The organism is Amycolatopsis antarctica (assembly GCF_002262875.1).
Classification (GTDB): Bacteria; Actinomycetota; Actinomycetes; order Mycobacteriales; family Pseudonocardiaceae; genus Amycolatopsis; species Amycolatopsis antarctica.
In genome coordinates this window covers 56,247-286,932 of the sequence record NZ_NKYE01000005.1, presented here as the reverse complement: position 1 = coordinate 286,932, position 230,686 = coordinate 56,247, and the positions used below count along the sequence as shown (strand labels likewise).

Here is a 230,686-nt window from a genome sequence, read left to right as displayed (position 1 = left end):
TGCGCCCGCAGGTACGGCAGACGAGGTGATGGTGGTTGTCCCCGGTTCGCGTCTCGAACCGTGCCGGGTGACCGGCCGGTTCGATCCGCCGCACCAGGTTGGCCCTCGTGCAGGCTCCGAGCACGTCGTAGACGGCCTGGGTGGACACCGAGCCGAGGCGCTGCCGGATTCCGGCGGCGACCTGGTCGGCCGTGGCGTGGGGGTTGCCCGCGAGCCACTCCAGCACCGCCGTCCTCGGCGCGGTCACTCGAAGACCGGCCGATCGAAGCTGCTCCCGCGCGGGGCTTTCCTGGTGCGACATGACTCCTCCAGCGTGGACCCTTTTCTGGAATGAGTCAAGAAAGGGTGCCTGATCGGGTGGGCGGCAGGGTGTGACCAGGTCCTCGGACAAAAGAGTTGCACGGACGTACCAGGACACGGTCTCATCGCTGACGTGCCGCTGCAGCCTTACCGTCGTGTCCTCAACGTGCCCGGTGTCCCCTCCTCCATGCTGCTGATGCTGCTCGCCCGGCTGCCGATGACGGCCATGGGGATCACGCTGACGCTGCACGTGGTCAGCGACATGGGCCGTGGCTACGGCGCGGCCGGGCTGGTGGGCACCGCGACGACCGCCGGAAGCGCGCTCGGCGCACCGCTGATCGGCAGGCTGATCGACCGCTATGGGCTACGGCCGGTGGTCACCGTGTGCGGCACCGCGTCCAGCGCCTACTGGCTGAGCACCCCGCACCTGCCGTATTTCGCGCTGCTGCTGGTGGCACTGCCAGCCGGGATCCTGACCATCCCCGCCGGTTCGATCGCCCGGCAGGTGCTCGCGGCGCTGGTGCCCGCCGACCAGCGTCGCGCGGCGTACTCGATGGACACCATCTCCGTCGAGACGACGTTCATGATCGGCCCGGCGGCGGGCATCTTCGTCACCACGCAGTTCTCCTCCGCTGCCGCGCTGACCGGTGTCGGGATCGCGTTCGCGCTGGTGACCGTGGCCCTGCTGCTGACCAACCCGCCGGTGCGCAGCGCCGAGGAGTCGCGGGAACCGGCCGGTGCCCGTCCGGCGATCCGCAGCTGGCTCGGCGGACGGCTGCTGGCGGCGCTGCTGATCGCGATGGGGGCGCTGTTCGTGCTGGTGGGCACCGAACTCGCCGCCCTGGCCGCCCTGCGCGAATCCGGTCAGATCGAGTGGACCGGGCTGGTCATCGTCGTCATGTGCGTGGCCTCGCTGATCGGCGGCCTGGTGCACGGCGCCGTGCATCGTTCGCTGTCCCAGTTGACGCTCAGCGTGCTGCTGGCCGTGCTGGTGATCCCGGTCGGCCTGTTCGGTGACCCGTGGTGGCTGCTGGCGATCGCGCTGATCCCGACGAACCTGGTGTGCGCGCCGACTCTCGCCTCGACCACCGAGACGGTCAGTGCCGCCGCGCCGGCCCGGGTGCGCGGCGAGGCGATGGGCCTGCAGGACTCGGCAACGCGCCTCGGACTGGCGATCGGCAGCCCGGTGGTCGGTGTGGTGATCGACCACTCCTCGGCGGCGTGGGGCTTCGCCGCGGCGGGGGTGGGCGGACTGGCGTTCGCCATCGCCGGGGTGCTCCTGCAGCGCCGCACGACGGCCCGCGCGCTCGTCCCGGCGTGACCCGCGACCGTGGCGAACAGGACGGTCAGAGGCAGACCTGGCGCAGGCGATCGAGGTTGCCCGCGTTGCGCTGCACCCACTCGTTGATCGTGCCGATGCCCTTGGCCTGCCGCTGCTCGAGTTCCACGTAGCCGTCGGCGATACCGAACAACGTCTGCTGCAGGTCCTGCTCGGCGACCCTGCCGCCGAGCTGACGGGCCTGCTCCGCCTTCTCGCCCGCCTTGGCGGCGAGCTGTTCCGGGTCGAGCGAGGTCGGATCGAAGCTGGTCAGCCCGAGCGCCTCGGCGCAGGCCCCGGCCTTGTCCTTGACGTTCCCCGCACTGTCGACGGCCTCGTTGATCGCGTCGGTGCAGCCTGCCGCCGAGAACCCGATCAGGCAGGCGGCGGCGATGATCCCCAGCGGGCGCTTCGTCATGTGATCAACCTACCGGGCCCGCTCTTACGGCTACCCTCCGCTGGAGGAACACAGGGTGTCCAGGAGTTCGACGGTCTCCTCGTTGCGGTCGATCCACGCCTGGACGTCGGTGCTGTCCTCGTCCCAGGACTCGTAGCTCTCGGCGATCTCGGTGAGGACTCCGCGAAGCTCGGCATCGTCGACGTCCTCGCCGAGTTCCCTGGCGTCCTTCGCCTTCCGCGCGGCTTCCTCGCCGAGACCGTCCGCGTCGGCGGACCCGGGGTCGAGCGAGACGAGCGAGCCCATCGCGCGGACGCAGACCGACATCGTGCCGGTGACGTCGCCGGCCTCGGAGAGGACCTTGTCGAGTTCCTCCTTCTCCTCGCACGCGGTGAGCGACAGGACGAGCATGGCGGCGCCGAGGAGGAACGCTCTCGCACGTATGGTCATGCTCCGACGTTAACGAGCTGGAACGTGTACCTGGCAAGGAAAATGCGGAAGTCTGCAACGGGCTGCCGGGTCACGGTGCAGACGACTGCACCGTGACCGGTGGCGCTGCCTGCACCCCGCCGCCGAAAGCGGCCTATCGGGGCGGGACGCGGTTACCGGAACGACTCTGCGCAGGGCCTCCAGGACTGCTCCAAACGGGTGGCTGACGGGTGCTTCGCGAGTCCGTACCTCCGCCAAGCGCGCGAGGGGAACATGAAAAACAATCCACAACCAAGCCTGTGGACAACTCGGAATCGTGTGGACAACCGTTTTCGCAATCCCCCGGATGCCGGGAATCCACGCCGGCGATTCCGCTGGACACCGCCCGATCAGCCCTTGACGCAGACCACCTTCTTGAGCAGCGCCACCACCTCGACGAGGTCACTCTGCGCAGCGATCACCGAGTCGATGTCCTTGTACGCAGCCGGAATCTCGTCCACCACGCCCGCGTCCTTACGACATTCCACGCCGTCGGTCTGCGCCACGAGATCGGCCGCGGTGAACATTTTGCGCGCCTTGTTGCGCGACATCCGCCGCCCCGCGCCGTGCGAGGCGGAGCAGAAGGAGTCGGCGTTACCCAGCCCGCGGACGATGTACGAACCGGTGCCCATGCTGCCCGGAATGATTCCGAGATCGCCCGAACCCGCCCGGATGGCGCCCTTGCGCGTCACCAGCAGTTCGACGCCGTCGAAGGTCTCCTCGCTGACGTAGTTGTGGTGGCACGAGATCGGCTCGTCGAACCGCACTCCCGGGACCGTGTCCCGCACTGCCTGCTTCACCAGTTCCACCATCGTCGCCCGGTTGCGGGCCGCGTAGTCCTGCGCCCAGAACAGATCGCGGCGGTACGCCCGCATCTCCGGGGTATCGGCGACGAAGACGGCAAGGTCCGGGTCCGGCAGGTCCGCGTTGTGCGGCAGCGTCCGTGCGACGCTCATGTGCCGCTCCGCCAGTTCCTTGCCGATGTTGCGCGAACCGGAGTGCAGCATCAGCCAGACCCGTCCCTCATCGGCACCACCGGCTTCGAGGCAGACCTCGATGAAGTGGTTGCCACCGCCCAGGCTGCCGATCTGCGACCGAGCCCGGTCGCCCAGCCGCCGCACGCCCTCGTGCAGTTCCCCGAACGCCGACCAGAACGCGTCCCACCCGCCGACTCCGGGCACCCGGGCCGGGTCCACCGGCGTCCTGTGCATGTTGAAGCCGACCGGCACCCGGGACTCGATCCGGCCGCGCAGTGCGCCGAGATCATCCGGCAGGTCTGCCGCCGTGAGCGAGGTTCGCACCGCACTCATTCCGCAGCCGATGTCCACGCCCACGGCCGCGGGCGATACGGCGTCGCGCATCGCGATCACGCTGCCGACGGTGGCGCCCTTGCCGTAGTGCACGTCCGGCATCACGGCGAGTCCGTGCACCCAGCTCAGGTTCGCGACGTTGTGCAGTTGCCGCAGCGCCTGCTCCTCGACCGTGGCCGGATCGGCCCACATACGGATCGGTACTCGCGCGCCGGTGACTGGCGTGAACATGACTCCCCTCCCGGAACCTTCCCACGAGAGCAGTCCCGCAGGCTTGCCCACGGTCGTCGCGATGGTCCGGAAACTCAACCCAATTCCGCGACCGTGCCAGCCGAACGGTTCCGCCGCACAGGGGAAACCGGTGGGTCATCTCGGTGCGCTGAGCGCCGCGAGTCCGGGCCGCCGCTGCACCGCGACCGTGCCGCGCACGATGCTTTCCTTGTACAGCGCGGCGATCCGCCCCGTCAGTACCGCCTCCACCGGACTGTCGTCGGCGCGGACGAACTGCACCAGCCCGTCCCGCCTGCCGAGGCTGATGCACTGGTTGAGGTAGCGGAAGCGCAGCGGACCCGCGGGGCGTCCGGCGAGATGGTCGGCGACGGACCTGGCGACGTGCGCGGCGGAGGGCAGGCCGGTCGCACAGGCCATCCGCAGTTCCTGCCCCGAGCGCATACGCGCGGCCGTGCCGTCGCCGACGCCGTAGACCTCCGGGTGCGAGACCGAGCGCAGCGTCTCGTCCACGATCAGCCTTCCGTGCGTGTCGACGGCCAGCCCCGCCTCGCCCGCCAGCGGCGGCACGGTGAAGCCCGTCGTCCAGACGACGGTGTCGGCGGGGAGGTGCTCACCGCCCGGCAGCAGCACGCCGTCCGGGCGGACCTCGCCCACCGGGGCGTTCTCCCGGACCGTGATGCCGAGCCGGCGGAAGACGCGCTGGAGGTGTCGCCGCGCGCGCACGGACAGGGCTTCGCCGAGCAGGCCACCGGTCACCAGCGTCACGGCCAGCCCGGGACGCGACTCGGCGAGTTCGGTCGCGGCCTCGATGCCGGTGAGGCCGCCGCCGACCACCGCGACGCTGCGTGCCAGCGGCAGACGGTCGCGCAGCCGCGCGGCCTGCGCGGCGTCGGCCACCGGGTAGGCGTGCTCGGCGACCCCCGGAACCGAGTGGACGTCGGCACCGCTGCCGAGCGCGTGGATCAGCACGTCGTACCCGAGCGGAGCGGAGGTACCCGCCAGCCGCACCGTCCGGGCCGCCGGGTCGATCCCGATGACCGTGTCGACGACGAACTCGATTCCGGTGCCGTCCAGCAGCCCGGTCAGCGGCAGGTCGCGCAGCCGCTGCCCGGACGCGAGCTGGTGCATCCGTACCCGTTCGACGAACCGGTCGCCGGCGTTCACCAGCGTCACCCTCGCCCCTGTCCGGCGCGCCACCAGCTTGGCCGCCACCAGGCCCGAGTACCCGGCGCCGAGAACCACGATGTGAGCTGTCATGTCCGTACTCCCTTTCCGCCTCATCCGCTGTCGCCACGTAGACCGATCGGCGGGCGGAAACGTGACAGTGCGGCGGGATGAGCCGGGTCACACGAGCTGACGGGCGGCGAACCGCAGCTTCTCCGGATCGCTCACCGTGCGCACGGCGACCAGGCCTCGGCGGGCGAACTCGGGTACCAGCACCGCCGTCAGCTCACCGCCCTGGTGCACGACGACGGCGGCCTGTCCGTTCACCGGGGAGACGGCGACCTGCGAGTGGGCCGCCCTCGGGTGCCTGCCGAGCCCGGCCAGCATCCGCGCGACCTCGGCCCTGCCCCGGACCGGGTGCCGCACGGTGGACGCCCGGCCACCATCGTCGGACCAGGCCACCGCCTCGGCGGCGAGCAGTGCCTCCAGTCCGGCCACGTCACCGGTGACGGTGGCGGCGAGGAAGCGTTCGACGAGCTGCCGGGCCTCCTCCGGCGGCACCGCGGAGCGGGTCCGGGATTCGCCGACGTGGGCCAGGGCGCGGCGGTGGAGCTGCCGGGAGTCGTCCTCGCCGACGTTCAGGATCCCGGCGATCTCGCGGTGGCTGTGGCCGAAGGCCTCGCGCAGCACGAACGCCGCCCGTTCGGCCGGTGCACAACGTTCCAGCAGAACGAGCAGCCCGAACGAGACGGAATGACGCCGCTCGGCGGTTTCCAGCGGGCCGAGCGCGTCGTCCGCGGTGAACACCGGCTCCGGCAGCCATGGACCCGGGTACCGCTCCCGCCCGTCCCGCGCTGAGGTCAGCCGGTCAAGGCAGAGGCTGGTGACGAGGGTGGTCGGCCCCACCTCCGGCTCGGCGGCGTCCGCGCGGCCCGTCCAGCGCGGGTACGCGTCCCGCAGTACCTCCTCGGCCTCCGCCGCCCTGCCCAGCAGGCGGTAGGCCAGGCCGAACAGGCGTCGCCCGTCTGCCTCGAAGCGATCCACGTCCCTGGCGGTCACGAGGTCCAGCCTGCCATGCCGGGACGCGAAAACGGCCCCGTCACCGCCGGATGGGCGGGAACGGGGCCGTCGAGGAGAGTGCTCGCGGGGTCAGCCCGCGGCGATCAGTTCCGCGATCTGCACGGCGTTGAGGGCCGCGCCCTTGCGCAGGTTGTCGCCGGAAAGGAAGAGGGCGAGTCCCCGGCCGTCGGCCACGCCGGGGTCGGCCCGGATCCGGCCGACGTAACTGGGGTCCTGGCCCGCGGCCTGCAGCGGTGTCGGGATGTCGGCCAGCCGCACCCCCGGCGCCGAGGACAGCAGCTCGGCCGCCCGCTCCGGGGAGAGCGCGCGGGAGAACTCGGCGTTGACCGACAGCGCGTGCCCGGAGAACACCGGCACCCGCACGCAGGTACCCGACACCAGCAGTTCCGGGATGCCGAGGATCTTGCGGCTCTCGTTGCGCAGCTTCTGCTCCTCGTCCGTCTCCTGCGAACCGTCGTCCACAATGGACCCGGCCATGGGCAGGACGTTGAACGCGATCGGCCGCGCGTACTTCACCGGTTCGCCGAGGTCCAGAACGCTGCCGTCATGGGTCAGTTCGGCGGCGCGGTCCCCCGCCGCCGCGACCTGCCCGGCGAGTTCCTCCACGCCGGCCAGCCCGCTGCCGGAGACGGCCTGGTAAGTGCTCGCGATCAGCCGAACCAGTCCCGCCTCGTCGTGCAGCGGCTTGAGCACCGGCATCGCGGCCATGGTGGTGCAGTTGGGGTTGGCGATGATGCCCTTGTTGGCGTTCTTGATCTCGCCCGGGTTGACCTCGCTGACGACCAGCGGGACGTCCGGGTCGAGCCGCCAGGCCGAGGAGTTGTCGATCACCGTGACGCCTGCCTCGGCGAACCGGGGGGCCTGCGCCTTCGAGGTGGATCCGCCCGCCGAGAACAACGCGATGTCCAGCCCGGACGGGTCGGCCGTCGCCGTGTCCTCGACCTCGATCTCGGTGTCCCGCCAGGCGAGCGTGCTGCCCGCCGACCTCGCCGAGGCGAAGTAGCGGAGTTCGGCGATCGGGAAGTCGCGCTCGGCCAGCAGCCGCCGCATCACCGCACCGACCTGACCGGTGGCGCCGACCAGGCCGACGCGCAGTCCGTTGGAACCCATCTCTACCGTCCGCTCCCCGCGTAGACGACGGCTTCTTCGTCGCCGCCGAGTTCGAATGCGTCGTGGATCGCCCGCACCGCGTCGTCCAGATGCGCCTCGCGGATCAGCACCGAGATCCGGATCTCCGAGGTGTTGATGATCTCGATGTTCACGCCCGCCTTGGCCAGTGCCTCGCAGAAGCCTGCCGTGACGCCCGGGTGCGAGCGCATCCCGGCGCCGACGAGCGAGACCTTGCCGACGTGGTCGTCGTAGAGCACCGAGGTCAGCCCGAGCTCGTCCTTGAGCTTCTCCAGCTCCTGCACGGCCTTCGGGCCGTTCGCCTTGGACAGGGTGAAGGTGATGTCGGTCCGGCCGGACGAGGTGCTGGAGATGTTCTGCAGCACCATGTCGATGTCGATCTCGGCATCGGCGACGGTGCGGAAGATCTTGGCGGCCGCGCCGGCGTGGTCGGGCACGCCGATGACCGTGATCTTGGCTTCGGACCGGTCGTGGGCCACGCCGGTGATCAACGCCTGTTCCACGGGGATCTCCTCAATAGAGCCGGTGACGGTGGTGCCCGGCTTGTCGCTGTACGAAGAACGGACACGGATCGGCACTCCGTAGCGGCGCGCGTACTCGACGCAGCGCAGCATCAGCACCTTCGCCCCGCTGGCCGCGAGTTCGAGCATCTCCTCGTACGGCACGGTGTCCAGCTTGCGGGCGTCGGGCACGATCCGTGGGTCGGCGGTGTACACACCGTCCACATCGGAGTAGATCTCGCAGACGTCGGCGCCGAGCGCCGCAGCCAGCGCGACGGCCGTCGCGTCGGAGCCACCGCGGCCGAGGGTGGTGATGTCCTTGGTGTCCTGGGAAACGCCCTGGAATCCGGCGACCAGCGCCACGTAGCCCTGTTCCAGGGCCTCGCTGACCCGGCTGGGCGTGACGTCGATGATGCGCGCGTTGCCGTGCACGGACGTCGTCACCACCCCGGCCTGCGAACCGGTGAACGACCACGCTTCCGCGCCCTGTGCCGAGATGGCCATCGCCACCAGCGCGTTGGAGATGCGTTCCCCCGCCGTCAGCAGCATGTCCATCTCGCGCTCCGGCGGGACGGGGTTCACCTGCTCGGCGAGATCGAGCAACTCGTCGGTGGTGTCGCCCATCGCGGAGCAGACCACCACCACGTCGTTGCCGGCCTTCTTGGTGGCCACGATGCGCTCGGCCACCCGCTTGATCCGGTCAGCGCTCTCCAGCGACGAACCGCCGTACTTCTGGACTACGAGCGCCACGCCCGAAACCTCCTCCTGGGGACGTCGCGACCTCGCCGCTTCGCCAGGGCGGGCGTCCCACTGTTTCGGCTGAGCCTACCGGGGCGGGGCCACCGGACCACTGGCTTGTGTGGCCCCGACCACTCCCGCGACGAAGTCGACCTTCACCCATTCGGGTAACCTTGGCCACCTTTCTTCGGAGCCAGGGCGTGTCGAGCGGACGCAAAGGAGTACCCACCGGTGCCGTCCACGCAGACGTCCACCCGGACGACGAACCGAGCAGCGACGAACCGAGCAACGACGGGCCGGGCAACGGCGTGGGCACCGGAGCCCGCGCCCACCAGGGGAACGCTCCCGGATCGCGGACGATCCCGGCCCGGTGCCCGGGTGGCGGCGGCGCTCGCACCGGCGCTGATCTACCTCGCCATCCGCGAGTTCGGCGTCCTGATGCTGTGGATCGCCGGGCGGATCGGCGAGTTCGACCTGGTCACCGCGCTGACGGTATGGGACGGCCAGTGGTACCTCGGGATCGCCGCCGGCGGCTACGCCGACACCCCGGACACGCTCGCCGACGCCTACGGCACGCAGAGCGCCGAGACGCCGCTCGCCTTCTTCCCCGGTTACCCGACGATCGTGCGCTGGGCGGAGCACCTGCCCGGGCTCACCCTCGCCGGGGCGGCGCTGCTCGTGAGCACCGCATCCGGGGTGCTGGCCGCGTACGCGCTGGCCCGGCTCGGCCGGATCGTCCGGGGCGGTTCCCCGGTCGCCGGGTACGTGCTCGTCGCACTGTTCGCGGCCGCCCCGATGGGCGTGGTGCTGTCCATGGCGTACTCCGAGGCGATGTTCTGCGCGCTCGCCGCGTGGGCGCTCGTCTTCGTGCTGGAACGCCGCTGGCTGTGGGCGGGCGGCTGCTGCGCACTGGCCGGGCTGGTCCGGCCGACCGTCGTCGCGCTGGTACTGGCCGTCGCGCTCGCCGCGCTGCTGCACGCGCTGCGTTCGCGCCATCTGCCGTCCCGGGTGGGTGCCGTGCTCGGCGCGGCGATCGCACCCGCCGGGCTGCTCGGCTACCTGTCCTGGGCCGGCGACTGGATCCGGCCGCAGGCGGACTGGCTGGACCGGATGGGCTCGTGGACGGAACTGCAGGAGAACGGCTGGGGGTCGCACTTCGACGGTGGGCTGGCCACCACGCGGTTCGCCGGCACGGCGATCACCCGCCTCGACGTCTGGCAGGACGTCGCCGCGGTGCTGGTGGCCGCCGGATTCGTGGCGCTGCTGGTGTTCGCGTACCGGCGGCGGCTGGAATGGCCGTTGCTCGTCTACGGGGCGGGGGTGCTGGTGATGACGCTGGGCTCCGCGGGACTGATGACCTCGAAGGCACGGCTGCTGCTGCCCGCGTTCACGCTGCTGGTGCCGGTGGCCGTCGCGCTGGCCCGGCGGCGGACGGCGACGAGGGCGCTCGTACTCGGTGGCGCCGCCGTGGCGAGTTCCTGGTTCGGTTACTGCGCGCTCATCATCTGGGAGAACGCGATCTGAGCCAGGGGGAGCCGATTATCGTGGCGGCATGGAGAAACCCGCCGACACGAGCGCACCCGTGCACGACCTGATCGCCCGCCGCTGGAGCCCGCGCGCCTTCGACGTGGACACCAAGCTCGACCAGGGCACCGTCCGGTCACTGCTCGAAGCTGCCCGCTGGGCTCCGTCCTACGGCAACACCCAGCCCGCCCGCTTCCTGTTCGGCATCCGCCCCGATGCGGCGTTCGACCGGATTCTCGGCACGCTCACCGAGAGCAACCAGGGCTGGGCGCGGCGGTCGAGTGCGCTGTTCGTCGGCCTTGCCGCCGCGCGCAACGACAAAGGCGAGGTTCCCTACGCGGAGTTCGGTGTCGGGCTGGCGAGCGCGAACCTCGTGCTGCAGGCCGTCGCCGAGGGGCTGGTGGCGCACCAGATGGCCGGATTCGACGCGGAGGCCGTGCGGCGGGAGTTCGGGCTGCCGGACGACGTCCGCCCGGTGATCGCGATCGCCGTGGGTGGCGCGGCCGAGCCGGAGGTGCTGGGCGAGGAGCGCCGCGTGGAACGCGAGCGGGCGCCCCGCGACCGGATCGCGCTGTCGGAGTTCGCCCACGAGGGCGACTGGGGAAATCCGGCGTTCTGACCCGGTCCGCCGCCGGTTCCGTCCGAAGTGGAACGACGGAACGGCGACGACTTCCCTTGTACCGCAAGCGAAAACATTCGTCGCACGCTGACCGGAGCGGCTGCTCCCCTGGTCCGTTGCGGTCCGGACGCGCCCGGGGTCAGCCCGCTCCGCCGACGCGGCGGATGATCTTGGCGACGATGGACGAGACGACCAGCCAGAACAGCGCGGCGATGCCGTAGTTGACCAGGACGCTGAGCTTCGGATCGGCCGGGGCGAACAGGTCCTTGAAGCCGACCGACAGGGTCTCGGACCAGTCACGGGCGAAGGTCACGATGCCGTTTTCCGGGTTGGCGTCGCCGACCACGAAGATGACGTGCATGACCAGGATCAGCGCGAAGATGAGCCCGATCCACCGCGCGATACCGGCGATCAGGCCGACGACCTTGTCCTTCGCGGCCCGCCAGTCGACCTTCGAGCCGGACTTCTTGCCCTCGTCCTCGTCCGGCACGGAGTAGGCGGGCGTGGGCGGGATCGCCTGCGTCGGCGCCTCGGCTGCCCCCGCGTCCGCACGGTGCTGCGGCTCGGACCCCTCGGGTCCGGCGCTCACCTGCTCCTTGCCGGTCTTCTCGGCATGCTCGGCCATGCACGGCAGTCTGACACGGCGGCCGGTCGGACGCTACGGGTGAGTAACATTCTCGGTACCCGGGAAGTTAACGGTTTGGCGTCACACCGGGTTTCCTTCTCGCCATGCGGGCGGTTAGTCTCGGTTCGTGGCACGCGCACTCCTGCTTCGCTGCCGCGACGGGGCCTGACCAGACCGGCTCCTCGTCGCGGGGCTTTGTGTTGCCGCCGGTCGGTCCGTTGTCGACGAACCCGTACCGACTCACCGCAGGAGCTGTCTCACCCTCATGACCACGCCCGGCAATTCCCCCAGCAGCATCCGCAAGCCCGCCCGCCCCGCCCCCTCGGGCCAGCCGGCCTGGAACCCGCAGCGCGGCACCTCGATGCCCGTGCACCGCTACCGCCCGTGGCACGAACTCGTCGAGGACATCGACCTGCCGGACCGCACCTGGCCCGCAGCGCGGATCGAGCGCGCGCCGCTGTGGTGCGCGGTCGACCTGCGTGACGGCAACCAGGCACTGATCGACCCGATGTCGCCCGCGCGCAAGCGGAAGTTCTTCGATCTGCTGGTCCGTATGGGATACAAGGAGATCGAGGTCGGTTTCCCCGCGGCCAGCCAGACCGACTTCGACTTCGTCAGGGAGATCATCGAGGAGGGCGCGATCCCCTCCGACGTCCGGATCCAGGTGCTGACGCAGTGCCGCCCCGAGCTGATCGAACGCACCTTCGCCTCGCTCGCCGGCGCGCAGCAGGCGATCGTGCACATCTACAACTCGACCTCGATCCTGCAGCGCCGCGTGGTCTTCCGCGAGGAGCGCGAGGGGATCAAGAAGATCGCGTTGCAGGGCGCGGAGATGGCGCTGGAGTACGCGGCGAAGCAGCCCGACACGGACTTCCGCTTCCAGTACTCCCCCGAGTCCTACACCGGCACCGAACTGTCCTATGCCGTCGAGGTCTGCAACGCCGTCACCGAGGTGTGGCAGCCGACGACCGAGCGCCCGGTGATCCTGAACCTGCCCGCGACCGTGGAAATGGCCACGCCGAACGTTTACGCCGACTCGATCGAGTGGATGCACCGCAACCTGGAACGTCGCGAGGGCGTCATCCTGTCGCTGCACCCGCACAACGACCGGGGAACCGGCATCGCCGCCGCCGAGCTGGGCTACCAGGCCGGGGCGGACCGGATCGAGGGCTGCCTGTTCGGCAACGGCGAGCGCACCGGCAACGTCGACCTGGTGGCGCTGGGGATGAACCTCTACAGCCAGGGCATCGACCCGCAGATCGACTTCTCCGACATCGACCAGATCAAGCGCACGGTCGAGTACTGCAACCAGCTCCCGGTCCCGGAGCGCAGCCCGTGGGGCGGCGACCTGGTGTTCACCGCCTTCTCCGGCAGCCACCAGGACGCCATCAACAAGGGCCTCGCCGCGCTGGACAAGGCCGCCGAGCGGGAGGGCGTGCCGGTCGGCGAGTACCCGTGGGAGGTGCCGTACCTGCCGATCGACCCGAAGGACGTCGGACGGGCCTACGAGGCGGTGATCCGGGTGAACTCGCAGTCCGGCAAGGGTGGCGTCGCGTACGTGATGAAGAGCGAGCACCAGCTCGACCTGCCGCGCCGGCTGCAGATCGAGTTCTCCCAGATCGTGCAGCGGCACACCGACTCCGAGGGCGGCGAGGTCGACCCGTCGACGATGTGGAACGCCTTCTCCGCCGAGTACCTGGAGCCGCGCGTCCCGCTGGAGCTGGTGCGCCAGCACGTCACCGACACCGGCGGCGGGGAGTACGAGATCGAGGCGACGGTGAAGGTGGACGGCGACGTCCACGACATCTCCGGCAGCGGGAACGGGCCCATCGCCTCGTTCTTCGACGCTCTCGCCGGCGTCGGTTTCGACCTGCGGCTGCTGGACTACAGCGAGCACACCATGTCGCCCGGTGACGACGCCCGCGCCGCCGCCTACATCGAGTGCGCCATCGACGACCGGGTCTACTGGGGCGTCGGCGTCGACCCGTCGATCGTGACCGCCTCGCTGCGTGCCGCGGTATCGGCGGTCAACCGGGCGAACCGGTAGGCGCAGGACCGGGAATTCCGGCCCTGGCAACGGGAGCGCCGCCCGGGTGAAATCCCGTCCGAAGGGGTTTGCCCGGGCGGCGTTCGTCGCCGCGGTGCGCGACTGATCGCTGGTCACTACCGTCGGGGGGCATGGGGCGAGTACGGATCGCGGTGCTGCTGGCGCTGGTGACGGTGCTCGCCGCCTGCACGAACAGCCCGGCACCCGGCGACGTCGAACGTCGTGGCCCGGCCGGATCCGTACCGCCGGGACTGGAACGGTTCTACGGCCAGACGCTGGACTGGCGGTCCTGCGCGGAGTTCGGCTCGCCGGACGCTCCGGAGGGTAGCGACTGCGCCTGGCTGGAAACGCCGCTGGACTACGCGAACCCGGCGGGAAGGACCGTGCGCACGGGAGTGACCCGGCACCGCGCCACCGACCCGGACCGCCGTATCGGCGTGCTCACCACCGACACCGGCGGCGGGGTCCGGTTCCGGATGAGCGCCGCCGCCACCTTCGGCAACGACGAACTGCGGGAACGCTTCGACGTGGTCGCCATCGACCGTCGCGGCAGCGGGACCAGCGACCTGCGGGCCCGGTGCTACGACAATGCGGACTGGGAACGCGACCGCGCAACCGACGCCCCCGGTGAGGCGAAGGACCGCGCCTACCTGGACGCCTGCCTGCGCAACAGCGGGGCCGAGGTGCTGACCGGACTCGGCACCCGCGAGGTCGCCCGCGACATGGACGTGCTGCGCTCCGCGCTCGGTGAACGGCAACTCTCCCTGTACGGCGCGTCCTCCGGAACCCTCGCGGCGATCGAGTACGCCGAGCGGTTCACCGGCTCGGTGCGGGCCTTGGTGCTCGACGGTCCGGCTCCGACGCGGCCACCGGACGTCGTGGCGGACGCCGCCGTCGGGGGCCGTGCCGTGCAGCGCGCGTTCGACGAGTTCGCGGCGCACTGTGCGTCCACACCGGACTGTCCGCTCGGGACGGACCCGGCCACGGCGGCCGGACGGCTGCACGCGCTGCTGCTGCCCCTGCTGGACCGTCCCGCCCCGGCCGGGGAGGGGCGCTCGCTGACGTTCAGCGACGCCGAGCTGGGCGTGACATCCGCCATCACCGCGGGCGCCGGTGACCGGGCGCGCACCGCCCTGACCGCGCTGAACAGCGAAAACGGCAGCGAACTGCTCGCGCTCGCCGACGAGTTCTATTACCGGCGCGACGCGAACGGCGACTACGATCGGAACGTGGCAAACGAGACCGCGGTCCGGTGCATCGACGAGGCGCGTCCGGACGCCGCGACCGCCCGTGCCGCCACCGAGGCCTACCGGGTGGCAGCACCGTTCCGGGAGACCGTCGGCCTGCGTTCCCCCTCGGGTACACCCGCTCCCGGCCTCGGCTCCGTGCTCAGCGCGTGCACCGCGTGGCCGGTCCCGCCGACCTGGGTGCCGCACCCACCGGACGCTCCGGGCCTGCCGACCCCGGTGCTGATCGCGGCGACCGGTGACCAGGCCACCCCGTACCGCGACGGCGTCGACCAGGCGCGCGCCCTACGCGGACGCCTGCTCACGCTGGAGGCCGGCACCCACGTGAACTACCTGCGCGGCAACGAGTGCGTGGACGAACCCGTCACCCGCGCACTGGTCGACGGGGTGCCGCCGGAAGCGGACCGCACATGCCGCTGAGGACGCTCTCAGGTGCGACTGGTCCGCCGGAATCTTGTTCCCGCCCCGGACGTTGGTGAGCATTGTGGACGCTTCCACAGCCGCGCTGCTGGTGCTCTTCGTGATCGCCCTGGTGCCCCTCGTCCCGACCGAGGTGGCACTGCTGGGCATGGGCGTGGCGGCGGCGCAGGGGCAGGCGGAGCTGCTGCCGGCGATCGTGGTGGCCGCCGTCGGCTGCCTGCTCTCCGACCAGGTGCTCTACCAGCTCGCCCGGCATCGCGGTGTGACCGTGCTCGACCGCCTGCGCAGGCGCCGCAACGTCGACAACGGGCTGCGCTGGATCGACCGGCACGCCGAGGACCACCTGCACGCGATCCTGGTGATCGCCCGCTGGCTGCCCTCCGGCGGCACGGTCGGCTCACTGCTCGCCGGGGCGATGCGCTGGCCGCGGATGCAGTTCCTCACCGCGTCCGCCATCGGTGTGACGCTGTGGTCCGGCTACGTCGCGCTGCTCGGTTACCTTGGCGGACAGTTCGTCCAGGAGCCCGGCGTCAGCCTGCTGATCTCGCTGGCCATCGCCGCCGCGCTGGGGGCCTGCCTCAGCGCCGTCGTCCGCAGGCGGGTGGAGAACACCTGACGCTCACGCTCAACTCGGCGTGAACCCGCGGCCGGACGCCCGGCGGTCACCCCATCGAGGCGAGCGCGGCGCCGACCGGGACGTCGCCGGTCAGCACGTCGAAGGCCTGGTTCTCGGTGCGCGGTTCGGACAGCGCCCCGACAAGTACCGAGGCCACGTCGGCGCGGGCGACCGTGCCGGGCTCCAGGTGACCGGCGACCTTGACCCTGCCGGTGCCCTGATCGTCGGTCAGGTTGCCGGGGCGCACGATGGTCCAGATCAGGCTGGAACGCCGCAGCTTGCTGTCCGACACCTGCTTGGCCAGCAGGATCGAACGGACCAGCCGGTCGCCCTGGTCCGGCGAGTCGGCGAACTGCGCGGAGAGCTGGACGTACCGCTGGACACCGGCCTGCTCGGCGGCGTGGATCGCGGCGATCGCCCCGTCCCGGTCGACCAGGTTGACGGCGGACGGGTCGGGATCCGCGGCCCCGGCCGTGTTGATCACGGCCTGGGAACCGGTGAACGCCTCCACCAGCGAGGCCGGATCGGACGCGAGATCGGCGGGTACCGGCCGGGCGCCGAGCCCGGCGACGGCCTCGCCGTGGCGTGTGCTGCGCAGCCCGGCGTACACCGTGTGCCCGTGCCTGCGGAGCAGGCGTACGACGTGGATTCCGGTGCGTCCGCTCGATCCGAGCACGGTGACCTGCATGGGCGGTGATTCTGCCCGTTCGGGTGCGGCCTGCGCACGAAGTTCGGTGAAGTAGCCCGGCGAAGCGGGTGGTCCCGGGCGGACGGTCGCCCGCCCGGGACCGGCCGGTCACTGTGCGTGCTGTGCTGCGACCTCTTCGCGCAGGCGTTCCTCGGTGGCCCTCGCTTCCGGGGTGAAGGCGTCGCCGAAGTCCTCCGCCTCGAAGATCTGGCGCAGCTCCAGCTCGTCACCCTCGGCGCCCGGCCAGCGGCGCAGCCAGTCGTACGCCTCCTCGCGGGAGTCCACCTTGATGATCGAGAAGCCGCCGATCAGCTCCTTGGCCTCACTGAACGGTCCGTCGGTGATGCTGACCTTCCCGGCCGGGAAGGTGACCCGCGCACCCTTGGAACTCGGGTGCAGGCCCTCACCGGCCACCATCACCCCGGCCTTGACCATCTCCTCGTTGTACTTGCCCATCGCGTTGAGCTGCTCCTCGGTCGGCATGGCGCCGCCCTCGTAGTCCTCGTTGCCCTTCACGATGATCATGAATCGCATGGTCTTCCCCTTTTGCCGCTGTGCCGTGGTCTCTTCCACCTACGCGTCGAACGGCCCGGGCCGGAATCGACACCGGGCGACGTTCTCTTTGAAGGAATCTCTCCGGCCCCCGATTTCGTAACACCCCTCCGGCGACACGGCGGCGAAGGGGTGGAAACGCCGGACGCCCCTGGCCGTGCTGGCCAGGGGCGTCCGGCGTACGAGCGGCGGGACTCAGCCGCCGAGCACCTCAGTCACCGAACCCGCGTGCGGGACGTCGACGCCGGAATCCCCCGTGGTCGGATCGACCACGGTCGCCTCCACGGCGTGCGGCGTGATCCGCCCGGCGTGGATGTCCTCCGCGAAGTGGCAGGCGACGCGGTGCCCGCCACCGGCGACTTCCCGCAGCGCCGGACGCTCCGTGTCGCACTTGGTCTCCTGCCGCCACGGGCACCGGGTGTGGAACCGGCAGCCACTCGGCGGGTTGGCGGGCGAGGGCAGGTCGCCGGCGAGCAGGATCTGCTCACGGGTGTCCTCCACCGTCGGGTCCGGCACCGGGATCGCCGACAGCAGCGCCTTCGTGTATGGGTGCATCGGCTCGGCGTACAGGGTGTCCGCGTCCGTCTCCTCGACCAGTGAGCCGAGGTACATCACGCCGATCCGGTCGGAGATGTGCCGGACGACGGCGAGATCGTGCGCGATCACCAGGTAGGTCAGGCCGAACTCCTGCTGCAGATCCTCCAGGAGGTTGATCACCTGCGCCTGCACCGAGACGTCCAGTGCGGACACCGGCTCGTCGGCGACGATCAGGTCCGGCTCCACCGCCAGCGCCCGCGCGATACCGATGCGCTGGCGCTGTCCGCCGGAGAACTCGTGCGGGTACTTGTACAGCGAGTTGGCGGGCAGGCCGACCGCGTCGAGCAGTTCGAGCAACCGGTTACGGGTGCTCTCCTTGCCCTTGTCCAGTCCGTGCGCACGCATCCCCTCGACGAGGATCGACTCGACGGACTGCCGGGGATCCAGGCTGGACAACGGATCCTGGAACACCATCTGCATCCGGCGGCGCATCTTGCGCAGGTCCTCGCCCTTGAGCGTGGACACGTCGATGCCGTCGAAGGTCACCTTGCCACCGGTGGGCTCGACCAGCTTCAGCAGCCCGCGGCCCAGCGTCGTCTTGCCGCAGCCGGACTCGCCGACGAGACCGTAGGTCTCACCGCGACGCACTTCCAGGTCCACCCCGTCCACGGCGTAGACGTACCCGATCGTCTTGTCGAACACGATGCCGCGCTTGATCGGGAAGTGCACCTTGATGTCCTCGATGGACACCAGCACCTCGCCCTGACCGTCCGATGCGGACGGTGTGGATGATCCGGTTCCCGTGGCCTCCGCCGTCATGAGCGCACCTCCGCCGCGGCCACCGGCACGACCGGGTTGTGACACCGCAACATGCCGCCGCCGTCCGTTTCCAGCACCGGCGACTGCTCACGGCAGACGTCCAGCGCGTTGGGGCAGCGCGGCGCGAACGCGCACGCACTGTCCCAGGGGATGTTGTCGACCACCGAACCCTTGATGGGCACCAGCTTCTCGCCGCGCGGCGCGTTCAGCCGGGGAATCGACTGGAGCAGTCCGTGCGTGTACGGGTGGCGCGGGTGGGCGAACAGCTCGTGCCGCTCGGCCCGCTCCACGATCCGGCCGCCGTACATGACGTTGACCTCGTCGCACAGCCCGGCGACGACGCCGAGGTCGTGTGTGATCATGATCAACGCCGTGTCCGTACCGGACACCAGGCTGGAGAGCAGGTTCAGGATCTGCGCCTGGATGGTCACGTCGAGCGCGGTGGTCGGCTCGTCCGCGATCAGCAGCCGCGGCCTGCACGCCAGCGCGATCGCGATCAGCGCGCGCTGCCGCATACCGCCGGAGAGCTGGTGCGGGTATTCGGTGATCCGCCGCGCCGGGTCCGGGATGCCGACCTTGTCCAGCAGTTCCACGGCCTCGGTACGCGCCTGCTTGCGGGGCGTGCCACGGTGCCGCTCGATGACCTCGGTGATCTGCAGCCCGATCGGGATGACCGGGTTCAGCGAGGACAGCGGATCCTGGAACACCATGCCGAGGTCGCGGCCCCGGCGTTCGCGCAGTTCCTTGTCGGAAAGGCCGAGCAGTTCGGTGCCCTCGAAGGTCGCCGAGCCGGAGACCTTCGAGCCACGCTTGGCCAGCAGTCCCATGATCGCCAGCGACGTCACCGACTTGCCACTGCCGGACTCACCGACGATGCCGATGGTCTGGCCGGGGTCGACGGAGAAGCTCACCCCGTCGACCGCGGTGAACGGTCGCTGCCCCTTGCGCTGGAACACGACCGAGAGGTCGTTCACCTCAAGCAGAGCCATACCGGTTCACCTCCTGTTTTTCGGGTCGAGGGATTCGCGCAGCGACTCGCCGAGCAGCGTGAACCCCAGCGCGATGATGATGATCGCGATGGCGGGATAGAACGCGAGTTCCGGCTTGACGTCGAGGTAGCGCTGCGCGTTGGCGAGCATCAGGCCCCACTCGGCACGCGAGGGGTCCGGGTCGCCGAGACCGAGGAACGACAGCGCCGCCGCGTCCAGGATCGTCGTCGCCAGCGTCAGCGTCGCCTGGACGATGACCGGGCCCACCGAGTTCGGCAGAATATGCCGGAACACGATCGTCGACTTCTTCACGCCCAGCGCCGTCGCGGCGAGCACGTGGTCGCTGGATCGCTGCGCGAGCATCGCCCCGCGCAGCAGCCGGGCGAAGATCGGCACGGTCACCGTGGCGACGGCGAAGATCAGCGTCGTCTGGTTGCCCTGGAGGAACAGCGCGGCGATGGAGATGGCCAGCAGCAGCGACGGGATCGACAGCATGATGTCGGTCATCCGCATCAGCAGGGTGTCCACCCAGCCGCCCAGCGCACCGGCCAGCCCGCCGATGAGCATCCCGACGACGAGACCGATCAGCGTCGCGAACACACCGACGATCAGCGTCTGCTGTGAGCCCACCAGCAACCGGGAGAAGAAGTCGTAGCCGTTCTGGTCACTGCCGAGCAGGAAGCCGGGCATCGATCCGGGGATCGAGTCCGGCCGCAGGCCCTCCTGCAGTTCTCCGTAACGAAGGAACGGGTCCTTCGGCGCGAGGACCGGGGAGAGCGCGGCCAGCAGGATGAACAGGACGACGATCACGGCACCGGTGATGGCCACCGGGCTCTGCGACATCCGCTTGAAGGCGTCCTTGGCAAGGCTGGTCCCGCCGCCGGACTCGGCCAGCGAATCGATGCGGTCCTTCTTGCGCTGCAACAGCTTCGATCCGGTCATCGCACACGCACCCTCGGGTCGATGATGGCGTAGGAGACGTCGACGATGAGGTTCACCAGCACGTAGACGAGCGCGGCCAGCAGCAGCAGGGCCTGCAGCCGTGGATAGTCACGTAGATTGATCGCCTCCTCCAGCAAGGAGCCCACACCGCCCCAGTTGAACACCTTCTCGGTCAGCACCGCACCCGCCAGCAACAGGCCGGTCTGCAGGCCGATCGTGGTGGACACCGGCAGCAATCCGTTGCGCAGCACGTGCCTGCGCCGGATCACCGAGGTGGTCAGGCCCTTCGACTCGGCCGTGCGGACGAAGTCCTCGTCGAGCACGTCGAGCACGGAAGCCCTGGTGATCCGGACGATCACCGCGAACGGGATCGTGGCCAGCGTGACCGCGGGCAGGATCAGGTGCAGGAAACCGTCCCAGCTCGCGTCGTACTCGCCGGTCAGCAGACCGTCCAGGAGCACGAAGCCGGTGACGTTGGTGGCGTCGATCGTGACGTCCTGTCTGCCCGAGGGGGGCAGGATCGCCAGGTTGCTGGCGAAGACGAACTTGAGCAGGAAGCCAAGGAAGAACACCGGCACCGCGACCCCGACCAGCGTGGTCATCACGGTGGCGTTGTCCAGGAACCGGCCCCGGAACCGGGCCGCGACGTACCCGAGCGGGATACCGAAGACGACCGCGAGGAACAACGCGGCGACCGAGAGTTCGACCGTCGCCGGGAAGGTGCGGCCGATCTCCTCCAGCACCGGCTGGGCGGACACCAGCGAGGAACCGAAGTCACCGGTGAGGACCCGGCCGAGGAACTTGAAGTACTGCACGAAAATCGGCTGGTCGAGCCCCAGGATCGCATTGAGCTGCGCGATCTTCTCGGGGGTCGCCTTGTCGCCGAGCAGCGCGCTCGCGGGGCCGCCGGGCAGAGCCCGCAGCCAGGCGAAGACCAGGATGGACAGGACCAGGAGGGTCGGAATTGCCTGTAGCAACCGACGGACGATGAATCTCAGCATGGATTACCCCGTTCACGCCGCCAGGGGTGGCGACCTGTTGGTCACCACCCCTGGGGCGTGAGACGTCTACTCCTTAGTGACGGTGGCGAAGCGCTCGTCGGTCAGCGGGCTGGGCACGATGCCCTGGATGTTGCCGCCGACGACGATGGCCGGGGGCGAGGAGCTGACCGGCACGGCCGGCACGTACTTGGAGATCAGCACGCTGGCCTCCTCGTAACCGGCCTTCTTCGCCGCCGGGTCGACCTGCGAGTCGGCCTTCGACAGGGCGTCGAAGATCGCCGGGTCGCTGAAGCCGAACTCGGCCTTCTCCCGGCCGAAGAACGTGCCGATGAAGTTGCCGGCGTCGCCGTAGTCACCGGTCCAGCCGAGCAGGTGGATGTCGTGCTTTCCGGCCTTCTGCACGTCGTCCTTGAAGCCACCGTTCCACGGCCGCGGGACGGCGTTGACGGTGATGCCGACCGCCTTCAGGTCCTCGGTGATGGCGCCGGCGAGTTCCTGCGGGTTCGGCATGTACGGGCGGCTGACCTCGGTCGGGATGTAGAAGTTCAGCGTGAGCCCCTCGGCTCCCGCCTCCTTCAGCAGTGCCTTGGCCTTCTCCGGGTCGTAGGCGTGCTTCTCGACGTTCGGGGTGTTGCCCGGCGTCTCGGCGGGCACGAACTGGTCGCGGCCCTGGCCGCCCTCGGGCAGCTTGTTCTGCGCGAGCTGGTCCTTGTTGACCGCGTAGTCGAGCGCCTGGCGGACACGGACGTCCTTCAGGGCCGGGTTGTTCGTCTGGTTGATGCCCAGATACATGATGTTGTTGACCGGGCGGACCATGACGTTCGCGCCGGCTTCCTTGAGCGCGTTGTAGTCGGCCGGGTTCGGCAGGTCGTACCCGTCGATCGCGCCGGACCGCAGCTCTTCCTTGCGCGCAGCCTCGTCCGGGATGATCTTGAAGATCACCTTGTCCAACTTGGCCTTCTCGCCCCAGTACTCCTCGTTGCGCACCAGGGTGATGGTGCCCTGGGCGCGGTCGAAACCCTCGAACTTGAACGGTCCGGTACCGGTGGGGTGATCGGTGGCGTACTCGGGATAGGTGAACGATTCGCCGCTCTGGGTGACCTCGTCGGCGTTGTACTTCTTCAGCGCCTCGGGGCTGGAGATCGACAGCGAGGTGAGACCGAAGGCGTCCGGGAACGCGCCGCGCGCCTTGTTCAGGTTCAGCACGGCCGTGGAGTCGTCCTTGGCCTCGCAGTTCTTGTACAGCGGGTCGCCGGTGGCGTCACCCTCGTTCTGCGCGAACCCGCCGAAGATGTCGCCGTAGTAGATCATCTGGCTCTGTGCGGCCGCGCCCTTGATGTTGAACCAGCGATCGAAGTTCGCGCACACGGCGGCGGCGTTGAACGGGGTGCCGTCGTGGAACTTGACGTTCTTCCGCAGGCTGAACGTCCAGCTCGTGCCGTCGGGGCTCGGCTCCCACTTCTCCGCGAGACCGGGCTCGACCTCGGCCGTACCCGGCTTGTACTGCACGAGGGTCTCGTACATCTGCCGGATCGGACGGAAGCTCTCGCCGTCGTCGTTGAAGATCGGGTCGAAGTTCTTGGGCGCTCCCGCGGCGCCGAAAACCAGCGTTCCGCCGGCCTGACCTCCGCCACCCTGTTCACCATCGCGCTCGGACTGCGCGCAGGCGGTCGCTGACAGCGCGAGCGCGCCCGCAAGCCCGATCAGGGCAATACGACGCGTTCGGGCAACCCGCTTGTGGAGCATTTGGCACCCCTTGACACATGTTCGGGACTCGGACCGTCGGCACGGCAAAGTACGCCGACGGCACTTCGGTGTGGTCGCAGACATTAGTCGCTCGTCGGCCCGCACTTAAGCACGTGAGGTTACGATCGCGCTACACGGAGGGTGAATGACCGGCACAGCGTCCGCACACTGTCACCGACCGTGCAACTTCGGGGGTGGATCGTCACGAATCACCCAACTGGCCTGCGCCGAACGAGGTATCGGCACGCAGGTGGGGTTGGTCGATGGCGAACCAGCCGCGCTCGAACGCCTGCCACCGCGTCAGCGGCGCCCGCGATGGCTCTCCGTCACGGGCAACCGCCCGTTCCAGCCGGGTCGCCGCGTCCGGTCCGGGCAGCCAGCTCAGGTGCGCCAGTGAGGGCCGCACCGACGCCCGCCCCGCCGACACGCCCTCCAGCACCAGCACGTCCGGCACCTCGACGTCCACGTACTCCCCCGGCACCGGACGGCCATCGGGCCACTCGACGCGGCGGTAACGGCCGGGGCGGCCCTCGGCGTACGGCGCCAGCACCCCGTCACGCAGCCTCGGCCACCAGGCCACCGGATCGTCCCAGGTGGCGAAGTCGTCGGTACGAAGGAGAACGGTGCGCGCGGCCCGGGCTCGCAACGCCTCGACGACCCGGTCGGCGAAGGTCGACTTGCCCGCCCCGGACGGGCCGTCGACGGCCAGCAGCCGGACCCCGCCGAGCCGGGCGGGCGCGGCCAGTGCCGCGGCGGCGACCACCGCGGCCGCTGCCGCGGGCGTCCCGGCGGCCGTCACGCCGGGCTACAGCGCGCGGCGGCCGGACAGCGCGCGGCCGAGCGTCAGCTCGTCGGCGAACTCGAGGTCGCCGCCCATCGGCAGCCCGTGAGCGAGCCTGGTCACCGTGAGACCGGGGAAGTCGCGCAACATCCGCACCAGGTAGGTGGCGGTCGCCTCGCCCTCGGTGTTCGGGTCGGTCGCGATGATCACCTCGGTGACCTCGTCGGAGCCGATCCGCGACAGCAGCTCGCGCATCCGGAGTTGCTCCGGTCCGATGCCGGACAACGGGTCCAGCGCGCCGCCCAGCACGTGGTAACGGCCACGGAACTCCCGCGTCCGCTCCACCGCGAGCACGTCCTTCGGTTCCTCGACCACGCAGATGACGCTGGCGTCGCGGCGGGTGTCCCGGCAGATCCGGCACTGCGGCTGCTCCGAGACGTTGCCGCAGACCTCGCAGAACTGCACGCCCTCGGCCACCTTGCCGAGCACTTCGCGGAGCCGCCCGATGTCGGCGGGATCCGCGGCGAGCAGGTGGAAGGCGATTCGCTGCGCGCTCTTCGGACCGACGCCGGGCAGCCGCCCGAGCTCGTCGATCAGGTCCTGGACTACGCCCTCGTACACAGCAGCTCACTCTCGACGGCCGGAGCGCGGCGTGCGGCGGACGGACCGTCCGCCGCCGGCGCGAGGGCGCCGGTGACGGAGGCCGTCAGATCCGGATGCTCAGGCACCCGGCAGGCCGAGGCCACCCAGGTCGGGCATGCCGCCGTCGAGCCCGCCGGCGAGCGGGCCCATCTTCTCCTCGGTGAGCTTCTGCGCGTTGGCCGTGGCGTCGCGCACGGCGGCCACCACGAGGTCGGAGAGGGTCTCGACGTCGTCCGGGTCCACGACCTTCGGGTCGATCGTCAGGTTCTTCAGCTCCATGCCCCCGCTGACGGTCGCGGTCACCAGACCACCACCGGCGGAGCCCGTCACCTCGGCCTCCGCGAGTTCCTGCTGCGCAGAGAGGAGCTGCTCCTGCATCTTCTGCGCCTGCTGCAGGATCTGCTGCATGTCGGGCATTCCACCGCCGGGCTGCGCCATGATTTCCGCACCTGATCCTTAGCTCGCTTGCACGTGTCTGCCAGCCTAGCCGCAGTCCGTGTGGCACCTTTGCCACCATGCGACGTTTCGCCCCGGTCGTGCTGCTCGGCCTGCTCGCGGCCGTCCCGGCCTGCGCACCGGACACGCCCGAGCGGCCCGCCGCGCCCCCGCTGCCGCCGGTGCCCCAGCTGCCCTCCCCACCCCCGGCGCCGGTGCCGGCGGCTCCGTCCCCGCCACCGGTGCCCGCCCAGCCCGCCGCTCCCGCTCCGGTGGTGGTGCTCGATCCCGGGCACAACGGGGGCAACGCGGACGACCCGGCGGCGATCAACCGCCCGGTCCCGGCCGGACGTGGTGAGACGAAACCCTGCAACACCACCGGAACCTCCACCGACGACGGCTTCGCCGAGCACGTCTTCACCTTCGACGTGACGCAGCGGGTGGCCGAGGAACTGCGGCAACGCGGCATCCGGGTCACGCTCACCCGGCAGGACGACGAGGGCGTCGGCCCCTGCGTGGACGAACGCGCCGCGATCGGCAACGAGGCCGGGGCGGACGCCGTCGTCTCGATTCACGCCGACGGCTCGAACTCGGCCGGAGCCAACGGTTTCCACATCGCCCACTCCGACCCGCCGCTGAACGGGGCGCAGGGCGACCCCTCGGTACGGCTGGCGAAATCCCTGCGCGAGGGCATGACCGGCGGCGGGTTCGAGCGGGCGACCTACATCGGCGAGGACGGACTCGACGGCCGGGACGACCTCGCCGGACTGAATCTCTCCGAGCGTCCGGCTGCGCTGGTGGAGTGCGGCAACATGCGCGACCCCGCCGAGGCGGAACGGATGCGCACGCCGGAGGGCCGGGAGCGCTACGCCGCCGCGATCGCCGCCGGGATCACCGCCTACCTGGGCCGCTGACCACCGGATACGTCCGGCCTGTCGGGACCGGCTGCCGATTCGCAGCACGGTCGCCAGGCGTTGACATGTTCCCGACTGGCCGCGGTGTTCGCGCCAACACGATCGCCGAGGGCGCGTGGAGACAGGTCCTAGTCGAGCGGGCGCGCTCCGAGGTGGTCGGAGAGCAGCTTGTGCGCGGCCGCCTCGGCGTCGAGCGGGGAATCCGACCGGGGCGCTGGGCTGCCCGGCGCGGGCGGTCCGGTGTCCTCCGCGGTATGCGGTGGCGGTTCCTCGTCCTCCGGTTCCGGGGGAAGCGGGATGTCCGGTTCGCTGGTCACGGGGGCCGGCCTCCGGGGCGCCTGCTGCCGCGGCTGCTCGGCAGCCTCCTGCCCCTCGGACGGCCTGCGGTACGAGCGGGACGCCCCCTCGGCGGGCCGCTGCCGTTCCTGCCGGTCGGACCGGTCCGGCCGCTGCTGCGCCGGTGCCTGCGGGGCAGGGCGGGCAGCCGGAGCGGCGGCGGCACCGGGCGCGCCGTGCACGCAGCGGACCTGCCACTGCCCGCCGAGCACCTCGTGCAGCGCGGCGGCGATCTTCTCCGCGTTGTGCGTCTCGGAAAGCCTGCGCGCCAAGGGTTCCGCGCTGTGCGTGAGGGTGACCTGCGAGCCGTCGACGCTGTGCACCCCGGCCTGGGTCAGCATCGCCTCGGTGCTGCGCTGCCCGGGAACCTTGCGGATGGCGGCCAGCAGTTGCGGCCAGACGCGGCGGATCGCCACCGCGTCCAAACCACCGGCGGGCTGCTCCCCCGGAGCCGCCGGTTCCCCGGTCGGCGTGGCCGAGGGCGCCGGCTCGGGAACGGCCGGTTCCGCCTGCGCCACAACGGGTTCCACCGGACGCGCGGGCGTTTCCGGTACGGGTTCCGGACGCGCGGGTTCCGGCCGGACCGCTTCTTGGCGGGCCGGTTCCGGCCGGGCCTGTGGCGCGTCCTGCGGGGCACGCTGCGAGGGCCGCTGGTACGTCGCGGTGTCAGCGGCGGGCGCGGTGTCGCCCACGGGGGCGGATCCGCCGACGGTGACGCGGCGTTCGAGCCGTTCCAGGCGTTGCAGCAGCGCCGCCTCGCCCTCGGTCGGCGAGGGCAGCAGCATGCGGGCGCAGAGCAGTTCCAGCAGCAGCCGGGGCGCGGTGGCGCCGCGCATCTCCAGCAGGCCGGTGTTGATGATCTCGGCGTAGCGCGTCAGCGTGCCGGCGCCGAGGCGCTCGGCCTGCGCGACCATCCGGTTCAGCTCCTCCTCGGGCGCGGCGACCAGGCCGCGGGCCCCGGCGTCGGGCACCGAGCGCAGCAGGACGAGGTCGCGCAACCGGTCCAGGAGGTCGGTGGCGAAACGGCGCGGATCGTGCCCGGCCTCGGCGAGACGTTCGACGGTGCCGAACACGGCGGAGGCGTCGTCCTCGGCCAGCCCGTCGACCATGTCGTCGATCAGTGCCACATCGGTGACGCCCAGCAGCGACACGGCGCGGTCGTACGCGACGCCATCGGGCCCGGCACCGGCCAGGAGCTGGTCCAGTACGGACTGTGTGTCCCGCGCCGAACCGCCACCGGCGCGGATCACCAGCGGGAACACGGCCGGTTCCACGGCCACGCCCTCGGCCTCGACGTTGCGTTCCAGCAGCTCACGCATCGCGCTCGGTGGAATCAGCCGGAACGGGTAGTGATGGGTCCGCGAGCGGATGGTGGGCAGCACCTTGTCCGGCTCGGTGGTGGCGAAGATGAAGATGAGGTGCTCTGGCGGTTCCTCGACGATCTTCAGCAGGGCGTTGAAACCCTGCGTGGTGACCATGTGCGCCTCATCGATGATGAACACCCGGTAGCGGGCTTCCGCGGGGGCGTAGAAGGCACGGTCGCGCAGTTCCCTGGCGTCGTCGACACCTCCGTGGCTGGCGGCGTCCAGCTCGGTGACGTCGACGCTGCCGGACCCCTCCGGGGCGAGCGCACGGCAGGAGTCGCACTTGCCGCACGGATCCGGCGTCGGCCCCTCGACGCAGTTGAGGGAGCGCGCCATGATGCGTGCGCTCGACGTCTTGCCGCAGCCGCGCGGGCCGGAGAACAGGTACGCATGGTTGATGCGCCCGGCGGCGAGGGCGGTACGCAGGGGCTCGGTGACGTGCTCCTGGCCCACGACCTCGGCAAAGGCGGCCGGACGGTACTTGCGGTAGAGCGCTAGTGCCACGCGGCGAGACTACCGGCCGCCGCGGACACCCCGGAGGGCACGGGCGGCTCGCCGGCGGGTCCGCGTCCGCCGAGGACGACCCAGGGCATGAAGGGGACCCCGCGCACCCGTCAGAGCCTGCTTATCCTTGCTGCCTTCCGGCCCTGGGGAGGTTCACAGGGTGGACGCCGCGCGGGGTCCGTAATCAGTGTAGCGACTCCGCCCGGCGGCTATCGTCCGCCCGTGACGAACGCACCGATCGAACTTCCTTCCCCGGCCGATGTGCGGGCGGCCGCCGAGGCCGTGCGGCCGTACGTGCGGCGGACCCCGCTGCTGCGTACCGAGGTCGACGGCAGGCCGTTGCTGCTGAAGCTGGAACACCTGCAGCGGAGCGGATCGTTCAAGCTGCGCGGTGCGACGAACGCCCTGCTGGCCGGGGATCGGCCGTCCACCGTGGTGACCGCCTCGGGCGGGAACCACGGGCTCGGCGTGGCCACCGCCGCGGTGGCGCTCGGCGTTCCGGCGACGGTGTTCGTGCCCACCTCGGCACCGGCCGGGAAGGTGCGGCGGATCGAGGCGCTCGGGGCCACGCTGGTGCGGCACGGCGAGACGTACGCCGAGGCGGCCGCGGCGGCGCTGGAGGCAGCGTCCGGCCCCGGCGTGCGCCACCTGCACGCCTACGACGCGCCCGCCGTGGTCGCCGGGCAGGGCACGGTGGCCGTCGAGGTGCTGGCGGAGGCGCCGGAGGTGGACGCGATCGTCGTGGCGGCCGGTGGCGGCGGTCTGGCGGCGGGGACGTCGCTGGCCTCGGACGGTCGGACGACGGTGACCGTGGAGCCGGAGCGTTGCCGGGCGGTGCACGACGCGCTCGCGGCAGGCGAGCCGGTGGACGTCGCGATCGACTCGGTGGCGGCCTCGGCGCTGGGGGCGACGCGGATCGGCCGGGTGCCGTTCGGCGTGCTCAGCACCGGCCGGCTCGCCCCCGTCGCCCCGGTGCTGGTCGGTGACGCGGAGATCCTGGCGGCCCGGGACCGGCTGTGGGAGGACTTCCGGCTGGCCGTCGAACCGGCCGCGGCGGCGGGTTTCGCGGCCTGGCTGGCCGGGCTGGTGCCGGGACGGCTGCCCTGTCTGGTGCTGTGCGGTGCCAACACGGACTGGGCCCCGCAGCCGTAACCGGCTCCATCGCCCGACACGGCGTGCCAGAACGCGCGACACGGCATGTGTGTCCGACCGGACGGCAACAGTGACGAGCATCACGGACGGAAACGCTCCGCGACCGGGCGGCGGGGCCGGGCAGGCCGCGCGGGGACGGACCGACCCCCGGATGACGACGGGCGCCACCCGGGCACGACGGCGATTGAACGGGTCCTGCGAACGGGTGACGCGGGCTCAGGCCGGAAGGTCGAACTGACCCGCCTTGACCGCCGCCAGGAAGGCCGACCACTCGCTCGCGTCGAAGACGAACACCGGGCTGTCCTCCAGCTTGGTGTCCCGGACCCCCACCCGGTCCGAGCCCAGATTGACCTCCACGCAGCTTCCACCGTTGGGCTCGCTGGCGAACGACTTCTGCCAGGCCGCGGCGTCGAACAGGGCCACCGCCGTGTCCGGGTCGTAATCTTTCGACGCGGGATAATCCGCCACTTCGCTACCCCCTCACCAGGTCCCGGGCACGGCAGCGGCTTGCACGAATGCAGGAACTACCTACGCCCAGTAGTCAACTTTATCGCCTCAGGCAGCCGAAAGTATGGTGTTCCGCCCGGTGCCTCGACGGCGAGATTATTCGAGGGTTAGGATTATTCCAAGCGGTACGAGACCCAGTTCGCAACCCTGGGGCAAGGGGAAGCACGGGTCAAGGTGTATCGCGCGAATGACCGCCGACCTCTCCCGAGGAGGAAATGAGCAGTGGGGATGCACGTCGTGACGGGCGCTACCGGGCATGCACACAGCCGGCGGCACTCACTACGACAGGCCGAGACGGTGGAACGGGACCGGGATCTCCTGGCTCCGCACACCGGTTCGGGACACATCAGGACATCGACCCGGCTGGGGGGCTGACGACACGATGGCTGTACGACTTCTGCGAATCGACGCACCGAACGAGGCGGAGACCGGTTCCGACCAGCCCGCCGCACCGACCGGACGGGAGCGGATCGGCCGCAAACTGCGGCGCCGCCTCGGGTTCTCCCTACTGGAGTCCCCGTTCCGGCAACCGGGCCACACCTGGCTCGACGACATCGAGGTGACCGAGAAGCTGCGCGAGCTCGCCGCCCGCCCGCCCGCGGGCAGGCGGGGGCGTTCACTGGTGCTGCTCGAGGCCGATCTGTAACACGACGTCCACGACGAAGCCCGCCACGCATCGCGCGGCGGGCTTCGTTCGCTTGTGGACAGTCCAGTGTGGACCAGCGGCGCTGCTAACCGCGCATGGCCTCGCGATAGTGCTCCGCGAGTTCCTTGAGGAACTGTCGTGACTCGTGCTGCTCCAGCGCCGCGCCACGCAGCCGGTCCCAGGCGTCGACGAAGAGCTGGAAGTCCTTCACGTCGTCCAGGTACAGACCGCCCGCGGAATGCTCGATGTAGACGAAATCCCTTGTACGGTCCGGGAAACGCATGATGGTGAAGTCGTTCGGCACGGAGGCGAGGCGCGCCTCGAAGGGCAGCACGTGCACGTAGATGCGTTCCCGGGCGGCGAGCGTCATCAGGTGCTCCACCTGGTCCAGCATCACCGCCGGGGCCCGTCCGCCCGGCGCCCTGCGCAGAGCCGACTCACTGACGATGAACCGGTAGTACGGCGGCTGCTGCTGGTCGAACACGGCCTTGCGGTCGAGCCGGTTGCGCACCAACGCCGTCACGTCCGTGACGCCGGCCTCGCTGAACTGCTTGAGCATGTAGTGCTCGGACTGCAACGGCCCCGGGATCCGCTCGCCGTGCCAGGTCATGATCTCGGCCGCCGCGGGCTCGAGGTCGGTGAAGGTGCGGAACCAGTGCGGGACGACGGCGCGGTAACCGGACCAGTTCCCCCGCTGACCCGCCGCCGCGCGAGCGAGGTCGAGCAGCGTCTCCGCCTCGTCACCGCCGATGCCGAAGGTGTCGAGCATGGTCCGCACGTCGCCGAGCTTCACCCCGACCGCGCCGGACTCGATCTTGTTGATCTTTCCCTGGGTGCAGCCGAGCACCGCGGCGACCTGCTGCTGCGTCAGCTTGACGGCGGTGCGCGCGTGCCGGAGTTCGTTGCCGAGCTGCTTACGGCGTGAGGTGACGGTGCTGGCCATCAGCCTTGTCCTGCACCTTTCACCGGAGACCTTTCACTGCGGGACGCTCCACGCTCGGAGCCGCGACACCGGACGCTGCCGCGAGCGCCCGCCCAGTACGTGTACGACGGTACGACTTTACCGTTTCCGGGGCGGGAATTCGACCACCACGCCCGGTTCGATCACACCCGCCCCGCGTCGTCCGGCGGATCACCGGGCGGGGACTACTGTCGGACATCGATCGCGGTACGCAGGAGGAAGGTCGAAACTGATGGCGGACAAGGCGAGCATCGGAGTCACCGGGCTGGCGGTGATGGGCCGCAACCTGGCGCGGAACCTGGCCAGGCACGGGCACACCGTCGCATTGCACAACCGGACGGACAAGCGCACCAGGGAACTGGTGGACCAGTTCGGCTCCGAGGGCGAGTTCATTCCGGCGTACAGCGCCAGGGAGTTCGTGGACGCGCTGGAGCGTCCCCGGCAGATCGTGATCATGGTGAAGGCGGGCGAGCCGACCGACGCCGTGATCGAGGAGTTCGCTCCGCTGCTGGAATCCGGCGACGTGATCGTCGACGCGGGCAACGCCCACTTCGCCGACACCCGGCGCCGGGAGGCACAGCTCCGGGAGCGCGGGCTGCACTTCGTCGGCACCGGCGTCTCCGGCGGAGAAGAGGGTGCGCTGCACGGTCCGAGCATCATGCCCGGCGGCTCCAAGGCGTCCTACGAATCGCTCGGCCCGCTGCTGGAGGACATCTCCGCGAAGGTCGACGGCGATCCGTGCTGCACCCACATCGGCGCGGACGGCGCGGGCCACTTCGTGAAGATGGTGCACAACGGCATCGAGTACGCCGACATGCAGCTCATCGCCGAGTCCTTCGACCTGCTGCGCGGGGCACTCGGCCACGAACCCGCGCAGATCGCCGAGGTGTTCCGCACCTGGAACACCGGCCGTCTCGACTCGTACCTCATCGAGATCACCGCGCAGGTACTCGCGCACACCGACGCGGGTACCGGCAAACCGTTCGTCGACGTGGTCGCCGACCAGGCCGAGCAGAAGGGCACCGGCCGTTGGACCGTGCAGATCGGCCTCGACCTCGGCGTACCGATCAGCGGCATCGCCGAGGCGGTCTTCGCGCGTTCCCTGTCCGGGCACGCCGACCTGCGCATCGGCAGCCGGGAACTGCCCGGACCCTCGCGGTCGAAGCTGAAGGGCGCCGAGGCCGAGGGCTTCGCCGACGACGTCGAGCGCGCGCTGTACGCCTCGAAGATCGTCGCCTACGCGCAGGGGTTCAACCAGATCCAAGCCGGTGGCAGCGAGTACGGCTGGGACATCGATCTCGGCGCGGTGGCGTCGATCTGGCGCGGCGGCTGCATCATCAGGGCGAAGTTCCTGGACGACATCCGCGGCGCGTACGAGGCCGAACCCGGCCTGCCGACGCTGCTGACCTCGGGCGGGTTCAACGCTGCCGTCGCCGACGCACAGGACTCCTGGCGCAGGGTGGTCGCCACCGCCGCCCAGCTCGGCATCCCGACGCCCGGCTTCTCCACGGCACTGGCGTACTACGACGGGTTGCGCGCGCCGCGCCTGCCCGCCGCGCTCATCCAGGGACAGCGGGACTTCTTCGGGGCGCACACCTACCGCCGGACCGACCGTGACGGCGCGTTCCACACCGCGTGGGCGACCGACGATCGCGCGGAATCCGAGGCATAGCAACGAATCGGTGCTATACAACGGGATACGGAAACGACGGAAGGGCGCTCCCCCGCGTCGGGAGCGCCCTTCCGTTCGTACTGGCGGGGTGAAGATCAGCCGCCGGTGTTCTCGGTGATCCAGTCGGCGTAGGCCGGGGCCGAGGTGTAGATCGACGGGCCGGTGGCGCAGGTCGAGTCACCGTTGCCGGTACGGCTGGTGACACCGATCAGCTTGCCGTCGGCGATCTGCGGGCCACCGGAGTCGCCGTAGCAGGCACCGGAGTCGCCACCGGGGTTCTCGGTGCACAGTTCCTTGGTGCCGTCGATGCCGGTGCACTCACCCGCGTCGACCACCGAGGTGTCGAGCTGCTGCAGCGCGGTGGGTGCGCTGCCGCCGGGCTCCGGGTCGGTCTGGCCCCAGCCGAGGAGACGGGACTTGGTGCCGACGTCGGCGGAACCGGCGACCGAGATCGGGGCGGACGTCGCCGGCGCGGAAAGCTTGACCAGGGCGATGTCGCCCGCGGTCTCCTGGCCGTACGACGGGTGGATGATCGTCTCGGCGGCCTGCGCCTCCTCGCCACCCGAGGTGTTGTCGTTGCTGCCGATGCGGGCGCTGATGGCCGAGGCGTCCGTGCCCTCGACACAGTGAGCGGCCGTCAGGACCCACTCGGGGCTGATCAGCGAGCCACCACAGAAGTGCGAACCGCTCTGCTGAAGCGAAACCATGTACGAGTATTCCTGGTCAGCGTCCACGCCACCGACGATGAGGGGGTTGACATCCGCGCTCGCGGAGGTAACGCCAGCGATGCTTGCGACCGCGCAGGCTGCGCCTGCGACCAGGCCTGCGGCCATGGTACGTGCCTTCATGTCTGTGTCTCCTCTCAAGCCCCCCTTGCCCTGTAGGGGGATCGAGTCAAAGAGTAAGTAGCGCTGGTGAATGCCTAACACCTTCGAAAGTTCCAACTAACGAGTCCCGGTATCTGGCAACAACAACCACTCAGGGTTACCGCAGGCCGCACTCTTGTGTCGCTTCGTTCCGAGCCCGCCCGCAGGTCGACATCGATGATGGTTTCCCTGGTGAAAAGCCAGAAACTTGTCCTCCACTGTGGACGTTCATGCTCGTGGTTCGCGGTTCGTCCACAGAGGACGCGGCAAGCGCACGCGCCGCGGGCACCACGAATCAGCTACCCCGCGTACTCACCCGCCGTACACGAGTACCGGGCCCGGGCACAAGGGCCGGGCCGTCATTTCCCGGACCGATCGGCCGACCCCCACCATGCCGTGTCGGGCGCTGCGGCACCCCGTGTCGGGCGCTGCGGCACGCCGTGTCACGCGCTGCGACATGCCGTGTCGGGCGCTGCGGTATTCGGTTTCGCCGGGATGGCAGCCCTCGTAAGGTGCGCAAGGCCGAGCTGCCGCGAAGGAAACGTGCGGACCATCGGTGCGCATCCTGTTCACCTTCACCGGAGGCAGCGGGCACGTCGAACCGATGCTGCCGATCGCGACGGCGGCAAGGGACGCCGGCCACGAGATCGCTTTCACCGGACGCGCCACATCCCTGGTTCCGCTCACTCGGGCCGGTTTCACCACGTTCGAATCCGGTCCGACGTGGAAGGACCCGGCCACACGGATGGAGCTGCAGGAGGTGGACGTCGAGCGGGAACTGCGCGATGTCCGCGATGGCTTCGCCGACCGGATCGCCCGTGCCCGTGCGGCCGACGTCGTCGAACTCTGCGAGCGATGGCGCCCCGATCTTCTGGTGTGCGAGGAGGTCGACTTCGGCGGTGTGATCGCGGCGGAACGGATGGGACTTCCGTACGCAGGCGTTCTCGTCATCGCTTCCGGCTCGCTGATCCGCCCGGACATGCTTGCCGAACCCCTGAACGCGATCCGCGCCGAGCACGGTCTGCCTGCCGATCCCGACCTGGAGATGTTGCGGAAACACCTGGTGTTGTCGCCGTTTCCGCCCAGCCACCGGGATCCGGACTTCCCGCTGCCCCCGACGGCGCATCCGTTCCGGCCTCCGATGGACCTCGCCGCCCAGACGCCGAAATGGCTCGACGAGTCCACCGGGACGCCACTCGTGTACGTCACCCTCGGCACGGTTTTAAATATGGAATCGGGCGATCTGTTTTCCCGGATACTCGACGGCCTGGCCGAACTACCGGTGAATCTGGTGGCGACGGTCGGGCGGCAGATCAACCCGGCGGAGCTCGGGCCGCAGCCGCCGAACGTCCGCGTGGAACAGTTCGTACCGCAGCACGCCCTGCTCCCGCACTGCGCCGCGGTTCTCACTCACGGCGGATCCGGCAGCACTGTCGGGGCGCTCACGCACGGCGTTCCGATGGTCATGGTGCCGATGGGTGCCGACCAGCCGATGAACGCCGACCTGTGCGTGCGACTCGGTACCGGCCGGGTTCTCGACCCGATCGCCTTGACGCCGGTGTCCGTCCGCGAGGCGATGGCGGACGTCCTGGCGAACCCCGGTTACCGGGCGGCCGCCGGCCGCCTGCGAACCGAGATCGCCGGTTTGCCCCCTGCCTCGCACACCGTCGAGCTGCTCGAACGCCTGGTCGCGCAGTGGCGTCCGGTCCGCGCGACCTGACCGAACGCCCGACACGGCATGCCAGAACGCGCGACACGGGGGGTCGGAGCGCGCGACACGGCATGCCGGAACGCGCGACACGGAAACGAAGGAAGGGCCCCGCCGGCGAACCGGCGAGGCCCTTTCCTTCTTCACGCTCTGGCGGAAATCACCTGCAATGAGCCGCCTGAGCGGGTAACCGTGGTGCTATCAGATGCCCGAAGTGTCCTTGATCCAGTCGCGGTAGGAGGCGACGTGGGTGTAGGCGGTCGTGGACGAGCGGTCACTGGTGGACGCGACGCCGACCTGGGTGTCACCGGAGAACATCGGGCCACCGGAGTCTCCACCGGCGGTGATGCCGTCGCCACGGCTGGCGCAGACGGCGTCGCCACCGCGGTAGTCGGTGCACGGCGCGTTGACGCCGGTCACGTCGACGTTGGCGACCTTGAGCAGCTGGGCCTGGCACTCGATCTCGGGCTTGTCGGTGCAGGTCGCGCCCCAGCCGAAGACCTGGACCTGGTCGCCGTTGTTGACGATCTGCGAGTCGGCCAGCTTGGCGTACGTGGCGTCCACCTCGCGGTCCAGCTCGACCAGCGCGAGGTCGACCGACGGGTGCTCGGTCACGTTGACGGCGCTGGCCTTCTCGCCCTTGCTCTGGTCGAGGTCACCGATGTTGAAGGTCAGGTCCCCGCCCTCGACGCAGTGCTGCGCCGTGAGGATCCACTTGGGACCGATGATGGTCGCGGAGCAGGCTTCCTGGCCGCCGGAGAACAGGCGGGCCGCCCACGGGCCGCTTTCGGCGTTGCCACCATCGATGATGGCGGGTGCGACGTCGGCCGGGGCCGAGGTGGTGTCGGCCGAGGCAACCGTCGAGCCGAGGGCCGTAACGGCGAGAACTGCACCGGCAACGGCCGGCAGCACGCGAGAGAGCTTCACGAGATCCTCGTTTCTAGTGTGGAGCGAGACTCACGGGTCACGGGGGGTGATCGCTGAGACAAGAGTTACCACCCGACTAGGTGTCACGAAAGCGTGAACAGTTGCCAGTTGACTCCGCCTCGTTGAGCTGCCGAGACGCGGAGAAGATCAGGCACACCTGTCACCGCGGGGTCTCGCAAACGCCGTCGACCTGCGGAAACCTCACGCAAGGCGAGCGGAGCGGCCCCGGCTTCGCTCGGGACGGGACGACACGAAGGTGAGGTTGCAACCGGCGGTGAATAACCGACTATCGTCGGGTTCCCGGCATCCGAAGGTAGGGGCGTCCGGACGCTCGTCCGCCGGCGTGGGAAACCCGCCCGCCGAACCGGCTCGTTCTGCCATAGTTTCCGACGCCCGCAGAACCGTTGAAGCTGGAGGCCGAGACCGTGGCAGCCGACGCCGATCCCAGAACGCGAGTACGCGAACTGGGTCTCGACGACCCCGCCCGTTACACCGGCACCCTCGACGCCGAGTCGCTGCGCTGGACACCCGCCGAAGCGGAGAACCGGGCGCATTCCGATCACGTCCGCTACACCGAGTACGCCGGGCGATCCTGCGATCTGACCATGCGCGGGGGCACGACCAGTGGCGTGATCTACCCGCTGGCCGTGTGCTCGCTCGCGGAGCACTACGTGTTCCGCTCCATCGGCGGCGCCTCCGCCGGAGCCATCGCGGCCGCCGCCACCGCCGCCGCCGAGTACGGCAGGCTCGCCGAAACCCCCGGGCGGACCGAACCGGGCACCGAGGCACCCGGGCAGACCGAACAGCCGCCCGAGCCCGCGGCGCCGCGGCGATCCGGCGAAGCGGACGACTCGGTCCGGCCGGGATTCGCCGGACTGGCCCAGCTCGTCGACTGGCTCGTGTCCGGAACCGGGGACGGACGCTGGCGGCTCGCCCAGCTCTTCCAGCCCAGCGAGAACCTGCACCGGGTCTACCGGCTGGCGACGGCGTTGATGCAGAAGCCGGCTACTACCGGCCGCAACACCTACCTCGCCGTGCTCGCCGCGCTGCTGATGGCGGTGACCGCACCGGCGAGGGCGGCACTGGTCGTCCTGTTCGCCGTCTGGTTCGCCGGACCGCTCGGGGTGCACCTGGCGCTGCCGCCACAGCGGTGGAACGAGGTGCCCTGGCCGATCGCGGTGATCCTCGCGGCGCTCGCGCTGACGGCGGCCGGGTGGGTGACGCGGCTCGCGGTGTCCAGGCTGCGCCGGGCCGGCCTCGCACCCGCGTTGCCGCTGCTGCCCTGGCTGGCCGGGCTGCTGATCTGGGCGGGTTCGGCCGCGACGGCCGGAACCGTTCCCGCGTGGCTCGTCGCGGTGTCGGCGGGTCTGTTCTCCTGGCTGCTGCTGACCTTCGCCGCACTGGCCGCCTACGCGGCGATCTACGGGAAGGCGTGCTGGCCGGTGCTCGCCGACGCGGAACGGTTCGGTTTCGGCCTGGTGCCGGGGGCGGCGCCGTACGTGCCGAGCCGGGTCGACCGGCTCGCCGGGATGCCCGCGTCCACCGGTGTTCCGCCACTGGCCGTCTGGCTGGCCGACCGGATCGACGATCTCGCCGGGACCGCGCCGGGTCCGGATCGGCGGGCGCTCACCTTCGGCGATCTGTGGCTCGGCCCCGATGTCGCGCGCGACGGGGAGAACGCGGGCGAACGCCTGCGCCGGGCGGCCGCCGACAGCGCGGAGCGGGTGATCAACCTCGCGCTGATGACGACGGACCTCAGTGGCGGAAGGCCGTACCGGCTGCCGTTCGAGGGCACCGAGGAAGACGACTCACGTTGGCAGTTCTGCCACCGCTGCCTCGACGGGGTGCTGCCTGCTCGGGTGGTGACGCAGCTCTGCGAGGCCGGCACGGCCGCGACGCCGTGTCCCCGGCACCCGGACACCACGCTGCACTGGATGCCCGGCCCCTGGGACGTCCCGGTGATCCTCGGCGCAAGGATGAGCCTGTCGCTACCCGGTCTGATTCAGGCGGTTCCCTTGTGCCGCAAGGGAAAACTGCACTGGTTCTCGGACGGCGGCATCACCAGCAACTTCCCCATCCACTTCTTCGACACGCTGCTCCCCCGCTGGCCCACGTTCGGCCTGAACCTCGACCGGCTGGACAGTGACGTCCCGCCGGAGCAGGAGGTGCACATCGCGCCACAGGACTCGACGGTGGTGGCGGAGCCGTGGTCGCCGACCGGGGCCGGCATCGCGGCGTTCGGCAGCCGGATCATCGGCACCTTCCTCGGCTGGCGGGACACCATGCAGTCGGCGCTGCCCGGTTTCCGCGGCAGGATCGCGAGCGTGCGGCAGGGGCTCGGTGAGGGCGGCACGAATCTGTTCATGACCCCGGAGTCGATCGCCCGGCTGGCGCTGCGCGGGCACAAGGCGGGCGAGACCCTGAAGCAGCGTTTCAGTGTCGCGGGCACGGGCGGGGAAAGCCCCGGGCTCACCCAGACCGACCGCTACCGGTGGATCCGGATGCGCATCGCCATCAGGGAGTTCCGCGAGCTGGCCAGGCAGGCGCAGTTCCGCTCACCGCTGTACCAGGATCGCACCAGCACGTACCTGATCCCGCGCGAGCTGTCGGGCTGGTTCGCCGAGGACGACGGCGTGTGGCCGAAGCGCGAACCGTACGAGGAGCAGATCAACGAGGCGTTCACCGGGCTCGGCGATCTGGCCAACGTTCAGCTCGCGCAACCCTTCGACGGCACGTCCCCGGTGAATCCGGTCTTCCGCCTCACCCCGCCCGAGTAGGCGTTGCCTCCGCCTGTCCGGCCGGCGCGCGCCGGCCGGGCAGGAAGGCGCCACGGCGAATCCGAGCAGGCCGGGAAGCGCGAGCCCGATGCCGACGATCCGCCGGGGCGTCTCGATCTCCGAGCAGGCCTCGGCCTCACCGCTCGGAGCCGGGTCCTCCAGCCACCCCGAACAGACCGCCACCGCCTCGGCGTATCGACCGGCGCGCCGACGGCCGGAACCGGAGGCCTGCCCAGCTCGGACCCGGCAACCGCTGGTCGAGAGCGCATCCTGTAGTCTTCCGCGCGGAGGATTGGCCGAGCGGCCTAAGGCGCACGATTGGAAATCGTGTTGGGTGTAAAAGCCCTCACGGGTTCGAATCCCGTATCCTCCGCCAGCCACCAGGCGAAACGCCGGGCACGCACCCCCAGGGAGCGGCCCGGCGTTCGTCGTTCCGGTTGTGGTTGCCCTAGCCGAGGCCGCAGGTGGGGGCCGACCAGAGCCGGCTCGGGCTGGCGGCCACGTGGGTGTGGTCGTCGTGGCCGGGGTAGCCCGGGCCGAGGATCTGGGAGAAACCGTGGTCGCGGGCCTGCAGGGCGAGAGTGCAGAACGAGGGCGCGCCGATCAGGTCCACGCCGTCGCCGTAGAGGTGCCTGCTGTCGGCGGCCCCACCGACGGCGTCGTTGCAGGAGTAGCTGCGGAAGCCACTGCTGACGCTGAGTGCCACGTCACCGAGCGCGTGCCGCATCGCCTGCAGCTTCCACATCGACACGAGGGCGTTCGCCTTGGCATCGGCTGCGCTCAGCGGGCCGCCGGACCAGTCGCTGTTGCACCCGTTGAGTTCCGCGTAGTCGAAGTTTGCCGGGGTGCAGTCGTCGTCCTGCAGTTCGTAGATCTTCGCGAACGTCGCGTCACCCGCGACGCCGTCCGCCGAAATCCCGTACGCCTGCTGGAAACGGGTCACGGCCGCCTTGGTGGCCGGACCGTAGGTGCCGTCGAGGCCGAGCACCTCACCGCTTCCCGGGTACCCGGACACCCGGATCTGCAACTGGCGCACGGGATCGCCGGTCGCGCCCTCGGACAGCGGGCCCGCCCACGTGTAGCAGCCGTCCGCGGCCTGGACGGGCGCCTGCGCGGGCGCCGCCGATGCCGAACCGGTGACCGCGAACGCCGAAAGCGCTATGCACAGCGCCACGAACACCTTCACGAATTTCTTGACCACGTCATCCTCCGGGGATTCACCTCTTGTAAGTGGGGATGACATTCGGACACAGAAGACATCCGGTCAAGAAATCTCTGTCACTTTACGAAGAACGTTACCCATTTCCCGCATTCTCGCGTCCATCCGGACGCACGGTCGCGCCCGGATGGCCGCAGTGGGGCCAAGTTCAGCCAAGCGGCCTGCCGAGGATCCGCTCCAGCCAGTCGAGCAGATCGTTGATCACGTCCAATGCCGCGTTTCCGCTACCGGGGCGGAAACGCACGACCTGCGGGTCATGGTCGCTGGCCTGCTCGGCGAACTCCGCGTTCAGGTGCACCACGTCGTAGTCGACGCCCCGGGGCGCCTTCGACGCGAGGATGTGGTCCAGCACCTGGGAATTGCCCTCGAACACGTAGCTGTAGCGCTCGTTCTCCGGGAGGGTGTCGATCAGCGCGGTGAGCGCGCCACCCTCGGTCAGTTTCCGCACCGAGGAGGAGAACGGGTAGTCGTTCAGGTCTCCCGCCAGGATCAGGTTCGCCTTCGGGTCCGCGGCCAGCACCGCGTCGGCGAAACCACGCAGCGACTCGGCCTGCGCCAGGCGCTGCTCCTCCGAACTCCTGACCGGCGGCTGGAACCGGCCGTGCGTCGGCTGGTCGCCGCCCTTCGAGGCGAAGTGGTTGGCGACGACGAACACCGTGCGGCCCTTGAAGACGAACTCGCCCGCGAGCGGCTTGCGACTGTCCTCCCAAGCCGGATTCGCCGGATCGACACGCCCCGGCGACACGGTCAGCGCGGCCTTTCCCTTGTCCGCACGCACATCCACCGGCGTGGTGGCGTCACCGCCCGGACGATCCACAAAGGACACACGCTCCGGGTTGAACAGGAAGCCGACGCGGATGTTGCCGCCCGGCTCGCCACCGTCGGCGAGGTCCTGTGGATCGATCTGCCGGAACTCGTAACGCGGTCCGCCCGCGGCGACGATCGCGTCGACGAAGCGCCGCAGGGTCTCGTCGGCGGCGACCAGGCCGTCACCGTTTCCGTCCGCGCCGTTGTTGTCCTGGATCTCCTCCAGCGTCACGACGTCCGGCGACGCCAGGTGCCCGGCGACACCGCGGGCGAGATCGTCGAACTTGGCCTGCTCGTCGGTGGCGGAGAGGTTCTCCACGTTGTAGGTCGCCACCGCGAGTTCGCCGCTGCGCTGCGGCCGGGTGACCTCGCGGGTGAGGCCGTTTTCCCGGACCTGGCCGAGTTCGGTCGCGAAGACGGTGTGGCCGCCGAAACTGTCGTACTCCACCGGCCCCGAGGTCGTGCCGGTGAGCGTGTCGCCGGTGTTGGCCACCGGGAACGGACGTTCGCCGAACGGGATCAGCGATTCGACCTTCAGCACGCCGGTGTTCGGCTGCTCGTAGCCGAGATATCCGGTGCCACCCCGGGAGGTCGGCCGCTGCCGCGGTTTCGTCGTCACGTACAGCTCGTCGTACTGCGTGCTCGGGCCGACGATGGGCACGTCGCGCACCCCGGCGAGTTCGCTCTCGTGTGCCTCCCAGAAGTCCAGCGAGTAGACGTCCGGTTCCAGTCGCAGCCCTTCGATGTTCCCGCCGACCTGGGCGGCGAGCTTCTCCGGAAGGCTGCCCTCGTCGATGATCTTCGTTTCGGGAAGCGGATTCCCCGAGGACTTCACCGTCCACTGTGCACCGGTCAGTTCGGTCAGGGACTGGAAGTTGGAGGTGCTCGGCGAATCGGGGTAGAACTCCTTCACCGTGCCGGACGCCGTCACCGCGTCGCCGACCGCGACGCCGGGCGTGGTGGAACCGGTGAACACGAACAACGCCTCGCTGGTCCGTGGATCCTGGTCGGTTTCCGGGTCCTGCAACCAGAATCCGCGCGCACTGCCGAATCCCCGGATCGCGGTGACGATGCCCGTCACGTCGCCGACGGCCTGCCCGTCGAACGGCGAGAGCCGGGTCGTGCCCTGGATGTCGTGGATCTTCACCGGCGCCGGTACGGCACCGGGCACGGTCTCCGTGCTCGGCACGGCGCTCGCCACCGGGGTGAGCAGGACGGTTGTGGCCATCGTGGTCACGGCGGTCATCGCGACCACGGTGCGTCGACGCGTTCTCGGGCTCACCCGGCGTCCTCTCGTCTGGGGGTCAACGGAGGCATCTTCGCTCAAACGGGTGAACGAAGGAAGACATACGTACAACGGAAAGCGATCGGCTCACATTTCCCGCCGAACGCGATACGGTGGACGGTCCGAATCGACGACAGAGGGGGAATTCTGATGCCGATCTGGGCCATTCTGCTGGTGGTACTGCTCGCTGCGGTGGCGATCGCCGCCGCATCCGACCTGCGGGACCGCAAGAAGGGGCAACGTACCCGGCTGCGGATGCCACGCGGGCAGATCAGGCGGCGGGAGGCGAGGGCAATGCGCAACGGGCTGGCCACCAGCTACGAGCGTGATGGCCTGCGCGAGGAGCCACCCCGGAGCTGACCAGCGGATTCATCGTCTGCTCACCGTCATGGCGCTTCCGCGAGGGTAGACTGGTGGCACGACCGAACCAGACTGAAGGGGAGATCATGTCGATCTGGATGATTCTGGGACTTCTGCTCGTACTGGGCCTCGCCGTCGCGGCGATCGTGGATCTGCGCGATCACAAGCGGGGTGGACACAAGGTGCCGCTGCCGAGCCGCGCCGATCTGCACGCCGACGCGTTGTTGACGCACAACCAGCCGACCACGGTCGCGCAGGCATTCTCGTTCACCCCCTGACCGTTCGCCCTCGGCGTCCCCTCACTCCTTCCGGGCAACCAGTCACGTGTTCACCGCGTCTGGTGAACGTGTTCGACAACTGGGAGGTAATCCGTTGAAACGGATCGGATTGGCCGCGGGCATCACCGCGGTACTCATCGCGGCGACGGCAGGACAGGCAGCCGCACAGGAAAGCTGGACGGACGAACCCATTCCCGGCAGGGACGCGTTCTCCCTGCTCGACTCGGTCAGCTCCGCCGACGGGGTGACCTGGGCGTTCGGTGGCTGGTACCAAGGGCTGCCCGCGTTCCACAGCCAGGCGTACCTGCGCGGTGCCGAGGACTGGGCCGAGGTACCGGTCCCGGACATCGGCAGGCTCACCGGTGGCACCACGGTCTCCGCCGACGACGCATGGGCGATCGGCCAGGACGCGAAGTCGGGCGGCGCGCAGACCGTGCACTGGGACGGCACCGCGTGGACCGTCGTGCCGTTCGCGCCGCCGCCCGCCTCGAACCGGCTGTTCGCCTTCGACACCGTGGCTTTCGCCGCCGACGACGTCTGGGCGGTGGGCAGGGCGTCCTCCGACGACCCCGCGGTGGAGAGCCGGGGAATGGCGCAGCACTGGGACGGCACGGCCTGGTCCGACGTGCCCGTTCCGGACGTCGCCGGGCACTGGGCGCTGGCGGAGGTCGCCGGCACCGGACCGGACGATGTGTGGGCGATCGGCCAGCGTGACGGCGAGCCGGGCCAGGGCGTCGCCCTGCACTGGGACGGCACCGCGTGGAGCGAGGTGCCGGTACCCGAGTTCCCCGGCACCGTCAGCCAGGACGTACAGCTTCACGGCATCGCGGCGCTGGCAGCCGACGATGTGTGGGCTACCGGAACGGTGTTCTCCTACGACGACGCGACCCCGTCGCTGCCCGTTCTGCTGCACTGGGACGGCACCGCGTGGACCAAGCAGGAGGCCCCTGTCGCAGGGGGGAAGCTGGGTGAACTCGTCCGCGTCGGCGACCAGCTCTGGTCCCTCGGCGACACGCTGCTGCGCTACGACGGCACCACCTGGGCCCCGGTGGAGGGCCCCCCGGCGGGCGACCCGGTGGCCGGGACCGCGCTCGACGACGGTCGCCTGCTGGCCGTCGGCTCGGCGGGTCCGGGCAACAAGCAGCAGCCGTTCGCCACGGTGCACGGCGGCTGATTCGCGGCCCTGACAGCACGAAGGGCGGGCACCGGGATCCGGTGCCCGCCCTTCGGTTTCGCTGGCGGTAGCGGTGGGATTTGAACCCACGGACGGGGGTTACCCGTCACTCGCTTTCGAGGCGAGCTCCTTCGGCCGCTCGGACACGCTACCGCCGACCAGGGTACTGCACACCGTTTCCGGCTCCGGAAGACGGGTCGGCGGCGTCTGACGCGCTCGTCGCCCGCCCCGTACGACGAAAGGCCCGCCCCCGAGCGGGACGGGCCTCTGCGTCAGCGAAGCACGGGATCAGCGGTTGCCGAACTTGTCCTTCGCGTCCTGCACCGCGCCCTGCGCCTTGTCCCTGGCGTCGTGCGCGGCCTCCTTGGCCTCGCCCTTCGTCTGGTCGGCCTTGCCGGAAGCCTCGAGGTCCTCGTTGTTCGTGGCCTTGCCGGTCTTCTCCTTGGCGGTGCCCATGGCCTGCTGGGCCTTGTCCTTCGCCTTGTCGAACAGGCTCATCGAGATCCTCCTTCATTGTGGCGCGGCTCATCACGAGCCGTACTACGACTCGGATACCCAGAGACCCCGGAACGTCACGGCACAGTGCCGCACATCACTCCATTGGGTGAGTGCGTTCCGTGGCGAAGAAGGCCTCCAGCAACGCCGCGCACTCGCGTTCCAGCACGCCCCCGCGCACCTCGGGACGGTGGTTCAACCGCCGATCGCGCACCACGTCCCACAACGACCCGACCGCGCCGGTGCGCGGCTCCCACGCACCGAAGACGACCCGCGACACCCGGGCCAGCACCAGCGCACCGGCGCACATCGTGCAGGGCTCCACGGTCACCGCGAGCGTGCAGCCGGACAACCGCCAGCCGTCGCCGTGCGCCCGGGCCGCGGCGCGCAGGGCGAGCAGTTCGGCATGTGCGGTCGGGTCACCCAGCTCCTCGCGGGCGTTGCGGGCGGCAGCGAGCACGCGCCCGTCCGGACCGAGCACGACCGCACCGATCGGCACGTCGCGCCCGGCGGCCGCCGCCGCAGCCAGCGCCGCCCGTACCGCGTCCTCGTCCCCGGTCACGAGGTCCCCGACGGCGGGCACGGGCTCTAGAGTTCGTCGAGCAGTGCGGCGAACTCGCCGTCGAAACCGCACCGCTGCGCGATCATCTGCAACTGCTCGTCCGGGTAGAGGTCCACATCGCCGACCACCACCTCGAGTTCGTCCCCGGGCATGCCGAGGTCGGCGAGCACGTCGAGGTCGCCCTCCGGCCAGATCGACTCGTCCTCGGGATCGGGCGGATCGGCACGCAGCAGGTCCAGCACGTCCGCCGCGATGTCGTAGTCGAGCCCGGCCGCCGCGTCGGAGAGCAGCAACGAGGGGCCCCGCGGTCCCGGCCGCACGATGACGAAGAACTCGTCGTCCACGGCGAGCAGCGCGAAGACCGCGCCGGTGGACCGCAGCTTCCGCAGTTCGGTGATCGTCGCGTCCAGTTCGCCGAGAGCGGCGGCGTCGAGCGCGCTGCACCGCCAGCGGCCGTCCTCGCGGACCACGGCCACCGCGAATCCCGTGATCGGTTCCTGCACCGCCATCGCCACACCGTATACCGGTCCTGGCGTGCGCGATCGCCCGCCGATCACTTCGCCCCTGGTGCGTCGGAGCCCCTTCGACTGCCAATATCGACACCATGGAACCGACCGAGCTCCCCTCGCTCCCCGACGCGCGCTTCGCGGGCCTGCTGGCCGAGGCCGAGGCGCTGCAGTCCGACACGGTCAGCCTGCGCCGGGAGATCCACCGGCAGCCCGAGCAGGGCCTGCGGCTTCCCGTCACCCAGGCCGCGATCCTGCGCGCGCTCGAAGGGCTGCCGCTGGAGATCTCGCTCGGCAAGTCGACCACGTCGATCACCGCGATCCTGCGCGGCGCGAAGCCCGGGCCCGCCGTGCTGCTGCGCGCCGACATGGACGCGCTGCCACTGACCGAGGAGTCCGGCGAGGAGTTCGCGTCCGAAGTGGACGGGACGATGCATGCCTGCGGGCACGACCTGCACGTGGCGATGCTGGTGTCCGCCGCCCGGCTACTGTGCGAGCACGCGAGCGAACTCGCGGGCTCGGTGGTGTTCATGTTCCAGCCCGGCGAGGAGGGCTACCACGGGGCGCGGCACATGATCCACGAAGGCGTGCTGGACGCGGCGGGCGAGCGCGTCGAACGGGCGCTGGCCCTGCACGTCCACGCGAACATGGCCGCCGGGCACGTCTTCGCCCGCCCCGGGCCGATCCTCGCCTCCGCCGACCAGTTCTTCGTGACGGTCACCGGGAAGGGCGGGCACGCTTCGGCCCCGCACGCCGCGATCGACCCCATCCCCGCCGCGGCCGCGATGGTCGGGGCGCTGCAGACGATGATCACCCGGCGGGTCAGCGTCTTCGAACCCGCCGTGCTCACCGTCGCCAGGATCGCCGCCGGGACGACGACGAACATCATCCCGGAGGTCGCCGAGCTGGAGGGCACGATCCGGACGGTCTCCGAGCGCACCCGCGCGCTGGTGCGCGCCGAGCTGCCGAAGGTGTGCGAGGCGATCGGGACCGCACACGGCTGCAAGGTCGCCGCGGACATCGAGCCCGGCTACCCGGTGACCGTCAACGACGACGAGCGCGCGCCCGCGTTCACCGAACTGGGCGGCGAGGTCCTCGGGGCCGACCGTTCCGAGGTGATGCCCGACCCGATCATGGGTGCTGAGGACTTCTCCTATGTGCTGCAGCGGATTCCCGGGACGTTCGCGTTCGTCGGCGCGTGCCCGCCCGGCACCGATCCCGCCGAGGCGGCGCCGAACCACTCCAACCGGGTCCGCTACCACGAGCAGGCGATGGCCGCCGGCGTGGCGATGTACGCCGCGTTCGCGCTCGACGCCCTTCGTTAGAGAGGATGGCGCGGTGCGAGACATCTGTGTGATCGGCCTCGGCCTGCTCGGCGGCTCCGTGCTGCGTTCCGCCGTCGCGGCTGGCCGGACGGCGTGGGGCGCGACCGAGTCCGGATCGGATGCCGAAGCGGCCACTGTGGACGGTTACGACGCGGGTACCGACGTCGACGCGGCGCTGCGGCGGGCGGCCGAGCGGGACGCCGTCGTCGTGTCGGCGGTACCGCTGCCCGCGGTCGACGAGGTGCTTCGCCGTGTCGCGGCGCACGCCCCGGCATGCGTGCTCACCGACGTCACCAGTGTGAAGGGCCCGGTGCTCGGGTCGGTGCGCAGGCTGGTGCCGCAGGCGCGCTACGCGGGCGGACATCCGATGACGGGCACGGCGGAGTCGGGCTGGGCGGCGGGGAACGTGGCGCTGTTCGACGGCGCCGCCTGGGTGGTGTGCGTCGAGGACGACACGGACCTCGCGGTGTGGAGCGAGGTCGCGGCGCTGGCGCTGGACGCGGGTGCCAGGGTCGTACCGCTGTCGGCGTCCGCGCACGACGAGGCCGTCGCCCGCGTTTCCCACCTGCCGCATCTGCTGGCCGCGGTGCTCGCCACGGTCGGCGGTCACGGTGGCCCGCTCGCCGCCTCGCTGTCCGCCGGGTCGTTCGGCGACGGCACCCGCGTCGCGGGGAGCAGGCCGGAACTGGTGCGCGCGATGACGGAGGGCAACCGCGAGGCACTGCTCCCGGTACTGGACGAGGCGCTGGGGATGCTCGGCGCCACCCGCGGGTCGCTGGCGTCCACCGGCGGACTGGCCTCGACGATCAACGCCGGTTACCAGGGCATGCGGACACTGGCCGAACACCGGGACGCGGCCCGCACGGAGGTCCTGGTGCGGCTGGACGCCCCGGACGCCCGCGACGGCCTCCGTGCCCTCGGCGAACGCGGCGGCCACATCACCGCCGTGGCGGACGGTTCGGTCACCGGCCAGGTCGCCTGATCCTCCGTGGCGGGCACCGGCTGAGGGGAACCCGCCGACCGGGCCCGGCGGACGGGGAGAATTCCTCGCCCGGATTCACTCGGACGGGATCACCCGAGCGCGGGACCGGACGGGCGGCGGAGACGATCCGAACGCCGACGGGAACGACCGGGGCTGGGCGTCGGGGCAGGAAGAAGCCCCCTCCACGGCGAGCGTGAAAGGGGCCTCGATCCTCGGCGCCCGAACGGATCGGACGCCGGAAAGCCGCACCGTCAGGCGGGCGGCTGCGGGGTGGGGCCACCCTGCGGCGGCTGAGCGTCGCCGCCCTGGCCCTGCTGGTCCTTGTTCAGGTAGTCCTTGGCCTTGCCGGTGGCGTTGTCGATCTTGTCGGCGTGGTCGCCGAACTTGGACTTGGCGAACTCACCGGCCTTGTCGACGCCCTGGCCGGCCTTGTCGCCGTGCTTGCCGAGGGCTTCCTGCGCCTTGTTCTTGATGTCATCGAAATTGATGCCCATGGTTCAGACTCCTTCGCACTCCGGGGTCGCGACACAGACCATCAAACCCGAGTCGCGCGATCTCGCAAGCCGGTGTCACCGGTCCGAACGGAACCGCCGCAGCACCCGCGAGGGCGTCCGCGCGGACAGATCCGGCCCGCGAACCGCGTCGAACGCCGACCGGAGCTGATCGACGACGCCGCTGAGCTGATCGTGCTCCGGCAGCGCGCCGTCCCGTGGGTGACGCTGCTGGCGTACCGACGCCGCCAGCTCACCGAGCGCCGCCGAGAGCAGCTCGACGTCACCGGCCGCGGGCGCAGGGGCCCCGTGCTCGACGGTCACCACCACCTCCGTCACGGCATCGGTGACCTGTTCGAGCGCGACGATGACCGGCCACCACGCGGCCGCCTGCCGCCCCGCGGCGGACGGTTCGACGACGACCTGCTGGAACGCCGTGCGCAGGTCGGCGAGACCGCGGTAGGCCAGCCGCCTGCACCGGGACCGCTCCGCGCGTTCGTCCGCGGTGCCGGCGGGCAGCAGCCCCCGTTCGACGTACGCGCCGACGGCGTCGACCACGTCCGCGAGCAGGCCACCGACCCGGGGCCGCCTGCTGCCCGGCCACAGCAGGTAACCGAACACCAGGACGATCGCGCAGCCCAGCACGGTGTCCACCAGCCGGGCCAGGACGACCGGCCAGTCCCCCTGGTTGGTCAGGTCCATCTGCAGGATGATCAGCGGCGTCACGAAGGCGCTGAGAATGCCGTAGTTGCGTACCTTTCCGATGGCGGCGCCCGCCGCGAACACACCCGCCAGCAGAACCAGCGCCCAGCCGGGGGCACCGATGCCGAGCGCCGCCGCACCGAGCCCGACGCCGGCGACGGTGCCGATACCGCGCAGCACGGCGCGGCCGAACACCGAGCCGAAGTCCGGTTTGAGCACGATGCCGACGGTGAGCGTGATCCAGTACGACCGTTCGAACGGCACCAGCAGGCCAGCCGCCTCGGCGATGGCGACGCACAGCGTCAGCCTGGCGGCGGCGATCCAGGTCAGCGGGCCCGCGATCAGCGAGGTCGCCCAGTCCCGCACCTTCTCCCGCAACGGCGCCGGATCGCGGCGCCCACGCTGTTCCCCCTTGGCGATGCGTTCCAGTCCGGCGTAGAGGGCGAGTTGCGCGGGCGAGGCGTCCGCGGCCGGTTCGGGCGGTTCGTCCACCGGTACGGCCGCCAGGATCGAGGTGGCCACCGACGCCAGGTACGTGACGACTTCCCGCGGGGCGCGCTGTCCGGCGTTGACGATGGCGACGGACGCCTCGACGGCCGGGGTGCCCGCGGCGAGGCGGTTGAGCAGCGCCCGGTAGGTGGCGTCCCGTCCGGACAGCCAGGACCGGGCGGTGAGCAGCCGGTCGTAGGCGGTGTTCATGGCGGTGGTGAGCTGGTGCCGGGCTGCGCGGGAGGTGTGCTCGTCCTCGGCCGAGAGCATCGCCGCGAGCTCGATGTAGACCTGTGCGACGGCGCTGCGTTCGGGTGTCGTGGCGCGCACGGTCCAGGCGGCGAGCGCGACGGTCAGCCCCCACGCCGCGCCGGCCAGGAAGCACAGCAAGGAGACGCCGAGTCCGATGCCCATCGCGTGCTGCCCGGTGCCCAGGACCCCGAAGACGAAGAACTGCAGCCCGGCGTTGGAGGCGTTGTTGCCCGCGGCGCTGACCAGTGCGGAGACGGCGGCGATGCCGATGACGGCGGGCACCGAGGTCCACGGGCTCGCCCCGGCGAACAGGCCGATCGCGTAGCCGACGGCCGCGGCGGCGGTCGCCCCGCCGATCCGGCGAGCCCGGTAGCGGTAAGGGCCCGCCGCCTCGGACAGCACGGTGGGCAGCGCACCGGTGGAGACCAGCGCGCCGAGGCCGATGTCGCCCAGCGCAAGGCCGACAGCCAGCGGGACCGCCAGCGCCAGCGCCGCACGCACCGCCCGGCTCCACGGCATCGGCGCCGGGGTGCTGCGCAGCAACTGGGCCAGCCAGTGCGGGGCGGCGAAGTCGGTCACGTGTCCATCTTCACCCAGAACGGCCCGTAGTCGCCCGGCGTCTCGGTCGTTGACATCACGGCGGGCGTCCGCGAGCGGCGTGGACGGATTCTCCGGGCGAGAGGCGGGCAGATGGGCAGGCAGCGGGCGAGGACGTTCTCCTTCGAGGTCAACCGGGTCAGTACGGCGTCCCCGGAGCGGCTGTTCGCGATGGAGACCGACGCCCCGGGCTGGACGGACTGGGCCCGGCCGCTGGTGCTGATCTCACGCTGGGAGCGCACCGGCGAGCCGGAGACGGCCGGGCTGGGCGCGGTTCGGGTGGTCGGGGCGTGGCCGGTGCTGCTGCGGGAGCGGACCGTGGCCTACGAGCAGGACCGGCTGCACGCGTACTCCTTCGCCGCCGACCGGCCGTTGAAGGAGTACCACGCCGAGGTTCGCTTCACGCCGAACGCCGCCGGCGGTACGGATCTGCGCTGGACGGCTTCGTTCCGGGAGACGGTGCCCGGCACCGGCCCGGGAATCCGGCTGGTGATGCGGACGGTGATCAGTGTGGTCTCGGCCCGGATGGTGCGCGCCGCCGAACGCGGCTGACCTACCCGGGAGCTACCTCGGCGAGCTGCCGTCCCCACGCCAGATACGCCTCGGGGCCGGGATGGAAACCGTCGTCGGCGAACCACTCGGGGCGCAGGATGTCCGCCGGTACCGGTACGTAGCTGACGCCGGGGAGCGCGTCCAGCGTCGTGGCGGCGGAACCGAGGGCGCGGGAGCGGGCGCCGAGCACGGCGCGCAGCGGCCACGGCAGGTTCGGGAAACGATCCAGCGGCGGTACCCCGGCGAACAGCACGGGCACCGGTCCGAGTCCGCGCCGCAGGTCCAGCAGCAGCCGCAGCAGGTCGCGGCGGTACCGGGCGGCGGAGTGCAGCTCGATGACGTCGTTCACGCCGAGCGCGATCACCACCAGGTCGGCGGGCAGCGCGCAGGCGTCGCGGAGCAGCCGCCGCCGCACCGTGCGCGCGTTCGCCCCGGACAGGCCGAGGGCCCGCCAGCGCACACCCCGGCCGAGCCGGGTGGCCAGCGACTGCGCGATCCGTCCGGTGAGCGCCTCGTCGTGCGTCCGCGCACCCACGCCGTCCACTGTGGACTCGCCGATCACCAGTAGCCGGAGCGGAGCGCCGGTACCGCGGACTTCGCCGTCGACGGGCCCCTGTGCCCCGGGCAGTTTCGGCGTGGCACGACGGACCCGGACGGCCTGCGCGAGCAGCAGCGGCGAGCCGGCGAGCGTGGCCAGCGTCCAGGCTGTCCTGCGGATCATGATCCTCCTCGCGGCGCGGCACGGTCGGCCGCGACGCCTATCCTGCCACCGAGACGGCCTGCCGGTGGAGTTCTTCCGCGCCGAGGGCGTCGAGCAGGTACCGGGCGAGGTCGGCCCTGGCGATGGTGGAGCCGCCGCGGACGTTGCCGTCCAGCCTGCTGCGCACGGTGCCGGTCTCCGGCCGGTCCAGCAGACGTGGTGGCCGCACGACGGTCCAGTCCAGCGCGCTCGCCATCACCTCGGCCTCCATCGCCCGCATGTCGGCGAAGGCATGCCGGAGTACGCGGCCTAGCAAGGGTTTCACCACCAGCCGGACGAACGGCGGGTCGCCATCGGTGTGCGCCCCGCTGGCACTGAGCACGACCAGCCGGGACACTCCGGTCTCGGCCAGCGCGGCGACGGCGGCGCGGGCGAAGTCCGCGCACACCGTCGAGGGGCCGCTCGCGGCCGGGCCGAGTGCGGAGAGCACGGCGTCCCGGCCGTCGACGGCGGGGGCGATCGCGGCGGCGTCCCGGATGTCGGCGAGGACGACCTCGACCCGGTCCCGTACTCCCGGGTCGAGTCGCGACGGGTCGCGCACCACGGCGGTGACCTCGTGTCCGTCGGACAAAGCCTTTTCCAGTAACGGTTTCCCGGTTCTTCCGGTGCCTCCGAACACGGTCAGCCGCATGTCGCCTCCTTGGTGAGTGTTCACTTATCAACATGGTGAGTGAACACTCACCACCCGGTCAAGTGCATACTGTGCCGACGGCCGGAAGGGATGCGCGGTGGACACACGGGAGAAGATCCTCGTCGCGGCGGCGACGATCATGCGCGGCCAGGGCTACGCCAGGGCCACCACGAAGGAGATCGCCCGCGCGGCCGGATACTCGGAAGCCACGTTGTACAAGCATTTTCCGGACAAGACCGAGATATTCCTCGCGGTACTGTCCGAACAGCTCCCCGGCCTCAGCACGCTGCTCGACGAACTGGAGGCCGGACGGCGCACGGTCCGGCGGAATCTGACCGTCCTCGCCCGCACCGCCCTCGACTTCTACCTGCACAGCTTCCCGATAGCGAGCTCGGTCTTCTCCGCACGCGAGTTGCTGGAGACGCACAGCGAGCGGGTCCGCGAACGGGGTGCCGGACCGCGCAAGCCGTTGTCGGCACTGGCTGGCTACCTGCGCGAGGAGCAGCAACTGGGCCGGGTCCGGCGCGGAGCGGACCCCGAGGCCGCGGCGGCACTGCTGCTGGGCGCCTGCATGCAACAGGCGATGCTGCTGTTGTTCGAGGGCGAGCCCGTCGAGACGGAGAAGCTGGACGCGCTCGCGGCGTCGTTGGCCGGGACCCTGCTCGGCACGCTGCGCCCGGCCAACCGGTGACCGGTCAGCCCGCGGCCCGCTCCTCACGCCAGCGTTCGATCAGCGCGGGCAGTTCCTTGGCGAGATAGAGGAAGAAGTCCCGGGTCTCGGTGAGCCGCTCGCCCGCGGGACTGTCCTGGCCCACCGCCTCGACGCCCTCGTCCAGGATGTCGCCGAGCCGCTGGTAGATGGTGTCCCTGCGGCCGACGGCCTCGTACCAGACGTCGTTGCCGATGTAGTAGTGGTCACGACGCTCGCCGGGTGCGCGCCCGCGCCGGACGAGGCCGACCTGAGTCAGGTACCGGACGGCACCGGAGACCGCGGCCGGACTGATTCGCAGGTTCTCCGCGATCTCGCTCGCGGTCAGACTTCCCTGCTGGTCCGCGAGCAACGCGGTGAGCACCCTGGCCGGCATTCGCTGCATTCCGGCCGTGGTGAGCACGAGCGCGAAGTCCTCCACGAACCTGGCTACGGCGCCGGAGTCCCTTCCATCCGGTTCCCGCTGCGGTGTCGGCGACATGGCGTACATCCTCTCCGACGGTGCGCGAGCGACCTACGCCGTCCATATGTTTTCTTAACTTCACAACTTTGTGAATCGAGCGTAGCTTCGCCGCATGGACAGCGCCATCTCCGTCTCGGGACTCACCAAGTCCTTCGGACGGTCGCGCGCCCTCGACGGGCTCGATCTCACCGTCGCCACCGGCGAGGTGCACGGCTTCCTCGGCCCGAACGGCGCGGGCAAATCGACCACGGTGCGGGTACTGCTGGGTCTGCTGCGCGCCGACTCCGGCGACGTCCGGCTGCTCGGCGGCGACCCCTGGGCCGACGCGACCACCCTGCACCGGCGGCTCGCCTACGTCCCAGGCGACGTCAACCTCTGGCCGAACCTGTCCGGCGGCGAGGTGATCGACCTGCTCGGACGCCTGCGCGGCGGCCTCGACCCCGACCGCCGCCGGAACCTGATCGAACGCTTCGACCTCGACCCCACCAAGAAGGGGCGCACCTACTCCAAGGGCAACCGGCAGAAGGTCGCCATCGTCGCCGCGCTGGCGTCGAACGTCGACCTGCTGATCCTCGACGAGCCCACCTCCGGCCTCGACCCGCTGATGGAGGCCACGTTCCAGCAGGCCATCGGCGAGGAACGCGCGCAGGGCCGGACCGTACTGCTGTCCAGTCACGTGCTCGCCGAGGTCGAGGCGCTCTGCGATCGGGTGAGCATCATCCGCGGCGGGCGCACCGTCGAGACCGGGACCCTGGCCGAACTGCGGCACCTCACCCGGACGTCCATCACCGCGGAACTCGCCGGGCCACCGGACGCGCTCGCCGCCATGTCCGAGGTGCACGACCTGCACGTCGACGGCGACACCGTGCGCTTCGACGTCGAGCCCGCCGCGCTCGACACGGTGCTGCACGCGCTGGGCACCATCGGCGTCCGAGGACTGACCAGCAGGCCGCCCACACTGGAGGAACTGTTCCTGCGGCACTACGAGGCGTCCGGGCCGGAGGCCACCACTGTGGAACGGCACGGAGCCCTGCGATGAGCCGGAACCTGATCGGCACCGGCGCGCTGATCCGGCTGGCGCTGCGCCGCGACCGGCTCGTCCTGCCGTTGTGGGTGCTGGTGCTCGGCGTCATCCCGGCCGCCACCGCGGGCGCGTACGAGACTCTCTACCCGACGGCTGCCGAGCGGCAGTCGCTCGGTGCGGGCATGGGCGCCAACCCGTCGACCAGCCTGCTCTACGGCGCCGCGTTCGACCTTTCCACCGCGGGCGGCTTCACGGCCTGGCGCTACGGCGCCTTCCTGGCACTGTTCGCCGGGCTCGCCGCGGTCTTCACCGTCACCCGGCACACCCGCGCCGAGGAGGACACCGGGCGGCTCGAACTGCTCGCCTCCGCGGTCGTCGGCAGGTTCGCCGCGTTGACGGCGGCCGTCACGGTCGCCGCCGGGGGCAGCCTCGGTGTCGGCGTGGTGGCGACGCTCGGCCTGGCCGGAGCGGGGCTGCCGATCGCCGGATCGATCGCGTTCGGACTCGGCACCGCGCTGGCCGGATGGGCGTTCACCGGCGTCGCGGCGATCGCCGCGCAACTCGCCGAGTACTCGCGCACCGCCAACGGTATGGGGGCGGGAACGCTCGGCGCACTGTTCCTGCTGCGCGGCGTCGGTGACGCCTCGACGGATCTCGGCTGGCTGTCCTGGGCGTCACCGCTCGGCTGGGCAACCCAGGTGCGGGCGTTCGCCGGGGAACGCTGGTGGGTACTCGCGCTGCCCGTGGCGGCCGCGGTCGTGCTGACGGCGATCGGGTACGCGCTGCTGGCCCGCCGCGACCTCGGGATGGGCCTCGTTCCGGCACGCCCCGGCCCGGCAACGGCGGCCCCCGGTCTGCGCTCGCCGCTGGCGCTGGCCTGGCGGCTGCACCGCGGCCCGCTGCTCGGCTGGACCGCGGGTTTCGCCGTGATGGGCGCCCTGTTCGGCACGCTGGCCTCCGGTATCGGCGGCCTGGTCGGCGACAGCGAGCGGACGATCTTCGAGCGGATGGGCGGGGCGCAGTCGCTGGTCGAGGCGTTCATCTCGGCGACCGCCGGCATCCTCGCGATGATCGCCTCGCTCTACGGCGTGCAGGCGACCCTGCGGATGCGTTCCGAGGAGACCGCGTTCCGCGCGGAGCCGCTGCTGGCCACTCCGGTCAGCAGGCTGCGCTGGGCGGCGAGCCATCTGACGTTCTCCCTGCTCGGTACCGGGCTGATGGTGACGGTCGCTGGACCCGGCACCGGGCTGGCCCACGGTTCGCGGGTCGGCGACGTCGGCGGGCAGCTCCCCGGCATCCTCGCCGCCTGGCTGGCGCAACTGCCGGCCGTCTGGGTGGTCGTCGGCGTGACGGTGGCGATCCTCGGCTCGGTACCCCGGCTGGCCACGGCTGCCTGGGTGGTGGCGGCGGCGTTCCTGCTGATCAGTTTGTTCGGCCCGGTCGCGCAGGTGTCCCAGGCGGTGCTGGACGTCTCGCCGTTCACGCACGTGCCGAAGCTACCGGTGGCCGAGTTCAGCGCGACGCCGTTGCTGGTCCTCGCCGGGGTGGCCGCGGCGGCGCTGCTCGCCGGGCTGGCCGGGCTCCGCCGCCGCGACATCGGCTGAGGGGCGGGCCGATGTCGAACGTCGCCGCCTGCGTTCGACGCACGGGTATCCGGTGGCGGGCAGCGGCCTGCCGCACGACCGCGAGGAGACCCGATGCGTTTCATGATGATCGTCAAGGCCGACGCCGAAAGCGAGGCGGGCGCGCCTCCCGCACCGGACGCGCTCGCCGACATGGCCGCCTACAACGAGGACCTCGTCCGGGCGGGTGTCCTGCTCGCCGCGGACGGCTTGCGGCCGAGTCGCCGCGGGGCGCGCGTGTCCACCCGGGACGGCAGGCGGACCGTCACCGAGGGCCCGTTCCCCGAGCCGGAGACGCTGGTCGCCGGTTACTGGGTCATCCAGGCGGCGGCGAAGGACGAGGCGGTCGCCTGGGCGTTGCGCTGCCCGGCGCCGGAGGTCGAGATCCGGCAGGTGTTCGAGGCGGCGGAGCTCCACGCCACGAGCTGAGTACGTCCGGGAAGAGAAGTCGCCGGGCCCGGACCCCCCGATCGGCCCGGGCCCGGCGACTGCTCGACCCGTGGACGACTCCCCGAGAATCGGCCACGAGTCAGCCCTGCGAAGTGGCCTGGCGGCTCTCCGCGAGCGTTCCGCCATCGCCACCGGTGAGCGTGAAGGCGGCGCTCACCGGCAGCGCCGGCAGATCCGACGGGCCGGCCGTGCCGTACCCGCAGGCCGGTCTCGTGTACTGGGGCAGAGCACACGTCACCGGTCGGTTCCCCGCGCACCCCCGGGTGCGCTTGCCCATCAAGACGGAACGGGTACGCGATCCGTTGCACGGCCGTCGCGGAAATTTCTCAACAGGATCCGGCCGGCCCCGGAAGGGGTGCGCGGGTGAGCACGACGGCGGCCGACGGTGGTGGGCACGGCGTCGCGGACTCGGCGGGCAGCCTGGTCTCGGTGGCGGTCCGCGTGCGCGTCTCGGTCTCCACCACGGTCACCACGATCGCGGGCGCGGGGACGAGTTCGGTGACCGTCGAAGGCCGGGCAGGGGACTCGGTGGCCGAAGGGGCTCTCGAGGGCGCGGCCGATTCGGCGACGCTGACCGTGGCCGGTACGGCGGAACCGCCCGACGCGGGAACCAGGACCTGATCGGTACGGGTGGCGGCCAGGGTCCCGGCGAGGATGAGCCCCGCGCCGAAACCGGCAAGAACACCGACAGCGATCGGCCCCGATCCGGACCTCCAAGTCGCCATGACCGCACCTCTCCCGGCGTCGAATCGCGAATTCCTTACCGGACAAGGCAAAGACAGGATCCGCCGAACCTCGCTTCCTATCCTGCTACTCGTCCGGGACGGCCGGACCGTTACCCACGGTCAGCCGATCGTGGGTAACTCCCGGCGCTCGCGGGGGTGGTGCGGTGGTGCCTGCCCCACCACCGGCCGGTGGCCGGCCGGATCGCGCGGGCCCCTGGCCGTTCCTAGGCTCGATCGCGGGCCCGGATCCCCGGACCGCCGGAACCACGGACACCGCCGGGAGGCGCCATGGGTACCCGAATTCGTTCGCACCGCCCGGTCCTGCCGTGCCTGGCGTTGCTCACGGTGGCCGTCGCCTCGGTGATCGGCAACGTGCTGCTGTCCATCCAGGGGGCCGGCGAGCTGTTCGGCGTCGCGCTCGGCATTCTCGGCATTCTCTCCGTCCTCGGGCTGGCCCTCTTCGCCGGGCGCAACCAGGCGCACCGCGGCCCCTCCGGGGACGGCACCCGGTTCCGCGTCCGGGAGGCGATCCAGCGGGCCGCCGCCAAGTAGCCGCCGGGCCGGTTACGGGCCGGCGGGGGCCGCCGGTTTCCGGATCAGCAGCTCGACGCCGTCGAGGATGCGGACCAGGCCGAACTCGAAGGTGTGCTCGGGCGAGTGCGCAGCCTGGTAGACCTCCCCCGCGGCCTGGCCAACGCGGGAGGCGATCGGGTACCGGTCGCCGTCGGAGACCTTCGCGAGCAGCGGGCCGAACTCCTCCCACCACTCCAGGTCGGTCTTGCCGGTGCTCTGCTCGGCCTGCGCGGCGTCGACAGCGAACTGCGCGGCCCCCCGCACAAAACTCTCGACCAGCGTGAAGACGGCGTCCATCTGCAGGTCCGTGAGACCGATGCCCTCGATGGTGCGGAGCCCGCGGTCGTATTTGCGGGTCAGGTTCGGTCCCAGCACCGGACGGCTGGTGGCTACCTGGAGCAGCCACGGGTGCCCGCGGTGCAGGTGCCAGTCCCGGCGCGCGAACCCGGTCAGCCGGGAGCGCCAGTCGCCGGTCGCCTCCTCCGGCTCGACGGCCTCGACCTGGACGGCGTCGACCATCAGGTCCAGCAGCTCCGCCTTGCCGGGAACATAGGTGTAGAGCGACATCGCGCTGGCGCCCAGCTTCTCGGCGACCTTGCGCATGGACAGCGCGGCGAGTCCGTTCGCGTCCGCGAGTTCGATCGCCGCCCGGACGATCGCGGCGACGTTCAGCCTGCCCTTCGGCCCGCGGCTGGGCGGCTCGCCGACGCCCCACAACAGTTCGAGGGTGCGCTTCGGGTCGCCTCTGCCCGCGTATTCGCTCATCGGTTCGCCATTCTGCCGTAACGAACTCCGTACGTTGTACGATGTTCGTGCTACAGTACTTCGTACAGCGTACACAGTTAAGGGGTGCAGTTGACTGGGACAGGACACGGCGAGGCCGGGTACGCGCTGATGGCGGACGGTCTGCGCAAGCGATACGGCGATCGGGTGGCGCTCGCGGGCGTGGACCTGACGGTGCCCCCGGGCACGGTGCACGGCCTGCTCGGGCCCAACGGGGCGGGCAAGACGACGGCGGTCCGAATCCTCACCACCCTGCTCCGGCCGGACGCCGGGCGAGCCGAGGTGGCCGGGCACGACGTCGTCCACGACGCCACCCGGGTCCGCCGCAGCATCGGCCTCGTCGGGCAGTACGCCGCCGTGGACGAGGTGCTCAGCGGCAGGCAGAACCTCGAGATGTTCGGCAGGCTGCACCACCTCGGCACCCGCGCCGCCCGAATGCGCGCGGGCGAGCTGCTGGAACGGTTCGGGCTCGACGACGCCGCGACGCTCGCCGTCGGCAGGTACTCCGGCGGCATGCGCAGGCGACTGGACCTGGCGGCGAGCCTGATTCTCGCGCCGAGGGTGCTGTTCCTCGACGAGCCGACCACCGGCCTCGACCCGCGCAGCCGCGGCGAGGTGTGGGCGGCGGTCCGCGCGCTCGTCGCCGACGGCACGACCGTGCTGCTGACGACGCAGTACCTGGAGGAGGCCGACCAGCTCGCCGACCGGATCTCGGTGATCGACCACGGGCGCGTGATCGCCGACGGCACCCCGGACGTGCTGAAGTCCCGCCTCGGCGGTGACCGCATCGACGTCGTGCTGCACGGATCGGCCGAACTTCCGGAGACGGCCGCGCTACTGGCCGGGGTGACCGGCACTGAGGTGGACACCGACGGCGAGGCGCTGCGCATCAGCGCACCGGTGGCGGACCGGGTGCGGGCACTGACGGAGGTGACGGTGGCGCTGCGCGATTCCGGCATCGCGGCCGCCGACGTCACGGTACGCAGGCCGACCCTCGACGAGGTGTTCCTGCGGCTCACCGAGCGGACCGGATCGGAGGCGGCGTGACGACGGCGGCACTTCCCGGCGGACGCCTGCGCTGGGCGTTCGCGGACGGCTGGACGGTGACCCGGCGGTTTCTGATTCACCTGGTCAGGCAGCCCGCGCAGGTGGCGGTGCTGGTGGCGTTCCCGATCCTGATGGTGCTGATGTTCGGCTACCTGGTCGGGGGCGCGATCGGGGTCCCGGGCGGTGGGGACTACATCGAGTTCCTGATGCCCGGCATGTTCACCATGACGATGTTGTTCGGCGTCTCGTCGACGATGCTGGCCGTGCGCACCGACGCGGCGAACGGTGTGACGGACCGTTTCCGCTCCATGCCGATGTCGCCCTCGGCGGTACTGGTCGGCCGGTGCGCGGCGGACATGTTCGGCTCGACGCTGGCGCTGGCGTCGATCACCGTCTGCGGCCTGATCGCCGGCTGGCAGTCACGGGCGGGCATCGGGGCGACGCTGCTGGCGTTCGCGTTGCTGCTGCTGTTGCGCTTCGCCCTGCTGTGGATCGGCATCCACCTCGGCCTGATGCTGCGGAGCAACGGCGCGATCAGCGCGGTGCAGACACTGGAGTTCCCGATCGGGTTCCTCTCGGCGATCTTCGTCGCGCCCAGCACGATGCCGGGCTGGCTCGGGGTGGCCGCCGAGTGGAACCCGCTGTCCGCCACGGCCACGGCCGCCCGCGAGCTCTTCGGCAACGCGGGCTGGGGATCGGATTCGTGGATCGCGTCGAACTCGGTGCTGATGGCGATCGTCTGGCCGTTGCTGATCGTCGCGGTGTTCTTTCCCCTGGCCGTGCGCCGTTACCGCGGCCTCGGCCGCTGACCGGATCGTGAGGAGACACATGGAAACCGAACCGACGCCGCCGCGCTGGCTCAAGCCGTTGAACAAGGTCATGGTGGCCGGGCAACGGGCCGGGCTGGGTATGGGCGGGCTGGACGTACTGACGCTGCCGGGCAGGCGCAGCGGAAAACCGCGCCGGACGCCGTTGTCGGTGATGACGCACGAGGGCGAGCGGTACGTGCTCGGCGGCTTCCCGAACGCCGACTGGGTACGCAACGCCCGCGCGGCCGACGGGCTCGGGACCCTGTCCCGCGGCCGGAAGCACGAGCGGGTACGGCTGATGGAGCTCTCCGCCGAGCAGGCGCGGCCATTCCTGCGGCTGTTCCCGATCGAGGTGCCCACCGGGGTCCCGATCATGAAGGACGCGGGACTGGTGGCCGAGGGCACGCCGGACGAGTACGAGGCGCTCGCCGGACGTTGCGCCGTCTTCCGCATCGACCCGGCCTGACCGCGTCACCACCGCCCGGGACCAGCGACGAGAGGAGAATGCGCAGGTGCTCGACGATCGTGCGGTGACGTTCCGCCCGGCCGATCCGCCCCGGGCGGGCGCGGTGCTGGTCTTGCACACCGGGGACGGTGAGCCGCTGGAAGTCGCCGTGCCGCAACGGCGAACGGTGACCGCCACCCACCTGACGGTCGCCGACGCGATCGGGCCGCTCGCCGCGACCGGACGCGACGCGCACCCGGCCGCGGCGTTCTGGGGCGCGGCGACCCGCTTCGCCCTGCGCTTCCTCGCTCGCGGCCTGCTGGTTCCCGGCCTGACCCCCGGTGGCGTCGACGTGTGGCGGCCGGGGCCCTTCGACGCGGACGACGCCGAAGCGATCCGCGCGCTCGCCGCTGCCATGCCGCCGGAGGCACGCGCCGTGCCGTTGCCCGGCGACGGCCCGCCGCGGTTGCACGACGCCCACACACTGCTGCGGGCCTACCTCGACGCCGTGACGGACGCGTTCCCGCGCAGCCCGGCCGCCGCCCTCGCGACCGGACAGAAACCTTACGCCGCAACGGAATCACAGCGCGTACCGGAGCTGCGCGACTGGGCGGCCGAGGTCGGTGGCGGACTCGACGCGGGCGTCGGTGTCTCGCTTCGGATGGAGATCTCCCCGGCGGGCACCGAGCACCGTGCCGTGGTGCAGGTACACAGCCTCGCCGATCCGACGCTGGTGCTCGACGCCCGCGATCTGTGGGCGGACGCGGGGCCGGGCTTCGGCCCCGCCGAACGGATCGAGTCGATGCTGGCCCTGCGGCGGGCGGCGCGCTCGTGGCCACCGCTGGAACGGTTGCTGCACAACGCCGTTCCCGATGTGCTGGAGGTGGACGACGCCGACCTGGCCGACCTGCTCGGCGGCGGTGCCGTGCGCCTGGCCACCGCGGGCGTGCGGGTGCACTGGCCGAAGGAGATGCTGCGCGAGCTCACCGCGAAAGCCGTGCTGCGTGCGGGTGACGCGGCCCGGTCCGACATTCCCGGCCTGCTCGGCACCGACGGCCTGCTGGAGTTCGACTGGCAGCTCGCGCTCGCCGGGGATCCGCTGACGGCCGAGGAGATGGACCGGCTCGCCGAGGCGCACCGGCCCGTGGTGCGGCTGCGCGATCGCTGGGTGCTCGTCGAGCCGGAACTGGCGGCACGGGCACGGGAACGTTCGCTCGAACCACTCTCCCCGGCCGACGCGCTCGGGGCGGCGCTGACCGGTTCGGCCGAGATCGGCGGGAAACGGGTCGAGGTGGCGGCGAGTGGCTGGCTGGACGATCTGCGCGCCCGTATCACCGATCCGGAGTCCGGCCACGAGGACATTCCCGCCCCGGCCGGTCTGGATGCCACGCTGCGCGATTACCAGTTGCGCGGATTCCGCTGGCTGGCGGGCATGACGTCACTCGGGCTGGGCGCCTGCCTTGCCGACGACATGGGGCTGGGCAAGACCGTCACGTTGATCGCGCTGCACCTCCAACGGGGTGGTGGGCCGACGCTGGTCGTCTGCCCGGCGTCGCTGCTGGGCAACTGGGAACGCGAGATCCGCCGATTCGCCCCGGGCACAGCCGTGCGCCGTTTCCACGGCACGGCAAGAAATCTGGACGATGTGACGGACGGTTTCGTGCTCACCACGTACGGCACTATGCGACTGGATGCCGCCCGGCTCGACGGCGTCACCTGGAACCTGCTGGTGGCCGACGAGGCGCAGCACGTGAAGAATCCGGGGTCCGGTACGGCGAAAGCGTTGCGTGCCATCGGTTCCGGTGCCCGTGTCGCACTGACGGGGACGCCGGTGGAGAACAACCTCTCCGAGCTGTGGGCGATTCTGGACTGGACGACGCCCGGTCTGCTCGGCAAGCTGTCGCGGTTCCGGACGCGGTGGGCGACGCCGATCGAGACCGGTGACCGGGACAGCGCCGATCGACTGGCCCGGCTCGTGCGGCCTTTCCTGTTGCGGCGTAAGAAATCCGACCCCGGTATCGCCCCGGAGCTGCCACCGAAGACGGAGACCGACCGGCCGGTGGGCCTGACCGGTGAGCAGGCCGGACTGTACGAGGCGGTGGTGCGCGAGGCGATGGCGGAGATCCGGTCCCGCGAGGGCATGGCGCGGATGGGTTCCGTCGTCAAGCTGCTGACCTCGCTCAAGCAGATCTGCAACCATCCCGCGCAGTACCTGAAGGAAACCGGAGATCCGCGCCTGCCGGGACGTTCCGGCAAGCTGGAACTGCTCGACGAACTACTCGACACGATCCTCACCGAGGACGGTTCGGTGCTGGTGTTCACCCAGTACGTCGCGATGGCGCGGCTACTGGAACGCCACCTCGCCGGCCGCGGCGTTCCGGCGCTGTTCCTGCACGGCGGCACCCCCGTGCCGAAGCGGGAGGAACTGGTGCGCCGCTTCCAGAACGGCGAGGTTCCGGTGTTCCTGTTGTCACTCAAGGCCGCCGGGACGGGCCTGAACCTGACCCGCGCCGACCACGTCGTCCACTTCGACCGCTGGTGGAACCCGGCCGTCGAGGAACAGGCCACCGACCGTGCCTATCGGATCGGCCAGAACAGGCCGGTCCAAGTGCACCGGCTGATCGCCGAGGGCACCATCGAGGACCGGATCGCGGCGATGCTACGCACCAAACGCGATCTCGCCGAGGCGGTGCTGGGCTCCGGTGAGACGGCGCTGACCGAACTGTCCGATGCGGAACTGGCCGAGCTGGTGGAACTGAGAGGGAACCGATGAGCGACACGGCCCGCGGCTTCCCCGCGTTCGGCCCGGTCAAGCGCGGTCGCGGCCGCTTCGCCCGGAGCTGGTGGGGCGAGGAGTGGATCTCCGCGATGGAGGACGTCGCGTTGCATCCCACCTCGCTGGCGAAGGGCCGCCGCTACGCCCGCAACGCCCACGTCGGCTCCATCACCGTCAGTCCCGGCCTGCTGTCGGCGACGGTGTTCGACGACGCCGGCGGGCAGCACCACACCCGGGTGCACGTCGAGCGGCTCGGCGAGACGCAGTGGGAACGCTTCCTCGACCAGGTCGCCGCCACCGCGGGGCACATCGCCGCGCTGCTGGACCGCGACATGCCGCACGACCTGGTGACCGCCGCCGACGACGCCGGGGTGCCGCTGCTGCCCGGTTTCGGTGACCTGGAACAGGAATGCTCGTGCGGCGACTGGGGCCAGCCGTGCAGGCACGCGGCCGCGCTGAGCTACCAGGCCGCGTGGTTGCTCGACGCCGATCCGTTCCTGCTGCTGCTCCTGCGCGGACGCGGGGAACGCGAACTGACCGGTGAACTCCAGCGGCGTAACGCCGTGCTTCCCGAAGTGCCGCAGGGGATCGACGCGGCGGAGGCGTTCGCGGCGGAGGTGGCGCCGCTGCCCGCGGAACCGGATACGGTGGGTGAACCCGCGTTGCCACCGCGTTTCCCGGCCGCCCCGGGGATCGATCCGGCGATGCTCGCGCTGCTGGTCACCGACACGGCCGCGCGCGCCCGTACGCTCCCGCGGGTTCCGGTGCCCGCACTCGACGTCCGGCTCGACGCCGTCCGGCTGGCGGCGGCGTATCCGGAGCTGGAAGCGAACCTGTTGCACGGCAGCGTTTCCCCACGCGCGGTGCGGGCGTGGCGATACGGTGGCGCGGCGTTCGTCGAGGTGCTCGACGAGCCGTGGAGCCCGCCCGCGCACGTGTTCGCGCGCGCCCGGGCCGGGCTGGCCGAGACCTGGGACGCGGCGGAACCGCCGGCCTTCGAGGTCTGGCGCAATCGTTGGACCAGTGAGGACATCGGCATGCAGTTGCGCTACGGGCGGGACGGACGCTGGTATCCGCTGTGCCGCTGCGAGGGCGATTGGTGGCCCGCGGGTGCGCCGGCCCGCGAGCCCGTCGACGCGCTCAGCGGGGCGAGCGGGACCGCCGGGCGATCCTGACCAGGACGACCGCGAGCGCGAGCAGGACCAGCACCAGGGCGACCGCCGCGTCCGGTATCCCGGCGACCGCGTCCCGCACCGCCGACTGCGCCGCGAACTGACCGTCCACACCGGACAGTCCGCCCAGCGCCGCCGTACCGTCCGTGGTCAGGAACAGCACGCCGATACCTACGAACAGCAGGCCGGACACCAGGTTCGTGGTGTGCACGCGCAGACGACCCGCGCTGAGTTCCCTTCCGCGCAACCAGGAGCGCTCGCCGAGTGCGTACCGGTCCCAGAGCAGGGCGAGCACGAACAACGGCAGCGCCATGCCGAGCGCGTACGCCACCATCAGCGCGCCGCCGTAGACGGGGCTGCCGCCCGCGGCCGACGCCGTCAGCACGCTGCCCAGCAGCGGACCGGCGCAGAAGCCGGCCAGACCGTAGACCGCGCCGAGGGCGAACACGGAGGCCTGCCGGACCCGGGTGCTCAGCCCGCCGTCCAGCCGGAAACCCTTGCCGAACAGGGAGAACACGCCGAACCCGAGCAGCAGCAGCCCGGCGCCGAGCGTGACGGCGTCGCGGTGCACGGTGAGCAGGCCGCCCAGCGCCCCCGCACCGGCTCCGATCGGCACCAGCACCGCCGCCAGCCCGGCGAGGAAGAGCGCGGTCCGCGCCGCGAGGGTGGTGACCGAGGTGAAGGCGTAGGCGAAGAACGAGGGCAGCAACAGGGCCGAACACGGGCTCAGCAGGGAGAGCAGCCCACCGAGGAACGCACCGAGCAGGCCCGCCTCGATCATCGCGGGCCGCCGGCCGCCTTGTCGATCATCGCGGTGAACGCCTCCAGCGGTTGCGCGCCGACCATGGCGTGACCGTTGATGACGAAGGCGGGCGTGCTCGGCACGCCGTACTTGACGCCCTCGTTCAGGTCCTCCTGGATGGCGAGGTCGTGTGTGGTCCCGTCGAGTTCGGCCTGGAACCGCCGCATGTCCGGCACCGCCGCCTGCTCGGCGAACGCGACCAGTCGATCGCGGGCCAGTTCCGGATGCCCGCGGTCGGGCGAGGCGGCGTAGACGGCGCGGCTGAACTCCCAGAAGCGCCCCTGCGCGGCCGCGGCGCGACCGGCCCTGGCCGCCGCCGTCGACTCGTCGCCGAACATCGGATAGTCGCGCCACTCCATCCGGAGCACGCCGGTGTCGACATAGCGCTTCACGAGTTCGGGCTCGGTCTCCCGGCTGAACTTCGCGCAGAACACGCAGCCGAAGTCGGCGTACATCACCAGGGTGACCGGGGCGCGCGTCGGGCCGACGGCGTAGGGGTCGCCGGGAATCCGGCGGGCCGGGGCCTGCTGCGCGTTGGCCTCGTCGGTCCCGGCCAGCGGGGCCGCGGAGCCGGAGGTGCGCCCGCCGAACGGCCCCGCGACAAGCAGGGAGACCAGGCCGGTGGCGGCGAGGACGAGCACGGCGATCAGCGCGATCTCGCGCCTGCCTGCGCCGGTGTGACGTGCGATCTTCACGGTGCTCCTCCGTTCGGGCGGAGCCATATTAGAAGACCGGACCGACACCGAGCCGAACACAGTGGGCAGTCCCACCTTCCCCCGAACAGGTTCCACTACTCGCCCATACGGCGGAACGGCAAACGATAACCGCTGGTAGATGCCGACCCCGCAAAGACGGAGAGCAGCGCCCACTCTGGCCATACCCCCCGTATGGGTGGTATGTAACACACTATCGCCCAATCCGGGCGTTGACCTCGACCAATCTCGAGCTTGCAGGATGGCCAGATGAGCGTGCATGTCGGAGCCCTGTTGCCCATCAACGCCGCGCGGGGTGGTGGGCGCATCGCGGACGTCCGGCAGGCCGCCCGGCACGGTGAGGCGGTCGGGCTGGACGGCGTCTGGTGCGGGGACCACCTGACCTCGCCCTCGCCGATCATGGACAGCACCGTCGCACTGGCCGCGGCCGCGGCGGTCACCGAGCGGATCGCGATCGGCTACTCGGTGCTGTTGCTCGCCCTGCGCCAGCAGGCCTGGGCGGCCAAGCAGCTCGCCTCCCTGCAGTACCTTTCCGGCGGACGGCTGCGGCTCGGCGTCGGGATCGGCGGTGTCGGCACGCCGAACGAGTGGGAGGCCGCCGGGATTCCGAGCGGCACGAGGGCGGCCCGAACCGACGCGATGCTGGCCGCGCTGCCGGACCTGTTCACCGGCGAACCCGCCCCGCTCACCGCCGAGGACGGCCGGCCGACCGTGACGATCGGACCGGCCGCGGAGATGCCGGAGGTGTGGATCGGCGGAACCTCGGAGGCGGCACTGCGGCGCACCGTGGCGTACGGCCAGGGCTGGCTCGCCGCGCTGCGCACTCCGGATCAGCTCGCGGAGGGGGCGGCGAAGCTGGCGGCGATCGCCGGGGAGAAGGGCTCGGCCGTGCCGAAGATCGGGACGATGGTGTTCGCGTCCGTCACCGACTCGCCGTCGCCCGACTCGGCCGTGATGCGCGCACTGACCGGTGGTTACGGGCTGCCCGAGGAACTCGCCGCGCAGGTGGCCGTGAACGGCTCCGCCGAACAGCTCGCCGAACGTTTCGCCGAGTACGTGGACGCGGGCGCGAGCACCCTGTTGGTGGTGCCCTTCGGCGAGGACACCCTCGTCCAGTACGACCACATCGCGCATGCCAGGGAGTTGCTGCACGGCTGAGCCGGCATCCGGTGGCGGCTCTCAGGAGGCCGTCCTGGACGACGGCGGCACGAACAGGTGTTCGGCGGTGACGACCAGGAACTCCCACACGCCCGGCATCAACAGGACGGCCAGCACGACGAAGAACGGGAACACCACGAGGTTCTCCACCTTCTTGCCGGTCCGGAAGCGCAGGAACGACGGCGGCCGGATCTCGTACCAGGTCTCCCCGGCGATCGGCAGGGGAAACAGGAACGGGCATCCGGATTCGGTCAGCGCGTCACCGAGACAGTGGGTGAAACACCCGACGGCGACCGCGATGCCGAGGTGGCCGGACACCGCGGCCAGTTCGGCCAGGGGGTCGGGTCCGGCCTCGTACACCCACCACACGACCGCGCCACCCCCGACGGGCAGCACCCAGTCGCCGAGTGCGTCCTCGGCCAGCAGCAGCCCGAACAGCACCACGCCCGCGACCGCCCACGGGCCGCCCTTCGCCGTACCCAGTGCCGTCAGCCCGCCGAGCGCCAGCGCGAACAGGATCGTGTGCGACAGGTGTCGGTGGGTGCCCTTGCCGCGCTCGTCCCTCGGGCCCTTGGTGAGCTGGTAGAAGGAGCCGGAAGCCTTGCGCAGCAACCAGGACAGCCCACCGGTGACCGGGCCGAGCAGCTTCGAGGCGCGCGCCCCCGGATGGTCGAGGTCGGGCAGCAGGGCGAACCCGGCGGTGGTCGCGGCGAACACCAGCGACTGCTCGACCGATCCGGTGCCGATCACGGTGGCCACGCCGAGTCCCGCGCACCAGCCCGTCAGCGCGTGCGAGCGACCCATCATCGGCAGTACCTCCCCCACGTCGGCGTTCGCGGGAGTCGATCTTGCCGGGTGGTACCGACAGTCCAGTCCCGTACGCCGTGCGAGCGTGTGGGAGAGCGGTGCTATACGTGTGACGTTCCGTTGCCGCGTAAGGGTTTCCGGTCGCGGCGGGTCAGCTCCGGTGTAGCCCGCGCAAGGTCGCGGCGAGGGCGGACGGAGTGGCGGGCGCGATGTTCAGCCGCGCCCCGGCACCGGTGCCTGAGGTGTGGTTCAGGTACCGGCCCCAGTCGGTGTCGACGTAGTGGAGCGGATCGACCGTCTGGCTGCGCCGGCCCACTTCGTCACGGGTGGCGGCGTAGAGCTCGCCGCTGCCGTGGACGGGGCGCTGCACGACCTTGACGACCTCGGCCAGATGCCGCGACAGCCTGCGATCGACAGCACGCCGGCCGTCGCCCGCGTCCCGCAGTTCCTCGAGCGAAACGGACCACGGGGTGCCACCGCCGGGAACGACCTCCGGCAGCTCCGCGACGAGTGCCTCGGCCAGCAGGTCGCGGTTGACCGCCGTGAGGCGCACCCGGTCGCCGGAACGGATCGCGAGCACACCTTCGAGACCACGGGCCGCAGCCAGGGCACCCCGGGTCTCACCGTCGACGGTGTACCAGCCGTAGCACTCGGCGTTCGGCATGGTCAGCACCGGCAGCCAGTCGAGGAAGTCGACGTCGAGGCGGCCACGTCCGTCGAGCAGTCCGGCCGCGACCAGCGCCTCCTGGGCGGTTCGGGCGGCCGCCTCCCGGTCGTTGTCGCTGAGCCACATCGCTTCGGGCCGGAGCACCATGTGCAGTTCACCGGCGCCCTCCCGCTCGGCGATCGTGGCCAGGGCGGCGAGCGGGAGGTCGATCGGCTCGTTCACGCCGGCGGCTGGTTCTCGCCGATCACCGGGGCGGTCGCACGCTCGTCGCTGCCGAAGATCGCGTCCGGGTCGGCTTCGATGAGGAAGTCGGGACGCCGGTGCTCCTCGTCCTCCTCGCCACCCCTGCCGCGACCGCCCGCGCCCATCGGACCCATGCCCGCACCGGCACCTCGGGCACCCGCCGCGCCGGCACCGCCACGGGCGGCAGCCGCTTCGGCGGCCGAGCCTCCCGCGCCGGGCATGCCGACGCCGCTGCCCTTGCCCGCGCCGAGTGCTCCGCCACCACGTCCGGCTTCGGCCGCGGTGCCGCCACCCTTGCCGAGGGCTCCTTCGCCGCCGCCGACCCGTCCGGCGGAACCAGCCCTGCCGCTGTTGCCGCTGTTGCCGTCGAGCCCGCGGATGCGGTCACCCGCACGACCCGCGCCGGGTCGGCCGTCCGCGCCGCGTGCCGGGTTCGCGTTGCCGGGGCGGGCCGGACGGTTCGACTCGGAACCGGGACGGCCGATGGGCGCGCCGCCGACGAGGCCACCGGGCGCCGCGCCGGACCCGCCGCCGGCGTTGCCGCCACCACCTCGGCCGGGCGCCACGGGAGCGGGTCCACCGCCGGGTGCCAGATGCCCGGCACCGGAGACCGTGCCGGGGGCGGGCGTACCGCCGGAGGAGCCGGACGGGCCGTTGAGCGTCGGCGCACCGGAGACGGCGGAGGGGCCGACACCGCTCGCGGACGTCCGGTCGTTCACCGCGCCCGGGCCGTTGACCTCGGGCGTGCCGGACACGCCGATACCGGTACCCACCGTCCCGGAGGGCGTGGTGAGAGTTACGGCGCTGCCGTCGGATTCCATCAGGCCGTACGAGGTCGGCACGTTGCCGTTGGCGCTGCTGGCGGAGGAGTAGCCGTTCATGACGTCGACGTTGCGCTGGGCGGCGGCGTTGTGCGCGGCCACGCCCTCCTGGTACGAGCGCACGTCGTCGGTCGCCATGAAGGGGCCCGCGATGGGAATGAGGGCCTTCGCGCCGGTCGCCCACGGGTTGGGTGCGTCCGGCGCGGCCGGGACCTCGACGACCTCGGTGTTCGCCCGGTGGAAGGCACCGGACTGCTCGGCGTTGGACTCCGCCGTCTGGTCGAGCATGATCGCGGACTCTTCGAGGGCGGGCATCAGCGGACCGGCCCCCGTCGCCGCCGCCGAACCGGCGTCGCCCGTCCATGCCCCCTGCATGCTCTCCTGCAACCCCGCGATGGAGGCCGCCCGCTGCCCGTACTGCGAGGAAAGTCGCGCCACCTGCATGGCAACGTCCTCGATGCTCGCGGCGTCGCCTTCCCTGAAGTTGTGGAAGATCTGCTCGCCGTTCATCGATCCCGCCATCTCAGGATCCCCCCTTCAACGTACGGACCGCGGCAGCGGCGATCGACGCAGCTCCGTCTTCGGCTTGTTTCTGTTTTCCCCGGCCAAACGGGCCGATGCTCACCGAAATGGTCAAGTCATCGGCTACGCCGATGTACAAAGTTGTCTTTCCGCGCTCTCTCATGTCAAGACCGTCAGCGAACGCGGCTGGATACCCTTCAACATCTGTTGGATCCAGATAAACATACTGACCGGTGACGAAATGAGATTGATAGACACCCGCCAGCCCGCCGGTTCCTCGTTTCACGTTCTCGGTCTGGATATTGACACTCAAGGTGCCGGCGTTGTCCGACTCCATCCATCCGCACCCCGGCCCCGCCAGTCGCGCCACCTCATCGTCTTCCGGCAGCCGGGGCTCCGGTCGACTGAAACCAAGTTTCCCTGGCTCTCCTCCGGGCACAAGCAGGCATGGGTCCTCCAGGTAGGACGACACGTCCAGCGGGGTGGACACATCTGGAACAGCATAGTTCTGCGGACCCGTAGGTGCCGGAAGAGCCGTGCCACTCTCGGTGTCAGCACATGATGAGACCGCCGCTACGCAAGCTACCGCGACAGCCAATCCTGCGGCTCGACTGAAACTCACGCTTCGAACGCTTTCATAAAGCTTCCTGCCGATTCCGCGTTCGATGCGTCAGCATTTTCCGTCGCACCTTTGGCGTCTTTCAGCTTCGCGATGTAATCGTTCACATAGTCGAGCATCGACATGTTCGAGTCATACAGTGAACTGAGTCCATCGCTCACCGAACGAGTGAAACCGGTGCTCGCCTGGTCCTCGGCTGGAGGCTGCATCACGCCCAACATGGCGTCAATCGCCTGCTGGTCAGCCAGGAACTCATCGCGGAGGGACTCCCACCGGGCGATGACGCCGTCGATCTCCTCCGGCTTGAACTCGTAGCCCCCACCCCCACCGGCAGCGGCGGCGACACCGGCACCGAGAGCGGTACCGCCGTAGACCTGCCGCACCTTGTCAGCAGTACCGAGCCATGCGTCCTGACTTCCCACCTGCCCGTTCCCCTCACATCCGCGTAACCGGTCGCAAGCCCGAGGGTAACCGATCACCACAGGTCGAGTGGACGCTTCGAGCAAACCCGCGCACGCTTCGCGGCCGGACGGGCCGGTCAGGTGACCGTGACGACGAGCTTGCCGCGCAGGTGGCCCTCTTCGCTGGCACGCTGGGCGTCGGCGACGCGCTCCAGCGGGAAGGTGCGGTCGATCGGCAGGCGCAGCTCGCCCCGTTCCATCCGGGGCAGCACCTCGCCGAAGACCGTGCTCAGCGCCTCGACCTCGCCCCAGGACGAGAAGTGCACCCCGTGCGCCGCGGCGTCGCCGTCGGCGATGGTGATGACCTTCTCCGGGCTGCCGGTCAGCGCAACCGACAGGCCCAGCACACCCCGGCCGGAACCGTCGAGCACCGCGTCGACGCCGTCGGGAGCGACGGCGCGGACTCGTGCCTCGATACCGGGCTCGTAGGTCACCGGGACGACGCCGAGTTCCCGGAGGAAGTCGTGGTGCCCCTCGCCCGCGGTCCCGACCACGTTCGCACCCCAGGCCCTCGCGAGCTGGGCGGCGATCAGGCCGACACCACCGGCCACGGCGTGGATCAGCAGTGTCTGACCGGCGCGGACGCCGAGAAGCCGCAAGGTGCGGTACGCGGTCTCGGCCGCCATCGGCAGCGCGGCGGCGTCGATGAACGACAGCCAATCGGGCTTGGCCACGAGATCGGCGGAACCGGCCAGCACATGGGTGGCCGCCGAGCCCGGTGCCAGGCCGAAGACTGCCTGACCGACGGCCCAGTCCCCGGCGTCCGGGCCGACGGCGTCGACGACGCCCGCGAATTCGCTACCGGTCCCGGCAGGCTCCGCCAGTGCCTCCTCCGCCAGTGCCTCCTCCGCGAACGCGCCGCTGCGGATCTTCCAGTCGATCGCGTTGACGCCGCTGGCGTGCACCGCGACCCGGACCTGACCGTTCCCGGGTTCCGGCGTGCGAACCTCGACGAGTTCCAGCACCTCGGGCCCTCCGTGACGGGCATAGCGGACGGCCTTGGTCATGCAGCTCTTCCTTTCGGTTCGCCCGGCCGGCCCGGGGACCGGGGACTGCGTCATCCGACCGTATCGCGCGATTGGATCGCGGCACGGCCGTCTGCAGGCACATTCGACCACGCCGGAGGTCAGCCAAGGCGCCGCCCGCGTCACCGGCGGTGAGCGTCATCGGCGGACCGGCGAGAACACGCCCCTCGCACCCGGCGAAGAACCGATACGTCCACAGTGGACGCACAGTCCGCGCGAGGGAGCAATCGCCCGATCCGGTCCTCGACAGACCGCCCTCGGCGACGTATGGCGCCCACCCGTGATCGGACGCGGAAACCATTGCCCGACAGGGGAGTCTTACGCACAGCGCTCGGCCCGTTCACTCGATGTCGCGGGATGTCGCTCGGGCGGACGTTGCCCCGCCACTGCGGCGAATGCGACTGTCGATGACCAGGAGACCACGCCCCGTCACCAGTCGGTTCAAGGGAGTAGCGCGCACATGCAGGCCTTCACACTGCCCGACTTCTACATGCCGTATCCGGCCAGGATCAATTTGAATCTGGAGCGCACCCGCGAGCACAGCGCCGCCTGGGCCCGGGAGATGGGCATGCTGGACGCCGCAAAGCCCGGGGGCGGTGTCGTCTGGGACGAGGCGGCGCTCGCGAAAATGGACTACCCGCTGATGTGCGCCTACACCCACCCGGATGGCGATGGCACGACACTGGATCTGATCACCGACTGGTACGTCTGGGTGTTCTTCTTCGACGACCACTTCCTGGAGCAGTTCAAGTACTCGCGTGATCTCACCGGCGCGAAGACCTACCTCGACCGGTTGGAACGGTTCATGACCGCGACCGGCGAAACACCCCCGACGCCGGAGAACCCGGCCGAGGCCGGGTTGAAGGATCTGTGGGAACGCACCGTTCCGGCGATGTCGGAGGGATGGCGGCGACGATTCGTGACCAGCACCCACAACCTGATGGTGGAATCCATGTGGGAACTGGACAACATCGACCGGGGACGGATCTCCAATCCGATCGAGTACATCCAGATGCGCAGGCGGGTTGGTGGGGCCCCGTGGTCGGCGAACCTCGTCGAGTACGCGGTCGGCGCAGAGATCCCGGACCGGTTCGCCGCGACCCGCGCGATGCGCGTCCTCTCCGACACCTTCTCCGACGCCGTGCACCTGCGCAACGACCTGTTCTCGTACCAGCGCGAGGTCGAGGAGGAAGGGGAGAACTCGAATGCGGTATTGGTGTTCGAACGTTTCCTGGACTGCTCGACGCAGGAATCGGCCGAACTGGTCAACGCACTGCTGACCTCCAGGCTGCACCAGTTCGAGAACACCGCGCTGGTCGAGGTACCCGCGCTGCTGGCCGACAACGCGGCGCCCCCGCAGGAACTCGGGGCGATCGCCGCATACGTGAAGGGCCTGCAGGACTGGCAGACCGGCGGGCACGAATGGCATGCCCGGTCCAGTCGCTACATGAACGAGGGCGCTGCGAAGGACGAACGCAGGGCGCTGGGCGGTCCGACCGGTCTCGGCACGGCGGGCACCCGGATCGCACCGGACCCCTTCGCGTTGCGGCAACGAGCCGCGCGGCATTCCCACCGGCCGTTCCACGCGGTCGGGCACCTGCCGTTGCCGGAGCTGTACATGCCGTTCGCGATCCGGACGAGCCCGCACCTCGACGCGGCACGGGAGTACGCCGTCGGCTGGGCCCGTCGGATGGGCATGTTCGACTCTGTTCCCGGCGTCGAGGCGGGTGGCATCTGGGACGAGCGCCGGTTCATCGGCTTCGACTTCGCCCACTGCGCCGCCATGATCCACGCGGATGCCGCCCAGGAGCAGCTCAACCTGTCCTCGGACTGGCTGGCCTGGGGCACTTACGGCGACGACTACTTCCCGCTCGCGTTCGGCGCCGCCCGCAATCTTCCCGCGGCGAAAGCCTGCAACGAAAGGCTTTCGACGTTCATGCCGCTCGACGCCGGAATCACCCCGGAGCCGATGAACCCGATCGAACGCGGGCTCGCGGACCTCTGGCGGCGCACCGCGGGCCCGATGACCGACTCCGCGCGCAGGCAGTTCCGCAAGGCCGTCGAGGACATGACCTCGAGCTGGGTGTGGGAACTGGAGAACCAGGCGCAGCACCGAATTCCCGATCCGGTCGACTACGTCGAGATGCGCCGCAGGACGTTCGGTTCGGACATGACGATGAGCCTGGCACGGCTGGCACATTCCGAGATCGTCGACGCCGACCTGTACCAGCACCGCGTGCTGCACGAACTGGACACCGCGGCGCAGGACTACGCCTGTTTCACCAACGACCTCTACTCGTACCAGAAGGAGATCGAGTTCGAGGGCGAGGTACACAACATCGTGCTCGTCGTGGAGAACTTCCTCGACGTCGACCGGTTGACCGCACGCGACATCGTCGCCCGGCTGATGCGGGCACGGATGGAGGAGTTCGAGCACATCGTGGCGCACGACCTGCCCGCGATGTTCGAGGAACTCGGGTTGGAGGACTCCGTCCGGCAGGTGCTGACCCGGCACGCCGAGGACCTCAAGGAGTGGATGTCCGGAATCCTGGAATGGCACCGCAAATGCGTGCGATACACCGATGCCGAGCTGCGGCGCGGCCGGACGGTCGAGGTGCCGCGCGAACTGTCGTTCCTGCCGACCGGTCTCGGCACGTCCGCGGCACGCCTCGGCGCCCGCTGACACCCTCCCGCGTGGGGGGCACGTCCTGACCGGCGTGCCCCCCACGCAGTCTCGTACCCCGCTAAGCAAAAGAATGCGGATCCCTCCCCTGTCGCCACTCACGTAGCCGCGACGTCGAGGAGAGGGATCTCCCATACGGGATCTCACCAGTTGGTTGCCGGTGGAAGTCAGCAGGATTGTAGTCATCGTGGCCGGTGCGACCGGCGCGCGTGGTGGCTCATCGGCGATCGGTCGTCCCAGGGGCCGACCGGTACCACCCGGGACACAGCCTGGAGCCGTCTGTCGTCTCGGCTGTCGTGGAGCGGATCGCGGGCATCGTCTCCTGTGGCCGCGCGGCGCGGGTTCGACGGGGCCTGGAACGGCCCGCTGATCAGGGTGATCCTCAGCGTGCTCCTGCTCGGGGCGATCGGCCGGGCGCTGACCGCGAGCGGCATCGGTGCGTCGTTCGGCCCGGCCATCGCGTACTCGCTAGTCAGCCTGCTGCTGATTCTCCTGACGGCGGCGACCACTGTCTACGCGAATGGCGGCTGCGCCCCTCACGTGTCTGAACCCGATGCAACCATTCTAATGCCCGGATCATCTTGATGATTGAACGCCGCACGACCGCGACTGGGTGGCTGTGCGGAAACCGACCCGCGAGCAGAGTTGGCCGGAGTCGCCGAAGTGCGACCAGTCAGCCGCTGCCGCCAAACCCTGCATTGGAATGGAATTCGCGCAGCACCCACGTCGGTACATACGTCGCCAAAGCGCGACCGTCCAGCCTTAGGTTTCAGTAACGAGGGTGTGATCCCGTGCGTCACATCCAAAGCATGCCGTGAAGGACACCGGCCTACCCCACCACCACTTGTAACCGCTGCCTCGGGAGCCCGCCTCATGGCGCGGACACCGTCACCAACACCGAACCAGCGGCTGATTGTCAAGCAAGAGCTTGTTCAAGATCACTCCACAGGTCTTCGACGTGCTCCAGCCCGACCGCGATCCGCAGCGTGCCAGGCTTGATTCCGGCCGCGTCAAGAGCATTCTCATCCATCCCGCTGTGCGAAATGCTGGCAGGATGCAGCACCGTGGTACTCACGCCCCCGAGTGACGGCGCCAACGCTGCCACTCGAATCCGCTTGGTGAAATCGTGGCTAGCCTGCATTCCGCCGCGCAGGTCGAATGCGAAGACACCGCCGAAATCAGACAACAACTCAGTTGCAATCTCGTGACTGCGATGGTCCGGCAGACCCGGCCAATGCACCTCGCACACCTTCGGATGTACGGCAAGGCGCTCAGCGATCGTTCTGGCGTTCTCACAGTGCACTCGCATTCGTACTGGCAAGGTCTGTAGGCCGCGAATACTCAGCCAGGCCGCAAACGGATCTGCTGAAGCACCCAACTCGGCTCCAAAAGACCATATTTTCTCGGCGACGGTCCCATCGTCGACAACCACGATTCCGCCGACCACATCCGCATGACCGCCGATGTACTTCGTCGTCGAGTGGACCACCACGTCCGCTCCGTGCCGGAGGGGTTGACAGAGAACTGGGGACGCGAACGTATTGTCGACCACCGTGATCAGATTTTGCGCCCGCGCAGCCGCGGCGAAACTCGGCAGATCACACACGTGTCCCATCGGGTTCGCGATGGTTTCCAGATATAATATCTTAGTTGTCGCGCGACACGCCTTCTCTACTTCGCGCGGATCTTCGGCGTCTATATACGTTACCTCGATACCCCAGCGCTCAGTCAAATCCGCCAGAAGTGAGAAGACGCCACCATATAGACCGCGCTGCGCGATGACGTGATCACCGGTACGCAACAATGACAACAGGACAGCGCTGATGGCACCCATGCCGGACGCGGTAGCCATTGCCGAGGAGCCGGACTCCATCTTGGCTATGGTGTCCTCGAAGGCTTTGGTCGTCGGATTACCGAACCGGCTGTAAGTGAACGCGCCACCCGTCTTGGCCCACGCATTCGAAAACTCACCGAGATCATCGAAGGTGAACAGGGACGTCTGATAGAGGGGAACCGCGGCCGGAATGCTGCCCACCGGTGGCGTCGCGGTGATGTGCACCGCACGGGTCTGGACGTGAACATCCTCTGCATATTCCGTCATTGCTCTGTGTCGCTTTCTTCTCGAATCAACGACCGGAGATCAACTCTGGTACAGCCTCGGACGCCTGATCCTGTTTCGTCAGTACCGTCCGCTTGTGTGGATCACCGTCGAGAATCACGTCCAACATCCCCCCGCCGTCGGTCGAACCGGACTTCGGCCGCAACGAACTGCGATGGAGGGTGCGAAGTTGTTCGAGCGAGAGGCCGGTCATGTCGTACAGCCGCCCTGACAACCGGTCGTCGTCGCCGTTCTCGAGTACCGCGCGGATCTCCGGCACACGGTCTGCCAGGTCCGGGTGTTCCGACTCGATGTAGGCCGCGAGTCCTGCCCCACCGGCGGCGAACGGCGAGTAGACCATGCTGACCAGTTGGGGCTCAGTGAGACCGAAGGTGTCCATGGCGTACTCGTCCATCGCGGCACGCATAAGGTCCGGCGCATCAGGCCCCTCATAGCGCCGCCGCATTACCTCGATCAGTCTTTCTGGAATCTCTTTGCTGCGCATCAGAGAGATTGCGAACCGCACGTACTCCGCCAACCCTTCGGCGTACTCCTGCCCGTAAAGACGCTCACATCGCAAGGCGCGCAGATGTGCCATCAGAGCCGGATTAGCGCAGTCCGATTCGGTGAAATTGAACGCGAGGTCGTCGAAGACGAAGCCGAGATAGTTCGTCAGCAGATCCCAGTGGTCGCCCGACGCATAGGCGGTATCCGAGTAGATGGTGAAAAAACCCAGTCGGCCGGGGACGTCTGTCGTCACGGCCCGCTTGTCTATCTCGTCATGTGCGTCCTTCCCGTGAATTTCGGTGAAATAACTGAGCCCGATATCATTGATCACTGAAAGAAAGCCACCGAAACCTTCGGATCTCTCGTCACGGCGGGGAATCTTCGTGCCCAGCTTGTGGGCAAGTCGCAAGATCCACATGTAGTAGGATCTTTGCTCCTGCGGCGAATCACCGGTGACGATCATGTCGACCCCGCCTTCATAGGCAGCGGCGAGACCAAACGAATTGACCACGCTGAGGTTGCAGGCATTGCAGAAAGTCGGCCTTCCGTCACCAAACGTGCGATGACCGGCCATCAGTATGTCGGTTCGGTTGAGTTCCACAACAGCCGGGCTCTGCGGCCGGTCGACATCGAACGTGTTGATCTCGTTGCCGTCCACGAGAAGCATGTGGCATTGGGGGTCGTCGTACAGACGCAGAGCGCGGTAAGAGCGGTCGACGTTGGCCATCACGGCGTAGGGCATTCCGGCATGTCGATTGGTCACGACTCGCATCGTGAAGGTCGTTCCGTGCTCTCGGTAGAGCAGAAGCTGAATCGCACGTACGAAGGCGAGCATGTACGCACTGTCCTTGCCGCCACCGTAGGCGACCAGCACGGTCTTCCCCGCGATGTCCGGCTCATCGCCGAGCTCTTCACGCATCCTTTCTGCGCATTGCCGGACCCCGCGGAAATTCTCCGCAGAAAGCACCTCGAACAGCTCGTCGAGTGTCGTCTCCCGGAGTGCTTTCGTGCTGCCGATAGTGGTGCTCATCGCAGTTCCTCTACAGGGTCGGTTTCGGTGTGTGCGGCTGGCCGGAGATCACGAGGGTCCAGCAGATCCTCGTGCCCCAGCAGGCCGAGCTCGTACTTGCCGAGGGCGCTCAGGATCATCCGTAACTCAAGGCCAATACTGTCCGCCAGTCGCTCTAGTCCGTGTTCGAAGTCCGTCGCGGCGGCGACAAGCGCTGCCCGACCAAGCCCAGCGGCGCCGGCACCGAGGGCGAGACTCTTCGCGACCCTGGCGCCCTCCCAGAAACGTCCGCTGACGAGCAGACACGTCGACCGCGCGAGTGGAGGCCCGATGCGGCGCAGGCATTCGGCAAGCGGCAAGCCGACATGAGTGAGGAATGCCTTGGGCGCCCACCCTGTCCCTCCTTCGGCGCCGTCTACCGTGACCGCGTCGACCCCCGCCGAAACTGCGGTACGGACGGCCGGGTGGATATCGCGCCCTGGAGGAAGCTTGACCCACGTCCGCGCCTTGGGGTAGTTGTTGCGCATCAGTCGAATCTGCTGACGCAGAACCTCGGCAGTGAATGTTCCGGGACTGCTGTGCCGGAGCCACCGGTCGCCACCGTCCCCGGCCGGGGTATCGAGTGTGTAGCGATCCCGCAGTTCCGAGGCCTCCGCGCCGTCGAGCAGCGTCATTCCACCGAGGCCCGGTTTTGCACCCTGCCCGACCTTGAGTTCGAAAGCCAGCCGCCCGGACTCAAGGAGGGACCGCGTCGCGGAGTCGGAGTAGATCAGGTTCCACACCTCGGCATCGGCGTCCTCGGTACTCTGCTGCACCACGATGCCGCCGAGCCCGGCGGGCAGCGCATCGACGTAGGTCCGTATCCGTTCGAGCATCGAGGACTGCGCACTGCCGGCCCTGCCGTAACCGTGGACCGGGACGACGTTCTCACCGATGACCATCGGCAATCCGAGCCTGCCCGCCTGTGCGCTCACCGCGATGCCCAGGTCTCGGCCTGCGATCCGGGTCGAACCGAACGCAGAGACATACAGCGGCATCGGCGCGACGAACCCGCCTATCGCGGTATTGAGAGAGACATCGTGGTAGGTCGGCTCCCGGCCGAGTTCGATCAACTTTTCCATCCGGTGCGGCATGAAGATCGGCGGCAACAGCCGCATCGCTTCCAGCGGATCAGCCTCGGCGCCGGCGGGCGTGGCCCCGAATAGCGTCGTGCCGTAGGAGCCTGCGTCCGGGAACACCGCGGCGCGGCCGTGCCGTGCTCGCGCTCGCACTTCGTCTGCCGGAAACCCGGGGGCCTCGAACGAGATGCTCATGGCGATACGACTCCCGGAATCTTCGGGAACGCACTGGTCTGCCACACCGAATCGACACCTGTCACATACCGGGTGAGCCGCTCGACCCCGATGCCGAATCCAGCGCTGCCCGGCATTCCCTCCCGGACCATCTCCAGGTACCAGCGATACTTCGCGGGGTTCTCTCCGGTTTCCCTCATTCGCGCGACGATCCTGCCGTACTCGAACTCGCGCTCGCCTCCACTGGAGATCTCGCCATAGCCCTCGGGGACGATCAGGTCGAAGTTGCGCAGGACCCCGGGAGTCGACGTGCTTTCACGATCGTAGAAGCCGCGTGATCCCTTGGGGTAGTCCGTGATGAAAAATGGTTGTTGCGCCCGCTCTGACGCGATGCGCTCACCCTCCCAGTCGATCTCCGCGTCCGGGCTCTGATCGTGGCCGATCTCGCGCAGGCTCGCAACGATGTCCGTGTGCGATCGCCGGACGTAAGCGCCGTTGCCGAGTTCCTTGAGCGCGCCGATATCCCGCCCGAGTTGCTCGAGCTCTTGGGGGTGTTCCTCGATGACGGACGCCACCATGTGCTGCAGGACCCCCTCGGCCACAGTCATCGCCTCATCCCGCGACGCGTGGGCGATCTCGACATCGAGTTGGTGGAACTCCGCGAGGTGCCGCTGGGTCGAGGTCGTCTCCAGTGGCTCCAGCCGAACATTCGGGGCCACGCAGAACACCCGGTCGAAGCCGGACAGTGCCGCCTGCTTGTAGAGAATGCCACTGGTCATCAGCTTGTATCGGTGCCCGTAGAAGTCGACATCGACCTGCTTGGCGCCCCGCGCGCCGGGATCGGTCACGGGGCCAATGATCGGGGGAAGTAGTTCCATGAAGCCCTCGTCGGCGGTCAGGAACTGTCGTGCCGCCCTCAGCAGTCCTTGTTGGATCCGGAGGACGGCTCGAGTCCTAGGTGACCTGAGGTGTTCGACGGGTGACGGCAACTGCGGAATCGGCGATGGTTCGCTCATCCTTGTCATCCTGCTTCCAGATCGGCAGTCGGTAGTTCGTCGTCCTCGAGCAGGTCGCCGTCGAACTTGCGGACCACGTAAGACAGCGCGGACAACAGCCCGGAGGAACCGAGTTCGGGGTGCTCGACATCGTCCAGCGCATGGGCGATCGGCAGTGAACCGATCTCCGCCCAGACGAGGCGCCCGTCACGAGCTATCCGAGATCGGGTACGCCGCGCGTTGTCGGGGTGCAAGCAGTACGGGACATCGAGGTAGCCGAGCTCGAAGGCACGGCACAAAGCCACACCCAGATCGGCGTCAAGATCCAGCACTGCTTGCACAATGGCCCATGCCTGCTCGTAGATACCAGTATCCGACGGGGCACCGATGATCATCGATCGGCGGCTTCGGCGCGCCACCGCGGCCGCATACTCCAATGCGCTGACGTTCTCCTGCACCGTCGGGATCCGGTACGACTCGGCCACGGTCTTGACGATCAGCCGCGCGGCGCCGGTCCGTACCGCGAGATCGGCGGCCTCGGCAAGCAGCGCGTTGGCTCCCCGGCTCGTGCTCGGGTATACCCCCATGTAGGTGTACAGAACGACATGCCAGTCGTGGTCTCCCAGCAGCTCACCGGCCAGCCTGTGCAGGCTCAGGATGGCCTCTTCGTCTTGGCCAGCATGCGTCTGCTGGGCGTAGCTGAGCGAGACGCTCCTGATCCCGTGCTGACGGAAGAACATGCCCTCGAGCAGGCTGATCGCGACCAGCAGACTCGGTGGGCAGAGCTGTCCGAGCATGCAACCGCCGAACGTCTCCAGATGGGGTTCGACGCCGAACTCCGGTAGTTCGGCAAGCAACCGGCAGCACGCGGCCCAGTTGGCCACCGAATCACTCAACGGGGTCCTGCTGTACGGGAGGCAGTACGAGACCGGTCCGCCTTCGGTGGCATCGATTCCTGCCCTCATCAGGGCAGAGAAAATATCTTGGGGAGCCGCCGAGCCATGCCTCACCTGCACGGGAAAATCGCCGTCACAAACACCGTCGAGCATGGCCCGGGTCAGTTCGGGGCCGTGCGAGACGATCGGGAACCCGTTGAGGTCGATACCCTCGTCGAGCGCCCGGCGCGCTGACCCGAGATCGCCGGTACGGGTGTAGCTGTCCAGCGTTATAGTGCCCACCGACCTCGCGGCCGCCGCCCTCGTCGCCCGAAGCCCGGCTCTCATTCGCCCCGGGTCGTGCATGCCCATCCGGGGCTGGACAACCAGTTCACCCTCGGCCTGAGCGCGGGCGACAAAACCTGCGAATCCCGTCGCAAATCCGCTCGACGGCAACGATTCCGGGCTTGTCGTCGAGATTCCGGTGGCGCTCACCCAACACTCACAGGCAAGGACTCGACGAACGAGGTGAAGGCACGCAATCCGCCACCGTCCTCGAACACGGCGTCGAACCCGCCCTCGATCAGGTGCTCGACATATTGCACGTTCTCCTCGGCCCTGATGCCCAGCTTGCCGCCGATGACGACCGGGAGCGCGGACAGCAGCGGCTGTGCCCGAAGTTCCGCGATCAGCCGCATACCGTCGGGGAAACCATGGCCGTTCACACTACTCACCACGACCAGGTCGGGGCGATTGTCGATGCAGTACTCGATGAGCGTGGTGTTCGGCACGCAGGGGCCGAGATTCACCACATCATGCCCCTGCTCCAGAAGCAGCAACTGCAGGAACACGAGGTTCCAGGTGTGCGAGTCCGAGGGCACGGTGGTGACGACCACGTCGAGAGCAGGTTGCGATTCCAACGGAAACAACTGTTCGAGTTCCATTCAGCCCCTCTTAGGGTCGCCTGGTGTCCAGTACAGCCTGCCGGCAGACCGGGAACGAATCAATGAATTTCAGCGCTGGCGAAACTGCTACCCGGGGCCGGACGACGGAAAGAGCTCTACCGGCAAACTACTGAAACCGCTCAGAAAGTTTGAGTAGATCCTCTTTTCTCCACCCGTTGAACGAATATCTGAAACCTTCTCGATCAGCGTTGCCAGCATCGCGCGTATCTCCGCGCGGCCGAGATATGCGCCGATACAGAAATGAGGTCCGTAGCCGAACGCTACATGATTATTCGGGCTACGCGCGAGATCGAATTCGCCGGGGTTGTCGAAGACGCGCTCGTCGAAGTCCGCGGAACTGTGCCATAAGGTGACGATATCGCCAGCGCGAATCCGTTGACCATGCATTTCCACGTCGCGCACAGCACTACGCCCGAAATGCATAGTCGGTGTCGTCCAACGCAGCACTTCCTCCACCGCGCCGTCGACCGAAACCTCACCATCACGCAATGCTCGCCATTGGGCTGGATTATCGATCATCGCATGCAGCCCGCCGATCATCGACAGCCTGCTCGTTTCGTCACCGCCCAGGATAAGGCTGTAACAGTTGAGAACTATCTCATCCTCAGTGAGTTCCACCCCATCGATCGACGAGACGGCGAGATGACTCACCACATCAGAATGCGGAGTTCCCTTTCGCCGCCTGGCAATCTTCGCAAAATACATGAGGATGTCGTTCTTGGCGAGCCACTCCGACATCCTGTCGGGTTCCAAGGTGTCCGACGCAAGCGCGGACTTGGTCAACCGGAGCACCTCGGGACGATCCGACTCCGGAACATCTAGTAGGTCGCAGATAGTGTTGAGCGGAATCTTGGCGGCTACGTCTTTTGCGAAGTCGGCCGCCCCTTGCCGCACTGCGTTGTCGACGAGCTCCGACGTTGCGGAACGCAGTCGTTCGAGAATTGGTTGCAACGCCCTGGGCGAGAATGACTTCAGCAGAATTCGGCGGAGCGCGACATGCCTGGCGCCATCCGTGACGGCCAGCATCCTCCCCGCAGCCGAGTCCCCGCCCTGCAACAAGGTGTCGAGTATGTTTCCCCGCTCAGAGGTGAAGTTCGATGTGTCCCGGTAGATCGCCAGCAGGTCCTCGTGCCGGGACAGCACCCAGAAGCCGGGCCTGTCATCGGACTCCGGATGCCAATAGAGTGGTTGTTCCTGCCGGAGCTGGTGCCAGAATGCCGCCAGATCCTGGTCGGCGAACGTGCGCGGATCCGCCAAATCAACGTCCGTCAGACTGGGAGAGCTCATTTGTTGATCCGTTCCTCCTGCATCGGGCCGTTCGGCCCAGCCGCTTCGTCGATGTCGGCCATCCCGCGAAATCTGCGCAGAGTCGGACTGGTCGCCGACACGATCGCAGGCAGAAGCATCAGCACCGCGCACACGAACAGCGCGTCCCGGGGGCCGAGCACCTGCATCAGAACTCCACCCAGCGCGGGTCCGATAGCACCGGCCGTTCCGTCCAGCACTCCCATCGCGCCGCTCAGCCGGCCACGCATCGAGTCCGGTGTGAGCAGCAACTGATACGTCACGATGGTCGTGTTCGCCGTCGGCGCGATGAACGCGCCCACCGCGAGCAATCCCCCCGCGACAAGGGGATGCCCGGCGAACGCGACCAAGGGCACCAGCAGGGTCGAGATCCAGATGACGCCGGTGATCGCCACGTACGGACTCAGCATCTTGTGCAGCCGGGTCGCGGCGAGCGCGCCGAGCAAGCCGCCGACACCGAGCAGTGCCATCATCACCCCGATGAGCAACGACGGCGTGTTCTGTTGCTCGGCACGCATGATGACGATGATCAAGATCGCGGTGAACGACATGTTCAGCGCGACCGCGCATATCGAGGTCAGCCTGATAATCGGCTGCTGGACGACCCATCGCACACCGGCACTGAGGTTTCGCCAGAATCGTTCGGGCGGAACATGCTCCGCTTCCGCTTCAGTGTCCTCGGGCCTCGGCCTGCCTGGAATCCGCAGGAACAACAGGACCACGAAGGACAGAGCTGTCAGAACTCCGTTGAGCAGGAAGGGAAACACTCGAGAGAGCCCGAACAGCAGACCGCCGAAGGTGTTACCCAGCAACTGACCGAGCGACACCCGGGCCGAATTGAGTGCCAGCGCCGTCTGCAACTGGTCGTTGCCCACCACCTGCGGCAGGGCCGCCTCTTCCGCGGGAAACGTGGCTGCGAGGGCCGCACCCTCGATGGCGGCGGCCACCAGCAGGTGCGGAAACGTCAAGGCCTCCTGCCAGACGGCGACACCGATGCTCGTGTACGCGATCGTGCGAATCCCCGCGCACAGAAGCAGGATCCTCTTACGATCCCACCGATCGGCCAGTACACCGGCCGGCAGGCCTACCGCCAGTTGTGCACCTACCAGCGCCGTGCCCACCAGGCCAGCGGCCGCCGGCGACCCGAGGACGGCGAGCGTAAGCAGTGGATACACCAGCACGAAGACTTGGTTGGTCAACTCGGAGCTGGCCTGCGTGATCCACAGTAGGTGGAAATTGCGGTTACGGGACAGTGGGATGCTCACCCGGTACTCCTCGTTCGACACGGTCAGGAGTCAGGCGATGATCCGGGAGCGCCGATCACTCATGGCGTAGATCCGCCGGACGTCGCGGATCAGATTCAGACGTTTGAGCCAGCGGTCCTTGCCGTCGTACCGAGGATTGAACGGTTCACGTCCGTGCACCACGCGATAGTTGTCCACGAACACCGCGTCCCCCGGGAGGAGCGCCACTCTCTCAATGCGATCGGCGAACTCACGATTGGTCGAGATGATCGCCTCACTCGCGACGACGTCGCTGGCGGCCGCGGACATGAAGTCGACGTCGAATCGGAAGTAGGGTCGTTCGGCCGGGCCGAACACCACGGCGCCGAGGTCGTACCCACGCCCGGCCAGATAGTCCTCCGCTGCGGCACCGGCGAGTACCGCACCCACGTGGGAATCGTCCGGGTAAAAACGAAAGCGGCGCTGTTCGAGGATGTCCCTGACCGACTCGGTGAGTTCGAGATTGGCGATGCGTACCAGTGTCGTCCCCACCGCATCCGGATTTCGCAGGCACATCAGGGACACATAGTCACCTCGGCACGGATGAAACACGTCCTCGGTGTGCAATGACAGCTCGGTCTCGCTGCTGGCGCTGGTCATCGAGTTCTCGTGCCCGGGTGCGGGACACACATCGTGCACGATCCGGCCGTCCTGCTGGTTCGCCCAGCCGAACGGCTCCCCGAGAGCGGAACCGCAGAGCAGCAGCGCGGCTTCCTCACGATGCCCTGCCCCCGTCTTGGCTGCGATGTCCCAGCCGATAGGCGTCGGCGGGAGATCATCTGACACCGGCAGGTTGGACACCACCGTGACGTCCGACTCGTTCTTCCGTACCCCCGCGAGGAACTGCCGCAGTCTCAGTGGTAGACGCTCGGCGAGTTCGGTCGAGCTGTCCATCGCCTCGAGTGGATTCCAGCGTTCGGGGTCGTCCCCCGCGACCTCGGCGACCAGCTCCGCTACTTCGTCACGTTCCTGCTGATTCAGCGTTATTCTGTGCACAGCTCTGTCCCCTTCGTCTCGTCGGCACGCGCTGGTACACGAATGCTCAGGCGTTCTGCTGCGCGATGTCCCACAGTGCGTGACGGACGTCTTCCGCGAGGCTCCGCACGGTGTCGATCGTGTGGACGTTCGGGGAATACATCCAGGTCAGTTCCAGTTCGCCGGCGTACACACCTGCCACGACCTCGATCAGATGAGTACGTATCTCCTCGGGCGCCTGATCGCTTCCGACGCTGGGCAGATGTCTGCCGAAGGTCGTCGCATCGACCGTGCCCTCCCACTGGCCCAGGTAGTTGAAGCTGACCTGGGCTCCACGGGAGGCGGTCAGCCGGTGCCCGGCCCCGTCCGGGCCGCTGAGATAGCGAAGCGCTCCGTACCCGATGCCACGGCCAGGAACCTCGCGCAACCGCTTCTTCACCTCGCGGGTTATCGAGCGCCAGTCCGGCCGCTCGGGATCGCCGACGCGAAACGCCACCGGGAAGATCGAGGTGAACCAACCAACCGTTCTTGACAGGTCGACCTCGTCGAACAAGTCCTCCCGCCCGTGGCCCTCGACGTCGATGACCACTTCGGCGTTGCCGGACCAGCGCGAAAGAGCACGACTGGTTGCAGCGAGCAGAAGATGGTTCATCTGCGCGCGGTACCTTCCGGGAGCTCGCCTCAGCAGGATCTCCGTCTCAGCCGGGTCCAGGCGAACCGCGAGCGTTTCACCCGAACCAACCGTGTTGGGTCCGGTGCCGTCTACCGGAACATCGGCCGGGACGGCACTAGCGGCCGTCCAGTGCTCGAGTTCCCGGTCGAACGCTCCGCCGGACACGTGCTCTTGGAGCCGGATCGCCCACTCCCGGTACGAAGTGGTCTTGGGCGCCAACGAGACGGATTTCCCGGCGGCGGCCTGTTGATAGGCGTTCGCCAGGTCCTCGAGGAGAATTCGCCACGACACCGCGTCGACGACCGCGTGGTGGGCGGTAAGGAAGAGTCGCGGCTTGGTCGCGGTGACGAACAGGACCGCTGCGAGCAGGGGCCCGTTGGTAAGGCTCAAACCCTCCTGCGCGCGCAGCGCCTCGGCCTCCAACACCTGGTCCTGGTCGGTCCGGCGAGAGATGTCGACGACGCGAAGGTCCACACCGGCTGTCTCCACCGGCAGTACCCGCTGCCGCCACTGCCCGTCCCCACTGGAGAATCTCGCCCGCAGGACGTCGTGATGCGCGAGGACCGCGCTCAGGGCCAGATGCATCGCGGTCCGGTCGGCCTGGTCGGCCAGTTCGAGTTGTACGGACATTCCGAAATGGTCCGGGTGGCGCGGATGGTGCTCGAAGAACCACCGTTGGATCGGAGTGAGCGGAGAGTCCCCGATCGCCGGAATACCACTCGACACGAGTTCGTCCGCCGCCGCTACCTCAGCCAGCTCCGCGATCGTCTGGTAGGTGAAGATGTCCTTCGTCGTCAAGTACATGCCCGCGTTGCGTGCCTTCGACACGACCTGGATGCTCAGGATCGAGTCGCCCCCGAGCTCGAAGAAGTTGTCGTGCACGCCGATGTCGGTCAGCCCGAGCACCTCGGCCCAGGCCGCCGCGAGTTTCGCCTCGGACTCGTTGCGGGCAGGCACCCGCTCGCCGACGGGCTGTTCCTGCGAGACAGGCTCTGGCAGAGCACGACGGTCCACCTTTCCGTTCGGGGTCAGCGGTATCGCGGCGACCTGGACGAACAGTGCGGGCACCATGTAATCGGGCAGGCTGTGAGCGAGGTGTGCCCGCAGTTCTGTCACTTCTGGCGTCCCATCGGAGCCCGATACCAGGTAGGCGACGAGCCGGGAACCCTTCCCCATCGGCTGGACGACCACCGTCGCCTCCGACACGGCCGGGTGCGAGATCAGTGCCCACTCGATCTCGCCGGGTTCGATCCGGAAACCGCGAATCTTCACCTGGTCGTCGGCTCGGCCGAAGTAGTCCAGTCTGCCGTCGGGCAGCCTCCTGGCCAGATCGCCGGTGCGGTAGAGACGATCCGCGAGCGGGTGCTCGACGAACCGCTGCGCCGTCAGTTCCGGCCGATTGAGGTAACCGCGGGCCAAGCCCGCACCCCCGATGTAGAGCTCACCCCGCGCTCCGGCCGGTAACGGGTTCCCGCGTGGGTCGAGCAGGTACGCGGTGTAGTTGCCCAGCGGACGTCCGATCGAGATCCGTCCACGCTCCTGGATCTCCTTCCAGTCGAGTTCCTCGTACGTGACGTGCACGCAGGTCTCGGTGATGCCATACATGTTGACCAGCCGGACGCCGTCGTAGTTCTCGAACCAGTCCCGCACGTGTCTTGGCTCCAGCGCCTCACCGCCGAAAATGATCGTGCGCAGCCGGACAGGCAGGGCCTCGCCGGACTCCACGGCGGTGCGAACCAGTTCGCGAAAGCTGGACGGCGTCTGGTTCAGCACGGTGATCGCTTCCGTCCGCAGGAGTCGCCACATCTGCTGCGGGTCGCGCGCCACCGGCAACGGAACCAGCACCGCGCGGCCACCAGAGGACAGGGCTCCCCACAGCTCCCACACCGAGAAATCGAAGGCATACGAGTGGAACACGGACCAGACGTCCTCTGACCCGAGGCCGACATGCGGGATCGTATGGGTCAGCAGATTCACCACGTTGCGGTGTTCGACCAGCACCCCCTTCGGCATGCCAGTCGAACCGGACGTGTAAATGACATAGGCGAGATCGTGTGGCCGAACACCGGTCTCGGGAGCGGTCGTCGGCTGTGCCGCGATAGGCGCCCGTTCTTCATCGAGCCGGACCGTCTCGATCTCGGACGAGCACGGCAGACCGGCCAGTTCGCGCTCGGTGATCAGTATCGTGGCGCCGGAATCCTCGAGAATGAACGCCAGCCGTTCCGGCGGATAGGCGGGATCCAGCGGGACGTAGGCCGCACCCGCCTTGAGGATTCCGAGCAGGCCGACGACCATGTCGATGCCGCGTTCGACGCTGATGGCGACGAGCGAACCCGGCCCCGCACCGCGCCGGCGGAGATGATTCGCGAGCTGGTTGGCCCGTGTCGTCAGTTCGGCGAAGCTCAGTGTCACGTTGCCTGCCCGGAGCGCGGCAGCCTCAGGCACCTGCCGGGCCCGCGCGTCCACGAGCTCGTGGACGCACCGGTCCGGTACCGGAAGAGCGTTAACCGAGGCGGCTTGCCGAAGCAGCGTGGCACGTTCGCTGTCGGACACGACCGTCAAGTCGCCCACCTTCGCGGCCGGATCGTCGACGATCGACTCCAGCAGAACCTGGAACTGGACCGCCATCTGCCGCACCGTGTTCTCGTCGAACAGGTCGGTGTTGTATTCGATGAGCGCTTCCAGACCGCTGTCCTCGACACCGAATTCGAACGAGAGATCGAAGACAGCGGAACGAATCGGCAACGGAAGCGGCTCGACTCCCACGTCGCCGAGCCGGAAGCGGCCGCCGGGAGTGTTCTGCAGTACCACCGTCGCCTGGACGAGTGGGTTCCTGCTCGGATCCCGTTCAGGCGCCAGCGCGTCGACCAACCTCTCGAACGGCACGTCGGCGTGTGCGAACGCTTCGGCTGAGGTGTCCCGGACAGTGCGGAGCAGCGCTTCGAACGAATCCTGAGCGTGAACGGTGGACCGGAGGACAACAGTGTTGACGAAGAAGCCGACCAGGTGCTCGAGATCGACATGGTCCCGTCCCGAGGTCACCGTGCCCAGCGCGATGTCCTCCTGCCCGGTGTAGCGGGCCAGGAGTACCTTGGTCGCGGCCACGAGCGTCATGAATAGGGTCGCGTCCTGTTGCCTGCCGATGCCACGGAGCCGCTCGGCCATCGCGGCCGGAAGATCGAACCTGTGCACGGCGCCGTTCGACGTCTTGGCCGGTGGACGCGGCCGGTCGGTCGGCAGTTCCAGCGGCGAGAGCCCGCCGAGCTTCTCCACCCAGTAGGCGAGCCGCTCGTCGAACACCGCTCCGGTCAGCTTCTCCCGCAGCCAGACGGCATAGTCGGCGTACTGTACGTGCAATTCGGGAAGCCTGGCGTCCACACCGGCGACCGCAGCGGAATACAGCGTGCCGAGTTCCTCTGCGATCAGGCCCATGGACCAGCCGTCGGTCACGATGTGGTGCATACACAGGACGAGCCGGTGCCGATCGGTGGCCAGCCGGACAAGCCTGGTTCGCAGCAACGGGCCGCGCCGGAGATCGAACGGGGTCCGCATCTCCTGACTCAGCACCGCCTCCACCGCGGCATCGTGCTCATCGGCGGGGACCGCCGAAAGATCGGTCAGGTCGATGACCGGCTCGACGATGTGGTGCACTGTCTGCACACCGTGCCCGTCGAGCGAGTCGAACGTCGTGCGCAGTGCCTCGTGCCGTTCGACGAGCCGGTTCAGCGCCTGCTTCAACGCATCGATGTCGAGGTCACCAGTCAGAGCGAAACCTCCGCCAGTGTTGTATTCCACGCTTTCCGGGGAGAACTCGTCGAGAAACCACAGTCGTTGCTGGGCAAACGACAGAGGGAAGTTCTGCTCGGAAGCCGAGCCCCGGGGCAGCGAAACCGGGCCGGCCGCCGCCTTCGGCTTCTCGGCGGCGATCAGTGAACCGAGGTCCGCGAGCACCGGGTTGTCGAACAGGACGCGTGGGGAGAGCTCCACACCCAGCCGGGAACGCAGACGGGAAACCACCTTGATACTCAGGATGGAGTCACCACCCAGTTCGAAGAAATCGTCGACGGCGCCCACCCGATCGAGGCCGAGAACCTCGGCGAAGATCGTCGACAGGGCCCGTTCGATGCCAGTGCGAGGCTCGACGAAGGCAGTCTCCAGCGTTGGCCGGGATTCGGGCGCGGGCAACAGCTTGCGGTCGAGCTTTCCGCTCGGTGTCAGAGGCAGTTCGTCCAGGTCCACGAACGCCGCGGGGACGAGGTAGTCCGGCAGGCTCTCGGCAAGGAAGTCCCTGAGCCTGGAGGTGTTCACCGATCCTTCCGGATCGGTCACCACATAACCCACCAGGCGCATGCCGAGCAGGTCGTCCCGGGCGACCACCACCGCCTGGCGAACTCCCGGATAGGCCAGTATTCGGGCTTCGACCTCGGCCGGCTCTATCCGGTGCCCCCGGACCTTGACCTGGTCGTCAACGCGGCCAAGGTGTTCGAGCATGCCATCGGCACACCACCGGCCGATGTCGCCGGAGCGGTACATCCGGCGGCCCGCCGGGCCAAACGGTGCCGCGACGAAGCGCTCCGCCGTCAGGTCGGCGCGGCCGAGGTAGCCACGTCCGAGACTGTCCCCCGCGAGGTAGATCTCACCTGGCACACCGGCCGGGACCGGCCGCAATCGGGCGTCGAGGACGTAGACGGCGGTGTTACGGATCGGTCTGCCGATCCGCGGAGTCGCGCTGTCCGCGGCGTTCGCGCCCACCGCGTCCACCGTGCACTCGCTCGGCGCGTAGAAATTGTGCGTGGTCAGTCCGTCGTGTCGCCGCATTCGCGCCCACAGCTCCGGGCCGCTGCCTTCCCCGCCGAGCAGTACGCAGGACGGTGTGGGCCCTTCGCCTTCCAGCGCCCCGAGTTCGAGGAGCTGGTGCATCAATGTAGGAGTCACGCCGAGGAAGTCGATGCCCCGACGCCGCACATAGGCCGTCAGGGCCGCGGCATCGCGTCTGGTCGGTTCATCGATGACGTGCAGTTCGGCACCGTGCACCATGCCGATGATCTGGTCCATGGTCGCGTCGAAGGACAGTGATGCGGTGTGGGCGACCCGCAATGGTCTGCCGACCGCGTCGGTCGCCGGTCCGAACACCGTCGCGCCATGACTCGCGCAGAGATTCGTGACTCCGCGGTGGACGACCTGCACGCCCTTCGGCTTTCCGGTGGAACCGGACGTGAAGACCACGTAAGCGAGTTGATCAGGGTGCACGACGACCGGTTCTGTCGCCGGTGGGTGTGCATCGATCTCGGGCCAGTCGCTGTCGAGCAGGACGATCGGGCGTCTCCCCAGTGGCAGCCGGTCGGCCAGGCTTCGCTGGCTCAGCACGAGATCCGGCGAGCAGCAGTCCATCATGTAGCGGAGCCGGCCCGGCGGGTAGTTCGGATCCAGTGGTACGTAGGCCGCACCCGCCTTCAGAATCCCGAGCAGTCCGACGATCATCTCGATGCCCCGCTCGACCGCGAGCCCCACCATCGCGTCCGCGCCGACCCCGCGGCTCGTCAGGTAGGCGGCGAGCCTGCCCGATCGCTCGTCGAGTTCCGCGAAGGTCAGGCTCCGATCGCCGGCGACCACAGCGGTGCGGTCCGGCGAACTGACGGCCTGCGACGCGAAGCGTTCGTGCACCGGCCGGGCGTCCGCATCGGAAACATCGGTCCGGTTGACCTCATCGACCAGCTGGGAACGCTCGTGCTCAGTCAGCAGGGTGACCCGCGAAAGCGGCTGGTCCGGATTTGCCGCGACCTGCTCCAGCAGGCGTCGGAGTGCGTTCGACATCCGCCGGATCGTGTCGTTCTCGAACAGGCCAGGGTCGAAGTTCAGCACCAGCGAAAGCTCGGAACCCGCATGTGCGACCAGACTCAGTGGATAGTTCGTCGATTCCTCAGCCTGGAACTCGACGACCTCGACCCCATGCCGCTGGGCCGAATCCGCGTCGAATGGGAAGTTCTCGAATACGACGATACTGTTAAACAGACTTGCACCCGGCGGGAACTCGCTCCAGCTCTGGAGATCGGCGAGAGAGACGTAGTCGAACTGACGCGACGCCGCCTGGCTGTCCTGCAGGCTCGTCAGCAGTCCGGCCAGCGTGGCCTGTTCGTCGACCGGCACCCGCACCGGCATCGTGTTGATGAAGAGGCCAACGCAGTCCTCGACCGACGGCAGGGCGTCCGGCCGTCCCGAGGTGGTGGCGCCGAACAGGACGTCCTGCTCACCGCTGTACCGGGCCAGCAGCAGACCCCACATTCCCTGTACCGCACTGTTCACGGTCAACCGATGACGCTTCAACGTCTCGTACAGGTTCCGCGTGGTACCGGCGGCGATCCGGATCTCGTGGCCGACGACCGAGCGAGCTCCGTGGCTGGCGTCCGGATGCCTGTCGAAGGGCAACGCGGTCGGTGCCGAGAGTCCAGCCAGTCCTTGGCGCCAGAACGATTCGGCGGCAGGACCGTCCTGGCGGGACAGCCACTCCACGTACTCGCGGAATGGGGGGCGCACCGGCAGCGTGGGTTCCACCCCGTCGGCCAGGCTCTGGTAGGCGGCGAACAGATCAGCGAGCACGTGCGAAGTGCTCCAGCCGTCCAGCAGGACGTGGTGCGAGCTGCGCACAACTCGTACCTGATCGCGTCCCAGCCGGACGACGGTCAGCCGCATCAGCGGTGCCGTCGACAGATCGATTCCCCGCTCGCGATCCTTCGCCAGCAACTCGGCAAGCCTGCGCCGGCGTTTGGGCGCAGGCAGATCGGACCAGTCGAGGTGATCTATCTCCAGCGGACAGGTGCGATGCACGACCTGTAGCGGCTCCGGAACTCCCCGCCACAACAGCGAAGTACGCAAGATCGGAGTGTGATCAACGACCCGCTGCCAGGCGGCAGCGAGCAGTTCCGGCTCAGACACACCCCCGAGGACGAACGACATCTGCTCGAAGTACGTGCCCGCGTCGGATTCCATCAGGCTGTGGAACAGCATCCCGCTCTGCATCGGCGTGAGGGGATACACGTCGACGACGCCCTCCGCGTTGCCCAGCGCTGCGTCCAGTTGGTCCTGATCCAGGCCACACAACGGAAAGTCCGAGGGGGTCGCGCCCCCCACACCGACGTTCGCGCAGTGACCGATGATCTCGTCCAGCAAGGTGATCAGCCGGTCCGCCAATCGCCTGATCGTCTCCGGACGATGCACGTTCGCCGAGTACACCCAGGTGAACTCCATCTCACCGTTCTCGACGACGCCCACCACGTCGAGCAGGTAGGGGCGTTCCTGGTCCGGGTGGTGATCCCGGCCGACATTGGGTAGATGCCGCTGGTACAACTTCTCGCTGGCCGTGATCGTGGTGAACTGCCCGAGGTAGTTGACGCTCACTTCCGGCATGCGATGGGCCAGCAGTTCCGGGTGTTTCAGAACGTACTTGAGTACGTCGTAGCCGAGTCCTCGCCCCGGGATGAGCCGGAGCTGCCCCTTGATCGACTTGATCAGTTCTCCCCACCCGCATGCCTTCGGGACACTCAGCAGTGCGGGGAAATGCGTGGTGAACCAACCCACGGTCTCGGAGACGTCCAGGTCGTCACCGAGGTGCTCACGACCGTGGCCCTCCATTCCAATGGCGACGAGTTCCTGTTCGGACCACTCGGCGAACAGCACGCCCGCCGCGCTCAGGATGATGTCGTTGATCTGGGTGCGGTAGGTGGACGGGACCATCTGCAGTAGTGCGTCGGTGCGCTCCCGGCCCAACTTCACCGATAGCGTCTGCTCGCTGTCGGCGGAATTCGGGCCCGGCAGGTCAACCGGCAATCGCGATGCGGCCGCGGGGTCGGCTTCGGTCCAGTAGGACAGTTCGTCGTCGAATCGGCCGGCCTCGGCGGATTCGACGAGACGACTCGCCCACTCCCGAAACGACGTCGTCTTCGGGCCGAGATCGACCGGCACACCCGAGCGGGCCTGCTCGTACGCCGATTCGAGGTCCCCCAGCAGGATTCTCCACGAAACGCCGTCCACGACGAGGTGATGCACCACAATCAGCAACCGCGGGCGTGCCCCCGTCCGCGTGAGCGCCACCCGCAGCATGGGGCCAGAGCCGAGCTCGATCGAGGACTGCATCGACAACGCCAGGGCATCCACGCCCTGGGCCGAATCCAGCTCGCGGACGATGAGAACTTCGGCATCCGACAGCCCGTTATTGTGCTGACGCCACCGGCCGTCCTCGTGGTGAAACCGCATCCGCAGCGCATCGTGTTTGGTCAACAGCGCATCGACCGCCGACCGAAGCGCCGAGACATCGACCTCGCCCACGGGCTCGACGTGGAAGGTCATCGTGTAGTGCTCGGGATGCACCGGGTGGCTTTCAAAGAACCAGCGCTGGATCGGAGTCAGCTCTACCGCACCGACCACTTCGCCCTGGTCGGCGTCGGGCGCTCCGCTGAGCAGACCGTCCACTTGAACGAGCTCGGCCACCGTCTGCCTGGCGAACAGGTCCTTGGTGGACACGGTCAGTCCGGCCTGGCGAGCCTTCGCCGCTACCTGCATGCTCAGAATCGAATCGCCACCGAGTTCGAAGAAGTTGTCCTGGGTACCGACACGTTCCACACCGAGCACGGCGGACCAGATCGAACACAACTGGCACTCCAACTCGGTTCGCGGGGCCGTGTACGCCTGAGCCAGTTCCGGCCGGCCGTCCGGTTTCGGCAACGCCTTCCGATCGACCTTCCCGCTCGGAGTCATCGGCAGCCGGTCGAGCGGCACAAAGATCGACGGGATCATGTAGTCCGGGAGTGTGCGGCCGAGCGAAGCCCGCAACTCGGCGACAGACGGCACGGCGGTTCCTGCCACTGGGACCAGATACGCCACCAACCGCTGGACCGCGCCGTCCCGGCGCGCGGTCACCGCGACCTCCGCAATGGCCGGGATCGCGATCAGTGCGCCTTCCACCTCGCCGAGCTCGATTCGAAAACCACGAATCTTCACCTGATCGTCGGCCCGTCCGAGGAACTCCAGTTCCCCGGTCGGCAGCCACCGGGCCAGGTCGCCCGTCCGGTAGAAGCGCCGGCCGCTGTCGTCACGCTGGAAACGTTTCGCAGTCAGCTCCGCACGGCCGTGGTAGCCACGGGCGACGCCGTCCCCGCCGATGTACAACTCGCCGGCCACTCCGATCGGCACCGCGTTACCGATTCCATTACGCAGCTCGATCCGGGTATTCGCCAGCGGACGGCCGATCGGTACGAATCCTCTGCCATTGAGCGACTCCGGAGTCACCTGGTGCACCGACGAGTCCACTGTGGCTTCGGTGCCCCCGTAGGCGTTGATCACCATCGCCTCGCGTGAGACGACGTCCAGCAGGTCCCGGCAGTCCTCGACCCGCCACCCTTCCGAGCCGACGGACACCAGTCGCAGTGTCTCGAGGCCACTCTTGCGGCGACGCGCCTCGGTGACGACCGAGGCCGCCAGACTCGGCGACATCTCGAGTCCAGTCGCCGAGGCGCCTGCCACCAGATCCACCAGCGAGGAGGGCTCAGTGACGACATCCGCCGGGGCGATTATCAGCACTCCGCCGAACAGCGCGGAACGAATGAAGTCGGCGAGAAAAAGGTCGACTGAAATGCTGGATACCGATACGAAACGCAGCTTCGCAGAACACAATTGGTAACGTTCGTTCCACGCATGTGCGATGTAGTGAAGGTTTCGATGCTCGACCTGCACGCCTTTGGGCTCCCCGGTGGAACCGGACGTGTATATCACGTAGGCGAGAGAATCCGGACGCGCGCCACCTGTCGGTCCGGTGGCCCGATCACACGATCCGACTGAATCGATGTCGACGAGCTCGATGTCACTGCCGTCGAACAATCCGTGCAGATCGGACTGGGTTACCACCATCGTGGAACCACTGTCTTCAATCATGAATTCGATCCGGTCGACCGGGTAGCTGGGGTCCAGCGGCACATAGGCACCGCCAGACTTCATTATTCCCAGTATTCCCGCCAGGAGTTCAGGGCCGCGCTCGAGACAGAGGCCGATCAACGTATCCGGCACCACTCCCAGGTCGGCCAGCCGGTTGGCTACCTGGTTGGCGCGAGCATCCAGATAGCCGAATGTCCACGCCTTGCCGTTGAACTCGACGGCCGGCGAGTCCGGTGTGCGCCTCGCCTGCTCGGCAAAGATCTCGTGCAGGCAGCGCGGCTCCCCGCTGTCCATGGCTGTCTTGTTCCACGATTCGATCAGCTCCTCGTCCGCCGGCGAGTGCACCGGGAGCCGGCCGACGTTCTCACTCGGGTCTGCGGCGACGGCGCCGAGCAGAACAACCAGTCCGGCAGCGAGGCGTTCGGCCGTGGCCGCGTCGAACAAGTCCGTGCTGTACTCGAGACTGGCCTCTAGCTTTCCGCCCTGCTCGGTGAACTCGATACTGACGTCACGTGTGGCATTCGTTCTGGGCAACGAGAACGGCTCAACCTCCAGTCCCGGCAGGTCGAATTCCATGGCCGGCGCGTTCTGCAGTGTGACCAGCGCCTGTACCAGCGGCGTCGTACTGGTATCCCGTACGGGCGCCAGCTCTTCCACTAGTCGTTCGAAGGGGATCTCCGCGTTGGCGAACCCGTCGAGCACCGTACGCCGCACGTTCGCCAGGTGCTCGGCGAAGGTCAATCCCTCATGCATCGTGGACCTGATGGGAATCGTGTTGACGAACAGGCCGACGAGGTGCTCGAGCTCTGTCCGGGGACGCCCCGAGGTCACGGTGCCGACAGTGACATCGTCCTGCCGGCAGTAGCGGCTCAGCAGAACATGAGTCGTCGCGATCAGGGTCATGAACAGAGTCGCACCATGCTCACGGCCGAGGGCGATCAATGCACGGGTAGTCGGTTCCGGGACCGAGAACCAATGCACGGCACCAGCGGAGGATCGAACTGCCGGCCGAGGGCGATCGACCGGCAGCTCCAGCGGTTCGATTCCTTCGAGTCGATCGCGCCAATACTCGAGCTGCCCGGCCAGCTCACCCCGGTTCCACCGCTCGTTCTGCCAGGCCGCGAAGTCGGCCCAGCGCACCGGGAGGCGCGGCAGTTCCGCGGTGCCCCGCCCTTCGCAGGCGGCTCGGTACAACGCTCCCAGATCGCGGGCCAGCAACCCCAGTGACCACCCGTCGGAAACGATGTGATGCATGCTGAGCACCAGAACGTGCCGAGTCGGTTCCAGCCCGATGAGAGTGGCGCGGAACAGCGGCCCCCGCGACAGGTCGAACGATTGGCCGGCCTCCTCGGTGAGCAGACGACTCAGCTCGGCCTGTTGACCGCTTCGCGGCATGGCGGTCAGATCGATCTCGTTCAGCTCCGGGCCGGCCGAGTCCCCAACGAGCATTACGCCCCGGCCGTCAACGGATCCGAACGTGGTCCGCAGGGACTCATGGCGCCGGATCAGGTGGGACAACGCGGTCAGCAGCGAATGCCGATCGAGCGCGCCGGAGAGCCGGAGTCCGACTGCGACATTGTACTCGGCCCCGCCCTGATCGAACTCGTTGAGAAACCAGAGCCCTCGCTGGCCCGATGACATCGGAAGAGGCCCATCGCTCGCGGACCGCGGAATCAGCTCGGCCTGAACGGTCCTGCCACCGCCTCCGGCGAGGCGGCTTCTGAGCAGCTTCCGTGCATGTTCGGGAAGCGCCGCGATGCGATCCTCTTGCGACATCGGGTCGTTCACGCCATTCCTTTCGAGGTCGACCAGAAACGGCCACGCGGCTTCGCAGGCTTCGCTGACACCACTTACATATTCCGAGTCTTGCCCTGGCGCCCGTCACCCGCAACGCTTTTCAGGGAGACGCAAAAGTCGCCACTCTCGATCACGGAGCGTAGATACGGAATCGTCCCGTCGGCAGGGATAGCGGTCAATGGCACGACTCCGGCAAACGCACGATATGAAATCGTCCCACGGCCACAGTAATCGACTGAAAATAGCTGTGTTATTTCTCGTCGCTTGACAACCTTAAACTATCGACTGAGCCAGGCATTCATTCGACGAGAGACTTCTCGATCTGTGCCAAAATTTCGTCTTCGACAACCCTTCCCAATGCGGCGACAGTGGGCGAATCGAACAACACCCGCGGCGACAGTTCAACATCAAACTCATCTCGAATTCGGGATATTGCTTTAACCGCGCTGATCGAGTCTCCTCCAAGACGGAAGAAATTGTCTTCGACGCCCACTTCGCTGACTCCCAGCAATCGTTCCCACAGCCGAGTCAGCGCCGACTCTGTCTCCGTGCGCGGGGCCATGTACTCGACTTCCGTCTCCAGCCGCCCTTCGGGTACGGGCAATGATCGTCGGTCCACCTTGCCATTGGTGGTCAGAGGCAGGCTTTCCAGCACGACGAAGACGGCTGGCACGAGGTGCCCGGGGAGTAGCTCACCGAGGAAGTCCTTTGCCTCGCTCACGACGAACCCGGCCTCGTCCCGCAGGACGACATAGGCGACCAATCGTTTGGTACCCGGCTGATCCTCACGAACAGTGACCGCAGCCTGCGCCACCGCCGAGTACCGGACCAGTACGGATTCGATCTCTCCGGGCTCTATCCGGAATCCGCGGATCTTCATCTGCTCGTCGGCTCTGCCCAGCATCTCGAGCAGACCGTCGGTACGCCATCGAACGAGATCGCCGGTCCGGTAGAGGCGCGATCCCGGCGGCCCGAACGGGTTCGCGACGAATCGCTCCGAGGTGAGGTCCGGGCGGCCGAGGTAGTTCCGGGCCAGCCCATCGCCTGCGATGTACCACTCGCCTGCGACGCCGGGCGGCGTAATCCGCAGATCGGCATCCAGAACGTAGAACCGGGTGTTGGCCAGCGGTCTTCCCACCGGAATCAACGCTCCGGACGACCCCTCGGCGGGTACGAGATACGAAGCCGCGAACACCATGCTCTCCACGGGCCCGCAACAGTGCGCCAATCTGAGCTTCGGGAATCGCGCCCGCGCCTTTCTGATGTGCCCGGGAGACGCGGCCTCACCCCCGGTCGCCACCTGCCGGACCACAGCGAACACCTCCGGGAAGTCGTCGACGAGGACGTTGAACAGGCCCGCCGACAACCACAACGCGGTAACCCGGTGTCGTTTGATCAGCGACACCACCGCGTCGAGCCCAGGCGCTTGCGAGGGCACCAGAACCGAGGTTGCACCGTGCAGCAGTGCACCCCACAGTTCGAGCGATATCGCGTCCCAGGAAACCGGCGAGTACTGCAGGAACACCTCGTCCGGTCCGAACTCCAGGAAGTCCGGCCCGAAGAAGGTCCGGACGGTCGATCGATGCGGATGCTGCACACCCTTCGGCGCACCCGTCGATCCGGAGGTGAACATCACGCACGCCAGTTGGTCCGGCGAAGTCGGTCTGCACGGTGGCTCGGATGGCCGGGCCGCGATAGCGGCGGCATGGGTATCGACACACGTCACCCGTGCGCCCATACACCCCGCCTTGGCCCGAAGCTGTTCGTTGGTGACAACCACCGGGGCCGCAGTATCACCGAGTATCGCGCGAATTCGCTCGTCCGGGAACGCGGGGTCGATGGCGATATAGGCGCCACCGGCCTTCATGATGGCCAGCATGCCGATCACCATGTCGATTCCGCGCGGCAGCAGCAGGCCGACGAGGTCGTCCCGATCGATCCCGGCGTCGATCAACTGATGTGCCAGCCGGTTCGACCTCAGTTCCAGTTCCCGGTAACTCAAGGTGTGATCCTCGATCACCAGGGCGGTGGCGTCCGGCGTCCGTCCTGCTTGCTGCGAGAAGAGTTCGTGGACACCGCGCTCGGCCGGATACGCCACCTTGGTGTCGACCCAGTCCTCGGTTACCGCGCGCACTTCCCGCTTCGTGAGCATCGGCAACTGCGCCACCGAGCGGGCGTTGTCCTCCGCGATCCCTTCCAGCAGGCGGATAAGGTGATCGACCATTCGCTCGACCGTTCCCGGTTCGAAGAGGTCCGAGTCGTAGGTCAGCAGAAACGACAACTCTTCATCGAGGTAAGAGATGAGATTGAGTGGGTAGTTGGTGGACTCGTGCGAGTTCACTTCCCGCAAGTGGAGTCCGTGTCTAGCCGCGGCGTCACGATCCACCGGGTAGTTCTCGAACACCACGATGCTGTCGAACAGACCGCCCTGCTCGATCTCGCTGCACGACTGCACCAAGGACAGTGAGGTGTGCTCGAAAGCCCGGGACTCCACCTGTGTCCGCTGCAACTGGGTCAGCCAGTTCGCCGGGGTCTGCTGAGAATCGACCTGGACCCGCACCGGGACAGTGTTGATGAAGAGACCCACGATCGAGTCGACACCATCCAGATCGGCCTGCCGTCCGGACTGGGTGGCCCCGAAACAAACGTCACGTTGCCCGGCATGTCTGGAGAGCAGCAGCGCCCATGCGCCCTGGACCACGGTGTTGACGGTCAGCCGATTCTTGCGTGCGAACTCCTTGACCAGGGCCGAGGTATCCGCCGACAAGCTGCTTCTGACGTGTTCCACGGACCGGGTGCGGTGCTCTCGGATCGGGTGTGTGTCGAACGGCAGCCTCGTACGTTCGGCCAGCCCGGCGAGCGCCGCGCTCCAGTGTTCACGCGCCGCGTTCTCGTCCTGTTCGGCGAGCCATTCCAGGTAGTCGCGATAGGGACGCCGGGACGGATGCACGGCGGGCTGCCCATCAGCCAGCTCGCCGTAATGCGCGAACAGCTCCGCCATCATCTGCTGGGTGCTCCATCCGTCGAGCAGAATGTGGTGCGCGGTCTGCACGACACGGACCTCCTCACCGGACAACCGGATCAAAGCGATGCGCAACAAGGGCGCCTCCGTCAGATCGATGGACTCGGCCCTGTCCTCCACCAAGTACTCCGTCAGCTCCGATTCTCGTTGCGCGAAGGAAAGTCCGGACCAGTCGAGCCGTCGAATCGGGAGACGCGGGTCCCGGTGCACGACCTGCATCGGCTCGGGTACGCCTTCCCAGACCACGCTGCTGCGGAGGATCTCCAGTCTGGCCACTGTGCGCCGCCACGCCTCGGCGAACAGGTCCAGGTCCGTCACACCTTCCACTACGAAAGTGACCTGCGTGCTGTACACGCCGGTGTCCGGCTCCGCCAGAGTATGGAACAGCATTCCGCTCTGCATCGGGGTAAGCGGGTAGACGTCCTGGATGTCCTTGGCGTTTCCGAGAAGGCGATCGAGTGCCGGCTGATCCAGGCCCGCGAGCGGGAAGTCGGATGGCGAGCACCCACCGGCCCCGGGGTCGGCGCAATGCCTGACGATCCGGCGCAGTTCCGACAGGGTGGCCTCCGCGAGCCGCCGGACGGTCTGCTCCCGGTGCAGACGGTCGGAGTAGGTCACGGCAAGTTCGAGCTCGCCACCGTGGACCGACGCGGTCAAGTCAAGCACATGCAGTCGCGCGTGACCGGGATGTTGGTCGAGTCCCAGACGAAGACTCGCGCTGTCGAAGAGATCACCACCGAGTGCGGACTCACCCCACTGCCCGAGGTAGTTGAAGCTGATCTCCGAGCGGCGTTCCTCGACCCGCCGGGCGCGGCGCAGCACGCCGTAGCCCAACCCCCGGCGGGGAACTCCACGCAGTTGCTCCTTCACGGATCTGAGCAGGTCGCCGATCTCCGGCTCGTCGATGACGAGGTCTACCGGGAATACAGTGGTGAACCAGCCAACCGAACTTGACACGTCCAGCCCCTCGGCGTGCTCCTCACGTCCGTGCCCCTCCAGGTCAAGCCCCACCCGCCGGTTGCCGGTCCACTCGGCCAGCACCCGGCCGAAGGCGGTCAGCAGGACGTCATTGATCTGCGTCCGGTAGGTGGCGGGAACCGAACGGAGCAGGGCATCCGTTTGCTCCCTGCCGAGTCGCACGGACACCGTTCTGGCTGACGCGACCGTGTTCTCCTCCTGCCTGGCAGGGAAGTCGACCGGAACCGGGGTGCGCGAACCGGTGCCACGCCAGTAGCCGATCTCGTCGTCGAAGACACCCTCGTCGGCGTCGCTGGCCAATCGTCGCGCCCACGCCCGGTAGGTCGTTCCGGGCGGCCGTTCGACAAGCTCCGCACCCGCCACCGCGGTGGTGTAGGCATTCCCCAGGTCTTCGAGAAGAATGCGCCAGGAGACGGCATCCACCACGAGGTGGTGAGCGACGAGAAGCAATTCGCCCGGCTCCCGCAGAACGGCCCTGAACAGCTTTCCGGCCGCCAGATCGAAGCCTCCCCAGGGATCGTGCTCTTCCCCGGGCGCGACCACGACGAGCGGATCGAAGTCGTGCTCAAGCACATCCTGGCTCGGATCGTCCACCCCGTCTTGACGGCACAGCCGCAGGCGAAGCGACTCGTGCGACCGTACAAGCGATCGAAGTGCGGCGCGCAGTGCATCCACGTCGATTGCATCGAGCAGGTCGATCCGCGCCCACTGACTGAAGCGTTCGGGATGAACCGGGTGGTTGCCCAGGAACCACTCCTGCACCGGGAGCAGTTCGGCAGGACCGTCGGCCTCGCCCGGTACGAACAGCTCGACGGCGCGGACCGTTCCGGCCAGGTCACCCACCGTCTGCCGAACGAACAGGTCCTTCGAGGTGACCGCGATGCCCCGCTGCCTGGCCGCGGCGACCACCCGGAGACTCAGGATGGAATCGCCACCGAGATCAAAGAAGTTGTCCCGGGTGCCGACATGCTCCACGCCGAGAACCTCGGACCAGATGTCCGAAAGCGTCTGCTCGACGTCGTCGAGTGGCGCGACGTACCCGCCGTCAGTGTCCTCGTCCGGGCCCGGAATCGGCAGGGCGCCGAAATCCACCTTTCCGTTCCGGGTGAGCGGGATCGCGTCCAGGACCACATAGGACGCGGGGATCAGGTAGTCCGGCAGCCGGTCGGCGAGAAGTCGGCGGAGCCCGGCCGTGCCGGTCAGCGCCGACTTCTCGAGCACGAGATAGCCGACCAGCCGCTTGGCACCTGGTACGTCCTCGCGCACGGTCACCACCGCACGGCGGACCCCGGGGCATTCGGTGAGCGCCGCCGCCACTTCCTCCGGTTCGATCCGGTGACCGCGCAGCTTCACCTGGCGATCCACCCTGCCGAAGAACTCCAGATTACCGGCGACGTTCCATCGAGCCAGGTCACCGGTGCGATACAGTCTCGCGCCGGCACGGCCACACGGGTCCGCGACGAAACGTTCCGCGGTCAGGTCCGGCCGGTTCAGGTACCCATGCGCGAGACCATCACCTCCGACGTACAACTCCCCGACCACCCCGGCAGGCATCGGCCGCAGATCGTCACCGAGCACGTACGCCGTGGTGTTCGGGATCGGGCGGCCGATCGGTACGAGTGTGCGCGCCTGCGCGACATCGGCCGGCACAATCTCGTGGGTGGTCGCCACGATCATGCTCTCCACCGGGCCGTAGCCGTTGACCAGCCGGAGGCCGGGGTATCGCTCCAGCGTCGTCCGGAGCAGTGCAATCGCCGCGACGTCACCGCCGATGATCACCTGGCCGGTTGCACCGAGAACCTGCGGATACGCCTCGGCCAGTACGTTGAACAGACCGGCCGGAAGGCAGAGCGTGTTGATACCGAGGCTGGTCACCAGCTCGCTGATCTTCTCCGCGTCCACCGTCTCGTCCTGGTAGAGCACCGCGCACCCACCGTGCAGCAGGGCCGACCACAGTTCCAGCGGCAAGCCGTCCCACGACAACGGCATGCACTGCAGAACCACCTGACCGGGACCGAGGTCGAGAAAGTCCGTGCCACACAGCGCGCGTGCCACGGATCGGTGGGTGCACAGCACGCCCTTGGGTCGGCCGGTCGAGCCGGAGGTGTACAGGACGCACGCCAACTGGGAACCGCCCGCGTGCACCTCGGGTCGCGACCGCGGCCGCGACCCGACCTCGTCGGACTCCACCTCCACCACGCCGACCTGTGCCGAGGGGACGTCCAGCTTGTCCGTCGCGACCACCTGCCTCGCCCCGGTCTCGGCCAGGAAGTACCGAGCGCGCTCCGCCGGCAGGCCGGGCTCCAGCGGCAGGTAAGCGGCGCCCGCCTTGAGGATTCCGAGCAGCCCCACCACGAGTTCCGGTCCTCGCGCCGCACGCAGACCGACGACCTCCCCGGGCGCGACGTCGCGGGCGAGCAGTTCGTGCGCGACCTGGTTCGCCCGCCCGTCCAGTTCCGCATACGTCATCCAGCCGAGTTCGTACCGCAGAGCGGGTGAGTCCGGAAACTCGGCGGCCACTCCGGCGAACAGTTCGTGCAACCCCTCGCCGGCCGGGTAAGACCGCTCCGGGCCGTTCCAATCCGACACGACGAGGCGGCGCTCCTCGTCGCTGAGATTCGGCAGCTCCCGTATCGGCATCACGGCGCCTTCATCGGCGGCGATCCCGTCGAGCAGGGTCGCCAGGTTCCCGGCCATCCGGGTGATCGTCTCGGCCTCGAAGAGGTCCGTGCTATACCCGATGGACACCCGTAGGCGACCGTCTCGCTCACCGAACTCGAAGGTGAGATCGGTGATACACGAGTAGGTCGGAAGGTTCGCGTTCTCCACCCGGAGCCCGCCGGCGTCGGCGTGCGAGATCCAGGCGTCCTGCATCATCACCATCGCCTGGTATACGGGAGTTCTGCTGGTGTCCCGATCCCGCTGGACCTGTTCGACCAACCGCTCGAACGGCACCTCTTGGTGTGCGAAGGCTTCCAGCACGGTACCGCGGACCTCGCGCAGGAAGTTCACGAACGTCTCGGATTCGTCCACCGTGGAACGCACCACGACGGTATTGATGAAGAACCCGAGCATCTTCTCGAGTTCCGCATGGTTGCGTCCCGCCGTGACCGTACCCACGGCTATGTCGTTCTGTCCGGAGTACTGGCGGAGCAGCAGCGTGGTCGCCGCGGTCAGAGTCATGAACAAGGTCGCGTCGGCCGAATCCCCGAGACGCCTGAGTCCGGCGGCGGTGCCCGGCGGGATCTCGACGTGATGGACCGCGCCGGCGGCGGTACGCACGGCAGGCCGGGGATGGTCGGCCGCGAGATTCAGCGTGCCGATGCCGTCCAGTTGCGATCTCCAGTAGCCGAGGTGACCGTCGACCGTCTCGTCCGTCCAGGTGGAACGTTGCCAGGCCGCGAAGTCGGCGTAGTGCAATGGTTCGGGCTCGGATTCTGCGTGTTCTCCACAAACGACGGACGCGTAATCGCGGCACAACTCGTCGATCATGATCCCGATGGACGAACCATCGGTCACGATGTGGTGCGCGCTGAATACGAGCACATGTTCCTCGTTCGTCAGTCGCAGTAGGAGTGCCCGAAAAACCGGCCCCTCATGCAGATCGAACCGGCGCACCAGTTCCGCTCGTACCTCGCTCCGGTACTCGGCCTCCCGCTCTCGTTCGGGAAGAAGGCTGAGGTCGCGCTGCGGAAGTGCGAAGTCTCCCACCGGTCGCACCACCTGCACGCCCCGCCCATCGACGGTGTCGAAAGTGGTTCGCAGGATCTCGTGCCTGGTTACGAGCAGTTCGAGCGAGATTTCCATGGCCCGAGGGTCCAGGTCCCCGGTCAGCCGGAGTCCACCGCAGACGTTGTAGTCGTATCCCCCGGAGTCGAACTGGTGAAGGAACCACAGTCGCTCTTGTGCAAACGACATCGGAAGCGGACTCCCCCGATCGGCCGGAGCGATCGACATCCGTGTCGCGAAACCGCGGAGCTCATCCACGATCGCCGCCATCGACTCTACGGTCTGTGCCTCGAACAACATTCGAGGTGCCAACTCCACACCGAACGAGTCCATCGCCCGGGTGAGTGCGCGAATCCCCCGGATGGAGTCCCCGCCGAGGGCGAAGAACCGATCCGTGCGCCCGATCCGTTCAACACCGAGAACTGATGACCAGATCTCCGCGAGCGTTCGCTCCGTCTCCGTCCACGGAGCGGAACTGCCCCCCTCATCACCTGGCCCGTCCATGGCCGGCTCCGGCAAAGCTGCCTTGTCCAGCTTTCCGTGCGGGGTCAACGCGAAGTCGTCGACACCGACGAAGAATCCGGGCACCATGTACTGCGGGAGGACTGTGGACAGGAAGTCCTGCATCCCGGTGGACTCGCGGGCGAGCGTCGCCGGAGAGATGTAGCAGACAAGCCGCTTCCCCTCCGCGCCATCACCCTTGGCGGCCACGGCGACCTGGGCGACTCCCGGGTATCCGGAAAGGACAGCCTCGATCTCACCCGTTTCGATACGGAATCCGCGAATCTTGACCTGGCCGTCCACCCGGCCGACGAACTCGATCTCGCCATCGCTCCTGGTGCGGACCAAGTCCCCGGTGCGGTACATCCTACTGCCGGCCGGGCCCGCGGGATCGGCGACGAAGCGCGCCGCCGTGACGCCCAGCCGGTTCCAGTATCCGCGGGCCAGACCGTTGCCAGAGACGTACAGCTCGCCAACCGAGTCCGGTGGAACCGCACGCAGATCATCGTCCAGTACCTGCACTCGCACACCACTGAGCGCGTCCCCCATGACAGGCGTGCCGGAGCCGCTCAGGGCCTCGCTCACGGTCGCACAGACCGTGGTCTCGGTCGGACCATAGGCATTCACCATGTGCCGGCCGGCTGACCAGCGAGCTACGGACTCGCCGGACGAAGCCTCACCCGCGACCAAGATGGACACTCCGGTGGAGACGTCTGACGGAGACATCACCGTCAGCGCGGTCGGCGGGAGTGTGGCATGGGAGACCTGTTGCCGGCGCAGTAGATCGGCGAGCGCGGCTCCGGGGACCAGGTCCTCCGGCGGGGCGGTCACCAATGCGCCGCCCGCCAGTAGAGGACCGAAGATCTCCCATACCGCAGCGTCGAAACCGATCGACGCGAACTGCAGGACGCGACTGGTCTCGCTCAGGTGGAAGCGTTCCCGCATCGTCACGAAACTCGGAATTCCGGTGTGGGTGACGACCACACCCTTCGGCCTTCCGGTAGATCCGGAGGTGTAGATGACGTAGGCAGGATGTTCCGGTGAGAGCGGGCACCGACGATCCGAGTCGGTCAGCGCGGCGGTCGGATACCCACTGGTGTCTGGACTGGTCAGCCGCGCCAGCCGGTCTGGCACCAGGACCGCCGATTCTTCTGTACAGAGGCAGAGTTCGGGAGCGGCGTCGTCGAGGATGTACGAGACTCGCTCGGCCGGATACGCCGGGTCAATCGGTAAGTATGCGGCACCGGCCTTCAGGATCCCGAGAACTCCGATCACGAAGTCGGGCCCGCGCGGAACCATCACCGCGATGACCTTCTCGGGGCCGGCTCCCCACTCGGCCAGCAGGCGTGCGAGTTGGTTGGCCCGTGCATCCAGTTCCCGGTAGGTCCACGAGGATGCCCCGTGGATCAGCGCGACCGACTCCGGTCGAGTTGCCACTTGAGCTTCGAACAGCCCCGTAATAGCCACGTCCGACCCGTCGGCCGGTGAGGTGATCTCCGCGACGGCCGGCACTTCGGGAATCAATTTTCTCTACCTCCACGAACGTTTCGGATAGTTCGGCGACCACCGACCACTCGGCTATCGATCCTGTCCAGCGACGAAATCCGCTAGAAGTTCCAATGCTTTGTCGGTCGCGTCCGGATCCCGGGCGAAAGTCACCCGGATCCACCGCTCTCCCTCCGCGCGATCCGAGAAGAACGCCGTCCCCGGAGCGACTAGCACCCCTGCCTCGGTGACGAGACGGCGAGCGAGCTGGCTCGAACTGGCACTGTGTGGACCAACTCCGGCCAGGACGAACCATCCACCCTCGGGAGTCTGGACGTCGAATCCCATACCGGAGAGTCGCGCGCTCACCGCGTCGCGGCGTTCGCGCAACATCTCCGCAGTGCAGAAGTCCTCGGGCAGGACAGCCGCCGCTCCGCTCTGCAGGGGATGACTGGTACCAACCGTAGTGCGCTCGTGCACACGCCTCAGCACCGTCGTCAAGCCCGGCTCCGCGACGCAGTACCCGAGCCGCCACCCGGTCATCCGGAGTGACTTCGACAGGCTCCCGGCGACGATCGTCCGTTCCCGGCACTCGGGGACGGAGGCGGGCGACACGTGGTCGGCGTCGAAGACGAATCGCTCGTATACCTCGTCCGATATGCAAGCGAGACCGTGTTCGACGCACATGTTCGTCAAATCGCGGATCTCACCTCGGTTGAGAACACTTCCGGTCGGATTGTTCGGAGTGTTCAGCAGGATCGCTCGCGTGCGACTGGTTATCCGGCTCGCGACCGCGGCCATGTCGAGTCGCCAGTCCGGCTGGGTCAGTGGTACCGGTACCGGTATAGCACCCGCCAGTTCCACCATTCCCGGATAAACCTCGAAGTACGGCTCAAGCAGGATGACCTCGTCACCGGGGTCGGTGGTCGACAACAGTGCGATCATGATCGCCTCAGTAGCACCACAGGTGATCGTCACCTCTGTGCCGGGGTCGACGTCCCAGCCACGGCCGCTTGACGAGAACTGATTCGCGATCATCCGACGCAGGCCGGGCAGGCCCGCTGGGGGTGCGTACTGGTGCAACCCCGACGACAGCGCTGCCGTCGCCGCGGTCACCGCGGAAACGGGCGGGCCGAGTTGCGGAATGCCCAGAGCGATGTCGATGGCGCCGGCCTCGTTCGCAAGACGCATCAGATCCGCGAGTTCCATCGAAGGGATACCGGCCGCACGCCGCGAAACCGGCAGAGATCGGCCGCCGGCAGCTCCGCCGATCATGTCCGCGTCCCCACACTCTCGACGAGGCTTCCCGGACGCAGGTCCGTCGAGCTCTCGTTCACGCAAGGCAGGCAATCCTCTTGCGCGGGCGGAGCGAACACAGTCGCATGGTCGTCGAGCAGCGCAACGAGTCGCGGCAACCAGTTCTCCAACATCGCGAAACTGTCGGTCCTGTCATCGAACGGGTTGCTCACGGGATCTCTCCATTCTCGGTCCGGCAATGCGTCGAGCGACTACAACTCCGAGACGACCGCCCGGCCAGCGTCCGCGGTACCGAGCTGGCCGCCGAGGTCGACGGTGCACCGGCGCGCGGCCACAGCTCGATCCACCGCGCCCCGAACGGCGTTCGCCTCGTCGGTCCGGCCGAGCTGGTCCAGCAGCATCGCGCCACTGAGAATCGCGCCGAACGGATTCGCCGTGCCGGTACCCGCGATATCGGGCGCGCTACCGTGCACCGGCTCGTACAATCCGGCGCCCGATTCCGGATTGATGTTGGCGGACGCGGCCGCACCTAGGCCACCCGCGACCTGTGCCGCCAGGTCACTGAGGATGTCGCCGTACGAGTTGTTGGTGACGATCACTTCGAACGATGCCGGGTCCTCCACCAAGCGCATGGCCGCCACATCGACATACAGATGCGTCTTCACGAGTTCCGGGTGGGCTTCGCCGAGATCGCGCCAGCACCGCTGCCACAACTCGCCGCTGTTTCGTACGGCATTTGCCTTGTCCACCATGCAAACGCCGTGGCGGGCGGCGCGTAAGGCGAAACCGATCACTCTGGAGACACCGAAATACGTACTGACCTCGGCATCGATCGCGGTCTCGTGATCCGTCCCCTCGCGCACCGTCCCGCCGACATCGACGTACAAGCCCTCGGTGTTCTCTCGCACCAGCACACAGTCGATGGCCCGGCGTGCGGGGTCGCGCAGCGGACTCAGTCGATCGTGGAGTAAGCGCGCGGGACGATAGTTCACGTACAGATCGAGCTCGAACCTCAGACGTAGCAGGATCTCTCGCGCGTAGTCGACCGAACGAACCCGGGGATCACCGATCGCGCCCAGCAGGATGCCGGCACCAGATCGGACTCGGTCCATATCCGCAGTTTCCAGTGTGCTTCCGTCGCGTAGATACGAGGTGGCATTGACATGATCAAGCACGTCGAATTTCAGTCCGATACCGAGTCGGTCCAGAACCACCATCGCCTGTTCGACGACTTCCGGTCCGATCCCGTCGCCGGGTATCACCGCGATCGTCGTCATCGGTGCAATCGCCCTTCGGGCCGACCGGCCCCGTCGCCACTCACGTCAAGCCACCAACAGGCTCTCGAATTGACGGACGATCCGAGCCGAGCGAAGGCAACCAGTATTTACGACTCTCCTCGTAGCGTCGAATCGACGATTCCCGGCGCATCGTTTCGTCGATGTCGTCCAGGCCCTCGATCAGTAGATGGCGTGCTCGGCTGTCCACTTCGAACGAGCTACGCAGATCGGCGGCACGAACCTCGCGGCGCAGGATGTCGACGGTGATCTCGAAGCCGGGATCCGATTCGCTGCTATCGAGCAAGGTTTCGACCACAGGCTTGCCCAGCGTCACCGCCAGAATACCGTTGCGCAAAGCGTTACGTGTGAATATGTCACCCAAGCTCGGTGCGATCACCGCCGCGATGCCCCAGTCCCTTAGTGCCCACACAGCATGTTCGCGAGAGCTTCCCGTGCCGAAGTTCGGCCCGGCGACCAACACCGTCGCATCCGACCGGTCGGACTGGTTGAACACGAAGTCGGGATCCTTGCGCCATCCCGCGAACAGGGCGTTCTGGTACCCGGTTCGGCTCAAACCTCGGCAGAAGTCGCTGGGAATGATCTGATCGGTGTCGACATCACCACGACGTAACGGGATGCTCCGTCCAGTGTGCTGCCTTATTGGCCGCATAAGATTCTCTCCTTTGACAAGAACGGTCAGACCAGGTCAGCCGGTGCGGACAAGTGCCCAGTTACCGCAGTGGCCGCGGCCACCTCCGGCGAAACCAGGTGCGTGCGCGCACGGTTTCCCTGTCGTCCCTCATAGTTGCGGTTCGACGTCGAAGCGCAGCGCTGGGCACCGGAGACACGATCAGGATTCATACCCAGGCACATCGAGCAGCCGGCGAGCCGCCACTCGGCACCTGCTCTGAGAAAGACCTCGTGCAACCCTTCACGCTCCGCCTCTCTGCGCACGCTCATCGAGCCGGGTACGACGAGCATCCGAACTCCAGGTGCGACTCGCCTGTCGCCGAGCACTCTTGCGACCGCGCGCAGATCCTCGATCCGGCCGTTGGTACAGGATCCGACGAAGACCGTGTCGATCGCGATGTCACGCATCCTCGTGCCCGCACTCAGGTCCATGTACGCGAGCGCCTGCTCGGCGGCCGCCCGCTCGGCAGGATCGGCCAGCAGACGCGGTTCCGGTATGACCCCACCGAGCGGTACCCCCTGGCCCGGATTCGTCCCCCAGGTCACGAAGGGAGTGAGGTCCGAGACGTCTACGACGACCGTGCGATCGAACTCGGCATCCGGATCCGACCGCAACGAGTTCCAGTAGGCGATGGCGTCCTCCCACGCAACGCCTTCGGGCCGGTTCGCCCGATTGCGTAGATACTCGAAGGTCACTTCGTCAGGGGCTACGAGCCCGGCCCTCGCACCGGCTTCGATACTCAGATTGCAGATTGTCATGCGACCTTCGAGCGAAGTGGCGCGGATAGCTTCTCCTCGGTATTCGAGAACGTACCCGTGGGCGCCGTTGGCCCCGATCTTCGCCAAGAGCGCGAGCATCAGGTCCTTCGGGGTCACTCCGTCCGATGGCATACCCACGAACTCAACGGCCATCGTCTTCGGCCGGGACAACGCCAGTGTCTGCGTCGCCAGTACGTGTTCGACATCGCTGGTCCCGATCCCGAACGCGAGTGCACCGAACGCGCCGTGTGTAGACGTGTGGCTGTCACCGCACACCACGGTCATGCCCGGATGCACGAAGCCCAGCTCTGGACCGACGACGTGCACGATTCCCTGAAGATCGTGGCCGTGCGAGTACAGCTCGATTCCCTGATCTCCGCAGTTCCGACGCAGTGTCCCGACCTGAAGCAAGCTGATCGGGTCTTTGATGACCCTCGAGTCGGTCGGCACGTTGTGGTCCTCGACCGCGAGCGTGAGATCAGGACGGCGCACCGGCCGGGCGGCTGTTCGCAGGCCCTCGAAGGCTTGCGGGGACGTCGCCTCGTGAATCAGATGCAAGTCCACGTAGAGAAGGTCCGGGTCGCTTTCTCCCCCTGAGTCCACGACGTGCTGCTCCCACACCTTGTCGAGCAGGGTGGTGCCTCCCATCACGAGCCTGCCCCAACGACCGCCCGGTCGGACAGCCTCGCGGCGACACGGTTGCGGAGATCCCCCAGTTCGTCGCAATCGCTGTTCGGCCGGTTCACCACGAACTCCTCGTACAGGTCGTCGAGCAGACCTGGATCAGGCGTCACGTCCATCGAATCGAGCAGATACCGCAGAATCGCCCTGCCAGAGTGCCGGCCGACAAGAAGTGCTCGCTCTCGGCCGAACGAAGACGGGTTGATGTACTCATACGTGGCCGGATTGCGAAGAATTCCGGCCTGATGTATGCCGGCCTGGGTAGAGAATGCGTTCACACCGAAGATCGGCTTATTACGGGACGGTTGCAGAGAAATAATCTCAGCCAACCGCTCGTAAGCCGCATAGAGACGCTCGGTCTCGATTCTGGTCACGCTATCCAGTTCGTTTTCTTTGTACCGGAGAACAGCCGCCAGTTGCTCCAGCGGGGTATTCCCAGCTCGTTCGCCTATTCCGCCAAGCGTGCATTGCACTTCGTTTGCGCCAGCCTCGACCCCCGCCAGCGCGTTGGCCAGCGAAAAGCCCAGATCGTCGTGACAATGCGTCGAGAGATTGACGCCGTGGGGCAACCACGAACGCACTACTGCGCACAGAGCGCCGAACTCCTGGGGGAGAGCGTAGCCCGTCGTGTCCGCCAGAATGATAGTTCCGGCGCCCGCATCCAATGCCTCATCGACCAGTGCATGAATCAGGTCGTGGCTTCCTCGGCTCGCGTCTTCGACTCCGAAGGAGACGTCCTTTGCTCCTAACGACAAGGCGAACCTAATCGATTCTCCTACTTCTCGCACAGCCTCATCCCGACTGATGCCACGCTTGTGCTCCAGGTGCAACTCACTGCCGGTTCCACAGATTTGCACCTGGTGGTTCTCTCGAGCACCACCAGCTTTCATCGATAGTTCGACGTCTTCGAGACTCGTCCTGTTGAAGGTTGCGAACTTCGCGGTCGTGAGCGCGTCCGCGATGAGTTGCGTCGCAGTGAAGTCCACTGGTGACGACCCAGGAAACCCTGCCTCGATGGTGTCGGATCCGTAGGCCTCCGACACCATCGCGAGCTCAACCTTCTGCTCCGGAGACATTGTGTTTCCAGGTGCTTGTTCGCCGTCACGGAGGGTCGCATCGAAGACTCGGACACGACGACGATGAGAAGCTTCGTACTCTGCCATTTTGAGTTCCTTGCGTCTCATTTATCAGACTTGGAGAGCCTCCTGAAAAATCACCCAATGGGCCCTTCTGAGGCTTACTTCACATACGATGCTAGCCTCGCCTGGCGCTAGGTCCACGCCTTTCACGCTGGACCAAAATACATGCTCAGCGCGCCTACACGACGTGTTCGATCTGCCAAAGACCACTCTGCGGACCCCCGCCGGATATTAAACTCACGCCTAATGGGGTGATGCTGTGCATGACACTGTTCCGGTTACGTCGAGTCGTGATCAACCCAGCACTCCGAAGTACACCGGTATGCTGACTTACACCGGCCGCGGAAATTCCCAGGCGTTCCGCAAGCTCCCCTGTCGTGCTACTGTCGCTAAGCGCATTGAGAACCGCAGCCCTAGTCCGGCCGACCAGCGCGCACAACGCTCCATCGCCGCCACTCCGACCGCGGATACCCCACATCTCTGTTACGGTCTTAAGTTCTGGCTGGGCAGAAAATATCAGCATCGGCTGATCATTTACCTGGTCGTTCTCAATGAACATCGCAGGCCGGTCCGCCATGAAAAACGATGGCGCCAGCAAGAGTCTTCGGCCGTTGAGGTGAACATCCTCGCCATGGGCGCCCGGGACCTCGAGTACCGGAGATCTCCACGTGACCCGCGGGTGCAAAGTGCTGAGCAGCCTCTCTACCCCACCTGTAGTGAGAATCCGACCACGAGTATCCCGTTCGGCGTGCAGGTATTTACGCAATCCATCCCAGTCTGGTTTTACGACGATTCTGCAGAATGCCTGAACTGCTGCAGATACATCACCCGCATTCATCCGAAGCGATCTGAGTGGGCCAAATTCGGGACTTTTTGAAGAATCGATCAACCACAACAGGTCGGCTGCCGAACGGGTGTTGCACACCAAACTGTTTACCCGCTGACTACTGCCGGCCAGCTGCACTTTGGCCCGCTCTCGCCATAACTGAAATGCGGAGTTTCCGGAATTTTTCAACGTTTCTAATGCAAACAACGATTCGGCAGTCTCGCCCGCCGTTGCTGTTACGCATATACGGGCCAGATCTTCAACTTCAAAGAATATTCGACGCACAATCAGCACACTCTCCGAGCAGACCAGGGATCACGCGCGCGACGGAGCGAGATCCTCGAACACGATGTGGCGTTGAAGTTTAAATGGCGGACCAGGATATCCACGGGTGCAAAACTTTTGCCGAACCCAATATTCTGGAGACATCTGATCAGATACCGACGGGTATCCGCTCGACATTATTGATCGATGTCCGAAAACTCGACATTCGCCCACTGAACTGCATGGATCGGATACGTCCTGTCACGCTGTCGCGCAGAAATCGCGCGGGGTGACTCGGTGTTGAAACATCCTTCTGGTGCACTAAGAAAGTATCCGGCCCAGCAACCGTCAGGCTGGCCACAAACCCGGTTCCATCATCGAGGGACAGAAGGTTCTGCGCGTCTACACGAAGCCTGAAGCATGTCGTGCCGTTGACATAGTCGCCGACATACTCAGCCGGGTCATGCCACTGCCCCGGCTGCACGACGGTGCGGCCACCGTAGTCGCCCACCTCGATACCCATCTCAGCCAGCTTGTCGACGAGATCCGCCCACAGCGCCAATCCGGTGGTTGCATTCGTCGTCAACGCGACAATCGTGCCATCGGCCGGATCGAACCGAAGCGCGCTCGTGGTTCCCGAGAGGGTTCCGTCGTGACCCGCCCACATCGACTGGTAGCTGTCGAGATACAAGCCCCAGCCCAGCCCCCACGCATGAGCGACACCGAACGGTTCGATGCCGGTCGGGCGGCGCATCAGTTCAGCGAGATCCCGATCTAGGATCGCGTTCGTACCGCCGTCGAGATGAGCCTCCGCGAACTTGAGCAGGTCCAAGGCCGTGCCCGCGATACCGCCTGCGGGCTCCCAGGCAGCGGGCAAGACGTTGGCCACTGGCACCACCCTGCCCGCGGATACGGAGTGTGCCGTGACGATCGAAGCCATCGGATCACTTAGTACGGCCGGGGTCAGCGTCAGGCCGAGAGGACCGGCGAGGAAAGATTCGACCGCGTCCCACCAACTCATGCCGGTGAGGCACTCGATCAACCGCCCGACAAGCACATAGCCCGTGTTGGAGTACGAAAACGCGACGCCGGCCGAATCCGCCTTGCAGGAGTCCTGAAGGCTCGACACATACCGGCGGAGCGTCGTGTTCTGCCGACCGTCGATCTCATGGTCCGAAACCAGGCCGCTCGTATGCCCCAGCAGCTGCCGCAGCGTTACATCGTGCAGACACCCGATATCCCGAAGCTCGGGGACATGCGCGTCCACTGGTTCGTCCAGGTCAATGTCACCATCGGCGACCAGTTGCATGGCAACGGAGGCCGTAAAGGATTTGCTGACCGATCCAAACGGAAACCGACTACCCCAGTCGACCGGTTCCGACGTCCCATAGGCGGTGTGACCGAACACCGCCGAGTAAGTCTCGCCGCGATGCCGAACCGCCAACTGCGCCCCTGGGATCCGATGTTCCGTACTCAGGTCGGCAAGGACGCCTGTCAAACGGGAAAGACTCATAGTATTGCCCCCAATGCAACAGCCATGGTCATGGCCGACCATCATCTGCTCATAACGGTCGAAATAGCACCACCAAACACCGACCCGTCCGGTTTCAGACGAGCGACGTCTGGTAGTGCCTAGCCTACCCGAAACGGTAGGCTTGGCACCATAAGCGCTGTAGATTCTTTCCAGGCGAAGCGCAACACTTATTTACTCAGGAATAAAAGTCCCAGCGTACGGCTTCATTATGCCGTCAATGTCGAGCCGCGCTGATGGGATGGAATCACCGGGGCGCGCGCGAAACATGACGCCCATCCGCAAGCGTGAGTGCTTGCTCGCCAATACGGACGAAATTCCAATTAAGGCAATCAAGCGAAGTTGCGCGGCTGCGACCGATTGGTCGGTATCAGTTCTGACCGTGACTGTTAACAGATAAATTTCCGTGAATTAAGTGGCAAATTTTGGTCAAAACTAAGCTGGTCTCCTCGTCGGCGCACAGATGCTCCGTCAGGTGACCAGAAGAAATTCAACGCTTGCTGTGCACGATGGTGCGGGACACTGCCTTGCAGGCGGTTTCCTCCCGGCGTCAAAGTGTCCCGGCTCAGCAGGAGAACGTCGAGCGAGTTCTGCGCCCGCCTGGGTTTGACGGTTGCTCCACTCGAGTGATCTATGCAGGCTAAGGCCCCTCACTTGGCCTAATGATCGGGCAAGTTTAGGACGCTTCTGCCGCACAAGCGTCGCGTCTCGCAGTAGCCTCGTCGCATGGTTACCCCCCCGCCGAACGAGCGGCGGGCCAGAATCGGCCACCCTGTCCGTTTTCTGGCGTCGGCCGGGCCATGGCACTCGTTCGCCTACGTCATCACCGGAGCTGGAATCGGCAGCCTGCTGCTTCTGGCGCCAGCGGCCGCCATGCTCGGGGAATACTCGCAATCGCCTGCGACCGCAACAGCCGTGCTGGCGATTCTTATTTTGTTTCTGGTGGCGCGACCGCTCGCATCGATCGAGCGAACTCGACTGACCCTGACGACACGGAACAGAAGTGTGAATTATGCTCGTAAAGACGAGAAGAAAGTTTCTTATTGCGAATATGTTCGACGAGGACGGGCGTTCCGTGAGTTGGCCTACGCGGTCGTGTTCACATCGCTGTTCACTTTCCTGAATCTCGGCCTTCTCGGCGTTACTTTCTTCTGCATCGCATTGACGATTCTGCCCGCGGTGGTAGTTTTTGTCGCGCCCGATACCGTCATGCTTGGCAGCATCGGTACGGTCGATCACGTCGGAGATTCGCTGCCCTTCGCCGCAGCGGGCGTCGTAGGTGCGATTACGTGCATTTATTTGGCGTCGTTGTCCGCAGCCGGTCAGGCAGCGTTCGCCACATTCGTGCTGCTGCCAAAATCGACCCCACAGAATAAGGTGCAAGAACTCACCCTGTCTCGAGCAAGGCTCGTCAGTACGTTCGACGCCGAACGCCAGAAGATCGAGCGAGATCTGCACGACGGTGCACAACAAAGGCTTCTCGCGGTGTCGCTCACCCTGAAGTTGGCTGGGCTGGAGCTCCAGGAGCACCAGAGTGCGAGCGCGCGCCTGGTGGGCAAGGCGCAGCGCGAAGCACAGCAAGCGCTGACCGAACTGCGAGAACTCGTGCGGGGGATCCATCCGAGAGTGCTGACGGAACGCGGCGTGGAGGCCGCGATCGAGGACCTGGCTACACGCTGCCCTGTACCAGTCGAGGTCGACGTTCTGCTGAGTACTCCGCTGACGCCATCTGTCGAGAGAGCCGTCTACTACTTGGTCAGCGAGGCACTGACGAACGTGGTGAAGCATGGTTCGGCAACGCTGACCCAGGTCAGCGCCGCCATGTACGGAGAAAGATTGCACGTAACGGTCAGCGACGATGGGGTGGGAGGCGCGGATTCCGCCAAGGGCAGCGGGTTGAACGGGCTGGCCGATCGCATCGCGGTCCTTGACGGGCGACTGACCCTCACTAGCCCGCCCGGAGGACCGACCATCCTGACGGCGGAGATTCCGGTAGGTCAGGCCGCTGAGAGGGATTGACTCGTAGGCCAGCCCGTGGGGTGCGACCCCGCTCCAGCTCACAATGATCACCCTCTGTGGCGGTCGACCCGATCCCGCAGTCACCCTTTAGTGGGAAATTGGCTTTTACCCTAGATATATCGACCAGTGCCGACAATCGACCAACGTGGACCGTTGAAGTAGAGCTGGCTATACCGCCAGTGGCGTTGGTCGCCCTGAGTCGCCGGGTGTCGTCGACAGATGTGGACCGTTCCTGGTTCGTGGAAGTACCGAGTCACTGTCGCGCGGTAGCGGTGTCCAAGGCCCGGCCACGTAGCGCAAGCTTCGCCGGCAGCAGACTGGCCAGCAGGGCGATGGCTACGCACCCGACGACCACAAAGATCAACTCAGTGAGAGGAACCGACAGATGCGCGGCCGGATTTGTTACGGAGATGGCGTTCAGTACGCCGGCCACGCTGACGCAGGCGGCAACCGCACCTAGCAACACACCTACGACAATCGTGGTCAGCGTCTCCCACAAGAGCATCCACGTGATCTGCCGTCCCTTGGCTCCTACGAGGCGGAGCAGCGCGACATCGCGGACACGCTGGCCCGATGCCATAAGCAGGGTATTGGCGATCGCTAGTCCGCTGTATACCAGTGCCATACCGATCAGCAGAAGAAAGACCACGCGGTTGGCCTTGCCCGCGTCGTCCGCCTGCATATCCAGCCAGCCGTCGATCGGCTGGACCTGCGCTCCTGGCACAACACCATCGAGAACTCCCGGATCAGTACCGGGGTCGAGTGACACGTAGGCCGCTTCGGCCAGTGGCGAGTCCACGTGCCCCTGCAGGAGATCGTCAGTAAGCAGTGCGCCAGGAAGACCACCTGCCGACTGCACGACCGCCGCTACGTTCACTGAAGTCCGTGTCCCGTCTCCAAGATATACATCCACCTGTGCCCCTGCGGTCCACTCCGCGATCTCCGCAGTCTCCTGATCTACCACGACGGCAGCATTCCGAAATGCCTGAGTGGAGCCGTCGATCACCTGCAGGTCGAAGTTCTCCAGCAACTGCTCAGGGCGGACGCCCGCAGCGGACAGCGTTGTCGAGTAGTCGTTCTGCACTGCCTGAATCTCTGTCGGGACTGGAGCGGTGACCGCCCGGACGCCGGGAACGGCTTGCAATCGCTCCGTCGATGCCGGCGAGATCCCGGCCGCGTACGAAGCGACGACCACATCAGCGGACGTGGTTCGCTCCTGATCGGCCACCGTGGACGAGGCGATCGTCGTACCGATGGTCAGCATGGAAACAGCAATCGCCACGGTAACCATGATCGGTGCGGCCGTGGAGACCGTTCTTCTGCCGCCGACCCGGAGGTTCTCCCGCGCCAGCATTCCCACTGTCGGGGCCAACCTGGACATCACCAGGCCCGCAAGCCACACGACCGCGGGCAGGAAAACCGGTGCCAGTGCGGCGAGAGCGACAACGAGTACCTCTGTCAGCACGAGCGCGACCGGGACCGCACCTTCGGCACCCGCCGACGGCAACACCGCCAACAGCACGCCGGCGATGGCGACGAACACCAGTCCGATCAGCCACCTGCTGGCCGTCATCACCTTGCCCTCGTCGGCGGCGACGCGCAGAGCCTCCACCGGTCGGACTTTGGCCCCCCGGCGAGACGCCAGTGAAACGCCCAGAACTGCGACCACGACACCTACCGCGAACGAGATGAGCAACATGAAGCCAGACGTCGGCACGGTGAAACCTGCCGGTGCCAACCCGAACCCGATGAGCAGATCTCCGAGCAGGGGAGCGAAGATCGGGCCGAGCGCACACCCCAGAGCCGAGGCGAACATCCCGACCAGAACGGACTCGCCAGTAATCATTCTTCGCACTTGTTTTGGCGTCGCCCCCACCGTGCGCAGGAGCGCGATCTCGTTGCGGCGTCCGGCGACGGTGAACGCGAAAGTACTTGCCACGACGAAAATGGATACGAAACCGGCTACGACCGCTGCCGTCGCCATGAGCGCCGTGACATCCGACGTCGCTTGCTCGAACGGGTCGACAGATCCGTCGTCCGCTCGTGTCGCACCCGTGTCGGTGCGCCACGACTGATCGGGAAGTTCGGCACGCAACCTGGATGCCAGTTCCTGCGGCGCGACGCCGGGTGCCGCGAACGCACCGAACGCGTCGACCCGGCCTTCCGCGCCGGATAGCCGTCCGGCATCGGCATCCGCGAAGAACACCGGTGAACCGCTTGGTTGCCCGGCGGCTACCGCGGACACAAGGCCGGCTACCGTGACCCGTTCATCACCGGCAGGGGTGACCACGGTGAGTTCGTCACCGATCTTCGCAACCCCGTCCGCGACAACGACAGTTCCCGGACCAGGTGGTTTCCCATCGACCAACGGGTACGGAGCCAGGCGAGCACTCGACCAGTTCTGTCCCGATCCCGACAGGGCGTTGGCCGATCCGGCGATCACCGCCACGTCGAAGTCGTGAGCCGGCACCAGTTCCTGCACGCCGTCCACCGAGGCCAGTCGCGCGCCAGCCTCGACCGGAACTCGGACGCTCTCGGCGGTGGGTTCCGACTGCACCCAGGTGGACTCACCGTCGCGGAACTCCATATCGAGGCGCTGCTCAGCCCGCACGACGACGGCGACTGCATCAAACCGGCCGGGAGCAGGCGATTCGGGCGGCTCGGCATCTGCCGCCGCCGAGATCACCAAAGTCGTTGTCGCGACAAGCGCTACGCCGAAGGTCAGCGCGATGAACGAGCCTGCAAAGAGCAGCCATCGGTCACGCAGCGTACGAATCGCGATCCACAGCAAACGTCAACCCTCCAAACGGGTCATCTGCTCGATCACTGCCTTTGCCGTCGGGTTGTCCAGGTGGCCGACGATATGGCCGTCCGCCAGGAAGATGACTCGATCCGCGTAGGCAGCCGCTACTGGATCGTGGGTCACCATGATCGTCGTCTGCCCCGCGCGTTCAACCGTCTCCCGGAGCAGGGTCAGCACCTCACCGCTCGTATTGGTGTCCAGCGCCCCTGTGGGTTCGTCGGCGAACAAGACTTCCGGCCGGGTGATCAGGGCGCGCGCGATCGCGACGCGCTGCTGCTGCCCACCGGACAACTGCGAGGGCCGCTGCTTGCCGACCCGATCAAGGCCGACCCGCGACAAAGCTGAGCGCACGTCCCGCTTGGCAGGCTTACGACCAGCCAATCTGAGTGGCAGCTCGACATTTTGCTCAGCGGTCAACGACGGAACCAGATTGAACGCCTGGAAAATGAAGCCGATCCTGTCACGGCGCAGCTCGGCGAGCTGAACCTCGGACATATCGGAAATGTTCGATCCGGTGATACGAACGTGGCCATCGGACGGCGTATCCAGACCAGCGGCGCATTGCAACAGGGTGCTCTTCCCCGAACCGGAGGGACCCATCACGGCCGTGAAAGTTCCTTGGGAAAAGCCGATGGTCACTCCACGCAACGCCTGGACGGCGGCCTCTCCCCTCCCGTAGGTCTTGGTCACCTGAGAGAGCACGACCGGCTCGGGAGAACCGGCGGCACCGACATGGGGCCGCCCGGGCACGCCTGCCATGGGCGGTCGTACGATCTTCATCTCGCGAGTCAAGCACCTCCGGCCGAACGCGTCACTCACCCGTTCGTGAGTTCGGAGGTATACGAAACACTACTGCAGAAGTAGGGGCAACGTGATCCCCGGAGCGCATGAACCAACGTAGCGTGAACACATGAGGAGCGTTGGTGCCGTCGAAAGTTCGGCCACGCCACCGGGCCACCTCGACGAGTCCGGGACATCCGCCACCGAACCGATGACCGTATGGCGAGAACTCACCGGAAAACCGCTACGTTTCCTGTTTTCTTCTTGGCCTTTCAGGGTTTACGCCTTTCTGCTATCAGGTAGTTTTATCGGCCTGATTCTCGCGGTGATATTCGCGGCCATGGTTACGGTCGGCACCCTGTTCTCACTGGTGCTGGTCGGGCTGATCATCCTGGTACTCGCGGCGCTGCTCGGGATTCCGGTCGCAGAAATCGAGCGCTATCGTCTTCAGCTCGTAGACCGGAGAACGCTCCACGGGCCGCACATCAAGGTTGCCGAGCGCGGAATCCGGCCCTGGTTGCGAACGCGGTTACGGGAGCGAGCCACTTGGCGCGAACTGGTTTACCTGATAAGTCTCGCCCTCATCCTGTCGCTCATCAACCTTGCCGCTGTCGCGGTCGCGACCACCAGCCTGATGCTGGCATTCATGCCGGCGCTGGTCGCGCTGGTGGCTCCGGACACCATCATGCTCGGCAGTCTCGGCAAGCTGGACAGTCCGTTCGATGCCATACCCATGAGTTGTGTGGGTGTCGTGAGCACCATGCTGAGCACTTACCTGCTCGGTGTCGTTTCCGCCGGTCATGTGCAGTTCGCGCGACTACTTCTCGCCTCCCGGGAGGAGGAGCTCGACCGGCAGGTCGTCGAGCTGGCAAGTTCGCGGTCCAGGCTGCTCAACGGCTTCGAAGCCGAACGACGCCGGATCGAGCGCGACCTGCATGACGGAGCTCAACAACGGCTGGTAGCGCTGAGCATGGCTCTCGGGCTGGCCAGTGTGGAACTGGCCCAACGCGGAGGCGAACCACACCGGTTGATCCTGCGTGCGCACGAAGAAGCCAAGCAGGCGCTGTCCGAGATGCGCGACCTCATTCACGGGATCCATCCACAGGTGCTCACCGACCGGGGGCTCAACGCCGCGGTGATCGAGCTGGGGGCTAGATGCACGATCCCGGTCGACGTGGACATCAGTCTGCCGGGGCGCATGCAGGCGGCGGTGGAGACCGGTGCCTATTTCGCCGTGAGTGAATTGCTCACGAACATGTCCAAGCACAGCGAGGCTACTCGCTCGCAGGTAGTCGGCAGAGTGGCCGGGCCAAACCTGGTGGTAGAGGTGACAGACGACGGCGTCGGGGGGGCCGACCCTACACTGGGCACGGGCCTGCAAGGCCTGGTGGACCGCTTGGCGGTGGTCGAGGGGACGCTGGAGTGGTCGAGTCCGGCCGGAGGGCCGACAACTATTCGGATGGAGATCCCTTGTCATCTCAGCCGCTGCGAGTAGTCATCGCCGAGGATTCGGTGCTGCTCCGCGAAGGCATCGTAGAGCTGTTGACGAGATACGAACATCAGGTCGTTGCCGCGGTGGGCAGCGCAGAAGATCTGATCGACGCCGTAGCAGAGCATGAACCTGACGTTGTCATCACGGACGTGCGGATGCCACCAGGGCACGCAGACGAAGGGCTTCGTGCCGCCGTGGAACTTCGTACCAAGCATCCAGGCATCGGCATCCTGGTTCTGTCTCAATACATCGCAACCGCCTACGCCACCGAACTACTCGGCTCGGATGTCTCCGGCGCGGGCGGAATGGGGTACCTGCTCAAAGATCGGGTCGGCGATGTCCTCGAGTTCGTAGATACCGTGGAACGTATCGCGAAAGGCGGAACCGTAGTCGATCCGGAGATGATCCGGCAACTAATCTCTCGACGCGCCGAGAAGCAATCCTCTTTGGCAAAGCTCACAGCACGTGAGCATGAAGTGCTGGCACTGATGGCAGAGGGAAAGTCCAACCCGGTCGTCGCACAGGAACTGAACGTCTCGGAAGCAGCCGTCGCCAAGCACATCGGCAACATCTTCACCAAACTCGGGTTCTCCCCCACTGATGGTCACCGGCGAGTCCTCGCCGTCCTCACTTATCTCAAGGGATGATTCGGCAAGGCACCGCATAGAACGGCTCGACTCCACCAGAGGCGTTCGACTCGGCGACTCGTGCCTGCGTTAGCAACTGTCACCTGGACAGGAAGTCGCCCGTGGTGATCCATCTAGCTATGCGCACGGGCTCACATGGCCACCCACGTGCGGCCAGCGGGATCGCGCTCCCCAGGCCGGATGGTCAGGTGTCGGTGGTCTTGGCGCAGTTCACGGGTTGGCCGGGGCCGGCCGCAGTGGCCCGACCGAGTTCCTTCTCCCCGTCCAGAAGAATTCGGCAGGTCAGCACCTCCTGACCCGAGGGGGTCGCGGTGACCTTCGCGTCGCGGCCCGCGCTGACGATCACCTCGTCCTTCCACGGCAGGCCGAGCGGTCCGTCGAGCCTGCGCTCGGCCACCTCGTCCTGGTAGCGATCATTGGACTCGGTGTAGGTCAGTTCGGTGACGGTCACACCACCGGCCTCGCCGCTCACCTCGTAGGTGATGGCCCAGGATCGTCCCGTGGGGTTCGAACACCCGTCCAGTACTACGACTGCCGCGACGGCACCGGCCACGGCCAGGGCCTGCCTGGCGATTCCCGGTCGACGGGATTCGTGATCGAGGTGGTTCCCGGCGAGGCGACGGGAAGCCTCCGTACCGGTGTCGTTCCCGGGTTTTCCTTCTACGCCGCCGGGAACCGCCACGGCGCGAACACCGCGGCCACGGAATTGGCAGACACGCCCCAGAGCTCGGTTGATCATGCACCGGACTCTACTGCCGCCGTCACGGCGCCGGCGGTTCCGTGCGGGCGTTCCGCTTCGCGGGGCGTGCCGGTCCATCCGTACGGGTGAAGCCATCATTGTCGGGGACGGCGGAGTGTCGCTCGCGCGGGCCACTTTGGATCCGATGTGACCTCCCACCGGGGAAAGTCACAACGAGAGTGTCACCCTTTCCGGTGGCATTGCTGCTGCGGACCGCCGACCGGCACGGCAGAGTACCCGCCACGGCGGGCCAGTCCCGCCACAGCCGGGCCGGAGGGCGCCGGTCGACCTATCCGAAATGGGGGCGGGCTTGTCCAGGTTGTTGCCGGGCATGATCGCGGTGGCCGGCGCTTCGCTGCTCGCCGTGATCCTGTTGGCGCCGTTCGTCTTCCGCAGCTACCGGCGCCGCGGTGAGGTGGGGCTCGGCCCGACACTGCTCGCCTTCGGACTGCTGGTGTACAGCCTCGCTCTCGTCGCGTACACCCTGTTGCCCATCCCTTCGATCGACGAGGCCTGGTGTGCCACCCAGGGCACGACGATCCGGCCGCAGTTGAATCCGCTGCAGATGTTCGACGACATCGCGAAGGAGAATCGCGGGGGCGGTCTCCGGGACCTGGTGACCAATCCGGCCGTGCAGCAGGTCGTGTTCAACGTGGCGCTGTTCGTCCCGCTGGGCGCGTACCTGCGTCACTATTTCCGGCGCGGCGCGGTCACGGCGATACTGATCGGCTTCGCGGTGTCGCTGCTGATCGAGCTCACCCAGTTGACCGGGAACTGGTTCCTGATGACCTGCCCGTACCGGTTGTTCGATGTGGACGATCTGATCGCGAACACCTTGGGAGCGGGGATCGGTGTGCTGCTGGCGCCTGCCCTGCGTCTGTTCTCCGGGCGGCGCGGTACGGCGCCGGCCGACGCACCCCGTCCGGTCACCACGGGCAGGCGGGTGCTGGGAATGCTCGTCGACCTCGTCACCGTGTTCGCGCTGGGCGCTTTCCTGGCCGGTGCGGCCGGCCTGATCGCCCTGTACGGCTTCGATGTCCGCCTGGAGGCACAGCCGTGGGGCCGGGTGGCCGGTTCCGCGCTGGGCGCCTGGTTGCCCGCGGTGCTGCTGCTGGCGATCCCGTCGTTCGGCAGGCACAGCGCGACGCTGGGACAGCGGGCTGTGCGGCTGCACCGAACCCGTCCCGGCCACAGCCACCCCGGCATCCGGGTCATACCCGCACTGCTGACCGGTGTCTTCGGTTACTACGTCCTCTTCGGGCTCGGCGAGTTCGTACCGTTCGCGGGCTCGCTGGCACAGTTCATGCTTGTCGTCTGCCTGGTGTTCGCCTGGCGACCGCGCTCGCACCGCGGGTTGTCCGGGATCGCGTCCGGGCTGCTCCTCACGGACTCACGCGCGGGTGCGGAGTCCGACCGGGCCGTCGGGACTGTGGAGCGGAACCCCGCCGGCTGAGCGGCTATCCGGCAACCGCGCCTCCGTCGGCAGACCGTCTACTTCGGACAGTCCTAGCCAAGCCCCAGGGCCGGGAAAAGAAAAAGCCCCCTGCGTGCAGGGGGCTTTTGCCGTCTCAACCAGACGTGCGCCCGAAGGGATTCGAACCCCTAACCTTCTGATCCGTAGTCAGATGCTCTATCCGTTGAGCTACGGGCGCAGTGTTCAGTTGTTGCCGACCGGAGTCGACGGTGGTGCTCGGCGAACCGAGCCCCGGCGGAGGCTCCGGGATTTGAACCCGGGAGGGGGGGTTACCCCCAACCGCATTAGCAGTGCGGCGCCATAGACCAGACTAGGCGAAGCCTCCCAGGCCCTTACGACCACTGCCGACATAGAGTACACACCCCGCCGGGTGGCCGGACAAAGACCCCCTAGCCGTGCGCGAGGTCGACGAACGGCCCCAGCGCCTCGGGGTTGACCAGTGCGTCCTTGCTGACAGCGCGGTCCGGATCGACGCCGGAGAGGATCTTCTTCACCGGCACCTCGCACTTCTTGCCGTTCAGCGTCCGGGGGACCTCTGCGACGACCACGAACCGATCGGGGACGTGCCGGGGCGACAGCGCGGCGCGCAGTTCGGTGCGCAGGGTGGGCTCGATGTCGCCGAGCGTGGCGCCCTCGGCGAGCACCAGGAAGCAGAGCAGTTGCCCGTCGTCGTTACCCGCCCGCGAGGTGTCGATGACGAGCGAGTCGGCGACCTGCTCGAAACCCTCGACGACGCGGTAGAACTCCGCGGTGCCCATCCGGACGCCGCCGCGGTTGAGGGTGGAGTCGCTGCGGCCGTAGATCACCGCCGACCCCCTCGACGTGATCTTGATCCAGTCGCCGTGCCGCCACACGCCGGGGAAGTCCTCGAAGTACGCCTCGCGCAGCCTGCTGCCGTCCGGGTCGTTCCAGAAGTACACCGGCATCGACGGCATGGGGGCCGTGACCACCAGTTCCCCCACCTCGTCGACGACGGACCGTCCCGCCTCGTCGTAGGCGGCGACGGCGGCACCGAGCGAGCGGCAGGACAGCTCGCCCAGCCACACCGGGACGTCCGGCGCGGACGCGACGAACGCCGCGCACAGATCGGTCCCGCCGGACACCGAGCAGATCTGCACACCGGAGCCGATCTCGTCGACGATCCAGCGGAACCCCTCCTGGCTCAGCGGCGCCCCGGTCGATCCGACGGCCCGCAGCGCGGTGAGGTCGAACTCCGTGGCCGGCTTCAGGTGTTTCTTCAGGCAGCTCTGGATGTAGGGCGCGGACGTGCCGAAGTACGTGACGCGGTGCTGTTCGGCGAGCTTCCACAGCGCGTTCAGATCCGGGTGTGCGGGACTGCCGTCGAAGAGCACGATCGCCGAGCCGACCATCAGGCCGGAGATGAGGTAGTTCCACATCATCCAGCCGGTCGTGGTGAACCAGAAGAACCGGTCGCCGGGACCCATGTCGCTCTGCAGCGCGAGGGCCTTGAGGTGTTCGACGGTGATGCCGCCGTGCCCCTGCACGATGCCCTTCGGCAGGCCGGTGGTGCCCGAGGAGTACAGCACCCACAGCGGGTGGCCGAACTCGACCGGATCGAACTCCAGCGGCGCTCCGGCGTGCTCGTCCAGCAGCGAGGTCCAGTCCAGCGCGCCGTCCAGCGTGCCCGCTCCGGCGTAGGAGATCAGCACGGTCGCTTCGAGCGAACCGATCCCCGAGCGAAGTTCGTCCACTGTGGACCGGATGTCGAAGGTACGGCCGTTGTAGACGTGGCCGTTGACGGCGATGAGCACCTTCGGCTCGATCTGGGTGAACCGGTCGGAGATCGCGCGGACGCCGAAGTCCGGCGAGCATGACGACCAGGTCGCCCCCAGGCTGGCCGTGGCCAGGAACGCGATCAGCGTCTCCGGGCAGTTCGGGGCGAGGGCGACGACCCGGTCGCCCTTGACCACGCCCAGCTCGCGCAGCACCGACCGGGCCGCGGCCACTTTCGACCGCAGTTCGCCGTAGCTGAGCCGCGCGGACAGGCCGTCCTCGCGTTGGAAGACCACCGCGAGTTCCTCGTCGGCCTTCGCCGCACCCGCCACGCCGCCGGTGAGCGCGTGCTCGGCGTAGTTGAGCGTGCCGCCGGGGAACCACTCCGCTCCGGGCATGGTGTCGCTGCCCAGCACGGCGGCGGGCCGCTGGTGCCAGATGACGCCCAGGTACTCGGTCACCGCGTCCCAGAACTCGGCGTAACGCTCGGTGGAGAACTCCCAGAGCTGGTCGTAGTCCTCGACCTCGACCTCGCGTTCGGCGCGCAGCCAGGCGCGGAAACGGGCGATCTGCGTGTCGGCCACCCGGCTCGCGTCGGGGCGCCACAGCACTTCTGGGATGTCGGCGGAGGTAGTCACGGACCGAGCCTAACGCCGAACGAGACGTCCGTTCGTCCACAACTCGGGCGGCGCGGGTGGTGCCGGCCCACATGGACGGCCGGTCAGCCGGTGAGGTCGGCCACCATCTCCGCGGCCATCGTCCGCAGGCGGGCGGGGTCGGCGGGGGTGACGGTCAGCCAGCCGCCGTTGCGGCGCAGCGCGTACCTGCCCTCGGGGGTGTCCGCCCAGTGCACCGGGGCGGGAGTGCGCGCCCTGCGTCCGCCACGGGTGCGCACGCTCGCCGCGATCGAGCCGCCCCCCGTCCGATGGCAGACGGCGCGGACCAGCGTGTTCACCTCGGCGGCGCGGACGCCCGCCCGGTGCAGAGCGTCGGTGAACCCGTCGACGCCCTCGTGTTCCAGCGCCTCGACCGCTCGCTCGTAGTCCTCGGCGTGCACGTTCGCCGGGCCGCCGGGGCCGGCCCCCGTGTCCGGCAGCGCTGCGAGCACGGTGTCGGTCAGGGCCGTCGCGCGCACCGGAGCCAGGTGCACCACGGTCCCCTCGACGGTCGCGACGGCGGCGCCGAGCGGTCCTGCCACGGCGAAGCGGCGCAGCGGCGCGTGCTCCAGCTCGACGGTCACCTCCGAGGTGTCCAGCGTGCGCAGCAGTCCGGCGAGGTCCCGCGCCGGATCGGCGACGGTGCCGAGGCCGCGCGCGGCGAGCGTGCCGTCCGCCTCCGCGATCAGTTCCGCCCGCGCCGAGTCCGTCCGACCGGCGTGCGGCACCTCCAGCACCACCGGCAGCTCGCCGAGGTCGAGCGCGGTCCAGAGCAGGAAGAACTCGCCGAGATGCAGGTGGACGGCACCGGTGTCCGGATCGCGCACGGTCAGTACCGCCCCGGTCGTGCGGTCGGCTCCTCGCCGAGCACCGGCGGCGAGACCAGGACGTCGGAACTCCAGAAGCCGCTGTCCTCCTCCAGGTAGCCGGGCGTGGTGCGTTCGACGGCGTCGTCCTGCCGCATCCCGGCTCCGGCCATGCCCATCGGCATCCCGGCCATGCCCATGCCCGTACCCATCCCGCCGCCGCGTGCCTGCGGCGCGGTGGCAGAGGCCGGTCCCTGTCCCGCGGTGCGATTCGTACGCGGCAACGCACGCGAACCGGCGAGGGTTCCGGCGGCGAGCGGGGCGGCCGGAGCCTGCGCACCGGACGCGCCACCACCGGTCGCGGTGATACCCACGCCGCCGTGCGCGGAAGGGCCGCCCGGCAGCGGGCCTGCCGGAGTCGCGGACGGGGACACCTCGCCCGCGCTGGGCGTGGTCGCCTCCCGGTGCCCGGGCACCGTGGCTTCGGCAGGCGGCTCCCGGCGCGGATCGGCGGTGACCTCCCGCTCCGGCTCCGGCGCGACCGGTTTCTCCGGCGTGCGGCGCAGTTCCGTCCGCGGCATCGGGCTGGTGAACGCCGGGACGTCGGCGTAGACCTCGTTCGAGGCCTGCTGCATCCGCTGCATCACCTCGGCTGCCCTGCGGTGGAGTTGCTGCGCGGCCAGCCGTTCCGGTCCCGGATCGGCGACCAGGTTCAACGCGACGCAACGTCGTACAGGCGACGCTTCCGGCGGCTCCGGCATCGTCCGCCGTGCCGTCTCGGCGATGTCGGCCTGCCGGATGACGCAGGTCGACACGTCCTTGCCGCTCGCGGCCGTGGCGGAGGTCCAGGAGACCAGCCGTTCCACCCCGGCGCGGGCGGCATCCGCGGCCTCGCCCTCCCAGCCGTCGGCCGATGCGGCCAGCGCCTTGCCCAGCCGCGCGCCGAGTTCGTCGAGTTCCTCGGCGAGTTCCGCCCAGGACGCGGCGACGGACGTGGCCTCGGCGAGGTTCACGCCCTCGTGCGCCATCGCGTACAGCTCCGCGTGCGAGTAGGTCATCCAGTCGACGTCGCCGTCGAGGTCCTGCGGGCCGGGTTCGGGCTCCCGCGGCGGCCACGGCATCGCGAGGATCCGCCGCTGCCCGGCGGCGGTCACCGGGCACCGCCCGCGGCCCGGGCGAGCCGGTCGCCCGCCTCGCACTCGGCGGCCTGGTAGAGGCCCGCGGCGGTACGGACGGTGACCTCCAGATCGGTGAGCACGTCCCCGAACTGCTCCAGGACGGGGATCGCGGCGCCGGCGCCGCCCGCCGCGGCGCCACGCAGTTTCCGGCTCAGCGTGTGGGCGACGAAGCTGTCTCCGAAGTGCAGCGGAGTGTCCAGGTCGCCGCCGCGCCCGATCATCCGGTGCACGGCGGCGCGGAGCGTGGCGAGTTCGGCGAGCAGGTCGTGGGCGGCCTCCTCGGACATCCGCAGTGCGCCGGTACCCGCCCGTTCCCGGACGACCGCGACGTCCCGCGCCACGGGGGTCAGGCTCGCGGCCGCTCCCGCCCCGAACGCGGTGTCCGCTGCTGTGCCGGTCGACTCGCCGTTGCCCGCCACTGTGGCCTCCCCCATCGTTCGCCGTGAACTCCCCGGTAAGGACGTAGGAATCGACGGAGGGCGGGGCGATCCGGTTCCCCCGGGTTCAGCGCAGGTGCGCGTCGAACCAGCCGAGGGTCCGCTGCCACGCCTCGGCGGCGGCACCCGGGTCGGCGTCGAAACGGTGGTTGGCGCCCGGGTAGCGGACGACGTTCGTGGCGACCGGCGACTCCGCCGCCGCCTCGCGCAGCCGTTCCACCGCGGCGACGCCCTGCTCGTCCCCGGCGTCGCCGTAGATGCCCAGCCACGGGCTGGTGAGTGAGCCGGCGATCTCCACCAGCGGCGGCAGTTCGCTCTCCTTCGGCACGGCCGCGCTCTGCCCGCCGACGCTGACCGCCGCGCCGAGTGTGCGCTGCGAGGCGACCATCAATGCCGCCGTGCCGCCGAGGTCGAAGCCGACGACGCCGAGCAGGTCGGCCCGGATGTCGTGGTCGACCAGCCAGGCCAGGGTGATGTCGGTGGCGGCGAGGACGTCCTCACGGGTAATCCGCTCACCGTCGGCGCCCTAGGCTTCGTAGATGTGCGGGGCGACGGCCAGCCAGCCCTCCTCGGCGAGGCTGCCGACCAGCAGCCGCACCCCGTCGGTGATGCCGTCCGCCTCGTGCAGGACGACCAGTCCGCCCCGGATCGCGCCCTCCGGTTCGGCGAAGGTGAGGCGGAGCGCACGGCCGTCCGCGCGGGCATAGTCCTCGGTCTGCGTTCGCGTCATGTGCATACCCAACCACCTGGGAGTGACCGGAAGTCAACATACGTTCGGACGTTGCGGGACGGCTAGATTGGCGGGGCGGCCCATCCCGCGTCCACTGACCGACAAGGAGCAGTTGCCATGACGTCCCGCCCCGACGGTGCGGTGCACACTCGCGCCGACCTCGATTCGCTGCCGAACTACGTTCCCGGCCGCTCGGTGCCCGGCGCGGTCAAGCTGGCGAGCAACGAGGTTCCCGGCGGCCCGCTGCCGAGTGTCGCCGAGGCCATCGCCGAGGCGGCCGCCCAGGTCAACCGCTACCCGGACATGGGGGCCTCGGCGCTGATCGACCGGCTCGCCCGTGAACTCGACGTACCCGCCGAGCAGGTCTCGGTGGGTTGCGGATCGGTGTCGGTGTGCCTGCAGCTCGTCCAGGCGATCTGCGACCCCGGCGACGAAGTGCTCTTCGCCTGGCGTTCCTTCGAGGCGTACCCGATCCTGACGCGAGTGGCCGGGGCCACGCAGGTGACGGTGCCGCTGGACGACGACCACACGCACGACCTGGACGCGATGCTGGCCGCGATCACCCCGCGGACGCGCGTGGTGTTCGTCTGCAACCCGAACAACCCGACCGGAACGGCGGTGCGGCGCGAGGAGCTGGAACGCTTCCTCGACGCGGTGCCCTCGCACGTGCTGGTGGCGCTGGACGAGGCGTACCGCGAGTTCGTCTCCGACGAGGAGGTGCCGGACGGCGTCGACCTGGCAAGGGGACGGTCGAACGTGGCCGTGCTGCGGACGTTCTCCAAGGCGTACGGCCTGGCCGGCCTGCGGATCGGCTACGCCTACGCTCCCGCCCAGGTCACCGCCGCGCTACGGAAGGTGTTCGTGCCGTTCAGCGTGAACGCCCTCGCGCAGGCCGCGGCGATCGCTTCCCTGGACGCGAAGGCCGAGCTGCTCGAACGGTGCGCGGAGATCGTCGTCGAACGGGATCGGGTGCGAGAAGCCTTGCTGGCGGCCGGATTCGAGGTACCGCGGACGCAGGCGAACTTCGTCTGGCTGCCCCTGGGTGAGCGGGCGGTGGCCTTCGCCGAGCACGCGCTCGAGCACAAGCTGGTGGTGCGGCCGTTCGCCGGGGACGGCGTCCGGGTGACGATCGGTACGGCCGAGGAGAACGACCGCCTCATCGAGGCGGCCCGCGCGTTCTGAGCGGCCCGGTGGTTCCGGCCCCGCGCGGGCCGGAACCACTATTCGACGGTGACGCTCTTGGCCAGGTTGCGCGGTTTGTCGATGTCGCGGCCCAGCGTCCTGGCGACGTGGTAGGCGAAGAGCTGCAACGGGATCGCGAACAGGATCGGGTCCAGCTCCGGTTCCGAGCGCGGGACGCGCAGCACGGCGTCGGCAAGCCCGGCGGGCAGGTCCGCGTTGGTGACAGCGATGACCGGGCCGCCACGGGCCTTGATCTGTTCGATGGTGCCGACGTTCTTGGCCACCAGTTCGTCGTCCGGGACGATCACCACGGACGGCATGGTGGCGTCGATCAGCGCCAGCGGGCCGTGCTTGAGCTCGGAGGCCTGGTACGCCTCGGCGTGCACGTAGGAGATCTCCTTCAGCTTCTGCGCGCCCTCCCGCGCCACCGGCCAGCCGCGGACGCGGCCGATGAAGAACATGTGCCGCGCGTCGGCGAACTTCGCGGCGGCCAGCGCCACGTCCTCGTCGGAAGCGAGGACCTCGGCGATCCGGTCGGGTAGCACGGCCATCGCGTCCACCGCCCGGCGGCCGTTCGCGACGGACAGGTCCCGCACCCGGCCGAGCAGCAGCGCCAGCATCGCGAAGCAGACGCTCATGTTGGTCACCGCCTTCGTCGAGGCCACCGACACCTCCGGCCCGGCGTGCAGGAAGACGCCGCTGCCGCATTCGCGGGCGATCGCGCTGCCGACGACGTTGACCATGCCGATCACCCGGCCGCCCTTGCGCTTGAGTTCCTGTACGGCGGCGAGGGTGTCCAGCGTCTCGCCGGACTGACTGACGGCGACGTACAGCGTGTCCGGGTCGACGACGGGGTTGCGGTACCGGAACTCGGACGCGGGCTCGGCGTCGGCGGGGACACGCGCCCATTCCTCGACGAGGTTCGCACCGAGCTGCCCGGCGTAGTAGGCCGAACCGCAGCCGAGGAACTTGACCCGCCGGATCGACCGCAGTTCCCGCGCGTCGAGCGAGATGCCGCCGAGGTGCGCGGTGGAGAAGCGCTCGTCGAGACGCCCCATCAGGGCACGGCGCACGGCCTCGGGCTGCTCGTGCATCTCCTTGCGCATGTAGTCGGCGAACCCGCCGAGCTGGTAGTCGTCCTCGGCGACGTCCACCGTCGTCGGGGTCTTGGCCGTCCGGCGGGCCTGCGAGGTGGAGGTGCGGAAGTCGTCCGCGGAGATGGTGGCCAGCTCACCGTCGTCGAGGTAGACGACGCGCTGGGTGTGCCGGACGAGCGCGGCGACGTCGGAGGCGACGTACATCTCGCCGTCGCCGATGCCGAGCACGATCGGGCTGCCGTTGCGGGCCACCACCAGTTCGGCCGGGTCGCGCACGTCGAGCACGACGATCCCGTACGCGCCCTCGACACCGGCCAGCACGGCACGGACGGCGTCCTCCAGGGTGTCCGCCGCCTCGCGTTCGGCGGCGATCAGGTGGGCCAGTGCCTCGGTGTCGGTGTCGGAGGCGAAGGCCACCCCCTCGGCTTCCAGCTTGCCGCGCAGTTCCTCGGCGTTCTCGATGATCCCGTTGTGCACCACGGCGATCCGGCCGCTCGCGTCGAGGTGCGGGTGGGCGTTCGCGTCGGTCGGCTCGCCGTGCGTCGCCCAGCGGGTGTGCGCGATGCCGACGCCCGAGGGATGCGTTCCGACCAGCTCGCGCAGTTCGTCCACGCGCACGGCCGCCTTGGTGACCTTCATCCGGCCCCGGTCGACGACGGCGAGCCCGGCGGAGTCGTAGCCGCGGTATTCCAGCCGGTGCAGCCCTTCGAGCAGGATGGGCGTGGCCTCCCGGCCGCCGATGTAGCCGACGATTCCGCACATGGTGTGTTGCCCTTCCGAGGTGGTCAGCCGTAGACGATCCGGCGCAGCCTGCGTTCGGTGTACGCGCCCGCGCCCACCGGCCTGGTGGCGAGTTCGTCCGCGATCAGCGTCCAGATGCGCGCGTTGCGCATGCCCCGGCGGCGCAGTTCGGCGTGCCGCCTGCGCACGTACTCCTCGGCGGTCTCACCGAAGTACGCCACGACCTCGGCCACCACCCGCGCCGCGGTTCCCGCCGGAAGTCCGGTGGAGCGGGCGATGTGGCGCACCAGGTCGGTGTGCTCGGGGCTGGACACCGGCCGACATTGCCACCAGCCCGTCCGCGGGGCAAATTTCCTGCCCGATTCCGGGCAGGAATCCGGTCAGTCCAGGATCAGCATCACGATCGCGGCGACACCGACCACGACGATCACGCCGCGCAGCACGACCGGCGACAGCTTCCTGCCGATCTTCGCGCCCAGCACGCCACCGAGCACCGACCCGGCCGCGAGCAGCCCGACCACCGGCCAGCTCACCGGCGCGACGAAGGCGTAGATCGTGCCCGCGACCACGTTCACCACCGCGGACAGCACGTTCTTGATGCCGTTCAGCCGCTGGATCGGCTCGGACAGCAGCATCCCCATGAACGCCATGAGCATGACGCCCTGGGCCGCGGTGAAGTAGCCGCCGTAGATGCCGACGAGGAAGATCAGGAACAGCAGCAGCGGACCGCCGTGCGCGGCCTTGCTCTTCTGCCGGGCGGCCACCCACTTCGAGACGCGCGGCTGCACGATCACCAGCACCACCGCCAGCCCCACCAGTACCGGCACGATCGACTCGAAGGCGTCGGAGGGCAACCTGAGCAACAGAACGGTTCCGCCGATGGCGCCGACGAGCGAGCAGGCCCCGTACACCAGCAGCCGCCTGCCCTGGCCGGTGAGTTCCTTGCGGTAGCCGATCGCGCCGCTGATAGTGCCCGGCGCGAGGCCGATCGCGTTCGAGGTGGTGGCCGTGACCGGTGGGTATCCGAGCGCGATCAGCACCGGGAACGTCACCAGCGTGCCCGAGCCGACGACGGTGTTGATCGTGCCTGCCCACAGTCCCGCCAGCGCGATCACGACAGCTTCCCACCAAGTCACGCACCGGACCCTAAGTAACCACGCGGTCCACCGCGAGACTGTGTGGGAAGTCAGACACCGCCGGGTTTCACTCCGCGCACTGAGGGGTATTCACGCCCGAGTACGCCGCTGACAACGGTCGGCCGGATCGCGATCGACCGCTGGGCCTGCGAAGGTGACGCCAGCGGGCAAGGCCGTGACGCCCGGAGACGGTCCCCAAGACGAGGTGAATGTGTTCGAAACCGAATCACCACTCGCGTCCGGAATCGGCGCGCGAGACGACATCGAGCTCCGGCTGGGCGCCGACCTCGTCCACCTGCCGATCATCCGGTCCGTCGCGGGAAGTATCGCCATCCGGGCCGATTTCGATCTCGACGCCGTCGCCGATCTGCGGCTGGCCATCGACGAGGCCGCGTCCACCCTGATCGCCAGGGCGATGCCGGGGACCACGCTGGTGTGCCGGTTCGCCGCCGACGAGGACACGCTGCGGTTCACCGGCGAGGCCCGATCCGCCGACGAGCAGCCACCGAGTACCGGATCGTTCGGCTGGCGGGTGCTGACGACGCTGGCGGACACGGCGCGCACCTGGGTCGAGCTCGGGGATGCCGAAGGGCACCACATGCACATCGAGTTGTCGAAGCGTAAGAAGGCGGCCGAAGGTTGAGCCGGGCCGCGAGCGACGGGACCACCCGGACCTCGTCCGCCAACGAGTACGAGCATCTCGCGCCACTGTTCGGGCAACTGCGCGAACTCGGTGAGGACGACCCGCGACGGGCGAGGATCCGCGACGACCTCGTCACCGGTTATCTCCCGCTGGCCCAGCACGTCGCGCAGCGCTTCTCCGGCCGTGGCGTCGCGCGGGAGGACCTCATCCAGGTGGCGACGGTCGGCGTGATCAACGCCGTGGACCGCTTCGATCCGGCGCACGGTTCCGAATTCCTGTCCTTCGCAGTGCCGACGGTGATGGGCGAGGTGCGCAGGCACTTCCGGGACACCGGCTGGATGATGCGGGTCCCGCGCAGGCTGAAGGAGCTGCACCTCGCGCTGTCCAACGCGACGACGCAGCTCTCCCAGGATCTCGGCCGCGCGCCGACACCCAGTGAGCTGGCGAAGCACCTCGACCTCAGTCAGGACGAGGTGTTCGAGGGGCTGGAAGCGGGCAACGCCTACAACTCGGCCTCGCTGGACGAGATGCTCTCCGCCGACGTCGACGACGTCTCGCTCGGCGACACCCTCGGCGAGGACGACCCGGCACTGGTCGACGTCGAGAACCACGAGGCGCTGCAACCGCTGGTAAGGACGCTGCCGGAACGCGAACGGCGGATCATCGCGCTGCGCTTCGTGCACAACATGACCCAGACGCAGATCGCCGAGCGGATCGGCGTCTCGCAGATGCACGTGTCCCGCCTCCTCGCCCGTTCACTCACCCAGCTCCGGAAGGGCCTCGCCGAGCAGGACATGGAATAACACCGGGCCGGGGCGTGATCGTTTCTGTTTTTGCTGGTCTGGGTACTACCGCCGCATGAACGGGCTGCGTGACGGGCAGGCGGAGCGGAACGGCGGGCATCGGCGGTGAGCGCGCCCGGCTGGCGTGACCCGATGCTGGCGACCCTGACCGAGCGCCGGTTCGCCGATCGCGCCTGGCTCTTCGAGCGCAAGCTCGACGGGGTGCGGGCCATCTGCGTCCGCGACGGCGGCACCCCGCAACTGCTGTCCCGCAACCGTAACCCGATGAACGGTGCCTACCCGGAGATCGTCGAGGCGATCGCCGGGCTCGGCGGCGACCGATTCGTCGTGGACGGCGAGATCGTGGCCTTCGACGGGGAGCGGACCAGCTTCGCCACCCTCGCCCCCCGAATCCACCTGACCGATCCGGAGCGGGCGCGGGCCACCGGCGTCGACGTCTACTACTACCTGTTCGACCTGCTGCACTTCGACGACCACGACGCCCGCAGGTTGCCGTTGCGGCAACGGAAAGAGCTACTGCGCGAGGCCTTCGACTTCACCGACCCGCTCCGGCGCTCCGAGCACAGGGACACCGACGGCGACGCCTACTTCCGGCACGCCTGCGAACAGGGCTGGGAGGGACTGATCGCGAAACGGGCCGATTCCCCGTACCACGGCGGGCGTACCCGCGACTGGCTCAAGTTCAAGTGTGTTTCCGGGCAGGAGTTCGTGGTCGGCGGCTTCACCGATCCGTCCGGTTCGCGGCAGGGGTTCGGCGCGTTGCTGCTCGGCTACTACGAGGGCGATTCCCTGCGGTACGCGGGAAAGGTGGGCACCGGCTTCGACTCGGCGACCCTGCACGATCTGCATGACCGCTTGCTCCGGATGGAGGAGAAAACGTCCCCGTTCGCGGAGCGTGTCGCCGAGCGCGGAATCCACTGGGTGCGTCCCGAGATCGTCGCGCAGATCGGCTTCTCGGAATGGACGAACGACGGCAGGCTGCGCCATTCCCGCTTTCTCGGCGAGCGCGAGGACAAATCGCCCACCGAGGTCGTCCGCGAGGAGAAGTGACCACAGTAGACGTTCCGTTGAACAGGGAATCCATGTCGCGCAAGGATATTCGGTAGATCCGGGAGGAAGTCGTGGCACGACCGATCTGGAACGGGGCCGTCAATTTCGGCCTGGTGACCGTGCCCGTCGAGCTGTACAGCGCGACGGAGGCCCACTCGATCCATTTCCGGCAGTTCGAGCGCGGGACCTCCGACCGGATCCGGTACCGGCGCGTCAACGAGCGCACCGGCAAGGAGGTCGAGTACGCCGACATCGTCAAGGGCTACGAACTCGACGACGGCGACTACGTGCTCGTCGAAGGAGAGGAACTGGACGAGATCGCGCCCGGACGGTCGCGCACCATCGACATCGAGTCGTTCGTCGACCTCGGCGACATCGATCCGATCTACTTCCAGAAGACGTACTGGCTCGCCCCGGCGAAGGAGGAGTTCCACCGGGCGTACGGCCTGCTGGTGCAGGCCATGGACCGGACGAACAAGGCGGGCATCTCGACCTTCGTCATGCGCGGCAGGGAGTACGTCGCCGCCGTCCGGGCAGGCGACGGGGTGCTGATCCTCGACACCCTGCACTTCGCCGCCGACATCCGCGACGCTCGCCGTGAACTGCGGAAGCTGCCCGAGCCGAAAGCGGCCCGCGGCAAGGAGATCGACATGGCGGTCAACCTGATCGACTCGATGTCCGCGGAATGGAAACCGGAGGACTACCGGGACACCTACACCGAGCGCGTCGAGAAGCTGATCGAGGACAAGAAGGCGGGCCGGACCGTCAGCCCCGCGGAGCAACCCGCCGAGGCGACGAAGGTGGTGGACCTGTTCGACGCGCTGTCCCGCAGCGTGCGGGGCCGTACCGGCGGACGTGCGGGCAAGACCGGTTCCGGTTCCGGTTCCGGTGAGAAGGCCACCGCGGGTTCCGGCAAGCAGGCCGATCCCGCCGGCCTGAGCAGGGCGGAGCTGGACCGGATGGCCCGTGAGCTCGACATCAAGGGCCGCTCCAAGCTCAAGCGTGCCGAGCTGGAGCAGGCCGTACGCGAGGCTTCCCGTTCGGCGGGCCGCCGGGGACGAAAGGCCTCCTGAAGAGGCCGCCCGTCCACCATCGGGAGAACCCGGGGTGGGGCGGGCGGTGGGGCCATACGATCGGGGAGTGCCCAGACTCTTCCGGCCGGCCAGGTTCCGCGCCGCGTTGCGTACCAGCCTCGGCTTCGCGGTACTGGGCGTCGGCTCCAGCGTCATCGGCTCGGCTGTGGTGTTCCTGCTGCTGGTGCTCCAGGGCATCCCGGGCGACACCGGCGATCGCGGCTGGGTGCTCGTCGCCTGCGCCGCGGGCTACGTCGGGTTGTCGCTGGTCGCGGGCTCGGCGTGGACGGCGATCCTGCAACGCCGCACGGCCGTGTGGTTCGCGCTCGGCCGTCCGCCCTCGCCGGACGAGGCGCGCCGGGCACTGCGGCTGCCCGCCCATCTTTCGTTCATCAGCGGCACGCTCTGGGCCGCCGGTGCGCTCACCCTCGGCATCCTGACCTGGACGCTCGGCTCCGCCCTCGACGCGCTCGGCGTGTTCCTGGTGATCGCGATCGGCGGGCTCACCACCGTCGGCCTCACGTACTTGATCGCCGAGTGGGTCGGCCGCCCGGTGATGACGCTGGCCCTCGACGTCTCGCCGCCGCAGGACCGGCTGCCGACGACCGTGCTGATCCGGCTGGCGGTGACCTGGGCGCTGGCCGGTGGCGTGCCCTTGCTCGGCGTGCTGCTGGTGCTGGTGCCGCCCGACCTCGGCACGCGCGAGCCGACCCCGAGCCTGGTGGTGCTGGCGGTGACCGGTCTGGTCACCGGCGCCGTCGCCACCGCGCTGCTGGCCAGGGCGGTGGCCTCGCCGCTGCGGCAGTTGCGGCGGGCGCTGGCCCAGGTCGCCCGCGGCCGCACCGACATCTCGGTACCGGTGGACGACGCCAGCGAGATCGGCATGCTCCAGGCGTCGGTGAACGATCTGGTCGCCGGATTGCGCGAGCAGGAACGGATGCGGGACCTGTTCGGCAGGCACGTCGGCGCCGACGTGGCCAGGCACGCGCTCGAACACGGCGCCTCGCTCTCCGGCGACGTCCGCGAGGTGACGGCCCTGTTCGTCGACGTCGTCGACTCGACGGTCCTGGCCTACCGCCTCCCGCCACAGGAGCTGGTGGACATGCTGAACCGGCTGTTCGACGCGGTGGTGGGCGCGGTGGGCACGCACGGCGGCCTGGTGAACAAGTTCCAGGGTGACGCGGCGCTGTGCGTGTTCGGCGCCCCGAGCAGGCTGGCCGATCCGTCGACCTCGGCCCTGCAGGCGGCCAGGGCGATCCGTGACGCGGTCGCCGCGCAGGGCGAGCTGGACCTGGGCATCGGCGTCTCGTCCGGGGTCGTGTTCGCCGGGCAACTCGGCACCAGTTCCCGCTTCGAGTACACGGTGATCGGGGACGCGGTGAACGAGGCCGCCCGGCTCACCGAGAGCGCGAAAGGGGTACCGGGGCGGATCCTGGCCAGCTCCGGCGTCATCGAGACCTGCGCCGCGCGGGAGCGGGAACGCTGGTCGCCGCACGAGCCGATCCGCCTGCGCGGCCGCAACGAGCCCACCTCCACCTGGCTCGACGACGGCACACCAGGCCCCTGACACCCGCCCGCCCCAGCACCCCGTGTCGCGCGCCCCAGCAGGCCGTCTCAGGCGAGCGCGACGTCCGGCCAGCGGAGCAGTGTCGCACCCCAGGTCAGCCCGGCCCCGAAGGCGCTCACCAGTACCCGGTCGCCGGCCTTCAGGCTGCCATCGGCGACGGCATCGGCGAAGGCAAGCGGGATCGAGGCGGCGCTGGTGTTGCCGGTGCGCTCGATGTTGACGACCAGGCTGTCCAGCGGGAGACCGAGCTGCTTGGCGACGGCGTTGAGGATGCGGATGTTCGCCTGGTGCCCGACGAACCGGTCGACGTCGGCGACGGTCCAGCCGGCCTGGTCCAGAACGGCGCGCGAGCACTCGGCCATCCGGGCGGCGGCGTGCCGGAACACCGCCGTGCCCCGCATGTCGAGGAAGTAGTCCGCCGGGTTCTCCGAGTGGCGCTGCCGGGCACCACCCGCGCGGACCATCAGCAGGTCGGCGAGCTCACCGTCACTGTGCAGGTCGAACGGACCGAGCGCGCCGGGCTCCTCGGACGTTCCGGCACGCAGCACGACGGCTCCCGCGCCGTCGCCGAAGATCGGCACCGTGCCCCGGTCCTCCGGGTCGACGAGGGTGGTGAACGCATCGGCACCGATGACCAGAATCCGTTGTGCCACACCGGAAGCGATCAACCCCGCCGCGGTGGCGAGAGCGTAGACGAAGCCGCTGCAGACGGCGTTGACGTCGAAGGCGGCGATCCCGCCGAGCCCGAGCCGACTCGCCACCTGCGGTGCGCTGCCGGGGCAGACCTGGTCGGGCGTGGCGGTGGCGAGGACCAGCGCGTCCACCCGATCGAACCCGGCGGAGCGCAGCGCCCGCGACCCCGCCTCGGTGGCGAGGTCCACTGTGGACGTTCCGGGATCGACGACGTGCCGCTCGTGGATTCCGGTACGGGTGCGGATCCATTCGTCGGAGGTGTCGAGCGTCCTGGAGATCTCCTCGTTGTCCACGACGCGCGGCGGCAGCCAGGCGCCGAGCCCGGCGAGCACCGCGGCGCGCCCGCCTTCGGCGGACGCGTGTTCCGTGGGCACCTGAATTCCTCCAACGAACCGGGAAAGGCAGAGTCGCACGAGCGCGCGAACCGGGTCTCCATACTTTTATGGCCTACTATTCGGTAGACCTTGCGCATGTGATTCAGGTCACCAGGTGACACTTGTCCATGCGATCAGTGCCATGGCGATCACCGGCCGCGCCGTGTATAAGTCCTCGGATTTCGCGAATATTCTTCCCATTCCGTCGCCGTCACCGTCGGACCGTTCTGCCAGAATTTCCCGATCATCGGATCGACGCGGGGAGCGGGCATGCGGGCGGAACCCGGGACGGTACTCGGCACCCGCGCGCTGAACCGGGCACTGCTTGCCCGGCAACTGTTGCTGCGCAAGGAGAAGCGTCCGGTGCTGGAGGTCGTGGCGCACCTGGCCGGCCTGCAGGCCCAGGCGCCGTGGCCGCCGTACTACCAGCTCTGGAGCCGGATCAAGGACTTCGAACCCGGCGAGCTGGCCGGCTGCCTGCTCGACCGCAGTGCCGTCCGCATCGTCGTCATGCGGGGCACCGTGCACCTGGTCACCGCTGAGGACGCCCGCTTCCTGCGCGCCGCCGTGCAACCCGTCATGGACCGCGACCTGAGCGGCAACCCCACGCTCCGGCCGAAGATCGCCGGGATCGATCACGCCGAACTGGTCGGTGCCGCCGTCGAGGCGCTGGCCGCCGAACCGCTCACCGGGGCCCGGCTCGGGGCCGAGCTCGGACGACGGTGGCCGGACCGGGACCGCTCCGCCCTCGTGCACGCGGCGCGGAACCTGCTGCCCCTGGTCCAGGTGCCGCCGCGCGCCGTCTGGGGCCGGTCCGGGCAGCCGACGTTCGCCACCGTGCGGCAGTGGCTGGGCGCGCCGCTCGATCCGGACCCCGACCTCGGACGCCTCGTCCTGCGGTATCTCGCGGCGTTCGGCCCCGCGACCGTCATGGACGTGCAGGCCTGGTGCGGCCTGACCAGGCTCGGCGAGGTGGTGGACCGGCTGCGGCCGGAGCTGGTCACCTTCCGCACCACCGACGGCCGGGAGCTGTTCGACCTGCCGGACGCGCCCCGGCCCGACCCGGCCACCCCGGCACCGGTGCGCTACGTCGCCGAGTTCGACAATCTGATCCTCTCGCACGCCGATCGCAGCCGGGTGATCAGCGAGGAGTACCGGCGGCGCATCACCACCGTCAACGGCATCTTCCCCGGCACGATCCTGGTCGGCGGCTTCGTCCGCGGCACCTGGCGGATCGAACGAGCCAAGGACCGCGCCGAACTCCTCGTCACACCGTTCGAGGCGATCTCGAAACGGGACACGGCCGCGCTGAAGGCGGAGGGCAGACGGCTGCTGTTCTTCGCCACCGGCGGATCCGGTGCACCTGAGGTTCGCCTGCTCCCGCCCGGCTGACCTGCCGGGCCCCGCGCGGCTCAGGCGATCCGTACGTCCGTGCCGTGTTCCTCCGCGTGCGCGAGCAGGTCGTCCATCACCTCGAACAGGTCCTCGCCGTCGCTGGTGATGAAGTAGTCGCCGAGGCTGGTGACGTCCGGGCTCACCTCATCGCCCCACGGGGGTTTCGCGGTGCGGTCCTCGATGTCCCAGACCACGTGCCGCGGCTCGAAGTCGCCCAGCTCCGCCCGCACCACACGCAGCTCACGCCGGGCCTGCGCGACCTGGTCGGCGGGCAGCGTGCCCTGGTAGAGCGAGTCCATGACGGCCGGAAACCGGCTGCCCCAGCGGCTGTACTCCAGCCGGACCGCGGCCGTGGAGAAGAACGCGTGCACGAAGCTCGCGCTGCCGAGTTCCGCCGACTCGTCGTGTGCGTGCAGGCCGACCGTCATCCCGGTTCCCTTCTGCCGTCGATACGCTCATCGTGGTCCGCACGAAGCGCCGGAACAACTGTCCGCGCGGCGCGTCAGCCGCACAGGTTCTTGCCGATGAGCACCCGGTCCAGCGACTCGCGCACCCGTTCCGGCGGCAGCTCGCCGGATGCCTGCGCGGCCTCCAGCCGGTCGAGCACCTCGCCGACCCGGCCACCCGAGGACCACAGGGCCTGATCGGCCCCGGCCTGCAGGGACTTCAGTACGGCCTCCGGCAGGGTGTAGCGGTCGGCGATCGCCTTCATCGCACCGAGGTCGTCGGTGACGACCGGGCCGGTGAAGCCGAACTCACCGCGCAGCAGGCTGTACGCGGGCTCGGCGAGCGAGGCGGGCTCGCCGTTCGTCAGCTCCGGCACGTCCAGGTGCCCGACCATGACACTGACGCCCGGATAGTCGCCGATCCCCCGGTACGGCACCAGGTCACGCTCCGCGAGCGCGGACAGCGGCGGCGTGGAAACCAGCGACTGGTGCGAGTCCCCGTCCGCGCCGCCGTGGCCGGGGAAGTGCTTGAGCACCGGGGCGACCCCGGCCTCGCGCAGCCCCTGGGCGAAGGCGAGCGCGTACTCGCGCACCACTGCCGGGTCGTCGCTGAACGCACGGTCGCCGATGACTGAGCCGCCGGGTTGGTCGCTGACGTCGGTCACCGGGGCGTAGTCCACCGTCACCCCGCGGGCGGCCATCGCCTCGCCCCGGGTCCGGCCCAGGTCGCGGACCTGGTCGGAGGTCATCGTCCGCGCCATCTCCCTGGCGCTCGGGATATCGCCGTCGAGTTCGTCGATGCGCTGCACGCGGCCGCCCTCGTCGTCCACGGCCACCGACATCGGCACCGTCGAGGCCTGCCGGGCCACAGCGAGCGCGTCCCCCTGCAACAGGGCCGTCGCGTTGCCGCCGATGAAGATGCCGCCGACCTGTTCGTCCCTGGCGAGCTGGGCGGGCAGCACGGTGTCGTCGCCCTCGACGCCGACCACGACGAGCTGCGCGAGCCGCTGCCGCGGCGACATCCCGGCCACCACCGGCTCGCACGGCCCGGCCTGCGGCTGTGGCGGTGTGGTCGAGGACGGCGACGGTGGCTGGGACGGCGACGGCGTTGTCGGCGGCGGGCTGGGCGGCGGTGCGGCCGGGTTGGCGGATCCGGTCTCCGCCGGGCCGCAGTTGGTCACGACGCCGCCGGCCAGGGCCGCGCCGAGCAGGGTCGTGAGCAGTAGCCTCGTCGTACCGGGCCTGCGGGTGAACCTCGTCATCGGACCTTCGTGTTGCCGTCAGAACCGCCAGTGGTGTCCAGCCGTTTCGCGTAGCAGTCGTCCTTCGCGAAACCCTGCGCGTCGCACCAGCGGTTCGCCTCGTCGGCGTTACCGAACCTGCCACCGGCAACCGTAACCCAGTAGTCCGGGTGCTCGAAGCTGGTCCAGTCTCCACTCACGGACAGCCTGCTGCTCCGAGCCTGCCGCCGACCATCCGGGGTCGCGCTTTCCAGGGCCGGAACCCGCCAACGTTGCGCGGAAACCGATGACCAGCAGGACGCGAGTTGTCGGTGTTCGGACGTATGGTGTTTTCCATGTGCCGCAACATCACCACGCTCCGCGGCCTCGAACCGTCGGCGACCGCCGAGGAGATCGAGGCCGCCGCGCGTCAGTACGTACGCAAAGTCAGTGGGGTCCAGTCGCTCTCGGACGCGACGCGGGATCCGTTCGAAGCCGCCGTCGCCGAGGTGACGGCCACGACCACCCGGCTGCTCGCGGAACTGCCGGACCGCCGCAGGCCACCGGCGAACGTCCCGCCGCTGCGCAGGCCCGAGGTACAGGCCCGCATCGCCGCGAAGGCCGCCAAGTCCTGAACAGCGCCGTCCAGCACCACCTCAGCCGACCGGGGTTTCATGCCGAACGTTCGACGCCTGGTGACCCTCGCCGATGTGGACGGGCCCGACGATGCCGTGGTGTCCGTGTCGGCGCTGCACGAGGCGGAACTCGACGACGGGAGTCGGGTGCTGCTACTCGACGATCGCGGCTGGGGATCCTCGGGGCGCTGGGCGGACAGCTCGGCTGAGCGGGTCCGCGAGTTCACCCGCACGGTGGTCGGCCCGGACGAACCGCCGCCCGGCCGTTCGCGCGCCGACATGGCGGCTCTTCACTGGGACACCCTGCGGCGCACCATGCTCCGCGCGGGCATCGTCGTCGACGCTGCCGAACTCGCCCGGCTACCCCACGACGTCCTGCTCAGCCCCCGGCTACTCGCACGCCTCGACCCCGCCGCGCCCGGCTGACTCTTGAACAGCGATATGTCGACGTATTGCGTCTGTGGAGCCTGACGGGCCGCGTAAAGGAATCGCGGAGAACCGCACCGAACGACGAACGCCCGGCCCGCCGTGCCGGGTCCGGGCGTTCGTAATGGTGGACCGTGCGGAAGCGGAGGGATTTGAACCCCCGGTGGGTTGCCCCACGTTCGCTTTCAAGGCGAATGCATTCGGCCGCTCTGCCACGCTTCCCGTGGGGACGAGCGTAACGGGTCAGCCTTCGTCCTCGGTGAGGTGTGCGAGCACGCGGGAGAAGGCCTGCCCCATTGCCCGCTGCTCGTCCGGCGTCAGCAGGTCGATGAGATGCCCGCGAACGCCGGTGACATGTGTGGGCGCGGATTCGTCCAGCCGCCGCTCACCCGCCGGGGTCAGCTCCGCGACCACGCCGCGCCGATCCTCCGGGTCCTGCGCGCGGCGTACCAGCCCCGCCGCCTCCATCCGGCCGACCTGATGCGAGAGCCTGCTCTTGGTGGAACCAAGCATGCTCGCCAGTTCGGTCATCCGGATCCGCTTGTCCTCGCTCATCGACAGGCAGACGAGTACCTCGTAGTCGGTGAGCGAGATGTCGTGCTGATCGGTGAGCTCCCGGTGCAGGCGATGCCGCAGCATGAGCGTCGCGACCACGTAGGAACGCCAGGCCAGCATCTCGCGCTCGGACAGCCAGCGGACATCGTCGGAAACCTCGCTCATTCACGGCAGAGTAGAACCTCACGGCCGGGGGCACCGAACAGTGTCCCCCCGACTTCCGGGAACCGTGCGTAATGCCCCCGGAAGTGGGATTACGAAACGGTTGTGACCTTGCCGGGAAAGGCGCATCCTGAGGTGACGGTGGAGTTCGGGTGCGGCAGTCGGCACGCCGGCCGGGCATTCCGGTCCCTCGGCCCGCCGGGAGAGGCAAGGTGGTGCTGTGATCGCTGATTCCGAGCGGTTGACCGCCCGCTGTGTCCCCACGACCGGTGCGGAAACTACTCCGACCCGATCGCGACTGTGAACAGCGCGGGATTCACGCAATGCGCCGGGAAACCGTGCGCGCAATTCGGCGTCGTCCGAGCCTGTATCGGCAGCGGCTTCATCACCGCTCCGCAGCGCCACACGCCGGCCCGGTACGCGGCCGACCGCATATTCGACAACAGAACACCTCGGTAATCCTGGGTGCGGCCCCCGAAAGGGGTGCCGCACCCAGGCTTTCGTGTCCCGTACGACGGCCCGCCACCTGTGTTCAGGTGACGGGCCGTCCGGTGTGCGGTCGCTGGGTCAGCCGGCGAGCGCGTGCGGGTCGCCGGCGGTGTCCGCCACCCGCATCGTCCGCTGGACGGACCTGGTGTCGGCCGTCTGCTTCTTGTTCTTGCCCGCCTTCGCCGGGACGCCGTTGACGTCCTCGGTGCTGATGGCGTAGCTGCCGACCGCCCAGGCGACGGCGTCGGCGTTGCGGTCCAGCGCGACGCGATCGACGTTGCCCAGGTTGTCGCAGGCGCTGTGGTAGCAGGCGTCGTAGGCCACACCGGCCTGCCCGCCCCACTTCGACGTCTGCTCCGGCGTCTTGATGTCCTCGGCGCCGGTGAACAGGCCGCCCGAGGGGATGCCGACGGCGATGAACTCGCCGTAGTCGGAACGGCCGTCGAAGTCGGTGCCCTCCGCCTCGACGCCCTGCGAGCCGAGGAAGCCGGTCAGCTTCTGCTCGATCTGCCCGGAGCCGTACGGCCCCGCACCCGCACCCTCGCCGTCGGAGTCGTCGCCGTCGTAGGCGAAGTACGCCGCGTTCGGCGAACCGATCATGTCGAAGTTGAGGTACAGCGAGATGTCGAGCTGCTGCTCGAAGCTGAGCTGGTTGACGTAGTGCGTCGAGCCGACGAGGCCGAACTCCTCAGCGCTCCACCAGGCGAAGCGGACCGAGTTGTTGACCTTCGGGCTGCCGCCGAGCTGCAACGCCGTTTCCAGCAGGCCGGCCGAACCGGTGCCGTTGTCGTTGATGCCGGGGCCTTCCGGGACGCCGTCGAGGTGCGCTCCGGCCATCACGACGTTGTCCTTGCGGCCCGTCTTGGTCTCCGCGACGACGTTGTACGAGGTGCGTTCTTCGGTGAACGTGCGCAGTTCGAGGTTGACGTCCGCACCGTTCTGGGCGATGAGCGCCTCACCGTCGGCCTTGCTGACACCGCCTGCCGGGATGCGGGCGAGCGAGGGGTCGCCGAGCGTGCCGTTGAGCGGACCGTCCTCGTTGTTGTAGACGATCACACCGGCGGCGCCGGCGTCGGCCGCCGCCACCTGCTTCTCGCCGAACGAGCAGGAACCGCGCTGTACCAAGGCGATCTTGCCGGTGACGTCGCCGTAGTCGGCGACCTCGCAACCGGGGGTCGCGTCCGGGGCGACCGCGGCCAGCGGCGCGGTGAGTCCGCCCTCGGCCGTCGACGGGCTGTAGGTCATCACGGTGATCGGCACGTCGGCACCGGCCACGGTCAGCCGCTGCGCGAGCGTCTCGCTGAAGGTGAACGGGAATTCCTGCCTGCTCACCAGGTACCCGGCCGCTTCGAGCTTGCCCGCGATGTACTCGGCGGACTGCTCGTGCCCGGGCGTCGCGGCGGCCCGGTTGCCGCCGTTGGTGTCGGCGATGCGCTGCATGGCCATCAGGTGCCGGTTGATGGCACCGACGTTGACGTCCTTGACCAGCTTCTTGGCGAGCGCGGGGCCGTCCGGCGGTGCGGACGGGGCCGCGGCGGCGGGCGTGGAGCCGAGCACCAGGCTGGTCGCGGCGGCGAGCACCACGGCCGGTGCGAGCCCTCGTGCGGACGCCCGCCGCGGCTTCGATCGACGAGACATGGACACAATCCTCTTCTCATGGCAATGAATGCGGAAGCGATGCCCGTCGTGCGCCCCCGAGGCACGGGCCTGCTGATTCCGGCTACCTTTGTGCGTTTCACCCCGCAGGTCAAGGTTTTCATGCTGTTGGCCTAGACAGTTGGGTTGCTTCAACGTCTTCACCTGCGGATACGTCGGGAAAGTACGTAAATAACGGAATCCCGGCGCAGTCGGTAACAGAATGACCCGTTCTGTTACGAAACAGATTCTTTACCGAGTAAGAATTGCGGTGAAAGCGACAACCAGTGTCGTCGTGGCCGGTAGCCGCCGCGCCCGCGGCGTCCGGCGGCCAGCACCGCCCGCCACTACAGTCGCAGGCATGCGTGCGATCACGATCCGCGAACCCGGCGGCCCGGAGGTCATGGAATGGACGGAGGTCGCGGACCCCGTTCCGGCTGCGGGCGAGGTACTGCTCGAGGTCACCGCGGGGGCGGTGAACCGGGCGGACATCCTGCAGCGGCAGGGCAACTACCCGCCACCGAAGGGCGCCAGCGAGATCCTCGGTCTCGAGTGCTCCGGCACGATCGCCGAACTCGGTGACGGGGTCGAGGGCTGGCAGGTCGGCGACGAGGTGTGCGCGTTGCTCGCCGGCGGTGGCTACGCGGAGAAGGTCGCCGTCCCGGCCGGTCAGTTGCTGCCCGTGCCCGGCGAGGTCGGCCTGCTCGCCGCCGCCGGACTGCCCGAGGTCGCCTGCACGGTGTGGTCGAACGTCGTGATGGACGCGGGCCTGACCGAGGGCGAGCTGCTGCTCGTGCACGGCGGCGCGGGCGGCATCGGCACGCACGCCATCCAGGTCGCCAAGGCGCTCGGCGCCACCGTCGCGGTGACGGCGGGCTCGGCGGACCGGCTCGACCGCTGCCGCCAGCTCGGCGCGGACATCGCGATCAACTACCGCGAACAGGATTTCGTCGAGGAGCTGAAGAAGGAGACCTCCGGCGCGAACGTCATCCTGGACAACATGGGCGCGTCCTACCTCGGCCGCAACCTCGACGCGCTGGCCACCGGCGGCAGGCTCGTGGTGATCGGCATGCAGGGCGGCGTCAAGGGAGAGCTGAACGTCGGCAAGCTACTCGGCAAGCGGGCCAGCGTGTCGGCGGCCGGGCTGCGCGGCCGCCCGCTGGCGGAGAAGGCCGCCATCGTCGCGGACGTGCGGGAGAACCTGTGGCCGCACGTCGAGCGGAGCACCGTGCAGCCGATCGTCGGCCAGGTCGTGCCGATGGCGGAGGCGGGTGACGCGCACCGGGCCCTCGACGAGGGCGGAGTGTTCGGCAAGGTGCTGCTGGCAGCCCGTTCCTGACCGGCGCGGATGGTCAGCGAAGGTCGTTCAGTACCCGGACGAGCTGGTTGATCTCGAAGACGTTCGAGTAGTGCGCCAGGCTGATCCGCACGGCGCCGCCGACCTCGCCGACGCCGAGCGACTCGAACAGGCCGCTGGCACCGTCGTCGGCGAAGGCGCACATCCCCTGCGAGGCCAGGTATTCGGCGACCTCGGGTGCCTTGCGCCCGGCGACGGTGAACGCCAGCGAGGGCACCCGGCGCATCGCGTCGCCGATCACCATCACATGCCGCAGTGAACGCAGCTCGGTGGCGAGCTGCGCGATCAGCCCGGCGTGGTACGACTTCGTCGAGTTGAGCGAGGTCCGCAACCGTTCCCGGCGGCTGCCGGTGGCGGCGTCGTCCAGCCCGGCGAGGTAGTCGATCGAGGCGACCAGGCCGGCGAGCAGCGGATAGGCGTGCGGGCCCAGTTCCAGCCGGGCGGGGCCCTGCGCCTCGGGTTCCAGCGAGACCGAGGGCAGACGTTCCAGCAGGTCCGGATCGCGGAACACGAGCGCGCCGATCGACGGCCCACCCCATGCCAGCGCCGAGACCACCATGACGTCGGCGCCCGAGGAGTTGATGTCCAGCGGGACGAACGGCGCCGCGTACGTCGCGTCGACCACGACCCGCGCGCCCACCCGCTTCGCGAATTCCGCCACCGTCGGCACGTCCGGCCGGGTGCCCACCGAACCGGAGGCAGCGGTGACCGTGACCAGCTTCGTGCGGGCGGTGACCAGCGACTCGTACTGCCAGGCCGGAAGCTCGCAGGTCTCGATGTCGATCTCGCTCCACCTGGTGACCGCCCCCGCGCGCTTCGCCACCCGCAGCCACGGCGCCAGGTTCGCCTCGTCGTCGAGCCTGGAGACCACGATCTCGTCGCCGAGCGTCCAGCGGTCGGACATGGCGTCGGCGAGCCTGCGCAGCAGCACGGACGCACTGGGTCCGAGCACGACTCCTGCCGGGTCCGCACCGACCAGATCGGCAACGGCCCGTCGTGCCGCACCGACGATGCTTTCCGCACGGTGTGAGGCCGGAAAAGCGCCGCCCGGCCCGGAAACCGGCGCGCGCATCGCCGTCGACACGGCGGAGGCGACCTGTTCGGGGATCAGCATCCCTGCCGCGCCGTCGAAGTGAATCCAGCCATCACCCAGAGCGGGAAACAACCCACGAATCCGAGCGACGTCGAACGCCATGCGCACACCGTACGGAGCGTCAGTTTCGCGCTGCGTCCGGGGTTGGCATCCGGCGGAGCGTCGTGCGGCGCGATGCCCGAACCGGACTACTCTGTGCGACACGTGCCGTTACCGGCGCGGACGTACCGCCCGTGACACCGGCGAGGATGGAGCACATGAGCGAGTCGAACTTCCCGAGCGAGGGCACCTTCACCGGCGGAGACGGGGGCGAGCAGGCCCAGCCGCACCGGGTGGTGGTGGTCGGCCCGGACGGCTCCCCCGTGGGCACCGCCCGCCTCGACCAGTCCGGCGAGGCGGAACCGGGCGAGTCCGTCGGCGATCTCGTCGAGGAACCGGCGAAGGTGATGCGGATCGGCACGATGATCAAGCAGCTACTGGAGGAGGTGCGCGCGGCACCGCTCGACGACGCCAGCCGTAATCGCGTCCGCGACATCCACCAGACCTCGATCAAGGAGCTGGAGCAGGCGCTCGCACCGGAGCTGCAGGACGAGCTGGAACGCCTCGTCGCACCGTTCACCGAGGACGCCACCCCCTCCGACGCGGAGCTGCGCATCGCGCAGGCACAGCTCGTCGGCTGGCTGGAGGGCCTGTTCCACGGCATCCAGACGGCGTTGTTCGCCCAGCAAATGGCGGCCAGGGTGCAGTTGGAGCAGATGCGCCGCGGCCTGCCACCGGGCGCGTCCGCGACCGGCGAGGCCCCTGCCCCCGGCATCAGCGGGACCGGCCAGTACCTCTGACCGTGCTCCGCCCGCCCGCCTGCCCGGCGGGCGGGTCAGCGGCCGAGCAGCTTGCCCAGCCTGCTCACCGGTGCGGCCGGCGTGGTCTCCTCGGCCGGCTCGCCCGGCGTCGCCGAGGCGCGCGGCACCGGTGCGTAGACGGCGTCGGCCAGCTCCCGCTTCCGGTGCGCGAGACGGGCCACCAGGTCGGCGTCGAAACCGCCGGTGACCGGCCGTTCCGGCACCTCCCCCGCCGCCATCGCCTCGATGTCGTCGACGACCGTCCAGCCGGATCCCAGTTCGGTGAGCGAGCGGTGCTTGGTCGCGTAGTAGTCCGGCCGCACCGAGATCGCCACCCCGGCGACCCCCGCCGAGGCGGCCACCAGGTGCGGGTGGAAGCGCGTGGAGAGCCAGGTCTGCCCCTCGGCGACCGGCAGACCGTGCGCCCAGACGTCCGGGAACGGGTAGAACCGCGCGCCCGGCAGCTCGTGCTCGAACAGCGCGTACACGTCCCGGTCCACCCTCGGGATGCCCTCGACCACGCCCACGTTCTCCGGCGCGACCTTCCACGCCCGCAGCGTCGCCAGCACCCCGGCGGCCAGCGTTCCCGCGCCCTCGTCGAGCAGGTCGGACTGCAGGCAGAGCATCACCTCGGGCGCGTCCCCCTTGGCGAAACGGGCGGGCCCCATGCCGAGGAAGGCGTCGTCCGCCCCGGTGGGAACGCCCAGCAGCGCGGCGGATCCGTCGTCGCGGACGTCGACGAGTTCGAAGCGATCGGCCAGCGCGCGCAGCAGCGGGGCCACCCCGTCGGCCGCGGGCAGCAAGCCCTGACCGGTCATCGCCGCCCGGCCACCGGACCGTCGCACCGCGGCGGCCGCCCCGGCGAGCACGCCGATGTGCCGGGGCCACACCTGATTGACGTAACCGCCGCCGAGCAGGTGCACCACCTCGGCCCTGGCGAGCAGTTCCACGCCGTGGTGCCAGCGCGGCATCATGCCCGGGTTGTGCACGACCTCCTGCACCCAGTTGGCCGCTTCCCACGGATCGTCGGAGGGGGCACCCTCGGCCAGCCGCCAGAGCGTGTCGGTGAACCGCACCCGGGGGTGATGCGAGGACAGCAGGACGGCCGCTCCGCCTGGCGAGTGCGTGTCCACCCAGACGTCCGCCTCGGGCGCCGTCTCCGCCAGGTAGTCCAGCCAGGCGGCAGCGATCAGCTCGTCGCCGTAGTTCGGGAACCCGGCGGGCGCGACGAGGTAGAACAGCCGTCGATCTCCGGCACGTTCCCCGTCCACTTCGTCAGAAAGCGGCATCGGGCAATGCTAGGGGGGCCCGTTCGAGTGACTCGACCCCCGTGTCCGGTTTACCCGGGCGAGGAGTCTCCGGCGATCTATGATGCGTCTCCAGGTGCGGGAAAGGACTGCCATGATCGCCAGATTGCGTGATCTGCTGCGGATCGAGCCGGTCCGGCGGGCGGTGCGGGACAAGACCCAGCGCGCCGTGGGCGAGGTCGTGGAACCACTGCACGACGAGCACGCCGAACGCCTGGAGCGACTCGAACGCGAGGTCGCCGAGCTGCGCGCCAAGGACCTTCCGGAGTTGCGCGAGCTGCTGTCCGGGCAGCAGCGGGAACTACTGGACCGGCTGGTCGAGTTCGAGGTGCGAACCCGCCGCGACATCGTCTACGCGAGCGATGTGGACACGACTCGCGACACCGGGCGGTTCGTCGCCGAGCAGATGCCGGGCGCCCGGCGCTTCGCTCACCCACACGAGACGCTCAGGTACGCACTGTCACTCGCGCCGCAGGGCGGGATGGCGCTGGAATTCGGCGTATACCGGGGCGAGACCCTGCGCGTCATCGCCGGGGAACGCACCGGAGCGGTGTACGGCTTCGACTCGTTCCAGGGTCTGCCGGAGGACTGGCGGCTCGACTTCCCGGCGGGCACCTTCGACGTCGACGGCCTGCCCAGCGTGGACGGCGCCGAACTCGTCGTCGGCTGGTTCGCCGAGACCCTGCCCGGCTTCCTCGACGCGCACCAGGCACCGGTGGACTTCCTGCACGTCGACGGCGACCTCTACAGCTCCGCCCGTACCGTGCTCGACCTGGTCGGACCGCGCCTGCGTCCGGGCAGCGTCGTCGTGTTCGACGAGTTCTTCAACTTCCCCGGATGGCGTGATCACGAGTACCGCGCGTGGCAGGAGTATGTCGCCCGGACCGGCACCCGATTCGGTTACGAGGCCTACACCTATTCCGACGAACAGGTAGTAGTGCGCATAACCGCCGAGTAACGACCGGGTGCCGGGGCCCGTGACCCTGCTGAGTACCCTCACGAACGTGCAATCGACCAGCACGATCAACGAGGCCACCGCAGCCACCGCGGCAACGACACCGCCGGTGTCCGACAGCCGTACCTGGAACCGCGCGTTCGGCGACATCAGGCAGGGGTTCCGCAGCCGGGAGCTGTGGGGACACCTCGGCTGGCAGGACATCAAGCAGCGCTACCGCCGCTCGGTGATCGGTCCGTTCTGGATCAGTATCGCCACCGGCACAATGGCGCTGGGCCTCGGCTTCCTCTACTCGGCGCTGTTCGAGATGAAGGTGCAGACCTTCCTGCCGTACATCACCGCCGGGTTCATCATCTGGCAGTTCATCCTGGGCTGCGTCACCGAGGGCGCCGAAACGTTCATCTCGAACGAAGGCGTGATGAAGCACCTGCCCGCGCCGCTGACGGTTTACGCGTTGCGCACGGTGTGGCGGCAGATCCTGCTGCTCGCGCACAACATGATCATCTACGCGATCATCCTGGTCATCTTCCTCGGCACGCTCGGCAGCGAGTACAAGATGGCCAAGACCGACCCGGCCACCGGCGACACCCCCGGAACGCTGCACCCGGGGATCTCGTTCGACATGCTGCTCGCCATCCCCGGCTTCGTCATGCTCGTCGTCACCGGTGTGTGGGTTGCGCTGCTGTTCGGCGTCATCTCGGCCCGGTTCCGCGACATTCCCCAGGTGATCCAGAGCCTGGTGCAGCTCGTCTTCTACGTGACTCCGATCATCTGGACTCCCGACCTGCTCGGTCAGCGCGGTGCCGCGATCAGCCAGGCGGCTGTGCAGTTCAACCCGCTCTACCACTACGTGCAGGTGGTGCGGGCGCCGCTGCTCGGTCAGCACGTCGACTGGTGGAGCTGGCTCGTCGTCCTCGGGCTCTCCGCGATCGGCTGGGGCCTGGCACTCATTGCCCTGAAGAACTACCGCTCGCGCGTCTCGTATTGGGTGTGACAGATGGTCAGCATTGAGGTTCACCAGGCCTACGTCGATTTCCCGATCTTCGACGCGAAGACCCGTTCGATGAAGAACCGGGTCCTCGGCAAGGTCGGCGGCAAGATCGGCACCGACTCGAAGGTCCCGGTCATCGAGGCCCTGCACGACATCTCGCTGTCGGTGAAGGAAGGCGACCGGATCGGGCTCGTCGGCCACAACGGCGCGGGCAAGTCCACCCTGCTGCGGCTGATGTCCGGCATCTACGAGCCCACTCGCGGGTCGGCGAAGATCACCGGCAAGATCGCGCCGGTCTTCGACCTCGGCGTCGGCATGGACCCGGAGATCTCCGGCTACGAGAACATCATGATCCGCGGGCTGTTCCTCGGCATGACGCGCAAGGAGATGGAGAAGCGCGTCGACGACATCGCCGAGTTCACCGAACTCGGCGACTACCTGCAGATGCCGCTGCGCACCTACTCCACCGGTATGCGGGTGCGGCTGGCGCTGGGCGTGGTCACCACCATCGACCCGGAGATCCTGATCCTGGACGAGGGCATCGGGGCCGTGGACGCGGCGTTCCTGAACAAGGCGCGCAACCGTCTGGTGGATCTGGTGAAGCGTTCCGGCCTGTTGGTCTTCGCTTCGCACCAGGACGACCTACTCTTGGAGCTCTGCACGTCGGCCATCTGGATGGACGAGGGCACCATGAAGATGCAAGGCACACTGCGCGAGGTCCTGACGGCGTACAAGGGCCGTGATCCGTTCGAGAACATCAGCGCCGAATCCGCGGAGCGCATGGGCATCGAGCGCGACGTCGCGATCAAGGGCGAGTGACACGATGAGCAGCGCGGACGCGATCGGCGCCCCCTTCGGCGAGGACGCCGTGGTGGCGGTCGTCGTCACCAGGCACCGGCGGGACCTGCTCGCCGACTCGCTCAAGATCATCTCGGCGCAGACGCACCCGGTGGACCACCTGGTCGTCGTCGACAACGGCCCCGACCAGCCCGCCCGCGAGATCGTCGAGAACTGCGGCCTGCCCGTCACCTACCTGCCCTCGCACCGGAATCTCGGTGGGGCGGGCGGATTCGCTCTCGGGATGCTGCACGCCCTGTCACTCGGTGCGGGCTGGATCTGGCTCGCCGACGACGACGGCAGGCCCGCCGACGAGACCGTGCTGGAGACGCTGCTCGGGGTGGCGAAGGACCGCGACCTGGCGGAGGTCTCCCCCGTCGTCGCGAACATCGACGCCCCCGAGAAGCTCGCGTTCCCATTGCGGCGCGGGCTCACCTGGAAGCGTTCGGCCGACGAACTGGGTGAGGACTTCCTGCCCGGCATCGCCTCGCTGATGAACGGCGCGCTGTTCCGTGCGTCCACTTTGGACGTCGTGGGCGTGCCGGATCTGCGGCTGTTCTTCCGCGGCGACGAGGTCGAACTGCACCGCAGACTGGTCCGTTCCGGGCTGCCCTTCGGCACCTCGTTGCAGGCGACCTACTTGCACCCCAACGGTTCCGACGAGTTCAAGCCAATGCTCGGCGGACGTTTCCACGCGCAGGACCCGGACAACGAGGTCAAGCGCTACTACACCTACCGCAACCGCGGTTACCTGCTTTCCCAGCCGGGGATGCGCAAGATCGGCGCACTGGAGATCTTCCGCTTCGGCCTCTACTTCGTCGGCGTGAAGCGCGATCCGAAGGCGTTCGCGCAGTGGCTCAAGCTCGTCCGGCAGGGACGCCGCGAGCAGTTCTTCCGCTACTGACCGGCACATACGCGAATCGGCCGCCACTCCCTTGCGGGGGTGGCGGCCGATTCGTCGTCGTGTCTACTCGCCGATGACCGGCGGGGCGGTGCGCTGGTTGGTGCCGAACACCTCGTCCGGGTCGCCCTCCACGAGGTACGCGGGGCGGGTGTGCTCGGCGTCCTCCTCACCCTTGTTGCCGCGGCCGCCGGCACCGGCCATGCCCGCGGGGCCCATGCCGCCACGTCCGGCACCGGCCGCACCGGCGCCACCGCGGCCCGCCGCGGCCTCGGCCGCCCCGACTCCACCCGGCTTGGCCGCACCCGATCCGGGGCCGGCACCCGCGTTGGCGCCGGAGCTGCCACCGGGACCGAAACCGCCGCCGCGGCCGGACCTGGCGTTGTGGTCGGCGCCGCCGCCCGCGCCACCCATGGCGGCACCGACCGGCATCGCACCCATGCCGCCCATCGGGGACGAGGAGTTGTTGCCGCCGGAGCGCGGCGGCGCGAACGCCGGCGGCCGGTTACCGGAAGGCCGCGTGCCGCCGGGGGGCATCGAACCACTGCCGGTGCCCGGTCCCTTCGGCAACGGCGCCGGGATGGGCGCCGGATTGCCGGGGTTGCCAGGGTTACCGGGATTGCCGGGGTTGCCGCCGACGGGTCCGGGGCCCGGGTTTCCGCCCTCGTATCCGGAGGCCCCGGTGTTGCCAGGGGCGGTTCCGGTGCCCGCGCCCGCGTCCACCGGGGTGACGCTGTGGCTGTAGTTGCCGCCGGTCTGGCCGAACTCGGGCGGCTGCGCGAAGGCGGGCGTCTGCGAGGCGGCGCCGTACAGGTCGCCGTCGTAGGTGCTCATCACCCTGGCGGCCTCGTCGTGCGCCTCGTTGCTGGCCTCGTACGTCTTGTAGCTGTCGCCGATGGCGGTGACCAGGCCGCCGAGGCCGTCGGCTGCACCCCACTTCGCCATCTCGCTGTCCCAGCTGAACGGCACCGGCTCCGGCATCGCGTTACGCGCCGTCTCACCGGACTGGCTCTGCGAGTAGACGCGGTCGGCGGCGAGCTGCGCGGCCTGGCCCGTCTCGTCGCTCCAGCTGCCGAGGCCGGAGACGAAACCGAACGCCGACTCCGCCGCGGAACCCTTCCAGGTGGCGTTCGAGGTGTTGGCCGCGTTGTTCAGCTCGTCGCCGAAGGTGGCCATGGCGTTGGCCAGCTCGGTCCAGGCGCTGGAGACGTCGGAGACCTGGCCGGGCTCGATCGTCTGCACCATGTCCTTCATCTGCTGGTGCTCGAAGCCCAGGTAGTCGGAGTCGGACGCGTCCAGGCCGTCACGGTAGTTCGCGTTCTCCGCGAGCTGCTGCGACTCGGCCTGCGCGGCCTTCTCGGCGTTCGTCGTTCCCACGGCCTGGGCCCGCAGGTTGTCGAACATCTGGAAGAAGCCCGGGTCGTTGGGGTCGTACCCGGCGTCGATCATCTCCTGCTGCAGCGCCTGGTCACGCGAGGTGTACGGTCCGCTGTCGCCGCCGTACGGATCGGTTTCCGACGCGGGCGGAGCGCCAGCCGGGGTCGATCCCGGTCCCTGAGGTGCGGACATGACTACTCCCCTTCCTTGGGCAGCTTCGGCTCGACGATCTCGGCCAGTTTGCCGACGAGGTCGCAGGCTTCAGGCACCTCGATCGCCCCACTGGCCGAGAGGTCGACGCGAGCAGTGGGACCCATCTCGACGAACAGCTCGCAGGAACCACCGGTACCGCCAGCCAACTGCTTGGCGGTGCGCTCGCCGACTTTGCCGTCCGACACCTGGCCGGCGGTCACGTTCACTTCTGCCAGGCCCTGGGATGGCCGGATTGAGATGCCGAGCGCAGTAGCGCGCTCCCCGACGCTCCGCCCGATCCAGACACAGGAGCTAGTGGCCCCGAACCGCGCGCCCTTGTCCTCGCCCGGTCTGGTGACCCGGAACTCGGCGAACTCCTGCTCACTACCCAAGTCGCACGCCTTGAGCGCCGCAAGCTCAGTGTTGTCACCAGGGCCGGGCACGGTCGAACTGCCTGGCATGGAACTCGCCGACGGCTGCGGTGCTCCACCGCTCTGCGGCGCGGGCTGTGCGCTGCCCGCTTCTGAGCAGCCAGCCGCGAGGGCAGCGGACAGCACGGCGACCGAGCACAAGCCGCCGCGAATGCGTGTCTTCATCGTCGATCAGCCTTGCCCTTCTCGTCGAACTCCATAACGCAATGCGCATGCCTAGGCGACACCTTCGCGAGGCCCAGTCTCGATGATGTCGGCCAGCTTGATGGCATAGTCACGACCTTTGGCACCTTGTATGACACCGTCGGTTGTGACGTCATCTCACCTTTGGCCGCCATCCAAAGTGAGCAGGCAGACGCCGCCATCATTGCCCGCAAGTTGCGCGGCCGAACTGTTGCCGACGCTCTCTCGGGAAGCTGACACTTCTCAGCAACCTCATCTCCGGAGTACATGTAGGCAAGCGAGCTGGCGGACTTGGCGTTCTGCGGCGCTTGCCCTTCCGACTCGTTCGGCCAACCGCCAGAAACGATCAGCAGAGGGTCTTCCTCAAAGCGACTGACCGAGCCCGACATCACGACCGCGACAGCCGTCGGCAGTTCCGCATGCCAGGAGACGATTGGCATCGCTCAAGCCTCGCTGTTCAACGGCTTGAAAGTCTGCTCCGCGTCGGCATCCATCTCAGCGTATTTCTCTTTAGCCTTGATGAAGGCCTCGCGAGCCTGACCGACAATCTCTTGAAGCGACAGCAACGCGGTTTCGTAGGACTTCTCGTCGCCACTCGCGGTCATTTGCGTGTGCCGGGATACAGCTTGGGCGTACGGGGAATCACCCAGTCGCGGGATTTGCTTCGCTCCCATAAGGCTGGTCTGGATACTGGCGATCGCTTCATCGAAACGGTCGAATGCCGCTATGTAGGCGTCGGCGCCTTCGGGGCTGATGGAGAAGCCGCCGGAGTTGGCCGCGTCGGTCAGTTTCTGCGCTTCGCCCTTGGTGCGATCGATGGCCTGCTTACTCATCGAGCTGCCGAAGAACGATCCGACGGCGCCGCCGATACCGGGCGCAGGCGGTCCGCTCGGCACGAAACCGGTGGTCCTGACGTCCGGCTGGCCGGGGTTCGGCACGAAACCCGTCATCGTTGCCCCACATCCTCGCTGTGTTTCGTCGGCGCGCAGTCTACTAGTGGCCACCACGCGCGAGGGCCACTTCCCGTACAGCCGTGACGCACGGACGACCTGGTGTGTGACGCGGTGACCGGCCCGCCGGTTCCCGAAGGCAGGCCGGGCCTACAGGTAGCCCTCCAACTGCGAATGCAGGTGCTGGGCGATTCGCGCGTTGTCGGCGGGGGCGTAGGTGATCCAGGTCTGCCCGTCGTCGGAGTCGCGGACGGTCATGAAGTACCGGCCGTCGTCGGTGTCGAACCAGGCCGTCGGGCTGAGGTCGGACGCCTTGCCGTTCTGGCCGCGGACGAACGCCGTGAACTGGCCGATCCGCAGCTTGGGCTTCTCGAAGATGCGCTCGACGTAGCGGACCTGGCTGGACGACTGGCTGCGCGGTGGCGCGACCCCGGCGAACGGGTCGTAGCCTCCGTCCGCGGCGTGCCTGCCCCGCGACTTGACCGGGGCGGACTTCGCGATCGTCACCGACTGCCCTGCCGCGGCGGGCGTCAGCGGCAGCAGGTCGACGATCGCCGGGACCAGCCCGGTGGGCCTGGCCTCGGCGAAGACGAGCAGGTTCTCGTCCTGTTTGACCACCGCCGCGAACTGGCCGTCGGACACTACTCGGGCGAACAGCCGTTTGCCGTCGTCGAGCTGGGCCGCGGCAGTGATGGCGACGGGCGAGGAGACGAAGGTGCGCAGGGCCAGCCCCACGTCGGCGTCGAGTCGTCCGGCGCGCATCAGCCCGCGGGACTCGAGGTCGCGGAACACGGCCTCCCGGACCTGGGCGCGCTGGGTGTGGGTGGTGCCGATGTGCGGAACCTGGAACGGAAACGGTGCGCGTCCCAGCTTGTCGTGCTCCAGCAGCATGTCCACCGCGGCCAGCGACAGCGAGAACGAATGCGGCATTCGCGGACCCCCTGCAGGCGCTTCGTACGATCGATACGCACGGTAACGCACGGCCATGCGGGTGCGCAGGCAGATCGCATGTTCGGCGTCAGCCGTCCGCGAACTGCCTTGCCCCGCGTGGGCGCACGCTGTTGTGGTGGTGGCATGTCCGAGAACAGACCCGAGAAGCCCGCCCTCGTCCTCCACCTCGCCGCAGGCGGTGAACCCCTGCTGTTCGCCCTGCCCGCCGACGCTGCGGCCGACCTCGGCACCCGCCTCACTCAGCTCGTCAAGAACAACGCCGTGGAGACCATCACCACCAGGGAGGGTTCCACGGTCGCGATCAACTTCGCGCACGTGGCGGTCGCCTACCTCGACGACCTCAACCGCAAGGGCAAGGTCTTCGGCCTGCACTGAGCACGACGGTCAGCGGCCGAACAGGCTCAGGAGTTCCGTCTTGATCTCCGGCCGCCCGGCCGCCACCAGGGTGAACGTCGCTTCCCGGGTGAGACGCTGGCCGTGCCCCGCGGACGCGGCGCCGGTCAGGATGCCCGCACTGCCCTCGGCAACGACCAGCAGACCCGCGGCCCGGTACGCCAGTTCGGAGGCGGCGGCCCTGGCCGCGGGCATGGCGGACGGGTCGGCCAGCGCCGCGTCGAGACCTGCCCGGGCGGAGGCCTGCTCGGCGCGCAACCCGGCCGCGACCCCGGCCTGCCCTCGTCCGTCGAGCAGCCGGGCGCAGCGTCCGGCCAGACCGGTGGCCACGCAGCCGTTCAGGCGGGAGCCGTAGATCATCCCGGCGGAGAACTCGGCGAAACCGACCTCGGCGAGCACCCGCCCGGCGGGCACCCGGTAGCCGTCGAAGCGCAGCCGGACGGTGTTGCTGCCCTGCGCCGCGACGAGGTCGAGTTCCTCGACGGCGAGCCCGGGACCGGCGACGGGGTCGACCAGCGCGTGCACGACGGTGTCGCCGTGCCTCGCGGTGAGCTGCAGAATGTCGATGACGCCCCAGCCGCTGACGAACGGCGCCTCGCCGTCGAACACGTAACCGTCCCCGTCGCGCTCGGCCCACAGCCGGGGCGGCTTCGGGATGGCGCCGGCGAAGGCCACGCCGCCCTTCACCGCGCCGCTGACCGCTCCGGCCAGGTAGCGCTCGCGCAGTTCGTCGCGCGCCGTGCCGGCCAGGCCCATCACCACGCCGTGGTGCTGCATCCAGGTGAACGTCGTGGTCAGGCAGGCCCCGGCGAGCGTTTCGAGGATCTCCACGATCTGGCCGAACTCCAGCCCGGGGCCGCCCGCATCGGCCGGGGCGGCGAGCCCGTAGAAGCCCTCGTCCGCGAGCGTCCCGAAGTGCGAGGCCGGCACCCGGCCCGTCCGGTCCACTTCCCGGGCGGCCGGAAACAGCACCGTGTCGGCGATCCGCTGGGCCCGTTCCACATAGTCCACCATGCGACTTAGGCTAACCTAAGTTGGACGGTGGCGGGACGCGAAACGGCCTGCCACCCGAATCGGATGACAGGCCGTCGCACGGAATCCACTACAGCTCGTAGAGACGCTTCCAGTTGTCCCGGCTGGTCAGCTCCGGCATGGCGCGCTTGTACTGCGCCTGCACGGCACCGCCCTCCTTGCGCAGACGCTGCACCACCTTCAGCGCGTGCTTGCCCAGCTCGAACATCCGCTCCCGGTCGTACTTGCGGACGCGGACGCCCTCCTGCGAGGCGTCGGTGACCACGGCGGTGTCGAACAGCGCGATGTGCCACCAGTGCGCCTCGTCGTTCGGCACGGCGCCGAGCGCGAAACGGGTCCGGCCGCGCAGCCGGTCGACGACCCGCTTGACCAGTACCGCACGCTGCATGCTCGGCCGCGGGGCGGTGTTGATGATGCCGATGTCGTTGGACGCGATGCCCGGGACCTCGGTGGCCGGGTGCTTCTTCGTCTCCGGGTACCGCGCCCGGATCTCGCGGATCTCCTTCATCGCGGCGACGCCGCCGTCACGCAGGATCTCCGGGCCCTCGAGGAAGTCCTCGACGGCCTTGATCAGCGTGGCCGTGAGGCCGTACTGCATGCCGAGCAGGTACCGCACCACCTGGGCCATCAGCACGCGGGAGAGCACGTTCAGGTTGAACGGGCTGTGCAGCGCCGCGGTGATGATCGAGTTGCGCAGGTTGAAGTAACGGTGCCACTCGTCCCAGTCCTTCCAGTGGAAGTCGGCGTGCCAGACGCCGGCACCGGGAAGCGTGACGGTGGGGAAGCCCGCGCCGCGGGCGCGGTAGGAGTACTCGGCGTCGTCCCACTGGAAGAAGAACGGCATCGGGTAGCCGATCTGCTTGACGACCTCGTACGGGATCAGGCAGGACCACCAGCCGTTGTATCCGGCGTCGAGGCGGCGCTCCTGGCGGTTCGGCTCGCCGGTCTCCTTGTCGACGCCCAGCAGGTCGGCGGTGTCGAGGCTGTGCTCCACCGGCACACCCGGCTGGAGCTGGTTGAGCTCCGCGTACTCGGCACCGACGTGGAGCTGGTGCGGGTGCAGCAGGTTGAGCATCTGCCCGCCGACGATGATCGGGTTGGCGGCGCGGTTGGAGAACGCCGTCATCCGGATGACCAGGTCCGGCTCGAGCAGCACGTCGTCGTCCATGAACAGGACGTTCGCGTGCTCGGTCTCGGTGTGCCCGGCGACCTCGTAGAGCCCGCGGGTGAAACCGCCGGCGCCGCCGAGGTTCGGCTGCTTGATGTACTTGAGCTTGTCGCCGAGGCGCTGCGCGACGTCGGCGAAGCCGTCCCGGGAGTCGACCTGGTCGGTGCCCTGGTCGGCGACGTAGATGGCGTCCAGCGTCTCCAGCGAGGAGATGTCACCCGCGAGCGCCTTGAGGTTGGACAGGCAGTCGTCGGCGCGGTTCATCGTGCAGATCGTCACCGCGGTGGGGCGGATCCGCTCCGGCGCCTCGACGGTCCAGCGCACGTTCTCCACGGTCAGCGTCTGACCGGCCTCGGTGGACAGGTCCAGCCACAGGGCGCCGCCGTCGAGGAACTTGTCGACCTTCGCGACCAGGCTGACCGCCTGCTGCTTCGCGCCCTCGACGACCTGGGCGGCGACGGTACGCGGCTCGCCCTCGACGTCCGAGGCGCCGACGGAGAGGTGCCCGGATCCGGTCACGACGGCCTCGACCGCGACCTCCTTGACGTTCGTCCACCGCTGCCAGTAGCTGGCGGGGAAGCGGCCGAAGTAGGTGTTGCCGGAGACCCGGGCGGACGGCTCCAGTGCGAGCGCGCCGCGCTGGCGGGAGGCGACGCCCTCGACCACCTCGGAGTAGAGATCCTTGCTCACCACGTCGGCCGGACCCGCGAACAGGCCGCGCTGGGCCAGCAGCCTGCCCTGCGGTGCGCGCTCGGTGAACGTCGTCGCATCGGCACCGGCAGGCGCCTTCACCGCGGTCGTGGCTTTACCTGCCATGAGTTCTCAGTCCTCCAAGGGATGTCCGTCGGGTGGTGCCCGATGTCGCTGGCGGTGACCGAATCTACCGGGTCACCCGGACGCTGCTGTGCCGGTGCGTAGCTGGTCGCTCACGCCGCCGGCTCGGTGCGTGGCTCGCGGAACACGACCCACTTGAGCATGACGAAGTTGATCACGGTCGCGGTTGCCTGCGCGACGAACCAGGCGATGCCGTACTCCAGCCTGGACTCCGGCAGCAGGCTCAACATCAGCGCGTTCGTGCCGACGTTGACGAAGAACGTCACGGTGTAGAGCAGGACGAATCCGCTGATCTGCGCGGCTCCACCCTTGGCCCCGCCGGAGAAGGTGAACTTCCGGTTCAGGAAGTACGCCGTGGTGGTGCCGAAGATGAAGCCGATGGCCTTGGCCAGGTGCACCCAGAGACCCAGTTGCAGGCCCAGCGCGTAGATCCCGAGGTCGACGACGGCGCAGAAGCCACCGATCGACACGAACCGGAGGAGCTGCCCGACCAGGCCCGGCGAGGCCGCGGCCGAGGACGGAGGGGACGCCGAGGACGGCACTGCCGCGCTCGCCTGCTGGTCCGTGGCCACCACTGCACAACCTCGTCGGTCCGTTTCCGTTGACCACTGAAGTGTAGGAGCGTTCCGGAAACCCGCCACGAGAGGGTGCGACAGCGTCCGGTAAGGGGTTGACAGACGCGGGCCGTGGCGAACGATCCGCCGCCACGTGGCTACCCTGGGGCCGGTGAGCGAGGAAACCCCGAGAACGCACACCGAGACCCGCACGCTGGCCGGCTGGGCCCGTACCGCGCCCAGTACGGCGGAGGTGCTGAGCACCCCGGACCCGGACGTGATCGCCACGGCGGTGCGCCGGGCGGGCACCCGCGGCGTGATCGCCCGCGGCCTCGGCCGCTCGTACGGTGACCCGGCGCAGAACGCGGGCGGGCTCGTCGTCGACATGACGCCGCTGAACCGCATCCACTCCATCGACGCGGACAGCGGGCTCGCCGTGCTGGACGCCGGGGTGAACCTGGACCAGCTCATGCGCGCGGCGCTGCCGTTCGGCCTGTGGGTTCCGGTGCTGCCGGGCACCCGGCAGGTCACCATCGGCGGAGCGATCGCCAACGACATCCACGGCAAGAACCACCACTCGGCGGGCAGCTTCGGCAACCACGTCGTGTCGATGGAACTGCTCACCGCGGACGGCGAGGTGCGCACGCTGACCCCGGACGGCACCGAGTCGGACCTGTTCTGGGCGACGGTCGGCGGCATCGGCCTGACCGGGCTGATCCTGCGGGCGACCGTGCGGATGACCAAGACCGAGACCGCGTACTTCATCGCCGACCTGGACCGGACGGCGAATCTGGACGAGACGCTGGAACTGGTCAGCAACGGCTCGGAGAACGACTACACGTACTCCTCCGCCTGGTTCGACACGATCTCCACCGGCCCGAAGATGGGCCGCGCGGCCTTCGCCCGCGGCTCACTGGCGAAGCTGGACGAGCTGCCGAAGAAACTGCGGGCGAATCCGCTGAAGTTCGACGCGCCACAGTTGCTGACCCTGCCGGACGTGTTCCCGAACGGACTGGCGAACAAGCTGACCTTCGGCTCGATCGGTGAGCTGTACTACCGCAAGACGCCGAAGCAGGCGCGCGGCGTCATCCAGAACCTGACGGCGTTCTACCACCCGCTGGACATGTTCGGCGAGTGGAACCGGGCGTACGGCTCGAAGGGGTTCCTGCAGTACCAGTTCAGCACCCCGTTGAACGCGCACGAGGACCTGAGCCGCATCGTCGGCACGATCGCCGACTCCGGTCACGTCTCGTTCCTGAACGTGTTCAAGCAGATGGGCGAGGGCAACCGTGCCCCGCTGTCCTTCCCGCACCCCGGCTGGATGATCTGCGTGGACTTCCCGATCAAGGACGGGCTGAGCGCGTTCTGCCGTGAACTCGACGACGAGGTGCTCGCCATCGGCGGGCGGCTCTACACGGCGAAGGACTCCCGCACCACGCCGGAGACCTTCGCGAAGATGTACCCGCGGCTGGAGGAGTGGCGCAAGGTCCGCGACTCCGTCGACCCGGAGGGCGTGTTCGCCTCCGACATGTCCCGCCGCCTCGAACTCTGACCACGACCGCCCGCGACGGAAGTTGACTCCCGTGATCGACGCTGTAGGTAACCCCCAGTCCCTGTTGCTGCTCGGCGGCACCTCCGACATCGCGCTGGCGATCGCGGAGCGCTACCTCGCCGACCGTCCACTCCGGATCGTGCTGGCGGCCCGTCCGTCCGAGCGCCTGGACGCGGCCGCCGCGCGGCTGCGCAAGGCGGGCGGCGATGTGTCCACTGTGGACTTCGATGCCAAGGACACCGGCTCGCACCCGGCGATGATCGAGAAGGCGTTCGCCGGCGGCGACATCGACGTCAGCGTGGTCGCGTTCGGCCTGCTCGGCGACGCGGAACAGGTGTGGCAGGACCACGCGAAGGCGGTCGAGCTGGCGCAGGTCAACTACACCGCCGCCGTCTCGGTCGGCGTCGCCCTTTCCGAGCGACTCAAGCAGCAGGGGCACGGCTCGGTCGTCGCACTGTCCTCTGTGGCCGGTGAGCGAGTCCGCCGGTCGAACTTCCTCTACGGCTCCACCAAGGCCGGCTTCGACGGCTTCTACCTCGGGCTCGGCGAGGCGCTGCGGCCGCTGGGCATCAAGATCACCGTCGTCCGTCCCGGGCACGTGAAGACCAAGATGACCGAGGGCATGGACGAGGCCCCGCTCGCGCAGACCGCCGAGCAGGTCGCCGAGACCGCCGTCGACGCCGCCCGCAAGGGCAAGGAACTGGTCTGGGCGCCCGCCGCTTTCCGGCCCGTCATGTCGGCCCTGCGGCACGTTCCCCGCCCGGTTTTCCGCAAGTTGCCGATCTAAGGTTTTTGGCGCTCCGCCAAGGAAAGTGCCCTCCCGTGCCGGTCACGGGAGGGCACTGCCGCATCCGGGCGGAGTACACCCGCGCGGTGGATGCACCGGGACGTCCCGGCCGGACATGATGACGACGGGCCCGTATGTCCGGGCCCGCAGGCACAACCGCAGGGGGAACCACGTTGTCCAGCTCCACCGAGAACGCCACCGACCGGATCGACATCCCGCTGGCCGGGCGATACGTCATCGACACCGGCCGGTCCACGGTCGACTTCACCACCAGGCACCTGTTCGGTCTCGCCCCGGTGCGCGGATCGTTCTCGGTGCGGGACGGCCGGATCACCGTCACCGAACCGGTCTTCGGTTCCAGTGTCGAGGCGGCCGTCGACGCCACGAGTTTCCGCACCGGCAATTCGGCCAGGGACAAGGTGGTGCACTCCGGCCGCTACCTCGATACCGACCGCTACCCGGCGATCACGTTCAGCTCGATCGCGCTCAAGCAGTCCGGCACCGACTGGACACTCAACGGCACGCTCACCGTCCGCGAGGTCACCCGGCCGGTGGAGCTCGCGATCCGGCACGCCGAGTCCGGGGTGGACGGCCTGACGGTGCGCGCCGACACCCGGATCGACCGGACCGACTTCGGTCTCACCGCCCAGAAGGGCATGACCGGGCGGTACCTGGACCTGACGCTGCATCTGGCCGCGGTACCCGCGCAGTAACGCTCGCCGTCTCCGCCCCGGGAAGCGCCCCGGACACGACACTGCCGCCGATCCGATACGCCGGATCGGCGGCAGGAGCAGGTGTGGCGGCTACACGTAGAACGACACCGCGAGCGTCGCCACCCAGGCGACACCGAGCACCTGGAGCACCCGGTCGCGCAACGCGATCTCCTCCGGTTCGCCCGCGTTGCCGCCGTCGACGTCCACGGCGTAGCGCAGCACCGCCACGACGAACGGGATCATCGAGATGACCGGCCACACCGATCCGTCGGCCCGTTCCCGCAGCTCGAACGCCCACAGGCAGTAGGACATGATCAGGATCGCCGAGGACGTGGCCCAGACGAAACGCAGGTAACTGGCGGAGTACTTCTTCAGCGAGGAACGGATCTTGGCGCCCGTCCGCTCGAAGAGCATGATCTCCGCGTACCGCTTGCCCGCCACCATGAACAGCGAGCCGAACGCCGTGACCAGCAGGAACCACTGGGAGAGCGTGATACCGGCCGCGACACCACCCGCGATCGAGCGCATCAGGAAGCCGGAGCCGACGATCGCCAGGTCGACGACCGGCTGGTGCTTGAGGCCGAAGCAGTACGCGAGCTGCACGATCTCGTAGACCACCAGCACGATGACGAGCTGCCAGCTCGCGATCACCCCGATGGCGGCGCCGCCGAGGAAGAAGACCACCGCCGCCGCGTAGGCGACCGGCACCGGGACGACCCCGGCGGCGATCGGCCGCTTGCACTTCGTCGGATGCGCCCGGTCGGCCTCGACGTCGATCGCGTCGTTGATCAGGTACACCGACGAGGCGACCAGGGAGAACGCCACGAAGGCGACGAGCGCGTCCAGCAGGACGCCGCCGTTGCCGATCTGGCCCGCGGTGAACGGTGCGGCCAGCACCAGGACGTTCTTCACCCACTGCCGCGGACGCGCCGTTCGCACCACGCCCAGCGCGACACCGACCGGCCCCTTGCGGGGCGGGGTGTCCACCGTCGCGGGTTCGGTGATCTCGCTCATCGCCTACTCAGCTTCCTTCGCAGCAGCCCGCCGACCGTGGCGCCCAGAGCGGCACCCGCGAGCACGTCCGTCGGATAGTGCACGCCGAGGACCAGCCGGGAGGCCAGCATCGGCGGGACGAGCAGCGGCACCAGGTTGCGCCCCGTCATGCCCGAGTACAGCACCGCAGCGGCCGTGGTCGAGGTGGCGTGCGAGGAGGGGAAACTCAGCTTGCTCGGGGTGCCCACCAGTACCTCGACGGACGGATCGTCCGGACGCGGACGGCGGACGACGCGCTTGACCGCGATCGAGGCGGCGTGCGCCCCGACCACGCCCGCGGCGGCCGTCAGCCAGTCCTTGCGCCTGCGCCTGTCCACGGCGGCGCCGACCAGCCCGGCGGCGAACCAGCCCGCCGCGTGCTCACCGAAGTGGGAGAGCCCGCGGGCGGCCTTCACGCTCACCTCGCTCTTCAGCGCACCCTGCACGCCGGAGAGCAGCGCGACCTCACCGCTCACCGCCGGGGCGGATGCCTTGCGCTCAAACATCCAGCGACCCGTCGAGCGGCGCACCGTCGGCCAGGTGCGGGCCGATCTTGTTGTCGAAGACGGTCAACGCCGAACCGATCGCCATGTGCATGTCCAGGTACTTGTAGGTGCCCAGCCGACCACCGAAGACGACGTTCCGCTCGCGCGCCTCGTTCTTCGCCAGCTCGCGGTAGCGCTCCAGCATCTCCCGGTTCTCCGGGGTGTTGATCGGGTAGTACGGCTCGTCGTTCTCGTCGGCGAACCGGGAGTACTCGCGGACGATGACCGTCTTGTCCTTCGGGTAGTCCCGCTCCGGGTGGAAGTGCCGGAACTCGTGGATCCGGGTGAACGGCACGTCCGCGTCGTTGTAGTTCATCACCGCGGTGCCCTGGTAGTCGCCGGTCGGCACGACCTCGCGCTCGAAGTCCAGTGTGCGCCAGCCGAGACGGCCCGCGGAGTAGTCGAAGTAGCGGTCCAGCGGACCGGTGTAGACGGTCGGGGTGCCCGCGGGGATCTGCTCGCGGACGTCGAAGTAGTCGACGTCCAGCCGGACCTCGATGTTCGGGTGGTCCGCCATCTTCTCCAGCCACGCCGTGTAGCCGTCGACGGGCAGGCCCTCGTAGGTGTCGTTGAAGTACCGGTTGCTGAACGTGTATCGCACCGGCAGCCGGGTGATGATGTTGGCGGCCAGGTTCTTCGGGTCGGTCTGCCACTGCTTGGCGTTGTAACCTCTGATGAACGCCTCGTAGAGCGGGCGCCCGATCAGCGAGATCGCCTTTTCCTCGAGGTTCTGCGCGGCGTCCGTGTCGAACTCGCTGGCCTGCTTGGCGATCAGCTCGCGCGCCTCATCCGGGCTGTGCGACTTGCCGAAGAACTGGTTGATCAGCGCCAGGTTCATCGGGAACGAGTAGACCTGCTCGCCCACCTTGGCGAACACCCGGTGCTGGTAGTCGGTGAAGTCGGCGAACTGGTTGACGTAGTCCCAGACCCGCTTGTTCGAGGTGTGGAAGAGGTGCGCGCCGTAGCTGTGCACCTCGATCCCCGTCTCGGGCTCCTGCTCGGAGTAGGCGTTGCCACCGATGTGGCTTCGCCGCTCGAGGATCAACACCTTCTTCCCGGGCTGGCTGGCGGCTCGTTCGGCCACGGTGAGACCGAAGAAACCCGAACCGACTACGATCAGGTCGTAGCCGGCGAAATCGCCTTCAGTAATCTCTGCGGAGTTCGTGTGCGCGCTCACGGGCGCATACGGTACCGCCGCGCCGGAGTCGCACCGCACCGCCCATTCGATAAAGACGAGAAAACGAGCTAGGGACCCGTGCCAACACCGGACACGTTCTGGATCTACGCCAGCACGATCAGCCTCTATCTGGTCGTGCTCATGGTCCCTGGCCTGCTCATCGGGGTGGCCGCCGGACTACGCGGCTGGGTCCTCGCGGGGCTCGCCCCGCTGCTGACCTACACCGCCGCCGGGCTCGCCGGGCCCTGGCTGTTCGGACTCGGCCTGCCGTACAACGTGGGCACCGCGCTGGCGGTGACCATCCTGCTCGCCGGGATCGCGGGCGGGCTGCGCCTGCTGTCGGTACGCCGCGGCTGGGTCGTGCCGAGATCAGCCGACGACTCCTCGCACCCGCAGGTCGTCTGGTCCCGCCGAGCGCACGTGGTGGTCGCCGCCTGCGTCGTGCTCGCGACCGTGCTGTCGGTGATCGTGGTGCTCTCGGCGGCGGGCGGCACCACCGCCGTGTTCCAGCGCTGGGACACCGTCTTCCACGCGAACGGCATCCGCTACATCGCCGACACCGGCGACGGCTCGCTGTTCGGCATGGGCAGCGTCAACTGGTTCGACGAGGGTTCCTTCTACCCGAACGCCTACCACCTGGTCGCCGCGCCGGTGTACTCGCTCTCCGGTGCGTCCATCCCGGTCGTGCTCAACGCCGTCACGGTGCCGGTGGCCGGGATCTTCGCGCTGTGCATGGTGGCGATGGTGCGCCAGTTCGGCGGCCGGGCCGCGCTCGCCGGCGGCACCGCGATCGTCGCCGCCACGGCCACCACCGGCGCCTACGAGTCGGTCTCCAGCGGCCTGCTGCCCTTCGCGCTGGGCATCGTGCTGACGCCGGTCGCGGCCGTCGTCCTGCAGCGGTTCCTGCAGCGTCCCGGTCTGGACACGGGTTTCCTGTTCGCGCTGGCCGCCGCCGGGCTGTTCGCCTCCCACTCCAGTTCACTGGTCGGCGCGATCCTGTTCGCCGTGCCGCTGCTGGTGCAGCGCTGGTGGCGCAAGGAAGGCAGGATCCTGCCCGACGTCGCGCGGCTGCTCGCGGCGGGCGCGGTCGCCGGTCTGCTCGTCGCACCGCACCTGCTGGCCACGATCACCTTCTCCGCGGGCTCGTACCCCTACAACCCGTGGGCCTCCGACATCCCGGTCACCTCGGCGCTCGGCCAGCTTCTGAGCTTCCACCAGGTGCTGCACCATCCGCAGATGTGGCTGGCCGCGTTGCTGGTCATCGGGATCCTGGCGTTCCGCTCGCTGGACCGGATGCGCTGGATCGGGGCCTCGGCGTTGATCATGTCGACGCTCTTCGTGGCCGTCGCCTGCTATGGCGCGCATCCGTGGGTGATCGCGATGTCGCGGCCGTGGTGGAACGACCGGTACCGGCTGATGGCGCTGGCCGCGATCCCGCTCTGCCTGCTCGCCGGGCACGGCCTCGCCGAACTGCAGCGCTGGGCGGCCAGGGCGGCGTCGAACCTGTCCTGGGTGCGCTCGCGCGAGCACCTCGGCCGGGTCGCCGGGGTGGCCACCGCGGTGGTGATCCTGGCCGGGCTGGCCGTGGTGACCAACGGCTTCTACGCGAAGGTCAACGCGACGGCCGTGGCGTACGCGTATCACAACTACCCGGAGTCGGAGAACCGCGCGATCCCGGTGAGCAAGGACGAGGTCGTGGCGATGCGGGAGGTCGGCAAGCTGGCCGCTCCCGGCGAGATGGTGCTGAACGACCGCTACGACGGTACGGCCTGGGTGTACGCGATCTCGGGTGTGCGGCCGATCGCGGGCCACTACGACCCGAGCGTGCCGCCGCCGGACGCGACGCTGCTCGGCGACCACTTCCGCGACTACGACCGCGACCCGCGGGTGCGCGAGGCCGTCAAGCGGCTGAACATCCGGCACGTGCTCCTGGGCAGCAGCTCCATCAAGGTCGAGTACGAGCGCCCGGTGGGCCTGCGTGACCTGGAGGGCATGGACTTCCTGCGGCCCGTCTATCGCAACGCCGACGCGGTCGTCTACGAGATCACCCGCTGACCACCGGCGCCACGGACCGGCCCCGCGGACGAACAGGACCGGACGAAGAAAGCCCCCGTACGGCAGGCCGCTCGGCCGTGCCGCACGGGGGCTCACTGCTCCCCCAGCACCCCCGGGGCTCCCACCCCGGATCCGGCGACCCCCTCGCCGGTCCCCACCGCACCCTGTGAAATGCGGTTACACCAATCTCGACGCCGGCACCGGGCAAACGGTTTCCCTGCGTACGGACTATCACCCGAACGCACCAGCCGAGTACGTCGCAGTCCGTCCCAGCGGTGACCGAACGTCGCTAGGACGGCTCCTGCAGGCCTGGCAGCACGTCCGCGGCGATCTGTTCCAGGACGATCTCCCTGCCCGCGTACGGGCTGTCCGAACGCGGCCAGTGCACGGTGACGTCGGTGAAGCCGAGGTCCTTCGCCCGCCCGGCGGCGTCGGTGAACGCCTCGACACTGGTGAGCGAGTAGACGGGCGCGGCGTCCAGACTGAGATGCCGTTCGACGGTCGAGCCGTCCCTGCCCAGCTCGTCGAGGGTGCGGTCGAAGGTCGCGGACAACTCCGCGACGCCCTGCCACCACTCGTCCACCGTCTCGGCGGGACGGCCGGTGGTGAGCCAGCCCGCGCCCTGCCGGACGGCGAGCCGGATCGTGCGGGGGCCGTTGGCGGCGACGACGAACGGGGGGCGGGGACGCTGCACCGGTCCCGGCAGGTTCCGGGCGCCTCTCGCCGTGTAGTAGGTGCCCTCGTGGTCGTGCTTGTCGTGCAGCAGCAAGCCGTCCAGCGCCTCGACGAACTCGATGAACCGGTCGGCCCGCTCCTTGCGGCTGAGCTCCGGTTCGCCGAGCACGACGGTGTCGTACGCGGGGCTGCCGGTACCCGCGCCGATGCCGACCAGCAACCTGCCGTCGGCGACGTCGTCGAGGGTGATCAGCTCGCGCATGAACGAGACCGGGTGCCGGTAGTTCGGCGAGGAGACGAAGGTGCCCAATCGGATCGACCCGGTGACCATCGCGGCCGCCGTCAGCGTCGGGATCGCGCTGAACCACGGCCCGTCGACCAGTGACTTCCAACCGAGATGGTCGTAGGTCCAGGCGTGGTCGAAGCCGAACTCCTCGGCCGCACGCCACTTGGGTTCGGCCGCCCACCAGCGGTCTTCCGGGAGAATCACGATGCCTACGCGCACAACCGCCCACGCTAGCGGTGCGCACCGACACGTTGGTCAACGGGCGGGGTCAGGGATGATGGGGCGGTGGACAGACCTCAGCTGATCGCCTCCGACGTGGACGGCACCCTGCTCAGCCCGCTCGAACGCCTCGAACGGCGCACCCTCGACGTGATCGGCAGGGCACAGGCCGCCGACGTCCCGTTCGTCCTCGCCTCCGGCCGTCCGCCGCGCTGGATCCCGCCGATCGCCGCGCCCGCCGGGCTGACCGGGTACGCGGTGTGCGCGAACGGGGCGGTGCTCTACGACATCGGCGCCGACCGGGTCGTCTCCGCCCGCACCCTGGACGCGGTGCTGCTCGGCGACATCGCCACCGCGCTGCACACGGCGCTGCCCGGCTGCCAGCTCGCGGCCGAGCGCGTCGGGGAGTCCGCGCGCGATCCGGAGGTGCACAACCTCATCGTCGAGAACGGCTTCTTCAACCCGTGGGGTGACAGCGAAAGCCACTCCGCGCCGCGTGCCGAGGTGCTCGGCCACCCGGCGGTGAAGCTGCTGGTGAGCCTGAAGGGGATGCGCTCGGCGGAGATGGCGGAGGCGGCGTCGGCGGTGCTGGACGACTCGGTGGACGTCACCTACTCCACCGGTCTGGGGCTGATCGAGGTCTCCGCGCACGGCGTCACGAAAGCGGTCGGGCTCGCCGAGGTCGCCGAACGGCTCGGGGTGGACCGCAGGCACACGATCGCGTTCGGCGACATGCCCAACGACACGGCGATGCTGCGCTGGGCCGGGCACGGGGTGGCGATGGCCAACGCCCACCCGGAGGTGCTGGAGATGGCCGACGAGGTCACCGCGCCGAACTCGGAGGAGGGCGTCGCCCAGATCCTCGAACGCTGGTTCTAGGCGCGGTCGTCCCGGGGCGGCCGGGCGTCCAGTTCGGCGGCCTCCTCCGGCGTGGGCGCGGTCCCGCCGAGACGGGCGGGCAGCCACCAGCGGTCCTCCTCGCCGGACGGGGTTTCCGGGTAGTCGGCCTGCACCTGGTCGAGCAGCGTGCTCATCCGCGTGCGCAGGTCCTTGGTCAGCGTCTCGGTGTCGTCGGTGGGCGTGGGGCGCAACGGCTCACCCGCGCGGATCAGGATCGGGACGTGGCGCTTGGTCAGCGTGCGCGGCCTGCCCTTCGTCCACAGCCGCTGCGTGCCCCACAGGGCCATCGGCACGACGGGCACGCCCGCCTCGGCGGCCATCCGGACGGCGCCCGACTTGATCTCCTTGACGGTGAACGAACGGCTGATCGTGGCCTCCGGGAACACGCCGACGATCTCGCCTGCCCGCAGCCGCGCCACCGCCTCGTCGTAGGACGCCTTCCCGGCCGCGCGGTCCACCGGGATGTGGTGCATGCCGCGCATGAGCGGGCCGGCGATCCGATTGTGGAAGATCTCCTGCTTGGCCATGAAGCGCACCAGCCGCTTGGCGGGCTGCGCGCCCAGACCACAGAACAGGAAGTCCAGGTAGCTGACGTGGTTGCAGGCGATGACCGCGCCGCCGGTGGCCGGGATGTTCTCGATGCCCGTCACCCGCAACCTGTTGTCCAGTACGCGGAACATCGTCTTGGCCGCCAGCACGACGGGCGGGTACACGAACTCAGCCATGCGGCCAGGCTACGCGACCGTAGGTTCGGCGGGCGTTTCCGCGAACGCCGCGAAGGTCACGCCGCGGGCTCGGTCTCCGGCACCGTCCGGGCGTCCGGTGGCGCCGGTTCCCCCTCGGGCTCGGGTGGGCGCGGCCGCAGCAGCAGGCTGCCCGCCGCGAGCACCACGCCGAACAGCGTGCAGAACAGCGCGATGCTCTGGTGCTTGACGTTCTCGATGCCGTCACCGAGCCCGCCGAGCAGGTACTGACCGCCCGCGATCGCCAGCACGAACAGGATGACGACGCCGACCTGCCGTCTGCCCACCCTCGGCCGCCAGGCGCGCACGGCCGCGCACGCGGTCAGCACCCAGATCGGCAGCAGCACCCACAGCCCCAGCGGCGCGATGAACGCCGTCGCACCGGAGAGCACCGGCACCCGGTACTCCAGCGTCAGCGGCGGATAGCCGGCCTCCCGCGGAAAACTGGCCAGGTATTCGGGTCGCGCGGTGAGCAGATCGGTGGCGGCGCGATCGAGGATCTGGACCGTTCGCGCGGGATGTTCGGCGAGGTACTCGACGACGTTGCGGCGGCTGATCTGGTCCCGGTACCGCGGGTACTCCGGATCGAAGCGTGCCGGATTCGGATGCCACCAGCCGTTCGCCGCGTATCGGGAGAACGATTCGGGAAGCCCGAGTGCCGCGAGATCCGCTTCGGTGTCGTGCTGCCCGTCGAGAATCGACATGAAGATCGTGTTGAACATGTTGATCTCGCGGGTGTCCGCGCCGGGACCGGTGTCCTCGTCGAGCGGCGGCTGGACGTTCAGCGACGCGTTCAGCACGGCCGCGAACACCAGCCCGGCGGGCGCCCAGCGGGCGATCCCGCGAGTCCCCTGCGGGCGGATGAAAACCAGTGCCAGCAACAGAACCGGCAGGATCATCAGCGTCTGCACCTTGGCGTTGACACCGATGATTCCGCCGCCGACGGTGACCGCCATACCGAGATAGCGCCACCAGCCGGGGCGGGACATCAGCAGCATTCCGCCGGCCATCAGCGTGATGCCGATGAACGCGGGCCCCTCGCCGAGCACGGACGCGAAGTAGCCGAAGAACGCGGAATCGGCGAGCAACAGCAGCAGGCCCGCGGAAATCGCCAGCCTGCATCGCATCGAGAACGGAATGCCGAGTGCCACGAAAGCGACGGACGCGGCGACCAGAACGCTGCTGAGAACGCCGACGATGACGAGATTCACCGAGGACTCGGTACCGATCACGCGGCCGATCCACTGCGCGGCACGGACGAACCAGATCTGGCTGAGGAAATAGTCGGACTCGCAGCCGGTGATCGCGTCGAAATACTCGGTACGGGCGTAGTCCTGCGAGCCGTCGCTGTTCCAGATGATCCCGGCACCGCACAGCACCCGTTTGCCGTCGCCGTTGTCGGCGGCGCTGATCGCTCTCGGCACGAGGAACCGGATCAGCAGCAAGGTCAGCGAGACCGCGAACACGACAAGGCCCAGGCCGAGCTCCCGGCCCGTACCCGATCTTCGCGCGCGTCCGCTCGCGGTGTCCCCCTGCTGTGGCATCAGCTCAGGGTAGCCATGCCCTTGTGCGGTGCGGGTTCTCCCCGTCTCGGAGTCAGTCGCAGGGCACGTGTTCGAACCGCGGGTCGGCGGTGAGTTCCTCGATGAGCTCCGGTGCCTGGCCGTCGCGCAGGTACAGCGTCACCCAGTCCTCGCCGCCGTCCCGCCCCGCACGGCGGAAGGGAGCCGGTGCGTAGTCGTCCGCGTACGCCGTGCCGATACCGCACTGCTGCCGGTCCGCGAAACCGTTGCCGGTGGTGACCGCGACGGAGGGCCGCCGGACGTCCACCACGTACTCGTAGTCGTTGGCGATGTGGCCGATGGGGCCGCTGTCCTCGTCCCGCCTGCCCTCGCGGGCGATGTGCTCGTCGGTGAGCCCCAGCACGTCGACGACGATCAGCCCGGTTCCCGCCCGGTACGACAGCACCCCGTTGGCGTAGGTGCTGAACACCGTTCCGGGCGGAAGGGTCGCCCCGAGCCAGGAGCCGATCTCCCCCATCTCCGCGATCTGCTCGCTCCACTCCCGCATCGACGGCAGCATCCTGGGCGTCATCGTGGACACCAGCAGGGAGACGCCGCACAGCGCCAGCGCGACGGCCGGGGCGATCCGGCGTCGGACGTTCCCGCGCGGCACGGGCACCGGTACCGGATCGGTCAGCACCCCGTACGCCGCGAGGACGGCGACCGCGATCAGCGGCGGCACCGGCGCGAGCAGCCGCCAGGCCGGCATCCAGTCGCCGCCCGCGTAGGTGATGAAGGCCAGGTAGCCGCCCGCGATGGCCAGCAGCAGCCAGGCGAACGCTCCCGCCTGCCTGGTCTCCTCGGCCACCCTTCGCCGCGAGAGCACGATGACGGCGACCACCCCGGCAAGCAGGAACCCAAGGTGCGCAAGGGAAAAACCCGCCAGGTAGTCCCAGCCCTGGCCGAGTTGCCAGCCCAGCGAACCGCCCGACTTGGCCGCGACCGCGTTCGGCAGCAGGTGCCCGTAGTAGGTGACCCGCCAGGCCGTCCACGGCACGGCGAGCACCAGCCCGCCCAGCAGGTAGCCGATCAGCGCCCACCAGTCGGTCCGCTTCCGGACGGCCGCGACTACCAGGAACGCCGCGACGATCAGCGCCACCACCGCGCCGTCCGGACGGGTCATCGTGGCGAGGGCGACCAGCACCCCGGCCACCACGGTCCGCCCGCAGGCGACGGCGTAGCAGGTGGCGAGCACCAGCAGCAGGAACAGCGGCGTCTCCAGCCCGGACGGCCCGTAGGCGGCCAGCCCGCTCGCGCCTGCCGTCAGCACGGCGGCGAGCACCCCCAGCACCGGCCGGGGTGGCCGCCCGGCACCTGCGAGCCGCACGATCCGGTTGACCAGCAGGTACGCCAGCAGCACACAGCCGAGCGTGCAGATCACGCCCAGTACGGCGGCCCCGGCGACGAGGCCCCGGCCGAACACCGCCTGCGGAACGGCCACCAGCACCGTCCACAGAAAGTTCGAATACCCCTCGACGCGCTCGCCCGGATTGAACACCGGCCCGTTTCCCTCGGCGAGGTTCAGCGAATAGCGGAAGGAGATGTAGGCGTCCTCGACGACCGTGCCGAACATGATCTGGTGCAGCAGGGAGAGAACGAGCGCACCACCCAGCGCCGCCAGCCGCCACGCTCTGCTGTCGTTGCACCGCGACCATCCGGCCAGCACGAACACGGTCAGCACCAGCCAGACGAGCACCACGGCCACAGTCAACTGGTCCCCGCCCTCGCCGATGGCACAGCTCCATCCAACCGGATCACGCGCGGATATCGGTGCCGGTTGCCCGGCGTTTCCGCGATTACCCGGCGCCGTTCTCTCGTCCGGGTAATTCGCCGCATCGCCCGTGCCCTGCTCAGGAGGACATGTTCTCCAGCGCGCCGCGGTCCAGTTCGTAGACGGTGACGCTGCCGGAACGGAAACCGACGGAGATGCCGGGCAGCCCGTCGACCCGTTCCAGGCCCGGCGCGACGGTGAACGTCGGCTCGCCGAGCCAGTTGTCCGGGGCACCGGGACCCGCACCCATCGTCGGCGCCTGGGAGTCGACGTAGACGTACCGGATGTTCAGGTCGAGGATGGTCCGGCGGATCTGCGGGTCCCGCGGGTAGTCGTCGAACTTCTCCAGCAGCGCGTAGGTGTACGGGGCCTGGATCGCGCCGAGGGTCACCACGTTCACCACCGGCACGTCCTCCTCGGTGTAGGCGTAGGTGGACCCGTCGTTGGCGCTGTTCATCACCCGCTCGCCGGGCTGGACACGCCCGGCGAGCCATTCGCTCGCCTTGCGGTCGTCCTCGCCGACGCGGACGAACTCGGGCTTGGCGTACCGCTGGGCGACGATCTCGGCGTTGCGGTGCTCGTAGGCGAGGCCGGGCGAGGCGACGTAGCCGACCGCGATCAGCACGATCAGCCCGGCGGTGACCGGGCCGCGCTGCCGCAGTACCCGCGCGAACGCGGGCAGCTTCGGCGGCGAGGCGACCAGCCGGGCGATCCCGGCCGCGACGAACACGATCGCGATCGCCGCCATCAGCGGGACGAACACGGACACGTGCGCCTGTACGCGGACGTAGGACTTGTAGAAGAACGAGCCGATGGTGGAGCCGAAACCGGACCCGGGGCTGATCTTGAAGTCGATGCTCACCAGCAGCCAGAAGCCCCACATCGCCAGCGCCGCCCAGCCCTTGCGGGTGAGCAGGACGGCCACCGCTCCGGCCAGCGCGAGCAGCCCGGCCGCGGCCTGGGCGAACACCTGCTTGCTGTCGTAGTACCCGCCGTAGGTGAGCATCAGGTTGGTGCCGACGGCGTCGCCGAGCGCGGCGGGCGGGATGTCCGGCAGCCAGCTCCCCGTCCGCCCTGCCTGCCCCAGCGAGCCCAGCACCTGCGCCGCGGCGGCGACCGCGGCGACGGCGGCGGCGCCGAGGAGCACCGGCCACTGCGAGCGCAGCATCGCCCTGCCCTGCCTGGTGAACGCCTCGGCCAGCCAGAACACGACCACGCTGGCGCCGACCGTCGCGACGACGCTGGGGTGCACCGAGAAGATCCCGGCCAGCCCGAGGCCGAGGATCGCTGCCCGCAGCCACTGCGAACGTCCCAGCGTGACGATTCCGGCGATGATGCCGGGCGTCAGGCTCATCGCGACGGCGTTGGGGGCGATGCCGCCGTCGTGCAGCAGGTTGACGCCGGGGCGGTAGAGCCCGGCGGCGACGATGGCGGCGATCCCGCCCGCGAGCGCGATCCACTCGGCACGCAGGCCAATCCGGCGCAGCACGGCGGCGGTCAGCGCGGCGCAGCCCAGCACGAACACCGGGCCGACCATCAGCGCGTTGACGATGTTGAACCCGGCGATCGGCCCGCCTGCGAGGTCACCGGTCAGCGCGGCGGTCAGCGGCAGGCCGGAGGGGTAGAAGGAGACGGGTTCGCCGGTGATCATGTCCAGCGGCAGGAGCTGCCAGGGCGCGCCCTCGCCGGTGTGCGAGATGAAGCCGACCAGCACCGTGTGGATGATCGTGTCGTGTTCCTGCGGGTAGGTCTCCCAGCCGCCCAGCCCCGAGCGCCACGGCTGGAACGCCAGCACGATCGCGACCAGGCAGAACGCGAGCGCGCCGAGCTTCGCCAGCAGCGCGAACCGCGGCGAGAGCGCGGGCAGGAACGCCGGGCCCGCACCGTCTGCGGGTTCGGTGGCGGCCGGGGTGCCCGCCCAGTGCCGGCGCCACCTGGCGAGGCCGAAGACGATCGCCGCCAGCACGACCGTGACCACGACGACCAGCAGCGGCGAGTACGAGACGCCCGGGATCGCCGAGGTGACCCCCGCGACGACGAAGACACCGACGCTGGCCGGCGCCGTCATCGCCGCCAGCCACAGCTTGTCCCGCACGCCCGCGGCGAGCTGCAGCAGGAGGCCGGGCACGACCAGTACCAGGAGACCGACGAGCGGCACTGCGATATCGGACGCGGTCATCGAACTCCCAAACTCCTGCTACGAGGTCGCCTGCAGACTATCGACGCCCCGGCACGGCCTCCCCCGCGGTGCGACCGGACACCGATGACGCCGGCGATCCGCGACAACCCCCGGCCGCCCTGCGACGTGTACCGGATCGAGAAGTTGATCGACGCCGGAGTGGCCCACCACGTTCCGACCTGGTTCGGGGTGCCGGGCTACCCTCCTGCCGGTTCCCGATCCGGGCGCCGGACCCGACGACGTGACGGTGGTGCGAGTGCCAACGACGACCAGCCCGGCCTTCGACGCCGCGGCGATCGCCATCTACGCGCTCGTGCTGCTCGTGCCCGGGGTCCTCGTCGGCTACGCGGCGGGACTGCGCGGCTGGATCCTGGCGGCGATGGCGCCGCTGCTGACCTACGCCGTCGGCGGGCTGACGGGTCCATGGCTGCACGCGCTGGGCATCCCGTTCGGCATCGGCAGCTTCCTGCTGGCACTCGTCCTGTTCGTCGCGGTCGCCGCGGGCGTGCGGTGGCTGTCCCGTCGCGGCAGGTGGGCCCGGCCCGAGGAACCGCACGTTCCGTGGGCGCGGACCGGTCACCTGGCCGTCCTCGGCTGCGTGGTCCTCGCCTCGGTGGTCGGCGGGTACGTGGTGCTGACCGGTCTGGTGCAGCTCGGCGCGATCTCGCAGGGCTTCGACGCCGTCTACCACGCGAACGGCATCCGCTACATCGCCGAGACCGGGGACGGCAGCGTCACCGGCATGGGCACCACGAACTGGTTCGACGCGGAGATCTTCTATCCGAACGCCTACCACCTCGTCGCCGCCGTCGACTACCAGATCGGCACCGCCTCGATCCCCGTCGTGCTGAACACCAACACGCTGCTGATCCCCGGGATGCTGGCGTTGTCGTTCGCCGGACTGGTGCGCCAGTTCCGCGGCCGGGCGGTGCTGGCGGGGGCGTCGGCGATCCTGGCGGTGGTACCCACCGCGGCGCTGTACGAGTCGATGGACCGCGGCCCGCTGCTGCCGTTCCTGGTCGGGCTGGCGCTGACGCCGCTGGGAGCCGTCGCCCTGCAGCGCTACCTCGCCCGTCCGGCACTGGACTCCGGGCTGGTGTTCGTGCTGGCGGCCGTCGGCCTGCTGACGGTGCACTCCTCGACCCTGTTCGCCGGGATCCTGTTCGCCCTGCCGATGCTCGCCCAGCGCTGGATCGTGGCGAGGGGGCACCGCCTGCGCACGATGGGGCGGGACGGTCTCGCGCTGCTCGCCGCGGCGGTGGCCAGCGTGCTGGTCGCCTGGTCGCAGCTCTTCGGGGCGCTCGGTCTCGCCGGTGGCGACATTCCGTACCTTGGCTGGGACAGCGAGGCCGGCCTGCCGGGGGCGATCGGCAACCTGCTCACCTTCCAGCACGCCGTGCCCACCCCGCAGCTCGCCACGATGGCGGCCCTGGTGCTGGGCATCGCCTTCGTCCGGCGGCTGGGCGCACTGCGCTGGGTGGCCGCGACGGCGGTGCTGTGCGGGACGCTCTACGTCGCCGTTGCCACCTCCGACTCGGCGTTCGTGATGGCCCTGTCCCGGCCGTGGTGGGACGATCCGTTCCGTTTCGTCGCGATGGCCACCGTGCCGCTGTGCCTGCTCGCGGCGCACGGCCTGGCGGAGTCGCAGGCGTGGGCCCGCGACCGGCTCGCCCTGGCCCGCCCGTTCGCGGGCGGACGGATCCCCCGGGCACCCGTCGCCGCGGCACTGGCCGTGGTCGTGCTCGGCGGGTACGCGGTGGCGAGCAACGGCCTGTACACGCGGACGAACGCCAAGACCGTGTACGACGGCTACCACGAGGGTCCCGGCACGGACGTCTACGGCATGGTGGTCAGCCCCGGCGAGGCGCAGGCGATGCTCGAACTGGGCAAGCGGGCGCAGCCGGGCGACTGGGCGATGAACGACCGTTACGACGGGACGGCGTGGACATACGCGATCGGTGGGGTGCGGACCGTCGCCGGGCACTTCGACGGTTCACTGGTGCCCTGGGACGCGGCCGTGCTCGGGGCCCGGTTCCGGGACTACGACTGGGATCCCGACGTGCAGGAGACGGTGGCCAGGCTGAACGTCCGGTGGGTGATCGTCGGGCGTGGCGGGCATCCGCTGGACTCGCTGCGGGAGACCGGCGTCCGTGACCTCGACGGCCTGCCGTTCATCGAACTGGTCTACCGCAACGACGACGCCTCGGTGTACCGCGTGGACCGCATCTTCGACCCCGGCACCGTGGTTCCCGCCGGCGCCCCGGCTCGGGCCTACGGGCCCCTCCCCGCCCCCTGACCACCGGCTGGGCCTCCCCGCTCGGGCAACCCCGCGCCACCACGACCCCGCGCCACCGAAGCGCAATTCGTCGACGTATTGCGATACCTCGTGCACAAGGGATCGCAATACGTCGACATATTGCGCTTCGTCAGACCGCAATACGTCGACGTATTGCGGTGGGGAGGGCTACTTCGCCGCGGGGGCCGGGGTGGGCGGGCCGTGGCGGAGGCGGGCCGTCACGGCGGCACCGCCGGCGGTGATCAGGTCGGCCACGGTGAACATGACCCGGGACGCGATCGCGATGGCGAGCGCCTGGCCCGCCTCGATCCCGGTCGCGGTGAGCACCAGCACCTGGACGCCCTCCCGGACCCCGGCGCCGCTGGGCAGGATGAACGCGAAGGTGCCCGCGTTCATCGCGATCGCCATCGCGCCGACGCAGATGATCAGTCCACCGAAGCCGGGCGCGCCGACGGAGTTGGCCAGCAACCACAGGTGCACGCCCTGCAGGCTCCACGCGCCGAGCGAGGAACCGAAGACCTTGCCCACCGTCTGCCAGGACAGCGGCTCCTGCAGGGGCTTGCGGCGCAGCAGCTTCAGCACCAGCGAGGTCCCCCAGGTGAGGACCCTGGGGTAGAGCGCGACCAGGCTGATCGGGATCAGCACGAGCAGCCAGGGCGCGTACCCGGAGTTGGCGAAGACCTGCCGCATCGCCAGCAGCGAGAGCACGAACGCGGCCGCGATCCCGACGCCGAGCTGGACGAGCGAGGCGGTGAAGATACGGGCACGGGCAAGCCCGGCCTTGCGCCCCAGCTCCATCTGCAGCAGGTAGCCCCAGACCGAGCCGGGGATGTACTTGCCGAGCGAACCGACCAGGTTGATCTGCGCGCCTCTGGCGTAGCCGATGGGCTTGCCGAGGTGGTCGACCATGACCTGCCAGCCGTAGACCGACACGGCGATACTGGCGACCAGCGCCAGCAGGCTGAGCAGCGAGGACTGCCAGGCGATGCCCTGCAGCGTCTCCCAGAACTGGTCCCAGTTGCGCGACAGTTCCCGGACGGCCAGCACCACGACCAGCACGATCGCCACCCAGCGGACGACGTCGAGGATCTTCGCCTTCGTCGTCTTCGGGGCCTTCACGGCAGGCGCGGCGGGTTCGTCGTCGACGACGTCCGCGCCGGCCTGCTCACTGGTCGGGGGCGCCGTCGTGGGCTCCTCGGAACCCACCGCGTCGTCGGGCGCCGCCGGCTCCCCCTGCGGGGTCGCGGCGCCTGTCTGCTCCGGGGTCTGTCTGGGGGCCACCTCGCGCACCATAGGGGATCGCTACGCCGTGACCGTCACCAGGCGGCTGAACTCGCCCAGCAGGTCGTAGCCGTCCCAGACGGCGGAGAAGGTCAACGCGGACCCGAACGGGACGATCCGGTCAACGCCCCGGCCGCCGAGTTCGTGCGCGAACTCGATGAGTTCCGCGCGGCTGAAGCCGAACTGGCTGACCGTCTGGTCCTTGCGGACGACCAGCGGCACCAGCTCGGACAGCGAGCGGACGCTGCCGTGCGCGAACGTCCCGGCGCCGAGCCATTCCCGCGGCATGTGGGCCGAGTCGACGAGGTCCAGGGTGGCGACGCCGTTGGTGTCCGCGCCCGCGCCGTCGAAGGAGATCTTGTTGATCAGCCCGTCGATCGCGGCGCCGTAGGCGGACACTCGCTTCTGCACGGCCATCGCCGGTTCGGTGACGTGCTGCTTCTCCCCCAGGACACCGGCGAGCAGGGTGCGCAGTTCCTTGCCCGCGGTCGCGGCGGCGTCGGCGTCACCGACCCAGAACACCGCCCGCGGCGAGGAACACGCCGCCTGGTCGAACCAGTACGAGTCGTTGTAGAAGCCCTCGGCGGCCTGCCTGCGCTCCTCCGGAGTCGCGGACTGCCAGCCCTGGACGGACGCGATCGCGAACGAGGAGCGGTCCGGGAAGGTCAGGTCGCGGGCGTGCGCGGCCAGCGGGTACTGGCGCAGCGCGTTGACCGAACCGTCGCCACCCCAGATGACCCGCAGATCGCAGGCCTTCGACAGGGCGCCGCTGATCGCGTCGCTGCGGTCGTAGGTGACCATGCGCTGGGTCCGGGTGATCGCCCGCGCGGTCGCTTCGTCCACATCGGACAGTGCGGCGTTCAGCGCTTCGAGCACCGTCTCGGCGGCACCCGCGCTGCGCGAGGAGACGCGCACGACGTTGTGGTTGCCCGCCAGCGCCGACAACGCCCAGGAGTACACGAAGATCGTGTCCACATTGGCCGGTGGCACGTGGAAGACGAGCCCGCGCGGGAAGCGGATCGTGCTGTCGTCGCCGTCGGCCAACGACGCGAGCGCCTTGTGGATCTCGCCCTTGCGCAGGAAGAAGCCGAGCGAGGCCAGCTCCGGGAAGCGCCGGGCCGTGGCCGGGGCCAGCAGCTTGCGGGCGAACTTGGTGAGGAACTCGATGACGCGCTCGTCACCGACCTTCAGCCTGCCGCCCTCGGGCTCGCCACGCAGTTCCCCGACCAGGGCGTCGGCCTCGATCGTCTCGTCCCGCAAGGGGAAACGCTGTGTCAGGCTCATGCCGCCGCTCCAGAGAACGTGTCCGAACATCCGCGCGCCTCGGCCTTGGGCAGCCTGCCCAGAACCGAGAAGTGCTTTCCTGGCCAGTCGCCGTCGTCGATTCCGTTGTACACGCCCAGATCCTCGGTGAGCAGCACGTGGCCGGGGTACGAACGCGGCAGCGTGCTGACGACCTCGATGACGCCTGGCTTGCCCACCGGCTGCTCCTGCCAGGTCTCCGGGTCGCGGATCACCACGTCGGCGAAATCGGGGCAGTACAGGGAATTGCCGGACGGTCCTTCCAGGAACACGGTGCCGATCTGCTCGATCATCCCGTAATAGTTGTAGATCTGGTGCAGCCCGGTGTCCTCTGTGAACCGGCGGCGGAACTCGGTGTTGTCCACGGCGCGGTCGATCAGCTTCTTCCAGCCGCCGGAGTGGATCAGGATTCCGTTGGACAGGTCCAGGTTGTTGTCGCGGGCCACCTCGTAGAGGTACTGCCACACCATGAACGTGAAGCCGAAGATCAGGAACGGCTCGTCGCCGTGCCGCTCAAGGAAGCCCTTCACGGCCTCGACGTCGGGCTTGTCGTTCTCGTCGAGCACGTAGACGTGCTTGCGGCCGAAGTTGGCCATGCCCAGCACACCCGCGCCGCGGGCGGAGAACGAACGGCGGTTCTTGATGATGCCGACGGTGTCGACCATCAGCATCGGCAGCCGCTTGCCGCCCAGCACGGTCTGCAGGGTCGCGCCGAGCTGGCTGGTCTGCGCGGCCGCGGCGGCCTTGTCCAGGTAGATCCGGGACGCGCCCGCGCCGGTGGTGCCCGAGGACGTCAGCGTCTTGAACACCTCGTCCTCGGTGACGCTCTTCAGGTCGTGCGTCTTGAACATGCGCACCGGCAGCCAGGGCAGCTCGGCGATGCTGCCGAACTCGGCGTCACGGGCGATGCCCAGCGAGGACAGGATCCGGTCGTAGCCGGCCGAGTGTTCCCGGTGGTGCGCGGTCAGCTCGGCGAGCTGCGGCAGCAGGTTCGCCTCGCGCTCGGCCTTGGACAGGCTGAACACGGTGTCGCTCATACAAACTCCCTGGTCACCGGTCGTGAGCCGGCGCGACCCCCGGAGGGGCCGCGACCGCTGACGGCCGCGCTGGTCATACCTCGGCCTCGAGGGTCCGGTAGTCGATCTTGCCGCTGGCGAGCAGCGGCACGGTGTCGATGGGCCGTACGTCGAACCCGCTGGTGTGCAGGTGCAGGCGCTCCGAGAGGGCACGCGAGGCCGCCTTGCAGACGTCCTTGCCGACCTTTTCGGCGAACAGCACCACCTTGTCCCCGGCGGCCACCGCCGCGACTACGTCGATCCCCACACCTGAGGAACGCACGGCCTGCTCCAGATCATCCAGGCTCACCCGGTTGCCGAAGACCTTGCCGATGCGCTTGAGCCTGCCGGTGATGAACAGGAAGCCGTCCTCGTCGAGATACCCGAGGTCGCCGGTGGCGAGGGTGCCGCCGAGGTCGTCACCGTGCGCCAGCTCGGCCTCGTTCTCCGCGTACCCCATCATCACGTTCGGGCCGCGGTAGACGATCTCACCGGTGATCTTCGGGTGGGTGGTCTCCTCGCCGTCGTCGCGGCGGACGGTGAACTCCCCGCCCGGCAGCGGCGGGCCCGCCGAGCCGAGCTTGGCGGTGAGGTGCTCGGCGGGCACGGTCGCCATCCGTGGTGCCGCCTCGGTCTGGCCGTACATCACGAACATCCGCCCGCCGACGGCCCGGATCTTGTCGTTGAACTCGGTGACCAGATCGTCGCGGAGCTTGCCGCCAGCCTGCGTCAGCGTGCGCAGGCTGGGGTACTTCTCCGGGGAGAACTTGAGCCGCCGCAACATCTCGTAGTGGTACGGCACTCCGGCCAGCGAGGTGCACTTGTGCGCCTCGACCGCGTCCCAGAAGCCGCGGCCGAGCACGCCGGAGGGTTCCACGACGACGGTGGCGCCGCGGATCAGGTGCGAGTTGAGCACCGAGAGCCCGTAGCTGTAGTGCAGCGGCAGGCTGGTCGGGGCCACCTCGTCGCCGTCGATGCCGAGCACCTCGGCGATCGCGCCCGCGTTGGTCAGCACCGCCGTGCGGGCGAGCCGGACCAGCTTCGGGTTGCCGGTCGACCCGCTGGTCGGCAGCAACACGGCCAGGTCGGGGTGCGGGGTGACGCCCTCGGCCGAGGTGCGCAGCCAGTCGCCGTCGCCGAGGGTGTAACCAGCCGGCGCCTCCCCCTCGGGAGCCGCCAGCACGGCCGCCGGGCGGAAGCGCCGCACCAGTTCGGCGAGCACGTCCGCGTCCAGCGCCGGGTCGATCAGCGCGATCGCCCTGCCCGCCTCGAACGCGCCGAGATACCGCACGACGCTGCGCAGGTCTACCGAGGTACGTGCGAAGAGCACGCCCGGCGGCAGGGCCCCGAGCGTCTCGGCCTCCGCCCGCACCGTCGTGGCGAGCTCGTCCCCAGCGAGGGTGTGCCCTCCCGCCACGTCGACGAGGCGGGCCCCGTCACCGAGCAGACCCGAACCGGCTGCCACAACCATCAGAGAACGAGACCTCCGTCGACGCCGAGGATCTGACCGGTGATGAACGACGACTCGTCGCTCGCCAGGAAGCGGATCGCCCTGGCCACTTCTTCCGGCTTGCCGAGGCGGCCGAGCGGAGTGTCGGTGGCCCGCTCGCCCAGCACCTCCTCGCCGAGGTGCTCGGTCATCGAGGTCTCGATGACGCCGGGAGCGACGCCGTTGACCCGGATGCCGTAGCGGCCGAGCTCCTTCGACGCGGACCGCGCGACGTTGCCGACCGCGGCCTTGGACGCGGCGTAGGCGACCTGGCCCGCACTGCCCCGCTCGCCGACGATGGACGCGAGCACCACGATGGATCCGGTCTTCTTGCGCATCATCGCGCGGGCCGCGGCCTGCACGGTGTGGATCGTGCCGGCGACGTTGGTGGACAGCATGCGGTCGACCAGGTCCTCGCTGACCATGCCGAGCAGCGCGTCCTCCAGCACCCCCGCGTTGGCCACGACGATGTCCAGCTTGCCGTGCTCCTTGGCCACCCCGCGGACGACGGTGGAGACCGCCTTCGCGTCGGTGACGTCCAGGCCGACGGCGGAGACGCTCGCACCCTCGACGCTGTCGACCCCGGCCGCGACCTCCTTGGCCTTCGCCTCGTCCCGGCCGGTGAGCACCACGGTCGCGCCCGCCTCGGCGAGCGCGCGGACGGTCTCCAGGCCGATGCCGCGGGTGCCGCCGGTGACCAGTGCGATCTTGCCGACGAGCGGGTACCCGATCGCCCCGCCGAGGATCCGGTCCGCGTCGGTCATTCGGCGGCCTGCAGACCGGCGACCATGTCCACGGCCACCTTGAAGCTGCTCATGTCGATCACCTGGTCGGTGTCGAACTGCACATCGAACTCGTCCTCGATGGCGGCGACGAGCGCCATGTGGCCGACGGAGTCCCACGCCTCGATGTCGCGGTACTTCAGGTTCTCGACGTCGGTGTCGCCGTCGAGGTCGAGGGCCTCGACGAAGACCTCGCGCAGCTTGCCAGCGATTTCCGCCATGTCAGTCCTTGTCTTCTCGCGTTGTTCTGCGTGCTCGTTGTTCCGCGCGCTCGTGCACCGGGGCGCGCGTGCCCGGTGGCTACAGCTCGGGACGGGCGTCCCAGGCCTTCACCAAGGTAGAGAGGTCCGCGGGCAGCCGGTCGACCAGCCCGTCGCCGGGCAGTCCGGCCTTGCCTTTCAGCCACGGCGACAGTGCCTCGATCGTCGCCTCGTCGAGGCCACGCCGGGACAGGCCCACCATGTTGACGCCGGACGCCCTGGCCGGGTTGCCGACGCTGATCGTGAACGCGCCCACTTCCCTGCGCACCGCGGAGCCCATGCCGACCATCGCACCGGGTCCGATCCTGGCCTTCTGGTGGACGACGGTGCTCATACCGAGATTCGCGCCGGACCAGACGTGGGTGTGCCCGCCGAGCAGCACGTTGCAGGCGAGCGTGACGGCGTCGTCCACCAGCACGTCATGGCCGATGTGGCTGCCACGCAACAGATAACTGTCGTCACCGAGGGTGGAGGTCCGCCAGGTGCCCTGCTGGATGCTGACGTACTCGCGGATCCGGTTGCGGCTGCCGATGCGCACCCCGTGACCGTCCGACTCCGGGTCGCCTGCCGGGGGGTGCTCCCAGGCGGCGGGGTGCGGCCCGCCGCGGTCCTCGCCGGGGGTGCCGATCGTGACGTGCGGTCCGATCCAGTTGCCGTCGCCGATGACGGCCGGGCCGAGGATCACCGCGTAGGGGCCGATGACGTTGCCCGTTCCGAGTTCGACCCCCTCGCCGATGACAGCGGTGGGGTGGACGCGGTTGGGCTCGGGAGAGGACACCGGATTCGACACAGACGGTCCGTTCATCGACGGGCGTACCAGGGCGACCTGACGCGGACCGACCAGCGGAAGCAACCGCCTCAGCCGACGCCGCCTGCCTGCGGTCGCCTTGGTATCCAAGGGCTATCTATGGGCACAGTATGGGCGGGCGCGCGCGCCCGGTAACGTGTGGTCCGCGTTTGGGGCAAGCCGACCGTACGAACCGGGAGCCCACTGTACCGGACGCACCGAAACTGCCTGCCAAGAGCGAATGAGACTGCCGATGATTCCCATTACCGTGGTGGATGTCCGCGACGCGGAGTCCCTTGTGGTCGAGGTGCTGCGATCCGGCGCTATCGCGCAGGGCCCGATGGTCAAGCGCTTCGAAGAGACATTCGCCGGCGTGGCGGGCGCGAAGCACGCCGTGGCGGTGAACAACGGCACGACCGCGCTCGTCGCGTCCCTGCAGGCGCTGGACCTCCAGCCGGGCGACGAGGTGATCACCTCGCCGTTCACCTTCGTCGCGACGCTGAACGCGATCCTGGAGGCGGGCGCCACCGCGAAGTTCGTCGACATCCGGCGGGACGACTTCGCGATCGACCCGGACGCGGTCGCCGCCGCGATCACCCCGCGGACCAAGGTCCTGATGCCGGTGCACCTCTACGGCCAGACCGCGGACATGGGCAAGCTTGTGCCGCTGGCGGCCGAGCACAACCTCGCGATCGTCGAGGACTCCGCGCAGGCGGTCGGCGCCGCGTTCGACGGCAAGCGGGCGGGCAGCTTCGGCACCGGCTGCTTCTCGCTGTACGCGACGAAGAACGTCACCACCGCCGAGGGCGGCGTCATCACCACCGACGACGACGACCTCGCCGACCGGCTGCGCGTACTGCGCAACCAGGGCATGCGTGCCCGCTACCAGTACGAGATGGCCGGTCACAACTACCGGATGACCGACCTGCACGCCGCCGTCGGCATCCCGCAGCTCGAGAAGCTGGACGAGCTGACCGCCGCCCGCCAGCGCAACGCCAAGCGGCTCTCCGAGGGACTCGCCGGCACGCTCGGCCTGGACCTCCCGCAGGTGCTGCCCGGCCGCGACCACGTGTGGCACCAGTACACCGTGCTGGTCGGCCCGCACGCGTTCCTCTCCCGGGACGAGCTGGCCGCCGCCCTCACCGAGAAGGGCATCGGCAACGGGATCTACTACCCGAAGATCGTCTTCGACTACGACTGCTACAGCGGTCACCCGCTGGTCCCCGGCGCGAACGTCGCGGACTTCCCGGTCGCGGCCGCCGCCGCGTCGCAGGCCCTCTCCCTCCCCGTCCACCAGCACCTTACCGAGGAGCAGGTGGACACCGTCATCAACACCGTTCGCGAGGTACTCGGCACATGACCCACCGCATCGCACTAGTCGGCACCGGGACGATGGGGTCCCTGCACGCGCGTGTTCTCTCGCAGAACGAGCGCGTGTCGCTGACCCGGGTCGTCGACCCGCGCGAGGAGGCGGGCAAGGCCTGCGCCGAGCGCTTCGAGACGAACTGGACGCCGGAACTCGGCGATCTGTCCGATGTGGACGCCGTGGTGCTGGCCTCGGCCACCGAGGTGCACCACGAGCTGGCGCTGCAGATCCTCGAGCAGGGCAAGCCGCTGCTGGTGGAGAAGCCGGTGGCGAACAGCCTGGAGAAGTCCAAGGAGATCGTCGAGGTCTCCCAGGCCAAGGACGTCCCGCTGATGTGCGGGCTGCTGGAGCGCTACAACCCGGCGGTGATGACGGCCCGTGCGCTGGTCAACGAGCCGATCCACCTGATGGCGCGGCGGCACGGCCCCTACGCGCCGCGGATCAAGACCGGTGTCGCCTGGGACCTGCTGGTACACGATGTGGACATCGCGATCCAGTTCTTCGGTGGCCAGACGCCCTCGCGCGTCACCTCCGGTGCCGGCTACTTCCACCCGCAGTCGGTCGCGGGCGCGGAGGACACCATCGAGACAGTGCTGTCCTTCCCGGCCGGGCTGGCCACGGTCTCGGCGTCCCGCCTCGGGCAGAAGAAGGTCCGCTCACTGGTCGTGTCCGAACTGGACCGGCTGATCGAGATCGACCTGCTGCGCCGCGACGTGACGATCTACCGGCACGTCTCGCACGACTCGGCCACCGCCGACGGCCTCGGCTACCGCCAGCAGACCGTCATCGAGATCCCGGAGCTGATCACCGCCCGCGAGCCGCTCGCCACGCAGCTCGACCGGTTCGCGGACCTGCTGGAGGGCAAGGTCGACGCCGCCACGGAGCGCGCCTCGATCCTGCCTTCGCACCAGGTCGTGGCGAACGTGCTGGAGCAGGCCTGCACGCCCGCGTGACACCACGCTGACGTTCCGCTGAAGGGCCGGCATCCCCAGGGATGCCGGCCCTTCAGCGTTCTGGCCGAACGTCCACAATGTACGTCCATATTGGACTGACCGGTCAGGCCGCCGGTGGCCCGGCGCACACCCCCAGGGCACGCCGGACCACCACCGTTCAGCCGGTCACCGGGACGGTCGCCGACCGAGGAGTGAACTGCTCCGAGACGTACGCCTCGACCAGCGGATGCAACCGGTACCCGCCGGTGGCGGTGTCCTCGACGAGGTTGGCCTCCGCCAGTGAATCCAGCACGGCGGGCCGCGGCGGGGCGGCGGCCGCGTCACCGTGGCCTGCCAGGTCCCGCAGGGCGCACTGTTCGGCGACGGTCAGACGCAGCCACGAGGGATCGAGCAGCGAGTCCAGGCCGCGTGCGTCGGCGGGCGTGATGCGCATCAGGCCGCCCGGCGCGGCGACCCGCTCGGCCATCGCCGCGAAGGTCAGCGTCCCGCGGTGCCGCATCCGCCCGGCAATGGCCGTCAGCAGGGCAGGCGAGCCGTCGCAGGCCTTCACCAGGCGCGCGACGGCGTCCGGCTCCCGTGCCACCCGGTCGCCACCCGCTCCGTGGGTCAGCAGCGAGGTGGCGGCGGCCTCGTCCAGCGGCGCGAGCGACAGGGCCGCGCCCGCCGGCAACGCGGGCAGCGAGCGCCGGCCGGCCACCAGCACCGTGCAGTTCGGCGCGGACGGCAGCAGCGGACGTACCTGCTCGGTGCACTCGGCGTCGTCGAGGACCAGCAGCACGCCACGCTCGGCAGCGGTGTGCCGCCACAGCGCGGCCCGCTCCTCGACGCAGTCCGGCAGGTCGGCGGCGCAGTGCCCGGCCGCGGTGAGCAGGCGCCGCAGGGCCTCGTCGGGGTGCATCGCCGTCCGCCCCGGACGGTGCGCGCGCAGGTCGAGGTGGAACCGGCCGCCGGGGTGCCGGTTGCGCAGCCGGGCGGCCACCTCCAGCACGAACGCCGTCTTGCCCACGCCCGGCATCCCGTCGACCACGGTGACGTTCGCCGACGTTCTCGGCCTGCGCCTGCGTGCCGCCAGCGCTTCGAGCTCCCGCGTCCGCCCGACGAAGTGCGCGGGACCGGCGGGCAGGTCGTCCCGGCGGCGGGTGTCCGCCGCGACGGCTTCCCGTCGCCGCTCGGCCGGGGCGCCCAGGTCGCCCAGCGCCGCGTCGTCCCCGCGCAGCACCGCCTGGTGCACCGACGCCAGTTCGTGCCCGGACTGGACGCCCAGTTCCTCGCGCAGCCTGCCGTCGGTCTCGGTGTAGACGGCCAGCGCCTCCGCCTGCCTGCCGCCGCGGTAGAGCGCGATCATCAGCAGCGCCGCCAGCCGCTCCCGTAGCGGATGTTGTACCCGCAGTGACCGCAGTTCGGCGGCGCCGAGGTCGCCCTCGCCGCAGCGCAGGCTCAGCTCGGCGCGGTGTTCCAGGGCGGCGAGGCGCTGCTCACCCAGCCGCAGGCGCTCGGCGGCCAGCAGCGGCCCGGGCAGCCCGGCGAACGGGTCGCCCCGCCACAGTTCGAGCGCGGTGTCCAGGCAGGCGCGGGCCTGCTCGGGGCGTCCGGCCGCACTGTGCTCCTTCGCCTCGTCGACGGCGGCGCCGAAGCGCACGGTGTCGAGGTCGCCGGAGTCGAGGCGCAGCAGGTAGCCGCCGCGGGTACGTTCGATCTCGGGGGTACCGGCCGCGCCGAGTACCCGGCGCAGGCGGTAGACGTAGGTCGAGATCAGGCGCGCGCCGCTCGGCGGGAACTCGTCGTCCCACACCCCGCGCAGCAGCGCGTCGGTGGGCACGACCTGGTTCGCCCGGCAGAGCAGCACCGACAGCAAGGCACACTGACGGCGTGGGCCGAGGTCCAGGGGGTCGCCCGAGCGCGTGGCCTGTAATGGTCCAAGGAGCGCGAACTTGATGGAATCCGTCACCGTCACGAGCATCCGGATCCGGGTCCAGGGACGGTCAGGGCCGGTTCATTACCGGTACATTGGCAGGTACATGCAACGTCGCGACGGGCCGCGATCGTCCAACTACACTCGATTGGACCAGCTCAGCGGCGATGTGAGGGAGCGGTGATGACCGAAAGCGAGACCGATACTCCGGTCGGCTTCTGGGTCCTCGGACCGCTACAGGTCCGCGATGCCAGGGGCGAGATCGTCCCGGTGTCCGCGGACAAACCCCGCCGCCTGCTCACCGAACTCCTTCTGCGACGGAACGCCTGGGTCGACACCGACGTGCTCGTCGAGGCGCTCTGGGGCGATGCTCGCGTGCCCGCATCGGCCCGCGGCAATCTCAAGACCTACGTCCACCAGTTGCGGCAACTCCTGCCCGGCGAGGGCGCGGCCTCCCCGATCTCCAGCAGGCGCGGCAGCTACCTGCTGACCACCGAGCACGGCCAGCTCGACTCGGACGTCTTCGAGGCTCTGATCGCCGGGGGCAGGGCCCGGCTGGACGCGGGTGACGCCCGCGGTGCCACCGCCTCCTACCGGCAGGCGCTCGACCTGTGGCGCGGCGATCCCGGCCGGGGCGAAGACAACCCCGTCGCCGAGGCGGCCGCCGCCCGGTTGCGCGAACTGCGCTGGTCGGCCCGCGACGGGCTGGCCGACGCGCTGATCGCGGACGGCGGTGCCGATCAGGCCGTGGCCATGCTGCGGGGCGCCGCCACCGAGGACCCGCTGCGGGAGGCGACCGCGGTCCGGCTGGTGACGGCCCTGCGCGACGCGGGCAGGCCGACCGAGGCGCTCACCGCGTACCAGGAGATCCGCGAGAACCTGGTCCGCGAGCTCGGGGCGGAACCCGGTGGCGCCCTGCGTGAGCTGCACACGAGCCTGCTGGCCGACACCCGGGGAGGACAGCCGCCCGCACCCCGGACCGTGCACCCGGCACCGGTGACGCACCCAGGGCTCGCCCGGCAGTTCCATGGTCGCGGTATTGACGCCGAGGCGATTGCCGGCGGCGTTGGCGACAATCCCGAGTACGACACCGGTACGAGGACTTCCCGCCGCCTTGCCAGCAACCGCCTCGATCACGAATCCCATCGACCGAGAATTGTCGGGCGCGCCCTCGTCGACGAGCCCGAGCACCGGCCGCACCCTTCGGCTCTGCGACGCGGTTTCTCCAGGCGCCCGGTCGCGATCCGGGCGGCGGCCGTGGTCTGCGCGCTGGCGCTGCTCGTCGTTGGCGCGGTGTTCGTCGTCGACCGGGCGACCACCTCGGATCCGATGCTCGCCGGGAGCAGCAACGCGGCGCCGGGCGGCCAGGATCTGAGCGGCGTCGCAAAGAAGCGTGCCGTGCCGGGGTATCCGGCGGACACCACCCGGCCGCCGAGCCTGCTGTTCGGGCTCGGACCGGAGGCCACCGTCGCGCAGCAGCAGCCGCTGGCGGGCGAGACCCCGATCGGCCTGTACACGACCTGGTACGACGGGCCGGAGGAACTGGCCAGGTACGCGAGCTGGAAACAGCAGGAGATCCCCCAGCTCTACGCCGAGGGGAAGTCGCTGCACCTGATCGTCGCCCCGGATCTGGAGAAGTCCCCGCCGGGGCCGGTGGACACCCCGTTCGGGCCGGCCTGCGGAGTGGAACACCTGCTCTCGCCGGGCTTCCTCGAGGACATGACCCAGCTCGCCCAGTCGTTCGCCGGGCGCGCCGAGGACCCGCCGCTGTACGTGTCGATGTTCAACGGGCTGCTCAAGCTCAACTGCAACGACAGCGTGTACGAGCCGGACGCTCCGACGAAGAACTACTACCGCGCGCTGAGCAAGCGTTACCTCGAAGTCCGTCAGGTGTTCCACCAGTACGCGCCGAACGCGCGCGTCGCGCTGAACTGGGACGGCTGGCAGGCCTCGGCCGACCAGGAGGCAGGCGGTGCGGGCAACTCGTTGATGGACCAGTTCACCGATGCCCTCAACGCCTCCGACTTCCAGAGCTTCAACGCCTTCGAGGACACCGACAACGCTCAGGACGTCAGCGACATGGTGCGCTACCTCGGCCGGTTCGGCCCAGTGATGGTGTCGAACTTCGGGCCGTACGAGGCGCCGGACATCACCCGCGGCGACCTGGACACGGTGTTCGAACCCGGCAACCTCGGCAGGCTCACCGCCGAGGGGCTGTTCGCCTGGAGTTTCTGGGAACAGAAGTATCTCGACACCGCGCCGGATCTGTATCCGAAGGCGAAGGACATCGTGACGCGATACGCCCGCTGACCGGTTCCTGCCGGAATCTCGTCAACATCTGTCCGTTTCATCGAGTTGTCGGTCAAATTCCATCCACTCCTCGTACGGTCGGCCGAGACCTACCGACCCACGTCGAGGAGAGACCGTGACCGTGAAGACTTTCCGCCGGCTGCCTGCCATCGCGCTCGCCGCCGTCGCGGTGATCACCCCGGTTCTGGCCGGGACTCCCAGTCAGGCAGCGACCCTGCAGGCAGACGAAGGCGTCACGGCCGCCGAGAAGTTCGGCTGGACGGACGCACTGAACCGCGAGGACAACTTCGACACACTCGACCCGGCGTGGGGCCTGTACGACGGCCCCGGGCACGCGGGCAACGGCGTCCGCTCTCCGGAGCAGGTCGGCGTCCAGGACGGCATCCTGCGCATCGACGGCACCGAGGACGGCACCACCGGCGGGATGGCCTGGGACGAGGGCCAGCTCCACGGCCGCTGGGAGACCAGGGCCAAGTACACGGCGGGCACCTCCGCCTACCACCAGGTGCTGATCCTCTGGCCGGACGCCGAGGACTTCCCCGTCGGCGGGGAGATCGACTACTCGGAGGTCTCCGACTCCGAGCGGCAGAACCTGCAGTTCTTCCTGCACTACGGCGAGAACAACGACCAGGTGCAGTCCGAGACGGCCGTTGACATGACGCAGTGGCACAACTACGCCGTCGAGTGGACCCCCGAGCACATCATCGGCTACGTCGACGGTGTGGAGTTCTTCCGCTCCGAGGACCCGAAGACCCTGCCGCCGCGGGCGATGCACCCGACCATCCAGCTCGACTGGTTCCCCGAGGACGGCGAGGCCGGCCCGGGTTCCATGGAGGTCGACTGGATCCGGCAGTACACGCTCTAGGACTTTCCAGCCGCGAGGGGCGCAGAGCCTGTCGCGTCCGGCCCCGATCCCGGCCGGCCGCGACAGGCTCTGTCCGCGTCCACCCCCCGGCGCCCAAGCCCACACCGCAATACGTCGACATATTGCGAAGCATCGTGCACAAGGCATCGCAATATGTCGACGAATTGCGGTGGCGGGCGGCGCAATACGTCGACGAATTGCGGGGGTGTTACTCCGCCGGGGTGGTGAAGTCGCCTGCGGGGGCACCCCAGGTGGGCGCGTCGCCGCGTTCCTCGGCGAGCTTGCGGCGACGTTCGTTCTCGCCCTTCACCCTGTCCACTTCGGACTGGATGTACTCGTCGTCGTAGCGCTGGAACACCCGCGCCGGGTTGCCGGAAACCAGCGTCCGCGGCGGAACGTCCTTCGCCACCACGGAGTTCGGCTGCACGGTCGCGAAGTCGCCGATCGTCACGCCCGCCATGATGACGACCAGCCCGCCGATGAAGCAGCCCTTGCCGATCTTCACCGGCTTGCGCTCGATCAGGTCGCTGCCCGAGTGGTTGGACAGCGTCATGTTCGCCAGCCAGCTCGAGTGCGTGAAGATCAGCGTGTTCAGCCCGATGCTGGTGTGCTCACCGATCTCCAGGCCGCCGCTGGCATCCAGCACGGCTCCCTCGCCGATCCAGCAGTGCTCGCCGATCGTCAGGTTCTGTGGGCTGACGATCTTCGCCCGCTCACGGATCCGGGTGGACTCCGGCAGGCCGTACAGGGCGGCGCGTTCGGCGTCGTTCATGTACTGCCCGACCAGCTCGGTCAGGATCTGCGGGCGCAGCTTGCTGCTGCGCTCGTCGTCGAAGAACATCCTCATCCCATCAGTGGAACGTTCTAGGAACGCTTCGGAGCGTCCGCGATCAGCTTCTCGAAGGTCCGCAGGTGCTCGTCGGCGACCACGTCGAGACCGAAGTTCTCCCGCACCATGGTGCTCTCGGCCTTGGCCAGCGCGGCCCGCTTCGCCGGGTCGTCGAGCAGGCCGATCACGGACTCGGCCACCTGCGCGGAGTTGTCCGGTTCCACGAACAGCACGTTCTCACCGTTGCGGAGTTCGATGCCCGGGTAGTTGTCCAGCGCGGCGGAGGCGATGGTGGCGGTGCCGGAGAGCATGGCCTCCAGCGAGGCCGTGCCGCAGCCGCCGTTGAGGTCGTGCGTGACGATGTCGGCCGCGTCGAAGTACGAGGGAACGTCGGCCTTCGGCACCGCGCCCTTGACCACGAACGCGTCCTTCACGCCAAGCTCCTCGGCGCGCTTGAGGAACGCGTCGTGGTAGACGCGGCCGACCACGACGACCTTCGTTCCCGGGTGCTTCTCCAGGATCGCCGGCATCGCCTCGACCAACGGCAGCCTGTTGCGCAGCGGGATGATGTGGCCGAGCGAGACGATCAGCGGGGCGTCCGCGGCGATCTCGTTGTCGGCGCGCACGTCCAGCGTCAGCGGCTTGTCGAAGTGCGCGGTGTCGACGGCGATCGGGAAGTACTCGGAGTTCGCGTCCGAGGTCTTGTACCGCTTGACGCAGTAGTCGACCCCGAGCTTGTCGAGGATGACGTACCGCGGCTTCAGGTACCGCATGATCGGCCGTACCAGCGCCGCGTCCAGGAAACGGAACACGGCGCTGTACAGCTTCTTGTCACTGATCAGCAGGGTGTGGATGGTGAGCAGGATCGGGATGCGGCGCTTGCGCGCGTACCTGCCCACCAGCCACGACAGGTCGAAGAACTGCCCGTGCAGGTGGATGGCGTCCGGCTTGAACTCGTCGAGCAGCTTGCGCAGTGTGCGCCAGTTACCCGGCTTCACCGAGGCGAAGGTCATGTCGAAGTCGATCGACAGGCCGAGCTGCGGCATCTTCATCGCCGGCAGCCGGACGACGCGGTAGCCGTCCTTCTCCTCCTCGGCGGGGGCGTCCTCGTAGGCGGCCGTCACAGCCAGCACCTCGTGACCGGCGGCCGCGAACTGCTCGGCCAGTGACGCCGACATGTGTGCGCTCCCGCCCACCCGCGGTGGGAAGAAGTTGTTGACTACCACGATCCGCATTGCCCGCCCTTTCGCCGGCCCAGCCACCCGCTCGGACAAGCTACTTGCCCGCTGCGGGGTCCGACGCGCGGACCAGCTCGGTCATGCCCTGCTCCACGGTGATGGTCGGCTCCCAGCCGAGCATCTCCTTGGCGCGGGTGATGTCGGCGGCACGGCGGGACACCAGCACGTCCCGCTCGTTGAACTGCGGCTCCACGTCCACGCCGACGGCGTCGATGAGAATCTTCGCGAGCGTGGCGATCGAGGTGTCGATGCCGGTGCCGATGTTGATCGGCTTGCCCGACTGCTCGGACTCCATCGCGTCGACGACGGACCGGGCCAGGTCGGTGACGTGCACGAAGTCCATCGACTGCTCGCCCTTGCCGTCGATGACGGGGGCGTGGCCGGCGCGCAGGCGCTGGATGAAGTGGTTGATCACCGAGGTGTAGTACGCCTCGATCTTCTGGCCGGGGCCGTACACGTTGAAGAAGCGCAGGGCGTTCCAGGACAGGCCCTTCTGACGCTGGTAGAAGCCCAGCAGGTCCTCACCGGCGCGCTTGGAGATGCAGTACGGCGTCAGCGGGGCGAGCGTGTCGTCCTCGTGCATCGGCAGCCGCTCCGGGTCGCCGTAGACGCTCGCGGTGGAGGCGAAGACGAGCCGCTCGACGCCCTCGTCCGCGGCGGCGGCGAAGACGTTGTGGTTGCCGGTCATGTTGATGTCGATGGACTCGTGCGGGTCCGCGATCGACTTGTTGATCGACACCGTCGCGAAGTGGATGACGTGCGTGCAGCCACGGATGGCCTCGCGCACCGCGCCGCCGTAGCGGACGTCCTTCTCGACGAGCTCGACCTTGCCGGTCTCCAGCAGCTCGTTCACGCGCTGCCGGTCACCGCGCCCCATGTTGTCGTACAGCCGCACGGAGTAGCCGCGCTCCAGCAGGATCGGGATGACGTGCATGCCGATGAAACCTGCGCCACCGGTGAAGAAAACCTTCTTGTCGGACATTATCGCTGCATCTCCTAGTTAGCTGCGTCCGCGGATGTTCGTTGCTGCGTAAAGGGTTTAGCTGAGCTCACCGACGACGGCGCGCACAGCCTCGGAGACGCGCTCGACCTCGGTGTCGGTGAGGTTGGAGTGCATCGGGATCGCCAGGTGCCGCCTGAAGATGTCGGCCGAGACGGGCAGGTGCACGTCCTTGCCGTACACCGGCTGGACGTGCGAGGCGTAGGTGCCGAAGTTGCACTGGATGCCGCGCTCGCGCAGCTTCATCGCCACCTCACCGCGGCTGATCTCCGGGGCGATCGTGAGGATGTATGCCTGCCAGGGGTGCTCGCGGTCGGGCAGCACGGTGGGCGCCTCGACGCCGGCCAGGCCCTCGAACGCCTCGTGGTAGCGCTTGGCCACCGAGCGGCGGGCGCTCATCAGGTCGGGCAGGCGGTCGAGCTGCACGTTCATCACGGCGGCCTGGATCTCCGAGAGGCGGAAGTTGTACCCGGCCTCGTGGAACTCCGGGATCGGCAGCTCGTTCGAACCCTCGCGGCTGAACGCGGGCTCGATGCCGTAGGTGTGCAGCTTGCGGGCGTGCGCCATCAGGTCGTCGCGGTCGCTGACCAGCGCACCACCCTCACCGGCGGTGATGCCCTTGCGGCCGTGGAAGGAGAACGCGGCGAGGTCGCCGAGGCTGCCTGCCGGGCGGTTCTTGTAGGTGCCGCCCGCCGAGCAGGCGGCGTCCTCGAACAGCCACAGGCCGTGCTTGTCGGCGATCGCGCGGTACTCGTCGAAGTCGCCGGGCTGGCCCGCGACGTCCACGGCGAGGATACCGACGGTGCGCTCGGTGACCAGCGACTCGACGTGGGCCGGGTCGGCGCTCCAGATGTCCGGCCGGACGTCGGCGAACACCGGCGTCGCGCCCGCCTGGAGCACGGCGTGACCGGTGGCGGGGAAGGTGTAGTCGCCGACGATGATCTCGTCGCCGGGCTTGACGCCCAGCACCTTCAGCCCGAGGAAGAGGGCGGTGCCGCAGTTGCTGGTGGCCAGCGCGTGCTGCGTACCGACGGCCTTGGCGAAGCGTTCCTCGAACTTCTTGCAGGTCGGACCCGCACCGGCGAGCCAGCCGGACTTGAGGACCTCCGCCACCGCGGCGAGCTCTTCCTCCCCGACGGTGGGCTGGCCGAGGGCCACTGGACTCATCGACCGTACGGCCTGACTGTCAGACATACCTCTCCCGTTGCATTGGGTCGTCGCGAAGTGTATTAGGCCGCTCCCGGCGCTGGCAGCCCAGTACCCCGACGCATGGGGACGTGTCCGGGTTGCCCGGGTTGTGACCAACGGCGCGGTACCGGTGTCCGGGGCGAGCCGTTCAGGCCAGTTCGCGGCGGGCCGCGGCGAGAGCGACGAGGACCTCGGCGTCCCCGGCCGGGGCCAGGGTGAGCAGTTCGTCGCCGTGATGTGGCCGTGCGGTGAGCATCCAGCGGCCCTCGTCGGTGTCCTGGACCCGGATGGGAATGCGGCTGCTGCGCCGCGAACCGTCCGGCGGGCGCGTCTCGGCGTACAGCTCGGCGACCATCCGCGGCGGCAGGGCGGTGATCCGGCGGGCCTGGCGGACGGCGGGCGAGGGCTCGATGTCGTCGACGAAACCGCAGGGGTCCCACTCGGCACGCAGGAACGTGAGTGCGGGCGCGGTGGACTTCCACCACTCCGGCAACGTCGAGGCGAGCTGACGGCCGGGGTCCTCGTCGCGGAAGGTACGGATCCAGACGTCGTCCTTCTCCCGGACGGCGACCAGGCCGAAGCGCGGTTCGACGGCGGCGAGGACGGCGAGGGTGCCGCCGGTGCCGAGATCGCTGATCCAGCCGTACCGGGCCTCCGGCGGGGTGCTCAACAGCCTGGCCAGCTCGGCCAGCCCGGGTTCGTCCCGATCCCGGACGCCCCCGTACGCCGCGCGCAGGCGTGCCAGCTCGCGGCGGGTCCCGGCCGTCTCCGCCTCGTCCAGCCAGACCGGTTCCGGCGCGAGCACCACGTGCAGGTCACCGCCCGCGACCTCGGTGACCAGTGCGGCGAGGGACGAGGCCGCGAAACGTTCCGGCCGGGCGAACCACACCACTACCTGCCGATCACGGGCGGGGCGGTGGGCATGCCGGTCCGCGGATCGATCACCTTCTGACCCGGCTCGTCGGTGAGCTGGAACGCCTCGTCGTCGTCGAGTACGTACTTGCGCTGGTGCTCGTCCTCGTCGGCGCCCCTGCCCCGGCCGGCTCCACCGGCCGCACCCATCGGCGCACCGCCGGCACCGCCTGCCCTGCCCGCACCGGCGCCCGCGGCGGGGCCCTGACCCGGTACGCCGCCGGGCATACCGGCACCGGTGCCCCGGCCCGCACCGAGGCCCTGTCCCGCACCGGCGTTGCCGCCGGAGCCGGGCCCCGCGCCCGTTCCCGGGTTCGCGACCGTGCCGGCACCGGGGCCGAAGGAGCCGCCGCGGAAGCCACCCGTTCCCCCAGGGCCGCCGCCGGGAACCCGGCCACCCGCTCCGCCGGAGTTGCCGTTCGCACCACCGGGCAGGCCGCCTGCCCGGCCGGGCAGGCCACCTCGGCTGTACGGCGCACTGCCGTCCGGGCCACGCCCGGGCGGGTAGCCACCGACCGGGGGGCCGGGCTGCGCGCCGCCGCCACCCTGACCGGTACCGGGCGGCTGGTAGCCGGGCGGATACGGGCCCGGCGTGGGCGTCGGAGCGCTGTGCGAGGGCGCCGACTGGGAAGGCATCGTCTGGGAGGGTGCCGTGTCGCCGCGGGCGGGAGGCCGGTTCTCACCGCCGCCCGGCCAGGCGTTCGGATCGCCATTGCCACCCGGCGCCGGGACGGCGTTCGGCCCGGGGCGTCCGGCGTCGGGTGCGGGACCCGAGCTGCGCGGCTCGCCCGCTCCCGGCTGGTCCACCGGGCCGACCGCGTTCGCGCCGGAATCCATGGTGACGGCGAACTCGCCGGGATTGATCGTGCCGTAGTCGCTGGGCATCTGGCCGTTGCGCGTGCTGGTCTCCGCCCACCGGTTCATCGCGTCGACGTTCGCCTGCGCGGCCCGGTTGGACGTGGCGACCTGGTCCTCGTAGTTCGAGGAGGCGGCGCCGAGGGTGATCACGTCCCGGAAGCCCGACGGGGCCTCCGGCGCCGGTGGCACCGGCTGCACGGTGCCCTTCGTCCGATCGAACTCCCCGATCTGGTCACCGATCAGACCGTCGGCGAAGCGCATCTCCTCGCCCGCACGGGCATGGTGGACGGCCAGCGGCCCTGCCGCCCGCCGGGCGCCCCCGCCTGCCTCTCCCTGCCAGTGCTCCTCCATCGAGCCGGCGAGCTGCACGATCTGGTCGGCGATCTCGTGGTACTCGGACATGACCTTGTTCAGTTCCACCCGGCTACCGTTCAGCGCGTCCGGCCCCGGAGCGCCGGCGAAGTTCTCGTAGATCTGCTGACCGGTCATCGACATCTCAAGCCCCCTGCTTGATCGTCTCGATCACTGCCTCGGCAACGTTCTCCGCCGCCTTGCACCCGTCCTGCCCGGGGCGCCCCTGGATGATCGAGGTGAAGAACACCTGATCGGTGACCGCTACCGAAAGCCCACATCCCCCACCGGGACGATCATCGTTGATCGACTGGAACACAGCGGGATAACCGGATACCTCGGTGGGTTCGAAGTAGCCAGCGTCCCAGTGTCCTGTCTCGTCCAACTCGTACAGATTGCTGAGCCCGTTATCGATCGAAGTGTTGTAGGTCACACCAATCGTGACATCGTTGTTGGCTCCGGTATTCCACGAGCAGTTCGTATCGTCGCTACCAGGAAACTCTTGCAACCTGCCGGCATCATTCACCCCGAACTCCTGCTGCTGAGCGTTTGTCAGGCTCGCACAGGCATCGCCCTCGTACTTCGCGGTGTCGATCGGCTCCTGAACGGCTGGCGCCTTGGTGCCGCCACTCGACGGGCCGGGGGGAGGACCGGAACTCTCGGAGGCACTCGGCTGCGAAGGGGGCACCGCCGGCTGCCCTGACTTCTCGACTGAACAACCGAGAGCCAACACCCCTGCCGACACTGCACCCACCATCAGAAGGGCACGCTTCCTGTTACTCAACGATCCGGTCATTCGAACAGACTTCCAGTCCCGGTCGGCAGATTCGTGTCCGCACCAGCCTGATCCTTGAACACACCCGTCGTGTCATCTTCTTGCGTTACGTAGGTGCCGTTGGCCTTGCGCAACGCGTCGATGAACGACTGGGCGTACTCCCGCATGGCGCCTGCGTGTTCCGCAGCCACCAAGAGCGAGCGTCTGGTCGCGTCGGCCTGTCCGATCGCCGGGGCATCCAGCGACGGCGGCTCAACCCTCTCTGCTGCTCTCTTGAGGTCGTCAGACCGGTCGGCGATCCGGTCGCGGATGGCTTCGAACTCGGTGATCTTCGCGGCCAGCGCTTCCGGGTCCAGGGTGTAGCCGCCACCGGTGGTGCTGCCGGTCGGCGTCACCGACTCGACGAAGCCGCCGGGTGTCACGCCACCGTCACCGGCGCCCACCACGCGGTGTTCCGCCTCGGCGTCCCGGCGCGTGTCCACGACCTCGCGCTCCAGCTCCCCCTGGGCGCCGCCGTACATGTCCGCCCCGAGCACGCCGCTCAGGAACGCGTTCCCTCCGCCAGCCACGACTCCCCCTCGTGCAACGTCCACCAGCAGCGATCACCGTAGCGCGCCCACTCGACCACCCGCAGCTACTCCGCCCGAATCGGCCGACTCCGAGGCGGGATGACGGTTACCGCGCCGTTATCCTCGACCTCGTGCCGTCGACCACCACACCCACCGAAACCCCGGCGGACCAAGCACACCCGCCCCGGCCGGCGACGAAGCCCACCACGGACATCGCACCGTTCGCCAGGTTGCCGGTCCTAGCGGTGGCGGTGGCGGCGATGGGCCTGCTGCTGGCCTTCGCCGGACGGTACGGCTACCACGGCGACGAGCTGTACTTCGTCGCCGCGGGCAGGAACCTGGCCTGGGGGTACGCCGACCAGCCGCCGTTGCTGCCGGCCCTCGCGGGGCTGATGGACACGCTTTTCCCGGGTTCGGTCGTCGGACTGCGTGCTCCGGCGATCCTGCTCACCGGGCTGGGCGTGGTGGTGTCCGCGCTGATCGCGCGCGAGTTCGGCGGACGGTGGCGCGCGCAGACGATGGCCGCGGCGGCGTACGCCTGCTCCCCGCACCTGCTCGCCGGATCGGGCCACATCCTCGCCACGCACATGGTGGACGCGGTGCTGTGGACGGTGCTCACCTGGCTGGTCGTGCGGTGGACGCGCCTGCGTTCGCGGGGACGCCCGGACGACCGCCTACTGCTCTTCGCCGGACTGGTCACCGCGGTGGCGATGCAGGTCAAGTTCCTCGTCCCGTTCTTCTGGGTGGTGCTGGCGGTCGCCGCGCTGGCGGTCGGGCCCCGCGACCTGCTGCGCCGTCCGATGCTGTGGGCGGGAGCGGGGATCGCGGCGCTCGCCACCGTCCCGACACTGATCTGGCAGGCATCCAACGGCTGGCCGCAGCTCGAGATGGACAGGATCGTCGCCGGTGAGGCCTCGTTCGCCGGGGGCAGGCTGACGTTCCTGCCGATGGCCCTGGAGCAGGCGGGCATGGCGGTGGGCGCCGCCTTCGTGCTGTGGGGCGGGTGGCGGTTGCTGCGCTCGCCGCACCTGAGGCCGTACCGGTTCCTCGGCTGGACGGTGCTGGGCGTGACGCTGGTGTTCCTGGTCAACTCCGGGCGCCCGTACTACGTGGCTGGCCTGTTCGCCCTGTGCTTCGCGGCCGCATCGGCGGACATCGAGCGGCGGCTGCCCGCGCGCTCATGGGCGTGGCGGACGGCGATCCCGATCTACGCGGCCTCGGCGGCGTTCGCGATCCAGGGCCTGCCGGTGACCCCGCTGACGTACTACGCGGACAAGCCGTACCACCCGATGCAGATGGCGCTGGAGGAGTTCGGCTGGCCGGAGTTCGTCGACGACGTCGCGAGCACCTACCGCGCACTACCACCGGAGCAGCGGGCGCGGACGACGGTGGTGACCGAGACGTACTGGCACGCGGCGGCGATCGACCGGTTCGGGCCGGATCGCGGACTGCCGGAGGCGTTCAGCACCGGCCGCGGCGCCTGGTACTTCGGCATGCCGCCGGAGGACGCTTCGACGACGCTGTTCGTCGGCTGGAAACGCGGCGAGCTGCGGCGGCACTTCTCCGACGTCCAATGGGTATCCACTGTGGACAACGGGCACCGGGTCCCGAACGTCACGCAGGGCATGCCGATCTTTCTCTGCGAGGGCCGCAGGCAGTCGTGGGCCGAGTCGTGGCCGGAGCTGCGGCACATGTCGTTCCGCGCCTGAGCCTCGCCGCTTCCCCGCCGTCGTCCAGCACGACGCGACATACTGTCGCCATGCGGGTCGGTATCCTGGGTCCTACCGACGTGCGCGATCCCGATGGTCGCGCGCTCGCCGTGCCAGGGCCACGGGCCCGCGCGCTGCTGACCCTGCTGGCGCTCGGCGCGGGCTCGGTCGTCGGCACGTCCCGGCTGATCGACGGCCTCTACGGCGAGGCGGTGCCCTCCGGGGCGGTCAACGCCCTGCAGTCCCAGGTTTCCCGGCTGCGCCGGGCGCTGGGTTCCGGGGCCGCCGTGGTCGAGTCCCATGCCGGTGGCTACCGGCTGGCGGTCGATCCGGACCAGGTCGACGTGCACCGCTTCGCCCGTCTCGCCGCGGAGGGCAGGCAGGCCCTCGACGCGGGCGAGCCGATCCGGGCGGCGGCCCTGCTGCGGGAGGCGAACGCGTTGTGGCGCGGGCCCGCGCTCGCCGACGCCCCGCTGGCCGGCGAGCTGCCGTGGCTGGAGGAACTGCGGCTGGACGCGCTCGCCGACGGTTTCGACGCCCGGCTGCGCTGCGGGGAGCATGCCGGGCTGGTGGCCGGACTGCGGAAGCTGACGGCGTCCCATCCGCTGCGCGAACAGCCGCACGTCCTGCTGGTCCGCGCGCTGCACGGCGCCGGACGGACACCGGAGGCGCTGACCGCCTACGAGACGGCCCGGCGGATGCTGGCCGAGGAGCTGGGGGTCGATCCGTCGGCGGAGCTGGCCGCGGCGCACCTGGCCGTGCTCCGAGGCGAGCCCTCGGTGCCGGGGCGCTCGCGGCTGCCCGCGCAGTTGACCAGTTTCGTGGGCCGCGACGAGGAACTGGCCCGGGTCACCGAACTGCTGGAGCGGGGCCGCCTGGTGACGCTGACCGGGCCCGGCGGCACCGGCAAGACCCGGCTGGCGATCGAGGCGGCGGGTGGCGCCGGCCCTGCCGTCGAGGCCTGCCTGGTCGAGCTGGCTCCGCTGACCGATCCGGCGGACGTGCCGCAGGCGGCGCTGACCGCGCTGGGCCTGCGCGAGGTGGCGATACCGGTGCCGGTCCAGGAGCGGACCCCCGCCTCGCCGGTGGAGCGGCTGGTCGAGGCACTGACGGAACGGCCGGTGCTGCTGGTGCTGGACAACTGCGAGCACCTGGTGGAGGCCGCCGCTCGGCTGGCCGGGGCGCTGCTCGCGGCCTGCCCGCCGGTGCGGATCCTGGCGACCAGCCGGGAACCGCTGGGCATCACCGGCGAGGCGCTGTTGCCGGTGCCGCGGTTGCGGGCGGCCCCGCCGGGCACCGAGCCTGCCCTGGCGCTGGACTACCCGGCGGTGCGGATGTTCGCCGATCGCGCGGTGGCGGGGCGTCCGGACTTCACCCTCGACGGGTCCACTGTGGACGACGTGCTGCGGATCTGTGAGGCGCTCGACGGGCTGCCGCTGGCGATCGAGCTGGCCGCGGCCCGGTTGCGCTCGTTGCCGGTGGCCGAGGTCGCCGCCCGGCTGGACGATCGGTTTTCCTTGCTGTCCAAGGGAAGCCGGACGGCGTCCAGCAGGCACCGGACGCTGCGCGGGGTGGTGGAATGGAGCTGGGGACTGCTGGACGACGGCGAACGCGAACTGGCCGCCGGGCTGACCGTGTTCTCCGGCGGGGTGACCCTGGCCGCCGCGGAGCGGGTCTGCCGCGCCTCGGACGCTCTGGACGCGCTCAGCGGCCTCGTCGACAAGTCGCTCGTGGAGAGCATCGACGGCCGGTACCGGATGCTGCGCACGATCCACGCGTTCTGCGCCGAACGGCTCGCCGATTCGGGCCGCACGGAGGGACTGCGACGGGCGCACGCCGAGCACTTCCTCGCACTGGCCGAGACGGCCGCCCCGCACCTGCTGCGCGCCGAGCAGCTCGACTGGCTGGCGCTGCTCGACCCCGAGCACGACAACCTGCACGCCGCCCTGCGCTGGGCGATCGACGCCGACACACGGCTCGCGTTACGGCTGGCAAGCGTGCTGGTGCCGTACTGGTGGATGCGTGGCCGGCGGTCGGAGGGGGCGGTGCTGGCCGCCGAGCTGGCCGTCCGGGTCGGCACCAGCCCGCCGGACGACCTGGCGCAGGAGTACGCGACCTGCGTGCTCAACGCGCTGTTCGACCCGCCGGAGAACGTCCGGCTGCACGAGCATCTGCGGGTGGCGGAGCAGGTGGTGCAGTCGCTGACCGGCCCGCCCCGACAGCCGTTCGTGACGGTGCTGCACGCGGTCGTCGTCGGGCCGCCGGCGACGGACAGCGCGCTGCGGACCCGGATCGTGGCCATCACCGGGCGGGATCGGTGGACGGCGGCGCTGGCCCCGATGGGCCAGGGGATGCTCGAGTTGTACCGGGGCGATCTCGCCGGTGCGCGCAGCCTGCTCACCTCCGCGCTCGGCAGTTTCCGGGAACTGGGCGAACGGTGGGGACTGTCGATGGTGCTGGGAGCGCTGGGGCAGCTCGAAGGCTGGCAGGGACGTTGCGATCGGGCGCTCGAACTGATCGACGAGGCCGTCGGGCTGACCGAGGAGCTGGGTGCGATCCAGGAGACCGCGGACCTGTTCGCGATGCGGGCGGAGGCGCAGCTCGTCGCGGGGCGGGTGGACGGCGCGCGAGTGGACTACGAGCGCGCGGCCGAACTGGCCAGGCGGGCGGGTTCGGTGGACAAGGCGGCCGTTGCCCGGCTCGGCCTGGCCGAACTGGCGCTGGGGCGCGGGGAACTGGACGAGGCCGGGACGCTCGCGGAGCGCGTCACGCTCGTGACGGCGTCGACCCGGTTCGAGCTGGAGGAGACTCGGATGCGGGCGCTGAGCCTGCTCGGCCGGATCGCGGCGGCGCGCGGGAGGACCGAGGAGGCGCTGGCCCTGCACCTGCGGGGACTGACCGCGTCGATCGGCGGCCCGAGCGTGCAGGCGGCGGCGTACGCGCTGGAGGGACTGGCCGAGCTGGCCTGGCGGGACGGTGCCGTGGTGCGGGCCGCCCGGCTGCTGGGTGCGGCCGGGGCGCGGCGCGGCATCGGGCTCGCCGGCGCCACCGGTATCCACGCTCAGGTGCGCGACCGGCTCGGCGAGGCCGGGTACGAGCGGGAGCACGCGCACGGGGCCGGGCTGGACGAGGCCGGGATCCGGGCGCTGACCGGACTGCCGGAGGCCTGACCCCGGCGGTCAGGTTCGCGTGCTCGGACGGTAAGCGGTCTCGGCCAGACTCGCCGTCATGAGCGAACAGATCGTCGCCGGGGGCGACGTCACGACCATGCGCGACCTGGTCCGCCGGGGGGACCGGGTCGCCACCGCCGGTAGCGAGCCTGCCTTCGAGGTGATCCCATGACGCCCACGGCCAAGGCCGGCAGGCGGGAATGGCTCGGTCTCGCCGTCCTGGTCCTGCCCTGTCTGCTGGTCTCGATGGACATGTCCGTGCTCTTCTTCGGGCTGCCGTTCATCAGTGCCGAGCTGGCACCGACGAGTTCGCAACTGCTGTGGATCGTCGACATCTACGGCTTCCTGCTCGGCGGACTGCTGATCACCATGGGCTCCCTCGGTGACCGGATCGGCAGGCGCAGGCTGCTGCTGATCGGCGCGACCGCGTTCGGGGCGGCGTCGGTGGCGGCGGCGTTCTCGAGCAGCGCCGAACTCCTGATCGCCGCGCGGGCCGTGCTCGGTGTCGCGGGTGCCACGCTGGCCCCGTCCACGCTGTCGCTGATCCGCAACATGTTCCACGACTCGGCACAGCGCACGCTGGCGATCTCGGTGTGGACGAGCGGTTTCGCCGGCGGTGCCGTTCTCGGCCCGATCGTCGGCGGAATGCTGCTCGAGCATTTCTGGTGGGGCTCGGTGTTCCTGATCAACGTTCCCGCGATGGCGCTGCTGCTCGTGCTCGGCCCGTTGCTGCTGCCGGAGTTCCGGAACCCGGATCCGGACCGGTTCGACCTGATCAGCGCGGTTCTCTCGCTGGCCGCCGTGCTGCCGATCATCAACGGTGTCAAGCGGATCGCGGAGGACGTCGCCATCGGCTGGCCGGCCGTACTGTCCATTGTGGCCGGACTGACGATGGGCGCGCTGTTCGTCCGCAGGCAGCGGCGCCGCCCCGATCCGATGATCGACGTGAAGCTGTTCCGGAAGCGGTCGTTCTCGGTGTCGATCACCGTCGGTGTGTTGAGCACCTTCGCCATGCTCGGGTTCGCGCTGCTCTCCTCGCAGTACATGCAGCTCGTCCTGGGACTCGGGCCGCTCGAGGCCGCGTTGTGGAACCTGCCGACCTTCCTCGCGATGATGGTGAGCACGACCCTGGGCGCGCTGCTGTCCCGCGTCGTCCGGCCGGGATACGTGGTGGGCGCCGGGCTGGCGCTGACGGCGACCGGCTTCGTCATGCTGAGCCGCCTGGAGACCGGCACCGGTATCGGCTACCTGGTCGTCTCGGTGTCGGTGATGCTGTTCGGCATGGGTGCCGGGATGGCGCTGGCGACCGACCTCGTGATGGCCAGCGCACCGCCGGGGCGGGCCGGCGCGGCGTCGGCGATGGCGGAAACCGGCGGCGAGTTCGGCGGGGCACTGGGCATGGCGATCTTCGGGAGCATCGGGATCGCTGTGTACCGCGCCGACATCGCCGGGACCGCCCCTGCCGGCCTGCCGCCGGAGGCACTGGACGCGGCGGGCGAGACCCTCGGCGGTGCCGTGGCGGTGGCCGGTCGGGTTCCACCTGAACTCGGGGCCCCGCTGCTGGCCTCGGCCAGGGAGGCGTTCACCTCCGGCATCGGAGTCACCGCCGTCGCCGGTGCGGTGATCCTCGCGACGGCGTCGGTTCTGGCGGTGGTGATGCTGCGCGGTATCCGTTCGAGCGACGTCGCCGAGGCCACCCGTGCGGCGGAGACGCCGGAACAGGCCGGTGCCACGGCCGACGAAGGCAAGCGCGGAACGCCCGTCGGGTGAGCACCCGAGGGGCGTTCGCCGGCGCGGGCGCGCAAGCCACGCGCCCGCGTCGGCGAAACGGTGTCCGCTCCGGGTTACCGGTCGAACTTCGACCAGAAGCCGCAGTGGTGCTCGGCGGCCAGGTCGACCGGGCCGACGCCGCCCTCACCGGGGGCCAGCGACTGGACGTACGGCGGCTTGTCCTTCCGCTCGAACTCCGGCCAGTCGGCGCCGGGCCTGCCGGTGGCCGCGAACTCGCTCCAGTAGCCGATCATCCGCTCGGAGAGCTGCTGCTGCGCGGGGTCCAGCGGCGCGGGGAAGCCGAACAGGTCGAACAGCGACCACAGGTCCGAGGCGTGCTGGGCGCCCATCGGCATCTGCGGCGGGGCCGGCGACAGCGGCGGAGCCTGCGGGTCGGCGTACTCGTAGTGGAACACCGGCACGTGCCGGGACAGGTTGCGCGAGGTGGTGAGCTGGTTGCACGTCCACTTGCGGTCGGTCGCGATCGCCGACCAGGCGAGCGCGGCGGAATCGTAGGCCTCGCGCGGATACTCGGCCCGGACCTTCGCCTCGTCCTTGCCGAAGGTCTCGGTCATCACCTCGTCGAAGGTCTGCTCGGTCATCGGCTGCCGCTGGTTCTCCCCCGGCCCCTGGTCGTAGACGGCCGTGGAGGCGGTGGACTCGTCGTGGGTCTGACCGGAAAGCACGGGCACCCGGTGGAACCAGCCCCTGCGCACCGCGTCCGCGGGGTGTGTCGGCAGCACGCGGGTGCCGTAGGCGGGCCTGATGAACTTGCCCTGCGACTTCAGCAGTTCCTCCACCGGCAGTCCGCGCAGGCACTCGATCGTCTCCGCGTCGTCCCCCTCGGGACAGCCCGCGCCGGTCGCCGTCTCGCGTCCGCGTGCTTCGACGGTGGACAGCGGTTCGAAGATCGCCGCTTCCTGGTCGCCGCGGAACTCGAGGTTGGCCAGCCAGTCGAGGTCGCACGCACCGCTCTGGGTGATGGCCTTGTCGAACAGCCCGGTGGCCGAGGGCGAGGTGAGGTGGGCGCAGTTGCTGATCGCGCCGGCGGACTGGCCCGCGACGGTCACGTTGCCCGGATCGCCGCCGAACGCGGCCGCGTTGCGCCGGACCCAGGCGAAGGCGGCCTGCTGGTCGGCCAGGCCGTAGGTACCGGAACCCTTCAGTCCGGAGTGGCCGAAGTAGCCGAACACGCCGAGCCGGTAGTTGATCGTGACGACGACGGCGTCACCCTGCTCGGCGAGGCGCTGCGGCCCGTAGTTGCTGCCGGTACCCATGAAGTAGCCGCCGCCGTGCACCCAGACGATGACCGGCTTCGGCCCCTTCTTCGTGCCGGAGGGCGAGGTGACGTTCAGGTACAGGCAGTCCTCGCTGAGGCTGCCTTCGGCGACCTCTCCCGGTGCCTGCGCGCAGGGCGTACCGGGCTTGCTCGCGTCGCGTTCCCCCTCCCAGCGCGCGGCGGGCCGAGGGTCCTGCCACCGCATGTCGCCGACCGGCGGGGCGGCGTACGGGATTCCCTGGAACGAGCGGGTGCCCGCGTTCTCCGTACCGCGCACCGCCCCGGACTCGGTCCGCACCACTGTCCCGCCGGTGCCCCCGGACCCGCCCGGGTCCGGCGCCTCGGCATGACCGACGACCGGCAGCAGACCTGCCGTCACCCCGGTCAGCGCCGCGAGCGCGAGCAGCCCTCGCTTCGTCCACGTCCGCATCCCTGTCACCCCTCGTTCGGTGTGTCTTTTTCCTACCGTCGAGTTCACTCGCCCGGGGGCAACGCCACCAGCGCCGAACGCGGCGAGCCGTACCGACGAAAGTGAGTGCCCACGGTCCGGGGCAGGCATCCTTCGTCTGCACTTGCCCTGGAACCGGCCCGCGGGCGTACTCCCGCGGACACGTGCGGACCTACGGTGACCTCATGCAGCCCGATTCGCCACCGCAGACCTGGTCCGGCCGGGAGGCCACGCTGGACGTCGCGGTCGCGCTGGCCGTCGCCGGTCTGGTATGGGCGTTGCCGCTGTTCCTGCCGGATGGCGAGCCGGAACTGGGACCGCTCGCCGGGACCCTCGGGTTCCTGGTCGTCGGCGTCGCGACGCTCGCCTCCCGCGTCCGCGGTTTCGGCGGACCGCTCGCCGTCGCCGGGACGGCCGCCGTCGCACTGACGGCGTGGACGCTGATCGCACCCGGCACGCTCGCCACCGCGGACGATCCGCTCAACCTGCTGATGCCGCTCGCGCCGTTCTTCCCGCAGTACGCGGCGCATCTCTACTTCCGGAACCGGCGCCATGCCTGGGTTCTTACCGCGCTGCTCGCCGTGATCGCGGTCCGCCCGTGGCCGGGTTCGGTGGCCGTCGCCGCGGCCGGCCTGTTGTACGTCTCCGTGCCGATGCTGTTCGGCCTATACCTGTCGGCGCGGGACCAGCTCGTCGCGACCCTGACCGAACGGGCGGAACGGGCGGAACTCGAACGCGATCTCGGTTCGGAGCACGCGCGGCGGGAGGAGCGGACGCGCCTGGCCACCGACCTGCACGACATCGTGACGCATCGGATCAGCCTGATGGTGCTGCACGCCGGGGCGCTGGGGATCACCGCGGCCGAGCGGGCCACCCGGGACGCGGCGGAGACCGTGCGCGCCACCGGTTGCACGGCGCTGGAGGAGCTGCGCGACCTGATCGGCTTGCTGCGCAAGGCGCCCTCGGCCGGCCGCCAGGAACGACCACCCGCCTGCGCGCCGCCCCCGGCGGCCACGGCGCGCGGCGAGCGGCAGGTCGCGCCGCCGCCGATCGGGCGGCCGGACGTGCTGCTCGCGGCCGCGGCGTTCGCGGTGACGGTGCTGATCACCGTCGTCTTCGCGCTGGAGCCCTCGTTCGGCGGGGGCGTGCCGTGGCCGTGGGTGGCGGTGCAGCTTCCGGTGGCGGCGGTACTGGTGCTGCGGCGGCGGTACCCGCAGATCGTCCTCGCCGTCTCGATCGCGGACTCGCTGCTGATGCTCTGGATCGCCTACACCGGGCCGGACGCGGCACCGGCCGGCGCGGACTCGGCGACGCTGCTGATACCGATGGCGACGCCGCTGGTGACCTTCGCGGCGGCCGCCCACTCCCGGCGTCCCCGGCTCGCCGCCGCACTGGTGCTGACCCTGCTCGTGCTGGCCGCGAGACCGTGGGATCCGTATCTGTCGGTTGCGATGATCGCGGCGGTGTTCGCCGGCGCGCCCGCACTGCTCGGCATGTACGCCGGGGCGCGGCGCAGGCTGATCGCCGCGCTCACCGAACGCGCGGCACGGGCGAAGCGGGAGGAGCGGCTGCTGGCCGAGCGGGCCAGGGCGGCGGAGCGGGCCGAGCTGGCCGGCGAGATGCACGGCATCGTCGCCCGGCGGCTGCACGACATGCTGGCGCGTGCCGGGCGGCTGGGCAGCGAGACCGACTCGGCCGCCACCCGGGACGCCGCGGCCGAGCTCACCGCGAACGGCAGGCAGGCGCTGACCGAACTGGACGCGCTGGTGCGGGCGCTGCGCTCCCCGCAGCCGGACGACGACGTCCCCGGCGGGGGTGCCGACGACTCCGGGGCGGATCTGGGCCGCCTCGCCGCCGACTCGGCCTCCGTCGGCGTGCCGGTCGAGCTGGACCTGCGGGGCGATCCGGCCACGCTCTCGCCGACGGTCGCCAGGACGGTGTACCGCGTCGTCGGGGAGGCGCTGACCAACATCCGCAAGCACGCGCACGGGGCGCAGGTCGCCGTGCGGGTGACCTACGAGGCGGAACGGGTGCGGGTGGCGGTCCGCAACGGACGTCCGCCCGCGTCCACGACCTCACCGCACCGGCACGATCCGGATCTCGCCACGGGCGGTTCCGGGACCGGGCTGCTCGGCGTCCGGCGGCGCGTCGAGCTGGTGGACGGGACGTTCGAGGCGGGGGCGACCGCGGACGGCGGGTTCGCCGTCGGTGCCACACTTCCCGTGTACGTTCCGACCTCGATGGCCGCCAGCACGCCGAACTCCCCGGAAGAGCCGAGCCGATGAGCCCTGACCCCATTCGCGTCGTCGTCGTCGACGACGAGCCCATGGTGTGCGCCCACCTGCGCACCATTCTCGGCTCGGCCCCGGACATCGAGGTCGTCGAGCAGGCACACCACGGCGCGGCGGCGGTGGCGGCCGTCGAACGGCACGAACCGCACGTCGTCCTGATGGACCTGCGGATGCCGGGGATGGACGGGCTGGCGGCCACCGAGCGGATCCGGTCGAAGCCGGGCGCGCCGGTGATCGTCGTGCTGACCACCTTCGACGCCGACGAGTACGTGCTGCGGGCGCTGCGTGCGGGCGCGGCCGGGTTCCTGGTGAAGTCGACGCCGCCGGAGGACCTGATCGGCCTGGTGCGGGTGGCGGCCGACGGGCACACGGTGCTCTCCCCGGAAGCGGCCCGCAGGCTGCTCGCCGCCTCCGGCGACGGCGCGGGCGACCGGCACCGTCAGCAGGCCAGGCGGCTGGCGGAGGCGTTGACGGAGCGGGAGACCGAGGTGCTGATCTGCCTCGGTGAGGGCCTGTCGAACGCGCAGATCGGCAAGCGGCTGCATCTCACCGAGGCGACGGTGAAGGGTTACGTGTCGCGGATGCTGGTCAAGCTGGACTGCGCGAACCGCACGCAGGCGGGCCTGATCGCGCACGACGCCGGCCTCGTCTCCCGCTGACCCGGCCCCACGCTTCGGCGGGTGCAGGGTGCGCCAGAGGTGACCCGAACCACCCACGTACGCTGGCTGACCGTGCGAAAGAACGTTGTCGTAATCGGTGGCGGAATCATCGGCCTGGCCGTCGCGTGGGAGCTGACCCGGCGCGGCGACGCGGTCACGGTGCTGGAGAAGGAAGACCACTGGGCCGCCCATCAGACTGGCCACAACTCCAACGTCGTCCACGCCGGGCTGTACTACAAGCCGGGTTCCTTCAAGGCGAAGATGTCCGTGGCCGGCAATCGGTCCATTGTGGACTTCGCACGGGAGCAGGACGTTCCGGTGGAGGTCTGCGGCAAGCTGGTGGTGGCCACCTCGGACGAGGAACTGCCCGCCCTGCGGGTGCTCGCCGAACGCGCCGAGGCCAACGGTGTCCCCGCGAAGATGATCACCGCCGACGAGGCCCGCGAGTACGAGCCCGAGGTCGCCTGCGTGGCCGCCCTGCGGGTGGAGTCCACCGGCATCATCGACTTCCCCGCCGTCTGCCAGGCCCTCGTCCGCCTGCTCACCGAGGCGGGCGCCGACCTGCGGCTCGGCACGGCCGCGCTGGGCATCCGGCCAGGGCGGACCAGCGGCGTGGAGATCGCGACCGGTACCGAGGTGCTGCGCGCGGACGCGCTGGTCAACTGCGCGGGCCTGCAGTCTGACCGGGTCGCCCGGCTGGCCGGGGTCACCCCCAGCGCGAAGATCGTGCCCTTCCGCGGCGAGTACTACGAGCTGCGCCCCGAACGCAGGCACCTGGTCAAGGGCCTGATCTACCCGGTGCCGGACGCCTCGCTGCCGTTCCTCGGCGTGCACCTGACCCGGATGATCGACGGCAGCGTCCACGCCGGGCCGAACGCCGTGCTGGCGCTGCGCCGCGAGGGCTACCGCTGGACGGACGTGTCGCCGAAGGACCTGGCCGAGGTGGCCCGCTACTCCGGCGCGTGGAACCTGGCCCGCAAGTACGCCTTCCCGATCGGCCTGGACGAGGTGCGGCGCTCGCTGTCGAAGAAGCGGTTCGCGGCGAGCCTGGCCCGGCTGGTGCCCGCCGTCGGACCTGAGGACATCGTCCGGCACGGTTCGGGTGTCCGCGCGCAGGCCCTGCTGCCGGACGGTTCGATGGTGGACGACTTCCTGATCGAGACGGCGCCGAACCAGGTGCACGTGCTCAACGCGCCGTCGCCGGCGGCGACGAGCGCGCTGGAGATCGGCAAGCACGTCGCCGCTCAGATCTGAGCGACCCGGCACGGCCGCCCGGCGACGGGCTCAGGCCGGGGGCAGCGCCGGGGTGAGGGCCTCGGCGGCGCCCTTGCCGCCGTCGCAGGTCTTCGCCGGGTCGACCGAGTGCCCGCTGGTGATCTTGACCGCGGACTTCGGCCCGTACGGCAGGATCAGTGAGCAGGAGATCTTCGCGAAGTCCGGGTTGTCGACCTCCTTGAAGACACCCCAGGTCCGGCCGCCGGTGTCGAACTTCTCCACCTCCTGCTCGTCGTAGGCGATGTCCTCGGCGGCCTCGTCCAGGAAGAGCGCGAGGTAGAGCAGGCGGGCGTCCGGGTCGTTGCTCTCCCACTCGCAGCCCGGCGGGGTGTTGGTGCCGGAACGGCCCTGTCCGGTCTTGCGGCCCTGCGCCTTGTACTGCATGGCCTCCAGCTTCTCCAGCGGCACCAGGTCGCAGGGTTCGAGACCGGACAACGGTGTGGCCGGGACGGCGTCCGGGTTCACCGGCGGCGGGGCGGGGCTGCCGCCGGGCAGCGCCGCGGCGACCTGTGGCGCGACCGCCTCCACCGAGGCGCAGGCGTTCGGCTCGTCACCGAAGTCCAGACTGGCCACCTGCACGAACGAGGTCCGGCCGATCTTGGTGGCGAGGTCGCAGCCGTTGTCCCCGGCGATCGGGTCCTCATAGGACTCCCAGCGCAGCCCGCCGATCTCCTTCTCCCCGGTCGGCTGCGCGCTGTCGTAGTACTCCTCGAGGGCGATGTCGGTGCTGAGCGCGATGGATACCGAGTTGACGTCGCCCATCGTGTCCGCGGCCTCCCAGCGGCAGGTCGGCGGGAGCAGCGCGCCCGGATCGCCGTCGGTGAAGGTGCCCTTCTCGACGTAGCCGAGACCGGTGGCCTGTTCCGGCGTCAGCAGCGTGCACGGATCGCTGCGCGCCGGCTGGGCAGGCGGGGCGGACGGGGCACCCGCCGCGGGTTGCGCCGTGCCGGCGATCGAGGAGGCACAGGAGGCGAGCAGCGAGGTCGACGCGAGCGCGCACGCGACGGTGATCAGGTGTCGACGGTTCATCGCCTCGGGCCTTCTTCACGTTCGCGGGAGTATCGGTGGCCCAGTCTGTCAAACGGGCACGCCGGTTCGCGGTGGAACCGGGCGGATGTTGCCGCGCGGTTACCCGAGGCGGCGGGGAGACCGCGCTCGTCGAAGCCGTACTCGGCGCCGGAACGCCCTCCCCGTCGGCACTGCCCGCCGACGGGGAGGGCGGGCCTCACTTTCCCTGCGGCGTAAGCACTTCCCGGCCCCCGAGGAACGGCCGCAGCGCCTGCGGAACCCGAACCGAACCGTCCGCCTGCTGGTGGTTCTCCAGGATCGCGACGATCCAGCGTGTGGTGGCGAGCGTGCCGTTGAGCGTCGCCGCCGTCTGCGGCCGGCCGTTCTCGTCGCGGTAGCGGACGCCGAGCCTGCGCGCCTGGAACGTCGTGCAGTTCGAGGTGGACGTCAGCTCCCGGTACGCCTGCTGCGTGGGAACCCAGGCCTCGCAGTCGAACTTGCGGCTCGCCGAGGTGCCGAGGTCGCCACCCGCGGTGTCGATCACCCGGTACGGCACCTCGATCTTGGCGAGCATGTCCTCCTCCCAGGCGAGCAGCCGGTCGTGCTCGGCCTCGGCGTCCTCGGGACGGCAGTAGGTGAACATCTCGACCTTGTCGAACTGGTGCACGCGGATGATGCCGCGGGTGTCCTTGCCGTACGAGCCCGCTTCCCTGCGGTAGCAGGACGACCAGCCCGCGAAGCGCTTCGGCTCCGCGAGGTCGAGGATCTCGTCCGAGTGGTACCCGGCGAGCGCCACCTCCGAGGTGCCGACCAGGTACAGATCGTCGTCGCGCAGCCGGTACACCTCCGACGAGTGCGCGCCGAGGAACCCGGTGCCCGCCATGATCTCCGGCCGCACCAGCGTCGGCGTGATCATCAACTGGAAGCCGTTCTCCGCGGCCTGCGCGGCGGCCATGTTCAGCAGGCCGAGCTGGAGCTGCGCGCCGACGCCGGTGAGGAAGTAGAACCGCGAGCCGGAGACCTTCGCGCCGCGCTCCATGTCGAGCGCGCCGAGACCCTCGCCGAGTTCCAGATGGTCCTTCGCCTCGAAGTCGAACTCGCGCGGTGTGCCGACGTGCTTGAGCACGACGTAGTCGTCCTCGCCGCCCGCCGGGGCGTCCGGGTGCACCAGGTTGGGCACGGTGCGGTGCAGCTCGGTGAACTCCTCGCCGGTCTGCCCCTGCTCGGCCTCGGCGGCCTTGACCTGGGCGGCTAGTTCCTTGCCCTTGGCCAGCAGCGTCTCGCGCTCCTCACCGGATGCCCTGCCGATCTGCTTGCCAAGGGTTTTCTGCTCGGCGCGCAGGTTGTCCGCGCGGGAGATCGCGGAGCGGCGACGTTCGTCCAGAGAGGCGAGCTTGTCGACGACGGCCTCGTCCTCGCCTCGGGCACGCTGCGAGGCGCGCACGGCATCCGGGTCTTCGCGCAGAGTCCTTGGGTCAATCACGCAGGAGAGCGTAGCCGCAGCGTGCGAACGTCCTCGAACCAGTTTCCGCTCGCCACGCCCACCACCCCCGAAGTCCGCAATATGTCGACGTATTGCGTCCGCCGCGACCGCAATACGTCGACATATTGCGGTGAGGGTGCGCCAGGGGGTCAGGTACCGGCGAAGGCGATGACCGCGTGCGCGAGGTCGGCGCCCGCGTCCTCCTGCAGGAAGTGCCCGGCGCCGGCGATGGTCGGGTGGTCGATGCCCTCGGCGCCCTTCATGGCACGCCGCAGCACCGGGCCCATCGGGCCGGTGATCGGGTCGCTGTCGGAGAACGCGCAGAGGAACGGCAGGTCCAGCTCGGCGAGCGTGGCCCAGGCCGCGCGGTTCGCCGCGCTCGCCGGATCGTCCGGAGTGGTCGGCAGGATGCCCGGCATCGCCCGGGGGCCCGCCTTGTACATCTCGTTCGGGAACGGTGCGTCGTAGGCGGCCCGGACGTCCTCGGGCAGTTCCGTGCGGCAACCCGACTGGACCAGCCTGCCGACGTCGAGCACCTGCGCTTCCTCGACGACCCTGCGAAACGCCCACCAGACCTCCGGCATGGCGTGGTCGCCGGTGGGCAGGCCGGTGTTGGCCGCGACGACGCGGGCGAACCGGTCCGGGTTCTCGGCGACCAGCCGCAGGCCGATCAACCCGCCCCAGTCCTGCCCGACCAGGGTCACTCCGGTCAGGCCGAGCACGTCGAACGCCAGCTCGCGCATCCACTCGACGTGGTAGGCGTAGTTGTGGTCGACCATGTCGGCGGGCTTGTCGGAACGGCCGAAACCCACCATGTCCGGGGCGATCGCCCGGAATCCGGCCTCGGCCAGCACGGGCATCATCTTGCGGTAGAGGAACGACCAGCTCGGCTCCCCGTGCAGCAGCAGCACGGGCGGGCCGTCGGCGGGACCGTCCTCTACGTAGGCGACGCGCACGTGCCCACCGTCGGTGTCCGGGATGTCCACATAGGTCGGCTGATAGTCGAAATCGGGCAGGTCGGCGAACCGGTCGTCCGGTGTCCTCAGTAGGCGCACGCCGACCACGCTAGTGGCCGGGGAGCCGTACGTCGGTGTCCTCCGTCACCGCGGCGGTCGCCGGGACGGCCGAACGGACGGTGATACGCCAGGTGACCCGGCGTACTGACGAGCGGGTCACAATTGGCTCACGGCGTCACGAACAGCCCAATACGCACGACGGCCGCACCGGTTGCGCACCGGTGCGGCCGTCGTGGGTGTCCGGTCGGCGTCAGGAGATGGCGACGGCGACGATGAAGCCGAGCGCCAGGTGCGCGGCGGCGACGACGACGCTCGCCGGGGCGAAGCGGTCGCTCTCGATGGTGGAGCCCACGTCGATCTTGGTGACCCATTCGAGCAGCCGGACGGCCAGCACCTGGATGATGATGCCGACGAGGCCGTAGACCAGCGAGGTGATCAGGCCCTCGGTCAGGTCGCTGGCCGAGTTGAAGATCGCGACCACGATGATGAACGCCATCGACAGCAGGCCCGAGGCGGTGACGATCACGGCGTTCGGCAGGCCGCCTCGCACCAGGTCGGACAGCTTGCCGGGCGTGGTCCAGTCGATCGCGTAGAAACCGACGATCATCATCACCAGGCCGATGACGCCGTACAGCAGGATCGCACCGAGGCCCCTGACCAGGTCGGAGCCGAACGTTTCTGACAACGCCAGGGTCGTCGAGGCGGACAGGGTCACGAGGGTCTCCCAGTTGTCGAGTTGATGATCGCGGAACGTTCTGGTGGGCGATTGTGCCCGTTGGGGCCGAGTGTCCGGTTTCCGGCCCGGCTACTTCTCCGGAATGCGATGCGGCACGAAGGCCGCGCCGTCGTCGGTGACCAGCCCGGCGGTCTCCCGGATGCCGAGGCCGGCGGCGTTGTCGCCGACGATCCAGGCGCCGAGCGCGGGACGGAAGCCGTCGAACTCGGGCAGCGGATCGAAGGCCTGGTAGACGTAGCCCTCCGCGCCGTAGACGCCACCGGTCTGCGTCTCGTAGCCGGTGGCCACGATCTGCACGTTGGCACCCTCACGCCCGAGTTTCGGCTTGCGGACGTACTCGGTGAGCAGGCCGGGGTCGTCCAGGAAGGCGGGCAGCAGGTTCGGGTGGCCGGGGTAGTTCTCCCAGAGGATCGCCAGCAGCGCCTTGTTGGAGAGCAGCATCTTCCACAGCGGCTCGACCCACAACGTCTGCGGCAGCGACTCGGCCGCGAACTTGCCGAACTCCTCGTCCACCACCCATTCCCACGGGTAGAGCTTGACGACGGTGTTCATCGGCGCTTCCTCGAGATCGACGAATCGCTTGAGCAGCGGGTCCCAGCCGATCTCCTCGATCGCCAGGCCCACCGTGTCCAGGCCGGCCTCGGCCGCGGTCTCCTGCAGGTACGCCGTGGTGACGTGGTCCTCACCGGAGGAGTCGGCGGTGGACCAGGTGAAGTGCAGTTCGTTGGACGGCAGCAGGTTGCCGATCTCCTGCCAGCGCTCGACGAGGCGCTCGTGGATCGAGTTCCACTGGTCGTCCTCGGGGAAGACCTCGGTCTTCCAGTACCACTGCACGACGGCGGCCTCGAGCAGCGAGGTCGGGGTGTCGGCGTTGTACTCCAGCATCTTCGCCGGGCTCTTGCCGTCGTAGCGCAGGTCGAAGCGTCCGTAGACGTGCGGGTCGCGACGTTTCCACGAGGCCTCGATGTGCGGCCACACCCACTCCGGGATGCCGAAGTCGCGGTACCGCTCGGTGAGGATCACGTTGTCGACGGCGTCCAGGCACATCGAGTGCAGGAGTTCCACGTCCGCCTCGACGGAGAGGATCTCGTCCATCGGGAACACGTAGTGCACGGACTCGTCCCAGTACGGGCGGGACTTGCCGCTCGCGTCCCTGGCCGGCGTGCCGAAGACCAGCCCCTGCTCCTCGACTTTGCTCTTCCAGTCGGGACGGGGCGTGCTGCGCTCGCGGTGCACCTACGAGCCTCCGCTCTTGCCGGAATCGCTGCTGCCGCTGACGCCGAAACCACCACGCTGCACGGACTTGCCGGACTTGGTGGTCACCCCGGCGCGGCTGGACGGCTTGTCGTAGCTGCCGCCGGAGACCTTGCCGCCGACCGTGCCGGTGCCGCCGTAGTTGTACCGGTACTGGTTGTAACCACCGCCGGGCAGCGGCAGGAAGAGGAACCCGCCGGACGAGTAGCCGCCCTGGGAACGGACGTAGTCCTCATCGCAGTTCCGGTCGTCGGCGATCGTCTCGGAGTTGTCGGCACACACCGCCTCGACGTCCTCGGGGACGGCGGCGTACCAGGCCGCGACCAGGCCGACGATCCCGACGGTGACGCCGGAACCGATCAGCACCTTCCGCTTGGTGCCCGCCTTGCGGTCGGCCACCTCCGCGGCCTCCCGGTCGGCGATCGCCTGCTTGCGCGCGTCCTCTTCCGCCTTCCGGCGGGCACGCTGTTCAGCGAGCGAGGGCTCACGTGGCGTAGTCGACTCGTCCTGCCGTCGTATCGAGCCACGCTTGGGTGGTTCCTGTGAGCCTGGGGGTTCGTTTCCCCCTGGCGTGTTCTGATCCGTCATCGAGCGCTCCGTAACCGATGGCCACCGCGAACTTGAGGTACCGGCGTGTAACCCACACTATCCACCCACGGGGTGTGCGTTGTGAGCGGCGCAGGCATCATGGAGTAGATGTCTGCCGCGCCCGATCGGTTTCGTCCGTCGAAACAAAAGCTGAGAACGTGGCTCCTGATGGGGAGTCTGTTCGTCGGCGCGATCGTCGCGCTCTCGGCCAGTCTGCTCTTCGGCGGCGAGAGCGCCCCCGGCCGGGCGGGTGGCAGCGGTGGCGGCAGCCCCGAGCAGTCGGACGCCGCGCGGGCCGCTTTCCACTCCCCTCCCGGAAGCTGTCTGACCTGGGACGCGGCCGATGCGAACGACGCCAGGACGGTGCCATGCGCGGAGTCGCACCTGTTCGAGGTGACCGGCGTGGTGTCGATCGGCGACAAGTACCCGCCGGGCGCCGCCTCCCCGGATCTGCCGCTGTGGCGGCAGATCGCCCAGGAGCGGTGCCGGGAAGGGGCGAACACCTACCTCGGCAAGCCGCTCGACCCGTACGGCAGGCTCGCGCTCGGCGTGCTGCGGCCGACCGAGGATCAGTGGGACGAGGGCGACCGGGAGCTGCGCTGCGGCATCCAGTGGGCGGGCCCCGGCGGCGGTCTGCAGAAGATCACCGGGCCCGCCGCCGAGCAGGAGCAGTCGGACGTCTGGAAGGTCGGCTCCTGCTTGGCGCTGACCGGCAAGACCGTCGGCGATCCGATCGGCTGCACGAAGCCGCATGCCTACGAGATCGTCGCCGAGGTGAACCTCGGTGAGAAGTTCCCGGACGGTTTCCCGTCCAGGGAGGACCAGCAGGCGTTCCTGGATACCGAGTGCACCCGGCTCGCCGGTGAGTACACGGGCGGCCGGGATCTGGCGAAGGACGGGCTGATCCTCACCTGGGACCTGCGCGAGGAAGCGAGCTGGAACGCCGGATCGACGCTGGTCAACTGCTCGGTTGGGGCCAAGCTGCCGGACGGCAGCGGGCTCGCCCCGGTGACCGGCACGGTGAAGTCGACCGGCACCGGCGCCCCGCCGCAGGCACCGGCCCCGGCGCCCGGTGCCCCGCCCGCCCCCGGTGACGCACCCGCGCCGGAAGCGCCCCCAGCCGACCCGCCCGCCGAAGGGGAGCCGAGCGAGAGCGCCCCGCCCGAGGGCGAGCCCACGACGGCCTCGGAAACGGACGGCTGAGGCGGTGCCGGTCGACATGTCGCTACGACGCTTCGAGGAGCTCGTGGCGGACGCGCTGGATCTACTCCCACCGGAGTTCGCGAAGGCGATGGACAACGTCGTCGTGCTGGTGGAGGAGCACAACGACGAGGAACCGGGCATTCTCGGCCTCTACCACGGCATCGCGCTCACCGAGCGCAACTCCGACTACGGCGGCGTCCTGCCGGACCGCATCTCCATCTACCGCGGCCCGATCCTGGAGATGTGCGAGTCGGAGGAGGACGTGGTGGACGAGGTCGCCATCACGGTCGTGCACGAGGTCGCCCACCACTTCGGCATCGACGACGACCGCCTGCACGAACTCGGCTGGGGCTGACCGGGCCGCCGCGGGCGTCGTGAACTGCGAAGGGACGCCGGTGGTGGCACGCTCGGGGGCGATGACCATCGCCGCGAAAGTCCTCGACACCCTGGCCGACCGACTCGTCGTTCCCGGCTACTCCAAGCTCGGCTACGCGCTGCGCAGGCGGAGCTGGGATCCGCTGCCGCCGGACGCGCTGCGCGGCAAGCGGGTGCTGGTGACGGGTGCCAACTCCGGTCTGGGAAAGGCGACCGCCGCCCAGCTCGCCGCGCTCGGCGCGACGGTGCACCTGGTGGTGCGCAACGTCGACAAGGGCGCCGCCGCGCGCGAGGAGGTGGCCCGCCGGACGCCGGGGGCCGAGCTGCACGTGGACCGGTGCGACGTGTCCTCGCCCGCGTCCGTGCGCGAGTTCGCCGAGGCGTTCCTCGCCGAGCACGACACCGTGGACGCGATCATCCACAACGCCGGCGTGCTGCCACCGGAACGCACCGAGACCGAGGACGGCAACGAGCTCACCCTCGCCACGCACGTCCTCGGCCCGTTCCTGCTGACCGGGCTGCTGCTGCCCGCGCTGCGCAGGGCCGAGAGCGGCCGGGTGGTGTTCGTGTCCTCCGGCGGCATGTACGCGCAGAAACTGGAGATCGACGATCCGCAGTACCGCGCGGGCACCTACAAGGGCGCCTCGGCGTACGCGCGGACCAAACGAATGCAGGTGGTGCTGGCACAGCTCTGGGGGCGCAGGCTCAGCGGAGACGGCATCGCCGTGCACGCCATGCACCCGGGCTGGGCGGCCACCCCGGGCGTCACGGACTCGCTGCCCGGGTTCGCCAAGATCATGGGCCCGTTGCTGCGGACGCCGGAGCAGGGCGTCGACACCGCGGTGTGGCTGGTCGCCTCGGACGAGGCGGGCCGCGAGTCCGGACGGTTCTGGCAGGACCGGGCGATGCGTCCCGCGCACTACCTGCCGTTCACCCGCGAGCAGGCATCGGACCGCGACCGGCTGTGGAAGTTCTGCGCCGAGCGCACCGGCTTCACGCCCTGACTGGAGGGAAACCATGACAGGCATCGTCGACCGGATCCGGGATGGCGGCCCGGACCGCAGGCAGGCGGAGATCGTGGACGTGCTGGTGGAGGCGTTCGACCACCTGATGCGCGCCGACGCGGCCGCCTTCCGCCGCAAGTTCCGCAAGATGGCGGCGGCCCCGTTCGCGTTCTACCGCGGCACCGCCTGCCTGTTCTACGCGGACATGGCCACCGACGACGATCCGTGGGCGGACGAGCGCACCAGCCGGGTGTGGATCCAGGGTGACCTGCACGCGGAGAACTTCGGCACCTACATGGACTCCTCGGGCACGCTGGTGTTCGACGTGAACGACTTCGACGAGGCGTACCTGGGTTCGTTCACCTGGGATCTGCGCCGGTTGTCGGCGAGCGTGGCGTTGCTGGCGTGGAGCAAGGCGATCTCCGACGCGGACATCGCCGAGCTGATCGGCACCTACGTCCGTTCCTATGTTGCGCAGGTGCGGCAGTTCGCCGAGCACCCCGGCGACGAACTGTTCAAGCTCCAGCTCGACAGCACCGACGGCGTGCTGCGCGACGTGCTGCGCAGCGCCCGGCTGAACACCCGGGTGGATCTGCTGGACGGCCTGACGACGATCGAGGACTACGAACGCCGGTTCCGGCACAGCCCCGGGGTGCGGATACTTGGCGACGCGGAACGCGCCGCGGTGTCCGAGTCGTTCGACCGGTATCTGCACACCATTCCGGAGTCGAAAAGGTTCGGCAACGACACGTACCTGGTCAAGGACGTGGTGGGGCGCAGCGGGTTCGGCATCGGCTCGGCCGGGCTGCCCGCGTACAACATCCTGGTCGAGGGACGCACCCAGGCGCTGGAGAACGACGTGGTGCTGTCGATGAAGCAGGGCGGCGTGGCGGCGGCGAGCCGGGTGGTGGACGACCGGCGGATCCGGGACTACTTCCGGCACGAGGGTCACCGGACGGCGGTGTCGCAGCGGGCGCTGCAGGCGCACGCGGACCCGTGGCTGGGCTACACCGATCTGGACGGCGTCGGCTTCGTGGTGAGCGAATTGTCCCCTTATGTCAACGATCTTGACTGGTCGGACCTGACCGAACCGGTGGAGATGGCGCCGGTACTGGGTTACCTTGGCCGGGCCACGGCGAAAATGCACTGCGTCTCGGACTCGGATTCCGAGCAGTCGCTCGTGGACTTCCAGAGCGAGGAGGCGATCGCGGCCGTCATCGGTGACGGCGAGGAGAAACTGGTGTCGGCGATGACGGAGTTCGGCCTGCGGTACGCGGAGCAGACGCGGGAGGACCACAGTCTGTTCGTCGACGCGTTCCGCAACGGGGACATCCCCGGCGTGGACGCCGCCGCGCCCCACCGCTGACCCGACGCGGTTCCACCACTCCCCCAACTCCCCAACCCCCATTCACGCGGTCAGGTGACCGCCGTGATGCCGCGCCCGGACCACCCCGGACGCGGCCCGGATCAGCCCGCGGAGGCGACCAACCCGATGACCGAACTCTTGCTGGGCCCGATGCTGCGGCACGTGGACGAGGACTCCGCGACGCTGTGGGTGGAGACCTCCGCACCGTGCCGCGTCGTCGTGGGCGCGGCCGCCGCGGACACCTTCGAGATCGAGGGCCACCACTACGCCGTGCTGGTGCTGACCGAACTGCGGCCGGGCACCAGCACGTCCTACGAGGTGCGTCTGGACGACCGGCTGGTGTGGCCGGAGCCGGGTTCGAGGCTGCCGCCGAGCCGTATCCGCACCTTGCCCGCGCCGGGGCAGAACACCGACGGCAATGACGCCGACCCCGATGCGTCCACAGTGGACCGACGGTTCCGGATCGTGTTCGGTTCCTGCCGGAAACCTCGCCAGGCTCCGGAACTCGGCTCCGACGCGCTGGTCGCCTACGCCCGGCGGATGTCGACGCTGGCCGAGTCCGAATGGCCGGAATCCTTACTGCTACTGGGCGATCAGGTCTACGCCGACGAGACCACGACGGAGACGCGCGAGTGGATCTCCCAGCGGCGCAGCCTGGAGGAGGGCCCCGGGGTGGAGGTGGCGAACTTCGCCGA

General features: G+C 69.1%; 193 protein-coding genes, 5 tRNA genes, 1 other RNA gene and 1 pseudogene (2 of these 200 only partly in view). 75 read left to right on the top strand and 125 right to left on the bottom strand.

The window, feature by feature from the left end; translation table 11 throughout:
- Nucleotides 1-301: the 5' portion of a Fur family transcriptional regulator gene (locus CFN78_RS10965; protein WP_094862612.1), read on the bottom strand. The gene continues 158 nt to the left of window position 1, outside the view; only the first 301 of its 459 coding nucleotides appear in the window; the start codon lies at nucleotides 299-301; its stop codon lies off the left edge, out of view.
- Nucleotides 302-433: 132 nt separating this feature from the next.
- On the opposite strand from CFN78_RS10965, the gene CFN78_RS10960 reads away from it, so the two are divergent.
- Entirely contained in the window at nucleotides 434-1,621 is a 1,188-nt protein-coding gene (locus tag CFN78_RS10960; protein ID WP_240519381.1) for an MFS transporter, read from the top strand.
- A gap of 25 nt (nucleotides 1,622-1,646) precedes the next feature.
- Here CFN78_RS10960 and CFN78_RS10955 read toward each other — a convergent pair whose 3' ends face one another.
- The 7 genes from CFN78_RS10955 to CFN78_RS10925 form a co-directional block, all read right to left on the bottom strand.
- A complete protein-coding gene (locus tag CFN78_RS10955; RefSeq protein ID WP_094862611.1) occupies nucleotides 1,647-2,036 on the bottom strand; it encodes a hypothetical protein in 390 nt (129 codons plus the stop codon).
- 30 nt (nucleotides 2,037-2,066) lie between these two features.
- A complete protein-coding gene (locus tag CFN78_RS10950; RefSeq protein WP_133116324.1) occupies nucleotides 2,067-2,465 on the bottom strand; it encodes a hypothetical protein in 399 nt (132 codons plus the stop codon).
- Between the two features lie 368 nt (nucleotides 2,466-2,833).
- Nucleotides 2,834-4,024, bottom strand: coding sequence for an RtcB family protein (locus CFN78_RS10945; protein WP_094862609.1), 1,191 nt, complete (start codon nucleotides 4,022-4,024; stop codon nucleotides 2,834-2,836).
- A 135-nt stretch (nucleotides 4,025-4,159) separates the two neighbouring features.
- Complete coding sequence (locus CFN78_RS10940; protein WP_094862608.1) at nucleotides 4,160-5,281, bottom strand: NAD(P)/FAD-dependent oxidoreductase; 1,122 nt, start codon at nucleotides 5,279-5,281, stop codon at nucleotides 4,160-4,162.
- Between the two features lie 87 nt (nucleotides 5,282-5,368).
- On the bottom strand, nucleotides 5,369-6,247 hold the full coding sequence (locus CFN78_RS10935; RefSeq protein WP_094862607.1) for a sigma factor-like helix-turn-helix DNA-binding protein: 879 nt from the start codon (nucleotides 6,245-6,247) through the stop codon (nucleotides 5,369-5,371).
- Nucleotides 6,248-6,337: 90 nt separating this feature from the next.
- On the bottom strand, nucleotides 6,338-7,378 hold the full coding sequence (locus CFN78_RS10930) for an aspartate-semialdehyde dehydrogenase (protein ID WP_094862606.1): 1,041 nt from the start codon (nucleotides 7,376-7,378) through the stop codon (nucleotides 6,338-6,340).
- Nucleotides 7,379-7,380: 2 nt separating this feature from the next.
- A complete protein-coding gene (locus tag CFN78_RS10925; RefSeq protein WP_094862605.1) occupies nucleotides 7,381-8,646 on the bottom strand; it encodes an aspartate kinase in 1,266 nt (421 codons plus the stop codon).
- Between the two features lie 366 nt (nucleotides 8,647-9,012).
- Between CFN78_RS10925 and CFN78_RS10920 the strand changes: the two genes are divergently transcribed.
- Together CFN78_RS10920 and CFN78_RS10915 are read left to right on the top strand one after the other, a co-directional pair.
- The gene (locus CFN78_RS10920; protein WP_240519380.1) at nucleotides 9,013-10,158 is read left to right on the top strand and encodes a hypothetical protein; all 1,146 of its coding nucleotides are present in this window, start codon (nucleotides 9,013-9,015) and stop codon (nucleotides 10,156-10,158) included.
- A gap of 28 nt (nucleotides 10,159-10,186) precedes the next feature.
- Nucleotides 10,187-10,777 carry a nitroreductase family protein gene (locus tag CFN78_RS10915; RefSeq protein ID WP_094862604.1) on the top strand — a complete coding sequence of 197 codons (591 nt, stop codon included), beginning with the start codon at nucleotides 10,187-10,189 and terminating at the stop codon, nucleotides 10,775-10,777.
- A 139-nt stretch (nucleotides 10,778-10,916) separates the two neighbouring features.
- Here the strand turns inward: CFN78_RS10915 and CFN78_RS10910 are convergent, their stop codons facing one another.
- Nucleotides 10,917-11,267: a hypothetical protein gene (locus tag CFN78_RS10910; RefSeq protein ID WP_094862708.1), complete on the bottom strand. Its 351-nt coding sequence runs from the start codon at nucleotides 11,265-11,267 to the stop codon at nucleotides 10,917-10,919.
- Nucleotides 11,268-11,667: 400 nt separating this feature from the next.
- Here CFN78_RS10910 and leuA point away from each other — a divergent pair, with 400 nt between their 5' ends.
- The 3 genes from leuA (at nucleotide 11,668) to CFN78_RS10895 (ending at nucleotide 15,732) form a co-directional block, all read left to right on the top strand.
- Nucleotides 11,668-13,449 carry a 2-isopropylmalate synthase gene (gene leuA, locus CFN78_RS10905; RefSeq protein ID WP_094862603.1) on the top strand — a complete coding sequence of 594 codons (1,782 nt, stop codon included), beginning with the start codon at nucleotides 11,668-11,670 and terminating at the stop codon, nucleotides 13,447-13,449.
- Between the two features lie 131 nt (nucleotides 13,450-13,580).
- Entirely contained in the window at nucleotides 13,581-15,116 is a 1,536-nt protein-coding gene (locus CFN78_RS10900) for an alpha/beta hydrolase (protein WP_094862602.1), read from the top strand.
- Nucleotides 15,117-15,180: 64 nt separating this feature from the next.
- Nucleotides 15,181-15,732 (top strand): DedA family protein, encoded by a 552-nt coding sequence (locus tag CFN78_RS10895; RefSeq protein ID WP_094862601.1) that lies wholly within the window; start codon nucleotides 15,181-15,183, stop codon nucleotides 15,730-15,732.
- A gap of 46 nt (nucleotides 15,733-15,778) precedes the next feature.
- Here CFN78_RS10895 and CFN78_RS10890 read toward each other — a convergent pair whose 3' ends face one another.
- The 10 genes from CFN78_RS10890 to CFN78_RS10845 form a co-directional block, all read right to left on the bottom strand.
- Entirely contained in the window at nucleotides 15,779-16,420 is a 642-nt protein-coding gene (locus tag CFN78_RS10890) for an SDR family oxidoreductase (protein WP_094862600.1), read from the bottom strand.
- Between the two features lie 108 nt (nucleotides 16,421-16,528).
- Nucleotides 16,529-16,954: a YciI family protein gene (locus CFN78_RS10885; protein ID WP_094862599.1), complete on the bottom strand. Its 426-nt coding sequence runs from the start codon at nucleotides 16,952-16,954 to the stop codon at nucleotides 16,529-16,531.
- Between the two features lie 213 nt (nucleotides 16,955-17,167).
- A complete protein-coding gene (locus tag CFN78_RS10880; protein WP_094862598.1) occupies nucleotides 17,168-18,328 on the bottom strand; it encodes an ABC transporter ATP-binding protein in 1,161 nt (386 codons plus the stop codon).
- Entirely contained in the window at nucleotides 18,325-19,317 is a 993-nt protein-coding gene (locus CFN78_RS10875) for an ABC transporter ATP-binding protein (protein ID WP_094862597.1), read from the bottom strand. Before CFN78_RS10875 ends, CFN78_RS10880 begins: the two co-directional genes overlap by 4 nt.
- 6 nt (nucleotides 19,318-19,323) lie before the next feature.
- Entirely contained in the window at nucleotides 19,324-20,259 is a 936-nt protein-coding gene (locus tag CFN78_RS10870; protein WP_094862596.1) for an ABC transporter permease, read from the bottom strand.
- Nucleotides 20,256-21,260 (bottom strand): ABC transporter permease, encoded by a 1,005-nt coding sequence (locus CFN78_RS10865; protein WP_094862595.1) that lies wholly within the window; start codon nucleotides 21,258-21,260, stop codon nucleotides 20,256-20,258. The genes CFN78_RS10870 and CFN78_RS10865 overlap by 4 nt, the downstream gene beginning before the upstream one ends.
- A gap of 66 nt (nucleotides 21,261-21,326) precedes the next feature.
- Nucleotides 21,327-23,006: an ABC transporter substrate-binding protein gene (locus CFN78_RS10860; protein ID WP_094862594.1), complete on the bottom strand. Its 1,680-nt coding sequence runs from the start codon at nucleotides 23,004-23,006 to the stop codon at nucleotides 21,327-21,329.
- Between the two features lie 202 nt (nucleotides 23,007-23,208).
- On the bottom strand, nucleotides 23,209-23,805 hold the full coding sequence (locus tag CFN78_RS10855) for a uridine kinase family protein (protein WP_240519379.1): 597 nt from the start codon (nucleotides 23,803-23,805) through the stop codon (nucleotides 23,209-23,211).
- Nucleotides 23,806-23,811: 6 nt separating this feature from the next.
- A complete protein-coding gene (gene recR, locus CFN78_RS10850; RefSeq protein ID WP_094862592.1) occupies nucleotides 23,812-24,408 on the bottom strand; it encodes a recombination mediator RecR in 597 nt (198 codons plus the stop codon).
- Between the two features lie 99 nt (nucleotides 24,409-24,507).
- Entirely contained in the window at nucleotides 24,508-24,867 is a 360-nt protein-coding gene (locus CFN78_RS10845) for a YbaB/EbfC family nucleoid-associated protein (protein WP_094862591.1), read from the bottom strand.
- Between the two features lie 77 nt (nucleotides 24,868-24,944).
- Between CFN78_RS10845 and CFN78_RS10840 the strand changes: the two genes are divergently transcribed.
- Complete coding sequence (locus CFN78_RS10840; protein ID WP_094862590.1) at nucleotides 24,945-25,778, top strand: N-acetylmuramoyl-L-alanine amidase; 834 nt, start codon at nucleotides 24,945-24,947, stop codon at nucleotides 25,776-25,778.
- A 128-nt stretch (nucleotides 25,779-25,906) separates the two neighbouring features.
- On the opposite strand, the gene CFN78_RS10835 is transcribed toward CFN78_RS10840, so the two are convergent.
- Together CFN78_RS10835 and ffs are read right to left on the bottom strand one after the other, a co-directional pair.
- The gene (locus CFN78_RS10835; protein WP_094862589.1) at nucleotides 25,907-27,982 is read right to left on the bottom strand and encodes a DNA polymerase III subunit gamma and tau; all 2,076 of its coding nucleotides are present in this window, start codon (nucleotides 27,980-27,982) and stop codon (nucleotides 25,907-25,909) included.
- A gap of 88 nt (nucleotides 27,983-28,070) precedes the next feature.
- An RNA gene (gene ffs, locus CFN78_RS10830) (signal recognition particle sRNA small type) lies at nucleotides 28,071-28,165 on the bottom strand.
- 39 nt (nucleotides 28,166-28,204) lie between these two features.
- On the opposite strand from ffs, the gene CFN78_RS10825 reads away from it, so the two are divergent.
- Nucleotides 28,205-29,134, top strand: coding sequence for a serine/threonine dehydratase (locus CFN78_RS10825; RefSeq protein WP_240519378.1), 930 nt, complete (start codon nucleotides 28,205-28,207; stop codon nucleotides 29,132-29,134).
- Between the two features lie 216 nt (nucleotides 29,135-29,350).
- Here CFN78_RS10825 and CFN78_RS10820 read toward each other — a convergent pair whose 3' ends face one another.
- On the bottom strand, nucleotides 29,351-29,602 hold the full coding sequence (locus CFN78_RS10820) for a DUF397 domain-containing protein (protein ID WP_094862588.1): 252 nt from the start codon (nucleotides 29,600-29,602) through the stop codon (nucleotides 29,351-29,353).
- Nucleotides 29,603-30,023: 421 nt separating this feature from the next.
- Between CFN78_RS10820 and CFN78_RS10815 the strand changes: the two genes are divergently transcribed.
- Nucleotides 30,024-30,287, top strand: a complete 264-nt coding sequence (locus CFN78_RS10815; protein ID WP_094862587.1) for a hypothetical protein — start codon at nucleotides 30,024-30,026, stop codon at nucleotides 30,285-30,287.
- Nucleotides 30,288-30,372: 85 nt separating this feature from the next.
- Here the strand turns inward: CFN78_RS10815 and CFN78_RS10810 are convergent, their stop codons facing one another.
- The gene (locus CFN78_RS10810) at nucleotides 30,373-31,230 is read right to left on the bottom strand and encodes a helix-turn-helix domain-containing protein (protein ID WP_094862586.1); all 858 of its coding nucleotides are present in this window, start codon (nucleotides 31,228-31,230) and stop codon (nucleotides 30,373-30,375) included.
- Nucleotides 31,231-31,480: 250 nt separating this feature from the next.
- On the opposite strand from CFN78_RS10810, the gene gndA reads away from it, so the two are divergent.
- A complete protein-coding gene (gene gndA, locus CFN78_RS10805; protein WP_094862585.1) occupies nucleotides 31,481-32,920 on the top strand; it encodes an NADP-dependent phosphogluconate dehydrogenase in 1,440 nt (479 codons plus the stop codon).
- 95 nt (nucleotides 32,921-33,015) lie between these two features.
- Here the strand turns inward: gndA and CFN78_RS10800 are convergent, their stop codons facing one another.
- Nucleotides 33,016-33,768 carry a S1 family peptidase gene (locus tag CFN78_RS10800; RefSeq protein WP_094862584.1) on the bottom strand — a complete coding sequence of 251 codons (753 nt, stop codon included), beginning with the start codon at nucleotides 33,766-33,768 and terminating at the stop codon, nucleotides 33,016-33,018.
- 574 nt (nucleotides 33,769-34,342) lie between these two features.
- On the opposite strand from CFN78_RS10800, the gene CFN78_RS10795 reads away from it, so the two are divergent.
- On the top strand, nucleotides 34,343-35,506 hold the full coding sequence (locus tag CFN78_RS10795; RefSeq protein ID WP_094862583.1) for a glycosyltransferase: 1,164 nt from the start codon (nucleotides 34,343-34,345) through the stop codon (nucleotides 35,504-35,506).
- 189 nt (nucleotides 35,507-35,695) lie between these two features.
- Here the strand turns inward: CFN78_RS10795 and CFN78_RS10790 are convergent, their stop codons facing one another.
- On the bottom strand, nucleotides 35,696-36,421 hold the full coding sequence (locus tag CFN78_RS10790) for a S1 family peptidase (RefSeq protein ID WP_094862582.1): 726 nt from the start codon (nucleotides 36,419-36,421) through the stop codon (nucleotides 35,696-35,698).
- A 425-nt stretch (nucleotides 36,422-36,846) separates the two neighbouring features.
- On the opposite strand from CFN78_RS10790, the gene CFN78_RS30090 reads away from it, so the two are divergent.
- Both CFN78_RS30090 and CFN78_RS10780 read left to right on the top strand, forming a co-directional pair.
- Nucleotides 36,847-39,198, top strand: a complete 2,352-nt coding sequence (locus tag CFN78_RS30090; protein WP_133116323.1) for a patatin-like phospholipase domain-containing protein — start codon at nucleotides 36,847-36,849, stop codon at nucleotides 39,196-39,198.
- 286 nt (nucleotides 39,199-39,484) lie between these two features.
- Nucleotides 39,485-39,574 (top strand) — tRNA-Ser (locus CFN78_RS10780).
- 72 nt (nucleotides 39,575-39,646) lie between these two features.
- On the opposite strand, the gene CFN78_RS10775 is transcribed toward CFN78_RS10780, so the two are convergent.
- On the bottom strand, nucleotides 39,647-40,399 hold the full coding sequence (locus CFN78_RS10775; RefSeq protein WP_420807871.1) for a D-Ala-D-Ala carboxypeptidase family metallohydrolase: 753 nt from the start codon (nucleotides 40,397-40,399) through the stop codon (nucleotides 39,647-39,649).
- Nucleotides 40,400-40,565: 166 nt separating this feature from the next.
- Nucleotides 40,566-42,470, bottom strand: coding sequence for an endonuclease/exonuclease/phosphatase family protein (locus CFN78_RS10770; RefSeq protein ID WP_094862706.1), 1,905 nt, complete (start codon nucleotides 42,468-42,470; stop codon nucleotides 40,566-40,568).
- A 189-nt stretch (nucleotides 42,471-42,659) separates the two neighbouring features.
- Here CFN78_RS10770 and CFN78_RS10765 point away from each other — a divergent pair, with 189 nt between their 5' ends.
- From CFN78_RS10765 to CFN78_RS10755, 3 genes are all read left to right on the top strand, one after another.
- Entirely contained in the window at nucleotides 42,660-42,869 is a 210-nt protein-coding gene (locus tag CFN78_RS10765; RefSeq protein ID WP_094862579.1) for a hypothetical protein, read from the top strand.
- A gap of 86 nt (nucleotides 42,870-42,955) precedes the next feature.
- Nucleotides 42,956-43,147, top strand: coding sequence for a hypothetical protein (locus CFN78_RS10760; RefSeq protein WP_094862578.1), 192 nt, complete (start codon nucleotides 42,956-42,958; stop codon nucleotides 43,145-43,147).
- A 94-nt stretch (nucleotides 43,148-43,241) separates the two neighbouring features.
- Complete coding sequence (locus tag CFN78_RS10755; RefSeq protein WP_094862577.1) at nucleotides 43,242-44,321, top strand: hypothetical protein; 1,080 nt, start codon at nucleotides 43,242-43,244, stop codon at nucleotides 44,319-44,321.
- 62 nt (nucleotides 44,322-44,383) lie between these two features.
- Here the strand turns inward: CFN78_RS10755 and CFN78_RS10750 are convergent.
- From CFN78_RS10750 to CFN78_RS10735, 4 genes are all read right to left on the bottom strand, one after another.
- Nucleotides 44,384-44,474 (bottom strand) — tRNA-Ser (locus tag CFN78_RS10750).
- A gap of 135 nt (nucleotides 44,475-44,609) precedes the next feature.
- Nucleotides 44,610-44,819: a CsbD family protein gene (locus CFN78_RS10745; RefSeq protein WP_094862576.1), complete on the bottom strand. Its 210-nt coding sequence runs from the start codon at nucleotides 44,817-44,819 to the stop codon at nucleotides 44,610-44,612.
- A 94-nt stretch (nucleotides 44,820-44,913) separates the two neighbouring features.
- Complete coding sequence (locus CFN78_RS10740) at nucleotides 44,914-45,399, bottom strand: nucleoside deaminase (RefSeq protein ID WP_420807870.1); 486 nt, start codon at nucleotides 45,397-45,399, stop codon at nucleotides 44,914-44,916.
- 5 nt (nucleotides 45,400-45,404) lie between these two features.
- Complete coding sequence (locus CFN78_RS10735) at nucleotides 45,405-45,887, bottom strand: tRNA adenosine deaminase-associated protein (protein ID WP_094862704.1); 483 nt, start codon at nucleotides 45,885-45,887, stop codon at nucleotides 45,405-45,407.
- A 95-nt stretch (nucleotides 45,888-45,982) separates the two neighbouring features.
- Here CFN78_RS10735 and CFN78_RS10730 point away from each other — a divergent pair, with 95 nt between their 5' ends.
- Both CFN78_RS10730 and CFN78_RS10725 read left to right on the top strand, forming a co-directional pair.
- Nucleotides 45,983-47,209, top strand: coding sequence for a M20 metallopeptidase family protein (locus tag CFN78_RS10730; RefSeq protein WP_094862575.1), 1,227 nt, complete (start codon nucleotides 45,983-45,985; stop codon nucleotides 47,207-47,209).
- A gap of 13 nt (nucleotides 47,210-47,222) precedes the next feature.
- A complete protein-coding gene (locus CFN78_RS10725) occupies nucleotides 47,223-48,191 on the top strand; it encodes a prephenate dehydrogenase (RefSeq protein WP_094862574.1) in 969 nt (322 codons plus the stop codon).
- 251 nt (nucleotides 48,192-48,442) lie between these two features.
- On the opposite strand, the gene CFN78_RS10720 is transcribed toward CFN78_RS10725, so the two are convergent.
- Both CFN78_RS10720 and CFN78_RS10715 read right to left on the bottom strand, forming a co-directional pair.
- Nucleotides 48,443-48,685 (bottom strand): antitoxin, encoded by a 243-nt coding sequence (locus CFN78_RS10720; RefSeq protein ID WP_094862573.1) that lies wholly within the window; start codon nucleotides 48,683-48,685, stop codon nucleotides 48,443-48,445.
- A 75-nt stretch (nucleotides 48,686-48,760) separates the two neighbouring features.
- On the bottom strand, nucleotides 48,761-50,644 hold the full coding sequence (locus tag CFN78_RS10715) for an FUSC family protein (protein WP_094862703.1): 1,884 nt from the start codon (nucleotides 50,642-50,644) through the stop codon (nucleotides 48,761-48,763).
- Nucleotides 50,645-50,815: 171 nt separating this feature from the next.
- Here CFN78_RS10715 and CFN78_RS10710 point away from each other — a divergent pair, with 171 nt between their 5' ends.
- A complete protein-coding gene (locus CFN78_RS10710; RefSeq protein WP_094862572.1) occupies nucleotides 50,816-51,274 on the top strand; it encodes an SRPBCC family protein in 459 nt (152 codons plus the stop codon).
- 1 nt (nucleotide 51,275) lies between these two features.
- On the opposite strand, the gene CFN78_RS10705 is transcribed toward CFN78_RS10710, so the two are convergent.
- Together CFN78_RS10705 and CFN78_RS10700 are read right to left on the bottom strand one after the other, a co-directional pair.
- Nucleotides 51,276-51,995: an SGNH/GDSL hydrolase family protein gene (locus CFN78_RS10705; RefSeq protein WP_094862571.1), complete on the bottom strand. Its 720-nt coding sequence runs from the start codon at nucleotides 51,993-51,995 to the stop codon at nucleotides 51,276-51,278.
- 37 nt (nucleotides 51,996-52,032) lie between these two features.
- On the bottom strand, nucleotides 52,033-52,665 hold the full coding sequence (locus CFN78_RS10700) for an NAD(P)-dependent oxidoreductase (RefSeq protein ID WP_094862570.1): 633 nt from the start codon (nucleotides 52,663-52,665) through the stop codon (nucleotides 52,033-52,035).
- A gap of 97 nt (nucleotides 52,666-52,762) precedes the next feature.
- Between CFN78_RS10700 and CFN78_RS10695 the strand changes: the two genes are divergently transcribed.
- Nucleotides 52,763-53,356, top strand: coding sequence for a TetR/AcrR family transcriptional regulator (locus CFN78_RS10695; RefSeq protein ID WP_094862569.1), 594 nt, complete (start codon nucleotides 52,763-52,765; stop codon nucleotides 53,354-53,356).
- A gap of 4 nt (nucleotides 53,357-53,360) precedes the next feature.
- Here CFN78_RS10695 and CFN78_RS10690 read toward each other — a convergent pair whose 3' ends face one another.
- A complete protein-coding gene (locus CFN78_RS10690) occupies nucleotides 53,361-53,855 on the bottom strand; it encodes a GbsR/MarR family transcriptional regulator (RefSeq protein ID WP_094862568.1) in 495 nt (164 codons plus the stop codon).
- A gap of 94 nt (nucleotides 53,856-53,949) precedes the next feature.
- On the opposite strand from CFN78_RS10690, the gene CFN78_RS10685 reads away from it, so the two are divergent.
- From CFN78_RS10685 to CFN78_RS10665, 5 genes are all read left to right on the top strand, one after another.
- Nucleotides 53,950-54,876 carry an ABC transporter ATP-binding protein gene (locus CFN78_RS10685; protein WP_094862567.1) on the top strand — a complete coding sequence of 309 codons (927 nt, stop codon included), beginning with the start codon at nucleotides 53,950-53,952 and terminating at the stop codon, nucleotides 54,874-54,876.
- Nucleotides 54,873-56,465 carry an ABC transporter permease gene (locus tag CFN78_RS10680; protein ID WP_094862566.1) on the top strand — a complete coding sequence of 531 codons (1,593 nt, stop codon included), beginning with the start codon at nucleotides 54,873-54,875 and terminating at the stop codon, nucleotides 56,463-56,465. The genes CFN78_RS10685 and CFN78_RS10680 overlap by 4 nt, the downstream gene beginning before the upstream one ends.
- A gap of 93 nt (nucleotides 56,466-56,558) precedes the next feature.
- The gene (locus CFN78_RS10675; RefSeq protein WP_094862565.1) at nucleotides 56,559-56,912 is read left to right on the top strand and encodes a YciI family protein; all 354 of its coding nucleotides are present in this window, start codon (nucleotides 56,559-56,561) and stop codon (nucleotides 56,910-56,912) included.
- Nucleotides 56,913-57,296: 384 nt separating this feature from the next.
- Entirely contained in the window at nucleotides 57,297-57,554 is a 258-nt protein-coding gene (locus CFN78_RS10670; RefSeq protein WP_094862564.1) for a hypothetical protein, read from the top strand.
- 392 nt (nucleotides 57,555-57,946) lie between these two features.
- Complete coding sequence (locus tag CFN78_RS10665) at nucleotides 57,947-58,210, top strand: hypothetical protein (RefSeq protein ID WP_094862563.1); 264 nt, start codon at nucleotides 57,947-57,949, stop codon at nucleotides 58,208-58,210.
- A 12-nt stretch (nucleotides 58,211-58,222) separates the two neighbouring features.
- Here the strand turns inward: CFN78_RS10665 and CFN78_RS10660 are convergent, their stop codons facing one another.
- Nucleotides 58,223-58,996, bottom strand: coding sequence for a TetR/AcrR family transcriptional regulator (locus CFN78_RS10660; protein ID WP_094862562.1), 774 nt, complete (start codon nucleotides 58,994-58,996; stop codon nucleotides 58,223-58,225).
- Nucleotides 58,997-59,125: 129 nt separating this feature from the next.
- Between CFN78_RS10660 and CFN78_RS10655 the strand changes: the two genes are divergently transcribed.
- Genes CFN78_RS10655 through CFN78_RS10635 form a run of 5 tightly spaced genes read left to right on the top strand, consistent with a single transcriptional unit; the run spans nucleotide 59,126 to nucleotide 65,266 of the window.
- On the top strand, nucleotides 59,126-60,061 hold the full coding sequence (locus CFN78_RS10655) for an ATP-binding cassette domain-containing protein (RefSeq protein WP_094862561.1): 936 nt from the start codon (nucleotides 59,126-59,128) through the stop codon (nucleotides 60,059-60,061).
- Nucleotides 60,058-60,870 (top strand): ABC transporter permease, encoded by an 813-nt coding sequence (locus tag CFN78_RS10650; RefSeq protein ID WP_240519377.1) that lies wholly within the window; start codon nucleotides 60,058-60,060, stop codon nucleotides 60,868-60,870. Before CFN78_RS10655 ends, CFN78_RS10650 begins: the two co-directional genes overlap by 4 nt.
- A gap of 19 nt (nucleotides 60,871-60,889) precedes the next feature.
- The gene (locus CFN78_RS10645) at nucleotides 60,890-61,336 is read left to right on the top strand and encodes a nitroreductase/quinone reductase family protein (protein ID WP_094862560.1); all 447 of its coding nucleotides are present in this window, start codon (nucleotides 60,890-60,892) and stop codon (nucleotides 61,334-61,336) included.
- A gap of 46 nt (nucleotides 61,337-61,382) precedes the next feature.
- Entirely contained in the window at nucleotides 61,383-64,088 is a 2,706-nt protein-coding gene (locus CFN78_RS10640; RefSeq protein WP_094862559.1) for a DEAD/DEAH box helicase, read from the top strand.
- Nucleotides 64,085-65,266, top strand: a complete 1,182-nt coding sequence (locus CFN78_RS10635) for an SWIM zinc finger family protein (RefSeq protein WP_094862558.1) — start codon at nucleotides 64,085-64,087, stop codon at nucleotides 65,264-65,266. The genes CFN78_RS10640 and CFN78_RS10635 overlap by 4 nt, the downstream gene beginning before the upstream one ends.
- Here the strand turns inward: CFN78_RS10635 and CFN78_RS10630 are convergent.
- Nucleotides 65,232-66,044 carry a cytochrome c biogenesis CcdA family protein gene (locus CFN78_RS10630; RefSeq protein WP_094862557.1) on the bottom strand — a complete coding sequence of 271 codons (813 nt, stop codon included), beginning with the start codon at nucleotides 66,042-66,044 and terminating at the stop codon, nucleotides 65,232-65,234. The genes CFN78_RS10635 and CFN78_RS10630 overlap by 35 nt on opposite strands.
- A complete protein-coding gene (locus CFN78_RS10625; RefSeq protein ID WP_240519376.1) occupies nucleotides 66,041-66,760 on the bottom strand; it encodes a DsbA family protein in 720 nt (239 codons plus the stop codon). Before CFN78_RS10625 ends, CFN78_RS10630 begins: the two co-directional genes overlap by 4 nt.
- A 267-nt stretch (nucleotides 66,761-67,027) precedes the next feature.
- Between CFN78_RS10625 and CFN78_RS10620 the strand changes: the two genes are divergently transcribed.
- A complete protein-coding gene (locus CFN78_RS10620; protein WP_094862555.1) occupies nucleotides 67,028-67,936 on the top strand; it encodes an LLM class flavin-dependent oxidoreductase in 909 nt (302 codons plus the stop codon).
- Between the two features lie 21 nt (nucleotides 67,937-67,957).
- Here the strand turns inward: CFN78_RS10620 and CFN78_RS10615 are convergent, their stop codons facing one another.
- From CFN78_RS10615 to CFN78_RS10590, 6 genes are all read right to left on the bottom strand, one after another.
- The gene (locus tag CFN78_RS10615; RefSeq protein ID WP_205660483.1) at nucleotides 67,958-68,743 is read right to left on the bottom strand and encodes a metal-dependent hydrolase; all 786 of its coding nucleotides are present in this window, start codon (nucleotides 68,741-68,743) and stop codon (nucleotides 67,958-67,960) included.
- 151 nt (nucleotides 68,744-68,894) lie between these two features.
- Entirely contained in the window at nucleotides 68,895-69,632 is a 738-nt protein-coding gene (locus CFN78_RS10610) for an ESX secretion-associated protein EspG (protein WP_240519375.1), read from the bottom strand.
- Nucleotides 69,629-70,996: a hypothetical protein gene (locus CFN78_RS10605; protein ID WP_094862554.1), complete on the bottom strand. Its 1,368-nt coding sequence runs from the start codon at nucleotides 70,994-70,996 to the stop codon at nucleotides 69,629-69,631. The genes CFN78_RS10610 and CFN78_RS10605 overlap by 4 nt, the downstream gene beginning before the upstream one ends.
- 1 nt (nucleotide 70,997) lies before the next feature.
- Nucleotides 70,998-71,618 (bottom strand): DUF3558 family protein, encoded by a 621-nt coding sequence (locus tag CFN78_RS10600; protein ID WP_165777514.1) that lies wholly within the window; start codon nucleotides 71,616-71,618, stop codon nucleotides 70,998-71,000.
- Nucleotides 71,615-72,037, bottom strand: coding sequence for a hypothetical protein (locus tag CFN78_RS10595; RefSeq protein WP_133116321.1), 423 nt, complete (start codon nucleotides 72,035-72,037; stop codon nucleotides 71,615-71,617). Before CFN78_RS10595 ends, CFN78_RS10600 begins: the two co-directional genes overlap by 4 nt.
- Before the next feature lie 116 nt (nucleotides 72,038-72,153).
- Nucleotides 72,154-73,083 carry an NADP-dependent oxidoreductase gene (locus CFN78_RS10590; RefSeq protein ID WP_094862551.1) on the bottom strand — a complete coding sequence of 310 codons (930 nt, stop codon included), beginning with the start codon at nucleotides 73,081-73,083 and terminating at the stop codon, nucleotides 72,154-72,156.
- A gap of 478 nt (nucleotides 73,084-73,561) precedes the next feature.
- On the opposite strand from CFN78_RS10590, the gene CFN78_RS10585 reads away from it, so the two are divergent.
- Complete coding sequence (locus tag CFN78_RS10585) at nucleotides 73,562-75,784, top strand: terpene synthase family protein (protein WP_094862550.1); 2,223 nt, start codon at nucleotides 73,562-73,564, stop codon at nucleotides 75,782-75,784.
- Between the two features lie 324 nt (nucleotides 75,785-76,108).
- Nucleotides 76,109-76,369 (top strand): hypothetical protein, encoded by a 261-nt coding sequence (locus CFN78_RS10580; protein WP_094862549.1) that lies wholly within the window; start codon nucleotides 76,109-76,111, stop codon nucleotides 76,367-76,369.
- A gap of 331 nt (nucleotides 76,370-76,700) precedes the next feature.
- Here the strand turns inward: CFN78_RS10580 and CFN78_RS10575 are convergent, their stop codons facing one another.
- The 18 genes from CFN78_RS10575 to CFN78_RS30295 form a co-directional block, all read right to left on the bottom strand.
- Entirely contained in the window at nucleotides 76,701-77,885 is a 1,185-nt protein-coding gene (locus CFN78_RS10575; RefSeq protein ID WP_094862548.1) for a trans-sulfuration enzyme family protein, read from the bottom strand.
- 25 nt (nucleotides 77,886-77,910) lie between these two features.
- Nucleotides 77,911-79,419, bottom strand: coding sequence for a hypothetical protein (locus CFN78_RS10570; protein WP_205660482.1), 1,509 nt, complete (start codon nucleotides 79,417-79,419; stop codon nucleotides 77,911-77,913).
- Nucleotides 79,416-80,711 (bottom strand): glutamate synthase-related protein, encoded by a 1,296-nt coding sequence (locus tag CFN78_RS10565; RefSeq protein ID WP_094862547.1) that lies wholly within the window; start codon nucleotides 80,709-80,711, stop codon nucleotides 79,416-79,418. Before CFN78_RS10565 ends, CFN78_RS10570 begins: the two co-directional genes overlap by 4 nt.
- Nucleotides 80,708-81,706 carry an asparagine synthetase A gene (locus CFN78_RS10560; RefSeq protein ID WP_240519374.1) on the bottom strand — a complete coding sequence of 333 codons (999 nt, stop codon included), beginning with the start codon at nucleotides 81,704-81,706 and terminating at the stop codon, nucleotides 80,708-80,710. The genes CFN78_RS10565 and CFN78_RS10560 overlap by 4 nt, the downstream gene beginning before the upstream one ends.
- A gap of 5 nt (nucleotides 81,707-81,711) precedes the next feature.
- Complete coding sequence (locus CFN78_RS10555; protein WP_165777524.1) at nucleotides 81,712-83,016, bottom strand: methylaspartate mutase; 1,305 nt, start codon at nucleotides 83,014-83,016, stop codon at nucleotides 81,712-81,714.
- A 35-nt stretch (nucleotides 83,017-83,051) separates the two neighbouring features.
- Nucleotides 83,052-83,504, bottom strand: coding sequence for a cobalamin B12-binding domain-containing protein (locus CFN78_RS10550; protein WP_094862544.1), 453 nt, complete (start codon nucleotides 83,502-83,504; stop codon nucleotides 83,052-83,054).
- 87 nt (nucleotides 83,505-83,591) lie between these two features.
- Nucleotides 83,592-84,812 carry a cytochrome P450 gene (locus tag CFN78_RS10545; RefSeq protein ID WP_094862543.1) on the bottom strand — a complete coding sequence of 407 codons (1,221 nt, stop codon included), beginning with the start codon at nucleotides 84,810-84,812 and terminating at the stop codon, nucleotides 83,592-83,594.
- Entirely contained in the window at nucleotides 84,809-86,095 is a 1,287-nt protein-coding gene (locus tag CFN78_RS10540; protein ID WP_165777513.1) for an MFS transporter, read from the bottom strand. Before CFN78_RS10540 ends, CFN78_RS10545 begins: the two co-directional genes overlap by 4 nt.
- A gap of 30 nt (nucleotides 86,096-86,125) precedes the next feature.
- A complete protein-coding gene (locus CFN78_RS10535; protein ID WP_165777512.1) occupies nucleotides 86,126-86,917 on the bottom strand; it encodes a TauD/TfdA family dioxygenase in 792 nt (263 codons plus the stop codon).
- A 238-nt stretch (nucleotides 86,918-87,155) separates the two neighbouring features.
- Nucleotides 87,156-99,326, bottom strand: a complete 12,171-nt coding sequence (locus CFN78_RS10530) for a non-ribosomal peptide synthetase (protein WP_205660481.1) — start codon at nucleotides 99,324-99,326, stop codon at nucleotides 87,156-87,158.
- 454 nt (nucleotides 99,327-99,780) lie between these two features.
- A complete protein-coding gene (locus tag CFN78_RS10525; protein WP_165777511.1) occupies nucleotides 99,781-109,149 on the bottom strand; it encodes a non-ribosomal peptide synthetase in 9,369 nt (3,122 codons plus the stop codon).
- Between the two features lie 141 nt (nucleotides 109,150-109,290).
- On the bottom strand, nucleotides 109,291-110,388 hold the full coding sequence (locus tag CFN78_RS10520) for a pyridoxal phosphate-dependent aminotransferase (protein WP_240519393.1): 1,098 nt from the start codon (nucleotides 110,386-110,388) through the stop codon (nucleotides 109,291-109,293).
- Between the two features lie 80 nt (nucleotides 110,389-110,468).
- Nucleotides 110,469-110,666, bottom strand: a complete 198-nt coding sequence (locus tag CFN78_RS10515; RefSeq protein ID WP_094862537.1) for a hypothetical protein — start codon at nucleotides 110,664-110,666, stop codon at nucleotides 110,469-110,471.
- Between the two features lie 39 nt (nucleotides 110,667-110,705).
- On the bottom strand, nucleotides 110,706-111,731 hold the full coding sequence (locus CFN78_RS10510; RefSeq protein WP_094862536.1) for an isocitrate/isopropylmalate dehydrogenase family protein: 1,026 nt from the start codon (nucleotides 111,729-111,731) through the stop codon (nucleotides 110,706-110,708).
- Nucleotides 111,732-111,771: 40 nt separating this feature from the next.
- Entirely contained in the window at nucleotides 111,772-112,401 is a 630-nt protein-coding gene (gene leuD / locus CFN78_RS10505) for a 3-isopropylmalate dehydratase small subunit (RefSeq protein WP_094862535.1), read from the bottom strand.
- Between the two features lie 26 nt (nucleotides 112,402-112,427).
- Nucleotides 112,428-113,828 carry a 3-isopropylmalate dehydratase large subunit gene (gene leuC / locus CFN78_RS10500; RefSeq protein WP_094862534.1) on the bottom strand — a complete coding sequence of 467 codons (1,401 nt, stop codon included), beginning with the start codon at nucleotides 113,826-113,828 and terminating at the stop codon, nucleotides 112,428-112,430.
- Nucleotides 113,828-115,024 (bottom strand): LeuA family protein, encoded by a 1,197-nt coding sequence (locus CFN78_RS10495; protein ID WP_094862533.1) that lies wholly within the window; start codon nucleotides 115,022-115,024, stop codon nucleotides 113,828-113,830. The genes leuC and CFN78_RS10495 overlap by 1 nt, the downstream gene beginning before the upstream one ends.
- 154 nt (nucleotides 115,025-115,178) lie before the next feature.
- Nucleotides 115,179-115,439 carry an ArsR/SmtB family transcription factor gene (locus CFN78_RS30295; protein ID WP_420807874.1) on the bottom strand — a complete coding sequence of 87 codons (261 nt, stop codon included), beginning with the start codon at nucleotides 115,437-115,439 and terminating at the stop codon, nucleotides 115,179-115,181.
- On the opposite strand from CFN78_RS30295, the gene CFN78_RS29750 reads away from it, so the two are divergent.
- Nucleotides 115,323-115,877: a hypothetical protein gene (locus CFN78_RS29750; RefSeq protein WP_240519373.1), complete on the top strand. Its 555-nt coding sequence runs from the start codon at nucleotides 115,323-115,325 to the stop codon at nucleotides 115,875-115,877. The genes CFN78_RS30295 and CFN78_RS29750 overlap by 117 nt on opposite strands.
- A 382-nt stretch (nucleotides 115,878-116,259) precedes the next feature.
- On the opposite strand, the gene CFN78_RS10485 is transcribed toward CFN78_RS29750, so the two are convergent.
- Nucleotides 116,260-117,603 carry a serine hydrolase domain-containing protein gene (locus CFN78_RS10485; RefSeq protein WP_165777510.1) on the bottom strand — a complete coding sequence of 448 codons (1,344 nt, stop codon included), beginning with the start codon at nucleotides 117,601-117,603 and terminating at the stop codon, nucleotides 116,260-116,262.
- Nucleotides 117,604-118,347: 744 nt separating this feature from the next.
- On the opposite strand from CFN78_RS10485, the gene CFN78_RS10480 reads away from it, so the two are divergent.
- Nucleotides 118,348-119,640, top strand: a complete 1,293-nt coding sequence (locus CFN78_RS10480) for a sensor histidine kinase (RefSeq protein WP_094862530.1) — start codon at nucleotides 118,348-118,350, stop codon at nucleotides 119,638-119,640.
- Nucleotides 119,641-119,893: 253 nt separating this feature from the next.
- Here the strand turns inward: CFN78_RS10480 and CFN78_RS10475 are convergent, their stop codons facing one another.
- Together CFN78_RS10475 and CFN78_RS10470 are read right to left on the bottom strand one after the other, a co-directional pair.
- Nucleotides 119,894-122,431 carry an FtsX-like permease family protein gene (locus CFN78_RS10475; RefSeq protein WP_094862529.1) on the bottom strand — a complete coding sequence of 846 codons (2,538 nt, stop codon included), beginning with the start codon at nucleotides 122,429-122,431 and terminating at the stop codon, nucleotides 119,894-119,896.
- Between the two features lie 3 nt (nucleotides 122,432-122,434).
- The gene (locus CFN78_RS10470; protein WP_094862698.1) at nucleotides 122,435-123,202 is read right to left on the bottom strand and encodes an ABC transporter ATP-binding protein; all 768 of its coding nucleotides are present in this window, start codon (nucleotides 123,200-123,202) and stop codon (nucleotides 122,435-122,437) included.
- A gap of 151 nt (nucleotides 123,203-123,353) precedes the next feature.
- Between CFN78_RS10470 and CFN78_RS10465 the strand changes: the two genes are divergently transcribed.
- Nucleotides 123,354-124,718, top strand: a complete 1,365-nt coding sequence (locus CFN78_RS10465; protein ID WP_240519371.1) for a sensor histidine kinase — start codon at nucleotides 123,354-123,356, stop codon at nucleotides 124,716-124,718.
- Nucleotides 124,694-125,362, top strand: coding sequence for a response regulator transcription factor (locus tag CFN78_RS10460; protein WP_094862527.1), 669 nt, complete (start codon nucleotides 124,694-124,696; stop codon nucleotides 125,360-125,362). The genes CFN78_RS10465 and CFN78_RS10460 overlap by 25 nt, the downstream gene beginning before the upstream one ends.
- Before the next feature lie 184 nt (nucleotides 125,363-125,546).
- Here the strand turns inward: CFN78_RS10460 and CFN78_RS10455 are convergent, their stop codons facing one another.
- Complete coding sequence (locus tag CFN78_RS10455; protein ID WP_240519370.1) at nucleotides 125,547-125,834, bottom strand: hypothetical protein; 288 nt, start codon at nucleotides 125,832-125,834, stop codon at nucleotides 125,547-125,549.
- A gap of 577 nt (nucleotides 125,835-126,411) precedes the next feature.
- Between CFN78_RS10455 and CFN78_RS10450 the strand changes: the two genes are divergently transcribed.
- Entirely contained in the window at nucleotides 126,412-127,554 is a 1,143-nt protein-coding gene (locus tag CFN78_RS10450; RefSeq protein WP_165777509.1) for a VanZ family protein, read from the top strand.
- Nucleotides 127,555-127,680: 126 nt separating this feature from the next.
- On the opposite strand, the gene CFN78_RS10445 is transcribed toward CFN78_RS10450, so the two are convergent.
- From CFN78_RS10445 to CFN78_RS10415, 7 genes and pseudogenes are all read right to left on the bottom strand, one after another.
- Nucleotides 127,681-127,753 (bottom strand) — tRNA-Arg (locus CFN78_RS10445).
- A 57-nt stretch (nucleotides 127,754-127,810) separates the two neighbouring features.
- Nucleotides 127,811-127,900 (bottom strand) — tRNA-Ser (locus tag CFN78_RS10440).
- A 64-nt stretch (nucleotides 127,901-127,964) separates the two neighbouring features.
- On the bottom strand, nucleotides 127,965-129,947 hold the full coding sequence (locus tag CFN78_RS10435; protein WP_094862525.1) for an acetoacetate--CoA ligase: 1,983 nt from the start codon (nucleotides 129,945-129,947) through the stop codon (nucleotides 127,965-127,967).
- Nucleotides 129,948-130,030: 83 nt separating this feature from the next.
- Entirely contained in the window at nucleotides 130,031-130,792 is a 762-nt protein-coding gene (locus CFN78_RS29120; protein ID WP_165777508.1) for an ESX secretion-associated protein EspG, read from the bottom strand.
- Between the two features lie 2 nt (nucleotides 130,793-130,794).
- On the bottom strand, nucleotides 130,795-131,925 hold the full coding sequence (locus CFN78_RS10425) for a PPE domain-containing protein (RefSeq protein WP_094862524.1): 1,131 nt from the start codon (nucleotides 131,923-131,925) through the stop codon (nucleotides 130,795-130,797).
- Complete coding sequence (locus CFN78_RS10420; RefSeq protein WP_133116319.1) at nucleotides 131,922-132,383, bottom strand: hypothetical protein; 462 nt, start codon at nucleotides 132,381-132,383, stop codon at nucleotides 131,922-131,924. Before CFN78_RS10420 ends, CFN78_RS10425 begins: the two co-directional genes overlap by 4 nt.
- A gap of 70 nt (nucleotides 132,384-132,453) precedes the next feature.
- A pseudogene (locus tag CFN78_RS10415) lies at nucleotides 132,454-133,116 on the bottom strand (dienelactone hydrolase family protein).
- 117 nt (nucleotides 133,117-133,233) lie between these two features.
- Here CFN78_RS10415 and hisC point away from each other — a divergent pair.
- Complete coding sequence (gene hisC, locus CFN78_RS10410) at nucleotides 133,234-134,298, top strand: histidinol-phosphate transaminase (protein ID WP_094862522.1); 1,065 nt, start codon at nucleotides 133,234-133,236, stop codon at nucleotides 134,296-134,298.
- A 38-nt stretch (nucleotides 134,299-134,336) separates the two neighbouring features.
- Here the strand turns inward: hisC and glmS are convergent, their stop codons facing one another.
- From glmS to CFN78_RS10395, 3 genes are all read right to left on the bottom strand, one after another.
- Complete coding sequence (gene glmS, locus CFN78_RS10405; RefSeq protein ID WP_094862521.1) at nucleotides 134,337-136,157, bottom strand: glutamine--fructose-6-phosphate transaminase (isomerizing); 1,821 nt, start codon at nucleotides 136,155-136,157, stop codon at nucleotides 134,337-134,339.
- Nucleotides 136,158-136,180: 23 nt separating this feature from the next.
- Complete coding sequence (locus CFN78_RS10400) at nucleotides 136,181-136,450, bottom strand: hypothetical protein (protein ID WP_094862520.1); 270 nt, start codon at nucleotides 136,448-136,450, stop codon at nucleotides 136,181-136,183.
- A gap of 66 nt (nucleotides 136,451-136,516) precedes the next feature.
- On the bottom strand, nucleotides 136,517-137,272 hold the full coding sequence (locus CFN78_RS10395) for a sulfite exporter TauE/SafE family protein (protein WP_094862518.1): 756 nt from the start codon (nucleotides 137,270-137,272) through the stop codon (nucleotides 136,517-136,519).
- Between the two features lie 211 nt (nucleotides 137,273-137,483).
- On the opposite strand from CFN78_RS10395, the gene CFN78_RS10390 reads away from it, so the two are divergent.
- From CFN78_RS10390 to CFN78_RS10370, 5 genes are all read left to right on the top strand, one after another.
- Complete coding sequence (locus CFN78_RS10390) at nucleotides 137,484-137,915, top strand: ATP-binding protein (protein WP_094862516.1); 432 nt, start codon at nucleotides 137,484-137,486, stop codon at nucleotides 137,913-137,915.
- Nucleotides 137,912-138,718, top strand: coding sequence for a SigB/SigF/SigG family RNA polymerase sigma factor (locus CFN78_RS10385; RefSeq protein WP_094862514.1), 807 nt, complete (start codon nucleotides 137,912-137,914; stop codon nucleotides 138,716-138,718). The genes CFN78_RS10390 and CFN78_RS10385 overlap by 4 nt, the downstream gene beginning before the upstream one ends.
- A gap of 105 nt (nucleotides 138,719-138,823) precedes the next feature.
- Nucleotides 138,824-139,768, top strand: a complete 945-nt coding sequence (ligD, locus tag CFN78_RS10380) for a non-homologous end-joining DNA ligase (protein WP_094862512.1) — start codon at nucleotides 138,824-138,826, stop codon at nucleotides 139,766-139,768.
- 71 nt (nucleotides 139,769-139,839) lie between these two features.
- The gene (gene ku / locus CFN78_RS10375) at nucleotides 139,840-140,841 is read left to right on the top strand and encodes a non-homologous end joining protein Ku (protein ID WP_094862510.1); all 1,002 of its coding nucleotides are present in this window, start codon (nucleotides 139,840-139,842) and stop codon (nucleotides 140,839-140,841) included.
- A 67-nt stretch (nucleotides 140,842-140,908) separates the two neighbouring features.
- A complete protein-coding gene (locus CFN78_RS10370; protein WP_094862508.1) occupies nucleotides 140,909-142,408 on the top strand; it encodes an adenylate/guanylate cyclase domain-containing protein in 1,500 nt (499 codons plus the stop codon).
- 47 nt (nucleotides 142,409-142,455) lie between these two features.
- Here CFN78_RS10370 and CFN78_RS10365 read toward each other — a convergent pair whose 3' ends face one another.
- Nucleotides 142,456-143,481: a beta-ketoacyl-ACP synthase III gene (locus CFN78_RS10365; RefSeq protein ID WP_476692351.1), complete on the bottom strand. Its 1,026-nt coding sequence runs from the start codon at nucleotides 143,479-143,481 to the stop codon at nucleotides 142,456-142,458.
- Nucleotides 143,482-143,745: 264 nt separating this feature from the next.
- Here CFN78_RS10365 and CFN78_RS10360 point away from each other — a divergent pair, with 264 nt between their 5' ends.
- Nucleotides 143,746-144,867 carry a winged helix DNA-binding domain-containing protein gene (locus tag CFN78_RS10360; protein ID WP_094862506.1) on the top strand — a complete coding sequence of 374 codons (1,122 nt, stop codon included), beginning with the start codon at nucleotides 143,746-143,748 and terminating at the stop codon, nucleotides 144,865-144,867.
- Between the two features lie 20 nt (nucleotides 144,868-144,887).
- Here the strand turns inward: CFN78_RS10360 and CFN78_RS10355 are convergent, their stop codons facing one another.
- The 3 genes from CFN78_RS10355 to CFN78_RS10345 form a co-directional block, all read right to left on the bottom strand.
- The gene (locus tag CFN78_RS10355) at nucleotides 144,888-145,298 is read right to left on the bottom strand and encodes an Imm70 family immunity protein (protein ID WP_094862504.1); all 411 of its coding nucleotides are present in this window, start codon (nucleotides 145,296-145,298) and stop codon (nucleotides 144,888-144,890) included.
- Nucleotides 145,299-145,372: 74 nt separating this feature from the next.
- Nucleotides 145,373-146,578 (bottom strand): glycoside hydrolase family 3 N-terminal domain-containing protein, encoded by a 1,206-nt coding sequence (locus CFN78_RS10350; protein ID WP_094862503.1) that lies wholly within the window; start codon nucleotides 146,576-146,578, stop codon nucleotides 145,373-145,375.
- Entirely contained in the window at nucleotides 146,575-146,757 is a 183-nt protein-coding gene (locus tag CFN78_RS10345) for a hypothetical protein (protein ID WP_094862501.1), read from the bottom strand. The genes CFN78_RS10350 and CFN78_RS10345 overlap by 4 nt, the downstream gene beginning before the upstream one ends.
- A gap of 135 nt (nucleotides 146,758-146,892) precedes the next feature.
- On the opposite strand from CFN78_RS10345, the gene CFN78_RS10340 reads away from it, so the two are divergent.
- Nucleotides 146,893-147,171, top strand: a complete 279-nt coding sequence (locus tag CFN78_RS10340) for a DUF2277 domain-containing protein (RefSeq protein ID WP_094862694.1) — start codon at nucleotides 146,893-146,895, stop codon at nucleotides 147,169-147,171.
- A 39-nt stretch (nucleotides 147,172-147,210) separates the two neighbouring features.
- Complete coding sequence (locus CFN78_RS10335; RefSeq protein WP_094862500.1) at nucleotides 147,211-147,597, top strand: hypothetical protein; 387 nt, start codon at nucleotides 147,211-147,213, stop codon at nucleotides 147,595-147,597.
- 137 nt (nucleotides 147,598-147,734) lie between these two features.
- On the opposite strand, the gene CFN78_RS10330 is transcribed toward CFN78_RS10335, so the two are convergent.
- The 3 genes from CFN78_RS10330 to CFN78_RS10320 form a co-directional block, all read right to left on the bottom strand.
- Nucleotides 147,735-147,819: transfer RNA gene (locus CFN78_RS10330), tRNA-Ser, on the bottom strand.
- Between the two features lie 21 nt (nucleotides 147,820-147,840).
- Nucleotides 147,841-148,317 carry a MarR family winged helix-turn-helix transcriptional regulator gene (locus CFN78_RS10325; RefSeq protein WP_094862498.1) on the bottom strand — a complete coding sequence of 159 codons (477 nt, stop codon included), beginning with the start codon at nucleotides 148,315-148,317 and terminating at the stop codon, nucleotides 147,841-147,843.
- A 564-nt stretch (nucleotides 148,318-148,881) separates the two neighbouring features.
- Nucleotides 148,882-150,441, bottom strand: a complete 1,560-nt coding sequence (locus CFN78_RS10320) for a M28 family metallopeptidase (RefSeq protein WP_094862496.1) — start codon at nucleotides 150,439-150,441, stop codon at nucleotides 148,882-148,884.
- 358 nt (nucleotides 150,442-150,799) lie between these two features.
- Between CFN78_RS10320 and CFN78_RS10315 the strand changes: the two genes are divergently transcribed.
- The gene (locus CFN78_RS10315) at nucleotides 150,800-151,777 is read left to right on the top strand and encodes an NAD(P)H-quinone oxidoreductase (protein ID WP_094862494.1); all 978 of its coding nucleotides are present in this window, start codon (nucleotides 150,800-150,802) and stop codon (nucleotides 151,775-151,777) included.
- Nucleotides 151,778-151,790: 13 nt separating this feature from the next.
- On the opposite strand, the gene CFN78_RS10310 is transcribed toward CFN78_RS10315, so the two are convergent.
- Nucleotides 151,791-152,990, bottom strand: a complete 1,200-nt coding sequence (locus tag CFN78_RS10310) for a cysteine desulfurase-like protein (RefSeq protein ID WP_094862492.1) — start codon at nucleotides 152,988-152,990, stop codon at nucleotides 151,791-151,793.
- A gap of 146 nt (nucleotides 152,991-153,136) precedes the next feature.
- On the opposite strand from CFN78_RS10310, the gene CFN78_RS10305 reads away from it, so the two are divergent.
- On the top strand, nucleotides 153,137-153,727 hold the full coding sequence (locus CFN78_RS10305; RefSeq protein ID WP_094862491.1) for a bacterial proteasome activator family protein: 591 nt from the start codon (nucleotides 153,137-153,139) through the stop codon (nucleotides 153,725-153,727).
- Between the two features lie 35 nt (nucleotides 153,728-153,762).
- Here CFN78_RS10305 and CFN78_RS10300 read toward each other — a convergent pair whose 3' ends face one another.
- Nucleotides 153,763-155,016: a polysaccharide pyruvyl transferase family protein gene (locus tag CFN78_RS10300; protein WP_094862489.1), complete on the bottom strand. Its 1,254-nt coding sequence runs from the start codon at nucleotides 155,014-155,016 to the stop codon at nucleotides 153,763-153,765.
- 112 nt (nucleotides 155,017-155,128) lie between these two features.
- Here CFN78_RS10300 and CFN78_RS10295 point away from each other — a divergent pair, with 112 nt between their 5' ends.
- The 4 genes from CFN78_RS10295 to glfT1 are packed head-to-tail and all read left to right on the top strand — an operon-like array spanning nucleotide 155,129 to nucleotide 158,721.
- Nucleotides 155,129-155,992, top strand: coding sequence for a class I SAM-dependent methyltransferase (locus CFN78_RS10295; RefSeq protein ID WP_094862488.1), 864 nt, complete (start codon nucleotides 155,129-155,131; stop codon nucleotides 155,990-155,992).
- 46 nt (nucleotides 155,993-156,038) lie between these two features.
- Nucleotides 156,039-156,983: a galactan export ABC transporter permease subunit Wzm/RfbD gene (wzm, locus tag CFN78_RS10290; RefSeq protein WP_094862693.1), complete on the top strand. Its 945-nt coding sequence runs from the start codon at nucleotides 156,039-156,041 to the stop codon at nucleotides 156,981-156,983.
- 3 nt (nucleotides 156,984-156,986) lie between these two features.
- Nucleotides 156,987-157,799, top strand: a complete 813-nt coding sequence (wzt, locus tag CFN78_RS10285) for a galactan export ABC transporter ATP-binding subunit Wzt/RfbE (RefSeq protein ID WP_094862486.1) — start codon at nucleotides 156,987-156,989, stop codon at nucleotides 157,797-157,799.
- 4 nt (nucleotides 157,800-157,803) lie between these two features.
- Nucleotides 157,804-158,721, top strand: a complete 918-nt coding sequence (gene glfT1 / locus CFN78_RS10280; protein ID WP_094862485.1) for a galactofuranosyltransferase GlfT1 — start codon at nucleotides 157,804-157,806, stop codon at nucleotides 158,719-158,721.
- Between the two features lie 63 nt (nucleotides 158,722-158,784).
- On the opposite strand, the gene CFN78_RS10275 is transcribed toward glfT1, so the two are convergent.
- From CFN78_RS10275 to CFN78_RS10260, 5 genes are all read right to left on the bottom strand, one after another.
- Nucleotides 158,785-160,287 carry a PPE domain-containing protein gene (locus tag CFN78_RS10275; RefSeq protein WP_094862483.1) on the bottom strand — a complete coding sequence of 501 codons (1,503 nt, stop codon included), beginning with the start codon at nucleotides 160,285-160,287 and terminating at the stop codon, nucleotides 158,785-158,787.
- Nucleotides 160,288-160,289: 2 nt separating this feature from the next.
- On the bottom strand, nucleotides 160,290-160,883 hold the full coding sequence (locus tag CFN78_RS10270) for a DUF3558 family protein (protein WP_094862481.1): 594 nt from the start codon (nucleotides 160,881-160,883) through the stop codon (nucleotides 160,290-160,292).
- Nucleotides 160,880-161,341: a hypothetical protein gene (locus tag CFN78_RS28710; protein ID WP_133116318.1), complete on the bottom strand. Its 462-nt coding sequence runs from the start codon at nucleotides 161,339-161,341 to the stop codon at nucleotides 160,880-160,882. The genes CFN78_RS10270 and CFN78_RS28710 overlap by 4 nt, the downstream gene beginning before the upstream one ends.
- 3 nt (nucleotides 161,342-161,344) lie before the next feature.
- Nucleotides 161,345-161,851 (bottom strand): hypothetical protein, encoded by a 507-nt coding sequence (locus CFN78_RS10265; RefSeq protein ID WP_094862480.1) that lies wholly within the window; start codon nucleotides 161,849-161,851, stop codon nucleotides 161,345-161,347.
- Between the two features lie 150 nt (nucleotides 161,852-162,001).
- On the bottom strand, nucleotides 162,002-162,781 hold the full coding sequence (locus tag CFN78_RS10260; protein ID WP_094862478.1) for an ESX secretion-associated protein EspG: 780 nt from the start codon (nucleotides 162,779-162,781) through the stop codon (nucleotides 162,002-162,004).
- A gap of 144 nt (nucleotides 162,782-162,925) precedes the next feature.
- Between CFN78_RS10260 and CFN78_RS10255 the strand changes: the two genes are divergently transcribed.
- On the top strand, nucleotides 162,926-163,177 hold the full coding sequence (locus CFN78_RS10255; RefSeq protein WP_094862476.1) for a hypothetical protein: 252 nt from the start codon (nucleotides 162,926-162,928) through the stop codon (nucleotides 163,175-163,177).
- 9 nt (nucleotides 163,178-163,186) lie between these two features.
- Here CFN78_RS10255 and CFN78_RS10250 read toward each other — a convergent pair whose 3' ends face one another.
- The 3 genes from CFN78_RS10250 to CFN78_RS10240 all read right to left on the bottom strand — a co-directional run bounded on the left by CFN78_RS10250 (nucleotide 163,187) and on the right by CFN78_RS10240 (nucleotide 166,804).
- Nucleotides 163,187-164,209, bottom strand: a complete 1,023-nt coding sequence (locus CFN78_RS10250; protein ID WP_094862475.1) for an acyl-CoA dehydrogenase family protein — start codon at nucleotides 164,207-164,209, stop codon at nucleotides 163,187-163,189.
- An 88-nt stretch (nucleotides 164,210-164,297) separates the two neighbouring features.
- The gene (locus CFN78_RS10245) at nucleotides 164,298-166,211 is read right to left on the bottom strand and encodes a glycosyltransferase (RefSeq protein WP_094862473.1); all 1,914 of its coding nucleotides are present in this window, start codon (nucleotides 166,209-166,211) and stop codon (nucleotides 164,298-164,300) included.
- A 110-nt stretch (nucleotides 166,212-166,321) separates the two neighbouring features.
- Entirely contained in the window at nucleotides 166,322-166,804 is a 483-nt protein-coding gene (locus CFN78_RS10240; protein ID WP_094862472.1) for a GtrA family protein, read from the bottom strand.
- Between the two features lie 151 nt (nucleotides 166,805-166,955).
- Between CFN78_RS10240 and CFN78_RS10235 the strand changes: the two genes are divergently transcribed.
- The 3 genes from CFN78_RS10235 (at nucleotide 166,956) to CFN78_RS10225 (ending at nucleotide 169,835) form a co-directional block, all read left to right on the top strand.
- On the top strand, nucleotides 166,956-168,335 hold the full coding sequence (locus tag CFN78_RS10235; protein WP_094862470.1) for a decaprenylphosphoryl-beta-D-ribose oxidase: 1,380 nt from the start codon (nucleotides 166,956-166,958) through the stop codon (nucleotides 168,333-168,335).
- 31 nt (nucleotides 168,336-168,366) lie between these two features.
- Nucleotides 168,367-169,122, top strand: a complete 756-nt coding sequence (locus CFN78_RS10230; RefSeq protein WP_094862468.1) for a decaprenylphospho-beta-D-erythro-pentofuranosid-2-ulose 2-reductase — start codon at nucleotides 168,367-168,369, stop codon at nucleotides 169,120-169,122.
- 173 nt (nucleotides 169,123-169,295) lie between these two features.
- Entirely contained in the window at nucleotides 169,296-169,835 is a 540-nt protein-coding gene (locus tag CFN78_RS10225) for a YceI family protein (protein ID WP_240519368.1), read from the top strand.
- A gap of 90 nt (nucleotides 169,836-169,925) precedes the next feature.
- Here the strand turns inward: CFN78_RS10225 and CFN78_RS10220 are convergent, their stop codons facing one another.
- From CFN78_RS10220 to glf, 3 genes are read right to left on the bottom strand one after another with little or no spacing between them, the layout of a single operon-like run.
- Nucleotides 169,926-170,849, bottom strand: a complete 924-nt coding sequence (locus tag CFN78_RS10220; RefSeq protein ID WP_094862465.1) for a decaprenyl-phosphate phosphoribosyltransferase — start codon at nucleotides 170,847-170,849, stop codon at nucleotides 169,926-169,928.
- A complete protein-coding gene (locus CFN78_RS10215; RefSeq protein ID WP_094862464.1) occupies nucleotides 170,846-171,373 on the bottom strand; it encodes a phosphatase PAP2 family protein in 528 nt (175 codons plus the stop codon). Before CFN78_RS10215 ends, CFN78_RS10220 begins: the two co-directional genes overlap by 4 nt.
- Complete coding sequence (glf, locus tag CFN78_RS10210; RefSeq protein ID WP_094862692.1) at nucleotides 171,366-172,589, bottom strand: UDP-galactopyranose mutase; 1,224 nt, start codon at nucleotides 172,587-172,589, stop codon at nucleotides 171,366-171,368. Before glf ends, CFN78_RS10215 begins: the two co-directional genes overlap by 8 nt.
- Nucleotides 172,590-172,667: 78 nt before the next feature.
- Here glf and CFN78_RS10205 point away from each other — a divergent pair, with 78 nt between their 5' ends.
- Nucleotides 172,668-174,644: a DUF6541 family protein gene (locus tag CFN78_RS10205; protein WP_094862462.1), complete on the top strand. Its 1,977-nt coding sequence runs from the start codon at nucleotides 172,668-172,670 to the stop codon at nucleotides 174,642-174,644.
- A 289-nt stretch (nucleotides 174,645-174,933) separates the two neighbouring features.
- On the opposite strand, the gene CFN78_RS10200 is transcribed toward CFN78_RS10205, so the two are convergent.
- Nucleotides 174,934-175,824: an LLM class flavin-dependent oxidoreductase gene (locus CFN78_RS10200; protein ID WP_094862461.1), complete on the bottom strand. Its 891-nt coding sequence runs from the start codon at nucleotides 175,822-175,824 to the stop codon at nucleotides 174,934-174,936.
- Nucleotides 175,825-175,890: 66 nt separating this feature from the next.
- Here CFN78_RS10200 and CFN78_RS10195 point away from each other — a divergent pair, with 66 nt between their 5' ends.
- Nucleotides 175,891-176,703 (top strand): HAD family hydrolase, encoded by an 813-nt coding sequence (locus CFN78_RS10195; protein WP_094862459.1) that lies wholly within the window; start codon nucleotides 175,891-175,893, stop codon nucleotides 176,701-176,703.
- Here the strand turns inward: CFN78_RS10195 and CFN78_RS10190 are convergent.
- From CFN78_RS10190 to CFN78_RS10175, 4 genes are all read right to left on the bottom strand, one after another.
- The gene (locus tag CFN78_RS10190) at nucleotides 176,700-177,449 is read right to left on the bottom strand and encodes a lysophospholipid acyltransferase family protein (RefSeq protein WP_094862457.1); all 750 of its coding nucleotides are present in this window, start codon (nucleotides 177,447-177,449) and stop codon (nucleotides 176,700-176,702) included. The genes CFN78_RS10195 and CFN78_RS10190 overlap by 4 nt on opposite strands.
- A 56-nt stretch (nucleotides 177,450-177,505) precedes the next feature.
- On the bottom strand, nucleotides 177,506-179,011 hold the full coding sequence (wsfD, locus tag CFN78_RS10185) for a glycan biosynthesis hexose transferase WsfD (RefSeq protein ID WP_094862455.1): 1,506 nt from the start codon (nucleotides 179,009-179,011) through the stop codon (nucleotides 177,506-177,508).
- A 52-nt stretch (nucleotides 179,012-179,063) separates the two neighbouring features.
- Nucleotides 179,064-180,734, bottom strand: a complete 1,671-nt coding sequence (locus CFN78_RS10180; RefSeq protein WP_338065522.1) for a hypothetical protein — start codon at nucleotides 180,732-180,734, stop codon at nucleotides 179,064-179,066.
- Between the two features lie 145 nt (nucleotides 180,735-180,879).
- Nucleotides 180,880-182,979 carry a DUF6541 family protein gene (locus CFN78_RS10175; RefSeq protein WP_094862452.1) on the bottom strand — a complete coding sequence of 700 codons (2,100 nt, stop codon included), beginning with the start codon at nucleotides 182,977-182,979 and terminating at the stop codon, nucleotides 180,880-180,882.
- Between the two features lie 256 nt (nucleotides 182,980-183,235).
- Between CFN78_RS10175 and CFN78_RS10170 the strand changes: the two genes are divergently transcribed.
- Nucleotides 183,236-185,275, top strand: coding sequence for a DUF6541 family protein (locus CFN78_RS10170; protein WP_094862451.1), 2,040 nt, complete (start codon nucleotides 183,236-183,238; stop codon nucleotides 185,273-185,275).
- Between the two features lie 168 nt (nucleotides 185,276-185,443).
- Here the strand turns inward: CFN78_RS10170 and CFN78_RS10165 are convergent, their stop codons facing one another.
- The 7 genes from CFN78_RS10165 to CFN78_RS10135 form a co-directional block, all read right to left on the bottom strand.
- Nucleotides 185,444-186,394, bottom strand: coding sequence for a lysylphosphatidylglycerol synthase transmembrane domain-containing protein (locus CFN78_RS10165; RefSeq protein ID WP_240519391.1), 951 nt, complete (start codon nucleotides 186,392-186,394; stop codon nucleotides 185,444-185,446).
- A gap of 183 nt (nucleotides 186,395-186,577) precedes the next feature.
- Nucleotides 186,578-187,840, bottom strand: coding sequence for an acyl-CoA reductase (locus CFN78_RS10160; protein ID WP_094862448.1), 1,263 nt, complete (start codon nucleotides 187,838-187,840; stop codon nucleotides 186,578-186,580).
- Nucleotides 187,837-188,895 (bottom strand): LuxE/PaaK family acyltransferase, encoded by a 1,059-nt coding sequence (locus CFN78_RS10155; protein ID WP_094862446.1) that lies wholly within the window; start codon nucleotides 188,893-188,895, stop codon nucleotides 187,837-187,839. The genes CFN78_RS10160 and CFN78_RS10155 overlap by 4 nt, the downstream gene beginning before the upstream one ends.
- A gap of 73 nt (nucleotides 188,896-188,968) precedes the next feature.
- Nucleotides 188,969-190,384 carry an AMP-binding protein gene (locus CFN78_RS10150; protein ID WP_094862445.1) on the bottom strand — a complete coding sequence of 472 codons (1,416 nt, stop codon included), beginning with the start codon at nucleotides 190,382-190,384 and terminating at the stop codon, nucleotides 188,969-188,971.
- Complete coding sequence (locus CFN78_RS10145; RefSeq protein ID WP_094862444.1) at nucleotides 190,384-191,166, bottom strand: SDR family NAD(P)-dependent oxidoreductase; 783 nt, start codon at nucleotides 191,164-191,166, stop codon at nucleotides 190,384-190,386. Before CFN78_RS10145 ends, CFN78_RS10150 begins: the two co-directional genes overlap by 1 nt.
- The gene (locus CFN78_RS10140) at nucleotides 191,163-191,405 is read right to left on the bottom strand and encodes an acyl carrier protein (protein ID WP_094862442.1); all 243 of its coding nucleotides are present in this window, start codon (nucleotides 191,403-191,405) and stop codon (nucleotides 191,163-191,165) included. The genes CFN78_RS10145 and CFN78_RS10140 overlap by 4 nt, the downstream gene beginning before the upstream one ends.
- A 79-nt stretch (nucleotides 191,406-191,484) precedes the next feature.
- A complete protein-coding gene (locus CFN78_RS10135) occupies nucleotides 191,485-192,249 on the bottom strand; it encodes an acyl-ACP--UDP-N-acetylglucosamine O-acyltransferase family protein (protein WP_094862691.1) in 765 nt (254 codons plus the stop codon).
- Nucleotides 192,250-192,484: 235 nt separating this feature from the next.
- Between CFN78_RS10135 and CFN78_RS10130 the strand changes: the two genes are divergently transcribed.
- Both CFN78_RS10130 and CFN78_RS10125 read left to right on the top strand, forming a co-directional pair.
- On the top strand, nucleotides 192,485-193,591 hold the full coding sequence (locus CFN78_RS10130; protein ID WP_094862690.1) for a DegT/DnrJ/EryC1/StrS family aminotransferase: 1,107 nt from the start codon (nucleotides 192,485-192,487) through the stop codon (nucleotides 193,589-193,591).
- Entirely contained in the window at nucleotides 193,588-194,550 is a 963-nt protein-coding gene (locus CFN78_RS10125) for a Gfo/Idh/MocA family protein (protein ID WP_094862441.1), read from the top strand. The genes CFN78_RS10130 and CFN78_RS10125 overlap by 4 nt, the downstream gene beginning before the upstream one ends.
- 157 nt (nucleotides 194,551-194,707) lie before the next feature.
- Here the strand turns inward: CFN78_RS10125 and CFN78_RS10120 are convergent, their stop codons facing one another.
- Nucleotides 194,708-196,498, bottom strand: a complete 1,791-nt coding sequence (locus tag CFN78_RS10120) for an AfsR/SARP family transcriptional regulator (RefSeq protein WP_165777506.1) — start codon at nucleotides 196,496-196,498, stop codon at nucleotides 194,708-194,710.
- Between the two features lie 147 nt (nucleotides 196,499-196,645).
- Between CFN78_RS10120 and CFN78_RS10115 the strand changes: the two genes are divergently transcribed.
- Together CFN78_RS10115 and CFN78_RS10110 are read left to right on the top strand one after the other, a co-directional pair.
- Nucleotides 196,646-198,772: an AfsR/SARP family transcriptional regulator gene (locus tag CFN78_RS10115; RefSeq protein ID WP_094862438.1), complete on the top strand. Its 2,127-nt coding sequence runs from the start codon at nucleotides 196,646-196,648 to the stop codon at nucleotides 198,770-198,772.
- A gap of 115 nt (nucleotides 198,773-198,887) precedes the next feature.
- Nucleotides 198,888-199,637, top strand: a complete 750-nt coding sequence (locus CFN78_RS10110) for a glycoside hydrolase family 16 protein (protein ID WP_165777505.1) — start codon at nucleotides 198,888-198,890, stop codon at nucleotides 199,635-199,637.
- Nucleotides 199,638-199,845: 208 nt separating this feature from the next.
- On the opposite strand, the gene CFN78_RS10105 is transcribed toward CFN78_RS10110, so the two are convergent.
- From CFN78_RS10105 to CFN78_RS10070, 8 genes are all read right to left on the bottom strand, one after another.
- Nucleotides 199,846-200,478 (bottom strand): acyltransferase, encoded by a 633-nt coding sequence (locus CFN78_RS10105; RefSeq protein WP_094862689.1) that lies wholly within the window; start codon nucleotides 200,476-200,478, stop codon nucleotides 199,846-199,848.
- 23 nt (nucleotides 200,479-200,501) lie between these two features.
- Nucleotides 200,502-201,701: a glycosyltransferase family 4 protein gene (locus tag CFN78_RS10100; RefSeq protein WP_094862435.1), complete on the bottom strand. Its 1,200-nt coding sequence runs from the start codon at nucleotides 201,699-201,701 to the stop codon at nucleotides 200,502-200,504.
- A 40-nt stretch (nucleotides 201,702-201,741) separates the two neighbouring features.
- Nucleotides 201,742-202,686: an NAD-dependent epimerase/dehydratase family protein gene (locus CFN78_RS10095; RefSeq protein ID WP_094862434.1), complete on the bottom strand. Its 945-nt coding sequence runs from the start codon at nucleotides 202,684-202,686 to the stop codon at nucleotides 201,742-201,744.
- A 57-nt stretch (nucleotides 202,687-202,743) separates the two neighbouring features.
- Nucleotides 202,744-203,871 (bottom strand): DegT/DnrJ/EryC1/StrS family aminotransferase, encoded by a 1,128-nt coding sequence (locus CFN78_RS10090; RefSeq protein WP_094862432.1) that lies wholly within the window; start codon nucleotides 203,869-203,871, stop codon nucleotides 202,744-202,746.
- A gap of 169 nt (nucleotides 203,872-204,040) precedes the next feature.
- Nucleotides 204,041-204,784, bottom strand: coding sequence for an ESX secretion-associated protein EspG (locus CFN78_RS10085; protein ID WP_094862430.1), 744 nt, complete (start codon nucleotides 204,782-204,784; stop codon nucleotides 204,041-204,043).
- Nucleotides 204,784-206,157, bottom strand: coding sequence for a hypothetical protein (locus tag CFN78_RS10080; RefSeq protein ID WP_094862429.1), 1,374 nt, complete (start codon nucleotides 206,155-206,157; stop codon nucleotides 204,784-204,786). The genes CFN78_RS10085 and CFN78_RS10080 overlap by 1 nt, the downstream gene beginning before the upstream one ends.
- Before the next feature lies 1 nt (nucleotide 206,158).
- Nucleotides 206,159-206,809 carry a DUF3558 domain-containing protein gene (locus CFN78_RS10075; protein WP_094862428.1) on the bottom strand — a complete coding sequence of 217 codons (651 nt, stop codon included), beginning with the start codon at nucleotides 206,807-206,809 and terminating at the stop codon, nucleotides 206,159-206,161.
- Nucleotides 206,806-207,357, bottom strand: coding sequence for a hypothetical protein (locus tag CFN78_RS10070; RefSeq protein ID WP_094862426.1), 552 nt, complete (start codon nucleotides 207,355-207,357; stop codon nucleotides 206,806-206,808). Before CFN78_RS10070 ends, CFN78_RS10075 begins: the two co-directional genes overlap by 4 nt.
- Nucleotides 207,358-207,617: 260 nt before the next feature.
- Here CFN78_RS10070 and CFN78_RS10065 point away from each other — a divergent pair, with 260 nt between their 5' ends.
- The 3 genes from CFN78_RS10065 to CFN78_RS10055 all read left to right on the top strand — a co-directional run bounded on the left by CFN78_RS10065 (nucleotide 207,618) and on the right by CFN78_RS10055 (nucleotide 214,006).
- Entirely contained in the window at nucleotides 207,618-209,066 is a 1,449-nt protein-coding gene (locus tag CFN78_RS10065; RefSeq protein WP_094862688.1) for an ArnT family glycosyltransferase, read from the top strand.
- A 50-nt stretch (nucleotides 209,067-209,116) separates the two neighbouring features.
- A complete protein-coding gene (locus tag CFN78_RS10060; RefSeq protein WP_094862425.1) occupies nucleotides 209,117-212,236 on the top strand; it encodes an ATP-binding protein in 3,120 nt (1,039 codons plus the stop codon).
- A 168-nt stretch (nucleotides 212,237-212,404) separates the two neighbouring features.
- The gene (locus CFN78_RS10055) at nucleotides 212,405-214,006 is read left to right on the top strand and encodes an MFS transporter (protein ID WP_094862423.1); all 1,602 of its coding nucleotides are present in this window, start codon (nucleotides 212,405-212,407) and stop codon (nucleotides 214,004-214,006) included.
- 74 nt (nucleotides 214,007-214,080) lie between these two features.
- Here CFN78_RS10055 and CFN78_RS10050 read toward each other — a convergent pair whose 3' ends face one another.
- On the bottom strand, nucleotides 214,081-215,715 hold the full coding sequence (locus CFN78_RS10050) for a carboxylesterase/lipase family protein (RefSeq protein WP_094862422.1): 1,635 nt from the start codon (nucleotides 215,713-215,715) through the stop codon (nucleotides 214,081-214,083).
- 203 nt (nucleotides 215,716-215,918) lie between these two features.
- On the opposite strand from CFN78_RS10050, the gene CFN78_RS10045 reads away from it, so the two are divergent.
- Genes CFN78_RS10045 through lhgO form a run of 3 tightly spaced genes read left to right on the top strand, consistent with a single transcriptional unit; the run spans nucleotide 215,919 to nucleotide 219,937 of the window.
- A complete protein-coding gene (locus CFN78_RS10045; protein WP_133116317.1) occupies nucleotides 215,919-218,018 on the top strand; it encodes a sensor histidine kinase in 2,100 nt (699 codons plus the stop codon).
- Complete coding sequence (locus tag CFN78_RS10040; protein WP_094862419.1) at nucleotides 218,015-218,683, top strand: response regulator; 669 nt, start codon at nucleotides 218,015-218,017, stop codon at nucleotides 218,681-218,683. Before CFN78_RS10045 ends, CFN78_RS10040 begins: the two co-directional genes overlap by 4 nt.
- 39 nt (nucleotides 218,684-218,722) lie before the next feature.
- Nucleotides 218,723-219,937, top strand: a complete 1,215-nt coding sequence (lhgO, locus tag CFN78_RS10035) for an L-2-hydroxyglutarate oxidase (RefSeq protein WP_338065520.1) — start codon at nucleotides 218,723-218,725, stop codon at nucleotides 219,935-219,937.
- Between the two features lie 30 nt (nucleotides 219,938-219,967).
- Here lhgO and CFN78_RS10030 read toward each other — a convergent pair whose 3' ends face one another.
- The 6 genes from CFN78_RS10030 to CFN78_RS10005 form a co-directional block, all read right to left on the bottom strand.
- Nucleotides 219,968-220,987, bottom strand: a complete 1,020-nt coding sequence (locus CFN78_RS10030) for a DUF3558 family protein (protein WP_094862417.1) — start codon at nucleotides 220,985-220,987, stop codon at nucleotides 219,968-219,970.
- 196 nt (nucleotides 220,988-221,183) lie between these two features.
- Complete coding sequence (gene serS, locus CFN78_RS10025; protein ID WP_094862416.1) at nucleotides 221,184-222,449, bottom strand: serine--tRNA ligase; 1,266 nt, start codon at nucleotides 222,447-222,449, stop codon at nucleotides 221,184-221,186.
- A 149-nt stretch (nucleotides 222,450-222,598) separates the two neighbouring features.
- Nucleotides 222,599-223,504: a haloalkane dehalogenase gene (locus CFN78_RS10020; RefSeq protein ID WP_094862686.1), complete on the bottom strand. Its 906-nt coding sequence runs from the start codon at nucleotides 223,502-223,504 to the stop codon at nucleotides 222,599-222,601.
- Nucleotides 223,505-223,715: 211 nt separating this feature from the next.
- Nucleotides 223,716-224,174, bottom strand: a complete 459-nt coding sequence (locus CFN78_RS10015; RefSeq protein WP_094862685.1) for a DUF350 domain-containing protein — start codon at nucleotides 224,172-224,174, stop codon at nucleotides 223,716-223,718.
- A 96-nt stretch (nucleotides 224,175-224,270) separates the two neighbouring features.
- Nucleotides 224,271-225,437, bottom strand: coding sequence for a glutathionylspermidine synthase family protein (locus tag CFN78_RS10010; RefSeq protein WP_094862415.1), 1,167 nt, complete (start codon nucleotides 225,435-225,437; stop codon nucleotides 224,271-224,273).
- On the bottom strand, nucleotides 225,438-226,043 hold the full coding sequence (locus tag CFN78_RS10005) for a hypothetical protein (RefSeq protein WP_094862413.1): 606 nt from the start codon (nucleotides 226,041-226,043) through the stop codon (nucleotides 225,438-225,440).
- 108 nt (nucleotides 226,044-226,151) lie between these two features.
- Here CFN78_RS10005 and CFN78_RS10000 point away from each other — a divergent pair, with 108 nt between their 5' ends.
- From CFN78_RS10000 to CFN78_RS09980, 5 genes are all read left to right on the top strand, one after another.
- Nucleotides 226,152-227,246, top strand: a complete 1,095-nt coding sequence (locus CFN78_RS10000) for a septum formation family protein (RefSeq protein WP_094862412.1) — start codon at nucleotides 226,152-226,154, stop codon at nucleotides 227,244-227,246.
- A gap of 4 nt (nucleotides 227,247-227,250) precedes the next feature.
- Nucleotides 227,251-227,601 (top strand): metallopeptidase family protein, encoded by a 351-nt coding sequence (locus CFN78_RS09995; protein WP_094862410.1) that lies wholly within the window; start codon nucleotides 227,251-227,253, stop codon nucleotides 227,599-227,601.
- Between the two features lie 61 nt (nucleotides 227,602-227,662).
- Complete coding sequence (locus tag CFN78_RS09990) at nucleotides 227,663-228,625, top strand: SDR family NAD(P)-dependent oxidoreductase (protein ID WP_094862684.1); 963 nt, start codon at nucleotides 227,663-227,665, stop codon at nucleotides 228,623-228,625.
- A gap of 13 nt (nucleotides 228,626-228,638) precedes the next feature.
- Nucleotides 228,639-229,991 carry a DUF2252 domain-containing protein gene (locus CFN78_RS09985; RefSeq protein ID WP_094862409.1) on the top strand — a complete coding sequence of 451 codons (1,353 nt, stop codon included), beginning with the start codon at nucleotides 228,639-228,641 and terminating at the stop codon, nucleotides 229,989-229,991.
- Between the two features lie 126 nt (nucleotides 229,992-230,117).
- Nucleotides 230,118-230,686, top strand: partial view of an alkaline phosphatase D family protein gene (locus CFN78_RS09980; RefSeq protein ID WP_094862683.1) — the start only. The gene runs 1,075 nt beyond the window's last position; only the first 569 of its 1,644 coding nucleotides appear in the window; its start codon is at nucleotides 230,118-230,120; the stop codon falls past the right edge of the window.

Excerpts from the sequence above, each read along its gene's own strand:
- CFN78_RS10870 (WP_094862596.1), bottom strand. The coding sequence starts at position 20,259 with ATGACCGGATCGAAGCTGTTGCAGCGCAAGAAGGACCGCATCGATTCG.
- CFN78_RS10060 (WP_094862425.1), top strand. The coding sequence starts at position 209,117 with ATGCGGGTCGGTATCCTGGGTCCTACCGACGTGCGCGATCCCGATGGT.
- CFN78_RS10545 (WP_094862543.1), bottom strand. The coding sequence starts at position 84,812 with ATGAGCTCTCCCAGTCTGACGGACGTTGATTTGGCGGATCCGCGCACG.
- CFN78_RS10465 (WP_240519371.1), top strand. The coding sequence starts at position 123,354 with ATGAGGAGCGTTGGTGCCGTCGAAAGTTCGGCCACGCCACCGGGCCAC.
- CFN78_RS10095 (WP_094862434.1), bottom strand. The coding sequence starts at position 202,686 with ATGTCCGACAAGAAGGTTTTCTTCACCGGTGGCGCAGGTTTCATCGGC.
- CFN78_RS10760 (WP_094862578.1), top strand. The coding sequence starts at position 42,956 with ATGTCGATCTGGATGATTCTGGGACTTCTGCTCGTACTGGGCCTCGCC.
- CFN78_RS10220 (WP_094862465.1), bottom strand. The coding sequence starts at position 170,849 with ATGAGCGAGATCACCGAACCCGCGACGGTGGACACCCCGCCCCGCAAG.
- CFN78_RS10335 (WP_094862500.1), top strand. The coding sequence starts at position 147,211 with ATGCCGAACGTTCGACGCCTGGTGACCCTCGCCGATGTGGACGGGCCC.
- CFN78_RS10690 (WP_094862568.1), bottom strand. The coding sequence starts at position 53,855 with ATGTCGCCGACACCGCAGCGGGAACCGGATGGAAGGGACTCCGGCGCC.
- CFN78_RS10480 (WP_094862530.1), top strand. The coding sequence starts at position 118,348 with ATGGTTACCCCCCCGCCGAACGAGCGGCGGGCCAGAATCGGCCACCCT.
- CFN78_RS10765 (WP_094862579.1), top strand. The coding sequence starts at position 42,660 with ATGCCGATCTGGGCCATTCTGCTGGTGGTACTGCTCGCTGCGGTGGCG.
- CFN78_RS10340 (WP_094862694.1), top strand. The coding sequence starts at position 146,893 with ATGTGCCGCAACATCACCACGCTCCGCGGCCTCGAACCGTCGGCGACC.
- CFN78_RS10190 (WP_094862457.1), bottom strand. The coding sequence starts at position 177,449 with ATGGCTGAGTTCGTGTACCCGCCCGTCGTGCTGGCGGCCAAGACGATG.
- leuD (WP_094862535.1), bottom strand. The coding sequence starts at position 112,401 with ATGCGGCCAATAAGGCAGCACACTGGACGGAGCATCCCGTTACGTCGT.
- wzt (WP_094862486.1), top strand. The coding sequence starts at position 156,987 with ATGGTCAGCATTGAGGTTCACCAGGCCTACGTCGATTTCCCGATCTTC.
- CFN78_RS10615 (WP_205660483.1), bottom strand. The coding sequence starts at position 68,743 with ATGATGGGTCGCTCGCACGCGCTGACGGGCTGGTGCGCGGGACTCGGC.
- CFN78_RS10945 (WP_094862609.1), bottom strand. The coding sequence starts at position 4,024 with ATGTTCACGCCAGTCACCGGCGCGCGAGTACCGATCCGTATGTGGGCC.
- CFN78_RS10320 (WP_094862496.1), bottom strand. The coding sequence starts at position 150,441 with ATGTCTCGTCGATCGAAGCCGCGGCGGGCGTCCGCACGAGGGCTCGCA.
- CFN78_RS10845 (WP_094862591.1), bottom strand. The coding sequence starts at position 24,867 with ATGGCGCAGCCCGGCGGTGGAATGCCCGACATGCAGCAGATCCTGCAG.
- CFN78_RS10145 (WP_094862444.1), bottom strand. The coding sequence starts at position 191,166 with ATGACCGACGCGGACCGGATCCTCGGCGGGGCGATCGGGTACCCGCTC.
- CFN78_RS10160 (WP_094862448.1), bottom strand. The coding sequence starts at position 187,840 with ATGAGCCTGACACAGCGTTTCCCCTTGCGGGACGAGACGATCGAGGCC.
- CFN78_RS10155 (WP_094862446.1), bottom strand. The coding sequence starts at position 188,895 with ATGAGCGACACCGTGTTCAGCCTGTCCAAGGCCGAGCGCGAGGCGAAC.
- CFN78_RS10420 (WP_133116319.1), bottom strand. The coding sequence starts at position 132,383 with ATGGGGGAGGCCACAGTGGCGGGCAACGGCGAGTCGACCGGCACAGCA.
- CFN78_RS10955 (WP_094862611.1), bottom strand. The coding sequence starts at position 2,036 with ATGACGAAGCGCCCGCTGGGGATCATCGCCGCCGCCTGCCTGATCGGG.
- CFN78_RS10700 (WP_094862570.1), bottom strand. The coding sequence starts at position 52,665 with ATGCGGCTGACCGTGTTCGGAGGCACCGGAAGAACCGGGAAACCGTTA.
- CFN78_RS10635 (WP_094862558.1), top strand. The coding sequence starts at position 64,085 with ATGAGCGACACGGCCCGCGGCTTCCCCGCGTTCGGCCCGGTCAAGCGC.
- leuA (WP_094862603.1), top strand. The coding sequence starts at position 11,668 with ATGACCACGCCCGGCAATTCCCCCAGCAGCATCCGCAAGCCCGCCCGC.
- CFN78_RS10065 (WP_094862688.1), top strand. The coding sequence starts at position 207,618 with ATGGGCCTGCTGCTGGCCTTCGCCGGACGGTACGGCTACCACGGCGAC.
- CFN78_RS10530 (WP_205660481.1), bottom strand. The coding sequence starts at position 99,326 with ATGTCATCGGGCCAGCGAGGGCTCTGGTTTCTCAACGAGTTCGATCAG.
- CFN78_RS10710 (WP_094862572.1), top strand. The coding sequence starts at position 50,816 with ATGGGCAGGCAGCGGGCGAGGACGTTCTCCTTCGAGGTCAACCGGGTC.
- CFN78_RS10055 (WP_094862423.1), top strand. The coding sequence starts at position 212,405 with ATGACGCCCACGGCCAAGGCCGGCAGGCGGGAATGGCTCGGTCTCGCC.
- CFN78_RS10275 (WP_094862483.1), bottom strand. The coding sequence starts at position 160,287 with ATGTCCGCACCTCAGGGACCGGGATCGACCCCGGCTGGCGCTCCGCCC.
- wsfD (WP_094862455.1), bottom strand. The coding sequence starts at position 179,011 with ATGCCACAGCAGGGGGACACCGCGAGCGGACGCGCGCGAAGATCGGGT.
- hisC (WP_094862522.1), top strand. The coding sequence starts at position 133,234 with ATGACGTCCCGCCCCGACGGTGCGGTGCACACTCGCGCCGACCTCGAT.
- CFN78_RS10660 (WP_094862562.1), bottom strand. The coding sequence starts at position 58,996 with ATGAGCGAATACGCGGGCAGAGGCGACCCGAAGCGCACCCTCGAACTG.
- CFN78_RS10890 (WP_094862600.1), bottom strand. The coding sequence starts at position 16,420 with ATGCAGGTCACCGTGCTCGGATCGAGCGGACGCACCGGAATCCACGTC.
- leuC (WP_094862534.1), bottom strand. The coding sequence starts at position 113,828 with ATGGGAGGCACCACCCTGCTCGACAAGGTGTGGGAGCAGCACGTCGTG.
- CFN78_RS10565 (WP_094862547.1), bottom strand. The coding sequence starts at position 80,711 with ATGAGCATCTCGTTCGAGGCCCCCGGGTTTCCGGCAGACGAAGTGCGA.
- CFN78_RS10175 (WP_094862452.1), bottom strand. The coding sequence starts at position 182,979 with ATGACCGCGTCCGATATCGCAGTGCCGCTCGTCGGTCTCCTGGTACTG.
- CFN78_RS10100 (WP_094862435.1), bottom strand. The coding sequence starts at position 201,701 with ATGCGGATCGTGGTAGTCAACAACTTCTTCCCACCGCGGGTGGGCGGG.
- CFN78_RS10550 (WP_094862544.1), bottom strand. The coding sequence starts at position 83,504 with ATGGAACTCGAACAGTTGTTTCCGTTGGAATCGCAACCTGCTCTCGAC.
- CFN78_RS10295 (WP_094862488.1), top strand. The coding sequence starts at position 155,129 with ATGATCGCCAGATTGCGTGATCTGCTGCGGATCGAGCCGGTCCGGCGG.
- CFN78_RS10360 (WP_094862506.1), top strand. The coding sequence starts at position 143,746 with ATGCGGGCGGAACCCGGGACGGTACTCGGCACCCGCGCGCTGAACCGG.
- CFN78_RS10730 (WP_094862575.1), top strand. The coding sequence starts at position 45,983 with ATGGAACCGACCGAGCTCCCCTCGCTCCCCGACGCGCGCTTCGCGGGC.
- CFN78_RS10030 (WP_094862417.1), bottom strand. The coding sequence starts at position 220,987 with ATGAACCGTCGACACCTGATCACCGTCGCGTGCGCGCTCGCGTCGACC.
- CFN78_RS10840 (WP_094862590.1), top strand. The coding sequence starts at position 24,945 with ATGCGACGTTTCGCCCCGGTCGTGCTGCTCGGCCTGCTCGCGGCCGTC.
- CFN78_RS10310 (WP_094862492.1), bottom strand. The coding sequence starts at position 152,990 with ATGGCGTTCGACGTCGCTCGGATTCGTGGGTTGTTTCCCGCTCTGGGT.
- CFN78_RS10150 (WP_094862445.1), bottom strand. The coding sequence starts at position 190,384 with ATGGTTGTGGCAGCCGGTTCGGGTCTGCTCGGTGACGGGGCCCGCCTC.
- CFN78_RS10350 (WP_094862503.1), bottom strand. The coding sequence starts at position 146,578 with ATGACGAGGTTCACCCGCAGGCCCGGTACGACGAGGCTACTGCTCACG.
- CFN78_RS10930 (WP_094862606.1), bottom strand. The coding sequence starts at position 7,378 with ATGGGTTCCAACGGACTGCGCGTCGGCCTGGTCGGCGCCACCGGTCAG.
- CFN78_RS10655 (WP_094862561.1), top strand. The coding sequence starts at position 59,126 with ATGGCGGACGGTCTGCGCAAGCGATACGGCGATCGGGTGGCGCTCGCG.
- CFN78_RS10570 (WP_205660482.1), bottom strand. The coding sequence starts at position 79,419 with ATGAGCACCACTATCGGCAGCACGAAAGCACTCCGGGAGACGACACTC.
- CFN78_RS10090 (WP_094862432.1), bottom strand. The coding sequence starts at position 203,871 with ATGAGTCCAGTGGCCCTCGGCCAGCCCACCGTCGGGGAGGAAGAGCTC.
- gndA (WP_094862585.1), top strand. The coding sequence starts at position 31,481 with ATGGCGGACAAGGCGAGCATCGGAGTCACCGGGCTGGCGGTGATGGGC.
- CFN78_RS10520 (WP_240519393.1), bottom strand. The coding sequence starts at position 110,388 with ATGCGTCTTGCGAACGAGGCCGGCGCCATCGACATCGCTCTGGGCATT.
- CFN78_RS10630 (WP_094862557.1), bottom strand. The coding sequence starts at position 66,044 with ATGATCGAGGCGGGCCTGCTCGGTGCGTTCCTCGGTGGGCTGCTCTCC.
- CFN78_RS10645 (WP_094862560.1), top strand. The coding sequence starts at position 60,890 with ATGGAAACCGAACCGACGCCGCCGCGCTGGCTCAAGCCGTTGAACAAG.
- CFN78_RS10075 (WP_094862428.1), bottom strand. The coding sequence starts at position 206,809 with ATGACCGGATCGTTGAGTAACAGGAAGCGTGCCCTTCTGATGGTGGGT.
- CFN78_RS10770 (WP_094862706.1), bottom strand. The coding sequence starts at position 42,470 with ATGACCGCCGTGACCACGATGGCCACAACCGTCCTGCTCACCCCGGTG.
- CFN78_RS10300 (WP_094862489.1), bottom strand. The coding sequence starts at position 155,016 with ATGCCGCTTTCTGACGAAGTGGACGGGGAACGTGCCGGAGATCGACGG.
- CFN78_RS10560 (WP_240519374.1), bottom strand. The coding sequence starts at position 81,706 with ATGAGCGAACCATCGCCGATTCCGCAGTTGCCGTCACCCGTCGAACAC.
- CFN78_RS10810 (WP_094862586.1), bottom strand. The coding sequence starts at position 31,230 with ATGGCCAGCACCGTCACCTCACGCCGTAAGCAGCTCGGCAACGAACTC.
- CFN78_RS10115 (WP_094862438.1), top strand. The coding sequence starts at position 196,646 with ATGACCGAAAGCGAGACCGATACTCCGGTCGGCTTCTGGGTCCTCGGA.
- CFN78_RS10470 (WP_094862698.1), bottom strand. The coding sequence starts at position 123,202 with ATGGCAGGCGTGCCCGGGCGGCCCCATGTCGGTGCCGCCGGTTCTCCC.
- CFN78_RS10875 (WP_094862597.1), bottom strand. The coding sequence starts at position 19,317 with ATGGCTCTGCTTGAGGTGAACGACCTCTCGGTCGTGTTCCAGCGCAAG.
- CFN78_RS10140 (WP_094862442.1), bottom strand. The coding sequence starts at position 191,405 with ATGGCGGAAATCGCTGGCAAGCTGCGCGAGGTCTTCGTCGAGGCCCTC.
- CFN78_RS10255 (WP_094862476.1), top strand. The coding sequence starts at position 162,926 with ATGTCCGAGAACAGACCCGAGAAGCCCGCCCTCGTCCTCCACCTCGCC.
- CFN78_RS10675 (WP_094862565.1), top strand. The coding sequence starts at position 56,559 with ATGCGTTTCATGATGATCGTCAAGGCCGACGCCGAAAGCGAGGCGGGC.
- CFN78_RS10510 (WP_094862536.1), bottom strand. The coding sequence starts at position 111,731 with ATGACGACGATCGCGGTGATACCCGGCGACGGGATCGGACCGGAAGTC.
- CFN78_RS10315 (WP_094862494.1), top strand. The coding sequence starts at position 150,800 with ATGCGTGCGATCACGATCCGCGAACCCGGCGGCCCGGAGGTCATGGAA.
- CFN78_RS10865 (WP_094862595.1), bottom strand. The coding sequence starts at position 21,260 with ATGCTGAGATTCATCGTCCGTCGGTTGCTACAGGCAATTCCGACCCTC.
- CFN78_RS10860 (WP_094862594.1), bottom strand. The coding sequence starts at position 23,006 with ATGCTCCACAAGCGGGTTGCCCGAACGCGTCGTATTGCCCTGATCGGG.
- CFN78_RS10485 (WP_165777510.1), bottom strand. The coding sequence starts at position 117,603 with ATGAGTCTTTCCCGTTTGACAGGCGTCCTTGCCGACCTGAGTACGGAA.
- CFN78_RS10575 (WP_094862548.1), bottom strand. The coding sequence starts at position 77,885 with ATGACGGAATATGCAGAGGATGTTCACGTCCAGACCCGTGCGGTGCAC.
- CFN78_RS10355 (WP_094862504.1), bottom strand. The coding sequence starts at position 145,298 with ATGACGGTCGGCCTGCACGCACACGACGAGTCGGCGGAACTCGGCAGC.
- CFN78_RS10585 (WP_094862550.1), top strand. The coding sequence starts at position 73,562 with ATGCAGGCCTTCACACTGCCCGACTTCTACATGCCGTATCCGGCCAGG.
- CFN78_RS10105 (WP_094862689.1), bottom strand. The coding sequence starts at position 200,478 with ATGTTCTTCGACGACGAGCGCAGCAGCAAGCTGCGCCCGCAGATCCTG.
- CFN78_RS10305 (WP_094862491.1), top strand. The coding sequence starts at position 153,137 with ATGGAGCACATGAGCGAGTCGAACTTCCCGAGCGAGGGCACCTTCACC.
- CFN78_RS10950 (WP_133116324.1), bottom strand. The coding sequence starts at position 2,465 with ATGACCATACGTGCGAGAGCGTTCCTCCTCGGCGCCGCCATGCTCGTC.
- CFN78_RS10880 (WP_094862598.1), bottom strand. The coding sequence starts at position 18,328 with ATGACGGCGGAGGCCACGGGAACCGGATCATCCACACCGTCCGCATCG.
- CFN78_RS10250 (WP_094862475.1), bottom strand. The coding sequence starts at position 164,209 with ATGGTGGACTATGTGGAACGGGCCCAGCGGATCGCCGACACGGTGCTG.
- CFN78_RS10040 (WP_094862419.1), top strand. The coding sequence starts at position 218,015 with ATGAGCCCTGACCCCATTCGCGTCGTCGTCGTCGACGACGAGCCCATG.
- CFN78_RS10000 (WP_094862412.1), top strand. The coding sequence starts at position 226,152 with ATGTCTGCCGCGCCCGATCGGTTTCGTCCGTCGAAACAAAAGCTGAGA.
- CFN78_RS10260 (WP_094862478.1), bottom strand. The coding sequence starts at position 162,781 with ATGCCGCATTCGTTCTCGCTGTCGCTGGCCGCGGTGGACATGCTGCTG.
- CFN78_RS10720 (WP_094862573.1), bottom strand. The coding sequence starts at position 48,685 with ATGGGCATCAATTTCGATGACATCAAGAACAAGGCGCAGGAAGCCCTC.
- CFN78_RS10940 (WP_094862608.1), bottom strand. The coding sequence starts at position 5,281 with ATGACAGCTCACATCGTGGTTCTCGGCGCCGGGTACTCGGGCCTGGTG.
- CFN78_RS10245 (WP_094862473.1), bottom strand. The coding sequence starts at position 166,211 with ATGGCAGGTAAAGCCACGACCGCGGTGAAGGCGCCTGCCGGTGCCGAT.
- CFN78_RS10900 (WP_094862602.1), top strand. The coding sequence starts at position 13,581 with ATGGGGCGAGTACGGATCGCGGTGCTGCTGGCGCTGGTGACGGTGCTC.
- CFN78_RS10215 (WP_094862464.1), bottom strand. The coding sequence starts at position 171,373 with ATGTTTGAGCGCAAGGCATCCGCCCCGGCGGTGAGCGGTGAGGTCGCG.
- glfT1 (WP_094862485.1), top strand. The coding sequence starts at position 157,804 with ATGAGCAGCGCGGACGCGATCGGCGCCCCCTTCGGCGAGGACGCCGTG.
- CFN78_RS10130 (WP_094862690.1), top strand. The coding sequence starts at position 192,485 with ATGATTCCCATTACCGTGGTGGATGTCCGCGACGCGGAGTCCCTTGTG.
- CFN78_RS10270 (WP_094862481.1), bottom strand. The coding sequence starts at position 160,883 with ATGAAGACACGCATTCGCGGCGGCTTGTGCTCGGTCGCCGTGCTGTCC.
- CFN78_RS10885 (WP_094862599.1), bottom strand. The coding sequence starts at position 16,954 with ATGCGATTCATGATCATCGTGAAGGGCAACGAGGACTACGAGGGCGGC.
- CFN78_RS10080 (WP_094862429.1), bottom strand. The coding sequence starts at position 206,157 with ATGTCGATGACCGGTCAGCAGATCTACGAGAACTTCGCCGGCGCTCCG.
- CFN78_RS10685 (WP_094862567.1), top strand. The coding sequence starts at position 53,950 with ATGGACAGCGCCATCTCCGTCTCGGGACTCACCAAGTCCTTCGGACGG.
- CFN78_RS09990 (WP_094862684.1), top strand. The coding sequence starts at position 227,663 with ATGACCATCGCCGCGAAAGTCCTCGACACCCTGGCCGACCGACTCGTC.
- CFN78_RS10915 (WP_094862604.1), top strand. The coding sequence starts at position 10,187 with ATGGAGAAACCCGCCGACACGAGCGCACCCGTGCACGACCTGATCGCC.
- CFN78_RS10325 (WP_094862498.1), bottom strand. The coding sequence starts at position 148,317 with ATGAGCGAGGTTTCCGACGATGTCCGCTGGCTGTCCGAGCGCGAGATG.
- CFN78_RS10005 (WP_094862413.1), bottom strand. The coding sequence starts at position 226,043 with ATGACGGATCAGAACACGCCAGGGGGAAACGAACCCCCAGGCTCACAG.
- CFN78_RS10050 (WP_094862422.1), bottom strand. The coding sequence starts at position 215,715 with ATGCGGACGTGGACGAAGCGAGGGCTGCTCGCGCTCGCGGCGCTGACC.
- CFN78_RS10705 (WP_094862571.1), bottom strand. The coding sequence starts at position 51,995 with ATGATCCGCAGGACAGCCTGGACGCTGGCCACGCTCGCCGGCTCGCCG.
- CFN78_RS10045 (WP_133116317.1), top strand. The coding sequence starts at position 215,919 with ATGCAGCCCGATTCGCCACCGCAGACCTGGTCCGGCCGGGAGGCCACG.
- CFN78_RS10495 (WP_094862533.1), bottom strand. The coding sequence starts at position 115,024 with ATGGCAGAGTACGAAGCTTCTCATCGTCGTCGTGTCCGAGTCTTCGAT.
- CFN78_RS10800 (WP_094862584.1), bottom strand. The coding sequence starts at position 33,768 with ATGAAGGCACGTACCATGGCCGCAGGCCTGGTCGCAGGCGCAGCCTGC.
- CFN78_RS10735 (WP_094862704.1), bottom strand. The coding sequence starts at position 45,887 with ATGGCGGTGCAGGAACCGATCACGGGATTCGCGGTGGCCGTGGTCCGC.
- CFN78_RS10590 (WP_094862551.1), bottom strand. The coding sequence starts at position 73,083 with ATGACCAAGGCCGTCCGCTATGCCCGTCACGGAGGGCCCGAGGTGCTG.
- CFN78_RS10135 (WP_094862691.1), bottom strand. The coding sequence starts at position 192,249 with ATGAACGGACCGTCTGTGTCGAATCCGGTGTCCTCTCCCGAGCCCAAC.
- CFN78_RS09985 (WP_094862409.1), top strand. The coding sequence starts at position 228,639 with ATGACAGGCATCGTCGACCGGATCCGGGATGGCGGCCCGGACCGCAGG.
- CFN78_RS29750 (WP_240519373.1), top strand. The coding sequence starts at position 115,323 with ATGCTGACTTACACCGGCCGCGGAAATTCCCAGGCGTTCCGCAAGCTC.
- CFN78_RS10715 (WP_094862703.1), bottom strand. The coding sequence starts at position 50,644 with ATGCCGTGGAGCCGGGCGGTGCGTGCGGCGCTGGCGCTGGCGGTCCCG.
- CFN78_RS10680 (WP_094862566.1), top strand. The coding sequence starts at position 54,873 with ATGAGCCGGAACCTGATCGGCACCGGCGCGCTGATCCGGCTGGCGCTG.
- CFN78_RS10265 (WP_094862480.1), bottom strand. The coding sequence starts at position 161,851 with ATGACGGGTTTCGTGCCGAACCCCGGCCAGCCGGACGTCAGGACCACC.
- CFN78_RS10125 (WP_094862441.1), top strand. The coding sequence starts at position 193,588 with ATGACCCACCGCATCGCACTAGTCGGCACCGGGACGATGGGGTCCCTG.
- CFN78_RS10815 (WP_094862587.1), top strand. The coding sequence starts at position 30,024 with ATGGCTGTACGACTTCTGCGAATCGACGCACCGAACGAGGCGGAGACC.
- glmS (WP_094862521.1), bottom strand. The coding sequence starts at position 136,157 with ATGTGCGGAATCGTCGGCTACATCGGCGGCCGGGAGGCCACGCCCATC.
- CFN78_RS10620 (WP_094862555.1), top strand. The coding sequence starts at position 67,028 with ATGAGCGTGCATGTCGGAGCCCTGTTGCCCATCAACGCCGCGCGGGGT.
- CFN78_RS28710 (WP_133116318.1), bottom strand. The coding sequence starts at position 161,341 with ATGCCAATCGTCTCCTGGCATGCGGAACTGCCGACGGCTGTCGCGGTC.
- CFN78_RS10605 (WP_094862554.1), bottom strand. The coding sequence starts at position 70,996 with ATGGCGGGATCGATGAACGGCGAGCAGATCTTCCACAACTTCAGGGAA.
- CFN78_RS10745 (WP_094862576.1), bottom strand. The coding sequence starts at position 44,819 with ATGAGCCTGTTCGACAAGGCGAAGGACAAGGCCCAGCAGGCCATGGGC.
- CFN78_RS10665 (WP_094862563.1), top strand. The coding sequence starts at position 57,947 with ATGGGTACCCGAATTCGTTCGCACCGCCCGGTCCTGCCGTGCCTGGCG.